Genomic DNA, 230,686 nt, shown 5'->3' with positions numbered 1-230,686 from the left:
CGAAGACCGGGACCACGCTGCCCGAACTTTGCCCGCGCACCTACCCCGCGAAACGATTGCGCAGGTCAAATAGGCCTGAATCGAAGGGTTCTGATTGGTCGTCAGTTATGACGTCGGTATGCCTTGACTTCACCATCCCTTCGCGTCAGATTCGATGCTCCGCACCACGTCCGGGGCGCAGGTCAACCGATTGCCTCCCGGGGAACAGCACGGCCACCCGTCCCTTCGCGAGGCTGGAGCGTCTGGCATGTCCAAGAGCGCGGATCCTGAGAGACGTACGGCGGCGCAGTCCGGGCCTTCGCGACGGCAGGTGCTCGGTACGGCCGCCGGGGCGGGGGTCGCGGTCGCGGCCGGTGGGGTCGTGGGGAGTCCGGCGGCTGCCGCAGCCCCGCCTCTCCTCGGCACCTACGACGTCGTCGTCATCGGCTCCGGCGCGGCCGGGATGACCGCCGCGCTCACCGCGGCGAAGCAGGGGCTGAGTTGTGTCGTCGTGGAGAAGGCGCCGACCTTCGGGGGGTCGGCGGCGCGGTCGGGGGCCGGGATCTGGCTGCCCAACAACAGTGTGATCAAGGCGGCCGGGGTGCCGGACACCCCGGCCAAGGCGGCGCAGTACCTCGCGGCCGTGGTCGGGGACGAGGTGCCCGCGGACCGGCAGAAGGCGTTTCTCGATCACGGGCCCGCCATGCTCTCGTTCGTCATGGCCAACAGCCCGTCGCGGTTCCGGTGGATGGAGGGGTACAGCGACTACTACCCGGAGCTGCCGGGCGGGTTGCCCAACGGGCGGTCCATCGAGCCGGAACAGTTCGACGGGAACCTGCTGGGGGACGAGCTGGCGCGGCTGAATCCCGCCTATCTGGCCACGCCGGCCGGGATGGTGGTGTTCAGCGCCGACTACAAGTGGCTCGCGCTGACCACCGTGAGCGCGAAGGGGCTGGCCGTCGCGACGGAGTGCCTCGCCCGGGGCACGAAGGCCGCGCTGCTCGGGCAGAAGCCGCTCACCATGGGGCAGGCGCTGGCGGGCGGGCTGCGGGCCGGGCTGCTCGGCGCCGGTGTGCCGGTGTGGCTCAACACCCCTTTGACGGACCTGTACTTGGAGAACGGGGCGGTGACGGGGGCGGTCGTCACCAAGAACGGCTCCGCCGGGCTCGTCCGCGCCCGCCGGGGCGTCATCGTCGGCTCCGGCGGCTTCGAGCACAACGCGGCCATGCGGGCGCAGTACCAGGAGCAGCCCATCGGCACGCAGTGGACGGTGGGGGCGAAGGAGAACACCGGGGACGGGATACGGGCCGGTCAGCGGGCCGGCGCCGATCTCGCGCTCATGGACGACGCCTGGTGGGGTCCCGCCATCGCCACCCCCGGTCAGCCGTGGTTCTGTCTCGCCGAACGCACTTTGCCCGGCGGCCTGTTGGTCAACGGGGCGGGCGCGCGGTTCGTCAACGAGGCGGGGCCGTACAGCGACGTCGTCCACACGATGTACGAGAAGGACACCGCGTCGGCCTCGCACATCCCGGCCTGGCTGATCGTCGACCAGAACTACCGCAACCGGTATCTCTTCAAGGACATCGTGCCAACCTTCCCGTTCCCCGACGAGTGGTACGACGCCGGGGCCGCCCACAAGGCGTGGACACTCGACGCGCTGGCCGGCGCGATCGGCGTCCCCGCCGCCGCACTCCGTTCCACCGTCGACCGCTTCAACTCCCTTGCCCGACAGGGGGACGACACGGACTTCGGGCGCGGCGACAGCGTCTACGACCACTACTACACGGACCCGTCCGTGCTCCCCAACTCCTGCCTGGCGCCTCTGTGGTTGCCGCCCTACTACGCCCTCCGCATCGTCCCGGGCGATCTCGGCACCAAGGGCGGCCTCCTCACCGACGCCCGCGCCCGCGTCCTCCGACCGGACGGCACGGTGATCTCCGGCCTGTACGCGGCGGGCAACGCCAGCGCCGCCGTGATGGGCCGCAGTTACGCGGGCGCCGGGTCGACGATCGGGCCCGCGATGACGTTCGGGTACGTGGCCGCGCTGGACATCGCGGGAAAGCTCTAGACCGCCGCCTCGGGGAGTCGGAGGTCGATCCACGGGATCGTGTCGCCGTCCAGCAGATAGCGCTCGGTCTCCACGAAACCGTGGCCGAGCGCGAACCGCAGTCCGTCCGCGTTCGCTTCCAGTACGCAGGTCTCGATCACCCCGGCGCCCAGTTCCCGCGCCCGCCGCAACGCCCGCTCGTACAACTGCTCGCCGAACCCCCGCCTCCGGTGTTCGGCGAGCACGCGCGCGATGACCGTGGCCGTCGCGGTGTCCCCCTCGGGCGGGCGGACCGTGGAGTTGCCGACGAGGACGCCGTCGGCGTAAGCGAGTTCGAGGTGGTTGCGTACGGCGCGCTCGCGGACGTCGTCGAGGGAGAGGAGGTGGGTCGGGATGATCGTGTTGTGGACGTGCCGCCAGGCTTCGAGTTCCTCGTCGCTCGCGGCACCGTCCACGCTCTTGATGGCGAGATCGGTCACGGTGTCAGCCTAGACACCGCCCGCCGCTCCGGTCGCCGGGGCGTCGTCCGCGGCCACCTCGTCGTCGAGGAGCGCGTACGCCCGCACGGGGAACGTGCCCATGCCCTCGACGGCCGGCGGCGCGGCGTGGAAACGGAAGCCCCGCGGGGGCAGTTGCTCCAGGCCCCGCAGGTGTTCCACGACGGGGATGCCGGCGGCGAGCAGGCCGGTGTGGGCGGGGCGGGTGCCGTCGTCGGTGTCGTCGATGTTGAGGGAGTCGATGCCGACGAGCACGGCGCCCCGCTCGACGAGCAGGGCGACGGCGTCGGCGGTGAGGTAGGGGTGGCCGTGACCGTACCGCTCGGTGCCCCAGTGCCGGTCCCAGCCGGTGTGGATCAGCACCGCCCGGCCGGTCACGTCGTACGGCAGCAGTGCCTCCCGGTCCACGGCCCGGCGCCCGGTGTCCGGGACCCGTACGACGAGACCGTCGAGATCGATCAGGCTGCTGAGCGGCAGCCCGGCGAGGTCGTGGCCGCCGTCGAAGCGGTGGTAGGGGCTGTCGACGTAGGTGCCGGTGTTGGACACCATCGAGATACGGCCCATGGCGAACTCGGTGCCGGGCGCGTAGATCTCCCGCGAGGCCTCCCGGGTGAGGTGGTCGCCGATCTCGGGCCCGGGAAGCCCGGGGTAGGTGATCATCCCGTGCCGGATGGGATGGCTGAGGTCGACGATCCGCCGTTGCTTGCTGCTCATGCCTCGATCCTCCCTGCAGTATCACTTCATCACAAGCAAGATTTACTGAAGCGGCACTACAGTACGGCTTATGGAACTGGATCCCCGTCGGTTGCGCGTCCTGCGTGCGGTCGCGTTGCGCGGTGGCGTGGTGGACGCGGCGAAGGTGCTACATCTGACGCCGTCGGCCGTGTCGCAGCATCTGGCGCAGTTGGAGCGGGAGGTGGGTCAGCCGCTGGTGGACCGTTCGCGGCGCCGGGCGGGGCTGACCCCGGCGGGGCGGTTGCTGGCGGCGCGTGCCGAGCGCATCGAGTGGGAGCTGGCGGAGGCGCGCCGTGAGCTCGCCGAGCTGACCGGCCGTTCGACCGGGCCGGTGACGGTCGCCGCGTTCTCCTCGGCGGTGTCCCACCTGCTCGTCCCCGCCCTCGGCGCCCTCGCCCGCACCCACCCGGGGCTGGAACCGAGAGTGGTGGAGGCGGAGGGCCCCGAGGCCCTGCGCGAGCTGCGGACCGGCGGCCTGGACCTGCTGGTCGTCGAGTACGACGGCGACGATCCCGACCCGGACGAGCAGTGGCGTGACCTGGCGGCCGCGCCGGTCGCCGACGACGAGTACCGCGTGATCACCCCCGCCGACTGGTCACCGCCGCCCCGCTCGGTCCGGGACCTGGCCGACCGCCCCTGGGTCACCGCGCCACCCGGCACGGCCTGCGGCCGCGCCCTGGCCCGCATCGCCGCCCAGTACGCCTTCACCCCGCTGCGCGCCCACACCGCCCTGGAGTTCCCGACCACCCTGGCCCTCGTCCGGGCCGGCCTCGGCGCGGCCGTCGTCCCCACCCTCGCCCTCACCGACGCCCCGCCCGAAACCGTGGCCCTGCCGACGGTCCCGATAGCGGGCCACCGCCGCATCGCGGCGGTCTGGCCCGCCTCTCCGTCGGGCCCCCAGCCCCGGACATCGGCTCTGGTCGAGGCGCTCCAACGGTCCGCTGTGGAACTGGGGTTGCCACCCGCGCCCTGAAGGGGCGTAGGGGCTGTGCCATGTGCGGCTCCGCAGCGTGCGCGCGACCAGCAACAACGAAACCGCACCGGATGGTCGCGGCCGCCTCACGGGTCGGCGCCAGTACCTCGGCGACGCGCTCGGAAGCGAGGTCCCGCCGGGCCGGCGCCAGGAGCATGCGGCAGCGGTCCCCCACGGGCCACATGGCGAACACGAACTGTGCCGGCGCCCGCTCGGCCGGCTCCGTCGGCTCCGTCGGCTCCGCGGATCCCTTCCCACGCGAAGAGTTGCCGTCCGCACGGGGAAGGGGCCGGTGACGCCTGGCGGGTCGGCCACGGCATCCGGCACTCTCCGGGGCCGGAGGGGAGTACGGTTGCGGCAGGGAGCGCACCTCGCATGCCGTCATCCGTTTCGGCGTCGCCCTTGGGGAACGGCAATGGCCGGAGCACAGCGGACCCGGCCGGAAAAGAGCCGCACCATGCCTCCTGGCTCGTACCCTCGCACCGTGGTAGCGAAGATCTCCTGATTCCCGAGGTGCTCCAGCATTCCGGCACCTCGCGTACGCCCTGGACCGACCAAGAGAATGCGGGACACATGTATTCACAGGACGCGATCTCCGGCCGCCGACGCGGCCGCCCCGAACCGACCGCCGAGATGATCTCCGGGCTGGCCTGTCTCATCTGCGGCACGGACTACAGGAGCGCACCGGACGCGGAAGCGGTGGTGGTCTCCCACCGTGACGACAAGCAACAGCTCGCCTGTCACGGGACGTGCGCGCGGCTGGCGAGCGGGTCGGTCTCCGGCCTGGACGAGACACCCCTCCCACTGGACGAACGCCTGCGCAGGCACCAGGCCGACCACTCCTGACCCGGCTTCCCGGCAACCACGCCAAGCAGGTTGCCGGGACGGCTCACCCGCGTCCCCGCCGCGACGGCCTCCGGACTCGCGAGCGGCGAATTCGGCCCGCTCTGGCAAAGTCGACGCTCCGACAGCCAAGCAAGTGCGTTCCGCAGCTCAGAGACCTAAGGCAGCGGGGCGGACGGGACTCGATCCCAGTGAGGGCGCCGGCCGCCGTGGGGGACTCACTGCCGAGGTTTCTCGCCCCGCGGACGCCCGGGGAGTGGGCCTAGGCTGTTGTCAGGGCCCGAGAAACAGGGGAAACAGGGGATCATGGTGATTGGGGACAAGCCCATGGCCGGGCGGCCCCGGCCGTCGATGGCGGATGTCGCCCGTCACGCCGGTGTCGCGCCGCAGACGGTTTCGCGTGTGTCCAACGGCCACACCAACGTCGACCCCGCGACCAGGCAGCGGGTCGTCGAGTCGATGCAGGCGCTGGGCTACCGGCCGAACGGAGCCGCACGCGCGCTCAAGAGCGGGCGGTTCAACACGATCGGTGTCATCACCTTCACGCTCAAGACGTTCGGGAACACGCGCACGCTCGACGCCATAGCCAAGGAAGCCGCACACGCCAAGTACGCCGTCACCCTCATCCCCGTGTCGGACCCGACCATGGGCAGGGTTTCCGGCGCCTACGACCGGCTCAGCGAGGCAGCCGTCGACGGAGTGATCCTCGTCTTCGAGGCGCATCTCCTGGACGATGCGGAGTTCAGCCTCCCACCGGGGGTTCCGATGGTGGTCGTCGACTCCGACACCGGCCCCGGCTACACCGTGGTGGACACCGACCAGGCACAGGGCGCCCGTCAGGCGACGGAACACCTGCTGGAACTCGGCCACCAGCAGGTATGGCACATCGCCGGACCCCCGACCTCGTTCTCCGCGGCCCATCGGGTCGAGTCCTGGCAGCGCACCCTGCAGAACGCCGGCATCGTCCCGCCCCCGGTGCTGTACGGCGACTGGACCACCCGGTCCGGATATCAGCACGGGCTGACTCTGGGGCGAAGGCCGGAGGTCACGGCGATCTTCGCCGCGAACGACCACATGGCGCTCGGTGTCATGCGTGCCCTGCACGAGCTCGGCCGCCGGATCCCCGACGACGTCAGCGTGGTGGGGTTCGACGACATGGAGGAGACCCATGCCTTCTGGCCACCACTGACCACCGTGCGGCAGGACTTCGCCACGGTCGGCCGGCTCAGTCTTCAGAAGCTGCTGAGCAAGATCGGCCGCACTGGACCCGACACGATCGACAAGACCTTGGTCCCGACCCGGCTGGTGGTCCGCGCGAGCACGGGAGCGCCGCCGCTCTCACCGGAAGGCGAAGCGCGGCGGCGCTGACCCGCACGGGCCGGCGAGGGTACTCGCGGGGCCCGTGCGGTTCGGATCACTGGATCAGCAGTCGACGGGAACAGGTGCCCGCGTCAGCTCCTGGTCCACTGCTGGTTGCCGCTTCCGTTGCAGAACCAGACATCGACCGCCGTGCCGTTGCCGGTGCCCGCTCCGGCTGCGTCCAGGCAGAGAGCCGGGTTCGCGACGCTGGTCACACTGAGGTCCGCGTTCACGTTCCACTGCTGTGCCGCCGCGCCGGTGCAGTCGGAGATGATCACGGGGTCTCCCGCCGTGGCGCCGGTGCCTCCCACCGTCATGCACTTGTTGCCGTAGACGGTGAGTTGTTTGTCCGCGTTCCAGTTCCAGCTCTGGTTGCCGCCGTCGTTGCAGTCCCACAGGTCGAGCTGGGTGCCGTTGGTCGTGCTGAAGCCGGGCACGTCGACGCAGCGGTTGGAGGCCACTCCGCGCAGGACCTCGCCGGGGGGCGCCGGCGGCAGGTCGTTGACCGGCGGGGTCTTGCCGAAGCCGTAGCCCCAGCGCAGCTGCGCGACTCCGCTGGCGTTGTTGTCGACCAGGTTGCCCTTGGAGTCCAGCGACTCGATCGAGTAGGCGTCGCCGAACCTCAGCCCCGGCCAGTACACCAGTCCCATCCCCTTGCTGCGGGCGGTGTTGGTCACGGCCGCGAGATACGACGTGTAGATGTTGCCGTTCCAGGCGCCGTAGTTCAGACCGGTGGTCATCGGGGAGCCGGCCTCGTCGATGATGGTCCGGCCGGCGTACTTGCCGATCCGGGCCTTGAGGTCGGCGACCCAGTCAGCCTGCTGGGTGTGGCTGGCCCAGAAGCCGTAGAAGTGCAGCGACAGCAGTGTTCCCCGCAGTTCGCGGGCCGCGCCGACGCCGGTGACGTTGTCGTTGTAGCCGGTACCGCTGATCACGACACGGCCGCGCGGGACGTTCTTGTGCTGGGCCAGCCAGCCACTGGTGACGGACACCCACTGGTCGAGGGTGTAGCCGTGCGGCTCGTTCATGGGCTCGAAGTAGACCCGCGGGTTGTGCTTGTACTCCCGCACCACGGTGTTCCACATCTTCTTCCAGGCGGCCTTGTCGTCCACCAGGCCGTCCTTGCTGGTGTTGGCCTCCCAGTAGCTGACGATGACCTTGTCGCCGTAGGCCGTGGCCGCGTCGATCGTCGCCCTGTACGACTTCCACCATTTCGTGCCCACGGTTGCCGGGTTGATCGGCAGTCGCAGCGTGTTGGCGCCCAGGTTCTTCTTGAAGCCGCGCACCATGTGCCCCGTGGTGCGGTACACCGTGCGGTAGTCGTCGGTCACCTTCAGCCCGCTGGGCACCACGGCATCACTGGCGTAGTTGTCCCGCGGGTCTGCCCAGTTCACCCCACGGAAGTCACTGGTACCGCCCTTCGGCACGGACTTCACCGGCGCGTGCGGGGCGGCGGCTGACGTCTCCGCCGCCGACTGGGCGAATGCGGGGGCGGGGGCGGTCAGGAACATGAGTGTCGCGCCGAAGCCGGCCATGAGCACGCTGGCCAGTCTTCTCGACCTCGTCGGGGTCTTGGTCATGTCGTCTCCAGTGACGGAAATCGCGGAGGGCGGAGTGCGGGTTCGCCACCTGAGCCGAGGCGGTGATGAACGAGGGTCCGGATACGGACACTCGGGCCCGTGCAACCGGCCATGGTTACGTAACCATGGCCCGGACAGTGGCACGCCGCCCGCACTGGTGACAAGTCCCGTGACGGTTCCGAAATACGCCGGACCCTTTTGGACCAGAAGTGGTTCATTGCCGGTGGAGTCGAGGGCGGCCGATCGGCGGGCCGACGGCGACACCATCACCGTCGCCACCCCGCCATGGTTCACCTCGACGCCTTGCTCGTATTGATCTGCCGCCGCCGCTGATCGGTGCCGCAGGACAGCCGTCGGCAGGTACGTCCGTACCGTGTCGCACCATCCGTGGGTGAGTACGTCGTTTCACCATCCGTGGGTGAGTACGTCGTCGAGGGCCTCGACGAAGACGTCGGCGCTCGTCGTGGTCAGGCACAGCGGCGGCTTGATCTTCAGGACGCACATCCGGTCCGAAGTCGGCTGCATCAGCACGCCCAGTTCTCGTAGCCGTTCGCAGATGGCGGCTGTCTCCTCGGTCGCCGGCTCCCGTGTCTCGTGGTCTCTGACGAACTCGACGCCCAGATACAGGCCGCTGCCGTGGACGGCACCGATCAGCGGGTGCTTGTCGGCGAGTCGCAGCAGCCGCGTTCGCAGGTGCGCGCCGACCGTGCGGGCGTTGTCCTGGAGACCCTCGTCGCGGAGCACGTCGAGCACGGTCAGTCCCACCACCGAACTGACCGGGCTGCCGCCGGCCGATGAGAAGAAGTAGCCCTGCGAACGGTAGGCGTCGGCGATCTCGCGTCGGGTGATCACCGCCCCCAGGGGGTGGCCGTTGCCCATCGCCTTGGCGACAGCGACGATGTCCGGTTCGACGCCCTGCTGCTCGAAACCCCAGAAGTAGGAGCCCAGCCGACCGTAGCCGACCTGCACCTCGTCGGCGATGCAGAGACCGCCGGATTCCCGGGTGGCGGCGTAGACCTGCTCGAGGTAGCCGTCGGGCAGAGCCATTCCGCCGGAGTTGCCGTAGTAGGGCTCGCACACGAACGCCGCTGGAGGGCGTCCGGACCTGACCAGGTCGGCGATCACGGCCACGGCTTCGGGGCCGTAGCGGTGCGCCTGAGGGCCTCGGTGCCGGCCGCGGTAGCTGTTCGGTGTGGGGACTGTGTGCACCCACGCGGGGCGGGTGGCCAAGGCGTTCGGGTTGTCGGCCGTCGAGGTCGAGATGGCGTCACCGGCGTAGGTCCAGCCGTGGTACGCCTCCTCCACGGCGACGACATCGCGCCTCCCGGTGGCGGCCCAGGCCAGCCGCAGTGCCAGATCCACGGCCTCGGAGCCGCTGTTGACGAGGAAGACGGTGTCGAGCCCGTCCGGCAGCAACGCGCTCAACCGCTCCGACAGCTCCACCACCGAGGCGTAGTGGAAACGGGAGTTGGTGTTGAGCCGCTGCCACTGCCGGTGCACTGCGTCGACCAGTCGCGGGTGACCGTGGCCCAGGACGGTCACGTTGTTGAGCATGTCCAGGTAGCCGCGGCCGCGGGTGTCCACCAGGTGGTGCTGCCAGCCTCGCTCGATCTGCGGAGGCGTTTCGAAGTAGTGCTCCTGCACGGTGGCGAAAGACTTCACCCGGCGCTCCAGAAGGGCGCTCTCCGGCTCCGTGGGGGTGTCCGCCACGGGGCGGTCCGCCCGGGGGAGGATCAGACCGGTGGGATCAGGGCACATCGCCAGCCAGCCCGCGTCCAGATCCGGCGGGGTGAAGCGTGGTGCCGTTCCCGTGCCCAGTCGGGACAGTTGCACATCCAACCGATAGCCGCTGCCCCGTGCGGCGACGGTGCCCAACCGCTGACCGGATACGACCTGTCCCGCGTCGATGACCGCGACAGCCGGGTCGATGCCGTCGAGCACCAGGTGCAGCCCTCCGGCGGTCAGGGTCACTCCGTGCTCGGCGTGCCGGGTGACCGTGCCGGCCCACGGCGCGTGGACCGCCAGTGGGCCGGCGAGGTGCACCTCCACGCCGAGAGCGAGCGTGGCGCTCTGCTCCGTGCTGTCGACCCGTGTGCGGGTGAGACGGCACTCTCCGTGCCGGGTCAGCACTGCCGTGCCGCCCGAGGCGAGTGCCCGTGCGACCACAGCGGACTCCGCGTCGGGATCGAGCCAGCGGCCGCCGTGCAGCGCGTCGCTGGTGACGGACAGGTCGAGCACCGTTGCTCCGGAGTGGAGTTCGGGGAGAAGAGGGGGGCCTGAGGTCGACGGATCGCTGTGCGGGGCGGGTTCGCCGAGCACCTGCCGGAAGTGGGCCGCCATCACCTCGGCCGGCACCGAGGCCCCGGCCTCGAACATGACCCACTCACGGTCAAGGGCCGCCGTGGCGTAGCCGTTACCGGGGTCCTGCAGCGCGGCGTGCTGCCCGCATACCACCAGCACACAGCCGCGCAGCACGACAAGCGGCCACAGCACGTCCAGTTCGTCTCCGACGAGCGGCCGTACGGCGTGGAACGCGCGGACCGCGGGCAGCACCGAAGCCGGTGTGGCCCCGTGATGATGCAGGACGGATGTGCAGGCGACCGCCAGCTCGGCCACGGCCCAGCTGTGTGTGAGATCTCCGAAGTCGATCAGCCCGACCGGCATGGGGCGGCCGTCCGGGTCTGTCCGGCACACCACGTTGTTGTCGGCCACATCGCCGTGAATCACCTGTATGGGAAGCCGGGCTGCGCGCCGCTCCACCTGTTGCTGTGCCGCGCGGGCGGCCCGCAGCACACGCTCGGCCCGCCGCTGGTCGACCATGTGGGGGGCCAGGGCCTCGACGACTTCGAGGGCGTTGCGCAGGTCCCACAGCATCGGCCTGTGCGGAGTGGGCACGTCGAGGCCTTCCAGGGCCGCGGTGACGCGTCCGGCCAGCTCTCCCAGCCGCGCCACCACCCGCGGAGCCAGATAGCGGCTGTCCATGATGGGTTCACCGGGAACATAGTCGAGCAACTGGCAGTCGTAGTCCTGGCCGTCCACGGAGACGGTCTGGATGTGCTCCCCGTCGACGCCGACCCGGGCCCGCGGCAGCCGTAGCTCCGGCAGTGCCCGGGCGAGGTGCTCGGTGGCCTGGGACTGCGCCCTCAGTACCGCGCGGTCGATGACCGGGTTGAAGACCTTGAAGACGTACCCGTGGTCATTCGGATCGGTGCGCACCCGGAAGTTGCGGTCGTGGTTGCTGCCCAGTTCCTCGAGTGTTCCCTCGATGCCGAATCGCTCCCTGAGGAGGGCTGCGGCCCGCTCCTCCTCGATTGCGACCATCGGCGCCACCAGCCACTCGGCAGGGGAGGTGCCCATCGCGTTCTCCTTTCATTGGTTGGTCGACCCGCGACGGCCCGGTCATTGCGGATCGGCGAGCGTGATCGGACAGAGGTGATGCAGGGCTGCGGGGCGGCCGGCCACACCCTGAGCGAATCACTGAAGTGGGTGCGGAGATGGCAGAGTTGGAGGTCCGCAGTAGCGTTGAGAGTTCTCATCGCTGCCTCGGTCCGCTGCCTCGGTCCGCTGCGCCGCGCCACAGCGCGGGCGGCCGTGCCGTGCCCGGCCAACGTGTGCGGCGGTCGCCGATCTTGACGGTGGCATCATGCGGGCACGAGCCGCTCACGTACCGGGGGCGGGCCTGGCCTGCTGTCGCTTCCGGGTGCCGTGTGCGACGGGGCGCGGAAAAGCAGTGAGCGGGGCGCTGCTCAGCCGACGTTCCAGAAGAACCGGTGGGTGTGGATCCCGAAGTAGGGGAAGCTCTCCACCGTTGTCACGCCCTCGATGGGACGCACGATGTCGTTGACGAAGTCCAGCAGGTCACGCGGCTGCCGGCAGACGGCCTCAGCGAACAAGTCGAAGGTGCCGGCGGTCAACACGGCGTAGACGACCTCGTCGTGGCGTGAGAGTTCGTCGGCCACCGCTCGCGGATCGCCGTCGACGCGGAGCCCGAGCAGGGCCATGGACTGACCGCCCATGGCCATCGGGTCGGTGACGCCGACGACCTGCACCGCCTTGGTGTCGATCAGCCGCTGCAGCCGTTGCCGAGCGGCCGACGCCGACAGTCCGACCTTCGGGCCGAGATCGGCGTACGGGATGCGACCGTCGGTCTGCAGCTCGCGCAGGATGGCCCGATCGATATCGTCCATGCGGTCACCTCCTAGGTGCTCGAACAGCTAAGCATGCGATCGATTCATGCGCAATAGGCATGGAGCACCATCGATTCCATCGTCGAGAGAATCGAATCAATCGTTCAGAGTCTGGAAGCGACGCTTGTCGCATGTCGCACAGCGCCGCCTCCCGCCAGCACCGGTGCCACGTGGCACCGGACAGGGAACCCGCCTCGCCGGCAGCCCGGCCGAAGGCCCCGGCCAGGAGGCCACGCCTAGAGCACGCCTAGAGCACGCCTAGAGCCTGTGCAACCCACCGGCCACTCACGCTCGGCGCACGACCTGTGGCTGCGGACGGGACCGTCATGCCCCCATCCCCCACAGGTCCCGGCCTCGCAGTCGACGCGGAAGCAGCCCGCGCCAAACGACCGGCGGCCGTCGTGTTCCCGGCCGGCGGCCGGCGGCCGGGAACACGACGTCCTCACGCTTGGCGCGCAGCGCCGCCCCCGCCAACACCGGGATGCAGTTGTGGCCGACAGGCAGCCCTGCTCGCCGAGCGAGCCGGGCTGATAGGTGTTCTGGATCGACAACGGCCGCGCGATGGCCGGGCCGAGGGTGCCGTGGCAGCGCGTTCCGTCTCCCGTCGGCGAGGCTGGCGTCGCCGCTACGGCGGGCCTGACCGTGCGGCTCGGCCCTGGGATACGACACCGCAGGGCGGGTCGCCGCAGGGCGGGCGATTCGACGCCGCTTCCAGCCGGGCGTCTTCCTGCACCCTGCTGATCACCTGGGCCCGAGGGCCCGTCGGCGGCGAGATCGACGTCCTGGTCCAACGCATCGAACCGGCAGACGTGCCCCACCTGACCGCCGCCCTGGACAAAGCAATACGGGGCAGACCCGCCGCTGTGGCCCAGATCATCGATGGCCCCGCCGAACTCCTAGGCCGCACCCTCACCCTCCTCGGCGACGGCAGTACATACGACGGCACCCTGGACAGCGAGAACGAAGACCGGGCGGTCGTGGCACAAGCCCGAGCCCTGCTCAGAGCGGGACGCACCGCCGTCATCGACATCGGCGCAGACCCCGACACCTGCCCCACCAAGCTCACGGTCCTCATCCACACCCACGCGGCCCCGCCCCGCATGCTGATCTTCGGCGCCGTCGACTTCGCCGCCGCCCTCAGCCAAACAGCCATCTCCGTCACCGCGGAAATCATCGCCCACAGCCACCGGGCCACCGGCCTACCCCTCTCCCACGGCACCGGCCCCATCCACCGACCGGGCCCTGCGAGCCCGATGCCGTCACAAGCCGCTCCAGCCACCGTGTGACCGACTGTCCGGGCCCGGCGGACAGCCCTGGTGAGGAGAGCGGAACTCGCCACGGACTTCCTCCCGTCCGACCGCCCAACGGCTGGCAGGCGCCCCTGCTGGACGAGGCCGCCGGGGCGCAGGTCAGTGCCGCGTACGAGGGCGGCGAGGACAACGAGATCGCCACACTCTTCAACAGCGTCCCGAAGTTCGACCGGCTCGATCTCTGGGTGCACCCGGTCATGCTCGGCGTCGGGAAGAAGGTGTTCGACGGTGGTGTGGTGCCCACGAACGTCACACTCCTCGAACCGCCGGTAGCCGGTCCGAAGGGCACCGTGTACCTGCGCTACGGGCTCGCGGACGGCACGCCCCGGACGGGGACATGAGCGCACCCGATCGCGGTGTGGATCACGGCGAGTGAATCCCCGCCAGGTGGGTCCGTGTCGTCGGCGGTGAGTCCGCCAGGTCGGCATTCCGTCGCGGCGTCGGCGGTTCGACGTGCCGACGCCGTGACGGAGTGCCTCGTACGATCAAGGGAGTTCAGAACGGAGGCGTACTCCCCGCACGCGTTCCGGGTGTACTGAGGATCAGGCGGTCCACCTCGTCCTCCGTGCCCTCGTGTCGGGGTCAGTCGTGGGCGGAGTCGAGGTGCCAGACGACGGCCTTGTCGAGCTTCACCGTGCCGTTCTCGGCGAAGACCTGGACTCCCTGGCTGGCGGGGTCGGGGAAGATCTGGTCGGTGATCACCGCTTCGCCGCTGCCGCCGAAGACCTCGACGGACGACCAGTCGACGAGTATCCGCAGCTTGACCTTGCCGTTCTTGGCCTTCAGCGGCGCTGTCTGGACGCCGGGGAAGGTGCTGTTGAAGTCCACCGCGCCGGAGCGGGTGCGGTCGACGTACAGCTCCTGGGTGGTGGTGTCGTAGCCGATGACGGTTTCCTCGCCGTTCGCGCCCGTGCGGACCTTCAGGCCGAAGCGGTCGGCGTCCTCGAGGGAGAAGGTCGCTTGGATGTCGAGGGCCTTGCCCTTGGCCGCGGGGCCGATCAGGGGCGTCGTGGTGTTCGTGACGGTGACGCCGGACGCGGACACCGCGTGCGGCTTGCGGAGGGACTCCAGGGCGTTGACCGGCTGGCTGATCAGCCGGATCCGGCCGTCGACCGTGCGCAGGGCCATCTCCCGGGGAACGCTCTGCGCGCCGCGCCAGGGGGAGGTGGGGACGGCTCCGCTGTAGTCCCAGTTGTTCATCCAGCCGACCATGTACCGCTTGCCGTCCGGGGCGTCCTCCCAGGACACGGCCGCGTAGTAGTCCTTGCCGTAGTCGGCCCAGTCGGCGCGCTGGACGACGGACTTGGCAGCGGTGTCGGCTTCGGTGAACCGGTCGGCCAGGACGTGGCCCCAGCCGGCCGTGTTCATGTCGACGATCTGGATCTTCGCCTCCTTGCCGGCGTAGGGGCGCAGGTCGAAGGAGGCCCAGTCGAGGGTCTCGCTGTTGGCGCCGGTGGCGCTGCGGACGACCTGGCCGTCGACGATCAGGTTGACGGCCGTCTCCTGGGAGACGGGCTGGGCCTTGGTGTCGGAGAGCATGATGTGGTCGACGTTGAGGTGGCCCCAGCCGCCGGGATTGTCGTCGACGATCCTGATCTGCGCCTTCTTGCCGGCGAGGTCCCCGACGTCCCAGGAGGCCCAGTTGAGTGCCTCGGCGTCCTTGCCGGTGGCGCCGCGCACCACCTGGCCGTCGACGAGGAGTTCGAGGGCGGTGGGGTTGGCCGTGCCGGAGGGGTGGTTGCCGCCGCCGATGAGGAAGTTGATGTGCTTCTTGTCGATGGTGAACTCGGGTGAAGTGAGGGTGCCGGTGGTGGAGTCGCCGTTCAGGTAGGTGTTGACCAGGCCGCCGCCCAGGTAGCCGGAGACTTCCTGCTGGTTGGGGAGGGTGCCGGTGGCCGGTGCCGAGCCGAAGGCGTCTCCGGTCGTCGTCCAGTCGCCGTAGCCGCCGCCTTCGAAGTCGGCGAGGACCGTGCCCTCGGGCGGTGGTCCCTGCTCCATGACGGTTCCGGCCTCGTGCGGGTGCCGTCCGCCGCCGATCTTGAAGTTCAAGTAGGGGCTGTCGACGGTGAATTCGGGTGAGGTGAGGGTGCCGGTGGTGGCGTCACCGGAGTGGAAGCTGTTGGCGAGGCCCTTGCCGTCGAAGCCGTCGACGGTCCCCTGCCCGGCCACCGCCCCGGCCGCCGGTCCGTCACCGAAGGCGGTGCCGGTGGCCGCCCACGTACCGAAGTCGGTGTTCTCGAAGTCCTGCACGACGGTGCCGGTGGGCGGGGTGTAGGTGCCCTTGTCGTCGGCGGTGAACTTCTCGCCGTCGAAGTCGCCGACGAAGTACTGGGCGGCCGAACCACCGGCGATACCACCGGGGTTGATGTTGACGACCAGGACCCACTTGATCTTCTTCTTGTCCCCGTCGACGGCGAGGGGGAACAGGTCGGGGCACTCCCACACGCCGCCCGTCGCGCCGGCCGGTCCGAACTCGCTCTGCAGCGTCCAGTCCTTGAGGTTCTTTGACGAGTAGAACCGCACCTTGTGCTCGGTGGACAGCGACACCGTCATCAGCCAGCTCTTGGTCGGCTCGTACCACTGGACCTTGGGGTCGCGGAACTCCCTGGAGCCGATGTCGAGGACGGGGTTGCCCTGGTACCTGGTCCAGGTCCGGCCGCGGTCGGTGCTGTAGGCGAGCGACTGGGCCTGCTTGCCGCCGTCCTTGTAGGCGCTGGTGTAGATCGCCACCATGGGCGGGTTCTTCTTCGTGCCGAAGCCGGTGGTGTTGTCCCGGTCGACGACCGCGCTGCCGGAGAACACCATCTCCTTGTCGTCGTGCGACAGGGCGAGCGGCAGTTCCTTCCAGTGCACGAGGTCCTTGCTCACCGCGTGCCCCCAGGACATGTCGCCCCAGGAGTTGCCGTTCGGGTTGTACTGGTAGAAGAGGTGGTACTCGCCCTCGTAGTACACGAGGCCGTTGGGGTCGTTCATCCAGTTCTTCTCGGGTGTGAAGTGGAACTGGGGCCGGTAGGTCTCGGAGTACGGCGGGGTGTCGGCGGCCACGGCCTGGGGGGCCGGCGGGGCTGCGGACAGGGCGCAGACGGTCGCCACCGCCGCGATCATCCGGGTGCGGGCATGCCCGGGTACACGTCCAGAGCTCATGAGGTCTCCTGTACTGCGGCCGTCAGCGCGGCCGAGCCAGATGCCCGGCACGGACCGGCCGAAAAGTGATGCCTTGGGCCGTCGTCCACGGCGGTCGGCAGGAGTGTCATCGTTGACTTGTGTCATCGATGACATCGAGTCGCCCCGATAATGGAGGCAATCCGGCCGACGCGTCAACAGCCCTGCAGCGATGCGATTTCCGGGTGGCCCGGCGTTCCGGCACGGGCGGCCGGCTGTCCCGAGCCGTCCCAACCGGTCTTGCCACAGCGGGCTGCGCCCGGCAACCGGGCAGGTCAGACCGCCGGGGAGCGAACAGACGGACTTGGGACCAATGGCGTCGTCGTCATGGACGAACCGGCCGCCTCCTGGACGAACCCGCCGCCATCCTGGACGGCGCGCGTTCCCGTTGGACGTCACCGCCTCTCGTCGACATCACTGACCTCTGACGGATTCCACCAGCAGTTGCTTCTGGCGGGCCGAGGACAGGACGTCTGACCGACCTGCGCGCTGCCTCGCGGAGTTCGGCGCGGACATGACGGCGCTCCGCGTGGCGGTGCGGAAGCCGCACCACCACGCGGAGATCGTGACCCGAACCGCCGCGTCAGCTGACGGAGAACTGACTGAAGCTCGCGGTGCCGATACTTCCGGCGTGGGCCGTGGAGAACATGCCCGCGTCCAGGGTGCTGTTCGCACCGGTCAGTGTCGCGGTGCCGACAGTGGTCCAGGTGGTGCCGTTGGCGGAGTAGGAGCCGGTGACCGACGTGCCGCTCCTGACCAGGCGGAGCCAGACCGGGGCGACGGTGGCGCTTCCGGTCTTGATGGTGTTGGTGTCGAGGTAGCCGTCACCGTTGGAGTCGTACGACAGGGCGATTCCGTTGCCGGGGGTGGTGGCGAGGACGAGGTACCCGGCGGACGAACCGGCGGAGGCGATGTTGTTTCGCAGCATCAGGCCGGCTTTGGCCCAGCTGTTGGTCTTGTCCTGACTGGTGACGCGGACGGTGACGGTCGAGGAGGTTCCCGCGGCCCCCGTCTGGTAGGCGGCGGCAAACTCGTCGTCGTATGCCGTGCCGGAGCGCCATATGTCGATGCCCGCGCTGGTCAGGGAGGTCACTCCGCCGCTCTGGCTGACAGCGGCCGGAATCGAACCGTATGCCTTGTAGGGCGAGGTGACGATGCGCAGGTTGCTGAAGGTCGCGCTGCCGGCGGTGGTGCTGTGGGCGGTGTGGATGACACCGGCGTCCTGGGTGGTCGCCATGGACGGCAGGGTCACCGTCGAGCCGACCTGGGTGAAGGTGGATCCGTCGGTGGAGTAGTAGGCGGACACCTGGGTGGCGGTGCGGGTGAGCCGCAGCCAGACCGGTGCCTTGACGGTGGCGGCGGTGTTCGTGAGCTGGTCGAGGTAGCCGTCGGCGTTGGAATCCCGCTGGAAGCTGACGCCGTTGTCCGGGGTCGCCACCACAGCCGCGTATCCGGCGGAGGAGCCGTCGTCCGTGAGGTCGTTGCGCAGGACGACGCCGGCCTTGGCCCAGCCGCTGGTGTTGTCCAGGTTGTCGACCCGGGCGGTCACCGACGTGCCGTCGACGGCTGCCCCGTTCCGGAAGACGGTGCCGTACTCGTCCTCGTGCTGTCCGCCGGCACCCCAGATGTCCTCGCCCGCGTCGGTGATCGTGAAGTGGCCGCCGCTCTGGCCGGTGTTGGCGGGGGTGGAGGAGTAGGCGGTGTAGGGGGAGCCGACGGGGTCGGTGGTCAGCGGACGGTACAGGGGCTGGATACCGGCGTTGTTCATGACCGTCTTGGCCGCTGACGGCCAGTTGCCGTTGCCGACGACGACGGTGCCGCTGACCACGTCACCGCGGCCGTTGGTGTTGGTGATGTTCGCGGAACTGTTGTTCGTCCAGTTGTCGGTCAGGGTCAGGGCGCCGGTGTTGTTGGTCGCACTGCTGTTCTCGTGGCCCCAGCTGCCGGTGTTGCGGAAGACGTTGTTGGTGTCCGTGAAGTTCCGGGAACCCTCGTCGTGGTAGAAGCCGAAGTAAGCGTTGTTGCTGTGGCAGTAGTTGCGTTCGAAGGTGCTGCCCGGTGACGCCGACAGGGTGTACATGCAGCCGCCGTCGGTCATCTGCTGCATGAGGTCGTGGATGTAGTTGTCGGTGACGTGGTTGTTCGCGGCGGTGGTCGCGGTCGTGTAGGTGGGCTGGTAGTCGTACAGGCCCCGGTTGACGTAGTCCTGGCTGCCGCCGATGTCGTTGACGCCCCAGCCGTAGCCGATGGTGAGACCGGAGTAGGGCAGGTTGTACACCTCGTTGTGCGAGACGGTCGCGCCGTTCACGTAGGTGACGAGGATGGCCGACATGTCGCGGTACTCCAGCGCCACGTCGTGGATCAGGTTGTTGCTGAGTGTGATGTTCTGGTTGGTCATCCGGCTGTCACTGGGGTGGTGCGCGTCCTCCTGAAGGCCGCCGACGACGATGCCGCCGCCCGCGTCCTGGGTGAAGACGTTGCCCGTCGCGGTGATGGTGTCGGCGCCGAGTCCCACGCCGGTGGTGTGGGCGTTGGCGTCGTTGCCGATGCCGAGGCCGCCCTGCCCGAGCTGGGTGAACCGGTTACCGGTGAACGTGATGTGGTCGGCGGCCGAGACCTGGACGGCGGCGGGCATCTGGTCCCAGTGAGGGCGTGTCGCCTCGAAGAGCGGGCAGCCGCTCTGGCACGAGGTCAGCGCGTCCGACGGGCGGTCCCAGGCACCGGAGATGTACGCGCCGGTCTGCTGGCTGGCGTAGCCGTGGGTGGTGGGGTCCAGCCAACTGGTGCCCGAGAACTGCAGCCCTGAGAAGGCGATGTGGTTGACGGGAGAGGAGTACGTCCCTCCGACGCCGATGAGCGACTCCAGCTTCGGCACCTCGACGTCGGCCTCACCCATGTCCTGCCCGGTGAGCGGCTTGTAGTACAGGGTGCCGGTAGCAGTGTCGAGGTACCACTCGCCGGCCGTGTCGAGGAACTCGTAGGCGTTCTCGATGTAGAGGGGGCCGGCCCGGAAGGGGCTCGTCAGGGTGTCGTAGCCGAACGTGTTGTTGTCCCACGAGGGCTGGGCCATGGTGATGGTGCCGCTGCTGATGCCGGTCACCGGGGCATAGCGGTCGGTGAAGGATCCGATGCCGTGGATCTCGGTCCGGCCCGGCTGCGCGAGACTGTTGAGGTAGCTCAGCGAGCTGTTCGTGAACGTGTAGCCGCTGGTGGTCGCCGTCAGGTGGGAGCGGGTGACCGAGGAGCGGGCCCTGGTGGCCAGGGCGCCGTCGACGAACAGATGGCGCGTGTCGAAGCCGGTGCCGACGTCGGCCTTCCAGATGTTCTTGGCCGGGTCCTGCACGGTCCAGCCGGTGGCCTTCTGCGCTCCGGTGATGACGGGACGGGCGCCCAGCGCGGCCTTCCAGTTCACTGTGTGGCCACCTGTGCCGGAGTCTGCCGAGGTGAAGGCGAGTGGCGAGGAGAGCCGGTAGGTGCCGTCGGCGAGCTCGACGGTGATGTCACCCGTCATGGCTCCGTTGCTCGCCCGCACCTGGGTCTTGGCCTGGGTGAGGGAGCACGGCTGGCTCGTGGAGCAGGCGGTGCCGGAGCCGTTCGGTGCGGCGTGGAGCGTCGTGCCGGCCGCGAAGGCGGGGCCGGCCTGGGTGAGGACCGCCGCGGTCGAGGCAGTGAGGACGGCGGCTGTGGCCAGCCATGATCTCAGACGGTCGGGAACCGCGGGACGTATGCGGGGTGTTCGCATGTGACACCTTCCGGGAGGTTCAGGGGGCCCGTGGTGCTCTTGGCGGGCAGGGGAGAGCCCAGCGACAAGAGGGGGAAGGGGTAATAGCGATGTAACATTAGACGTCATATGAATTTCGTCAATAGGTCGCGCACTGCCGACTCGGCCGGACCTGGACATGCGAACGCCCCCGGCCTGTGCGGCGCGGGGGCGAGTCGGTGGGAGTGCTCTCAGGAGGCGGGCGAGCCGACGTTCGGCAAGCGGCGGCGGCTCCAGGCGGTCTGGATGTGTGCCGCCATGGCCTGCGCGGCCCCCTCGGAGTCCCGGGCCAGCAGCCGCTCGGCGACCGCGCGGTGCTCCGCGTTGGCCCGCTCGCACGCGGCCGCGTCCGGAGTGCCGTTGTACAGGAACGTGGTGCGCGCCTGGGCGTGGAGGATCCGGATGATGGAACGCCCGAGCCTGTTGTGGGATGCCTGAAGGATCCGGTCGTGGAAGGCCACATCGGTCTCGACGAAGCGTGCCGGGACGGCGGTCTCCTCGTCGAGCCGGGCGAGCAGCCGCTCGATGGCTCGCAGGTCGTCGTCGGTGGCCAGCTCCGCGGCCTGGGCTGTCATCTGGGCTTCCAGCGTCGACCGGATGTCGACCAACTGGTCGAGGACGACGAGTTGGTCGTCATGCTGGACGGTCGCGGCGAGCACGACGGGGTCGAGGAGGTTCCATTCCTCGGGCGGGGTGACGGTGGTGCCGTAGCCCTGCCGGGCGAGAACCAGCCCCTTGGCCTCCAGGGACTTGACCGCCTCGCGGATGGTGATGCGGCTGACGCCGAACGTCTCGCAGAGCTCGGGTTCGACCGGCAGGGTCGAGCCCGGGGGGATGACGCCCGACACGATCGTGTCGGTCAGGCTCTCCATGACGGCCTGGGCCAGTCGGGCCGGACGCTTGGGCCAGGGCTTGAGGACGGAAGGCTCCCCTGCTCCGCCGGCACTGTCCTTGGCCATGTGGGTCCCCCTTGCTGATACGGATGACGGCGATTCTACTGCGTGGGACTTCTTGACAGCATTCGTATGACGACTTACGTTACACGAAAATTTCGCAGCAGTACTTCCCGCTCCAAGGGGTGCAAGCCGTGCGCATTGCCGAAGTCGAGTGCCATCCGGTCCGGGTGCCGGGAGCCAGTCCGCCCTTCGTCTGGCGGGACGGTCTCCTGGGCAGCCCGTCCGAAGGCGAGGCCGCGGTGCTGCGCATCCGCACGGACGACGGGGTCGAGGGGGTGGCGATGTCCCCTCGGCGGGGCAGCGGGGTCATCCTGGCGGACCTGCTGGACCGCGTACTGCGCACGGAATTGGTGGGGCAGGATCCCCTGCAGCGGGAATGGCTCTGGCACCGCATGTGGGAGCTGGACCGCACGGAGGAGCTGCCGCTCTATCTGCTGGGGCTGGTCGACACCGCACTGTGGGACCTGGCCGGACGACTCGCCGACCGGCCCACCTGGCAGATGCTCGGCGGTTACCGCACCTCGATACCCGCGTACGCCTCCACTGTCACCTACTCCTCGGTCGAGGAGTACCTGGACATCGCCGACCAGGCCCTGGAGCTCGGCTACCCGGCCATCAAGCTCCACGCCTGGGGTGACGCCCGCCGCGACGCCCGCCTGTCGGTGGCTCTGCGTGAACATGTGGGGGACGACATCCCGCTGATGTTCGACGGGTCGGCCGGCTTCGACCTCCCCGACGCGATCCATCTCGGGCACGCCCTCTCGGACGCCGACTACCTCTGGTACGAGGAGCCGATGAGGGAGTTCAGTGTCACCGCGTACAAGCGTCTCGCCGACGCGGTGGCCGTTCCCCTCCTGGTGGCCGAGACCTCCGACGGGGCGCACATGAACTCGGCCGATTTCATCCAGGCCGGCGCCGCCACCTTCGGAGTCCGCGCCTCCACCCAACTGCGCGGCGGCTTCACCGGCGCGATGCGCACCGCCCACCTCGCCGACGCCTACCGGCTGCGCGCGGAGGTGCACGGGCCGGAGATCCCCAACCGGCACCTGTGCATGGCCATCTCGAACACCACCTACTACGAGTCGCTGGTCATGGGCAATCCCATCAGCCGTGAGAGCGGCATCGACGCCCACGGCCTCGTCCATGCCCCCACCGGTCCGGGCGTCGCCCTTCCGGCGGGCCTGGACTACCCTCCCACCCTTCAGAAATTTGTCGACAAGGAGACCGTCACCCCGCCCCGGGCCTGATGACCGGAGCCCCGGACCCGACCGCCTGTCCCGAACAGCCCGAACACCCCGAACGCGGCGCCTCTCACCGCTGTGCGCCATTTCCCAAGATCCGAGGTCAGTCATGAACGACGACGTTCCGGTTTCCTCCCGCCGCCAGCTCAGACACACGGCCGCCGCCGTCCTGGGCGCCGTCTCCCTGCTCGTGCTCGCCGCCTGCGGCAGCGCGGACCCCACACCCGCGACGACTTCCTCCCCCGACGCCTTCGAACCTGTCGCGCAGAAGGACGGCAGCGAGATCACGGTCTGGGCGGACGCCACCCGGGTGCCCGGCGTGCAGGCGTACCAGAAGTCGCACCCGGGCGTGAAGATCAAGATCGTCACGTACAGCGGGGACGCCAACGGCGCCAACGACCTGCAGACCAAGGTCCAGCTGTTCGACCGGACCGGCAGCGGGTGGCCCGACGTCGCCTTCAGCGCCAATGTCAACGACGCCAGCTGGGCATCCCAGGGCAAGAGCCCCTATGCCGCGCCCCTCAACCAGGACGTGGTCTCCCGGTCCACGCTCAAGGGCTTCGCCGACGGCGCGCTCAACCCCTGCACCTTCGACGGCGACACCTACTGCCTGCGCAACGACCTGGCCCAGAACGTGCTCTGGTACAACAAGAAGCTCCTGGACAGGTTCGGGTACTCCGTCCCGACCACCTGGGAGGAGTACCAGGCACTCGGCAAGAAGGTCGCCAAGGAGCACCCCGGCTACCTGGTCGGAACCGCCGGGGACGCCTGGAGCCCCGAGGTGTACTTCTGGGCGAGCCAGTGCCCCGCCAGCACGGCGACCGGCGCCAAGAAGGTCAAGGTCGACCTGCAGGATTCCAGGTGCACCCGGATGGCCGAGCTGCTCGACAGCCTGATCGCCAAGGGCTCGGTCTCCAAGGACACCGTCTTCAGCGCCGGTTTCATCAAGAACAAGGCGAGCAAGGTCCTCATGCTCCCCGGCCCCTCCTGGTACGGCCAGGTGCTCTTCAACTCCACCTTCAAGATCCCCGAGGGGCAGATCGCCGCCGCCTCACCGCTGAAGTTCGAGGGCGACGCCAAGAACTACACCGGCAACGTCGGCGGTGGGCTGTGGTTCGTCTCCTCCCACAGCAAGAACCTCGAGGCGGCTTCCGACCTGGTGACCTGGATGGCGACCTCCAAGGCCTACCAGGCCACCGCGGGCACCTATCCCGCGTACAAGCAGGCAGCCGTCGCCTGGCTCGCCGGCCAGCAGAGGACCGGCTACTTCGCCGAGGACGTCAGCCCCGCCTTCCAGGAGGCGGCGGAACTGATCTGGCCCGGCTGGTCCGCCACCCAGTACAGCCAGGAAGCGATCTACTCCTCCACCGTGATCCCGGCCCTGAACTCGGGCAAGACCCTCACCGACACCCTGGGCACCTGGCAGACGGCCATCACCGACAAGGCCAAGTCCCTCGGATACACCGTCAACTAGCGAAGCGGACCGATGACCACCCACCTCGCAACGGAGCGGAGCGGCCGCCGCGGCGGCCGCTCGGCCCGCAACCCGGTCGGACGCGCCGGTTACGTCTTCGTCTCCGGCTATGTCCTCCTCCTGCTCGCCTTCGGCGTCCTGCCCACCTGTTACGCGGTGTGGCTGGCGCTGTCCAACTCCCGCAACCAGCTCGTCGGGCTCGGCAACTTCACCCGGACGTTCACCGACTACCGCTTCGTACCGGCCTTTCTCCACATCGGCCTGTACCTGGTGGTCTGGCTGGCCAGCCTGATGATCCTGGTGGTGCTGCTCTCCCTGATGCTGCACGGCCGCATGCGCAGGGCCTCCACCGGCCTGCGGTTCCTGTTCTACCTGCCGGGTGCCCTCGCCGGGGTGGCGAGCGTCCTGCTCTTCCTGATCCTCCTCGACCCGGCCGCCAGCCCCGTCGGCTGGCTGCTGAAGGGATTCGGCTGGAACACCCTCGCCCAGGTCAACGCCCCCGGCCACCTGCCGGTGCTGTTCACGGTCATCGCCTTCTGGACCGGGGCCGGCGGCTGGATCGTGGTCATGTACGGCGCGCTCAACAGCATCCCGGACGAGATCCTGGAGGCCGCCCGCATCGACGGCGCCAACACGCTACAGATCGCCCTGCGCATCCAGATCCCGATGATCACCAAGTGGATCGCGTACATGCTGATCCTGGCCTTCGCGGCCGGCACCCAGCTCTTCGTCGAGCCGCAACTGGTCTCCCTCGCCAGCTGGGGCATGATCCCCGACAGCTGGTCACCGAACCAGCTCTCCTACCAGTACGCCTTCCAGGCAGGCGACTTCAACGGCGCGGCGGCGCTCTCCGTCGACCTCCTCGTCCTGGGCCTCGCCTGCGCGGCGCTCGTCGTCTTCCGCACCGGCCTGTTCGACAGGGACGAAGGATGACCACAGCCACCACGACCGCAGCCCGCCGAACCCCGCCGCCCCGTACCGCCGGCGCCCGCACCAGCCCGAGGAAGCCCATGCGCCGGAAGCGCCGCCCCAGCTCACTGGCCGCCCGGCTGGCCTGGCTCATCGTCATGGGCCTGTCCGCGCTGTTCTTCTGTGTGCCGGTGGTGTGGCTCCTGCTGGCCCCGACCAAGACCGACAGCCAGATCGTGCGGGACAGCCCGTTCTCCTTCGGCTCTCTCGGCGCGGTCGCCGACACCTGGCACCACCTCTACGCGTTCCAGGACGGCGCCATCCTCACCTGGCTGCTGAACTCGGCGCTCTACACGTTCGGCGCGCTGGTCGTGACCCTGGTGACGTCGATCCCCGCCGGGTACGCGCTGGCTCTCACCCGGTTCATCGGGCGACGGATGCTGCTGACCATCACCATGCTCGTGATGCTCATGCCTACGGCCGCGATGGTGCTGCCCCTGTACCTGGGGATGAACGCCGTGCACCTGGACGGCACGGTCTGGTCGGTGATCCTGCCCTTCTCGTTCTTCCCGTTCGGGGTCTACCTCACCTACATCTACTTCTCCTCCAACATCCCCTCCGACCTGCTGTCCGCCGCGCGGATCGACGGGTGCTCCGAGTGGCAGGTCTTCCGGCTCATCGCGATGCCGCTGGCCAAGCCCGTGATCGCCCTGGTCGGCTTCTTCAACTTCGTCGGCAACTGGAACAACTTCTTCCTGCCGTTCGTGATGCTGCCCGACAGCTCCCAATACCCGGCGCAGGTGGGGCTGAACAACCTGCTCGCCGCCTCGCCGCTGTTCAACACCTCCAGCGGCACGGGAAACCAGATCATGCGGCCCGAACTGGCCCTGGCCACCCTGGTGACCATCGTCCCCGTTCTGCTCGTGTTCCTCTTCTCCCAACGCGCTCTCGTGTCCGGCATGCTCGCCGGCGCGACGAAGGAGTGAGGCGGCAGCCGCACCCTTGGCGCCTCCGCCGTATTCAACCGGCGTTCCCTGACGTCGGTGTCGTGCCAAACCCCACGCCGTGCCAAGCCCCACGCCGCGTCGAGCCCCACGCCGTGCGGACAGCCACGCCAGTGCGTCACCGGGCAGGCCCATGGCGGGCTGTCCGGCAACGCCGCTCACACTCACTCACTCACTCACTCACCAGAAGGGACCCCCGATGAAACGCGTTGCCCAGACGGTCCGTCTGCGGCCCGAGCACCGTGAGCTGTATCTGCGCCTGCACTCCGCGGTCTGGCCGGGCGTCGAGGCCTCGCTGCGGGCCGCGAACATCCGCAACTACAGCATCTTTCTGCGCGAGGACACGCTGTTCGGCTACTTCGAGTACCACGGCGACGCCTTCGAGGCCGACATGGCCGCGATCGGCGCCGACACGGCCACCCGGGCCTGGTGGAAGCTCACCGGCCCCTGCCAGGAGCCCTGGGCCGATACCGGCACCGGGGGCAGTTGGTCGGACCTGACCGAGATCTGGCATCTGAGCGATCCCGGCGCACCGTGACGGTCGGCAGCGCCTCGATTGCCCGTGCTGGTGATCGACCGGCTCGACGTGCGGTGACGGCCGTCGGCCGCGCATCTCCCCCTCGGCGACAGCCACCCGACAACCACCCATGGCAAGGAGACGCCCAGTGAGACTTCTACGAGTCGGCGCGCCCGGCGAGGAGCGGCCCGCCGTCCGCACCGAGGAGGGCCGACTGCTGGATCTGTCCTCCGTGACCTCCGACATCGACGGCGCCTTCCTCGCCTCGGACGGTGTCGACCGGGCCCGGGCGGCGGTCGCGGCGGGAGCACTGCCCGAACTGGACGCGGACGGAGTACGGATCGGAGCACCCGTAGCCCGCCCCGGCAAGATCGTCTGCGTCGGTCTGAACTACCGCGACCACGCCGCCGAGACCGGCGCGGCGATCCCCCCGCGGCCGGTGGTGTTCATGAAGGACCCGGGCACGGTGGTCGGGCCGTTCGACGAGGTGCTGATTCCCCGCGGCTCGGTGAAGACCGACTGGGAGGTCGAGCTGGCGGTCGTCATCGGACGGCGGGCCCGCTACCTCGACGGGCCGGACGCAGCTCGGAGCGTGATCGCGGGGTACGCGATCAGCCACGACGTCTCCGAGCGCGAGTTCCAGCTGGAGTACTCGTCGCAGTGGGACCTGGGCAAGTCCTGCGAGACGTTCAACCCGCTCGGACCGTGGCTGGTGACCGCCGACGAGGTGGGCGATCCGCAGGACCTCGGGCTGCACCTGAGCGTCGACGGGGTGAAGCGGCAGGACGGCCACACCAGCGACATGATCTTCCCGGTCGGCCACATCGTGTCCTACCTGAGCCGGTACATGGTTCTGGAGCCGGGTGACGTGATCAACACCGGGACGCCTGCGGGCGTGGCCCTCGGCCTCCCCGGGACCCCCTACCTCCGCGCCGGCGACACCGTCGAGCTCTCCGTGGACGGCCTCGGCGCCCAGCGCCAGACCTTCGGCCAAGCGTGAAAGGCGCCCCCTTGAGCAAGTTGAGCAGTTTGAGCGGCCTGTCAGGGCTCAAGGCCGTCGTCACCGGCGGCGCGTCCGGGATCGGGCGGGCCACGTCCCGGATGCTGGCCGAGCACGGCGCCACGGTGGCCGTCCTCGACCTCGACCCCTCCGGCGCCCCCGAGCCGCTGATCGCCATCGAGGCCGACCTCGGCGACGACGCCTCGGTACGCGTCGCCGTGGAGACCGCTGCCGGGCAGCTCGGCGGCCTGGACATCCTGGTCAACAACGCGGGCATCGGCGCCGTCGGTACCGTCGAGGACAACCCGGACGAGGAGTGGCACCGCGTCCTCGACATCAACCTCCTCGGGACGGTGCGCACCACCCGCGCCGCCCTGCCGTATCTACGGCGCTCGTCGCACGCGGCGGTCGTCAACACATGCTCCATCGCGGCCACCACGGGCCTCCCCCGGCGCGCCCTGTACTCCGCCAGCAAGGGCGCGGTCCTGTCGCTGACCCTGGCGATGGCCGCGGACCACGTCCGTGAGGGCATCCGCGTCAACTGCGTCAACCCCGGCACCGCCGACACACCCTGGGTGACCCGGCTCCTGGACGCCGCGGACGACCCGGAGGCGGAACGCGCCGCCCTCGACGCACGCCAGCCCCTGGGCCGCCTGGTCACCGCGGACGAGGTGGCGGCGGCCGTGGTCTACCTGGCGAGCCCCGCCGCGGCCTCCGTCACCGGCATCGCCCTCGCCGTCGACGGTGGCATGCAGGGACTCCGGCTGCGCCCGGCGGTCGGCGCATGAGAGCGACCACGCTGGGCGGGACCGGTGTCAGGGTCACCGAGCTGTCGTTCGGGGCCGCCGGCATCGGCAACCTCTTCCGCCCGGTCACCGACGAGGCCGCGTCCGCCGCGGTGGAGGCGGCCTGGGACGCGGGCGTACGCACCTTCGACACCGCCCCGCACTACGGGCTCGGGCTGTCCGAGCGGCGCCTGGGCGCCGCGCTGCGCGGACGCGCCCGCGACGCGTACACCGTCTCCACCAAGGTCGGGCGGCTGCTCGAACCCAACCCGGAGGGCGGCCGAGGCGACGATCTCGCCCAGGGCTTCGCCGTGCCCGGCACCCACCGCCGCGTCTGGGACTTCAGCTCCGACGGAGTCCTGCGCTCCCTGGAAGCCAGCCTGGACCGCCTCGGCCTGGACCGGGTGGACATCGCCCTGCTGCACGACCCGGACCACCACGCCGAGCAGGCCCTCACCGAGGCCTACCCCGCGCTGGAACGGCTGCGCGGGGAAGGCGTCGTCAAGGCGATCGGCATCGGAGTGAACCAGTGCGCGCTCCCCACCCGCTTCCTGCGCGAGACCGACATCGACGTGGTGCTGCTCGCCGGCCGCTACACCCTGCTGGAGCAGGAGGGGCTTGCTGAGGTACTGCCGGAGGCCGCCGCCCGCGGCAGGAGTGTCATCGTCGGCGGGGTGTTCAACTCGGGTCTGCTCACCGACCCCAAGCCCGGGGCCATGTACGACTACGCGCCCACCCCACCCCATGTGCTCGACCGGGCACTGCGCATGAAGGCGGTCACCGAACGCCACCGGGTACCGCTGCGCGCAGCGGCTCTGCGCTTCCCGCTCGGCCATCCGGCGGTCGCGAGCGTACTGTCCGGCGCGCGTTCCGCCGAGGAGGTCTGCGACACGGTGGCCCAGTTGCGGCGAGCGATACCGGCCGCGCTCTGGGACGGACTGCGTGCCGAAGGGCTGCTGCCCCCGCACGTCCCCGTCCCCGTCCCCGCCGCCGCACCGGTCGAAGGAGCCGATCGGCCGATGGATGAGTCAAGGAGTCGTGGGGGTGACCGCCATGAACCTGGAGGCGAACACCGCTGAGGGGGGCGTCATCGACACACACCACCACGTGTGGGACCTCTCCGTCCGCGACCAGGGCTGGATCACCGGAAGGGAACTCGCCCCGCTGCGCCGCGACTTCCTGCTCGCCGACCTGGAGCCCGAGGCCCGGGCCGCCGGCGTCACCGCGACGGTCCTGGTCCAGACGATCGACGTTCCGGAGGAGACGCCGGAGTTCCTGGCCTTGGCCCAGGACAGCGACCTGGTGGCCGGTGTCGTGGGCTGGACCGACCTGACCTCCCCGGATGTCGCCCGCGCGCTCGCGGCGCTGCGGGAGGGGCCGGGTGGCGAGCACCTGGTGGGCATCCGCCACCAGGTGCAGGGCGAGTCCGATCCTCGCTGGCTGATGCGGCCGGACGTGCTGCGTGGGCTCGCCGCGGTGGCCGAGGCAGGGCTCGTGTACGACCTGGTTGTCAGGCCCCACCAGCTCGCGGCCGCCCATGAGACTGCCCAACTGCTTCCCGGACTCACCTTCGTACTCGATCACGCGGGCAAGCCACCCATCGCCTCGGGCGAGCTACGGCCGTGGGCGGACGCGGTGCGCCTGCTGGCCTCGCTGCCCAACACCGTCTGCAAGCTCTCCGGCCTGGTGACCGAGGCCGACCGGGACCGGTGGAGCGTCGAGGACCTCCAGCCGTACGCGGACACGGTGCTGGACGCCTTCGGACCGCGGCGGCTGATGTTCGGCTCCGACTGGCCCGTCTGCCGACTGGCCGCCACGTACACCGAAGTCGTCGCTGCTGCACGGGAGTTGACAGCCGCCCTCCATCCCGCCGAACGCCGCGAGGTCTTCACCGGCACCGCCCTGCGGACCTACGGCCTGACCGTCACCGGCTCCCCGGCCGGGCGGTGACCGAACGGCTGGAACGGCTCGGCCGCCAAGCGCGGCCACCGCGGGAATCGCGCTTCTTGGTGTTGGCGAGGTCGCGCTTCTGCGGATGCGTCTCATTGAACGCGCCGGGCGATCCCGGTCACCCGGCCCAACAGCCATTCGAGCGGCCCTCGCTGGAAGAAGCGGGACCAGACGGTGGCGAGGACGGCGACGGACGCGATGAAGCCGAGCAGGATGTACAGGGGCGGGACGGTCGCTTCCTCGGTGTCCAGGAGCCAGATGGCGACGATGTGGTAGACGTACGCCGTCAGCGACATCGAGCCGACCGCGATGACGGGCCCGGCCAGGCGGCGCAGCCGGGGGAAGGCGTCCATGGCTGCCAGGCACGCGGTGATCACGAGGATCGCCACCCCGGTGTTGCCCACGATGGACAGGGTCGCCTCGCTGTGCGGGGCGGCGGCCGGCATCCCTGCCGGGCTGTCGCCGAAGATGCCGATGCTGTCAGGCGATACGGACGACATGGACGACATGCCCGGCCCCTCTTCGGCTTTCCGGACGGCTTCGGCGGCACCGGGTACGAGGCGCAGTGCCAGCCAGGAGCCGCCGTAGCCGGTGACGGCGAGGGCGACGCCGGTGAGGGCGAGGCGTATGCGTACGGCGGTGGCGGCCAGGTCGAGGCGGGCGACAGCCATACCGGCGATGACGAACGGGACCCAGGTCAGGGCCGGATAGCCGCCGGTGAAGAACAGCGAGACGGGGCCGTCGGCCTGGCCGTAGGAGAGGAATACGCGGCCGCCGAACACCGGCTTCAGCGCGTACAGCAGCTGCGGGCCCACCAGGGCCCAGCCCGCCGCGATCATCGCCAGCGGCTTGGCGCCCAGCCGGTACAGCGGCAGCACGAGCAGGAAGAACAGTCCGCAGAAGGCGAGGATCGGCACGGCCGGGGTGCCGGTCATGGTCAGGGCGGTGCCGAGTGCCATCAGGATCACGGCCCGGATGACGACCTTGGCGACGGCCTGGCGGCCGGCCGGGCCCGTCTTCGGTGTGCGGCGCCCGGTGACGAGCACGACCGCGAACCCGGCCAGGACGGCGAACAGCGCGGAGGAGCGGCCTTGCGCCGGCTCCATCAGGAAGCCGATGGCACCGTCCTGGCTCGGGGCGGGGCCCACATGGACGTCGAAGAGGTTCAGCCCTTGGGCCGGTCCCGCCGTATCGGAGCCGGGCCGCTGCTCTCCCGCACGATCAGCTCCGGCTCGGCCCACAGAGGCAGGGCCGGGGCGGTATCGGGCTCGAGGAGCCGGTGGAGCAGCCCGAAGCAGCCCCGGCCAAGGCCTTCGAAGTCGAGGCGGACGGTGGTCAGGGCGGGGTGTGCGTAGGCGGAATGGGGGGCATCGTCGAAGCCCACCACGCTCAGGTCGCCCGGCACGTCACGGTCTGCCTCCCTGGCCGCGCGGAGTACGCCGAGTGCCAGGTCGTCGTTGCCACAGAGCACGGCCGTGACCGACGGGTCGGCCAGCAGCGAGCGGGCGACGAGGTAGCCGGAGCGAGGGCTCCAGCCGGCGTCGAGCGGTTCCGGGAGGGGCTTGCCGGCCGCCCGCAGGCCGTCGCGCCAGCCCTCGGTGCGCTGGCCGATGCGGGTGGTGGAGGACGGGATGGCCAGGTAGTGCACGGTCTCGTGGCCGAGGCCGAGAAGATAGCGGGTGGCCTGAGCGGCGGCCGCCCGGTCGTCCAGCCAGAGCTGGGGCCGGTCGCCGGGGCGGCCGTCCTCGGGCCGTTCCACCGCCGCCGCTGCCGGGAACCCGGCGGGCAGCGCCTGCCATGCCCGTACGCCCGGTGCGTCGAAGGCGATCACCAGCACCGCCTCCCCCGGCCTGCTGACCCGGGCCGCGACATCCGCGGGCTTCCGGGCCGAGCCGGTGTCGAGCACGCTGATCTGGACCGTGAAATCGGCCGCCCTCGCCGCCTCCTCGATGCCCTTCAGGGTCGCCGAGGCACCGTACAAGGAGGTGTCGGAGGTCAGCACGGTCACCGAGCGCACCGCACCGCCGGCCAGCGCCCGGGCCATCCGGTTGGGCGTATAGCCCATCCTGGCGATGACATCCAGGACCCTGGCCCGCGTCGGCTCCTTGACCCGGGGGTGTCCGTTGACGACCCGGGAGACGGTCTGGTGGGACACGCCCGCCTCCTTGGCGACGTCCCGGATGCTGACGGCCTTCGGAGCCTGCGGCCTCCCGCCGGAGCGGGGGGCGGGGGTCGCTTCCTGCATGGTGGGGACGGCTCCTCGTCGGTACTGGCCAGTCGGTGACGGCGGCGTTGGACCAGGTGCTCCGTTGTCCGCGGCCTTCTTCAAGGTCTTCCGGCCGAACCAGACCTGGTTGAAGGGTCGAGCACCTTCGCGCTGGATGTGGACGACGAGGTGATCAGCGGTGTCGGCTCCATGGACGGCGCCAACCGGTCGTGATGCCTTCGGTGCCCTCGGAGAAGGCGCCGAAGTCCACTCCCTGCTTCTTCCAGTAGGCCACGAAATCACCATTCGGAGTCGGGATCGACGGCCATACCGTATCCGCAGAATGTGATGATCTCCTTCGTCCACAGGCTCGAGGCCACCGTTGGCGCGCCCTGGAAACTTCCCGAGCGCCCTCGCCTGACGGGACGCCAGGAGAAAGTTCCACGCGGAGTGTTGCGGGGACCGAATGTTACCGTTCACACTTCCCCCTACGTCACCGTCGCGTTAACGTCCGACGTCGAGGACGACTGGAGAGCTCACACACAAGGGCAGCTTCGCAGTCACCCTTGGTAGAAGTCTTGCCGCACCCTCTCCTGCCACACCGTCCGTCATCGAGCCCTACGGAGCGCAAGAATGTGAACGGTAACATTTGCGCTTGAGAGGGCACCCGAACTCACCGACCGACGCCCCCCGCCCCGTCCAGCCACCGCTCACAGGGCTGCCGAGTACTCGCTGACCAAAATAGGCGAACTGCACATTCCCGCCTGTTCAACCTCTTGGTGCACACCTGAAACAGGTGCCGCCCATACCTCCGCGTCCGATGTCGTCCATTCGCATCGAGAAAGGGCTGCTTTCATGTCATCAGGGAGAATTGACGCGATCCGCTGGATAAGACGTATCGCCGTCCAGGCTTTGGTCCTCAGCCTGGCTCTCGCCGGGCTTGCAGCCATGGGCGGCGGCCGGACACCGTCGGCGGACCTCGGCCGGACCGAGCCGGTCGCGGTGACCACCAACCAGGTCGCGGTTCCGTCGGCACCGATGGGCTGGGCCTCCTGGAACAGCTTCGCCAGCAGCATCGACTACAACACCATCAAGGCCCAGGCCGACGCACTCGTCTCGTCCGGCATGGCCGCCGCCGGCTACGACTACGTCAATATCGACGACGGTTGGTGGCAGGGCGCCCGCGACAGCAACGGCAAGATCGTCACCGACGAGAGCCTGTTCCCCGGTGGCATGAAGGCCATGGCCGACTACATCCACAGCAAGGGCCTCAAGGCGGGCATCTACACCGACGCCGGCAAGCAGGGCTGCGGCTACTACTTCCCCACCACCAGACCCGCGGCGCCCAACACCGGCAGCGAGGGCCACTACCAGCAGGACATGCAGACGTTCCAGGAGTGGGGCTACGACTTCGTCAAGATCGACTGGTGCGGCGGCAACGTCGAGGGCCTCGACCAGGAGACCACCTACAAGGCGATCAGTGCCGCCAACGACGCCGCGACCGCGATCACCGGCCGCAAGCTGGTCCTGTCGTTCTGCGAGTGGGGCACCGGCAACCCCTGGAACTGGGGCGCGGGCACTGCCCCGATGTGGCGCACCAGCACCGACATCATCTTCTGGGGCAACAGCCCGTCCGCGGCCAACATGCTGGCCAACTTCGACAAGGCGCTGCACCCGTCGTCCCAGCACACCGGGTACTACAACGACCCCGACATGCTGATGGTCGGCATGAACGGCTTCAGTGCCGCCCAGAACCGTACGCACATGAGCCTGTGGGCGATCTCCGGCGCCCCGCTGCTGGCCGGCAACAACCTCACCACCATGAGTTCCACCACCGCGTCGATCCTCAAGAACTCCGAGGTCATCGCCATCGACCAGGACGCCCGCGGCCTCCAGGGCGTCAAGGTCGCCGAGGACACCAAGGGCCTGCAGGTCTACAGCAAGGTCCTGTCCGGCACCGGCAAGCGTGCCGTGCTGCTGCTCAACCGCACCTCCTCCGCCGCCAACATCACGGCCCGCTGGACCGACCTGGGCCTGACCGCGGCCTCCGCCTCCGTGCGCGACGTATGGACGGCGACGAACGCGGGCAGCCCCGCGACGAGCTACACCACCGGCGTCCCGGCGGGCGAAGCGGTGCTGCTCACCGTCTCCGGCACCGAGGCCTCCGGCACGACCTACGAGGCCGAGTCCTCGTCCAACACCCTGGCCGGTACCGCCGCCACCGCCACCTGCGCGAACTGTTCGGGCGGCTCGCGGGTCGACTGGATCGGCAACGGCTCCGCCAACACCCTGACGTTCAACGGCGTCAGCGCCCCGGCCTCCGGCGTGAAGCTCGCCACCATCGCCTACGTCAACGGCGACACCACCGCCCGTAGGGCGACGCTCCAGGTCAACGGCCAGCAGTCCACGGTGGTCTCGTTCCCGCCGACCGGCTCCTGGACCACCCCTGGCACCGTCTCCGTGCTGGTCGGTATGGCCAAGGGCTCCAACACCATGAAGTTCTCCAACAGCGGCGGCTGGTCGCCCAACCTCGACGCCGTCCTCGTTCAGGGCATCGCGGGCACCGACGGCAACGCGATCATCGGCGCCGGCTCCAACCGCTGCCTCGACCTCGCCAAGAACACCATCACCAACGGCACCCAGCTCGCACTCTGGGACTGCGGCGGCGGACACAACCAGACCTTCACGTCCACGTCGCGCGGCGAACTCGTGGTCTACGGCAACAAGTGCCTCGACGCCGACAACAACGGCACGACCAACGGCACGAAGGTCATCATCTGGGACTGCACCGGCGGCACCAACCAGAAGTGGACCGTCAACTCCAACGGCACCATCACCAACAACCAGTCCGGCCTCTGCCTGGACGCCGTCAGCAACGGCACCGCCAACGGGACCAAGATCGACCTGTGGACGTGCAACAGCGGGACCAACCAGAAGTGGACGCTGAACTGACGGACTGACTCCGGCTGTTCCTTCCCGATCGGCGGACGGACTGGATTCTCCAGTCCGTCCGCCGATTCGCTTGCCACTCGGTGAGGGAGACGGCGGCCATCCGCGGCCGACCCGGTGCCTGGAGATCGGCACCTCGCACTTGAGATCGTCGGTCAGTTTCCTGCACGCCTCGCAGGCTTCTCCCGGGGCGGACACGCCTCGGTGACCACGCCCAACGGATCCCCCACCGCCAACTCTCCCGTCCTCGGGGTCGTTTTCCCTTCGGGCCGTTTTCCCTTCGGGCCGATTTCCCCTTCGGGCCGATTTCCGCTTCTTGTCCCATCGCCGGGACGCACTCTCAGCGGTCACCTGCTACCACAGGAATTGGTCCCACCGGCGTGCGCAACGGCGGTTACGACGATCAGCAGGAGAGAATGACATGTGGGGGGAATGTAAAGACTAGGGGGCAACTGTGGGAGCGGACCGGGTAGTTGGGGACGGCGAGAACGGGAGTCCGTTGCTGGGCCGCTCCGTCGAACTGGCCCGGTTCGATGCGCTGCTCGACCGTGCGGCAGGCGACGCGCGCGGCACGGCGAGGGGTGAGGAGTTCCGTGACAGCGGCCGTTCCCGGCTCGTCGACATCACCGGTGAGGCCGGCATCGGCAAGAGCCGGCTGCTCGGCGAGGTCTGTGCACGGGCGCGCCGACACGGAATGACGGTACTGCGCGGCAGAGCCACGGAGTACGAGCGGCGGGTGCCGTTCCAGGTGTTCACCGACGCGCTCGCCCACCTCGACCCGCACGCCCTGGACGGCTTCCAGGAGACCGAAGCGGTGGCGCCCCTCCTTCAGCGGAGCGGCGCGGTCGACCGTTTCGGACTGCACCGGTCCACGGCCGTCCTGCTCGCCCGGCTCGCCGCCCCGTCCGGACTGCTGCTGGCCCTCGACGACCTGCACTGGGCGGACCCGGCGTCACTGGAGCTGCTGGACCATCTCGTACGCCATCCCGTGCACGCCCCCGTCGTCCTGGCCGTGACACGCCGTGACCGCCAGAGTCCCGAGTCCCTCGCCGCCAGGCTCACCCGAGGACTCGACACCGGCACGGTCGTCAGACTCGGCCTGAGACCGCTGAGCGCACACGACTGCGCCGAACTGGCCGGCCCCGGCCTGCCGCCCGCCGAGACCGCCGCGCTGTACGCCGCGAGCGAGGGCAACCCGTTCTACTTCCTGACCCTCCTTCAGGCCCACCACGAGGGTACGACGCCCGAGTCCTCGGCGCCGCCCGGGCTCGGCACCCTGCTGCTGGACGAACTCACCATGCTCGCCCCCTCCCGGCGCGGCATCGCCGAGGCCGTGGCGGTACTGGGCGAGCACGCCACCCCGGCGATGGTGAGCCGGGTGACCGGCCGCTCCGGCACCGCGTTCACCGACGACGTCCACGCTCTCACCCGCCGCGACCTGCTGCGCTCCGCCCCGCAAGGCCTGTTGACCCTGCGGCATCCGGTCGTGCGAACCCTCGTCCACGAAAGCACGCCCTTCTTGAGGCGCGTCGAGATTCACCGACTCGCCGCGCAGGAACTGGCCCGCGTCGGTGCCTCGGCCGCCGAGCGAGCCCACCATGTGGAACAGTCGCTGACCGCCTGGGACCCGGCAGCGGTGGCCGTGCTCGACGAGGCCGCCGCACGAACCGCCCGAACGGCCCCGGCGAGCTGCGCCCACTGGCTCGATGTGGCACTCCGCCACCTTCCGGACACTCCGGAACACGCCGCCCGGCGGCGTGAGTTGGTCCTGAGGCGGGCCCGCGCGCTGGCCGCGTGCGGTGGCCTGCGAGAGAGCCGCGACCTGCTCCAGGAGCTGATCGCCACCCCGCAGCGGTCACCCGGTGGCCCGACCACCGGCGAGGACCAGGACCTCAGAGTGCGCGCGGTCGTCCTGTGCGCGCTGGTGGAGCGTCATCTGGGGCGCTCCACCGAGGCCGTCGCGCTGTTGCGCCGTGAGCTGGCCCGCGGCCCCGCACCGGGCCACGTCGTCCGGCTCGGCCTGGAGCTCGGCTCGGCCGCGCCCCTGGACAGCGACACCTCGTACGCCCAGGTGCGCACCGAGGTCGAGGCGGCCCTCGCGGCGGCCCGGTCCACGGGGGCCGAGGTCGCGGAGGCGGGCGTCCTCGCCGTCGCCGCCCTGGGAGAGGCGTACGAGGGCAACATGACCGCGGCGCACCGGCTCGCCCGGCAGGCCGCCGCCCTGGTCGACTCCCTGCCCGACAACGACCTCACCGCACTGTGTGAACCACTGGCCCGGCTCGGCTGGGCAGAGGCGTTCCTGGAGCACTACCCGGACGCGGAGCGGCACGCCGAGCGCGGACTCGACATCGCCCGCCGAAGCGGTCAGCTCTATGTCGTGCCCCATCTGCTGCTGTGCCTGTCCCATGTCCGGGTCCAGACCTGCCGGGTCTCCTCGGCGCTGGAACTCGCCGACCAGGCCGAGGACATCGCCCGCGGGATCGGCAGCGACCAGTTGCTCGCGTTCGTGTTGGCGAGCAAGGCCGCGGCGCTCGTCGCCCTCTGCCCGCCGGGCGATCCGCGCCCCCTCGCCGTCGCCGAGGAGGCGGTGGCCGCGGCAGGTAACGGGGTCGACTGGTGGGCCTCCACGGCCTGGTGCATCTACGGCTGGGCCGCGCTCATGGCCGGCGATCCGGTCCGTGCCCGGGACGCGATGCTCCAGGCGGGCGGCCCCGAACTGCAGCGGATCCAGCCCTCGATGCGGCCGCTCTACCTGGAGATCCTGGTCACGTCCGCACTCTTGACGGGAATGTCGGAGGAGGCCCGTGGCTGGGCCGAGCGGGCCCGTAAGGAGGCGGAACAACTGGGGCTGCCGATGCAGCGGGCCTCCGCGCTGCGCAGCGCCGCCCATCTGCCGCTGGCGCAGGGGGACACGGCAGCGGCGGCGGACCTGTTCGCGGAGGCCGCGGCGGAGAGCGCCCGCTGCGGCGCGGTCTTCTGGGAGGCCCACTCCCTGCTGCTCGGCGCCCCGCTGGAAGCGGCGGCGGGCCGCGGCCGGGGCGCCACGCACGCCTGGCTCAGGGGGCGCCGGCTCGCCGAGGCGGGCGGCAGCGGAATGCTGGTCGGCCTCGCCGACGCCACCCGTCCGCCCGGCGGCGGCTCCGAGGCTCCGTACGGTTCCCCGGGCCGCACCGAACTCACCGAACGGCTGGCCACCCTGACCGCCCGGGAGCTGGAGATAGCCGAACTGGTGGCGCAGGGACTCACCAGCCAGGCCATCGCGGACCGGCTCTACGTCAGCCGGCGTACCGTCGAGACCCACGTCTCCCGCATCTTCCGCAAGACCGGGGTCTCCTCGCGTACGGCCCTGGCCACGCTGATGGCCCGCCGCCGCACCGGGAGCCGTTTCGGGGACGCCCACGCGGAGCAGGACTGAGCGTGGCCCAGGTGCCCTCGGCGGTGATCAGTGAGCCTCCGCGAACCGGCCACCGCGGTCTCGGCCGGGAGGCTGACTACCTGACGTCGACGAAGTCGCCGGGCGCCGTCGCGGAGCCGGTCGTGCTGGTGCCGGCGAAGACGAAGCGGTAGTAGCCGTCGGAGCCGGCCCTGGTGGTGGTGCTCAAGGTGCCGGTACTGCTGGTCTTGACCGTCTTGAGGGTGGTGTAGGTGCTGCTGCCCCTCTTGCGGAACTGCAACTGCACCGGCTGGGTCGCGTATCCCGCGTTCTTGCCCGTGGTCCAGTTGGCGCGACTCAGCTTGCCGGTGACCGTGATGGTTTTGCCCTCCCTCACCGGCTCCGGGGAGGCGTTGGCGGTCAGCTTGGCGGCACGCTTGATCTTGGTCCTGGCGACGTCGTTGTCGTAACTGGCGTTCGCGTAGAGGTCGTAGGCGCCCAGGAAGACTTTCCAGGTCCCCGCGGTGCCGTTGCCGTCCTTGAAGGTGACCGCGGGGTCGATGGTGAAGACCGTCTTGCAGCTGTAGCTGTAGCCACCCTGGACCGGCGTCTCCGTGCAGGTGGGGTAGGCGTCCGACTCCATGGCGCCGGTGATGGTGTCCGTGTTCGAACTGTCGGTGCCCTGCCACAGGAAGGCCTGGGTGATGGCTACGCCCTCCTCGTCGAAGGCGGTGAACGTGACGGGAACGGCCTTCTTGCCCGTTACGCCGAGAACGATGTCCTTGCCCTTGTTGACGACCCCGTTCTTGAAGGTGGTGCCGCCGACAGCGTCCTGCGGCTGGACGCTGTCCGAGGCGAAGGCCCTGAGATCCGTCGCCGCCCCACGGTGCTCCGCTGCCTGGGCGGTACCCGGAAGAGCGAGCGCCGAGAGTACGAGGGCGCCGGAGAGGGCGGTGGCCGCAGTGTGTATACGCATGTGATTCCCCCATGATGAGGTCGAGTGGCGCCCTGCCGGACTGTCCTTGTGGCAGGGCCTGTTAGGGCCTGTTGACGTGGTGAAGAGGTCGGTGCACGCCCGGACCCGCGGAAGAGGCTCAGGGCGTGGGAGAGCGGAGGTCGTCGTTGCAGTCGAAGCTGTAGTCGGGCGTCGGGGCAGATCCGTCGGGCAGAGGTCCGTCAGGCAGAGGTCCGTCGGCTGGGAGCCCGGTGTGGGTTCATCGGCCGGGTCGGCGGTGGGCTTGCCGTCCGGGCTGCACACCTGCGGTGCCGAGGGCTCGGACACGTGGAGGAGAGGCGCCCTGGGCGCTCGAACACCCCCAGTGAACAGAACGACCACAGGCGAGGGCCGCGACGCCATGCACGGCGGAGTGTTGCGGGCCCGGGTATGCGCTTCGATGCGTACCTCACTGGTCGAACCAGTTCCTGGCTTCCGCGGAACTGAAGCCCCGCAGCACGGCGAGGGCGAAGGCGATGCCCGGGAGAACCGAGACGCCGCCCCCCTGAAGCAGGCCCAGCACACCACTCAGCAGGCTCAGCGCCTCGATGACGATGACCGTGACACGTATCCCGTTCGACCGCTTGCCCGCGAGAACGCCGCACAGCAGGAGCGCCCCCGCGATCAGCAGCGACAACACCGCCACGAACCGGAGCAGCCCGGCCCCCTCGTCCTGACCGTGGTCCGCCGCGTCGTTCACCACGGCCAGCAACAGGGCGCCGGCCGCCAGGTTCAGCACGGCCTGGACCCATACCCCCACCACCGCCAGCCTGACATTCTTCGGCATCTGCGCTTTCACGCCCGGTGTCGTCATGAACGCAAGGAAACGGCACAGGTGTCAGGGGTACATCAGTAGGAGTACGTATTCCATGTACGTATCTGCCATCGCCGCCTGTCCGCCGTCAACGTCCCTGGGCAGTACGCCCAGTGATCAGGCTCGTACGTCTCGCTGCTGAAGTTCGGCGGAGCCGCCGCGGCACTGGCTGCCGGCTGACCGACAGTGGCGTGTCCCATGCGGTGATCGAGCCCGAGCTGTACCTGGAGAACCTGCTCATGCCCTACGTCATCGACTCGAGGCCAGTACCCGGCGATCACCGGGCCGGACCTGGCCGAGGCGTTCGGCACCCGGCTCGGCCGGGACGACGTCGTCTTCGAACCGATCACCCCTGAGGAGATGCGCACCTCGATCGCACCCCTGATCGGGGAGGGCGCGGCCGCCGATATCGCGGGGGCCTGGCATGCCGCCCAGTTCCGCAGACGGCCTGCCGGTCCCTGTCGCTCTCTGAGAGAGCTGACACCTGCGGAATCCTGGGCGCCGCTCCGGCTCAGCGGACACGGTCGAACCCATGGCGCAGCGGATGCCCCTTCCAGCGCGCGGAGGCTCCGCCCCCGAAGGCTCCGCGGCGGGGCTCGTCCGTCGATTCGTGCGGCGGGACGGGCCCCGCACGGTTTGCTTCACCGTGCGGGGCCCGCGGCTGGGGAAGGTGTTCTGGTCGTGCTTCAGGAGGGCCGCGTGGTGAAGATCGCGGCGGCGCCTGCGGGCAGTCGGTAGCTGTATGTCGTATCGCCCCACGGGACGTCGAACGCGGCCATGCCACTGCTGGAGTTGTACGTCACCGACAGTTGGGTGCCGTCGGGCAGTTGAGCGTTCTTGCGCTGAACGCCCTTGGTCGCCTTGGGGTGCGAGGGTGCGTTGCCCCCGGCGGCGAGGACGGAGACGTCGTGGATGGACCACCAGCTGCCGGAGTCGGACTTGTTCACCACGCGGATGTAGCGGGCGGTGGTGGAGGGCAGCAGGACCCGGGTCACGGTGCTGCCCGGCCCGGTCGCGATCGGCTCGCCCCAGCTCGTGCCGTCGTCGGAGGCATACACCTCGTACCGGCGGGCGAAGTCTCCGGATGAGGCGCCGCTGTCCAGGACGAGCTGGTCGAAGGTCCGGGTCGAGCCGAGGTCGACCTGGAACCAGTCGCCGGACCGCATGCCGTGGCCGGAGCTCCAGCGGGTGGCGGCGTCGCCGTCGATGGCCTTGGTGGGCGGGTCGTCCGAGCTGCTCGCGGAGGCCGATGCCTGCCAGCCCTCGCGGGACAGGGGCGCTTCACCCGTGGACGGGGTGAGGGAGGCGCCGGTGGGCAGGGTGTAGCCGAGCCACCGGTCGCCGACGCGGACCTGGGGCTGCCGGGCGAGGAGCTTGCTGTCGTAGGAGATCAGGGCGTGGCTGCCGTCGGGGTTGCGGAAGGGGAGGTCGACGGAGCCGATGGCGGCCGGGGCGGTGCTGCCGCTCTGTTTGCCGTTCCAGGTGAAGGTCGCGGCCGCTCCCGCGGCCAGGGTGTAGGTGAAGTGGCGCTTGCCCCAGCGGACGGTGAAGGTGCGGTCGGCGGTGCCGGAGTTGTGGGTGACCAGCGCGGTGGAGCCGTCGGGGTTGGTGAAGGCGACGTCCTCGACGCTGCCCTTGCCGAGGGTGCTGGAGGCGACCCGGTGGGCGCCGGGTCGGACGAACTTGCTGGCCTGGGCGAGTCCCCAGTAGTCGGCCGTGGGCGTGTAGGTCCACTTGCCTTCGGCGTTCTGCGCGACGGTGACCACCGGGCGGCAGCCTTCACATCCGTTGTTCCGGGGGCCGCCGTCGGCGTCCAGGGCGATGTTCCAGCGGACGATGCTCTGGGCCCAGTTGCGGGGGCCGTTGATGACGTTGTCCATCACGCCGGCGAAGGCGTCGCCCTCCCAGTTGCCGCCGGAGCACTCGGTCTGGAAGGCCGGCTTGTTGGGGTAGTCGTTGTGGACGGCGGTCTGGTTCAGGACGAACTCGGCGCCGGCGTAGCAGTGCCAGGCCGTGCCGGCGACGTTCCGGGCGGCGGCCGGGTCGGCGTACAGGGACTCGGGGTAGCTGGTGACGTCCCAGTTGTGGTCGTAGCCCAGGATGCCGGTGGACAGGCCCTGCTTCTTCAGGGTCGGGCCGAGGTGGTCGGTGACGAAGGTCTTCTGCTGGTCGGCGGGCAGGTACATGCCCGGATAGGTCGACGGGTCGTGCAGCGGCTCGTTCTGCGGGGTGACGTAGCGGACCGGGACGCCGGCCGCCGCGTACGCCTTGAGGAACTTCGCGAAGTAGTCGGCGTACGGCTGGTAGGCGTCCGCCTTCAGTCGGCCGCCGATCATCGAGTCGCTGGTCTTCATCCAGCCCGGCGGGCTCCACGGGGTGGCCATGACGGCCAGTTGCGGATTGAGGCTGCGGGCCTGCTTGAGCAGGGGGATGGTGTACGCGCGGTCGTGGTCGACGGTGAAGTGCGTCAGCTCGGGGTCGGTCCGACCCGCGGGCAGGTCGTCGTAGGAGTAGTTGCCGCTCACGGTGAAGTCGCTGGCGCCCATGGGCTGGCGCAGGACGTTCAGGCCGATGCCGTCGCGGCGGCTGAACAGGTCACGCATCAGCGCGGCGCGCTGTGTCCTGTCGAGCTTGGTACCGACCAGCCAGGCGGAGGAGTCGGTGAACGAGGCACCGAAGCCGGTCATCGGCTGGTACGCGCGGGTGGTGTCCACCGTGATCGTCGAGCCGGATGAGCCGGCCGGTGCGCGTCCTGTCTTCCAGGGCACGGACGGCTGCTTGGCCAGGTGGGTGTCGATGGACAGGTCGGTGAGAAAGACCGACGCCTTGCCGGGTGCGGCGTCGGCGGAGGCCGGGGCGGCTGCCGGGAGGACGGGGAGCGTGGCGAGCAGGGTCGCGGCGGCGGCCAGGGCGGTCCGGCGCCGTTGCCGGGTGGTGGTTCTCATGGTGCGGCTCCTTGCGGGCATGACGGCCGTGCACGGCGGCTCGCGTGCATGACGTGGGTGGTGCGAAACCGGCGCGTGGGGGCCGGGTAAGGGCGCCGGAGCTGGGGTCACTTCAGGCCGGTGGTGGCGATGCCTGCGACGAAGTGGCGCTGGAAGAGCAGGAAGACGATGGTCACCGGGAGCAGGACGACGACGGAGCCGGCGAGCAGGATGCCGAAGCGGGTGAAGTCCTGTCCGCTGCTGGCCAGGGCGAGGCCGACGGGGAGGGTGTACTGGCTCTCGTTCTGGGCCACGACCAGGGGCCACAGGAAGTTGTTCCAGGAGCCGAGGAAGGTGATGATCCCGAGGGTGGCCAGGGCCGGTCGGGTCAGGGGCAGGATGATCTTCCAGAAGATGGCCAGTTCGCCGCAGCCGTCGACGCGGGCGGCGTCGATGAGTTCGTCGGGCAGGGTGGAGATGAACTGCCGCATCAGGAACACCCCGAAGGGGGTGGCCAGGAACGGCAGGATCAGCCCGAGCAGGGAGCCGGTCAGCTGCATGTTGGACACCAGGACGTACAGCGGTACGAAGGTGACCAGCCCCGGCACCATGAGGGTCGCGATGACCAGCGTGAACACGGCGCGCTTGCCGCGGAACTCCAGTTTGGCCAGGGCGTATCCGAGCATCGAGCAGAAGAGCAGGTTCCCCGCCGTGACGGCCAGGGCGACCATCACCGAGTTGGCGAACATACTGGTGAAGTCCAGCGTGCCGAGAAGTTCCCGGTAGTTGGCGAGCGTGGGGCGGATGGGGACCAGGTCCGGCGGGATCTTGCGGATGTCGGCCTCGGGCTTGAACGACCCGGACAGCATCCACAGGAACGGCGTGACCATGAGCAGCAGCAGGCCGGTGAGCGGCAGGTAGAGCCAGGGCCGGCCCCACTCCCGGCGGATGCGGCGGCGCCGCAGGACCGTGTCGACGGCCGATGACTGCGTGGGGGCGGAGGTGAGTGTGGTGGTCATGGGGCATCAGTCCTTGTCCCGCAGTACGCGGAACTGCAGCACGGTCAGAGCGATGATCAGGACGAAGACGACGTAGCCGGCCGCCGATGCCATGTCGTAGTTGCCGTTGCCGAACTGTTTGTAGGCGTACAGCGTGGCCGACAGGGTGGAGTCCAGCGGGCCGCCGTCGGTCATCACGAACGGTTCGTCGAAGAACTGCAGGTAGCCGATGCCGGTGGTGACGGCGGTGAGCAGCAGGGCGGGGCGCAGCAGCGGGAAGGTGACGCGCCAGAACCGCTGCCAGGCCCCGGCGCCGTCGAGCTCTGCCGCCTCCATGAGGGACTGGGGCACGGACTGCAGGCCCGCCAACATGATGATCATGACGGTGCCGAGGTTGCGCCATACCGCCATCAGGATCATGACGGGCAGGGCGAAACGGGTGTCGGCCAGCCAGGCCGGGCCGTCGATCCCGAACCAGGCCAGAACGGTGTTCACCAGGCCCGCTTGGGGTTCGAGGAGGGTTTTCCACACCACGGCGACGGCCACGACGCTGGTGATCACCGGCAGGTAGAAGCCGACCCGGAAGACGGCGCGGAAGCGACGGATGCCGCGGTCGAGGGCGACCGCCGCGGCAAGCCCGGCGGCAAGGGTCAGAGGCAGGCCTACCAGGACGAACACGGCGGTGTTCTGCAGGGCCGTGAAGAACTGCGGGTCCTGGAAGAGCCGTATGTAGTTGTCGAAGCCGGTGAACGACACGCTCAGCGGGGTGCGCAGGTCGGCGCTCTTGGTGTCGGTCAGGCTCATCAGCATCGACCAGACGACCGGCAGCAGCATGAAGGCGAGGAACAGGGCGAGGAACGGGGCGGCGAGGGACCACGCGGCGCGGGTCTGGCGGCCTTGTGCGGTGCGCCGCGGCGAAGAGTCGCGGCGGGCCGCCGACTGCGGGCCGGCGGCGTCGCGTTCCTTGGTGCCCTGCCCGGCGATGGTGCTCGTGGGCATGGTTGTCATCCGTCCGTACGAGGGATGCTGCGGGGGCGGTTCAGCGGCCGGTGCCGATGCTGGTGGCCTTGGACTGCAGGGTCTTCTGCGTCTCGGCGACGGTGGCCTTGCCATAGGCGAGCTTCTCCAGCTCACCGTCGACGGCGTCGGCGATCTGCTGCCAGGTCGTGATGGCCGGCGGGGCCTTGGTGACCTTCAGCTGTGCTTCGAAGGCATCCATCTCCTCGTTCTCGCTCAGCTTCCCCTCCGACCAGGACTGGACGACGGCGGGGAGGTTGCCGGTGGCGTCCGCGTACTCGGCGAGGTTCTTGGCGTCGGTGAGGAACTGGACGAACTTCCACGCCGCGTCCGCGTTCTTGGCGTCCTTGAAGACCGCCAGGTCGCTGCCGCCGGCCAGGCCGGCGGCCTGCTCGCCCTGTGGCAGGGGCATGGTCTTCCACTTGCTGTCCAGCTCGGGGGCGTTCAGGTGGAGGTTGCCACCGGTGCTGGCGCCCTGCTGCACGGTGCCGATCAGCCCGTTCTGGAAGTTCTGGCCGGAGTCGGTCTTGTCGTTCGGCGACAGGCCGTCCTTGAAGATGTCGCTGTAGGTCTCCAGGGCCGTGGTGACCTCGGGTGAGTCGAAGGTGAACTTCTTGGTGTCGGCGTCGTAGATGTCACCGCCCTGCTGCCACACCAAGGGCAGCCAGAACAGCCAGGAGTTGAAGCCGGTCTGCAGCTGGGTGGCGTGGCGCAGCTTGGGGCTCTGCTTGCCCGCGGTGGCCTGGATGGCCTTGAGGTCCTTGAGGTAGCCGTCCCAGTCGGCGGCCGGGGCGCCCTTGATGCCGGCCTTCGTGGTGATGTCGGTGCGGTAGTAGATCACCGAGGTGTCGGCCGTGAACGGGACGCCGTACGGGGTGTCCTTGTACTTCGTGGTGTCCCACTGGCCGGGGAAGAACGCGGACGACTCGAACGAGGCCGGGGTGGCCTGGAAGCCGTCCATGGAAGCCATCTCGGCCATCCACGTGGAGCCGATCAGCGACAGGTCGGGGGTGTTGCCGCCGGCGATCGAGGTGGTGAGCTTCTCGTGCGCGGCGTCCCACGGCACCGCCGTGATCTGGACCGACACGTCCGGGTTCTGCTGCTCGAACTCCTTCGCCAGCTCCTGCAGCGGCTTGTCGGCCTTGTCGCCCATGGACCACATGACCAGCTTGCCCTTGGCCTTGCCGCTGCTGATCTTCGTAGGGGCGTCGGCGGTCGAGGAGTCGTCGCTCCGGCCGCAGCCGGTTGCCAGCAGGGCGGCCGCGACGGTGGCGCAGGCTATCCGGAGGGTTCTGGTGGTGTGACGGGTGGTGTGACGGGTGGTTCTCATGGTGCGGCTCCTTGCGGTTGAACAGGCGAAGCAGGGGGGCGAGATGGGCGAGACAAAGGGGTGGCTGGTGGTGTCTGGAGAAGCCGGGTGGGTCAGCGTGCGGCGTGGAACCCGCTGTCGTCGACGGTCACCTCGGCCGTGAGGCGCAGATCACGGCTGGAGCGCCCGACGTGCAGCCGGTAGCGGCCGTGAGGGGTGCGCCAGCCGCCCGTGTCGGCGTCCCAGACCTGGAAGGCGCGGGCGGGAACGCGCAGGTCGGCGGTGGTACGGGCGCCCGCTGCCGCCCGGACGGTCGCGAAGCCGGCGAGCAGGCGCACCGGCCGGTCGATGCCGTCGCGGGGCGGCTCCAGATAGACCTGGACGACCTCGCCACCGGCCCGGGGCCCGGTGTTGGTCACCTCCACGGTCAGGCTGAGCCCGTCTCCACCTGCGGGGCTGGGCAGATCGGTGGAGACGGACGACTGTGAGACGGCCACGGACTCGTAGGTCCACCGGGTCCAGCCGAGCCCGTGACCGAACGGGAAGGCCGGGACGAGACCGCCCCTGTCCCAGGCGCGGTGGCCGATGTGGACGCCTTCGCCGTAGTCCACGACGCCGTCGCGGGGCACGGCGTCGGGTACGGGGACGTCCTCGGCGCGGGCGGGCAGAGTCCAGGGCAGCCGGCCGGACGGCTCGATGCGGCCCAGCAGTACGTCGGCCAGGGCGTGCCCGGCCTCCTGGCCCGGCAGCCATGCCCACAGCAGGGCGGGGGCCTCGTCGGCCCAGGGCAGCAGCACGGGGGCGCCGGCGTTGACGACGACGATCGTGCGCGGGTTGGCGGCGAGCACCTTGCGGACCAGGTCGTTCTGGTGGCCGGGCAGGTCGAGGCCGGTGCGGTCCCAGCCCTCGGACTCGACCTCCTCGTTGGTGCCCACCACGACCACGGCCACATCGGCGGCCCGGGCAGCGGCGGCGGCCTCGGCGATCTCCTCGTACGGCGTGGACCCCGGCGGGGCGTGGCGCAGCTGGGCGGTGACGAAGCGGTCGTAGCCGCCGGGCTCGACCACGGTGAGGTCGACATCGAGGGCGATCCGGCGCGGCTGCGGCCCCACCTCCAGGTCGATGCTCCGCAGGGTCGGGTTGTTGTGGGTGGAGTCGAGGATCAGCTCCACGCCCCGGTCGTCGTCCCCGGAGAGGACGTCGTCGCCGTCCACGGTCACCCTGTAGCGGCCGACGCATCCGATCTCCAGGCGGTGCGTGCCCGGCTCGGTGAGGGTGAGCACGGTGCGGAGCACCACGCGGTGCGTCTCCGGTCCGAAGTCGCTGTATCCGCTCCAGTCACCGGAGGGGCGTATCCGGCCGCCGACGCGATGACCGTCGGCGTCGAGGTGGTCGGCGTACACGCCGACGGTGCCGGTGTCGGAGTCGGTGAGCAGCGCCTCGGTGAGGTAGGGCGGGCGCAGGCGGGAGTCGCCGCCCCGGTGCACGGACAGGTGTACGTCCGTGGGGAGCGCGGCACGCAGCCCGTCCTCGAACGACACCGTGCGCACCGCCGGGACGAAGGCGCTGCCGCCGCCCTGGAGGTAGGGCGCCACGGCGTTGGGGCCGATCAGCGCGACGCTGCGGACGCCTTCCGACGCGGGCCGCACCAGGTCTGCCTCATCGCGGAGGCCCTCCGCCGCGGGCGCCAGTGGAGCCGCGCTGCTGTCACCCGGTGCCAACGGCAGCAGCTCGCCCTGGTTGCGCAGCAGCACCATCCCCCGGGCCGCGACCTCCCGCAGGAGTCGGAACTCCTCCTCCGTGGGCCCCGCCGGGGCGGCGTGCGCCTCCGGGTTCTGTCCGGGTTCGCCCAGCCGGCCGGTGTGCCGGGCCAGGCGCAACAGCCGCAGCACCTTGTCGTCGATGAGCCGCTCGTCCACCTCACCCGCGCGCACGGCCTCCACAAGAGGCTCGCCCCACAGGGGCTCGGGTCCGGGCATCGCCAGGTCGAGGCCGCCGACCGCCGAGGCCACGGTCGAGCCGGTGGCGGCCCAGTCGCTGACGACGGGCCCGGAGAAACCCCACTCCCCCTTCAGCACCTCGCGCGACAGCCGGGCGTTCTCGGTCATCGGCGCCGACTCGGTGCCGTCGTCGACACCCGAGTAGGCGGCCATCACGCTCCAGGGCTCGGCCTCGGCGATGACCTGCTCGAACGGCGCCAGGTAGACCTCGCGCAGGGTGCGCTCGTCCAGCCGGGAGCGGTAGCGGGTGCGGTCGGTCTCGGAGTCGTTGGCCACGAAGTGCTTCAGGCACGCGCTCACGCCCCGGTTCTGCAGACCGCGTACGAGGGCGGCGGCCAGGGTGCCGGTGAGCAGGGGGTCCTCGGAGAAGTACTCGAAGTGCCGTCCGGCGACCGGGGTGCGCTGGAGGTTCACCACCGGGCCGAGGACGACGTCGACTCCCTTGCGGCGCGCCTCCGTCGCGAACAGGTTCCCCAGCCGCTCGGCGAGTTCGGTGTCCCAGGTGGCCGCGAGCGCGCTCGGCGCCGGGGCCAGCAGACCGGTTTCTGCCGGGTCGTCGCCGGTCCCGCGTACTCCCTGCGGGCCGTCCGACATCGTCACCGAGGACAGGCCGAGGCGGGGCTCGGCCGGGAGTCTCCACAGGCTCATGCCGGTCAGCAGCCGGACCTTGGACTCCAGGTCCAGGGTCCGTATGCGGTCGGACAGCTCGGTGTCATCGGTGTCATCGGGGAGGGCAGGGCGGCTCATGCTCGTCCTTCCAGGCCGGCGGCGCGGCACGAAGCGGGCGGAACGGGAGCAGGAAAGCACACTTACTAAGTACTTAGTAAGTACTTGTGCGTAAGTTCTTTCCCAGGTTTGATGTGGACGTGACCACTGATCGACAGCCCCGTAAACTCCGCACGGTGACCGAGAGCAGGCCGAACGGCGAACGGCAGCCCCGCGCGGGGAAGAGCCTCAAAGCCCAGCAGCGGCGGCAGGAGATCCTCAAGATCGCCATGGACACGTTCGCGGCCCGCGGCTACAACAACGCCTCCCTGCAGGAGATCGCCGACCGTGCGGGAGTCACCCAGGCCGGCGTCCTGCACTACTTCCGCTCCAAGGCCCAGCTGCTCACCAGCGTTCTCGCCCTGCGCGACGAAACCGACATCGAACAGCTCGGCAGTGAACGCCCTCGGGGCCTGACCTTCCTTCGTCACCTGGTCGACACGGCCCATCGCAACGCCGACCGAGAAGGCATCGTCCGCCTGTACGCCGTCCTGTCGGCGGAGAGCGTCACCGAAGGCCACCCCGCGCAGGACTATTTCCGCGACCGCTACAGCGGACTGCGCGTCTTCGTCACCGAGGCCCTCGCCGAGGCGTGCGAACTCGGCGAGATCCGGACGGACCTGAACCTCGAAGACGCGGCCAACGCGATCATCGCCGTCATGGACGGCCTCCAGATCCAGTGGCTGCTCGCCCCCGACTCGGTCGACATGGCCGCCTCCACCGACCGCGTGATCACCGCGCTCCTGGCAGACCTCACCGACAGCCGCAGCTGATCTCAAGTCCCGCTCGGAGCCCCGGCTCCGCGACCCCGCAACCAGGGCGACGCCGCCGCGACAGTGCGGGTGGGGGGGACAGGGGGCTGCGGACCACACCCGATCTCGACGGCCCGACCGCCGTCGAGTGATCCCGGAGGGGCCGTCTTCTGTTCGGGCCGTTTTCTGTTCGGGCCGTTTCCGGACAGCCCAGGGCGCTCGACAGCGCCGCGCTCCCTGAGCGGCAGTGGCGACCACCACTCTCCGGCGCATGGACCCTCAGTACCGGGACCGCCGACCGGCCACGCCATCAGCAACACGCGCCGTCCCGCCGTCGGCAGCACCAAGACGCACCGCCATCCACTACGCCCGGTGTGCCCGGTGCGCCCGGTGCGCCCGGCGCCCGACCGGATACATCGCGGACGACGGCCCACAGCCAGCGGATGAGAAGCGCGTCCTCCGCACCCCTACCGGGCGGCTACCTGGCGAGCCAGACCGCCTGGTCCGGTGCCAGCAGGCCACCTTCGACCGGGCCGCTGGACAGCAGGACGGAGGTGTGTTCGGGCAGGGGGTGCGCCTCGGCCGAGATGTTGACCACGCAGACGAAGCCCGGGTCTCGGCCCAGGGCGAGGACCCCGTCGGGGGCCTCCAGCCAGGTCAGGGTGCCGTCTCCGAGTGCGCGGTGCTCTCGGCGCAGGAGCAGGGCGGCTCGGTAGAGTTCCAGCATCGATGTCTCGTCGCCGACCTGCGCTTCCACGCTGTGCTCTGCCCAGTCGGCCGGCTGGGGCAACCACGGCTTGACGGAGGCACCTTCGGGGCTGAAGCCGAACGGTGCGGTGGAACCGGACCAGGGGATCGGCACACGGCAGCCGTCGCGACCGCGCTCGGTGTGGCCCGAGCGTTCCCACACGGGGTCCTGGAGGACGGCTTCTGGCAAGTCCTCGACCTCGGGGAGACCGAGCTCCTCGCCCTGGTAGACGTAGGCGCCGCCGGGCAGGGCCAGCATGAGAAGGGCGGCGGCGCGGGCACGGCGGGTGCCCAGTTCCAGGTCGAGAGGGCCTTCTGGGCGATAGGTCTCGTTGACGACCCAGCGCCTGGCCGCCCTGCGACCGTAGCGGCTGGGGTGGCGTACGACGTCGTGGTTGGAGAGCACCCAGGTGGCGGGGGCTCCGACCACGCCGAGCATGGCAAGCGAGTTGTCGATGACCGCACGCAGGTCCTTCGGGTCCCAATGGGCCATGAGGAAGTCGAAGTTGAAGGCGGTGTGCAGGCCGTCCCGGCGGACGTAGGCGGCGAGCCGCTCGGGGGTGCCCGCCCATGCCTCGGCAACGAAGGACCGGTCGCCGGGGAATTCATCGGCCACCTTGCGCCATGCGCGGAAGATGTCGTGGACCTCGTCACGGTCCCAGTGCGGGTGGGCGAGATGCTGCCTGAGGCCGTCGTCCTCGGGCTGTTGACGGGGTGGCAGATCGGGCAGTTCGGGGTGCTTGACCAGTCCGTGGGCGACGTCGATGCGGAAGCCGTCGACTCCCCGGCTGAACCAGAACCGCAGGATCGATTCGAACTCGGCATGCACTTCGGGGTGTTGCCAGTTGAGGTCGGGCTGCTGGGGGGCGAACAGGTGCAGGTACCACTCGCCGTCGGGCAGCCGGGTCCAGGCGGGGCCGCCGAAAACCGACACCCAGTTGTTGGGCGGTTCCGTCCCGTCGAGGCCGCGGCCGGGCCGGAAGACGTAGCGTCCCCGTTCCGGACTGCCAGGTCCGGCCTTCCGTGCCGCCTGGAACCAGGCGTGCTGGTCGGAAGTGTGGTTCGGGACGATGTCGGGGATGACACGGAGGCCGTGCTGGTGCGCCTCCTCGATGAGCTGTTCCGCCTCGGCCAGGGTGCCGAAAAGTGGGTCGATCTCGCGGTAGTCGGCTACGTCGTAACCGTGATCCGCCTGGGGCGACTTGTACCAGGGGTTGATCCAAATGGCGTCGACGCCAAGTGCTTTGAGGTAAGGCAGGCGGGAGCGGATGCCGGCGATGTCGCCCACGCCGTCGCCGTCGCCGTCGGCGAAGCTGCGGATGTAGACCTGATAGATGACGGCGTCGCGCCACCAAGGCGTGGATTTCATGCCGAGCAGCCTTCCCGGTCTTCGATGTCGGTGCCCGATCGCTTGATCTCGAGCGGCAGGAGTTCCCACGCGTCGACGGTGAAGCCGAGCCGTGCGCCCGGCGCGGTGCGCGCCTGCAGGCGCCAGGGGCCGTCGCCCACCGGATAGAAGCGCAGGGTGAGCACCTGACCGGTGGAGGTCAGGAAGATCTCGGCGATGGAGTGGTCGACGACCACGCGCAGATCGACGGGCTCGCCGCTGGGCCGGGGCATCCGGTACGAGCCGCCGCGGGCCCGCGGGTCCAATGAGGCATGGTCGCGGTCGACGACCAGCTCGCCGGTGGCGGCGTCGAGCCGGATGTCGAGGTACTCGGAGCCGTCGGCGGCGGTGACCAGACGCAGACCGGCGTCACCGAAGGGCTCCAGACGGGCCAGGAGGTCGAAGCTGCGGCCGACTTCGCCCAATTCCTCCGGACCGGCGCCCGACGCCAGCCCGGCAGCGTGGACGGTGTGCTCGCCGCGTAGCGCCATCAACTCCTCGGCGGGCCGCTGGTACGGCAGCCCGTCTTCGGCCAGTGCTATCTCGCGGGGGAGGGTGAGCGCCCCGGCCCACCCGTCGTCGTCGGACCACTCTTCGTCGCGGGCTTCCCAGGACCAGCCCCACAGCAGCCACCTGTCGCCAGGGGCGCGCAGCAGGGCGGGCGCGTAGCAGTCGGGGCCGTGGTCGAGGAGTACGGGTGGGCCGGCTTCGAATGTGCCGCCGCGGTCCTCACCGACCATGGCCACGACGGAGCGGGGGCCGTCGTCATCGCCCCACGCGCTGATGATGAGTGCGCCGTGCTCGGAGGCGGCCGGGAGGTACTGCGGACATTCCCAGCCCTCGCCGGTGAGCAGTCCGGTGCGCACGCCGACCGGCTCTGGTGCGCCGGCGTGGAAGGGCCCTTGGTAGGCCCAGTCCTCCAGGTCGGATGACGTGTAGAGCAGGGCGGCGGCGCGTCCGTCGGCCAAGGTGGCGCCGACCAGCATCCGCCAGCGGTTGCCGTCCTGCCAGACGTACGGGTCGCGGTACATGGTCGTGCCCTCGGGCGGCTCGGGGATGAGCAGGTCGCCGCGGGGGGTGAAGGTGCGGCCGCCGTCGTGGGAGGTGGCGGTGGTGACCGGCTGGTCCCAGCGGTCGCGGCGGTAGGCGGAGTAGAAGGCGACCAGCCGGTCGCCGTCGGAGACGGCGTTGCCGGAGAAGCAGCCGTCGGCGTCGACGCCCCCGGGGGTGGGGGTCAGGGCGATCGGCTGGGGTTCCCAGCTCAGCAGGTCCCGGCTGCGGAAGTGGCCCCAGTGGATGTTCGCGTGCCGGGTTCCGTAGGGGTTGTACTGATAGAAGACGTGGTAGTGGCCGTCGTGGAAGACCAGCCCGTTGGGGTCGTTGATCCAGTTGCGAGGCGGGCGCAGGTGCGCGACGGGGCGGTGCGGGTCAAGGGGCGCGGTGGACACACGCGTGCCTTTCGTGGAGTTCACGGAGCGTGGGGGGTGTGCGGGCGCGGTCAGCGGAAGGAGCCCGCCACGATTCCCTCGACGAAATACCGCTGGGCTGCGAGGAAGATGAGCACGCTGGGGATCAGGGCGATGATCACGCCGGCGAGCACGATGGAGATGCTGCCGGTGCCCATGGTTCCCTGCAGGGTCACCAGACCCAGGGGCAAGGTGAACTTGTCGGTGGACTGCAGGAAGATCAGCGGGCGGAAGAACTCGTTCCAGTAGGCGGAGAAGGTGAGCACCGCCAGGGTCGCCATCGGAGCGCGTGCCATGGGGGCGTAGATGCGGGCGAAGACCTGGAAGTGCGAGGCCCCGTCCACTCGTGCCGCCTCGCCGAGTTCGCGTGGCATCTGCAGGAAGTACTGCCGCATCAGAAAGGTGCCGAAGGCGCCTCCGACGACGGGCAGGACGAGCGCCATGCGGCTGTCGGTCAGGCCCAGGTACCTGATGATCAGGAAGACCGGGATGATGGTCGTCTGGATCGGGACCATCATCGTGGCCAGGATGATGCCGAACAGGGCCTTGTTACCGCGGAAGCGGACCATGGCGAAGGCATAGCCGCTCATCGTCGAGGTGATGAGCTGGCCGAGCACGATGAGGCCGGTGACGAGCGTGCTGTTGAGGAAGAACTTCGTCAGCGGGACCTTGTCGAAGACTGCCTGGTAGTTCGACCAGATCGGATGCGTGGGGATCCACTGTGGCGGCTGGTCGAAGGAGGTGGCCGGGGTCCGCAGCGAGGTGGCCAAGGCCCACACGAGCGGGGCGACGACCAGGACGGCCGCCACGGTCAGCACGGCGAGCGACAGCAGACGTCCGATCGTGAAACGGCGGCGCGGGCGGGGGACGGGAGGTGCGGACTGTTTGCCGAGGACGGCGGTCACGAGTAGAACACCCACTTTCGGCTCGCCGTGAACTGCACGGCTGTGATGACCAGCAGGACAGCGAACAGCAGCACGGAGATGGCCGAGGCGTAGCCGAACTGGAGGTTCTGGAAGGCGGTTTGGTAGACGAGCAGCACGGTGGTGTAGGTCGAGTCGCCGGGGCCACCCTTGGTCATCACGTACGGCTGGTCGAACAGCTGCATCGTGTTGATCAGGCCGACGGTGGAGGCGAACAGGACGGTCGGGCTGATGAGGGGCAGTTTGATCCGCCAGAACAGGCGGGCGGACGAGGCGCCGTCGATCTGCGCGGCCTCCAGGACGTCGCCCGGCAGGGAGGCGAGGGCCGCGACGAAGAGAATGAAGGTGAAGCCCAGCTGCTGCCATACGGCGACCAGCACGATGGTGGCCGTCGCTCCCCCGGTGGAACTCAGCCACGAGACCTCGGGTAGGTGCAGCAGGCCCAGGTAGTAGTTGATGACGCCGAACTGGTCATTGAACACGTACGCCATCACGATCGAGATCGACGCGGCGGAGGCCAGCATCGGCAGGAAGAACGCCGCGCGGAACAGGTTCTGCACGATCTTCGACGCCCGCTGGGCGACCATCAGCGCCAGCCCCAGGCCCAGGGCGACCTGCAGGAAGACGATCAACACAGCGAGGCCGGAGGTCACCAGGAGCGAATGAGTGACCGCCTTGTCGCCGACGAGCGCGTCGAAGTTGTCCAGCCCGACGAACTGAGGGCTGGAGATGCCGTCCCACTTGAACAGGGCGAGGACGAACGAGGCGACGATCGGCACCACGGTGAAGACGACGACCACGAGCAGGGCCGAGGCCACCATGGCGTAGCCGAACAGGGCCTCGCGGCGCGCACGGCGGCTCTGGGCGCGGCGGCGCAGTGCCGTGGCCTCGTCAGCCGGGGGCTGTGGAGGGCGACCGGGCCGCGCACCCGCCGGGGCGGACGCGCGGCCGAGGCTTCGGACAGGCTGCGACATCAGCGCGTCATCCCGTCTTCGCGGCGGTTTCGAGGTCGCTCTGCAGACCGTCGAGGGCCGCCTTCGCCCTGCCCGTGGACATCGCCTGCGTGGTGCGCTTGTTCAGCGCGATGGCCATCGCCTGGTAGTACGGCGGGGCCGGGATCGGAGCGGTGTCGTCGAACTTGGTGAGCGTGTCGTAGAAGACCTGCCAGTTCTTGGGGCCGGTGGTGGCGTACCGCTCGGCCGTCAGCATCGACTTGCGGGCGGGCGTGGTGACGTTGCCCGGAATCAGCAGGTCGATGTTCTTCGGAGTCACCAAGGTCTTGAGGAACTCCCAGGCGAGGTCCTTGTTCTTGGACGACTTCATGATGCCGTAGCCGCCCGAGCCGAACAGGTGGCGCTGCGACTGCCACTTGGGGAAGTACTGCACGTCGAAGGCGTCGTCCGCCATGCCCGCGTTGTGCAGGCCGCCCGCCCAGAATCCGCCGCCGATGGCCATGCCGATCTTGTTGCTCGCGAACAGGCCCTGCAGCGTGCCGCCGCCACCGATGTCGGGTTTGGGTGACAGGCCCTCCTTCTGCAGCTGGATCAGGTAGTCGAGCGATTCGACGACCGGGGCGGAGTTGGCGGTCGGGTCACCCCAGCGCCAGCCGCCCTTGCGGCCGGCCGCGGCGGGGTCGTTCGGATAGAAGGTGTTCCACAGCCAGTCGCCGCCGTCCCACTTGCCCTCGGTCAGCAGGTTGCCGCCGTTGGCGTACATCCAGGACGTCCAGCTGCCCCACAGCCGGACGACCCAGTCGTAGCCCACCGTGTTGCCGTCCTTGGCGGAGATCTTCTTGGCGATGTCGTAGAAGTCGTCCCGGGTCCAGTCGTCGGCCGGGCGGTCCACGCCGACGCTCTTGAACAGGGACGTGTTGTAGAACATGTTTCCGGCGTTGAAGTCGGTCGGCAGTTCGTACAGGTGCCCCTGGTACATCATCGCCTCGACCAGCGCCGGGTGGACGTCGGCGAAGTACGGCTTGAGTTCGGCGGAGTCCCGCTTGACGTAGGCGTCCAGCGGTTCGGCCAGGCCCTTGGCTGCGAACAGTTGCAGGCCCTCGGTGGCGACGCAGGCGATGTCAGGGGCGTTGCCCGCGGACATCTGGGTGAGCAGCTTGCTGAAGAAGTCGTTCCAGTCCGTGCCCGTGGTGCCGGTGAACTTCACCTTCACGCCCGGATGGGCCGCCTCGAACGTCCCGGCCGACTTCGCCATCTTGTCCGCCGATGACTGGTCGGTGAAGATCGCGACGTTCAGCACCTTCGACCCGGAGGAGCCGGAGGACGAACCGGACGAGCAGGCGGAGGCCAGTCCGCCCACACCCGCCAGCGCGGCGGAGGCGGCGCCCGCTCTCAGCAGGCCGCGGCGGCTCATCGGAGCCTTGAAGGTCCCAGAGGACATGTGTGTACCCTCACTGTGTTCGAAGTACTGACAGGAGTGACGACCGATTGCAGCGGTCGCCTGTCGTCGTGCGAATGCTTCGCCGTCCCGGGTTCAGAGCCGGGGCGGCGAAGTGACCGATGCCCGCGCCACCAGCGGGCAATGCAGCATTTCCTGGATGACCGGGCCCGGTGGCAGGCCCGGCGTTCCGGTGAGCGCGAGCAGTTGGGTGACCGCCCGCGCACCCATCTCGTAGTGCGGGAGCTGGACGGTGCTCAGCGCCGGGTGGAGCGCCTCGGAGACCAGTTCCTGGTTGTCGAATCCCACGACCGACAGGTCATCGGGGATGGAAAGACCCAGCTCGGCGGCGGCCCGGTAGGCCCCGGCAGCCATACGGTCGTTGAAGCAGAACAACGCCGTCGGACGCTGATCCAGCGTCAGGAGCCGCCGCGCGGCCCGGTACCCCGCGGCCACATCAACAGCGACTGAGCCGAGAGTCGCCACCGCCTCGGCGGTGACCAGGGAGGGATCGTAGACGACACCGGCCTCGGCCAGCGCCTTGCGGTAGCCCTCGATGCGTCCGTGCAGAGCGGGAATGTCCGCCGTTCCCACGGTCATACCGATCCTGCGGTGTCCGTGCTCGATCAGCTCCCGCGCCGCCGTGTACCCGCCCTGAACCTCGTCGGGCACCACGAAGGGCACCGCTGGGTCGTCGCAGCGTGCGTCCAGCAGCACGGTCGGCGTCGAGCGCAGGCTCTCCGGCAGGCGTACGACCCGGTGGTACATGGCGGCATACAGCACGCCGTCGACCTGACGCTGCAGCAGCATCTCGATGCTCCGGCGCTCCAGTTCCTCATCCCCACCGGTGTTGACCAGCAGCAGCACCATCCCCTGGGCAGCCGCGGCCTCCTGCGCGCCGAGGATGATCCGGCCCGCGTTCGGCGTGGTGGCGATCTCGTCGCTGATGAAGCCGATGGTCTGCGAACGCTGCGTTCGCAGACCCCGGGCCAGGCCGTTCGGCGCGTACCCGAGCTCCTCGGCGATCCGTAGAACCCGCTGCCGGGTCTCCGCACTGGCCCTCTTGCCCTCCACCCGGTTGAGGATGTGCGACACCGTCGCGACGGACACACCTGCCGCCGCGGCCACGTCTTTGATCCCTGTCCGGCGCGCCATCGCCCCTGCCCAAAGTGTTGGATAACGGGTTGGCTAATCGTTTAGTCAACCGTGTGCACATGAGGGTGCCCCCGGCCAAAGCCGCTGTCAATGGCTCGCTACGAACTCATTGCCGCATCATGTCCACGCCCAGTTCCCGGCCCACATCGTGGTGAACACCTTCGGGCTTGGTGGGCCCATGGGGGTACATCCCGGCCACATGGAGCCGCCAGGTCCTCCGGCTCGGCCCCGACGAGGCTCACCTCGGCGATCAGCCGAATCACCCCCGGCGGCACGTGCCACCCGTCCACCCGCAGGCCGGGCCCGCTCATGGCGTAGTCGGCCGTGGCCGAGCCCGCTAACGTGGCACAGGCGAGAGGGGGAAAGCGATGCGCCTGCCCGACGGGGAGCGAGTCTTCCTGGTGCTGGTGGTCTTCGCACCGGAGAGCGGGTTCCTGGCCGCCTGGTTCACGGCCATAGTCATGGAAGGCCCTATGGATCGGCGACCCACGGCGTCACTGCTGTGGACGGTCGGGCTTTCGGTCTTCGTGTTCGTCGCCTGTCTGGTCTGGTACCTGACCGGCCGTCCGCACCAGAACGCCTCGGGGCCCAGATCACTCGGTGAGGCGGAGAGCGCCTGGGCCGCCGAGGAGGGTGGCGGTGGCGCCGACAGCTGCGGCAGCGGGGGTGGCGACTGACGCCCCCGCAGCGTTTTCCGCGGTCCCGCAATGGGGCCGCCGGCCTCCGGCCAGGTATGACTGCGCCCCTGTCGAAGGCATGAGAATGCCGTTGGTTTTGAGGCTGTCGGTCGGTTGGTTCGTTCGTTCGGCCGTTGCCCGGTCGGCGTGGTGCTTCATCGGCGTCCGCCAGTTCATGGCGACCTATCACCTGAACATGATCCACCAGTCACACAGGCAGCGCCTGCCCCGCTACGGCAGCAGCGGATTCGCCGGCTGCGATCCGTGCCCGCCGAGACAGAGCTTCATGGCGCACTGGTCTTCGGCCTCGATGAACACCTGCTGCCCCCAATGAGCACTGAGACGGTGTGCGACATCGACCAGTCTGCGACGTTCCTCCGGCGAGTATGCAGGGAACCGGACCCAGCCTCGTTCGGCGATGACGCTGCCGAGATCGCTGAACAGCACCGCCCGCGCGCGCTGCTCTTCCTCCTCGGTCAACGGCGTGGAGCCGCCTTCCCCGGGCTGCACCCGAACGTTGAACAGGTCTCGGATCACAGGCTTCTCACAGTTCGTCGGGTCTTGTTCCGGAGAGGGTATCGACGCAGTCAGTGACCATGGCTGTTGGAACATCCGAGCATCTCCCCGCACCGGCATGCTCCGCCGCGCGGCCTACGACACCGGATGCTACGGGTCTCACCGAGGCCACTCTGGCGACAGCTCCTATCGTCCTGGCCTCCGAGCGGCGGCCGTCGGAGACGTCGCAGCCGGGGGCCTGTGAGCCATCGCGCCACCAGCGGTGAGGCGGCGTCAGAAGTTGTCCACGAGCCAGGTCGCCGCGACCAGCATCACCGCGGCAGAGGCCAGCACCACGATCGCCTCCGCGACCCGACGGGGAATCCTGTTCATCGCGTCCCACCTCACCTCGGGGCCTGGCAGGTTACTACCCCGAGATGCGGTGCCCACCCGCGTCCACATGCCCGCAGGTCCGCAGGTCCGCAGGTCCGCAGGTCCGCCTGGATGAATCCGCCCGATTCGGGTAGCCCAGCCACACGGCGACCCCGAAGGTGGAGTTCCATGACCTCTGCGAGAGCACGCGTGGCCTCGGCGGTGACGGGGGCGCACGCGAGACGACACGGCCACCCGCCTCCGATTCGTCCGGCCCAACGCCGACCGACAGGCCCCCTTCGGTCTCCGTGTCATACCGGTGGACGCGCCTGTCACGAGTGCCACCGGTCGGGCCGTTGTTGTCATTGCGAGGGCGGGCGGTTGGGCAAGTGGTCTTCGGTAGTGAGAGCAAGAATTGCATTGAGGGAAGTGCAAGCGGTGAGCGGTGAGCGGTGGATCATCGAGGTGGCCGGGGGTGAAGGGGCCCGGAGGTGCCCCAGTTCGGTCAACCGTGATGTGCAGGGCGGACCATCAAGAACTACAGCTGCCGGGACTGACTCGCATGCCGTAGTCGGCAGGTACCGGCGACGTTCAACAGCCGCCCCGTGGTCTCCATCGACATCTCCACCGTTACCTCCACTGGAGACAACCTGCTGTCAACGGCGGCGGCGCTCCACATTTCGTACGGCTTCGCCGTCATCGCCGCCTCGACACGCGTCGGCTGTTCGGCCCGTCGCACCGTTCCGCATGTGTCCCGACACTGGCGTCAGCAACGGCCTTGAGGCGATGAACCGCCGATCAGGACGAGGTCACCACATCGACCCTGTCTACTCGCTCGGGCTACCTCCGATTCGCCCGGCGGCGAGTGCTCGCGCGTACGTCTCACGATTCAGCAGAGGGAGCTCGCCAGTGGCGTCCGTGGCGGCGATGTATTCAAGCATCCGCCTCTGAGCTTCCTTCGATTGATCTCTGACCAGGAACTCGGCGTGCTCGAGCTGCAAGCCGTTCTCGAGCGACAGGGAGCTGCCGAAGTAGATGGATCGCTTGATGGCTCCGAGAGATTTCTTCGAGCGCAGGCTCAGATACTCTGCGCGCTCGATCGACCGTGCGAGGACCTTTTCCTGTGGCACCACTTCGTCGACCGCACCGAGCGAGAGAGCCTCTGCAGGCGTGAACGGCCTGCCTTCGAGAACGGCGACCAACGTCTGCTGCCTACCGATCAGACGAGGCAGTCGCTGAGAGCCGCCGCCACCCGGTGTCAGTGCGAGCAGGACTTCTGTCAGGCCGATGACATACTCCCCGTCTGCCATGATGCGCAGATCGCAGGCAAATGCCAGTTCCGCGCCGACGGCAAGTGCCGAACCGTTGAGTGCCGCGACGAAGATGGTGCCGCTTGCATTCATCTTCAGGAAGGTGGCATGGAAGCTGTCGAGCTGCAGAAGTGTCTTGAGCCGGGTCATCCCCGCGAGCGTTCTGACAACCGGCACCCTGTTGATGAGCCTCGCCGTGCGCGCTACGAGCTTGGCGATGCGCGTGTTGATCGGCGGGAATCCAGTGCCACCTTGTTGTAGCCAGCGCACATCAGAGTGGCTCAGGAAGCGGTCCGGATGCGTACCGGTGAAGACGACCGCGCGAATGTCCGGATCGCGGTCTGCACGATCGACGAGTTCTTTCAGCTGCTTGGTGATCTCGGGATCGAACAACGCATGCGGGCCTCCGTCGATACGAGCGACAAGCACCCCGGCGTGGCCCTCGACCGCAATGTGTCCTGCGGGCTGCGGGCTACTTCGCGACGTGTCCATATGGTCCTCCGGTGAGTTGGCTGTGGTCGACGGTTTCCGGCGCTCGCGCGGGTCACGCTCCTCCTGGAGACGGCGACGCATTCTGTGCGCAGGAGGCGTGCCGGCCCGGCGGTCCGGTCCTTGCTTCGGGTTTCGATGACCGCGGTCGCCATGGAGTCTCCCGCGGTGCGCGCGAGTGCGCTGACCAGGCCCGACTCTAGGGACAGCGAGCTGCAAGCGAATCGGTCATCGTATCCGTCACGGAGATGGCGAAGTTCGGAACGCAGGTAGCACGAGGGCTCCGGCGGCAGCAGCCATGAAGCTTTCAAGCAAAGGGACCTTTACGGACGGCGCCAGCAGCAGGCCGCCCACCGCGCGCCGCAGGCCGCCGGATCGACGCCTCCCCGGAGCACTCCACCGCCGCCATGGTCACCATGCTGTTCGACCAGGCCGAAAGGCGCGACCCGACGCACGACCGCCGCTGGATCGTGCTGGTCGACGGCGCCAACCACCAGCTGGAATGCCTGGAAAGAGAAGCCGCCGGACGCGGCGTGGACATCGACATCATCGTCGACTCGTGCACGTGCTCGAATACCTGTGGAAGGCCGCCGAGGACCTGCACCCCGCCCAGCCCGCCCGTGCCGCCTTCGTTCAGGCCACAGCCCGCGACCTGCTGGAGGACCACGCCCCGCGCGTGGTCGCCGACCTGCACGCCTACCAGCGCGCCCGCACCGAACAGGACCGCGCCGCCCCCGGACCGGAACGCGCCGCCGCCTACCTGAAGGCCAATCAGCCCTACCTGAACTACCACATCGCCCTCACCCTGGGCCGGCCGATCGCCAGCGGCGTCATCGAGGGCTGCTGCCGCTACCTCGCGGCAAGCTTGAGGTTCTTCGCGGCGGCGATGCGCTCGGGGGTCAGGTACGCGGGCCAGAACGCTGCGAGATCACCACGTCCGCGTCGGCCAGCTCCCGGTCGAAGACGGAGCCGTCGCCGTCCTTGTCCGAGGTGACGACGAGGGTGTGCCCGGCCTTCTCCAGGAAGGCGCGCAGGCCGAGTTCACCGGAGACGCTGCCGAGCAGGTGACCCGGGGTGAAGTCGACCCGTGGCCAGAAGCTGTCCAACAAGGCATTGGCCGCAGTGCGGGCCCCGGTCGAGCACGGCTTCGCCCATCTGAAGAACTGGCGCGTCCTCGGCAAGGTCCGCACGAATCCGAGGTGGGCGACCGCGCTGGTCCGGGCCCTGCTGGTGCTGACGAACCGGGAAGTCGCCCGCTGACGGATGATCTTGTCGGTGGACTACCGCCCCGGACCTGCCCGAGCCTCCCCACGCCTACGCACACCAGGCCGACTGACGTGCGGTTTTCACGATGCACCGCGCTCAATAGCCGCGCAACTGCACAGACAACAGGTCTTACTCAGGCTGGAGTTGAGTACGTGCGCTCATACCTGGTGCTGGCTGCGCGATCAGAATTGGCGCAACGGCGCAGCCGAGAGCGCCGGTGTGATCCAGCTGAGTCTGTTAGGGGAATTTTCTTATGTCGCGTCGTATCGTTTTCTCCGTGGCTGCCGGTGTCATCGCCCTCGGAGGTGCCGGTGCCTTCGCTCTCGCCTACGCCGGGGAACAGCCTCCGGTGCTGTCGCACAGCACGGCCCGCTACACGGCCCCCGACGGCGACCGCGGTGGCTCGTTCACCTTCACCACTGACGTCACGGCGTCCTCCGGCGTCAAGAGCGTGAAGGTCCTGGCGTGGCCGGCGAGCTCGCCCTTCGCGCAGAAGGGGCTGACCGCCAAGGACATGGCCGCCGTGGAGTCGGCCGTCTGCAAGCCGTCCGGTGAGGACACCGTGCGCTGCACCTACAAGGTAACCGTCACCCGCGCCGAAGCCGACGGGTCCCCGCGTGGCCTGTGGCACGTCGCCGTCCTGGCCACAGCCAAGGACGGCGACACGACGCTGGACCCCAAGGCGACCGACTTCACCGTGGTGTGATCCACACGCGCATGTGATTGTGGCGCGCGCGGTTGGGGCCACGTGCGCTCTCCTTTCCAGGGCTGAAGGAAAGCAGGTCGTGATGCCGGAGAACGAGCCGTGGCGGATGTCGGTCGACGGTGACGAGTTCGAGGTCAGCCAGCCGGACGGCAGGCCGGGCTCCTACAACTTCGCCTGGCTGACCGGGCCCGACCCCCAGTACGGGTTCGGGTTCAGCACCCGCCCTCCGGCGCAGTCCACCACGGACCATCTCGAGGAGGTCATCCGGGAGTTCCTCTCGCAGGTGGACCCCGACACCGGACACATCGAGTGATCACCACTCCGGGACTGCACCACGTGCTGCTCGTCCTTCTCCAACGCGCCGGGCGGGAGCGGTGACGCTCGCAGTCGACGCGAGATGCCGGGGGCGCAGTGCTGCCCATCTTTTTGAAGGCGTGGGAGTCGTCGCACTCTTCATTTACGGCGTGGGAATCGGAGTTGACTACACACCAGACCCGTGACCTGCGAATTCACGATGCACACCACTCACTGGGCAGGCCGCGCGCCTGCTGAGGGCAAGTCAGAGCTCCCGCTGGCCCAGGACCGGGGGGCGGCCGGCCCTTGACGGAGCCAGGGTGACGGATCAGCCGAGGGTGAGCAGTTCCTCGTAGAAGCCTCCGAACTCCCGTTCCTGGTCGATGAGATGGATCTCCAGGATCCAGTGGCAGGAGCGCCCTGCCTTGTCGGTGCGCCGCAGTGGGGTGTCGTTGGCGGGGGCGATGTACGACTCCGTGTCCGCGCCGTCGATCCACTCGTGCGGGAACTCTCCCACCAGGTGCCCGGCGTGCCAGCCGCCCAGCTCCCACCCGGCTTCCTTCGCGAGCCGCTCGACCTCGGCGTACAGCCGTGCGCCGGTGATGTCCGGGTCGGCTTCGAAGATGCGGCGGCCGGCCTCGAAGACCTTCGGCAGGTCGTCGCGCAGCCGGTGCTTGACCGGGTCGTCGCCCAGCACGAACGTCCGGCCGAAGTCGGCCTCGTACTCCGCGAAGATCGGCCCGAGGTCGGCGAACACGATGTCGTCCGCGCCCATGACCCGGTCCGGTGGATTCTCCCGGTAGGGCTTCAGCGTGTTGGGTCCGGAGCGGACGATCCGCTTGTGCCAGTGCCGGGTCGTGCCGAACAGCTCGTTCGCCAGGTCCCGGACGCGGTCGCTGACCGCCCGCTCCCCCTCACCCGGCGCGACGAGCCCGCGCTTCTCGATCTCCGTGAAGAGTTGTTCGGCCTTGGCCTGGGCGTCCAGCAGTCGGGCCGCGCGCGTGCGTTCGTCGTCCGCCATGGGCCCGAAGGTAGGCTGCCAGATCGTTTCTCGGCAACCGAGAACAGCCACGGGGAGAGATGGGTGTGCTGCACGTGCCCGAGACGATGCGCGACAAGCTCAGCTCGGTTCCGGTCTTCGCGAACGTGGGTGACGGCCGTTTCCAGGAGCACGGCCTCCCGGACAACCCGTTGTCCGCGATCGGCGAATGGATCCTCGCAGCCGGCGCTGCGGGCCGGCCGGAACCGCACGCCATGAGCCTGTGCACGGTCGATGTGTCAGGGTGCCGTCCAGCCGGGTCCTGATCGTCAAGGACATCGACGACGACCGCCTGTTCTTCGCGACTCGTCGAAACATGGCACAGCGGATCTCCTTCCACCGCGCAGAGGCTCCGCCCGCGCAGGCTCTGCGGCGGGTGCCGTTGTCCGCCGAGGGAGCTACGCGCAGGTGTCCACCATGAGGTGACGATTCCGGGCCGTTACCGGCGAACTCGATGTCGCCGAGTTCGGCAGCAGCGGCCCACAGTGGCCCGGCTCGACACCGGATGCCCGCCGGTCTGCGGAAACGAAGACCAGGTGCCACCACACCCGCGTCCCGAGCCACGCGACGACCATCCCGACCGCGGCCCGACTGGAGTACCGGCCCGCCCCCGCGGGACATACCGGCCCGACATGACGGGTACGGCCGTGAAGCCAGTGACGCGGCGGGAGGGCCGCGTCACCGGCGGGTCGGGACGGCCGTACAACGGGCCCTGGCTGCTACGAAGAGATGACCTTGCCCTGCCGGGCGTTGCGTGCCAGCCGCTCGCGGACCAGCGCGAAGGCCACCACGGCCCCGGCCACCAAGGTGGACAGGACGACCTGGTCGCGGCCGCCGCCGTCGGCGGTGTCGGTCAGCATGTAGACCAGAACGAACGTGATCATCGCGATGGTGACCCAGGTCAGATACGGGTAGAGCCACATCCTGACGACCAGCTTGTCCGGCGACTCCCGCTGGATGATCTTACGCATCCGCAGCTGGGAGAAGCAGATCACCAGCCAGACGAAGAGGGCTATCGCGCCGGAGGAGTTCAGTAGGAACTGGAAAACCGTGTCCGGCCAGAGGTAGTTGAAGGCGACGGCGACAAAGCCGAAGACCACCGAGGCCAGGATGGCCGCATGCGGGACTCCGCGCCCGCTGGTGCGGGCGAAGGCGGCCGGGGCGTCGCTGCGACGGCCGAGCGAGAACGCCATCCGGGACGCGGTGTAGAGGCCGGAGTTGAGACAGGACAGCACGGAGGTGAGCACGATGGCGTTCATGATCTCGCCGGCGTGCGGGATGCCGACGGAGTTCAGCGCGGCGACGTACGAGCCGTCCTTGAGGATCGCCGGGTCGTCCCAGCGCAGCAGCGACACCACGACCAGGATCGAGCCCAGGTAGAACACCGCGATCCGCCAGATCACGCTGTTGGTGGCCTTGGTGACCGCGGCCTGCGGGTCCTCGGTCTCACCGGCGGCCAGGGTGACGATCTCGCTGCCCATGAAGGAGAAGACCACCATCAGGATGCCGGTGAGAATCGCCCCCGGCCCGTTGGGCAGGAACCCGCCGTGCTCGGTCAGGTTGGAGAAGCCGGATGCCGGGTGGTCCGAGCCGGGCAGCAGGCCGAAGATCGCGAGTCCACCGATCACGATGAACGCGGCGATGGCGACGACCTTGATACCGGCGAACCAGAACTCGAACTCGCCGTAGGAGCCGACGGAGACGAGGTTGGTGGCGGTGAGGACGACCATGACGAGCAGGGCCCAGCCCCACTGCGGGACCGCAGGGATCCATCCGGCCAGGATCTTGGCGCCGGCGGTCGCCTCGACGGCGAGCACCACGACCCAGAAGAACCAGTACAGCCAGCCGATGGTGAAGCCGGCCCAGCGACCCAGCGCACGGTCCGCGTAGGCGGAGAACGAGCCGGAGGTGGGGTTGGCCGCGGCCATCTCACCGAGCATCCGCATGACGAGGACGACGAGGGTGCCGACGAGCAGGTAGGAGATCAGGATGCCGGGACCGGCGGCGGCGATGCCCGATCCGGAGCCGACGAACAGGCCGGCACCGATGACACCACCGATCGCGATCATCGACAGGTGACGGTTCTTCAGTCCGGCTTGCAGGCCGGATCCTTCTGAGGCGCTCTCGGTGGTGGTCACCGGATCGGGGGCGGGACGCGGGGCTTGTGTAGTCATCTCGACATCCAGGAGGCAGGTGGGGACGAGGGAAGGTGCCGGCGGGATCGGGCGGGGTCGCCGCGTGGATGCCGCCGGGCGGGGTGTGCGGGGTGCCGGGTAACGGTGCTGGTGGCGATCACGGTCGGTGGGAGGGCATGGTGGACCGTGGCCTCCGGGTCCGGTGCCTGCTGGACCGGTCGAACCGGCGGCGTTCAGGAAAATAGTTCAGAACGATCGAATAAAACAAGGGGTCCAGTCGTCCACCCCATGGCGTCAACGCGCCTTCCCCGGGGCACGCATGCCTCGCACCCGCCCCCTCTCGCCCCGTCGACGGACCCCGGCGGCGGGCCCGCTGGGGCATAAATCCCCAGGTCAGGGCTATGGCGAGCCGACCGCCACCCCTGCCCCTCCTCCGCCTCCCGGACCGGTCGCGGCAGGGTCTTGTTTAACTGTTCACCTTGCTCTAATTTTTCCTGCATCGCGACCCGCTCCTCCCGTCGCGACGCCCGTACCGCGCCATGCCGTGCCCCGGCTGTTCCGGGCCGATTCGGAACCTCCTCGGGAGTCCCCATGCACCACACAGTGGCGTCGTCGCCGGAACCACCGGCGGACCTCCCCCCTCACCGAGCGCGAGCTCGCCCTCGGCGCCGACCCGGCGCACCGCACGAGGGCCGTCGTGGGCAGCGACGGCGATCAGCAGGCCGTTAGGGTGGCGCCGTGGCGAATGCAGCGGGCAAGTTCGGGCCTTACAAACCGCCAGGCCCGGCCCAGACGACATCGGTCACCGGCGTGGGACACGCCCGCGCCCTGCCCGGCGGGGGCCAGAGCGGATCCGATCTCGTCCGGTCACGGATCGCACTGCGGGTACGCCTGCGATCCGTGCAGCCTGGAGACCGGCTGCCGGACGCCGGGGTCCTCGCCGAGGAGCTGGGAATCGGCGAGATCACCGTGCGCCGCGCGCTGGAGGGCATGTGCCAGGAGGGCCTGCTCGACCGCCGGCGCGGACGGGCGGGCGGAACCTTCGTCGCGCAGGACTGGGCCACCGTCGTAGCCCTCACCCACGACCTCAAGGAGGCGGCTTCGCTGGACGCCTTCCACCTCCTGCTCGAATGCGGCCTCGTGGCGCACAGTTCGGGAGAGGTCCCGGCCGAACGGCTGGACGGGCTCCGGGCACTGGTCGAGGAGATGGAACAGACCGACGACCCGGCACGCCTGGCCGAGCTGGAGACCCGATTCCACCTGGACCTCGCGGTGGCGCTCGGCGGCGCCGGAATCCGTGAGTTCGCCGCCGATCTGCTCGGCCGGCTGTGCCTGCTGCTGCCCGCGCCGGAACCCGCGGTCGTACGGGCGCAGAACCGCTGCCACGCCGAACTTCTCACCGAACTCGGGCGGGGTGCGACCGATCCGGCCGTGCAGGCGGTGAAGGCACACCACCGTTTCCGGCACCGCTGACGCCCGGTCCGCGACGGCCCGGCTGTCGAGAACCCGCGCATCCATCACGCCGCCACCGCACGAGGAGTTGCCGCCATGCCCAACCCCGGAGCCGGCCCGTTGTCCCCGCCGGGTCCCGTCGGCGGCGCGCCGCAGCGGCTGCGCGGCGGCGTCCTCGGCATGGCGGACATCGCCGCCGCCACGATGGCCAACGTCGGCCCGGCCATGAGCTTCTTCTTCGGTTTCGCCTTCCTGGCCACCACCGCGGGAGTGGCGTCACCGCTGACCATCCTGGCCGCGGGCATCGCGGTGGCGCTCCTCGGCAACACGCTGGCGGAGTTCTCCCGGGCGCACCCCTCGGCGGGCAGCTTCATCACCTTCGTCGGCAAGACCTTCGGGCCGGTCAGCGCGGTGACCACGGCGCTGCTGGCGGCGCTGGGCTACATCATCGCGATGGCCGGCGTCATCTCGATCTCCGGCGGGTTCGTGCAGATCACCCTGCGCCACTACACCGGCGTAGACCTGCCGTGGATCATCTGGACGCTGCTGCTCACCGGGCTGGCCGTGACGCTGATGCTGCGCGGGGTGGTGGTCTCCACCAAGTGGGCCGGCTACTTCTTCGGCGCGGAGATGCTGGTGCTGGTCGTGGTCTCGGTCGCCGCGCTGGTGGAACACCGCGGCGAGCTGTCCTTCGACCCGTTCCTGCCCAGCCACATCAGCGACGGCTTCACGGGGCTGGCGGCCGGCTTCCCGCTGGCGGTGTACCTGTTCATCGGCTGGGAGAACTCGGCGGCACTCGCCGAGGAGACGGAGAATCCGCGTCACAACGTCGGCCGCGCGGTGTTCTCCTCCGTCGCAATCATGACGGTGAGTTACATCCTCTTCGCCTACTCCACGGTGACGGGCTTCGGCTACGACGTGACCCGACTCGGCGCCTCCCGGATCCCCTTCATCGAGGTGGCCCACCACACCCTCGGCGCGCTGGCGTTCCTCGCCTACCTCGGCGGACTGACCTCCACCCTCGGCGTGCTGATCGCCGGCATCAACTCCCAGGCCCGCCTGGTGTTCAACGCCGGACGCGAGGGGCTGCTCCCCTCTTTCTTCGGTTACGTGCACCCCATCCGCCGCACACCGAACAAGGCGATCATCACCTTCACCGCCACCGCTCTGCTGATCATCGGCGGCTGGGCCCTGGGCCACCTGCTGGGGTCCTCCGGCGACTCGATGAACCCGGTGGTCTTCTTCACCGAGTCATCGACTCTCGGCGCCATCCTGATCCTGCTGGTCTACCTCGCGTCCAACATCGCCCTGCCGCTGTACTACCGCAGGTACCGGCCGCAGGAGTTCCGGGTGGTCCGCCACCTGGTACTGCCCGCGCTCGGTACGGTGGCCATCCTGATCCCGCTCTACTACCTCGCCAAGCCGGGCCAGCCCGCGCCTTACAACTGGTTCCCCTACGTGGCGGTCGCCGCCCTGCTCGCCGCCGTCGGCTACGCGGCCCTCCTGGTCCGACGCGACCCGACTCTGGCCGAACGCGTCGGCTCCATCGTGGCCGACGCGGACTGAGCACTCACGGCCGGCGAGAGCACAGACTCGACGAGGCCGGACTGATCGGCGCGGCAGCCCTGCCGCTTCTCCGGCCGCGCGGCTGGGTGAAGCCAGTCGTGGCGCCACCGGAGCCCCAGGAGATCAGGCTCGTACGTCCCGCTGCTGAACCTCCTTGAGCACTTCGGCCACCGTCGCGAAGTCGTTGTCCACGTGGAGGACGGTGTACCCGTGGTGAACCGCGGTCGCGCACACCAACAGGTCGATCGCTCCTGCCACGCGATGCTGGCCCCGCTGGGTCAGCTTGTACTGGGCGGTGTCGACCCAACGCCAGGCACTCTTCGGAACGGGAGAGAGGTGACAGAGTGCGTCCAACTCCTCCGCGAGCTCGTCCCGGTGGGAGGAACTGGTTGCCGAGTAGAGAAACTCGGCGCGTGTCGGCTCGCAGAGATGGAACACCCCGGCGGCGATGTGTCCCTCCCAGGGCGGCAATGCTCCGGGGGTGCGGAACAGATGCCACAGGGCGGAGGTGTCGAGCAGGTATGTGATCACTCGAAGGCCTCGCGTCGGGCACGCTTGCCCGCGTCATGCGCCGCCGCGGCCTGCTCGAACTCACCACGCGCACCGCGTGCGGCCAGCTTCTCGGCGGCCTCAAGCCTCTTGATCCGGGCCACGTAGTCCCGCAAGGCCGCGTTGACCGTCTCCTTCTTCGTCGTGACACCCATCAGCCGCATGGCCTCGGCGAGTGCCTCGTCATCGAGATCAATCTGGGTGACGGACATCGAGCACCTCCAGCATTCATGATGTATGCCATCAAGATACATCACCAACATTGGAGCCCTCCACCGCTTAGGACCGGCTGCCGGAGGCGGTGGGGCGAAGCGGCCCACATGGCGTAACGCCACCAGCACCGCTCACTACGGCTGACTCGGTCCAGACTCACCGAGGCGAGGTTCCTGTGCCAACGTGAACAAAGACAACCGGCCAGGTACGGTCACCGCACCGGTCTTCTTCACGATCTTGGTCGTTCTCTGAGGATCAGCCGGTGGCCGTTCTCGTATCCAGGCACCGACTCCGACGCCGAGGCCCCCCGGATCAGGCGGAACCTATACACCACCCCACAGGACGCAACCCTCAACAACCCGCATCCGGCCGTGAGACCGGAGCGCAGACCACCCTTCACGGACACTTTCCGGGCACCGATGTCCTCACGCACCACGCCGTGGACGACCCAGCAAACCGGCGTCCTCGCCCCCTCGCAGCCCCCGCGTCCTGCCGGCGTCCCGAATTCACCGTTCCGGCCCTCAGACCGACCACCCTCCGAGGCCCGCACCAACACCAGGTCGGTTCATCCGCGCAGGTCAGCGGATTTCCAGCCGCCATAGACCGCTCCGGAACCAAACTCGCGAGCAGCGGATTCGGTCCGTTCAGGCAAAGTTGACGCCCCGGCACCCAAAAAAGAACGTTTCCGCAGGTCAGAGACCTGCGGAAGTGGGGCGGGTGGGACTCGAACCCACGGCCGACGGATTATGAGCCCTTTGAGGATCTTGGCGGGCCTTGTCGATCAACGCTCATCCATGACGTTTTCGCAGGTCAGCTGCGGCTATCCGTGTTGGGGCCAGTCAGCCCTTGTCAGTCCGTTCCTGTCCTTGCGGCCTCAACGCGGCCTCAATGAGGCCCGGCAGGATCGCGCTGAAGAGTCAGGAGACGATCGCGCCAGCCCAAAGACTGGAAGCGAACCCGGGCGCAGCGGATTTACCTTCCAACGCACAGAGGCTCCGCCCCTCTACTCGGACGCTGTTGGCGAATGCGGGCCTGTGCGTGACGTCGGCCTTCGAGACCTGGTTGTGGTCTTCAAGGCCGACGTTGCTGTTTGGGGAGGGTTCGGGTGCCGCTGCGGCCGCAGGAGCCTGGGGAAATTCCGGTGGAGACGGTGCGGATGGCGAAGGCCACATTCCCCAGGGGGAGTCTGACGATCCAGGTCCGGGGCGAGCTGGAGGTGATATTCCGGGACGAGTACTTCGCCGCCCTGTTCCCGGTACGGGGGAAGCCTGCCTGGTCCCCGGGGCGGCTGGCACTGATCGTGGTCTGCAGTTCGCGGACAACAAGCGTGTGACCTGCCCGAACGGTATCGCCAGCACGCAGTGGGCCCTGCGTGCCACCGCGATCGGACTGCCCGTCATCCAGGCGCGTTTCTCCCCGGCCGACTGCCGCCCCTCCCCCACCTGCACAACTGCGTCGGCTCACCCAAGGCCCAGCGCCGGGAGATCGTCGCGGGTGGCCATACCGCGAGGCAGGCCGCCTGGTCCGTGAGCGACCGGGGCGGTGCCGCTCAGGAAGTTCAGGGACAGGTTCTTCGGCTCAGTCGGCGAACTTGGCGTCTGTGAAGGCCGCGACCTCGTCGCTGTCGCCTTCGATCACCCACCACCGTGAGGGACCCAGCCCGTCACGGGACCAGTCGAGTACGACGTCAGCGCGCCCGTCTTGGTCGAAGTCCTGTACGGCTGCGAGCCGCGCCGGCCGCTCGGAGGCGGGGACTTCTTCGCCGCCGCCGTTGCGCCGCAGTGTGGTGGCCCCGTCCGTCGTCAGTCCGTCGGCGCTGCCGTACAGGATCCTGGCGCCGCCCGGGACGGAGATCAGAAGGTCGTCGCGACCGTCGTGGTCGAGGTCACCTGTGGAATAGCTTCCGGTCGCTCCCGGCTCGACGCGCCCGGGGGGACGGCCTCCGCCGTAGGTGAGGATGACGATGCCGTGCGCGGATTCGGTGTCGGCCTCCGGCTCGTTGTTGCGGTCGCCGCTGTCTCCGGTGGCGATGTCGCCCTTGCCGTCGCCGTCGAAGTCACCGAACGCCACTGAGCTGCCGGTCGGCAACGCCTGCGTGCGCGCCGTGAATCCACCGGGCCCGGCCCGGCCGTGCAGGAGCACGGACGGTGTCTGCTCGCCGTCTCCGTGGGCAGTGACGACGAGGTCGGTGGCGCGGTCGCCGTCCGCGTCGCCCGCGGTGAGGTAGAAGCCGCTGTCGTCGTAACCGAGGCCGGCCGCGCTGATCGGGTTCGGGCGGGTGGCACCCGTGCGGCGCGGCGTCCCTTCACGGGTGAACGGCCCGTACAGCACGCGGAGCCCAGCGCCGTCGCCCACGGCGAGATCGACTTGGCCGTCACCGTCGTAGTCACCCGGTACGCCCTCCAGCTTCGGGGAGGGAATGTCCTCGCCGGGACCGGTGGGGCCGCCCCAGATGACGTACCCGCCGGCCAGGATGTCCGCATGGCCGTCGCCGTCGAGGTCGGCGGTGCGGACCCCTCCCAGCGGCTGATCCAGGGACAGCTGCGTGCCGATGGGGTCCATGATGGTGCGGACGGCCGGGTCCGGTCCCCGCGCGGTGCCGTAGACCACACCGAGGTAGGCAGAGTGCCTGGCGCCCGGGTGGACGGCAGGCGCTGCGAAGACCAGGTCCGCGTAGCCGTCCCCGTTGACGTCACCGGCGACCTGGCTGCCGCTGCCGCTGGGCACGGGGGCTGTCGCGGAGGGTGTGGTCACCGGGTCCGCCGTGGCAGCCGACGAGTCGTCCCCGATCGCGGAGAGCAAGGCCACGACGGAGAGAATAAAGAGGGCGCACACGGCGATCGCCACGTTGGCCCTGACCGCGTTCTTGTTCACGTACACGTTCCCCTCCTCGTGCTCACGCCACAGCCCCCGGACCGTGGCCGCACAGCCTACTTTCAGCCCCGCGTCCGGATCATCACTGATATGCCGCCCCCCGTAAGGCGGGCTCGGCTCGTGACGGCGGAGCCGGCCGCCCCTGGACGAATCACCACTGGAAGGACGTGAAGACGATCAGACGGGCAGGACCAGCAGCATGCCGAAGGCTGGTGTCGACTCGGCTTGCTTTCAGGTGTGGACCAGGACCTGTCCGGTCGGCGGGGAGGGACACCGGGCAGGCCCTGGCGGATCAAGGGGACAGTTCGACTGGATTCGTTGCCCCTGTTGCAGGCCGCTATGGCTGAAGCCAGACCGCCTGGTCGGGTGCCAGCAGGCCGTCCTGAAGGGGACCGCTGGACAGCAGGATCGAGGTGTGGCCGGGTAGTTGGTACGCCTCACCCGAAAGGTTCACGACGCAGACGAACCCCGGGTCGCGGCGGAAGGCGAGGACTTTCGCGGGCGTGTCGAGCCAGGTCATGCTGCCGTCGCCGAGGGCGGGATGTTCGCTGCGCAGGCGGAGGGCTGTGCGGTACAGCTCCAGCATCGAGGTCTCGTCCCCGGTCTGTGCCTCCACGCTGCGCTCACCCCAGTTGGCGGGCTGGGGCAGCCAGGGGCCGGCATAGGCCTCGTCGGGGCTGAAGCCGAACGGCTCGGCCTGTCCTGACCAGGGGATCGGTACGCGGCAGCCGTCGCGGCCGCGGTCGGTGTGGCCGGAGCGTTCCCAGATGGGGTCCTGGAGGACGTCCACGGGGAGGTCCTCGACTTCGGGCAGGCCGAGTTCGTCGCCCTGGTAGATGTAGGCGCCGCCGGGCAGGGCGAGCATGAGCAGGGCTGCCGCTCGGGCGCGGCGGGTGCCGAGGTCCAGGTCGACGGGGCCCTGGGGCTGGTAACGCTCGTTGGGCACCCAGCGTGCGACGCTGTGGCGGGCGTAGCGGCTGGTGTGGCGCATGACGTCGTGGTTGGAGAGCACCCAGGTGGCCGGTGCGCCCACACCGTTGAGCATGGCGAGGGAGTCGTCGATGACCGTGCGGAGGTCCTTGGCGTCCCAGCTGGCCATGAGGAAGTCGAAGTTGAAGGCGGTGTGCAGGCCGCCGGGGCGGACGTAGGCGGCGAGGCGTTCGGGGGTGTCGGCCCAGGCTTCGGCGACGAAGGCGCGGTCGCCGTCGAACTCGTCGGCGACCTCACGCCAGGTGCGGTAGATGTCGTGGACCTCGTCTCGGTCCCAGTGCGGGTGCGTGGTCTGTTCCCGTGTCACGTCGGGCAGTTCGGGGTCCTTGGCGAGTCCGTGGGCGACGTCGATGCGGAAGCCGTCGACGCCCCGGTCGAACCAGAACCGCAGGATGGACTCGAACTCGGCGTGGACGTCGGGGTGCTGCCAGTTGAGGTCAGGCTGCTCGGGGGCGTACAGGTGGAGGTACCAGTCGCCGTCGGGCAGGCGGGTCCAGGCGGGGCCGCCGAAGCAGGAGATCCAGTTGTTGGGCGGTTGGGTGCCGTCGGGGCCGCGGCCGGGCCGGAAGACGTAGCGGTCACGCTCGGGGCTGCCGGGGCCCGCGTCCAGTGCCGCCTGGAACCAGACGTGCTCGTCGGAGGTGTGGTTGGGCACGATGTCCGGGATGATCCGGATCCCGTGCTCGTGGGCCTCCTCGATCAGCCGCTCCGCGTCGGAGACCGTGCCGAACAGCGGGTCGATGGTGCGGAAGTCGGCGACGTCGTAACCGCCGTCCGCCATCGGGGACTTGTACCAGGGGTTGATCCACAGGGCGTCCACGCCGAGCGACTTGAGGTAGGGCAGGCGGGAGCGCAGGCCGGTGATGTCGCCGACGCCGTCGCCGTCGCCGTCGGCGAAGCTGCGGATGTAGACCTGGTAGATGACGGCACTGCGCCACCAGGGCGAGGGCGTGGTGGAGGACATGTGCTGCTGAGGGTCCTTTGGTAGTGGGGGGAGAGAGCGGTGCGGCAGCCGGGAGTTACTTGGCCGCGCCCGCGGTGAGGCCGGCGACGATGCGGCGCTGGAAGAGGAGCACCATGATCACCAGGGGGATGGTGACCAGGACGCCCGCGGCCATCTGGCTGCCGAACGGGGTGTCGAACTGGCTGGCGCCGGCGAACTTGGAGATGGCGACCGGCGCGGTCTGGATGCTGGGCCGGTTCGTCATCGACAGGGCGATGAGGAACTCGTTCCAGGCGGCGATGAAGGTGATGATCGCCGTGGTGAAGATGCCCGGTGCGGCGATCGGGATGATGACCTTGCGGAACGCCTGGCCCCGGGTGCAGCCGTCGATCATCGCGGCCTGCTCCAGTTCGTCGGGCATCTGCCGGAAGAACGTGGTCAGGTTCCACACCGCCAGCGGCAGGGCGAAGGACATGCTGGGCACGATCATCGCCTGGTAGGTGTTGATCCAGCCGATGTCGGTGAACAGCTTCAGCAGCGGGACCACGATCGACACGACCGGGAACATCGAGGTGGCGATGATCAGGGTGAGGATCAGCCGCTTGAAGCGGAACTCCAGCCGGGCCATGGCGTAGGCGGTGAACGTGGCCAGCAGCAGCGCCAGGACGGTGGTGATGCCGGAGACGATCAGGCTGTTGAGGAGGGCGCGGCCGAATCCCTGGGAAGGGCTGAAGACCGCCTCGTAGTTCTCGAACGAGACCGGGGAGGGCAGCAGCGAGGTGTCGAAGATGTCCGAGGTGCGGCGCAGGCTGGAGACCAGCATCCAGTAGAAGGGGGCCAGGCAGTAGGCCACCACCGTGGCAACTCCCAGGTAGAGCAGCCAGGTTCGCCATTTCACAGTCGCGGTCATGCCGACACCTCCACACGGTTCCGCTTCGGGGCCCGTCGGAGCTTCTTCCTGCCCGGCCCGCCCGCGTCGCCGATGACGTCCGCGCCCAGCAGCCGTACGAAGCCCAGCGCGATGAGAAGGACGTAGACGAAGAGGACCACCGCGTAGGCGGCGGCGGGTCCGAAGCGGACGTTGGACGCCTCGTTCTGCGCGAGCATCGACAGGGTCTCCACCGAGTTCTTCTGCGCGCCGACGAGGAGGTACGGCAGGTCGAACATCCGCAGCGCGTCCAGACAGCGGAACAGCACAGCCACCAGCAGAGCGGGCTTCACCAACGGCAACGTGATGTGCCAGAACTGGCGCTGGGGGCTCGCCCCGTCCATGCGGGCCGCCTCGTACACCTCCTTGCCGATCACCTGCAGGCCGGCCAGGACCAGCAGCCCGATGAAGGGGGCGGTCTTCCACACCTCGGCGATGATGACGGCGATCTTGGCGTGGAAACCCTCGGTGGTCCACAGGATCTGATGACCGACCAGGGCGTTGGCGATGCCGTCGCTGTTGAAGATCCACCGCCACAGCAGGCCGGAGATGGCCGTGGGCACGGCCCAGGGAATGAGGATGCTCGCGCGGATCAGGGCCCGGCCGCTGAACGCCTTGTGCATGATCAGCGCCATGGCGACACCGATCACCGTCTCCAGGCCCACCGTGACGACGGTGAAGAAGGTGGTGTTCCAGAAGGCGTTCCAGAATCGTTCTCCGGCCTCGCCGAAGATGTCGGTGTAGTTCTGCAGTCCGACGAACGGCTCGGTGTCGCTGATGAAGCCGGTTGCCGGGTCCAGCCCCTTGGTCCCGTACAGCGACTCCCGCAACGCCATGATCGTCGGGTAGAGCACGACGACGGTCAGCACCAGCAGGGTCGGGGAGACCAGCAGGGCCGCCATCCGGCCGGAACCCGCTGTCGCCGACTTCCGGTCCCGCCGGGGCCTCGCCGGCCCGGCGGGCCGCCCGGCCCGGCCCGCTGCCGGTCCGGGCGGCCGGTCCGCGGCCTTCTCCGGTGGGGTCCCAGTGGCCACCACGCGCCTCCCTCTCACTGCGCCGAGAGCTTCTGCAGGGCTTCCTGCAGGTCCTTGAGCGCCTGTGCGCTGGACTTGTCGCCGTTCAGGGCCGCGTACGCCTCCTGCTGGATCGCCGAGGACACGTCGCCGTACTGGACCACCCGGGGGCGCGGCACGGCGTTCAGGATCGACTTCTTCAGCACCGGCAGGTACGGGTACTGCTTGACCAACACCTGGTCGTCGTACAGGTCCGCGTAAGGCGGGGCGGCCGAGCCCTCCTTGAGGAACGTGGTGGCGCTGTCGTGGTCGGTGAAGAACTTGATGAAGTCCAGCGCCGTGGCCTTGTTCTCGGCGAAGGAGGAGAGGGCCACGTTGTGGCCGCCCAGGGTGGAGGAGCCTGCCCCGGTCAGGCCGGGCAGCGGCGCGACCTCGAACCTGCCCTTGACCTTGCTCTTCTCGGCCAGCGAGTACACGTACGGCCAGCTGCGGAAGAAGGCCAGTTTGCCCGACTGGAACGCCTGGCGGCCTTCCTCCTCCTGGTAGGTGATGGCTTCCTTCGGGATGGTGCCGTCCTTGAAGGAGTCGACGAGGAAGTCCAGGCCCTTCTTCGCCGCAGGTGTGTCGACGTCCGGCTTGCCTTCGGCGTCGGTGACGACTCCGCCGGCGGAGTTCACGGCCTCGGAGAAGTTGACCGTGAGGCCCTCGTACTTCTGGAACTGGCCGGCGTAGCAGGACATGCCCTTGGCCTCGGGCAGCTTCCCGATCTTGGCGCAGGCGGCCTGCATCTGCGCCCACGTGGTCGGCGCGGCGCTGACTCCGGCCTTCTTCAGCAGGTCGGAGCGGTAGTACAGCAGGCCGCCGTCGGAGGACTGCGGGACCGCGTACAGCTTGTCGCGGTACTTGGTCGTCTCCACCACCGGCTTGAGCATCTCGTCCAGCGGGAACTGCGCGGCGGGCAGCTGGTCGATCCACTGGTGGGCGGCGAACTCCGAGGTCCACACCGCGTCCAGGGAGAGCACCGTGTAGGCGTCGGACTTCGTCTCGGCGTTCTGGATCATCTGCTGACGCTGCTGGTTCACGTCCGACGGCAGCTGGACGAAGGTGACCTTCTCCTTCGGGTGCTGCTTGTTCCAGCTGTCGATCACCTTCTGGACGACACCGGAGCTGTCCTTGGCGGCCGCGAACGTGATCGGGCCACGGCCCGAGAACGACGGACTCTTCGACTCTCCAGACGAGCCGGCGTCGTCGGAGGAGCCGCAGGCGGTGAGGACGAGCCCGGCGGCGACGAGCACGGCCGAGCACTGAAGGACTCTGCTGGTTCTGGCGTTCACTGTCTCTCCTGGACGTGCGGAACCGAAGCCTCGGCAAGGGCGCCCGGTAGGGAGGACTGCCAAGACTGACTATGAGACGGCTCTGATACGAGACTGTGCTGTCATAGCGCCTTGTAGATCAAAAGAGCAGGTCAAAGCCGCGAAGGATGGACTCACGGCGAGGACTTCGACTCCGCTGTGACAACGCTTGCACCGTAGGAGTGCACTCGACGGAAGTCAATGCGTAACGTCGGGTCGCACTCACGATTTAGGTGACCCACACCGCCAGATTCGGGGAACGTATCGCCCATTACGCCTTCAGGTTGTCCGTGACAGCGCTGCCACGCGGGGTCCCGTTGAGGGCTGAATCTGTGCTAGCTTCCGCTCATGTCACCAGCTCAGCGGCACCCCACGTTGGCCGACGTAGCCGAACGGGCGGGGGTCTCCCCGTCCACCGTCTCGCGCACCCTGCGCGGCCTGACATCGGTCTCACCCGAGGTCCGTGCCCGGGTCGAGAAGGCCGCCCGTGAGCTGAACTTCGCGGTCTCGCGGCAGGCGTCGAGCCTGGTCACCGGCAGGACCGGGGTGATGGCGGTGCTGGTGCCCACGCTCGACTCGTGGTTCATGGGAGCGGCGCTGTCCAGCCTGGGCCCGCTGCTGCGTGGCGCGGGCATGGAGATGACCGTCTACGTGGTGCCGGATCTGGCCGAGCGAGCAGCGTTCTTCGAACGCCTGCCTGCTCGGCGCAACGCGGACGCCCTGCTGGTCTTCTGCTTCGACCTCACCAACGACGAGACTGCCCGGCTCGACGACCTCGGCATGCCGGTCATCTACATCAGCCAGCACGTCGAAGGCCGCCCCAGCATCTACATCGACGACGCCGCCGGCGCGTGCAGGGCCACCCGCCACCTGATCAACCTCGGACACCGCCGGATCGCCTTCGCCCACACCGTCAACGCCCGTGGCTTCAGCTTCAGCTCACGCGATCGCCTTCTCGGCTACCGGCAGGCGCTCACCGAGGCGGGCATACCGCTGGACGACGACCTGGTCGTCACCACCCCGCCCCGCGACAAGCGAGGAACCACTCAGGCAATCGGAAACCTGTTGAGCCTGCGCGAACCACCCACCGCGATCTTCGCCGAGCAGGATGACCTGGCCGCCTCCGTCATCTCGGCCCTGCGCACTGTGCAGATCGAGGTGCCCGAACGGATCTCCGTCCTTGGCTTCGACGACCAGTTGATGGCCGAATGGCTCGACCTGTCCACCGTGGCCCAGTCCCCCTCCGACATGGGCCGAGCCGCCGCCGAACTGGCCCTGGAGCTCATCAACGACTCCGAAGCGGACCGAAGCCGGCACATCGTCCTGCCCACTCACCTGATCCCACGAGGGACCACTGCCCCGCCACCCAGCCCTCAAGGCGAGCAAGCAATCGGCGGGTAGCCGCACTTCGCGCCCCGGCTGGAGGTGTACGTCGTCAAGGCCGACACAGGCACCCTCGCCAAGCAGCAGGGCAGCACCTGCTGTACGAGCCGGGTCTCGTCCGGCACCGGGGCAGAGGAACCGGCCGCTGAAGGCTGCTGCTGATCCACCGATGAGACCAATCTCCACACCAGCAGCGGGGCAGTGAGTGGTACGAGAGACCGGTCACAGCCCCGTGTCGTGGTGTGGAGGTCGAAGGGCGAGTCAGCCCCCGGTAACCTGCTGCCGCGCATGGACGACGGACTTGAGCAAACCCTGTCCATAACCGCGGCGCTTCGCCTCAGCGCGGAAGGAAATCCAGAGCAGCGATTCCCCGGCGCACCGCCACCGCTGTCTCGTCCAGCAGACTGCGCTCGCGCACGCGCCAGTCCGCCTCAATGCGGAACGGATCCCCTTTGAAGCGGGGAAAGACATGAAGATGGACGTGGAAGACCTCCTGGAAGGCCGCCTCGCCGTCGGCCAGGAAGAGGTTGACTCCCTCGCACCGCAGACCGGACAGCCGTAGTGCGCGTCCGAGGCGATGCGCCACCGTCCAGACCCGCACACCGATGTCCTCCGGCAGATCCTCCAGTCCCTCCGCATGTGACTTCGGGATGACGAGCAGATGGCCCGGGGTCACGGGTTGGAGGTCCATGAACGCGATGACCCATTCGTCCTCGAAGGCGATGCTCGCCTCGGCCTGGCCTCGTGCGATCGAGCAGAAGACACATTCGTCGCCCGGCAATTCACCGCCCCCTCAACCTTCAAGACGTCTGTCTCGCCCCTTACGACACCACACGTGACCAGCCACGCCCAGCGAATTCCCGTCGACGAGGCAGTCCGGGTTCTGCCAGGCTGCCGGGCCGTGACCGCTTACGAATCGTTGCTCATCGGTGGTGGTGCGGCGTTGGCAAGTCGACCGTCGGATGGGAGGGGTCCGCGGTTCTGCAAGGGAGAGGAACGGCGCACTGCCTGATCGAGGGCGACTTCATGGACTGGATCCATCCAGCCCCGGACGACGATCCTCATCGCGCCGCCATCACGGAACGGAACATCGCGGCAGTCCGGTCGAATTACACCGCTCTCGGCCAGCGTCGCCTCATCTACACGAACACGGTGAGCATCCTTGAAGAGCCGATGATCAGCCGGGCCATGGGCGGAGGCGAGACCAGAGCCACCTGCGTTCTGCTCACGGCCGAGGAAGCGACCGTGCGGGAACGGCTCGCCCAACGCGAAATCGGGTCGCAGCTCACCGCGCACATCGAGCGGAGCCTGCGGGCGGCACAGCAACTGGACGAGAAGGCTCCGGCCGGCGCCGTCCGTATCCCGACCGACGGCCTGTCGGTCCAGGACATCGCCGTACGAGTGATCCAGGCGGCGGCTTGGTAGCGGCGACCGCCCTTCGTCCTCGGTGCTCGGGCTGCGCCACTGGGCCACGCATGTGGCGGCGGGGCCGCCGCCGGGTCGCCGCCGACTTCGGCCGACCGGTCGTCGCACCGGTCGGCCGGGTGAACCTCAGGAGTGCGGCGCCGAGTGTTCCTCGACGGTCAGTCCCGCAGGGGCTGTTACCGATTCGATTCGGCCGTCGGAGGCGATGGTGATGTCGAGTCGTTCTCCCGCGACGGTGAGCCCGGCGATGCGGAGCGCGCCGACGGGGAGTGGGCCTGTCGGCCGGAGGTGGAGGCGGCCGGCGGGGACGTCGGGATCGAGGCCGGTCATCGCGGTCATGAGGGCGATGGCTGCTGCCGCCGACCAGGCTTGTGGGCGGCAGGCGGCCGGGTAGGGGACCGGTGCGGGGGTGTCCGTGCGTGCGTCGCCGCCCCACAGTTCCGGCAGCCGGTACTCGAAGGCCGGGGCCGCTTCGAGGATGCCTTCGATGAGCCGGGCGGCGGCTTCAGGGTGTCCGGTGCGGGCGAGGCCGGTGACGGCGATGGCGGTGTCGTGCGGCCAGACGGTGCCGCAGTGGTAGCGCAGCGGGCCGTAGCCGCCGGACTTCGACGACATCGTGCGTAGTCCGTAGGCGTCGGACATGTCGGGGGCGGCTAGTCGTGCGGCGACGGTGGCGGTCTCGTCTGCGTTGAGGATGCCGGTGGCCAGGAGGTGGCCCATGTTGCTGGTGACGGAGTCGACGGGGCGGCCCGAGCCGTCGAGTGCCATGGCGGGGTAGGGGCCTCGCTGGTCGGAGACCCAGAAGCGTGCTCGGAAGCGGTCGGCGAGGTCGGATGCGAAGGTGCGCCAGTGTTCACCGTCGGGCAGGTGGAAGGCGTCGAGGAGTGCCGCTCCGGCGAGGGCTGCCTCGTAGGCGTAGCCCTGTACTTCGGCGAGAGCCAGCGGGGCTTCGGCGAGGCGGCCGTCGGCGTACCGGGCGGCGTCGCCGGAGTCCTTCCAGCCCTGGTTGGCAAGTCCGGTGCCGCTGTGGTCGATGTACGAGAGGAACCCGTCTCCGGCCCGGGCGGCGGCGTCGATCCAGCCGAGTGCCGCCACGAGTGCGGGCAGTAGCGGTTCGATGGCGGCGGTGGGCAGGCCCCAGCGCCATGCGTCGTGGAGCAGGCAGATCCACAGGGGCGTCGCGTCGACCGTGCCGTAGTAGACCGGCGGCAGGACAAGGCCCGTGCCGTCGTCGAAGACCCCGCGCCGTACCTCGTGGAGGATCTTGCCCGGCTCTTCCTCCGTCGCTGGATCGGTGCGGGTGCCCTGCTGGGCGGCCAGGGTGCGCAGGGTGCCCAGCGCGAGGTCGGTGCCCAGCGGCAGGAGCATCCGTGCGGCCCACAGGCTGTCCCGGCCGAAGAGCGTGAAGAACCAGGGGAGACCCGCGGCGAGGAAGGTGTCGCCGGGTGATTCGGCGGTGGCCATGCGCAGCGAGTGGAGGTCGTCCAGGCTCTGCGCGACGAGGGCGGGCAGGCGGCGGTCGTCGGCGGTGAGGCCCGGGCGCTGCCAGGTGGGGCGGGGGTCGGCGGCGGTGACGACTGCGGCCGTGTCGCAGACCTCGGCGGCCAGGTGCAGGTCGACGCTCTCGCCGGGCTCGACCGTGAGGGTCCAGGTCAGGGTGGAACGCTCGGCGTCGGGCGTCGCGCCGGGGGCGCTGACGGCGACGTCCACTGCCTGGTTGCCCCAGCGCAACACGCCTGCGCCGGAGAGCAGTTCGCCCGTCGGCTCGGCGGGAGACCGGGGCGGCAGGCCCGCCTTGGTGTGCTCCAGTGTCACGAGGTCTCCGGCGACCTCGACCCGGACGCTGAGATGCACCGGCGTCGTCGCGCTGGAGCGGACGGTCAGCTGTTCGGTGAGCAGGCGGGGGTTCAGGATGCGCCGCCGGTCGACCCGGACGGTCGGGTCGGAAACGGCGTCACCGAGCGCCCGGGCCAGGCCGACGAAACGGCTGCGGCCGGGACCGTCCGCCGCGGTCATGACCGCGACGACGGGCAGCCAGCCCTCGCCGTCGCTCTCACCCCCGCCCGCGCCGCCGACTGCCGAAGGCGCCTTCCCTATGTGCTCGCCGGATGGGGCGCAGACAGGGCGCAGCGTCACCCGCAGCAGACTCAGCGCCCGCATGTCGGCGTGGAAGAGCCCCTGTACGCCTGCCCCGGGGGCGGCGGCGTCGAGGTTGCCGTCCGGCGCGGACAGCACGACGGTCGGGGCCGCGAGGGTGACCGCGAGGTCGTGCAGGAGCGGCTGCCGCTGGGGTGAAGTCATGGAAGCTCCGTCCGGTGCCCTCGTGTCTCGTGGGCGGTTTGTGGGGGCGGGGTCGTGAGGCGATTCGTGACCGCGCCGACTCTTGACAGTCCGGGCGCGGATCGCCACAGTAACCGATCAGAACGCTAAATTTAACGTTCAAATCCAAGCGCGATGGCGTGACGATGCGGCACCGCCACAGCGATACGCTGCGGTGCTGTGAACTTTGTGGAGGTGGCTTCGCGATGGCGCGAGTAACACTCGAAAGCGTGGCGCGGCATGCCTCCGTGTCGATGCAGACGGTCTCCAACGTCATCAACGCGCCTCATCGGGTGCGGCCGGAGACGCTGGCCCGCGTGCAGGCCGCCATCGAGGAGCTCAACTACCGCCCGAACCAGGCTTCCCGGACGCTGCGGACCCGGCGTTCACGTCTGATCGGCGCGCGTATCGAGCCGCCGCGAGACGGTGTCAACGGTGCCGTCCTCGCTCACTTCCTCCAGTCGCTGACCGCCCGTACCCAAAAGGCCGGCTACCGGATCGTGGTGTTCACGGCCACCGACGACGACCACGAGTGCTCCCTGTACGAGCAGCTTCTCGACGACCACGACCTCGACGCCTTCGTCCTGCACGCCACCCACGCCGGCGACCGCCGGACAGCTTGGCTCTCCGAGCGCCGGGTGCCGTTCGTGACCTTCGGCCGTCCCTGGGGAGCCGAACCCGAGGCCCCCGAGCCGCACGGCTGGGTCGATGTCGACGGCGCGCAAGGAACCCTTGCCGCGACCCGGCACCTCATCGAGAGCGGCCACCGGCGCATCGCCTTCCTCGGCTGGCCGGAAGGACCGCAAGGATCAGAGGTCGGCGACGACCGGCGCAGCGGCTGGTCCACGCTCCTGGCCGTATCCGGAATCGGCACCCCCGCCGGCTACGACGTGGGCGTCCCCGACGGGCTCGAGACCGGCCGTGAGGCCGCCGCGGCGATGCTCGACCTGCCCACTGCGCCGACCGCGATCGTCTGCGCGAGCGACTCGCTGGCCCTGGGAGCCTGGACCGAGATCACAGCGCGTGGACTGCGTCCCGGTGCCGATGTCGCGGTCGTCGGCTTCGACGACTCCCCGACCGCGGCAGTCGTCGGACTGAGCAGCTTGGCGCAACCGTACGAGGAGGCCGCGGCCGCCTGCCTGCGGATGCTCCAGGAACTGCTGGCGACTCCGAAACCGCCGGTCGCCCCGCCCACCCCGATCCTGCTGCCGCCCCGGCTCGTCGTCCGGGCGAGCGGCTGAGCCGTCTCACCACACCCGCACCCTTTTCACCCCACCGAGCGGCTCCTTGAGCCCGTCCGGCGAACACCCGCGATCCCGCTCATGGCCACAGTGCGGCGACGGGACGCGGCACCCTCTACCACCGGCTCGTCAGGCCGGTCCCGCACAAGGAGATTTATCATGAGAAATCCGCGTACCCGCTGGGCTGTTGGTGCCGTCGCGCTGCTGTCGCTCAGCCTGTCGGCCTGTGGTGGCAGCGGGTTCGACGACAGCGGTGAAGGGGACGGCCAGGAGTCGTCCGGCCCCGCGTCGATCAAGGTCCTCATCGCCTCCAGCGGCGACGCGGAGACGAAGGCCGTCACCGGCGCCGCCCAGGGGTGGGCGACGAAGTCCGGCAACAAGGCGACCGTCACCCAGGCGCAGGACATCACCCAGCAGCTCGGCCAGGGCTTCGCCTCGAACAACCCGCCGGACGTCTTCTACGTCGACGCCAAGTTCTTCGCGACGTACGCCAGCGCGGGCAGTCTCGAACCGTACGGCGACAGCTTCGAGGGGAAGGACGACTTCTACCCCGCTCTGCGCCAGGCGTTCACCTACGACGGCAAGCTCTACTGCGCCCCCAAGGACTTCTCGACGCTCGCCCTGCAGATCAACACCAAGGCGTGGAAGAAGGCCGGCCTGACGGACGCCGACATCCCCACCACCTGGGAGGAACTGGCGGCCGTGGCGAAGAAGCTGACCACGGGCAAGCAGGTCGGCCTCGCGCTCGGCGACACACGCGACCGGATCGGTGCCTTCATGGTCCAGGCCGGCGGCTGGGTGACGAACAAGGACGCCACCAAGGTCACCGCGGACTCTCCGGAGAACCTTGAGGCCCTGAAGTTCGTCCAGTCGCTGCTCGCCGACGGCTCGGCCAAGTATCCCAAGCAGCTCGACTCCGGCTGGTCGGGCGAGGCCTTCGGCAAGCAGAAGGCCGCCATGACGATCGAGGGCAACTGGATCGCCGGCGCCATGAAGAACGACTACCCGGACGTCAAGTACAAGGCGGTCCCGCTGCCGGCCGGACCCGCGGGCGAGGGCACGCTCGCCTTCACCCAGTGCTGGGGCATCGCAGCGAAGAGCAAGAACAAGGCCGCGGCCCTCGACTTCGTCAAGGCGATGACCGCGAAGGACAGCCAGATGACCTTCGCCGAGACGCTCGGCGTGATGCCGTCCCGGCAGTCCGTCCAGGCCGACTACGTCGCGCAGTTCCCGCAGGACAAGGCATACATCGACGGCGCCGCGTACGCCCAGGCCCCGGTGAACGTCCCGAAGATCGACCAGGTGCTCATCGACTTCGACACCGCCCTTCAGGGACTGCCCAAGGCCGACCCGAAGGACATCCTCGCGCGGCTGCAGAAGAACGCGCAGGCGGTCGTAGGCCAGTGACCCGGACAGCCTGGATCCGGATACGGACAGAACGAGAGTGAATCTGCGATGAGTGAACCGAACCCCGGGCCCGCACAGGGCCCGGGTAGCGGGCCGGCACCGGCCCGCCCGGAAGGCACCACGAAGGCCGACGCCCCGTCATCCGTGCCGCGCGGGCGCCGCAAAGACACCGGCCCGGACGCCACCACGGCCGAAGTTGGCGGAAGTCGCCGCACCCGAGTCCCTCGCGGCGGTATCCGGGGCCGGGAAGGTCTCGCCGGCTGGCTGTTCGTCTCACCCATCGTCGTCGTGCTCGGACTGTTCCTGGTCGTACCGATCGTCATGGCGCTCTGGGTGAGCCTGTCCGACTGGAAGGGGCAGGGCAGCCCGTTCTCCTCCGGAGTGGACTTCGTCGGCGGAGAGAACTACGCGCCGCTGGTCACCGAGCCCGGCCTGGCGCAGAGCGACTTCATGATGAGCCTGCGCAACAACGCCTACTACGTGCTCTTCGTCGTCCCGCTGCAGACCGTGCTCGCGCTGGGCCTGGCGCTCCTGGTCAACGGCAGGCGGCTGAAGGGCAAAGGGTTCTTCCGCACCGCGTACTACTTCCCGTCGGTGACGAGTTCGGTGGCGATCTCGGTCGTCTTCCTGTTCCTCTTCTCCTCCAGCGGAGTCGTCAACTCCCTGCTGGCGAAGATCGGAGTGGACGGGCCGGCCTGGTTCGCCGATCCGCGCGGCATCATCCATCTCGCCCTCGGCGGCCTCGGCCTGAACACCGACGCGCCCCCCTCCGCACTCGCCGACACCACCGTCGGCGGCCTGTCCCTGTGGGAGTGGCTCGCCGGCCCCAGCGTGGCCATGTGCGCGATCATCGCACTGGTCGTGTGGACGACGGCGGGCACGTTCATGCTCATGTTCCTCGCCGCACTGCAGGACATCCCCCTCGAAGTCGAGGAGGCCGCCGAGATCGACGGCACCGGGCGCTGGCAGCGGTTCCGCCACGTCACACTGCCCATGCTCAAGCCGACGCTCTTCCTCGTCCTGACCCTCGGACTCATCGGCACCTGGCAGGTCTTCGACCAGATCTACGTCATGACCAAGGGCGGACCGGGAAAGACGACGCTGACTCCCGCGTTCCTGTCGTACCAGTCCTCGTTCTTCAACAACGAGTGGGGACAGGGCAGCGCCATCGCCTTCATCCTCTTCGCGATCATCGTCGCGATGACGCTCCTGCAGCGGTTCGTCCTGCGCGACAAGGACGAGGCCCGCGCCAAGGCCGCCACCCGGCGCGCGGCGAAAGCGGCACGCTCCGGATCCGGCCCGACGACGGGGGCGGCCGGATGACCCGCACGGCCGCAACCGCCCACCCCGCACAGCCCACATCCGGCGCGACGGCGCCCATCACCGCAGGCGCCCCGGCGGCCACAGCCGGCGTCCGCCACGGAGGCACGCGATGAGCACCCAGCACAAGCTTGCCCACGCGGAAACCGCGAACGGCACGCACACAACCCGCCGCTCAGGCAACCGCACGCGCCGCGGCAGTACCCTCACACGCGCGTTCGGTTACACCGCCCTCGTCATCGTCGCGCTGCTCTACATCTACCCCTTCCTCATCCAGCTCGCGACGAGCTTCAAGACCGACGCGGACGCCACCAGCCACCCCCTGTCGCTGTGGCCGACCCACTTCACCACAGCGGCCTTCAGCCGACTCGCCGAGGCGGACTATCCACGCTGGTTCACGAACTCCGTGGTCGTCGCGCTCTTCGTCACCGCCGGCCGTGTGTTTTTCGACTCCCTTGCCGGGTACGCACTGGCCCGGCTGCGCTTCCGCGGCCGGGGCGCCCTGTTCGCCGCCGTCATCGCGGTCATGGCCGTGCCCGGCGTCGTCCTGCTCATCCCGAAATTCCTCGTCCTCAACCAGCTCGGGATGTACGACTCCTACGCGGGGATGATCGTCCCGCTTCTCGCGGACGCCGCGGGGATCTTCATCATGAAGCAGTTCTTCGAGTCGATCCCCGTCAGCGTCGAGGAAGCGGCCCGCATCGACGGCGCGAGCACCTTCCGGATCTTCTGGTCCGTCGTGCTGCCGATGGCCAAGCCGGCCCTCATCACCCTGACCATCCTGTCGTTCCAGGGATCGTGGAACGAACTGCCGCACTTCATCGTGTCCCGGCAGAGCCCGGAACTGAACACCCTGACCACCGGGGTCGCCTCGATCGTCTCCGGTCAGCTCGGCGACGGCAACCTGTACCCGATCAAGCTCGCGGCGGCCCTGCTCATGACCATCCCCGTGGCCCTGGTCTTCTTCGCCTTCCAACGGCACTTCGTACGCGGCGGCACGGCAGGCGCGACCAAGGGATAGCCGGGCGAGAACCCAAGGCCAGTCGCGCAGCCGAAGCGCGTGCCCGCCCTCCCCGGGAGGAACGCCTCCCTGTACCCCCTCTGACTGGACCGATCCCACCATGAGCAACCCGACCCCCACGAACGACGCCGCGAACGACTCCTGGTGGCGGACCGCCGCGATCTACCAGGTCTACATACGCAGCTTCGCCGACGGCGACGGCGACGGAACCGGCGACATCGCCGGTCTCCGCTCCCGTCTGCAGTACCTGGCCTACCTCGGCATCGACGCGATCTGGATCAACCCCTGGTACCCGTCCCCGCTGGCCGACGGCGGCTACGACGTCTCCGACTACCGTGACATCCACCCCACCTACGGCACCCTCGGCGAGGCACGGAAACTGATCACCGAGGCCCACGAACTGGGCCTGCGGGTGATCCTGGACATCGTCCCCAACCACACCTCCGACCAACACGCCTGGTTCCAGCAGGCGTTGAGGGCCGCGCCCGGCTCCCCGGCACGAGACCGGTTCATCTTCCGTGACGGGAAAGGGGAAGAGGGCAGCGAGCCGCCGAACGACTGGCACGCGGCCTTCGGCGGCCCCACCTGGACCCGCACGCCGGACGGCCAGTGGTACCTGCACCTCTTCGCCCCCGAACAGCCCGACCTCAACTGGGACAACGGCGAGGTCCGGGCCGAGTTCGAGTCGATCCTGCGCTTCTGGTTCGACCTGGGCGTCGACGGCTTCCGCATCGACGTCGCCCACGGCATGGTCAAGGACCCGGCCCTCCCGGACCTCGGCCTGACCGAGTTCTCCGTCATCGCCAGCGAAGACGAGGGGAACCATCCGCACTGGGACCGCGAGGGTGTCCACGACATCTTCCGCGGCTGGCGCGCCGTCGCCGACAGCTACCCCGACCCCCGCGTCTTCGTCGCCGAGGCCCACGTCCGCCCCGGCCGCATGCCCGACTACCTCCGCCCCGACGAACTCCACACCGCCTTCAACTTCGACTTCCTCAAGTGCGCTTTCGAGGCGGACAAGCTGAGGGAAGTGATCGACCGCACGATCACCGATCTGGCGAAGGTCGGTGCCCCCGCCACCTGGGTCCTCTCCAACCACGACGAGACCCGCCACGTCACCCGCTACGGCCGCGCCCACACCGGGGTCCAGACCCTGTTCCGGAACCAACCGATCGCCGGCGACCTCGCCCTCGGCACCCGCCGAGCACGGGCGGCAGCCCTGCTGATGCTGGCCCTGCCGGGAAGCGCGTACATCTACCAGGGCGAGGAACTCGGCCTCTACGAGGTAGAAGACCTCCCCGAATCGGCGCTTCAGGACCCCACCTGGGAACGCTCCGGCCACACCGTCCGAGGCCGCGACGGCTGCCGCGTCCCTCTCCCCTGGACCGGCGACACCTCACCCTTCGGCTTCAGCACGTCCGTCTCCGCCGAGCCCTGGCTCCCCCAGCCCGAGCAGTGGAAGTTCTACACCGCCGAAGCCAACCAGGCCGACCGCACCTCCATGCTCCAGCTCTACCGCTCCGCCCTGCGCCTGCGCCGCACCAACCCGGGCCTGCGGAGCGAGGACTTCCACTGGCTCGACAGCCCGCCCGGCACCCTCCTTTTCGAACGCGGCAACGGCCTGCTGTGCGCGGTCAACCTCACCGACCAGCCGACCCCGCTCCCCGCCGCCACCAGCCCCCTCATCGCGTCAGCACCCCTGGACAAAGCCGGGCTACTGCCCCCCGACACCACGGCCCTGCTGCACCGGGACTGACGAACGACAACGGGCATCACTCCGGCCCACCTCCCCGCGCCCAGTCGCGCCCCCTATCCACCAGGGCCTGTCCGGTGTTCCTCCCCGCCGACCGGACAGGCCCTGGTCCATATCCAGGATCCCGATGGAGTTGCCGGAGACGGGACAGCCCTCTCGCCGAATGATTGCCATCCGCTGAAGACGGGGAAGGATGGCCACGATGACAGGTGATCGCCACGAACGGCGCATTGAGGCAGATCTGGGCATGCCGGAGGCCACAGGTAGCCGAAGCATGACTTGGGCGACGATGCCTCCCGAGGCAACTGCTCGGATTTAGCGGCGGGGCCGGCACCTCCCCGGGAAGCCGCTGCGAGACTGCCATCGGGACTCGGCTTACCAGAATCCTGCTCTGCGTGAAGAACCTGTAGGCAGAGCGCCGACGTCCTTCATCGCACGAGCGCAAGGAGTGCCTCACCATCAGAAGCGATCTGGGCGGCAACCTGACAGAGCCGACTCAACGGTTCCCTCGACCAACTCCCGCGCGACCAGGCGGCCCACGGCCGCGGCGAGCGTGACCGCCGAGTGCATCACTGCCAAGTAGAGGCCGGGGACCTCGGCGACCGGGCCGACGATCGGCTCACCGTCGGCCGGCATCGGGCGCACTCCGAGTCGGGTGCCGAGCAGCTCGACGCTCCCGGTGCCATGGAAAGTGGACCGGACGGCGGCAAGGGTCCGTTCGGGCGAGTCCGCGGCGGCGATCAGCCGGTCCGGGGCGACCTGCCGGAGATCGAAGTCCTCGGTGTTGACCACGGTGCGGACCAGACCGGCCGGGGCGCTGAGCCGGAACAGCGGCGACGGCGACGGTTCGACCGGGACGCGCACGCCGAGCGGTGCGCCCAGCGCGGCCGTGGCAACTCCGGCCGCCAGCACCACCGTCGCACCGGAGAGGGGGCCTGCTGTCGTCTCAACCCCGGCAATCCGGCCCGCTGCATCCCGGCGGACCGCGGTAACCGGCGTGTCCAGATGTACCCGAGCGCCATGGGTGCGAGCGGCCGCGACCAGCCGCTCGGTCACGCCCACCGAGTCAACAGCGCCGTCCCCCGGCGCCCAGACAGCCCACTCCGGAGGCTGCCGAAGGTTGGGTTCGAGCGTCGCCACCGTGGTCGCGTCCACGATCGTCTGCCCGGGTCCGGCGTCCGGCGCACTGTCCTGCCTGTTCCAGCTCAGCGAGCCGGACCAGGTCACCGGGAGTCCCGGCAACTCGGCCCCGAGCCGGTGGTACTCCGCCGTCGCGGTGGCCCGCAGCCCGGCGGCCGGAACTTTGAGCACGCCGGACGATCCGATCCAGGCGAACGAGTCCGCCGTCACGCCGGCGCCTGGCCGCCCGGCGTCGACCAACGTCACGTTGGCGCCCGCCCGAGCGGCGTGATACGCCACCGATGCGCCGACAATGCCGGAGCCGACGACGACCAAGTCCCTACTCACCGATGGGCTCAACACGTTCACGACCTTAGCGTCCGCCCGCGCGGCCTGGGGGCCGACGCCCGCTGACCGAAGGCAGCCCGTAGCCGGGATTTAGACGCGGGACACTAGTCTGAACGCCGCCTGTACTCACCAGCCATCCCAGCACTGGCGTCCGAAATATCGAAGCCCCCGACCGGATCCGTGGCGAACGCCGCACGGGAGGTCTTCGTGCGCGCGGCCGAGCACGGCGACGAGCACGTGGTGAAGTTCGCCACCGCCACCGCCACCGGCGGCATCGGCGCGGCTGGTGGCCGCAGCGCGGGCCTGCGAACTGATCGGCCCGGTTCTACAGCGGAAGCCGCCCCACCGTAGGCAGTGGCAGCAACGAGAATCTCCTGGCTTCGTAACTGACAGGCGACACTACTTATTGCCGAGTGTGGACAGCACTTGGTAATCACAGGGCCAGGAAATGTCGATGAGAACTGAACACCGACTCCTGGTCGAGCTACTGCCACACCAGCTCGGCGACGCGGAGGAAGTTGCCGCCCAGAATCGCGCCGACGGCGCGGTTGGGGTATCCCCCGGCGAGAAGCGCGTCTTCGACGGTCAGCAGGCCTTCCGATGGCATGAAGCTGATCGGCCCCCAGCGGGTGTAGCGGTCGGGGAACGGCTCCGGGCTCTGTTCGAGCATCGCGTTGAAGTCCTCGTGGTCGAACGGGAAGTCGGTCGACACTCCGACGTGTTCCGGACCGACGATGTCGACGGCGTAGTCGGTTGCTGTGGTCACGCCCGCCGAGCGGTCGGTATCGAGCCGTCCGGGCTGCCCGGTGCGACCCTTGACAGTCCGCGCGACGGTCGCCAGAGTGATCCATTGGAACGATCAAATTTAACGTTCAAACCCAACCTCTGATGGAGGTGGCTCGCGATGGCCCGAGCAACGCTCGAAAGCGTGGCCCAACATGCCTCTGTGTCGCGGCAGACGGTGTCCAACGTCCTCAACGCGCCGCATCGGGTGCGCCCCGAGACCCTCGCCCGCGTGCAGGCCGCCATCAAGGAGCTCAACTACCGCCCGCACCAGGCTTCCCGCACGCTCCGGACCCGGCGCTCACGGCTGATCGGCGCTCGTATCGAGCCGTCGACGGATGGCGTCAACGGCGCCGTCCTCGGTCAGTTCCTCCAGTCGCTGACCGCCCGGACGCAGGAGGTCGGCTACCGGGTCATGCTGTTCACGGCAGTCGATGATGACCACGAATGTGCCCTGTACGACCAGCTTCTCGACGACTACGACGTCGACGCCTTCGTCCTGCACGGCACGCACGCCGATGACCGCCGGACGGCGTGGCTGGCCGAACGCCGGGTGCCGTTCGTGACGTTCGGCCGCCCCTGGGACACTGAACCTGAGACCCCTGATCGGCATGGGTGGGTTGATGTCGACGGCGCGCAAGGGACCAGGGCCGTGACCCGGCACCTCATCGAGACCGGCCACCGCCGGATCGCCTTCCTCGGTTGGCCGGAAGAGTTGCAGGGGTTAGGGGTCGGCGACAACCGGCGCAGTGGCTGGGCGAGTGTCGTTGCCGCGGCCGGACTCGGTGTCCCTCACGGCTACGACGTGGGTGTCCCCGACGGGTTCGATGCTGGCCGCGCGGCCAGCGCATCGATGCTCGACCTGCCCAGTCCGCCGACCGCGATCGTCTGCGTGAGCGACTCGCTGGCTCTTGGGGCCCGGAGCGAGATCACCGCTCGCGGGCTGCGCCCCGGGGTCGATATCGCGGTGGTCGGCTTCGATGACTCTCCGTCCGCGGCGGTCGTCGGCCTGAGCAGCGTGGCGCAGCCGCTCGACGAGGCCGCCGCCGCCTGCCTACGAATGCTTCGGGTGGTGCTGGCGGCTCCCGCTCCGCCGCCCGGCCCACCCGCGCCTGTCCTGCTCCAGCCCCGGCTCGTCATCCGGGCGAGCGGCTGAGCCGACGCGACACGACCACACGTCCCCTCTGGCGCCGACTCCCAGATCGTTACCCGGTCTGGCGACCTGGGAATACCACGCAGACAGAGCTGCTCCCGGCCCTGCGCCACAAAGCGCAGCACGAGGCCGGGCAACACATCGGTGATCCCTCGCTGCAAGAGCAACTGCGCCGAGCACAGCGCACGATCAAGCAGATCGTGCGACTCCTGGACCCGCAGTTTACGGAGAAGGCGAAGGGGAGAAGTTCGAGAAACCCTCCTTGTCGCTTTCCACCATGTCGATCTCGTGTCCCAGACGAACTGCCTTGGTGCGGAGATAGTCGTAGTTGTTGCTGCCGACGAAAGAGGTGGTCGGCACCCTTTCGGCCACCTCGATACCGCAGGTCGTCAGTCCCTGGACCTTGTCCGGGTTATTGGTGAGAAGCCTGATCCGGGTGATACCGAGAGTGCACAGCATCTCCGCAGCGGCGTCATACCGGCGGGCGTCGACCGGCATGTCCAGGCTCAGGTTTGCGTCCACGGTGTCGAGGCCCTGTTCCTGCAGGGCGTATGCGTCAATCTTGTTGTACAGGCCAATGCCTCGACCTTCCTGGCGCAGGTACAGCAGCACCCCACCCTCCTTCCTGATCATCTCGATGGCCTCGCTGAGCTGTGGCCCGCAGTCGCATCGCGCCGAGCCCAGCACATCACCGGTGAGGCATTCCGAGTGCAGGCGGACCAGAGGAACTGAGCCGTCGGGCCCTGGCCAGTGCACGGCTACGTGTTCGGCGCCGTCGGACAGAGAATCGAAACTGTAGAGGTGTGGCTCCGCGGCGCCGTTGGAACTCCATTGCGGTAGATCGATCCGTTGGCGGATCTGCACGCTCTGGGTGCCGGAACGGACTTCCTGCGGTCGATTCGCGTTGCCAGCTGTATTCAGCTTCACCATTGGTTTTTCCTCGCTCATTGCCGACTGTCCAAAACAGGTCCATTGGAGGGTCGAAGCCGCCGCGACTTGCGAAGGTCGACATGTACGTACGCCCGGTGCAGCCACCTGTCCGTCCCGTCGAAGCGGGGATGGTAGGCGGTACGGCCGTGTACGGAGACCCGGTTGTCGACCACGGCCAAGTCACCGGCCTGGAGGCGGATCTCGTGGGTGACCTCGCGTAGTGCCTGGTCGAGCCGGCGTAGCGCATCCGCTGCCTCCGAGTCGACAGCCCGGGTGACGGCGAAGTCGACACACAGGTCAGGGTCGTCGATGGCACCGCGCAGCACGGGTCCGACCTGCACCTCCGCCAGTTCACCGAAAGAGCTGGGCGGCGAGGTACGAAACCGTGGTTCCCTGAGCGTCGCGACAGTGCGATCGTCCAGCAAGGGCATGGCTCGCCTGATCGAGGCCACGCGAAGTCCTGCCGCGTCGGCCGGGTCGGCGCGCACGCACAGCAGGAGGACGAAATCCGGTAGGTACGGATGGAAGGCGTTCTCGGTGTGCATCAGGAGTTCCACCGCGCCGGCGTTGCTCTGATCGGTGTGCAGTGCCGGCACCGGGACGACATCCTGGACCAGTGCCCCCGACTTCTCCTCGCGGTAGGCCACCGGATGGCCGAGTTGCTGGGCAAGCAGCAGCAGCGTCGTGGACGCGAGGCTGGGAACCCGACGTACCGAGCCGGCCACGTTCGGTGTGACGGGCGGGTGTGGATCGACCGGTACACCGCGAAGCACCATGGCGCCGTCGGCACCGCTGTCATACGCGAAGCCGGCCATGGGCGTACGGACCGCGGCCGACAAGGCCGCGCCGGCCGCCCGTAGTCGCTGAAGCCAGGATCGGTCATCAAGGCGGGCGCCATCGACGCACAGGGGATGCGCCGCGTCGGCTAGTTCCCGCGCTGCTTGATCGTCGAGCCGTTGGCGTGAGGGAGGCGGCACCTCCCGGGCAACCGTCGGTGGGGTGCATCGTGTGACGGAGTGTGAGATGACGTACTCCCCGGTGGGATGGGTGTTCGACGGTAGGGCGGTCGCTGTGCCGTCCCGTCCTGATCGGCCCGACCGGTCAGATTCCGGCGACCTTCTGATAGACAGCCAGGTAGCCGTCGACCATGGCGTCCTGACTGAACCGGTCGACGACCCGATTGCGGCACGCGTAGGGGTCGATGCCCGCCAGATCGGGGACCACCTCGGCAAGCTCGTCGACGGTGGCCCGGACAAACCCGGTGCTGCCGTCGGCTACCAGCTCTCGCGCTGAACCCCGGTCGAGTACCAGTACCGGCACGCCGCAGGCCATCGCTTCGGCCATCACGAGGCCGAACGGCTCGTCCCAGTGGATCGGGAGCACCATCGCGGCGGCACCCTGGATCAGCTTCACCTTCTCGGGGCCGTCGACCTCACCGATCATCCGGATCTGGTCTCCGTCGACGTACGGCGCCACGTAACTGTCGTAGAAGGGACGGTCGGTGGGGTCGACTCGGCCCGCGATGATCAGTCGGCGCCCTGTCGCGAGGGCGACACGGACGGCGTCGGCGGTGCCCTTGCGTTCGCTGAGCGTCGCCATGTGCAGCAGGTAGTCCCGTTGTCCGATCCGGTCCGGGTCGAGCGTGAACCGACGGATGTCGATTCCGTTGTAGACGGTGTCGACCCAGTTCAGGTCGGTGACCCCGAAGCGGCGTTGGCTGTCGCTGATGGAGACGAACGCGGCGTCACGCGCGTGCTCGTACACCGGCCGTATGACCTCCCAGCCTGTTGTCCCGTGCACGGTGGTGACCATCGGCAGTGGGGCGAAGTGGCGGAAGGGGAGGGCGGCAGTGGTGTGGTTGTGCACGATGTCGAAGCCGCCCATCTTCCGCAGCGATTCCGAAACGTGCACCACCTCCCGCTGCCAGTCGAAGCTGTCCCGGTCTGTCAGTCGGGTGCTTGTCAGGTGGGCTCGGGTCTGGGACGACGGGTGGGCGAAGAGTGTCACCTCGTGGCCCTGGTCGACCAGGGCGTCGGCCAGTTCGGCGATGACCCGCTCGACCCCGCCGTAACCTCGGGGCGGGCAGGGGAGATAGGGCGGCGCGAGCTGCGCGATCCTCACGGGATTCCTTTCTTCCAAGAAGCCGGACTCCTGCACGGCGTCGGCGTCGGCGTCGGCGTCGGCGTCGGCGTCGGCGCGCCGTGCCGCTGGGGCGAGATCTGCGGCGAGCCGTATCAGCCGAAGACGACCGTCGGCCGCGGGGCGTCGTCACCGCTGATCGACCAGCGGAAGACCCTGCCGTCCCACCCTGCGGTCACCGGGTCGCTGCCCGACCAGGCCACGGAGCTGATCGCGTTGCCGTGCGCCTCCAGGCGTCGGCTGCCTGCCGATTCGATGTCGTCGGTGAACCACCACAGTCGAGCGGTGAAGTCGTATCCCCCGGTGAGGAGCACCGGTCGGCCGTCGCAGCGGCCCCACGCGAGTGCTTTGACGGACTCGTCGTGTCCGACCAACACGGTCAGCAATTCCCCCGTGCCGACGTCATGGACCCGAACCGTACGGTCGCGCGACGCCGTCGCGAGCACCTCTCGGGAGCCGATGCGGGTGATGGAGCCGCTGTTGATGAGCTCGCCGTGCCCGGTGAACATGCGCAGCAACGTGCCGCTGGTACTGATCAGCCGAGCGGTGCGGTCGGTGGAGACGGCGAGCAGCCGTTCGTCGTCGACCCAACTGACGTCCTTCACTGCCCCGTCGTGGCCGTAGTACGCGGATTCGGGTATGAGCGCGTTGTCCTGCCACCGATAGATGTCGAGCGTCCCCTCGTAGTCGGCGACCGCCATCCGGCTGCCGTCCGGGGACCAGGCCACGCGATTGATCGGGTGCGACCGTTGTACCGACGCGAGGGGCTCGCCGGCGATGGTCGAGACCCAGACCCGCCCGGAGAACGCCCCGGCGGCGACCAGGTCTGCGTCCGGGTGTAGCGAGACCGTGTTGACCAGGCTTCCGTCGCCGCCGGGCAGCCGTCGTGGCTCCGCCCCTGCCAGCCACACCGCGCCGTCGTCGCAGCCCAGCGCGATCACGTCCCCGCGGCTCGTGACATGGTTGACACCGCAGGTGGTGCTGGGCGGGTCGAGCCGTACCGTCACGACCTCGCCGTGGACCGTGTCCCCCAGCTGCTCCGGAACGGGCAACAGTGCGGGGCCGCTTGCAGTCGTGCCGGAGATCAGGTGTCGCCCGTCCGGCGCCCAGTCCAGCGATCGCGGCCAAAGATGCGGCCCCGACCAGCGGACCAGTTCCTCGCCTGTGACGACGGACCAGATCCTCACTGTGCTGTCGTACGCCCCGATCGCCACGTGCCGCTGGTCCGGTGACCAGGCGACGGACTTGACCGCGGTGTCGTACGGGCCGATCTTCCCGATCAGTTCGCCGTCACGCTCCAGCAGGTGGACATGTCCGTCGTCGCAACTGGCAGCGAGGATCCTGCCGTCGGGCGACCAACGGCACATCTCGGCATGGCCGGCCTGGCCCAGTTCGGCGATGCGGGTACCGTCAGCCCCCCAGATGCGGATGACAGCATCCTCACCGCAGGTCGCGATGGTGTCCGGCAGCGCGTCGACAAACATGCAGTGATCCGCGTGGCCGAGGACGACGTCACGCAACGTGCTGTCGGTGAGGTCCCACATCCGGCCCGTGCCGTCCTGCGAGACCGTCACCAGCGCCTCGTCCGAGAGCCAACTGACGCAGTTGAGGTCGTCGGGCTGACGCGAGAGCAGGTTGACGATCTGGCCGGTCACGGCGTCCCAGACGCGGCAGGTCTTGTCGGCGGAGACGCTGGCCAGCCAGCGCCCATTGGGGGCGAACCGAATGCCGTTGACCAGGCGTTGGTGCTGCCCCGTCCAGCAGGGTTCGCCGGTCCAGCGGTCGTACACCACCACTCGACCGTCATAGCCACCGGTGGCGAACCATCGGTTGTCCGGGCTGAAGGCCACACAGGTCTGGGGGGAGGCGTGCGGCGCGTCAGAGGGAGTACCGATGCGGGCATGCCGGACGGAAACATCCATCGGGTACATGGGCTGACCTCAAATCGTGATAGCTGTACGGGCTCGATGAGGGGCGTTTTGCCGCAGGTAGGTGGACCGTGAGTCGGCCATGGGGCGCCGGGCGAGGACGTGCCGGAGCCGTACGCGGTCGGTGCCCGGCACGCCCGGCCATGGGCGGGACCCAGAGAAAGCGCACTCGCAAAAAAATGCAAAGCTCAGACGCCTGTGCCACCCCGTGGACGTCTCTTTTGCCTTGGATATCGATCTCGACCGAGGGCCAAACGTATAGTGGATCATCGAGGGTCGTCAAGCAGTTGCCGCAAGCCGAATTCACTGTGCCGATAGGTTTGACGGACGCGCAGCCCGCTTCTCGCTAAACATCGAAGGAAAGGCTGTTCTGCGGAATTCGCAAGGGTTCGGTCTGCGGTCGGTCACCCTTCCCTCGACACCGACCCTGCACCCCAAACCGCTTAACACGCCACTGAGCAGTACCTTTACTCGTGCCCGGCCACAGTCTCGGACGGGCTGACCCGTACGGCGACTAGGGCGACTTCGACCGAATTCGCCACCTCGACGTGGCATATCGCCACCGTTGACAGTCCGAGTCGGGCAGTCGTAGGGTCGCCGCAATGTGCCGCTTTTCCCGAAGCTAATCCTCTCCTTCCGCGCCTCATGGAACGCAAATTTGAAATGCTAATTTGAAATGCAAAAGCTGCCTGATCTGCTAATTGGCGGCGCCAAACGTCGGCCTCCCGCACCTTGAGAAACAGCGTCGACAGGCGCCTGGCGGCCCCAGAGGCCCTCGCGACCCGACCCGATCGCCAGGGACACGGCGTCGCAGCGGTCCCCGACGCCGCGATCCAACAGCTTGGAGTGCTTCTTGCCCGGCTTCCTCATGCCCATACGGCCACTGCCGTTGACCCCTGACTCGTCTGCGCCCGGCTCATCGAGTGCCGATCGGTCTGCCGATGTCGCGGCGGATCTGTTCATCCCGGTACGCGCCGAGCCGCCGGCGCAGCTCGCCCAGGCCATCCGCACGGCACGGTCACTGGCCCGTGCCGAGGGAGTGTCGGTGCACATCGTCTGCGGGAAGGACGATCCCGTGACGCTCGGTCATCTGACCGAGCAGTTGCGGCACATCGAGGGAGTCCAGTTGTGCGAGGTTCCCAGCTGTGCGCCCAAAGCCCGGGCGATGAACGAAGTCGTGAGACAGTCCCGAGCTCGCTGGGTGGGTTTCCTCGACGTTGACGTCGCCATGTCCGCCGACGTTCTGAGGCGAACTCTCAGCGAGGCCGACCTGGATCAGCTCGACTATCTGGAGTTCGTCGAGCTGTCGACCGGCACGGGCACGGTTCCTCGTCTGCTCAACATCCAGTCCGTGCTGTTCCAGATGGCCAACGCCTACCTGGCCGATCGCCTCGGGAGTCGGTACTTCGCCTCCTCGGGGCTGCTCCTGAGACGTTCCTTCCTGGATCGGGTGGGCCCCTGGCCGGAGGACGGTTGCGAGGAGGGCTATCGGTGGAGCCTGGCCGCCGCGGGCGTGCCCCAGCGCGGTCGAACGAGCACCGTGCCGGTCCAAGGACGACCGGCGGCAAACCTGAACCAGGCTCTGCGGCAACGCCGGCGCTGGTACCAGGGACAACTGCGGGCTGCGGTGGACTGCCTGCGCCCGGGATACCCGGTACGCGGCCGAATCCTCGGTCTGGCCGGCGCCGCGAGCATATTGGCCCAGGCCGGCTGGGTTGTCAGCCTGGGGCTGAGTCCCGTCAGCCGCCGAGCCCGCCGGACCTTCACGGCGCTGTCGCTGCTGGAGACGACCCGTTTACTGATGGCCGCACCCAGCCTCCGGTCAGCTTCAGATCAACGACCCCGCGATATCGGCGCCTTTCTGGCCTTCGAGATCGTGGAAGGACTCGCGGTCCTGTCCGCGGTCCTGCCCACTTCGCAGCAGTTCGGATGGCGACCGACGGTGAGAGGATGAGCCCGGTGCACCACTCCATCGAGCTGCTCTGCTCACCCTCCGGCCCGGCGGAGAACGCACTGCTCGCCGCTGAGGTGGACACCTGGTCCAGGTCGACCGGGACAGAGGTGGCCGTTACCCGACTGGCGGACCACAAGGACGGGCTTCGGGCGTACCTCACCGGCGCAGCAGCGCAGACAACGCTGGTACAGGTCACCCCGGATGTGGTGTTCGAGTTGGCGCGTGACAAGGTGCTCGCCACCCCGCCCGACGAGATCACCACGCCAGCGGTCCGAGCCGCTCTCGGACCGGCGTTCGAGGTCGACGGCCGGCAGTGGGCGGTACCGAAGGACTACTCCCTCATCAGCCTCTACCAGCGCGCCGACGGAGAGGCGGGCGGGACGATCCCGTCGACCTTCATGAACCCGGTGTACGAGCGGATCGCACCATTCCTCTACGCCCACGGCGGCGGCACCGTCCTCGACGGCGGGGGTGGACCTGAATCGCGGCCCGGAAACCTGGCAGGGCTACGGCGGGTCCAGGAACTGTTCCGCGAGGGCATGCTCACCTTTCCGCAGCAGTGTGGTTACGGCAACACGGTGACAGCTGCCCGGGAGGGGACGGCTCTGCGGGCTCTGGAAGGCCCGTGGCTGCCACGGGAAGTGCCCGCCGCTTGGACCACCACGTCTCTACAGGAACTGACCGGCGGCGATACGACGTTGGCCCTGACGGGGGGTTGGGCGGTCACCAGCGGCTCCGACGACATTGCCTGGGATCTGGTTCGCTTCCTCACCGCTCCCGCCACACTCGAACGGATCTCTCGGCACAGCGGCCCACGATCGGTGCATGAGATCGGCGACGCGGACGACTTCCGGCTTCTGCGTCCGGCCGCCGGCTCCAGGTCCGCCATCTGGTCCTGGCAGGCTCTGATCACCGCGATCCCCGACGGCCGACTCGAACCACTGGCCGACGCACTGTCCGTTGCCGACATTGGAGAGCTGACGTGACCGAGGTCGAGGCTGTGCTCGCCGAGATCCAGGACGGCCTGGTCGAGGTGCCTGCCGGCGCCACACTGATCGGGTCGACTCCGCAGACGATCACGACCGTACTCGCGGAGCCGGCCATGAGGGGCGTACGCCCGGAGTGGCTGCTCAAGGAGGTGCCACGGCACAGCGTGCGCCTGCCCACCTTCTGGATCAGCCGAGTACCGTTGACGGTCCGTCAGGTAGCCTTGCTCACCCCTGTCAGCGGTGTACGCCCGGTCGGCGAGGCCGCATCCGATCACCCCGCCACAGTGGGCTTGAGCGACGTCGACAAGCTTTACCACGCGTTGTCCGAACTGATCGGTCGCAAAGCCACACCTCCCAGCGAGAGTCAGTGGGTCCGCGCTGCCCGAGGTGACGACGAGCGCGTCTATCCATGGGGCGACACCTGGCAGGAAGGGCTGGCCAATATGGGACGGGCCGGCCTCGGCAACACCTGCCCTGTCGGCAACTTCCCGCACGGCCGCAGTGCCTTCGGGCTGCTCGACATGGCTGGCAACGCTGACGAGCTCACCTGCACCCCGTACGCTCCCTTCCCCGGCGCCCCCGCCGAGGTGCCTGAACTAGAAGACTGGGCGCACTCGCCGTACATCACCAAGGGCGGCGGCTACATGCACGCCCGGGACCTTGCCCGCTGCGACCGTCGGCACGGCGTCTACGCGCCGGACGAGCCGCTGGCCCTTCGAGTGGTTGTGGAGCAACCGGCTTGACAGAAGCAGAAGTTGACACCACGCCACCATCTGCACCCCGTATCGGCAACGCCGCACGTTTCCTCATTGCCGCTACCGCCGTGTCAGCCCTCGGTAACAGCATGTACATCGGTGCTGCCGCACTGTTGGTGCTGGAGCTGACCCGAAATCCGGCGTCCGTTCCCCTCATCGCCATCTGCGGCGGGATACCGGCCATCGTGATGGCGCCTCTTGTGCCCCGCGCCATCAAGCGGTTCGGCGCCGGACCGGTCGCGATCGCCGCTGACCTGGTGAGCGCGGCAACCGCCTGTCTCTACCCTCTGCTGTTCCTGCTCTCGATCCACAGCGGCCCCGAGATCGTGTATGCCCAGGAACTGGTCATCGGCAGCGCCGCTGCCTTCTACTCCACGTCCTCTCGTATCCTCGTCAGCGCGCTCTCGGCCAACTCCGCCAGCGTGCTGGTCCGGATCAACGGATACTCCATCGCGACGACACAGATCGCCGGCGTGATCGGCTGGGGTCTGGGTGCGCTCACCCTCGCCCTGTCCGATGCGGCGACCGCCATGTTCGTCAACGCGGTCACCTTCGTACTCAGCGCCTTGCTGCAGTGGAGAGTCCGGGACGACCTGCGCGGGGCACAGCAACGCGGTGAAACGACGGTATCGGAAGAGGCGGTGTCAGGGGAGGCCGAATCACCAGCTGCCCAGCCCGCTCCACGCCGCTGGTACCTGCCCCGGCCATCGGCTGTGATTGCCACGGCCGTCCTGGTCGTGGTCTTCAGCACCACCCAACGACTCTGGCTGAGCAACTACCCGGCAGTTCTCGAACTTGTCCTTGCCAAACCCGACTGGACATTGGGCATCGCGAACGTCGCCTACAGCGCGGGCGCGATCCTGGCCGGAGTCATCGTCGCCGGTCGGGCGAAGGCCCCCACCGTACGCAGCACGATACTCGTCATCTGTGTCTTCTACGCCCTCAGCGCCTTGGTCACTTTCACGTCTCCGCTGCCGCTGATGCTCGCGCTCTACTGCATGGTTGGTGTGGCCTCCATCGGCGCGGTGCTGGCGCAGTCCAGGCTGCAACTCGAACTTCCGCTGACCAGCCAGTCCACGTTCTTTGCCCGCCTGCTCGCGGTTCAGAACGCCAGTAACCTCATCTTTCTGTCGCTGTGGATCTACCTGCTGGAGCTCAGCGATCCGCGGACGCTGATCGTGATCACCCTGACCACGGCGGCAATCCTGACAATTTCTTTTGGAGCGGCAAAATATGATCATCGTGCTCACGACGTCCGACAGTGAGAACTCGCGAGGTGCCCGGTGTGCGCAGGCACTTGTTGAGCGGATGAGCGAGACGTCCCCGGACCCTGTGGCTCTCGTCGACTGGGGCCAGGACCCCGTGGCCGCCAAAGCCCTGCTGTCGGCCGAACCGGATTCCATCAACGGGGTAGTGCTGGTGGCTCCGGTACGCAACTTCGGCATCGCCGCGTCGACAAAGCTGGCCATTGAACAGTTGGCTGACCTGTTCCGCGATCGCCCGGTCGGCGTGGTGATGACCGCCGGCACGCCCCGCAGCTTGCTCGCCGTGCAGAGCGTCGTCATGCCGCTCATCCTCGACTACCGCTCTGTCATCCATCCGACAGTCGTGCATCTGCCCGGCGAGCCCGACGAAGACTCACGTCTCGAACGTTTCGCCCACGATTTCACCCGCTTCTGCGACGCCCTCGCGTCGTCCGCGTGGGTCGGCGACCGTGCAAGCGGCGCGGTGTCCTGACACGAAGTCGAGTTGGCCGATCCACAACCCGGAACCAGTGTGAGCACTCAACCGAGGAGGTGACTGTGCGGATAGCGCACGTTTCCTACGGCACCCTGTACGGCGGCGCCCCAGAACTCATCCGTGCCGACAGCCGGGGACTTCGGGATCTCGGATGCGTCGTCAGTTGGTTCGATATCGCACCCTATTTCCACGACCAACCCCTTGCCGACTACCTGCACGACGCCCTGCACGGAGTGCGTCCTCGGATCATCCCGGGGACCGAAGCGGAACTACGACAGCGATACCGGAACCCGGACGCCTGCCTGGAGCCGCTCGTCGAAAAGATCCGCGCGGACCGACCGGACGTCGTCATCCTGCATGACCCGGTCGGGCTGATCCTCGCTCCGGCGCTCCGCGGCGTCGCACAGATCGTCTGGCGGTCACACATCGGAGACCAGGCGTGGAACGAGTGGACCGTCTCCGCCAGCCATATTCTCCGGCCGGCTCTGGAAAGCTGCTCCCTGGCCGTGGTTCATCTACCGGAGTACGTGTGGCCCGATCCACCATGCTCCTTCCTGGTCAGCCCACCGGGTATCGACGTCGACGCCACCAAGAACCGGGACCTCGACCCCACAGAGGTAGCGCAGCTCACCGGCTTGCTGACCACTGGAGTGGTCAGCGGACCCTGGCGGGCAGACCAGGCCGGCGTGAATGACTCCGGGCAGGTCCCTGCCTTCACCGACCACGGCACAGGCTTTCTCCCCAGCGAAACCAGCCGCTACGCCCTGGTGGTCGCCCGCTGGGATCCGTTGAAGGGACACCGGCTCGCCTTCGACGCCTTCGTCGCGGCCGCTGACGCCGACCCCGATCTGCACCTCGTCTTCGTCGGGCCGAATCTGCATTCCGGCAGCCGCACCGTCTTCCACGACGTGCGTAACGGCATCCTGACTGCCATTCATGACTTCCCGGAATCGCTCGCCAACCGCTGCCACCTCTGGTCTGCGATCGACATCGGCACCGACCTGCACCGGGCAGCGATCAACTTGATCAGGAGCCGGGCCGTTCTGGTGATACAACCGAGCCTGCGCGAAGGCTTCGGGCTGTCACTCACCGAGTCGATGTACCGGGGGCGCACCACCCTCGCGACAGCAGTCGGGGGTCATCGATTCCAGGTCGTACACGGTATCAACGGGTTGCAATGCGCCCCGGAGGTCGACTCGCTGGCCAAGACGCTGACCCAAGTTCTCCACCAGCCGCCCCACCTTGGCGATCGTGCACGTGCATCAGTGCTCGAACGCTTCACAGCCCGCATAAGCGCAAGGCGGCAGCTGGACCGCTTCCAGCTGGATCCGGTGTGACCTCCCGCCTCTGCTGTCGGGTCTCCTGCGCACGGTGACTCGCCCCATCGCAACTGGTGAACCGTCGAGTTGGAGTGCCAGGCCCCATCCGCGTGGTGAGTACCCATTACCTCGGGTTGTGGCCGCAGCAGGCGACGGTCTCGGTCTGGTCAGCGTCGGCGAGCGGCGCTACGGCGAGCACAGCCGCCAGTGCCACGAACAAACCGAGTACGGCTTTACGCATCGCATCTCCTTGTCGAGGGGAACGTTGTCCAGCACTTCCGCTGGCGATGGCCCGTTACACCGTCGGGCCGGTCGCGCTAGCGGTGAGTACCCATTAGATGGTGGGTGGGACAGGTCCTGGGCGGCGGGCGAGGGGACGGGGCGCGTGCTCAGCCGGTTGCGCCTCGGCCGAGCCGCCGCGCCCGCGCCGCCGTCGGTGCGGCGGCAACGTCCAGCGGGGGACGTCGGCAGGGGAAAGGTCGGGGCGGGCACGGTGCCAGCGTGCGGGGTGTCGCCACCGTCCGGAGGCGTCACGGGCGACCTCGACGCCGACTTCCGCCACCAGCGTGACGTTCAGCGTCTCCCGGCTGCCCCACCCGGAACAGAACGACCAGCCCCTCCAGGGATGCGCGCCGGGCCGGGGCGAGCAGCCCGGCGACCGCGCTGCTCACTGGCTGGGCGAGGGTGGTGGTGCGGCCGACGTACTGAAGGCGGCCGTCGTTGTCGAACCTACCGAGCAGCAGACTGCTGGGGGCAGCCACAGAGCCGGTGACCGCGCCGACGATCACCTCGGTGGTCTCGCGCACCTTGTACTTCCGCCACCCGCGCACCGCCGGCGCTGATGACCTGGGTGCCTGTTTCACGGGCGGCCTGCCTCCGCCAGGGCCTGTCCGGTGTTCCTCCCCGCCGATCGGACAGGCCCTGGTCCATCTGCAGAAGCCGGGTGGAGTTACCGGAGACGGATCCGAGCCTCCAACAGGCCCGGATCCGTTCAGGACAGCACACGAGAGACCAGGGGCCGCTGCACGTTTGGGGCAGTTTTCTGTTGGGGCCGTTTCCTTGGCTTCCCGGACCCTCGCCAGACATGCAGACGACGCACTGGAGAGCGCCTTCCGGGCACTCCCCCGGTACCTCCGGCCTCAGGATGGCCTCAATCCTTGGCCCTGCCGCAGGAGAGCTGAGCAGGACAGGTCTCAGCGGCTACGCATTCATGCAGGTCAGGAGGGCATCAGCCGACATAGACCAGCGTGGCGCCAAACCCACGAGCAGCGGATTCAGTCCGTTCAGGCGAAGTTGACGCTCCGACACCCGAAAATGAACGTTTCCGCAGGTCAGCGACCTGCGGAAGTGGGGCGGGTGGGACTCGAACCCACGGCCGACGGATTATGAGTCCTTTGAGGATCTTGGCGATCCTTGCCGATCAGTGCCCATTCACGCCGTTCTTGCAGGTCAGACGCGTGCACCTGTGCCGGTCCTGCGAGGTCCTTGTCGGTTGGTTCCTGTCCTTGCGGTCCCTTTGTGGTCCCTGTCGTTCCCTCTCGCTCCCTGAGGGGGCCGGCCCGATAGGGAATCGCGACTGTCACTACAGCTCAACAGACGCGATCGGACCTTCGCGCAGCGGATTCCCATTCCCCCGCGCAGAGGGCCTGCACCCTTCTCCCGACGGCATGTCAGGTTGCCGATGTGGTCCCGTCCGCTCACCGGTGACCGCATCCGGCGGTGAGGGTCAGCAACTCAGCATCGGGCTCGCATCGGCGGGGGTATCCGCGTCGTGCGCGTGAGCCCCGGTCTGAGGGACGCTGGGCGCGTGTCGTCGGCGACGGCCACTGGAACGCCGGTGATCCGGTGCCGCAGGCGGCGGCCGGCTTCCTCTCAGGTCATGGTCAGAAGTGTTCCGCGCCTGTGCCTCAGTGGACGCGGACGGCGCGGGCCAGGAAGTGGAGGGAGGCGTCCTCGTAGCAGTCCAGCGACCATCCGGCGGCGTGCAGCGCGGGCCGCAGGTTCTCCTCGGCCAGAGGGTCGTCCGGGTCGAGGGGGCGGCCGTGGCGTGCGGCCCGTTCGGCGCGGCCGGAGGGGTGGAAGAGCAGCAGCACACCGCCCGGGGCGCTCACCCTGGCCCACTCGCGCAGCGCCGCCGCGGGGTCGGGCACGTGGTTGATCAGGCCCGCGCTGAAGATGCCGTCGACCGCCCCGTCCGCGAGCGGCAGCCGGCAGGCGTCGGCCATGAGCAGCCGGGCGAGGTCCGCGCGGCCCTCCTTCGCGGTGGCGGTGAGCATCGCCGGAGTCAGCTCCACCCCGAGGACCACGCCCTCGGCGCCGACTTCCGCGCGCAGTGCGGGCAGCGCGCGCCCGCTGCCGCAGCCCACGTCCAGCGCCCGCCCACCCGGACGCAGACCCATCTGGAGAACCGCCGCCGTATACCGGGGGCCGTCGGCGGCGAAGCGCGCCTCCCACTTCGCCGCCTTCGGCGTGAAGAACGTCCGGGTGGCACTCCGCTCCGCGCGGTCCGCCACGAGTGCAGCGAAGCGCGCGAACACGGCGTCCCGGTGCGGCGCGAGGGCGGCCAGGTTCCTGGGGGCGGACGCGACGAGGTCCGGCGCGGTGGCGGCTTCGTCGGGGAAGGCCGCGGCGAAGGCGTCCACGGCCGCCTTGTCGACCTCCAGGTGGAACTGCAGACCCCATGCCGAACCGCCGAGCCTGAACGCTTGGACCGGGAAGCGGTCACAGGATGCCAGCAGCGTCGCCCCGGCGGGCAGGTCCATCGTGTCGCCGTGCCAGTGCAGGACCGGCAGGTGTTCAGGGACGCCCGCGAACAGCGGATCGCCGTGCGCGGCCGGTGCGGCTCGTACCTCGCCCCAGCCGATCTGCGGCCCCGACCCGGGTCGGCTCCTGCCGCCTGCTGCCTCCCCGAGAAGCTGGGCGCCGAGACAGACCCCGAGCACTGGAACCTCGACCTCCAGCGCCGCCCGCAGCAGCGCCAGCTCCGCCGTACGGCCGGAAAAGTCCTCGTACGCCGCCGCGGGACCGCCCATCAGCACCAGGGCCGCGGCGTCGCCGAGCGTGTCGGGCACCGGATCCCCCGCCCAGGTCCGGCACGTACGCACCGGCAGCCCGGCCGCCTCCAGCGCCGTACCGATGGCGTACGGGCCTTCCTGCGGCGCGTGTTCGACGACCAGGACGTCCGTCGGGGGGACGGGGCTCACCGTGCTCCTCTCATCAGGGTCATGCCCAGGTTCACGTCCACGCGCGGTAGCTGCCATCCACGTGGATCGCGTTGATTCCGCTGATGTGCCGGGCGCCGCAGCGGTCCTGCGGGAGGACGAGTTGGGGTCCGGCGCGGTCGAGCGGGGTGTCGTCGATGGTGACCGCGAGCAGGACGGAAGCGCGGCCGAAGTCGGGGTCTATCTCGGCCCAGGACAGCAGGGCGTGATGGCCGTCCACCCCGGTCACGGCGATCAGGAAGCGCAGGCGGTCCTTGCGGCGGGCGGGGTCGAAACCAGGCTCGGCCGCCGACAGCACGTCGTGCAGGAGTGGTCCGGTGAAGCGGTGGTGCTGGATACCGCTGGTGGCGCACTCGAAGCTGACGTCGGCCTCGTGCTGCGGCCAGGCGAGCAGGTCGGGCACCGTCAGCCGGGACGGACGGCTCAGATCGCCGGCGAGGGTGAGTTCCGCCATCGGAACGGTGGCCGTACCGGCGGCTGCGAGGGACTGACTCACGGGCTACCACCTCCCGGAAGACCGTACCCGGACCCACCTCCCGCGCAAACGCACATGCCAACCTGATAGATCACGATTCCGGCTCATGCAAAGCCACAGGAGACTTTCTCCTTGCATCTGCGGCATTATCATCAGCGCATGCACACCTACCGGATCGGGGACGCCGCCGCCCTGCTCGGTGTCAGCGCCGACACCGTGAGGCGCCTGGTCGACGGCGGGAAACTCACCGCCGAACGCGACGAGCAGGGCCGCCGGATCATCCCCGGGCCGGCCCTCGCCGCCTACGCCCGCGAGACGCACCGCGCGGAGCGGGAGTCCACCGGCTCCTCGGCCCGCAACCGCCTGACCGGCATCGTCACCGACGTGATCCTCGGCGATGTGTCGGCGCAGGTGGAGATCCAGGCCGGACCGTTCCGGGTGGTGGCGCTGGTCAGCCGCGAGTCGGCCGAGGAACTGAAGCTGGAGCCCGGTGTTCCGGCGGTTGCCGTGATCAAGTCGACCAACGTGGTCGTCGAGAGACCGTAGATGGTCCGCCAGGACCACAGGTGATTGTGTCCGTCAGGACCAGAGGGAGTAGAACCCGTGATGACCCGTACCGCGCGCCGGACCCGTCGGACCCTGCAGGTGACCGGCGCAGGCGTCGCCGCGCTGCTGGCCCTGAGCGCCTGCTCGTCCTCCGACGACTCCTCGTCGACGAAGCCGGATTCCTCCGCATCCGAGTCCGCCTCGGACAAGCTCTCCGGCACGGTGACCGTGTTCGCCGCCGCATCCCTCAAGGAGAGCTTCACGGCCCTGGGCAAGGAGTTCGAGGAGACGCACCCCGGCACGAAGGTCACCTTCAGCTTCGGCGGCAGCGACTCCCTCGCAGCCAGCATCACCGGCGGCGCCCCGGCAGACGTGTTCGCGTCGGCCAGCCCGAAGACGATGGCGATCGTGACGGACGCGGGGGACGCCTCCGGCACGCCCGCCACCTTCGTCCGCAACCAGCTGGAGATCGCCACCCTGCCGGGCAACCCCGACAAGATCGCCTCTCTGAAGGACCTCACCAAGTCCGGCCTGAAGGTCGTCCTCTGCGACAAGGAGGTGCCCTGTGGCGCCGCCGCCCAGAAGGCCCTCGACGCCGGCAAGCTGAAGCTCACCCCCGTCTCCTACGAGCAGGACGTCAAGAGCGCCCTGACCAAGGTCGAGCTGAAGGAGGCCGACGCCGCCGTCGTCTACAAGACCGATGTACACGCCGCGGGCGACAAGGTCGAGGGCGTGGAGTTCCCCGAGTCCGCCGACGCCATCAACGACTACCCGATCGTCCAGCTCAAGGACACCAAGAACGCCGACGCCGCCAAGGCGTTCATCGCCCTTGTGCAGTCCGCCGAGGGCCAGAAGGTCCTGACCGAGGCCGGGTTCCTCAAGCCGTGACCCTCCCGACCGACAAGTCCGGCGCCGCGGCCGACACCCTCCAGGGCGGTCCGCGGCGTCGGCGTGTCCGGACGGGCGGGCGCGCCGTCGGCCGGGGCGTGCCCCGGCCGCTGCTGGTGCCCGCGCTGCTCGGCCTGGCGTTCCTGATCGTGCCGCTGGTCGCGCTGCTCGTACGAGCCACGTCTCGCACCGTGCCCGAGCTGTTGACCAGCGCCGAGGTGTGGCAGGCAGTCCAGCTGTCCCTGGTCTGCGCCACCGCCGCGACCGCGGTGAGCCTGGTCATCGGCGTGTCACCTTCCCGCCGGGTGCGATGACTCTCTACGGCGACCGCCCCACCCGGGCCGGCGCCCGCAACCTCTGGCACTGCGAGGTCGCAGAACTGGAGACCCACGGCGACCAGATCCGCGCAGATCTCAGCGGTGAAGCAGCTCCTGGACGCGGCCTCACCGAAGAAGTAGCTGCACACACTGTTTCGCGCCTGGGTTGGAGACCGCCCGGCCCACCAGCCGCTGCACCTTCGCCGGGGCCGGCGGCTCGATGTGATCGTTACGGCACCGGGCCACCACGGCCGCCATCAGACGCTCGCGAGAGAGCTCCACCGGGCACAGCTCTGCGGCAAGCCACTCCGCCAGCCGCTCCTGGCCCTCCTCGGTACCTGCCCGGAACCCGAAAGCCGTACGGATCTCCGTGCGGTGGCGGGCGATCGCCCGGCCCTGCCAGTCGTACGCGGCTCACTCCTCGGCCGGTACCTTCACCTGCTGGGCAATGTACGCAACCGCAGGCGCCGGGACTTCTCCCGCACCCTCAGGGAACCGTGCCTCGACCTCGAAGAACTTCAGCCTCAACCAACTGGATCTCCACATCGTGGCGACCACCCGGCCTACCTGGACGGAAAGCACAGATCCGCACCCCAGCCCCATCACGTTCTACTACATGACGGGTGGCGGCAGCTATACGAGAACACGGCCCTGACGCGGGGTTCGTGACGGCCCGCCGCCGAAACGATTCCCCAGCGCGACCCAACAGGCCATACGCGAGAGGGCCCCTGGCATGCAGCCGGAGGCCCTCTCGCGTTCTGCGCCCGCCGGGCCGCGCCCGAACTGGGCGGCTCGACCGCTGGCCTGGCGGGTTTTCACTTCGGGCGAGCATAGGGCGAGCTAGCGATCTTGAAGGACGCAAAAAGGCCCCCACAGAAGCGGGGGCCTCGACGTTTCTGCTGATCACTGGGGCTCTGCCCGCGTAGCGTGCGGTGGGGCGGGTGGGACTCGAACCCACGGCCGACGGATTATGAGTCCTTTGAGGATCTTGGCGGCCCTTGTCGATCAATGCTCATCTTGGTCGTTTTCCCAGGTCAGGCGAGGTTTGGCGCCTCAGTCCTTCTCGGCCCTTGTCAGTCCTTTCCGATCCTTGTGTCCAACCTGCGTCCAGAACGCGTCCTGGAAGGACAAGCCCAACCAGCTACCGAGACGATCGCCCCAGCTCGGGAGTGCGCCTCAAACTCGCCCGCAGCGGATTCCCCTTCCAGCACGCAGTGGCTCCACCCAGACACAACTGGCCGGGTAGAAGGTGACCGGATACATGGCCGCGGCCAGTGCGGACGCCGCGATCCGCCAGGCCCGCCAGGACCTCGATTTCCTCGCCGTCCTGCTCGCACAGGCCGCGCAGGCGGTGCTCAAGACGTATGTCTAGGCATGGCGCAACTGCTGGGAGGGCCGGGCGGACGCCCCGAAGTTCAAGGCACGCTTCCGGTCCGTCATGTCGGTGGACGTCCCGCAGGGCCGGGATCTGAGCATCAAGCGGGTGCACCGCCGCTGGGGCATGGTCAACCTGCCCAAGATCGGTCGGGTCCGATTCCGCTGGACCAGAGACCTCCCCGTCGGCAAGCACGCCGACACCGAGGACCGGATCACCGGAGCCCGGCTCGTCAAAGACGCGCTCGGCTGGCACATCGCCCTCCGCGTGACGACCCAGGAGACCGAGCCCGAGCCGCACCCCGGCCCCGAGGTCGGGATCGACGTGGGCGTCACCGTACCTCTCGCCCTCTCCGACGGGAGCACGTACGAGCACGGCCAGTGGCTGACCGAGAAGGGACAGGCCAGGCTCCTGCGCCTGGAACAGCGCGCCGCCCGGCGCAAGCAGCACCGCAAACCCGGCGAGCGCACCTCACGCCGCCTGCAGCGCACCTACGACCAGAGCGCCGCCCGGCGCAAGCAGCACCGCAAACCCGGCGAGCGCACCTCACGCCGCCTGCAGCGCACCTACGACCAGAGCGCCCAGCTCCGAGCGAAAGCCAAGCGACGGGCCGCGGACTGGCAGCACCAGACGACCACCGCCATCGCCCGCACCTACGGCACGGTGTTGGTCGAAGCACTCACCATCACGAACATGGTCACGTCGGCTCGCGGCACCGTCGAAGAGCCGGGCAGGAACGTCGCACAGAAGGCCGGGCTGAACCGCTCCATCGCCGCCGAGGCGTGGGGCCGCACGGTCACCATGCTGGCGTACAAGACCGCCCGGTATGGCGGCGCCCTGGTCAGGGTCCCCGCCCCCGACACCTCCCGGCGCTGCTCGGCATGCGGTATCACCACGCCCGGGGGCCGGGAGTCCCAGGCCGTGTTCGTGTGCAAGAGCCCCGACTGCGGCTGGTCGGGCAATGCCGACTGGAACGCGGCCCGGAACATCTTGCACCTGTACCGGATCGGCCTTGTGGCCCTCCCAGCTGCCGGGAGGGCAGTCGTCAGGCGCGCTCGCCGCGTCGAGCCCGCCACCGCAAGGTAGGCGGGAATCTCCTTCCTGAGCGTGCGAAGGGAGGAGAGCACTTCAAAGGGTGGAGTACACCATCGACCTCGGCCCCCTCGGGGTCGCGCTCGGCTGGATACAGCAGCCGGGCATGCGTACCAATCATGCGCGCATCGATGGCCGACTTGAACACCCTGATCCGCTTGGAGGCCCTCAACATGCGCGGCTAGCAACCGGACTCGGGCGCACTCGTACACGTACGAGTGCGCACGAGTCCGGTTGCTGTCAGCTCGTCGGTACGGACACCAGCTCCAGTCGACCGCCGGCCATGACCACCACGGCGGACACGAAGGCCTGGAGGCAGGTGTGCTCGGCCTGCTCGTCGGGGTGGGAGAGGTGCTGCATGGTGAGTCCGTCGAAGCCGGCGAGGAAGAACCGCGCGATCGTCTCCGCGGGCTGGGCGAGAGGCTGGCCCGTGCGCTCGGCCGCCTCGGTCACCAGTCTCGCCGTCACCTCCGTGATGCTCCGGTAGTGGCTGTCGAGGGCCTCGCTCAGGGCGGGTGAGCGGAGCGCGAACATGGTGAGTTCCGTGAGGAGTTGATGGCTGGCGGGCTGCTCGCGCACCGTCTGCCACAGGGCCGCCGCCAGCGCGCCGGCCGTCTCCTCGAATCCGGCGTCGGCCGGGGCGGCCTGCTCGACCTGGGCGATCAGATCCTGGGTGAGCTGCTCCATCACGGCGCGATACAGCCCCTCCTTCGTGCCGAAGGTGTAGTGCACCGTGGCCTGGGCCACCCCCAGCTCGGCGGCGATGGCGCGGGTGCTCCCGGCTGCGACTCCTTCCCTCGTCATGTAGTCGATGGCCGCTTTGATCAGCTGAGGGCGGCGCTCGGCCGCGGAAACGTGAGCCATGACCGCATCATACTGACTGAGTTTCATGAACAAGTCGTTCGAACAAGTCGGACTTCGCGCAGACGGATGCCGTGCTGGTGCGGCCGCTGAGGTCCGGTCCGTGGCCGCGCAGGTCAGTTCCCGCTGAACGGCGGGTGAATACGTTTCCTCCAACGCCCGTGAAGCGGGTCGAACGAGGAGGCAGGCCCGTGAAGGAAAGCCAGTTTGATACGTGCGTGATCGGGGCGGGACCTGCCGGGCTGGCGGTCGCCAGGGCGCTGGCGGAGCGGAATCTGCCGTACACGCACCTGGAGCGGCACACCGGGCCCGGCGGTATCTGGGACATCGACAATCCCGGCAGCCCGATGTACGAGTCGGCCCACTTCATTTCCAGCAGGACCCTGTCGGGATTCGGTGGCTTTCCGATGCCCGACCACTTCGCGGACTACCCGCCCCGCCGGCAGGTCCTGTCGTACCTGCGGTCCTTCGCCGACGCCTACGGGCTGACGGACCGCATCGAGTTCGGCGTCAAGGTCGAAAGCGTCGAGAAGAACGCGGACGGCACATGGACGGTCACCCGGGCCGACGGGCGGGAAAGCGTGCACGGTCAGGTCGTCGTGTGTACGGGCTCGCAGTGGCACCCCAACATCCCCGACCTGCCGGGGGAGTTCAGCGGAGAGGTCCGGCACACCGTCGGCTATCGCAGCGCGGAGGAGCTGCGGGGCAAACGGGTCCTGGTCGTGGGCGCGGGCAACTCCGGCTGCGACATCGCCTGCGACGCGGCCCGGACCGCGGACCACGCGGTGATCAGCATGCGGCGTGGCTACTGGTTCATCCCCAAGCACCTGTTCGGCCGGCCGGTGGACACCATCGCCAACGGTGGGCCGCACCTGCCGATGTGGCTGGCGCAGCGGGTCTTCGGTGCCCTCCTGCGGATCATCAACGGTGACCCGACGCAGCTGGGGCTGCCGAAGCCGGACCACAAGCTGTTCGAGACCCACCCGGCCATCAACTCGATGCTGATCCACCACCTCCAGCACGGCGACATCACCGCCAAACCGGGGATCGCCCGCACCGAGGGCAGGACCGTGTACTTCACCGACGGCACGAGCGACGACTTCGATCTCGTCCTGCTGGCCACAGGCTATGTCCACAAAGTGCCGGTCGCGCAGCGGTACTTCGGCGACGAGCAGCACCCGGACCTGTACCTGTCGTCGTTCTCGCGCGAGCACGAGGGCTTGTTCGGCATCGGCTTCGTCGAGACCAACTCCGGTGCGTACCAGCTCTTCGACTCCCAGGCGCAATTGATCGCCGGGTACGTCCATGACGCGCGGCACCGGTTGCCGAACGCGGAGCGTTTCGCCCGCCTGATCCGCTCCGACCGCCCGGATCTGTCCGGTGGGCTGCGGTTCGTCGACTCGCCCCGCCACACCGGCTATGTCGACAGCGGGGCCTTCGTGAAGTATCTGGGCAAGGTCGCGGGCGAGATGGGCTGGCGTATCCAGGGCAGGTCGCCGCACGCGCTGTCCGAGAGGCGCGAACTCGCGGGACGTATCCAAGAAGGTAGGGCGGCATGAGCGGGTTCGACTTCACCGGCAAAATCATGCTGGTGACCGGCGGCGCGGGCGGCATCGGCAGCGCGCTGTGCCGCCGCTTCGCCTCCGGCGGCGCCCGTTGTGTCGTCGTCGACATCGACGCGGTGCGCGCCATGAAGGTGGCGGCGGACCTTCCGGGCACCGGGCATACGGGCATCGGCTGTGACCTGATGGACCGCGCCCAGGTGGAGCGGTTGTTCGAGGTGGTCGCCGAGGACCACGGTGGTCTCGACGTTCTCGTCAACAACGTGGGCATGACGAGCGCGGAACGCTTCGATGTGCGCAGCGTCGAGAGCATCGAGCGGGAGATCACCCTGAACCTGACCTCACCGCTGGTCGCGACCCGGATCGCCATTCCTCTTCTCATGGCTTCCCGGGACGCCCGGGTGGTCACTACGGTCTCCCTCGGCGGGATCTTCCCGCTGGGCGAGACCCCGATCTACACCGCTTCCAAGTTCGGGCTGCGTGGCGCGATGCTCGCCATCGGGCTCGACCTGAGGAGCAAGGGCATTCTGGCCGGGTCGGTGCTCCCGTCGGCGACCGACACCCGGATGCTGCGTCAGGAGGCCGTGGACGGCGGGAACTCCATGCAGTTCCAGGACCGGCCCCAGCAGCCCGCCGACGTCGTCGCGGCCGTGGTGAGCCTGCTGGACAAGCCCCGGCTGGAGGCTTACCCCCGGCCCGGTGAGTCCCGCCTGGTGCGGTTCGCGATGCTCATGCCGAACCTGCTGCCCCGGGTCTTCCCGCTGTTCCGCAAGCGCGGTGACCGTGGCATGGCTCGCTATCTGGAGGAACTCCGCCGACGCGGACTGGTCCGCCGGACAGAGGGGTGCTGGGAGCTGGTGGAGGAGGCATGACCACGAACGAGACGCTGCTGGTCGTCAATCCCACCACCGGTGAGCCGATCACCACCCTGCCCGCCGCGAGCGCCGACGACGTTGCCAAGGCCGCCGAGCAGGCCCGGCAGGCCCACGGCGCCGGGGTGTGGTCGCGGCTGCCGGTCCGGGAGCGCGCCGCGGTGCTGCTGCGGCTGGCCGACCTCATGGAACGCGACGCGGAGATCCTCGCCCGGATGGACAGCGAGGACGCGGGCAAGCCGATCACGGAGTGCCGTACGGGCGACGTACCGGGCGCGATCGAGTCGATCCGCTGGTTCGCCGAGGCGGCCGACAAGGTCTTCGGCCGCATCGCGCCGGGCGGGCCCGACGGTCTCGGTCTCATGAGCCGCGAACCGGTCGGGGTCGTCGCGGCGATCCTGCCGTGGAACTACCCGCTCGCCATGACCGCCTGGAAGGTCGGACCTGCCCTGGCCGCGGGCAACTGTCTGCTGGTCAAGCCCGCCGAGGCGACCCCGCGCTCGGCCCTGCACCTGGCCGACCTCGCCGCCGAGGCCGGCCTACCCGACGGGGTGCTCACGGTGCTGCCCGGGTACGGCCAGGAGGCTGGGGCGGCCCTGGCCCTCAACTCCCTTGTGGGGGCGCTCTCCTTCACCGGGTCCACCGCGACCGGCCGCCGCATCCTCAAGAACGCCGCCGAGAGCAACTTCAAGCGCGTCTCGCTGGAGATGGGCGGCAAGAGCCCCCAGGTGCTGATGGCCGACGCGCTCTCCTACGGCGACGAGCTCATCGACAACATGATCGAGGCCGCGTTCCTGACCATGGGGCAGAACTGCACGGCCGGCTCCCGGGTTCTGGTTCACCGCAGTATCGCCGAGGAGGTCCTGGAGCGGTTCACGGCCGCAGCGAGCGAGCTCGTCATCGGCGATCCGGCCGACCCACGCACGCAGATGGGGCCGCTCATCAACCACGCCGCCTTCGACCGGGTCGCGGGAGCCGTGGAGGCCGCACGGGCCGGCGGAGCCCAGATCCACACCGGGGGACTGCCCCACGGGCTGCCTCCGCGCGGCGCCTACTACCCGCCCACCGTGATCACCCGCGCCCCCGACGGCAGCGACGTCCTCACCAAGGAGTTGTTCGGTCCCGTCGTCACCGTCCAGACATTCACCTCCGAGGACGAGGCGGTACGCAGGGCGAACGCCACCGAGTACGGTCTCGCCGCCTCGGTCTGGACCCGCGACCTCGACTCCGCGCTGCGGCTGGCCCGCGGCATCGAGGCCGGCGTGGTCTCCGTCAACGCCTACAGCGAGGGTGACATCACCACACCGTTCGGCGGCTGGAAGCAGTCGGGATTCGGTGGAGTGGAGAAGTCCACCAACGCCTTCGACCAGTGGACCCGGGAGAAGACGATCTGGATCCGCGCCCGCTGACCCGAGCCGACAGCCGGCAGGCGCGGTAGCCGACACGTCATTCGGTGTGCCCCGCCCCGCGTAGCATCCGCTCCCGCAGCTGGACCGGGGAGGCGCCGTGCCAGCGCCGTACCGCGCGGCGCAGCGCCCGTTCGTCGGAGAATCCCGCCCGGCGGGCGATGTCGCGCAGTGTCAGTTCCGGGCGGAGCAACAGCTGTTCGACGCGTTCCCGGCGCACTCCCTCGACGAGTGCCTCGTACGTCGTGCCGCAGTCGGCAAGCCGACGGCGCAGCGTCCGCTCGCTCGTCGCATGCCGCCGCGCCTGCTCACCGAACGAAGGCACCACCGGAAGGCCCTGCGCGACCGAGATTTCCAGCACCTCCAGCAGATCCTGCTGATCACGGCGGGAAGCCATCTGCGCGTCGAGCATCTCCAGCGTCGACGCATAGCTCACCGGATCCCGGCCGGGCATCCGGGTGCGGGCCCACGCGGGGCCGATGACGATGCGGTTGGCGGGGGTACCGAAGCGGACCGGACAGCCGAACAGGCTGCCGTACAGGTCGAGTTGGCGCGGTGGCGGAAAAGAGAACTCCACCGCCCTCGGCGCGAAGGCCGGGCCGACGGACAGCCGGGACAGGGTGACCACGGAGGCGAACGCCTCCTCGATCAGGAAGGACGCCACGGCCGGGTCCATGGCGGGATCGGGAAGATCGGCGCGCAGCACGAAGGCGTCGTCCTCCTCACCCACACCGGCCGACCACACCATCATCGCCCCGGACAGGTTCTGGTACTTCACCCCGGTCTCGATGGCGTGCTGAAGCGTGTCGTCGGCCATCAGGGCGAAGCCGAGCAGGCCCCACGCGGTCAGGTGCTGCGCCGCGCCGACCTTCAGCCCCAGGTGCTCGTCCCTGGTGAGTTCCAGCGCACGTCGGATCACCGCGCTGCCCTGCCGGTACGACACCCGCAGCGCGGCGGAGCGCATGACCGTCTCGTCCAGTCCCATCTGCTTCAGCAAGGGCCGCAGATCGACGCCGCGCTCGGCGGCGACCACGACGAGATAGCGCAGGATGTTCGGCTGGATCGTCGCCGACGTGCTGCGGCTGGTCCCGGGAGGGTCTGCCGGGCCGGGGGCAAGGGACATCGCACTCACCTTCTCCTCGGCGACCACCGTAGGCAGCCGGCATCACCGGTCGCGCGCTCTGGCCCCCGAAGTCCCCTGTACGGCCCCTGGCGTCCTGAGTCTGCCTTCCGCGCCTGGCTACGGTTTCCGCAACCCGCACGGCATTCGACTCGCTGCTCCTCCACCGGTCACTCCAGCGCACACAGGAAACGAAGGTGCGACACCATCATGTCCTTTCATGCTCCACCCCGGGCGAGGGCCATGCACCCGGTCTCCAAGACTGGCGCCCGAAGGGGCGCGACCCTCGCGTTCGCCGTACAAGGGGTGTCCGTCGCCGCCGTGTACACGACCATCCCCGCTGTCACGGAACACCTGAAACTGGCTCCGCTCCTGACAACCAGCCTGATGGTCGCGGTGGCGCTGATGGCAGGGGGTGGCAGCTTCCTGGGTCTGGCCGCGATCCGCCGCGCCGGTCCCGTCGCCACGATGCGCGGGGCCATGCTGACGACCGCCGCCACGCTGGTGCTGATCGGGTGGGCCCCCGACGAGGCGACCGTCATCTGCGCGTACATCCTCTTCGGGCTCGCCGTCGGTGCCCTCGATGTCGGGGCCAACACCCGGGCAGCGGCGATCGAACGCGCCTACGGCCGCAGCATCTTCGGCTCCCTCTACACGGCATGGAGCGTGGGCGGCGTGGTCGCGGCCCTGCTCACCGCCGGGGCCGCCCGGCTGGAGTGGCCCATAGCCGCCGGCCTGAGCGTTCAGGCAGGCATCGTGCTGCTCCTCGCCCTCTGTATGCGCACGCATGCCCTCCCCTCCTCCTCCGCAGAGCCGTCGGACACCACCGCACAGCCGCCGCTCGGGCGCCGCCTGTGGATCCGGCTCATCCCCTTTGGCCTGGTCCTCCTCGTCGTCTCCGTCGTCGACTCCACCGTCTCGGCCTGGTCGGCGGTGTACCTCCGCCAAACCCTCGCCGCGTCTCTCACGGTCGCGCCACTGGCGTACGCGGCCTACCAGGCCGGCACAGTCGCCGGCCGCGCCGCCACCGACCGACTCGTGCAACGGTTCGGAACGGTCGCCGTCGTCCGCACCGCGGCCCTGCTGGTCGCGGCGGCCCTGGCAGGCATGGCCGCCGCGCCGAGCTGGCCGTTCGCCGTTCTCGCGGCCGGGGCTGTGGGCCTGGGGGCGTCCGTCCTGGCTCCGCTGTGTCTGGCCTCCGCCGCGCGGCTGCGTCCCGCTGCCTCGGAGGCGGTCCTGGCGCGCCTGAACCTCTTCAACTACGTCGGTGTCATCGTCGGTGGTGCCGTGAGCGGGCTCCTCGGCTCCACCGGCCAGTTCCGTCTCGCCTACGCGGCACCGGCCGCTCTGGCGGTTCTTCTCCTGGCCGCCGCCCGCCATTTCACCCAGCAGCTTCCGGTCTCGGCCGGTGCGGCGAGAGTCCCTCCCCTCGACCGGGCAGATCCTCAGCCACTCGGCTGAGCGTTTCCGCACCGGGTGCTTCCGGACCGTCGATGCCGAGGGCGAACGGCTCATGCTCGGTGGGGCCAGGCACCGACGCGCTGTGAGCACTTGGCACGTCGTTCTGCTGCCGCTCTGCGCCTGACCGAGCGCAGACACTGACGGTTTGACCGGGCCCCCATCGACCCTCAGGTCGGTCAGGGGCTTTTGTCATGCGCCCGTTTCGGATCCAGTCCCAGACGCATTCGACGACGGAAGAACACGACTGTGCCGAACCGCACGACCCCTCCGGGCACGCGTCCCGAGCGATGGCTACTCGTCCTGGGCGCGCGCGAGCGTCCGCTGGTCCTTCGGCGTCATCTGCCACCACGCGTGCAGCAGATTCCACATCGTGCGGGCCGCGTGCGCCTGAGCATCGGCCGTCGACACCTCGGCAGGCGACAGCGCAAGCCGGGCACGGTGCCCGAACTGCCGCCTGACCAAGGTGCCTTGACTCATCAGATGCCCCCCATTCGACCGTTCGCTCGACACTCACAAAAACGAGCGAGGCTCTCAAAGCCAACTGGCCCCGGTGATGCGGCAGCACGCCACCACCCCCGACGTGACACCCCCTGCTGGTGCACTGTCGGCCCAAGGTCCAGCCCCCTCAAGGGCGTCTGGACCCGGCTGCCGCGCAAGGAGTACGACACGCACGCCCGCCCGTACCTGTGGGGCGGCCGCTTCCGGTCCGGCTCGCACTTCGCCGGATCGTGCGGCGGGGCGCCGTCGACCGCAGCGGCGTAACGGTCGGTGCGGGAGATGACCTTCCACACACGCTCGACGGGGGCGTCCATGACGGCACGTTCGGTGACCTGGAACTTGGTTCGATTCAATCGCAAGACAAAGCCATCCGATAGCCGCGTGACCTGGGCTTACGCCGGAAGTGACTCAGGTGACAGTCGAACGACTCGGTCGTTCGACTTGAGCAAGTGATAAAGTCGGTCCATCGATCGAGACGCCTGTCGGCATCGGCCCGTCACGTGGTTCGTCATGTGGCCGGAGTCCGACCGGTGTCCCTTCCGCTTCCGCCGCCCGTGTCCGCGATCAGGCGTGCGGGGATCCCCACCTGACCTAGGGAGTTCGTCATGGCCGTCCTGCTCCACCGGCTGGGCCTCAGTGTCTACCGGCACCGCAAGCTGATCCTGGGCATATGGCTCTTCGTCCTGGCCGCGCTCATCACGTGTGTCAGCGTCTTCAGCGGCAAGCTCGACGACCGCTTCTCGGTGCCCGGCACCGAGTCCCAGCGTGCGCTGGACAGCCTCAGCAAGACCCTTCCGGAAGCCTCGGGCGCGGGCGCCCAGATCGTCTTCACCGCCCCCGAGGGCCACCAGCTCACCGAAGCGCCCTACGCCGCGGCCATCACCCGGACCGTGACGGCGGCCGAGAAGGCTCCCCAGGTCAGTGAGGTCGCCGACCCCCGCGCCACCGGCGCCGTCTCGGCCGACGGAACCACGGCGATCGTCCAGGTCCAGTACCCGGTGCAGAACGCGGAGGTCCGTACCTCATCCGTGGACGCGATCGAGGACGCAGCCCGGGCGGCGGAGAAAGGCGGGCTGAAGACCTCGGTCGGCGGTTCCGTCTACAGCAGCAAGGGAGTTCACATCGGCCCGTCGGAGATCATCGGCGTGGCCGTGGCCCTGCTCGTCCTCGTCGTCACGTTCGGTTCGCTGCTGGTCGCCGGTATGGCGCTGCTGCCCGCGCTGATCGGTGTGGCGGTCGGTCTGGCCGGGCTGCTCGCCCTCGCGCCCGCGGTCAGCATCTCGTCCACGGCGGTCACGCTCGCCCTGATGCTGGGCCTGGCCGTCGGCATCGACTACGTCCTGTTCATCCTCTCGCGCCACCGCCAGCAACTGGCCCGCGGAACCGACCCGAAGGAATCCATCGCGCTGGCCACCGGCACGGCCGGCAGCGCCGTGGTCTTCGCCGGCATCACCGTGATCATCGCGCTCGCCGCCCTGAGCGTCATCGGCATCCCGTTCCTGACCACGATGGGCCTCGGGGCCGCCGGAGCCGTACTGATCGCCGTACTGGCCGCGATCACCCTCGTTCCCGCCCTCGCCGGATTCGCCGGCTCCCGGCTGACCCCCAAGCCCGGCAGCCGCGCCGCGAAGCGGGCCGCCGACACCGAGGGGGACACCGGTCGCACCACCATGGGCGCCCGCTGGACCAAGTGGGTCATCGCCAAACCACTGCTGACAGTGCTGGCCGTCGCGGGCATCCTGGTTACCCTCGCCCTGCCCGCCACGGACCTGCGTCTGGCCCTGCCCGACAACGGCTCCGCCCCGCACGCCTCCACCGAACGCAAGGCCTACGACACGATCAGCGACAAGTTCGGCGACGGCTTCAACGGCCCGCTCCTCGTGCTGACCGAGACCAAGAACGGTACGAGTGCGGCGAGTTCACAAGCCGGCGCCCAAGTGGCCCAGAAGCTGCGGACCCTCAAGAACGTCCAGGCCGTCCTGCCGCCCCAGCCCACCAGCGACCCGGCCCAGAGCGTCATCACCGTCCTCCCCAAGTCCGGCCCGGACAGCGTCCGCACCGACCAACTCGTCCGCGACATCCGCAAGACGGGCGCCGACATCCGTGAGAACACCGGCGCCACCATCGCGGTCACCGGCACCACCGCGGTCAACATCGACGTCTCCAACCGGCTCAGCGACTCCCTCCTCCCCTTCGTCGCCATCGTCGTCGGCCTCAGCCTGATCCTGCTGATGATCGTCTTCCGCTCGATGGTCATCCCCGTCAAGGCCGCCGTCGGCTTCCTGCTCTCGGTGGGCGCCTCGCTCGGACTGGTCGTCGCCGTCTTCCAGTGGGGCTGGCTGGCCGACGTCCTCGATGTGCCGCACAGCGGCCCCGTCGTCAGCTTCCTGCCGATCATCCTGATCGGGGTGCTCTTCGGACTGGCCATGGACTACGAGGTGTTCCTCGTGTCCGGCATACGCGAGGAGTGGACCCACACCGGCCATGCCCGCCGGTCGGTCATCGACGGCGCGCGCCACAGCGTACGGGTCGTCACCGCGGCCGCCCTGATCATGTTCACCGTCTTCGCCGGGTTCTTCCCCCTGGACGACGCCCTGATCAAACCCATCGCGTTCGCCCTCGCCGTCGGCGTGGCCATCGACGCCTTCGCCGTCCGCATGACGCTCGTACCAGCGGTACTCGCCCTCGCCGGCCGGGGCGCCTGGTGGCTGCCGGCCTGGCTGGACCGGATCCTGCCCGACCTCGACATCGAAGGCACCAGCCTCCAGAAGGCCACACCGGCGGACAACAAGGAACCCCAGCGCGTCTCCTGAGTACATCCGGGTACATACCGGTAGATCCGGTGGGCTCGCGGCGTCGGCCACCTCGCGAGCCCACCCCGAGCGGCACCGCCACCGCCCGAAGCCCCGCTCCCCTCCCCTCCCCTCCCCTCCCCTCCCCTCCCCTCCCCTCCCCTAGGCGACCCAAAGGACGAACGATGCACCGGGTACTCCTGACGGGCGGCCCATCCCTCCTGCGCGAGGCCTACGCGCGCATCATCGAGGACTCCGCCCTCCTGACCGTCCAGGTACAGATCCCCGACCTCGCCCATGCTCTGGCCCAGCTGCCTTCCATGAGGCCGGACATCCTCCTCATCGACGCCCTGGCACTGGCTCCCTCCCCGAGCACCACGACACTGCTGTCCCTGCGCCGAGCCGCAGTCCGGACCACGCTTGCCGTCATCGGTGACACACCCGCCGAGGAGGTCGGCCCACTCCTGCGCGTCGGCGCCACCGGCATCCTCGGCCGACAGATGGAGGCCGCCCCCTTCGTGATGGCTCTCGACCTGATCGGCCGGGGCGGGACAGTCGTCTCATCGCCGTCCACCGACGCGAGGATCTCCGCCGCCCCTCCGAACCTGATGCTGAACCAACTCTCCACCAGGGAACGGCAGATACTCGCCCTCGTCGCGACCCAGCCCGACAACAGCACGCTGGCGCACCTGCTCGGCATCAGCCCTCTCACGGTCAAGTCGCACGTGAACCGGATCCTGCGGAAGCTCGGCGCCTCCTCCCGCGCCCACCTGGTAACCATCGCCTACGAGAGCGGACTCGTCAGCCCCGGACAGCCCCTCGGCCGCACCCTCAGCCGCTGAATCACCAGATCACGTACCTACGATGTCCGCCGACGACTGGAGGCGACCATGGCTGTGAACTCGTACGCCCCGGACCGTCGCGCGCAACGGTGGGCGGCCCGGACGGCACTGGCCGCGGCGGCCTTCGCGGTACTGCTCCCCCTCGGCTACGGCGGCGTGGGCGGCGTCCTGCTGCTCGTGGCCGTACTCGCGGGTGTGGCCCTCACCGCGGCCGCCGTCTGGTGGGCACTGACCCGCCGCGGCCCCGCCCGCTGGGCGGCGGCGCTGCTCGCGGTGGCCGCCCCCACTGCCGTCGTCTTCCTGCTCGCGACCACCCTCCTATGGGCCCTGCCGCTGTCGCTGGTGTCGTGGGCGGTGGCAGTCGGGTCAGGTCGCTACGCCCTGCGCAGCACCCGGAAGCAGTCCACCCGCATGAAGGAGCGCAGGGCGGCCCCGCCCCGGCGTCCGTACATCCTCATGAACCCGCGCTCCGGCGGCGGCAAGGTGGCCGCGTTCGGCCTGAAGGAGAAGGCCGAGCGACTCGGGGCGCGCGTCGTCCTGCTCGACCCGGAGCAGCACCAGGGCGTCGCCGCGCTGGACCGGTCGGCCGTCGCGGACGGCGCCGATCTGCTGGGCGTCGCGGGCGGCGACGGCACCCAGGCACTCGTCGCTGCCGTCGCCGCCGAACACGACGTACCGTTCCTCGTCATCAGCGCCGGCACCCGCAACCACTTCGCGATGGATCTCGGCCTGAACCGCGAAGACCCCGCCGCCTGCCTCGACGCCCTCACCGACGGCGTGGAACTCCATGTGGACCTCGGCTTCGCCGGAGAGCACCCCTTCGTCAACAACGCCTCCTTCGGCGCGTACGCGGCAGTCATCCAGAGCCCCGCCTACCGCGACGACAAGATCGGCACCACCTGGGACCTGCTGCCCGACCTGCTCACCCGCCAACGCGGAGCAGAACTGACCGCACGCGCCGCAGACACCACGCTCACCGCCCCGCAGGCCGTCCTCGTGAGCAACACCCCTATGGCACGGCAGATCCGACAGGTCTCGGCCGCCGCGAGCGACTCGACACCGGACTGCTCGGCGTCCTGGGCATCAGGGTGGACAGTGCGGCCGAGGCGGCCGGACTCCGGCTGGACCCGGAGCCGGACGGACTCACGGTCGTGACCGCCCGCGAAGTGGTCGTCGACGCCGACCGCGCGGAGATCGAGGTCGGCCTCGACGGCGAGGCCACGATCCTTCCCACACCCGTGCACTGCCACATCGCACCCGGCAAGCTGCGCGTCCGCGTTCCCCGACAGCGTCCAGGTGTACCCCAGACCCATCCGCCCCTGGACTGGCGGCAGCTGCGCAAGCTCGCAGTATCGGTGGGACGTACAGCCGCACCCAGCCGTCGAAGCCGCCGCGGGAAAGCTGCCTGAACCTTGATCACGCCTACGCCGTGCTCTGGCACGAGAGCCCTGGGCCACACTCCATTGAGCCAGGAGAGATAACCCGGGCCGCTACCGCCCATTCCTCTCGGCAGCTCCCGGAATTCGGTCGAACAGGTCACCGAATTCGCCTCGTCGGATGTCGGCGGACCGAAAATCAGCTGCCGTGTGTTTTCGCGGCCGCGTTCCCAGCCGGCCCTGCCTCCGGATCCCCATCCCGCAGCGTGCACCGTCGGCGGACTCCGGCAAGGCCGCCAAGGGTGCACTGTTCGCCGCCGAACGGCCCGCATCCTGTTGCCTCTGCCGGCTTCCTCCCACCGGAACTCACCGCTCACCCTGCGGTACTTCGCCGGACGTACGTCTCGTCTTCCCAGTACTCCAGCAGTAGATCGTGATCTTGCCGCTCTGGACGTGAAGACAGCACTGCCTGGTGGGACGCGGATGGTTAGCCGTTGATGCCTCTGTCCGCCAGGAGGTCCCTGATGCGTGCGTCAACCTGATGGCGGTCGTAGCCCCGCCCCACGATCCGGAACGGCGGCGGGCCGACCGGCGAGTCGGCTTCAGACAGGGTCTTGAGATAGCGATCGACCTGATGGCGGTCATAGCCACGCCGCACCAGATCGAAGCCACGGAACTCAGACGATGTCGACACTTCGTACCCCACTCCAACCCGGTAGGAAGACGGGTGCAGCCACCGTTGATCATCGGTGTGTGAAGACTGAAGATCATGCGGTGGCCGCGGGACACAGCGTAGACCCTGCGCTGTGGCAGGAGGCATTCGAGGGCCTGATGGGCCGGATTGCAGGCCGGTTCGTCAGGGTTGAACCCCGGGGCCGGATAAGGCGGTTGGTGCTTGGGCTGCTTTCGGACCTGCCCCGAAAGCCCTGCTGGACCATCGCTGAGTGGGCCGGGGAGGCGACCCCGGACGGGATGCAGCACCTGCTGAACCGGGCGAAGTGGCACGCCGACGTCGTCCGCGATGACCTGTGCAGCTACGTGGTCGAGCACTTGCACGACGAGCAGGCGATGCTCGTGGTCGATGAGACCCGCGACGTGAAGAAGGGCACCTGCACCGTCGGCGCCCAACGTCAGTACACCGGCACCGCGGCAGGATCGAGAACTCCCAAGTCGCCGTTACCTGGTTTACGCAGGTCAGCGCGGTCACGCCGCTGTGGACCGTGAGCTGTACATCCCGCGCTCCTGGACCGACCAGCCCGACCGCTGCCGCGCGGCCGGACGGCGCCGACGAACACACCCGCCATCCCGCCCCGGACAACCTGATCCCGCTCACCTGCAACGAGATCCAGCGCCTGTTCATCAGGCTGGTCATCCGGCCCGTCCACGACACAGCACACCAGATCCGCTGGTCCCACTGGCGACGCCACCATCAGGCCCAATCCCAAACAAGCCACTACCACCGCCAAGCCGCAGCCCCAGCATGACGCGTCGGCGGACGCGGTTGCCGGAATTCCTCTGAGGCTCAGCAGTCCGGCAGAGGTGGTGCCGCCTTGAGGAAGTCTCCTGTCGAGAACGGAAACGTTGTGGGCCTCGCCGGAGGTCGTTTTCCGTCTGGGCGACGGGACACCACTCAACCGACCCTCGGAGACAGGCCGGAGCCGGGCACGTTGCTCGGGTCTCGTCATCGGTCTGGTCCGAGTAGACGGTGACACGACGGAACTTCGGTGAACTGCGCGCTCGGATCGAGGAGTTGGCCGGGCATCTTGCCGAGCAGGAGATGGTGCATCATCGCTCCACCGGGGCCGCACCGACCGGCGCACCCCGCGCAAGGACCCCAAGGCCCGGGCGAAATGGCTCACCGCCTCGGTCAGAAACGACGCCGACAAGGTCATCGCCGCTGCCTTCGACCAGGCAGAGGCCCGCGACCCCCAGCACCGCAGGTCCTGGGTGGTCCTGGTCGACGGCGCCGCCCACCAGCTCGAGTTGATTCGGGCCGAGGCTGCCCGCCGCAAGGTCGAGATCCATATCGTCCTCGACATCGTGCATGTGCTCGAGAAGTTATGGGCGGCTGCGCGGTGTTCCACACCGCCACCGATCCCGCAGCCGAAGACTGGGTCGGGGCCAAGGCAGCCCGGATCCTGGCCGGTGACGCCCCCGGGGCCGTCGGCGACATCCACGCCGAAGCCGACCGCACGGGCCTGTCCCCAGATCAGCGGGCCGCGGCGGACAGCCTGCCGCTACCTGGAGAACAATGCCGCCTATCTCCACTACGACAAGGCCCTCGAGGCCAGCTGGCCGATCGACAGCGGCACCGTCGAAGGAGCAGCCCGCCATCTGATCGCCGACCGACTCGACATCGCTGGCAGCCGATGGAGCGTCTGCGGAGCCGAAGCCGTCCTTACCCTCCGCGCCGTCATCAGCAACGGTGACTTCCCGCAGTACTGGACCTTCCACACCCGCAGAGAACGCGAACGCCTATACCCCGCCCCCGACCAGGCCGAATACGACCTGACCGCCTGAATACGGCCGTCACTCAGGAAAGCCGCACACATCACGCAAGCGCGAACCGGTGCCGGTGCTACGGTCCCAGTATGTCCAAGGCCGAGATCGACGGCGTCGCCGCCGAGTTCTTCAGTGCGTTCGACAACAGGGGCGGCAAGGCCGCAGATGTGGATCGGGTCCGCCGACTGGTACTCAGGCTGAACTCGCAGCGTCGTCTTGGGTGGTGACGGCTCATGATCCTCGCGCTATTGCTGGATCATGAGGTATGCGGCAGCGGGCGGGTACACGCCCGAGGAACAGGCCCGTCGGGAACGGTTGCGGCTGGAGGTCGCCGAGCGGTTCGCGGCGGGTGAGTCGAGTGCGCGGATCGCGCGGGAGTTGCGGGTCACGAAGCGCTCGGTGGAGCGCTGGCGGGCGGCGTGGAAGCAGGGTGGAGCGGCGGCGCTGTACTCGGCGGGACCCGTGGCGCGGGAGCGGCTGAGCGAGCGGCAGTGGGAGAAGGTGGCTGCTCTGCTGGACGCCGGGCCCGGCGTGTGCGGCTTCGAGGACGATCAGCGCTGGACGCTGGCGCGGGTCGCCGACCTGATCGGCCGGACCTGCCATGTCAACTACACCCTGACCGGGGTGAGCAAGCTGCTTGACCGGCACGGTTACTCCTGGCAGGTCCCGGTGCGCCGCTCGGCGGCACGCGACGAGGAGGAGATCACACGCTGGCGGGAGGAGACCTGGCCCGAGGTGGAACCACCGCCGGCGAGCTCGGCGCCTACATCTGCTTCGCCGACGAGTCGGGGCAGGGGCTGAGCCCGCCGCGAGGCCGGACCTGGGCCAGGCGCGGGGCTCGCCCGCAGGTCACAGTGCACGTACGCAAGCGCGGGCGGGTCAACGCGCTCGGTGCGGCCTGCTACCGCCCCGGCGGCCACCGGCCGCGCTTCGCCTACCGGTTACACACCTGGCACGGCCGCAAGAACGAGAGCAAGAGCTTCACCCTGGACGAGTACCGCGCCTTCCTGACTGCGCTCCATCATCAACTGCACACCCCCGTCGTGCTGGTGTGGGACAACGTCTCCACGCACAAGACGCCGGAGTTCACCGCGTGGGCAGCGCGGCAGAAGTGGCTTCGGGTGTTCCACCTCCCCAGATACGCACCCGAGCTGAACGCCGTCGAGTGGATCTGGTCCTGGCTCAAACGAGGCATCGTCAACTTCCTGCTCGCCGGTATCGACGACCTCGAAGCGCTCGTCCGCAGTCGACTCAAGCAGATCCAGTACCGGCCCGACGCGATCACCGGCTGCCTCGCCGACACCGGACTGATCACGAAGCCGCCATGATCCATCACAGCGACGCTACGGGTTCAACCTGAGTAGTGCCTGGGGGCGTCCTCATCAAGGCAGGGCCGGAGTTCACGGTGTACACCGTGGAGGAATTCATCGAGCCACGCCAACAACTGCTGGCCCAGGGCCGACTGGTGAACTTCAACGAGTGGGAGACTGCGGAGCGCACCGAGACCGTCGGCGCCATCGCATCGCGGTTCAGCGAGTACCGGAAATCCGGGATCCTCGACGGCGTGCCCTTCGAGGGCGGCGGGACGAAGACGATGCAGTTCGTACTCACCCCGGATGGCTGGCGGATCGCTGCGGTCTCCTGGTGCGACCGGCCCTGAGGCCAAAAGCCGCACCGCCGCACGATCTGGAGTACCCCTCCAGGGTCAGCCCGAAGGGGGCAGGCGCAGTTGCATCCAGACCGAGCTGATGTAACCGCCGTTCTTCGTGGCGTACTCGTCGAAGATGCCCACGTCGGTGAAGCCGAACTTACGGTGCAGAGCCACCGAAGCATCATTGGGAAGTGCGATCCCAGCCAGCGCGACATGGACCGGCTGCGAGCGCAGCGTTTCGATGAGGGTGCGGTACAGCGCCGAACCAATCCCAGCGGCCCGCGCATCGGGATCCACGTAGACGCCCAGTTCAACCGTTTGATCGAAGGCCGGATGCATCCGGTAGGGACTGCTTGAGGCGCACCCGAGTACCCGATCGCCGGTAGTGGCCACAAACAGCTGGTGCGGGCCCGTGTCGGAGAATCTCTCGAACCACTGCAAGCGGCTCTCTACCGTGACCGGTTGGGTATCGAAAGTGATGATCGAGTGGGTGACGTAGTGGTTGTAGATCCGCACCAGCTCAGGAAGATCATCTTTGCGGCCGGTGCGTACTACCAGCCGGTCGACGGCACGACGCCCGGGCCTCGCGGTCTCTTCCTGCCATGGGCCGCATCATGCCATGGTCGTTCTCCCAGATCAGCCCGTCCCTGCAGAAGAGCTACACCCTTCCTGTTTCTGCCGTCGGGCGGTGTCTGCATGGATGTGCGGGTCCGTGTACCGCCGGGGGTGACGGGCGCTCCGCCGGGGGTGCGGGTGGGGCTAGTCGGTGTGCCGTCTGCGGAGCGCGGGCATGGCCAGCAGGAGGCCCAGCGCGAGCGTGGCGGCGATGACGCGCAGGATGCCGGCGAAGCCCAGGTCGGTCAGCGCGCCGGTGAGCTGCGGGCCCAGGCTGGCGCCGATGAACATGCTGCATCCGTAGAGGGCGACGGCCGCGCCGCGTGCGTGCGCGGCACCCGCGTTGATGGTCTCGACGACGGCGGGCGCCGCTGCCGCGATGGCCGCCACGAACAGCAGCAGGGCGATGACCAGCGGCACGATGTGGCCGCCGAGGAAGGAGCCGGCCGTGACGGCGAGGGTGGCCAGCGTGAAGGCGAGGACCGCGCGCAGGGGTGCGGCCAGGCGCTGGAGCACCGGGGCGAGCACGGGGACGGCGACCAGGGCGGGCAGCGCGCTGGCCCGCAGGGCGAGGATCGCGGAGGAGTTCCCGGCGATGCCGGGCGGTCCGGCGATGGCGACCGCTGTGTAGACGGCGACGAAGGAGGCCATCAGGGCCACGGTCGAGAGGTAGAGGGCGACCAGGCGCGGTTGGCCGAGCAGCCGGGGCATCGCCGCGAACGCCTTGTGCAGCCCGCCGCCGGTGGCGTGGCGGAGGGTGGGTTGCAGGACGCGGCGCACGGGGATCAGGCTCAGGGCCATGAGGGCGGCGCTGAGCCAGAAGACCACGCGCCAGCCGAGCCCTGCCGCGACGGCTTGGGCGCCGATCTGCAGGAGCACTGCGGCGGCGAACATGCCGCTGGTGACGCAGGTCAGGGCGGTGGCGCGGCGCTGGGGCGCGATGTGGTGGACGACGTAGGAGAGCGCGGAGGGCGCGGTGGTCAGTCCCTGCACGATCCGCAGGGCGACGGCCCAGGTGAGGTCGGGAGCGGCGCCGACCGCCAGGGTGGCTGCGGTGGCGGCCACGAGCCCTGCGGTGATCACGGTGCGCGATCCGTAGCGGTCCGAGAGGGGACCGGCGAGGAGGAATCCGGCGGCGTAGGCGAAGCCGAACGCCGTCGCCGTCCAGGTGGCCTGTCCTGAGGTGGTGCCGAGTGCGGTGGCCATGGGGTGCAGCAGGGCCAGGACGGTGTACATCTGGCCGACCATCAGGACGCCGAGTGCGGTCAGCAGGGTGATGGTCGGGGCGGCGGGTGCCCAGGAGGGCGGCTGGTCCGGGGTGCTGGGCGCGGCTGTCGTGTGCCGGAGGGAAGTGGTGGGAGTGAGGTGGGACATGGGAGCTCCAGAAGGGGCGGCCGGTCGCCGCCCCGCGTGTCCGCGCGCGGCACGACCGGCCGATGACACTGGCGGGATGCGGTGGGTGGGTGCCCCCGGCCGCAGGAGGAGTAGCGGCCGGGGGCGATGGAGGGGACTGCCCAGGCGGTGGGGGTGCCCAGGCGGCCGGGTTGATCAGGCAGCTGAGGCGCTCAGACAGCCGGGGTGTTCAGCACGTACTCGCGTGAGGTGTGCACCTCGCCGCGCAGGGCGGCCAGGTCGACGTCGAGGACGTGTCCGTCCCACTTTCGGGGCTCGCCGTTGATGAGGACGGCGCTGATGTTGCGGGCATCGGAGCCCAGCACGATCGTGCCGATCGGGTCGTTGAGCGGCATGTTGTTGAGGTCCTCGGCCTGGATGACCAGCAGGTCGGCCTTCTTGCCCGGCGTGAGTGAGCCGGTGACACCGGCCAGACCGTTGGTACGGGCACCTTGGAGGGTGGCGAAGTCGAGGACGTCGTGGGTGGTGATGCGGGAGGGTTGCTGGTCGGTGCCGTAGACGGCGTTGACCGCGCGCATCCGCTGGATGGCGTGCAGCGCCCGCATCTGCGTGAACATGTCGCTGGCCAGGGCGACTTCGACGTCGATGCTCAGTCCGGGGCGGATGCCGACGGCGAGTGCCTCGTCGACGGCGGGGATCGCGGTCTCCAGGCCGATCTGCGCGTCGGACGTGGGGGCGAGCGCCACGGTGGTGCCGGTCTCCCCCATCGCCTTCCACGCCTCGGAGGTCAGTCCGGTGGAGTGGATGAGGGTGACGTCGGGGCTGAGGATGCCGTCCTTGGCCCAGCGCAGGACCGCCTCGGAGGAGGATGTGCCGAAGACGGCGTCCACGCTCACCCCGATACCCAACTCTTTCGCGACGCGGGCGAGTTCGGGGCCGTAGGCGAGGGCCGGTCCGGCGATCTCGTCGGTGGCCAGGGTGGCCAGGCGCAGGGTGAGCAACTGGTCGTCGCTGCTGAAGTACTGGCCCTTGATGCGGGCCAGGTCGCCCGGCCACTGCCGGTCCCACTCGCCGAAGTGCGGGCCCATGGAGGCGTGCACGCCGCGGATGCCGGTGTCGACGAGGGCCTGGACTGCGGCGTCGGAGTGCTCGGGGGTGCGGGAGTTGTGGGAGAAGTCGAGCATGGTCGTGATGCCGCTGTCGATCGCGGTCAGGGCGGCCAGCCGGGTGCCGATGTACATGTCCTCGGGCCGGTAGACCGTGGCGTAGCCGGCCAGGGTGGCCATGACGTAGCCGCCGAGGTCATCGACGTCCGGCATGATCCGGCGCAACTGGGCCTCCCAGGCGTGCCGGTGGGTGTCGACGAAGCCGGGGGTGAGGATCGTGCCGGTGGCGTCGACGACCACGGCATCTGCCGCGTCGAGGTCGCGGCCGACGGCGGTGATCGTGTCGCCCTCGACGAGGAGGTCGCCGCCGTCGATGACACCGAGGTCGGGGTCCATGGTGACGACGGTCGCGCCGGTGAACAGGATGCGCCGCCGGTCGGCGGGACGACGCCGGAGCTCTTCGAGGACGGCGGCGCTGGTGGTGTCGTTGACGTTCATGAGAGGTCTTCTTTCCGTACGGAGGAGAGGGCCGGGAGGACGGGCCATGCGCCGGAGATGGCCGGCAGGGTGGGCCGTACGCCGGAGAGGGCTGGGAGGGTGGTCGCCGGGGGCCGGGCTGCTCGAACACCAGCCTCGGCCGCGCCCGCGGCGGCAACCAGGCCGCGGTTTCCCCAGGTGTCGCGCACCCAGGATCGGGAACCGTGAGTGCGCTGACCGGGGAAGGTCAGCCGAGCTTCATGACGTAGCCCGCGTGGTGCAGCTCGTCGCCCTGGAACTCCCCGTAGGCCCAGAAGCCGAGGTCGTCCAGGTAGTCGATGCGGTCGCCGTCGATCCAGTAGCGGCCCTGGTAGGCGTGCGGGCGCCCGCCCCGGGTCTCGTCGTAGCGGCCGTCGGGGGTGAGCTCCTGGTGCAGGAAGTCGTGTCTGTCTATCCAGACGCCGACGCGCGGGCTGCCGGTCAGGTCCTCAGCGGCCGGGATGCCCGCCTCGGGGGCAGTGGCCCGGCCGGGGACGTCGACGCCGGACCACAGGACCGGCCGGCCGGCCGCGACGAGTGCGCGCACCTGCTCCGGTCGGGTCATGAGGGTGGCCACGGCGCTCGGCACGTCGGCGGCGAGTTCGTCGGGCACCACCAGGAAGTCGGGGGTGTTGCCCGGGGTCAACGTCGCGACGTACTCCGAGCGGTGACCACGCCCACCGGCCAGCGCCACGGTGTCCACGACGGCGGGGCCGATGGTCAAGCCGGTGCAGTCGACGACGATGGCGTTGTCGTCCCCCGCCGCGGTGATGATGCCGGGGCCGACCCCCACGACCAGGGAACCGACGAAGAGGAGGTCGGCACCGGTCATGGTCCCGATCAGCGGGTCCATCGTCAGGATGCGGGCGTTGGCGAACAGGACGGGACGCCCCTCGTCGTTCGAGAGGATCTCGTCGAGGACCTCGGGGCTCCAGCCCACGATGCCGGTGTCGGTGATGCTCATTGCGTGCTCCTCGGTGGAGTCGCCTCGTCGGTGTGCCCGCTGCGCGAAATGAGTGCCGGTGCAGGTCCGAGGCGAGTGGTCGGCAGCTACGGCGGCTGCCTGACCACCAGGTTCGTCGCGCGGCGGATTCGGAACCAGGCCGCCGTTATCCCAGGTGTCCGGCACCCACGATCCGTCCCGGCGCCTACGACCGCGGAGGCCATGGGGAAGGCCCAGGACGGCACGCTTCGCTGCCGCACGGCATGAAGAGACCCGTCACTCGCGAAGCTGGGTGCGCGGCACCCAGGAAGCCCTCACCTGGGGAGACGGCGGCCTGGTTGCCACCGGCCACCGGGCCGACAGTAGAGCTATGACCAGCAACGACACGCCCCACGCCCTGCACCCGTACGTCGGGATGTGGGTCACCGCCGACGGACACATCCGTCAGGAACTGCTGCCCGACGGCCGCTACGACGAAGCCCGCGGCAGCCGCCAGAGCGCCTACACCGGCAGCTACACCGTCACGGGCAACCACATCGACTACGTCGACGACACCGGCTTCACCGCCACCGGTGACATCCGCGACGGCGTTCTCTTCCACGAGCACCTGGTGCTTTACCGCAAGGGCGACGAGCACACCCGGAAGTGAGCCTGACCATGGCCGAGGTCCACCTGCCGGTGACCGCCTCCGCCCGGACGGAGCGTCCCCTTCCGTTTCCCCGCGTCCTGCCAGCGTCCCGAATTAGGCTTCCCAACCACTCACAGAGGCCACCTGCGGCGACTTCCCGGGCCGCGAGCCGAGACATCTGTGCAGGTCAGCGAACCAGGGCGGCTTCGCCGCCCTCCGCGGGGCGGGTACATGGGCGCGGCGAGCACCCCGTGGCCCTTGATCAACACTGCATCGCGGGGGCGGCAACGCAGGAGGCGGAGGTCAGCTGGTCAGCTACCTGCTGTTTTGCCCAGGCTGGTTGGTATTTACGCGTCAGAGGAGTTCGTACGCTCCTTGGCGGCAACACTGCCGAACTCGCGAGCAGCGGATTCAGTCCGTTCAGGCAAAGTTGACGATCCGACAGGACAAAATGAACGTTTGCGCAGGTCAGAGCCCTGCTAAAGTGGGGCGGGTGGGACTCGAACCCACGGCCGACGGATTATGAGTCCTTTGAGGATCTTGGCGGGCCTTGCCGATCAACGTTCATCTTTGCCGTTTCACCAGGTCAGACACTGTTTGGCGCCGCATTCCTTCTCGGCCCTTGTCAGTCTTTTCCGATCCTTGTGTCCAACCTGCGTCCCGAACGTGTCCCGGATGGACAGGCACGACCGACGCGGCGCCGATTGCGCCAGCTCAGGAACGAGTCTCGAACCCGCGCGAAGCGGATTTCCCTTCCACCGCGCAGAGGCTCCGCCCCAGCACTCAGGCGGAGCCTCATCCATCTTGGCAGGACGACCACCATGCGTGTCGGTCCCGTCTCGGCAACGGCCGAGAAACGGGGTCACTGACGGCGAATCAAATCTGGCCCGCTCTGCAACTCCAGCCTTGCCGGTCAAGGTCGGGAAAGCCACCGGTTCCACGAGGCGAGCAGATGCCGATCCAGACGATCGCGCGGCACTTGAGCATCCGAAGAACACGGTGCAGCGGGCACTGGCGCACGACCGGCTGCCGAAGTGCGCGAAATCGTTCAGGGGCTTGGGGTCGACGCGGTGGAGATGCAGAGCCGCAGCCAGCAGGCCACCCGCCGAACCGCCACCGAGGCAGGCGCAGGTCCGCTGATCAATGTTGAACAGCGCGAACTGGGCACCTCCAACCGGCTGTTCACCGTCATCGACGGCGACGGCGATGACCAGAGAGGGGTCAGTTGATGCCCCGCTCCACCTTCAACCGCTCTGACTTGCCCGTACGGTCGACCGGCAGTCACGCTCCCGCGAGACCGATGATCGGATTCCCCATGGCCGCCGACGCAGCCAAGCGATCCGAGTCCGTCGCCGCAGCGAGCTCGTCCAGCCCTGCAGCACGCAGCACGCGCGATCACTGACCGTCCGACGGAGGTCAGCCCAGGACGAGGGTCTCGTCTCCAAAGTCGGCGACAAGTCTCAACTGACCGCCGAGTGCCGCGACGTAGGCAGCGAGAGTCTCGACCTCGGAACGGCTGATTGCGCCCTTTTCGATCGCCGAGACGCGTCCTTGAGTGACACCAAGGATCTTGGCCACTCCCATCTGCGTCATGTGCTGGCGCTTGCGGACTTCGGCGAGGCGATACGCGCGAACCTCGGACAGCAGCGCAGCTGTGCCCTGTGCGATCTGCTCCTTCTCCTGGGCGGAGAAGTCGAACTCGTCCTTCAAGTCCTCCCAGTCAACGGCCTTGGCGGCCTTCGGCCTGGTGCCACTCATGACTCCTCCTTGTATTCCTTGTACGCCTCTTGTGCTTCCTTGATCGCTGTCCGGTACCACCCGGACCAGTTGCCGGACTTGTCGCCGCCGACGAGGATTACCGCGTTCCGATCGGGGTCGAACACGAACAGGACCCGTACCTCGCTCGCGCCGGACGAGCCGGGGCGCAGCTCCTTGAGGTTGGGAAGATCCGAACCGGTGATGCGGTCGACGAGAGGCCGGCCGAGAGCAGGGCCTTCCTGTTGCAGGACATTGAGGGCTGCAGTGATCTGATGGAGCGTACCCCTGTCATTCTGCCGGAGGCCGTGCAACCAGCTCAGCGCCGGTTCAACAACGACGATCTTGAAGGGCATACGCTCCCCCATCCGGGATTATTACGCAAGCATGATATCACTCGTGCGTAATATCTTCATCGTCGGTTCACAGTTCAGGCGGCGCGTCGCCCCCGAGATAAAGCGCGCGGCACTGCAGTTGCGCCTGCACCGGCATCCGGTGGGCGACTGGATCTTGCTGGACGCCTTTACCTCACCGTCCGGAGACGGAATCGGGACCATGGATGAGGTTCTTGGCGGTCCTTGCCGATCTACGCTCATCCTTGACGTTTTCGCGGATCAGGAGGGGTGAGTAGGGTCGGCCCTCGTTCGTCTTTGTCGGTCCGCTCCCATCCTTGCGTCCCGAACACGTCCCGAACACGTCTTGGATGGACAGGCCTGGCCGACGCGGGGCGAATCGCCCCAGCTCGCGAAGGGTCTCAAACTCGCCCGCAGAGGATTACCCCATCCAACGCGCAGAGGCTCCGCCCCAGCATTCGGGCGGAGCCTCATCCATCGGCGCAGAGACCAGCACCATGCGTGTTGGTCCCTGCGCCGATGGATGTGCATGACGTCCGATCCGACCGTTGGAGGTGCGGCGGCTGAGCTGTCCGTGTCCGCAGACCGACCCGACCAGGAGGGGCAGCGGCCGCGGCTACGTGATCACCGGACTTCGAAACCCGGTGACGACTGCGCTCTCCACGGCGCCGGTCAGGAGCGTGACCAGGTCGTTGACGGCCGGAGGACGGGCGCCGGGTCTGCTGACGGCGAGTATCTCCCGATGGAGCGGCGTAACCCCGGGCGGCAGCAGCACCCTCTCGACTCCGGCGTCGTGCCCTGCGCCGAGAAGGGTGGCCGGGAGCAGCCCCACCGCGAGGCCGGCTCGGATCATGGCGAGCATGCTGTGCAGGTCCCCGGTCTCCAGTGTCACCTCGGGTTCGATCCCGAGTTCTCCGGCCCATCGGAACAGCAGACGCCGGTCGGGGTTGTGTGCATGGCCCGAGACCCACTCCCGTTCCAGACAGTCGGTCAGTTCCACCGGGCGTCGGCGCCCAGGCTCGGCACCCGTGACCAGGACCAGCGGTTCGCGCCCCAGGACGGTGATCGTCAACGCCTCGGACGGGGCCGGCGGGTCCTCGGGCAGGTAGCGGTAGGCGACGAGCAGGTCCATATCCCCCGACTTCACCCTAGGCAGCCCCTCATCGGTCTCCACGACGACGAGACGGATGCGGGGCCCCGGGCCGCGGGCCCTGAGCGTGGAGAGGACCTGCGGGAACAGGTGGCTCATGGCGCTGGGGTAGGTCCCGACGCGCAGTTCGGCGATCTCGCGGTTCGCGATGCCACTCGCGGCGTCCTGGAACCGCGCGGTCGCGTCGAAGAGGGTTCCGGTCGCCTGGGCGAGGGAGCGGCCGGCCGCGGTGACGATCAGCCGGCTGCCGGGGCGGCGGACGATCAGTTCGACGGCCATGTCGCGTTCCAGCGCAGCGATGTGCTGGGACACCGCCGAGGGCACGTAGCCGAGCTCAGCCGCGGCCTCGGCCATCGACCCCCGGCGCACCACTGCCAGAAAGGTGGCCAGGAGCTTCAGATCCGGCTGGGACTTCATGAATCGTGAACTTTCTCTTCAGGATCCGTCGCTTTACGTGTCGCGGGGTCAAGGCCAGAGTAAGGACACCCCGACGCCCGGCACTCCGCCCGACAGAAAGCCGAGACCATGGCCCTCGACCTCACCGCCCTGCGGGCCCACTTCCCCTCCCTCGCCACCGGCCTCGCCTACTTCGACGGACCGGGCGGAACGCAGACCCCCCGCCCCGTCGCCGACGCCATCGCCGCAACGCTGACCGGCCCCCTCTCCAACCGGGGAACCAGCAGCCCGTCCGAGCTGAACGCCGAGCGCGCCGTCGCGGACTTCCGCGCCGCTTACGCCGACCTGCTCCACATGCCCGCGACCGGCATCGTCCACGGCCGCAGCGCCACCCAGCTCACCTACGACTTCTCACACCACCTGGCCAAGGGCTGGAAGGCGGGCGACGAGATCATCCTCAGCCGCCTGGACCACGACGCCAACGTCCGCCCGTGGATCCAGGCTGCCGAGCGTGCCGGAGTGACAGTCTGCTGGATCGAGATCGACACCGGTACCACGGAACTGGACCTCGACTCCTACGAGCGGGCCCTCTCCCCCCGGACCCGGCTGGTTGCGGTCACGGCCGCCTCCAATGTGCTGGGCACCAAGCCGCCCGTCCGCGCCATCGCCGACCGGGCCCACGAGGCCGGCGCCCTGGTGTACGTCGACGGCGTCCACTACGCCGCGCACCACCTCGTGGATGTACCCGCCCTCGGAGCCGACCTGTTCGTCTGCTCGCCGTACAAGTTCCTCGGACCGCATTGCGGAGTCCTCTCGGCAGCCCCCGAACTCCTCGAAACCCTGCGCCCTGACAAGCTCCTACCCTCCCCCGACACCGTTCCCGAACGCTTCGAATTCGGCACGCTCCCCTACGAGATCCTGGCGGGCGCCACCGCCGCCGTCGACTTCCTCGCCGCGATGGACCCCGGTACGTCTGGCACGGAGACCTCACGCAGGGAGTGCCTGACGCGGTCCCTGACCTCCATGCACGAGCACGAGCAGTCGCTGCGGACGAGGCTCCAGGAGGGCCTGAAGGCCCTGGGCGACGCCATCACCCTGCACTCGAAGGCACTCGACCGCACCCCGACCCTTCTGATGACCCTCGAAGGCCACGACGCACGCGATGCCCAGACACACCTGGCCGCACGCAAGGTGGTGGCGCCCGCCGGATCGTTCTACGCGCACGAGCCCTTCACCGCTCTGAATCTCAAGGGCCCCGCCCTACGAGCGGGCCTGGCCCCCTACAACACCACCGACGACGTGGACCGGCTCCTGGACGGCCTCGCCGCCTTCCTCTGACAGTGATCAGGTGACTGGTGGTTCTGCTGATATGCCTGACTCGCCCTCTGACTGACCGTCGTTGACTGTCCTGCTTGCGCTTTGTCGGCTCGTCGGCAGGACCGCCAGCCCCACGCACGCGGCCGGACGGGCGTCTGTGACCACAAAGGAGCTTGGTCCGGAGTTCGCCGCGACCATTCGCAGCTACCAGGACCTGCTGGGCAAGCTTCAGCTTGGGGCAACGCTGAACAACAGGGCTGACACCCGCCTCGCGGAGCCGGTGACTGGGGACTGTTTGCCGTACGGGCCGTTCCTCCCGCACCGCGGCGGGCGGTTGCCTCGTGATCCAGGGTCGCGCAGCGCCCTGATCGTCACCCGCCACAGCAGTGGCGGGCAGGGGGAGGACGGTGCCGAAGCAGCCACTTCCGATTCCCAGCGTCCTGCCAGCGTCCCGAATTCGGCGCCCAGCCGCTCGCAGAGGCCGCCGCGGCCATGCTCTCGGCTGCGAGGCAAGCCATCCGTGCAGGTCAGGGCAGTTCGAACTAACGCTGCCAGCAACGCTGTTGAAGTCACGGGCAGCGGATTCACTCCGTTGGCCCAACGTCTTGAATCCGCACGCCCACTGAGACGTTTCCGCAGGTTAGAAGCCTGCATGGTGGGGCGGGTGGGACTCGAACCCACGGCCGACGGATTATGAGTCCTTTGGGGATCTCGGCGGTCCTTGCCGATCAGTGCCGATTCACGCCGTTCTTGCAGGTCAGGCGTGTGTATCTCTGTCAGCCTTGAGGGGTCCTTGTCGGTTGGTTCCTGTCCTTGCGGTCCCTTTGTGGTCCCTGACGCTCCTTGAGAGGCCTGCCCCATACAGAATCCTGGCTGGCGCCCCTGCTCAACGGGCACGGTCGAACCATGGCGCAGCGGATTTCCCTTCCCACGCGCAGAGGCTCCGCCCCGATCTTCGGGACGCTGTTGGTGAATGCGGTTCTTGCTTCGCCCCGCTGGCTTCGTCCAGGGGGGCGAAGTGCTGCCAGGTGGCTGGTATGGGTTCGAGCCCGAGGGCGTTCGGTGAGGTGGGCGTCGATGCGGGTGGCTCTGTCAGTGAGTCGTAGTGTCATTTGTCGTTGAGCGCGGATGTCACCGTTGTTCCCGTAAAAGCGATATCGCTGTGTTTTAGGGGCAGTTGGGGCCTTGTGGTGGGCCGACGGCTGTGCTAGTCCCTCTGGGGGCACCGATACGCCTGTCGAAATCCAAGGCCGATCTGTACGCGGCGATCCGCCGAACCCCCGCAACAGAATTGATCACTGCGCTAGAGCCTGTCCGACGGGTTGCGCCGTGGCGGAAGCCCTACTCCAATACGCCTCTCCAAGTTCTCACACACCCCCAGGTGCGAGAGTGACGGCTCATTGAACCGGGAAGCATCCCGCTGATCTGCGCGGCAGCAGCCGCCTACGCCGTTCGAGGGGTTGCCATGAACAACATCCGCCGCATCGTCACCACCATCGGGGTGAGCGCCCTGCTCGGCCTGGTCAGCATCTCAATGGCCACGCCCTCCCAGGCACAGCCGGCTCCCAGCGCCCTCCTTCCCGTCAACGCCGGCGACCCTGAGTGGAGCCTCCACGCCATCGTCGGCGGCCTCGATTTGGACCTCGCCACGCTCATCCCCGGTTTCGACCGCTGATCCGGGCGGCAGCAGCAACCGCGCCACTCTCATCAGCGGGAGCCACGGCACCGCCGGTGGCAGGGGGCCAACGGCACCACGGGCACGCGCACGAGCCCCGGTATCCGGGGGCCGAGTAGTAACTGCAAACGAGCAAGAAGGTGGCTGACACCAGTTCGAGAGACCCCCAGAAAGATCGAATCCGTGCGTGAAAGCGCATGGGACATGGGTGCAGGTGGAGAACCTTGCGATGCCCGAACCGATCTTCAGGGAGTTATTCATGAAATTCATTCCATCTTCCAGGCCGCGGCGCGCGGTTCTGGTGTCTGCGATGGCGGCCGCGTCACTACTGTCGCCGGGTACCGCGTCCGCAGCACCTGCTGCCCAGGTACGGACGTATGCCTCACCCGGCGAGCACACCTTCACCGTGCCGCAGGGCGTCAGCCATATCCGCATCGTGGCTCTGGGCGGCGGTGCAGGAGGAGGTGGAGGCGGAGGCAACGCCGACGGGTCCCTGACCGGCGGCGGAGGCGGCGGAGGCGGCAGCTCGGCCGTGGTGTCGTGTCGCATCACCGTCGCGGACGGGTCGAAGATCTCCCTCACAGTCGGCAGCGGCGGAAAGGGCGGCCAAGGCGGAAGCGGCCGGAACGGTGACTGGGGTAAGAACGGCTCCAACACCACCGTCAGTATCGGCGGAGTCCCCGTGGCGTCCGCCGAGCACGGCTGGGAGGCAGGTGGCGGCGACGTGTCGGGTTGGTTCGAGAGCGGCAACGGCGGCCGCGCAGGAGGGGGCGGCGGCGCGCGGGCAAGCCGGTGCGAGGGCACCGACCGCACCATCACCCTGGGCAGCGGCGGCCAGGGCGGCCACGACGGATCTCTCAACCATCGCGGTGGGGGCGGCGATGGCGGCACGCCCGCGCGGTGGCCCGACAGCTGCCCAACCGCCGGCGTGGGCGGCCTTGGAGGAATTGGCGCTGGCCCTGCCGGCGCGTCCAACCCCGGCAAGCAGGCGGCTTCTACTGCCGGCTACGCGGGGAACGAGGGATGCGTGGTTCTGACCTACACCACGGACGCCGGTTCCTCCTGACGCCGCGGGCCAACGTCGCGTGTCCGCACGATGCTGTTGGGGCCGTGTGGCGGCAGCGGTGCCATGAAGGCCCCCAGCAGGTCGGGGCCGATGGACAGTCCGATGCTGTCGTTCTCCCTTCCGGCCGGGACCGGCAGGCCCAGATCCTGCGGGGTCAAGGCCCCAACTGTTCTTGAGTTAGCTCGGGGGCGGTTGACGAGATCCCGTCCGATCGGTTGATCGGGCGGGATCTTTGCATGTGCTGGGCTGATTCGAGGCGGTGTCCGAAACCTCTGACAGCAACACCAGTTTCCTGGTCCGTTCCCTCTCGGACCCCGATCTCGTTCCACACGAGCGACATCAAAACCCGCCTACTTTGATCACGGCGAGGCACGCGAAACGACTCCCCAAAGCATCGCGAAACGACTCCCGTTTATGCCTTCACAGCCATGCGGGCGAGTTGATCGCGGCCCCGGTGAGCTGGTGCTGCAGAGCGGGTCTTCGTCAGGCCCCGGGGGCCCGGGCTTCGTCAAGGGCCGCTGACCTGCCAGGAGCTGGCCGTCTTGTTCGACATGGACGTGGTGCCTACCGGACGCCCTGCCACGTGAAGCGCGAGACCAGGCAGAGTTCTGGAGTCCCTCCCCGACACCGGAAGTGTGTCAGTAGCCGGTGCCGCGCTTGACCTGGTTCCGCTCGATCCCGTGGGTCGCCCCTTTGCCGTCCAACGTGCGGCAGGCGTCGGCAATGTCCTGGGTCAGGCGATCGATCTGCTCGCGGCTGAGGGTCTCCTTGACCAGGGCGCGCAGGATCTTCACCTTCTCGGCGTTGGGCGGGAGCGTGTAGGCCGGCACCATCCAGCCCCGTTCGGCCGAGAGCTGCCAGGCGATGTCGGACTCGTCGTAGGCGTGCTTGCCTGCGAGACGGAAGGCGACCAGGGGCAGCTGTTCGAGGTCGCTTCCGATCACTTCGAAGCGGCCGCTGCTGCGCAGGTTGTCCGCCAGCGCGCGGGCGTTCTCCTGCATGATCTTCATGACGTAGGTGTAGCCCTGGCGGCCGAGCCGCACGAAGTTGTAGTACTGCGCGAGCACCATCGACGCACCGGTGGAGAAGTTCAGGGTGAACGTCGCGTCGGTCTTGCCCAGGTAGTTCTCGTAGAACACGAGGTCCTTGGCCAGGTCGGCCTCCTCGCGGAAGACCAGCCATCCGATGCCGGGGTAGACCAGGCCGTACTTGTGTCCCGAGACGTTGATCGAACGGACCTGTTCGAGCCGGAAGTCCCATGTGGAGTCGGGGTAGAGGAAGGGCCATACGAATGCGCCGCTGGCGCCGTCGACGTGGATCGGGATGTCGAGGTCCCGCTCTTTGCGGATGTCCCGCAGGAGCTTGTCGATTCCGACGACATCGTCCTTGTGGCCGGTGAACGTGGTGCCGAGGACGGCGACGACGCCGATCGTGTTCTCGTCGAGGTGGGGCTCCACGTCTTCAGGGCCGATTGTGTACTTGCCCTCGGCGAGCGGCACGATCCGCGGCTCGACGTCGAAGTAGCGGCAGAACTTCTCCCACACGACGTGGACGTCTCCCCCGAAAACCAGGTTGGGCCGGTCGGTCGACAGGTTCGCTGCCTGGCGGCGCTCGCGCCACTTCCACTTCAGCGACAGCGCGCCGAGCATGATCGCCTCGGACGAGCCCTGGGTCCGGCATCCGGTCGTCCGGCCCGGCGCGTGGAAGAGGTCGGCGAGCATGCGCACGCAACGCTGCTCGATCTCGGCGGAGATGGGGTACTCCGCGTGGTCGATGAAATTGCGGTGGAGGTTCTCGGCGATCAGCCGTTGCGCCTCCGGCTCCATCCACGTGGTGACGAACGTGGCGAGGTTGCGCTGCGGGTCGCCCTCCATGGCGAGATCCACATCCACGAGCCTCATCGCGTCCGTCGCGGCCATGCCTTCCTCGGGGAACGTCTCCGAGGGGGCGGGCACAGTCAAGAACCGGTTACCGAAAAGAGCCGCTTCATTGCGCTTGGTCATGAGTCGATCAAACAGCGCCGCCGCTTGCCTTGACGAGAGACGCACTGGGCCGGGAGGGCGGGGACCCGCCCTTGGAACAGGGCTCCGGGGGCGGCGACCTGCATCTTCTGCGGTGCTGGGGCATGACGCAAACCGCCCTACCGCCGATACTGCAATAGGATGAACGGGAGTAAAGGGTGCATTGCACTCTCGGTACCTCTGACAGCACGGAGCACCTGAGACTGGTCTTCCCCACTTTGGGCCCGGGCGCCACTGCAACCTCCAAGGAAGTGACGCCGGGATTTCGGCGGTACCCCTTTTTTTCGCCGGAGGCATCCGCTTGTCCGCAAGTAAGGCCGATTGACCGCCGCAGACGGTACGGCTGCACTTCGAACGGCCACGGTGAGACACGGCGGCGACAGCCAACAGTTGGTGCTCGCGTTCTGCCCCGACAAGGACCTCGCCGACGAGGCGGCCAAGGTGCTGAAGAACTGGGACAAGCCCACCGAGTACATGAAGGTCGACGGTGTCGGCGTGCTCGTCAAGGACAAGGACGGCACGGGCAAGGAACACAAGCTTGGGAAGCGGGCCGGGAAGAAGGGCATGGGGATCGATGTCGCCGCTGGGCATGGTCGCGGCGATACCAGCAGGGGATCTGCCAGGCTGCCAGAGACACACAAGGTGTAGTCGCGGCTGCCGTGTATCGAGTGGGCCACTGCGCGATGGGTTCAAGGGGACACGCGCTGTCGTCACGGTCCGCCCGTTGTCCCGCCGTTCTGGGCGTCGGTCGCTGGGTGATCTTGCCGCTTCCTGGCGTGCTCGACCGCCGACAGCAAGAACCGGGCCGCGACACCGATCAACAACAGATTCGCCGCCATCTGCCCCGTGACCAGCAATCGGGCCGGTTCGCTGCGCGGGCTGATGTCGCCGAAACCGACCGTGCTGAACACGGTCACGGTGAAGTACAGCGCGTCGGACCGCGACAGCGGCTCGCTGAAGCTGCCGGATGCGCTGCGCTCCATCAGGTAGTAGGTCGTGGCGAACAGGAGGAGGTACAGCGGAAGGGTCGTCCCTACGGCTTCCATGGCCCGCAGTTTGGGCCGCTGCGAGCGCGAGATCTTCCGGATCTGCCAGGACAGGAGCAGCGCCACGGCGGCGATGCCGACGGCAAGCCCGAGGACCGTGCCCGTGGTGAAGGCTGAATCGAACGGCAGCAGGTAGTAGGCGCTGAGGAGGAGCCCCGTGGTCAGCAGCGACCGCACGATGGCGCGCCTCGACTCCCGGCGGCTCCTGCCCGGTGTTTTGCCCACGGTTCTCCCGATGCACCCGATCCCGGAGCCGCGCTGCCGCGCCGGCCGGTGGAGCAACCTTCCCGCCGCTGGGGGCGCCGTACGGCAGGCGCACCCTGCGGGTCACCGGGATGGCGGGCCACGCCTGAGGGCCGACGAGACCGGAGGAGTGGGTGATGACCGCTTCTGGCTCCCGCCGTGAGACGACCGCACGAAGCGGTTGGGACACCCGCCTGTACTGGCGGTGGATCGTGTACAACACGGTCGCGTTCGTCGTCGTTCTGACCACCGGTCGCCGAGGACGACCAGCGTTGCGGCGGCCACCACGCCGCATGCCGCCACCAGAGCGGCCTGCGCGACTCGAACCACGCGCCCTGTGGATGCCCGGCCCCAGACGAAAGCATCCTTCGCCGCGGGCGAGAGCGACCACCCCGCTGTGGCACCGATTTCGGCAGGTCATGTCACACGGTCGGGCTACGGGCCGCCCCGGGTCTTCCCGGCAACCGGAGGCGGTACCGATGCTGGCGCTCGGGATGGTTCGGCGGCCGCCCGCCTGGTGCACGCCGATGGTCAGGCCGACCGCGAGCAGCGCGTAACGCTCCCGTGGTCGTCGGTGGCGATCGATCAGGCTGGTTGAGCCGGCGCTTTGGTGGTGCGCTTGGCGAGCAGGCCTGCCAGCAGCATGACGAGCAGACCGATCCCCACGCCGCACAACGTCCACAACACCCGGTAGCCCTCGGCGGCATAGTCGGAGGGCTGCGGAAGGTCCACCAGGATGAGCACGCCCATGGCGATGGCCGCCGAGTACAGGGCGTAGTTCCAGAAGCGAATCGCCACCCCGTGCATCATCAGGACGAGGGCGACCACTTCGAGTCCGCGATCGACCGCGAACAGCCTGAGTCCGTGTTCACTGGCGGGCAGGAGCAGAAGCAGCGCCGCTGCGGCGGCGCCGATGAGCGCGCCGGCAAGCCGCTGCGCGGAGACGAGCGTGGCCTGTTCCAGGCTCGGCTTCATCGCGATCATGGCCGCGATCGGCAGCCACGTGCCATGCGACAGGTTCAGTCCGAAGGCAAGCGCGACGGTGCCGGCCATGACCAGAGCGCGGATCACCGCGAACGTGATCAGCGGCGGGGTCAGCTTCCGCCGCGAGATGTCACCGGGGAGTTCGGCGATCGGCTGAGGCACTTCCGCGCGCCCGCGGATCAGCCACCCGACGAACGTCATCACGATCCACAGCGCCGCCCCTCCAATCCAGGCAAGTACCTGAGCCCAGGTGTAGCTGGTGATGCGGGCGTGATGATGAAGGCTGAACGCGAATCCGAGGGCGACGATGAACCAAAGGTTCAGAAGCAGGGCGGCAACGAACCTGTGCACCCCGAACGCGACCGCCAGTCCGGCCACCAGCGTGACCACGAAGGCCGCCAGCACCAGCCAGCCCCAGGCGTCCGCGCCGATGCCGAACCCCAGAGCGGTCAGCCCTGCGCCGATCACCGCGAAGACGGCGATGTGCGACGCGCGGTGCCCGTAGCTGCCTCCCGGGTCGACCAGCCACGTGAACAGCAGGCCGAACAACGCGCTGAGTAGATACTGCTCGTGCCCGATCGCCCAGAAGACGATTAGCGGCACCAGCGCGATGTCCAGGAACATCACCCCTCGTGGCCAGTCGGGTCCGACGGGGTTGAGCTCGAACACCTTCGACAGCCGGCTCATGGCTTCCCCCTTTGAACGGGCTGCTCTCCTCGTCCGCTCGCACTGGTCATGGGCCGCCCTCGCTCACCTCGTCGCAGGTACACCGCTCCAGTCCCGCATTCTCGGGCTCCCCTGAAATCACCGCGAAGCGACCCGCAGGTCCCGATCAAAGAGGCCGAGTCCACCAGTCATACGGCGGAGCGGAGCCAACTCTGAGAAGGTCCGCCGACGCCGAGCCGGTCGCCAGGGCTCAGACCTCCTGTGCGGCCGGGCTGGCGCACCGGGCGGACGACTCCGGAAACAGGCCGCCGGCGACCCCGCAGGGCCGTTTCCTCTTCGGGCAGTTTCTTGCCCCCACGTTGCGAACCAGACGTACCGGCAGCCGCGCCGCCCACTCTGCCGGTTCGGCATTCGACTGGCCGCACCAAGGATGTACGCACCCGATGCCTACACAACAGGTAAATCGGACAACGAATCGCCCCGGAGACACCGTTGGCCTGGACACGGCTGCGTCGTCCCGGTCCCTGTCCGGTCCCTGGACCTTGGTATCGAGCCTCAGGGCAGCCGCCCGGACTGCGAGCGACAACCACGACCACCTACTTCGCCGCAGGTCAGAGAGGTTGGAGCTCCCTGAGCGCCGGCGGTCTCCAAACTTGCGAGCAGCGGATTCAGTCCGTTCAGGCAAAGTTGACGCTCCGACACCCAAAATGAACGTTTCCGCAGGTCAGAGCCCTGCTGAAGTGGGGCGGGTGGGACTCGAACCCACGGCCGACGGATTATGAGTCCATTAAGGATCTTGGCGGTCCTTGCCGATCAGTGCCCATTCACGCCGTTCTTGCAGGTCAGACGCGTGCACCTGTGTCGGTCTTGCGCGGTCCTTGTCGGTTGGTTCCTGTCCTTGCGGTCCCTTTGTGGTCCCTACCGCTCCTTGAGAGAGCCGCCCGATACGAAATCCTGGACGTCGCTCCAGCTCAGCAGCGGCGGCCAAACCATGGCGCAGCGGAGTCCCCTTCCCATGCGCAACGGCTCCGCCCCGGGCGCCGCGGTGGCCATGGCTCCACCTACGGGGGCCGATCTCCTCGCAACGCTCCGTAACCCGGATTCCCCTACGGGCGGCCCCGTGCATGGGCCCCGTGGCGTTTCGTCAGCGCATCATTGAGCGCGCCGTTACCCTGTGCGGGACGATGGGGAGGGTTACCGCATGTTGCTGAGCTTCCGCGTGGCGAATGTCCGGTCGCTGCGTGACGAGCAGGAGCTCTCCTTTGTTGTACCTGCCGGCGAGAAGTCCGACGTGGCTCGCGCGGTGAACCTCTCTGACGGCAAGACCGTGGACGTCTACCCGCTGGTCGGGATCTTCGGCGCGAACGCCTCCGGCAAGTCCAACGTGATCGCCGCTCTCACGAAGATGCGGGAAGCCGTCCTCGGCTCGTACGCGCAGTGGACCTCCCGGCAGGGCATTCCCCGGGACGAGTTCGCCTTGGACGCGAAGTCCGGCGCCGAACCCACCTTCTACGAAGCCGACTTCGTGCTGGCAGACCAGGTCCGCTGGACGTACGGCTTCGAGCTGGGTACGGAACGGGTGGAGGCCGAGTGGCTGCACTCGTATCCGAAAGGTCGGCGGCAGGTATGGCTCGACCGTGACGCCAGGCGAGCAGAGCCGTTCGAATTTCCGGGCGAACGGGTGCAGGATCGTGCCCGGCTTGCCAGGACGACGCGGCAGAATGCGCTGCTGCTGTCTCGCGCGGCCAATGACAACCACCCGCAGCTCACCCGGATCTACGACTGGTTCAAGCTAAATCTGTGGGACATCAACCCGGAGGTGGAGCGCCTGGAACGGGAGGGCTACACCGCCGGGCACCTGCTCGACGAGCGATTCCGGGAACGCATCGAAGGACTGCTGCGTGTGGCCGACCTCGGTATCAGCGGGGCCAGGGTCGAGCAACGGCTCGGTGAGCGCCCCGTCGTCCGGCTGCTGCACCATGGCGAGGGCGGCGAAGCCGTCCCGATGGACTGGCAGAGCGAGTCGTTCGGTACCCGCTCATGGTTCGCGCTGATCGGACCACTGCTCCGGGCCCTCGACGACGGGGCGGTCCTGCTGATCGACGAACTGGACGCCAGCCTTCACCCGCGTTTCGCCGCCGAGGTCGTGCGGCTCTTCCAGGCCCCGTGGAGCAATACGAAGGGTGCACAGCTCGTCTTCACCTCCCACGATCCGTCGCTGCTCAGAGCACCCAGGGGCGGGCGTCCTCTGGAGCCGGGACAGATCTGGCTGACTCAGAAGGACGACACGGGTGCGACCGAGTTGTACCCGCTCAGCGACGTGGAGCCGGGTGCGGAGGAGGACCTCATGGACTCCTATCTCGCGGGCTCCTTCGGGGCGGTCCCGCGGGTCACGGAAGGGCAGATCGGACGCAGGGTGCTGAAGGCACGGGCAGGGGAGACAGGACGCGACTGATGGCCAGGACCAGGGGGCGGGAGTCGGTTCGGCGCGCGCGACAGCCACGCGGTGAGCGTGCGCGTGAGGTTTTCGTTTTCACCGAAGGGGAGGTCACAGAGCCTGAGTTCATCGAATGGGTCGTCGCAAACGGCACCCGCGCCACTCCGGAACATCAGGTCCATCACTTCATCGCGAATGCTCAGGTGTCGGGTGCCCGGCGCAAGCCAGTACCGCTCGTCAGCGACGCCGTTGAGAAGCTCGACAAGGCCGAGCGAGCCGCGAAGGAGGCTGGGCTGCGCCGGGACGCGTGGAACTGGCCGCAGGTGTGGTGCCTCTTCGACCGAGATCAGCACCAGGGCATCCCGACTGCCTTCGCGGAAGCCCGCCGAGCGGGCGTGCGGATCGCGTACTCGCACCCGTGCTTCGAGTTGTGGCGGCTGCTGCATTTCCAGAACTACACGAGCACGTTCGGTGGTGTCTGCGACAGCGTGGTGAACCGGCTGAAGCACCACCCTCGGTTCATGGAGAGCTACGGTCCCGCCCGTTCGGTGTCGCCAGACGACGCCAAACGCATCAGGCCCGGCCAGTTGGACGACGGCTACAAGAAGGCCCGCCAGTACGCCGAGCGCATCAATTCCCAGCACACTGGGCCGGATCAGACTCGCTGGGATCCGTACACCGACGTCTGGCGGTTCGTTGAGGATGGCCTCGGCATCGCTGATTACTGACGCGGCGGCAGTCCGGTCTCCGGGACCGCTGAATCACCTTAAGAGATGTACCGGACACGTCACGCGGTCCGTGGGCTACGCAAAGGCACTGGCAGGGGGGCCGACATGGTCAGGATGACGGTCGAACGGCTTGAGCGCCGACTCATGGAAGCGGCGGATCTGCTGCGCGGCTCTCTAGAGCCGGCGGAATACGTACCCGTCATCGGGGCCTTGCTTCATCTGAAGCAGGCCGACGACAGGTACGGCAACTCCCTGCCGAAGGCGGCGCGCTGGACCCGACTGACCGAGGTCTCGGGCGGGTTGCCCGCTGAAGAGCGGCTGCGGGCCGTCTTCGCGGCTTTGGCAAATGAGGGGCCGCCGCAGTCCGCCGACGCTGCCAGCCTCCTTCTGGTGGGCACCACCAAGCGGTCTCACACCGGGATGACACGGGTGATCGAGCACTTCGGTCGCCTTCGCCTGAGCGACGACGACCTCGCCCACCCCGATGTGCTGGGAGATGCGTTCGAGTCACTGTTGCGATGGTCGGCTGACGCAGCCAGCCACAAGGGCGGCGAGTTCTACACCCCACGCGGCGTCGTCCGATTGCTGACGGCACTCGGACGGCCGGCTGCAGGCATGCGCGTGTACGACCCGTGTGTGGGAACGGGCGGCATGCTGATCGACGCGCGGAGGTACGTGCGCGACCACGGCGGGGATGCGGGCAGCCTGTTCCTCGCCGGCCAAGATGCGAACAGTGGGGCCCTTCTCCTCTCCAGCTTGAACATGCAATTGCACGGTGCTGAGCAGTATCGCCTGGCCCAAGGGGACGCGCTCACTCACCCGGAGACGCCCGGTGACTGCTTCGACCTGGTGGTGAGCAACCCGCCCTTCTCCATGAACTACAGCCTGGCGTCGGTGCCCCACGCCGCCGAGCGTATGCCGTACGGAACGACGCCCGAACGCGGCAAAGCTGACTTGATGTTCCTCCAGCACATGTTGTACATGGCGCAGGGACGGAACGGTTCCGTGGTCACCGTCATGCCACAGGGCGTTCTCTTCCGTGGTGCGGGTGAACGGGAGATCCGTACGCGACTGCTGGACGCCGACCTGATCGAGGCGGTCATCGCCCTGTCTCCCAACCTCTTCTATGGAACGGGCATTCCCGCTTGTGTGCTGGTGCTCCGGGCCGGCCGGCGCCCCGATTCGCGGCATCGGGGCCGCGTCCTGTTCATCAATGCGGAAGGGGAGTACTACGCCGGGCGTGCGCAGAATTTTCTGTTGCCCGAGCATGCGGAGAAGATCGCCGCCACCTTCCATTCCCGCACGGAAGTGCCTGGATTCTCGAAGTTCATAACACGCGAGACACTGACGGAGAACGCCGACAACCTCACCGTCCACCGCTATGTGCGGCGCGAGGCGGCGACGGAACGGCAGGACCTGCGCGCCCACCTCGAAGGCGGTATGCCCGCCGTCGAGGTCACCGCGGCGAAGCCCCTGCTGGACGCATACGGGGTACAGCCCACCGACCTCTTCCAGGAGCGGGCCGGAAGCTCCGATTATCTGGACTTCCGTGTCCGGGGGGAGCGCCCGAACACGCACACGCTGACCCGCATGGCTCGCACGCGGGAGAGTACCTTGTGGGAGGCCTTCGACAAGGCCTGGGAGTCCGTCACTGACCAGATTTCGGATGCCTTCCGCCTCGACAGCAGCAGCGTTCCGGGGCAGCCAGGCCAAGTGCCCTGGACAGCTGTACGTAACGCAATAGCCGACACCGTCCGGAAGCCACTCGCCCAGATCGGTCTGCTGGACAGCTATGCCGTGGGCGGGATGGTCGAAGACTGGCTGGGACAGAATGAAGCCACGTTCAAAGCACTCGCTGCCCGGGGTTTCGCCGCCGTCGTCGACGACTGGTGCGCGGACGTGACCGACAGGCTGACCGCCGGGCAGCCCAGGGCGCGCTACGCACTCGATACCGCTCTTGAACATCCGGTCGTCATCGCCCTCCTGCCGGGCTTCCTCAGTGAACTCTCCTCCGCCCGGGAGCGGGCCGGTGAACTCTCCGCTCAACTCAAAGAAGCGATGGCTGCGGACGAGCAGGGGGAGGCTGACCTCTATCCCGGCGACTGGGCAGGGATACCTGCCTTGCGCAGGGCTCGTTCGACGGCAGTCCGTCGGGTACGCGAACTGGAAGCGGACATGCCGCTCGAAGAAGCTCGCCGTGCGCTGGACGCTGAGGGCGCGCGGGCCGTCGTCCTCGGCGCCCTGCGGGACGATCTCTCCGGGCGCCTGACGAGAATTCTGGGCGAGCGCCGTGCGGAGTTCATCGCACTGTACGAGGCATGGGACGCCAAGTACGGGCTGTCCTTCCAGGAGATCGAGGGCCGCTTGCCGGGTTTCTCGGCCACCTCCCGCGCCTTGCGGCAGACACCATGGTCGCAACAGAGCGGAGTGGATCCTCGGCACCGTGACGCCGAACTTCTTTTCAACGTCATCGAGGCCGAAGAGGCCATCAACGGCGAGATCACCAAACTCGACATGAAGCAGCACTTTGCCCTGCTGCCCGTTCTCGACGCCGTTGACGAGCGGAGCTCCGACGTGGAACGGCTGTCCCTGGGCGATGTCGTGCTCTCTCTCACCAGGGGTACCGCCGGACCGTCTTCCACCGATACGAGCGGGCTTCCCGTGATCTGGCCGAGCAATATGACTGGGGCCGGGCTCGACCTCGCCGACCTCCGGTACATCATCGGCAGCGGAAGGGTGGGACACCGGCTAGCGCCCGGTGACGTACTGCTGGGCGGCCTGCGCAGGTCGGAACGTATTGGTCAGGCCTATCGCGTGGCGGTGTGGCACGGCGAACTCCCCGATGCCACCCACTCGTCCTACGTGCTGCGCCTGATACCCGACCCGGCCCGCCTTTTGCCGGACTACCTGGCTGCCTGGCTTCGTCACCCCTTGGTGCGGCGGCGCGTCGAAACGTTGACGACGGCGTCACCGATGTCTCTGGACAGGGATCTACTCAATTCTGACATCGAGCTCCCCAACCTGGAGGAACAGCAGCGCCTGGTTGACCAGATCGCTCGCCTCGCGGCGGAGCAGGCCGATCGGCGCATCCAGCACGACAAGGCGGTGCGCATCCGTGAAGGACTGGCAGGCCGTCTGCTGGGGGGACCACTGGACTTCTGATCGCCTCTGCTCCGTTTACGCGACAGGATTGTCGGGCTCGGCGCGCCACGGGTCGGCAGCTCCGGGGAGTCGGCAGTCGAGAACTTTGGCCATGACGATGACGTCGTGTTGGTCGCGTTGTTCCTGCGCACGCGCTTCCTGTTCATGTTGCAGGGAGGGGATCGTGTGATCCCGTGCTGCGCGGTGTCGCCTTCTTCGCTCTTCGTGGCCCCAGCGGTCGCAGTCGAAGTAGCCGATGAGGTAGATGCCCGCAGTGCGGGGCGCGCGAAGGTAGTCGCGGACCAGTTGACTGGCAAGCGCGGTCGGTAGGTCCTGATTCCAGCATCCTTTGCATTCGATGACGACGGTCAGTGGGTCGCCGCCGTCGGTGAGCGGGGCGGTGGCCTGGATCTGGATGTCGGTTCGTCTGCCGGGAAAGCCGGGACGGTCGATTTGGACTTCGCGGTTGATCACGACGCGGTGGCCGCCGATGTCCTGGCGCAGGAGGGTGGCGATTAGGTCGCTGAAGTCCTCTTCCCAGCACGGCCACCAGTCGGCGTGATCGACTGCTGCTGTCTTCCGGTTCCACAAGTTGACTACAAGGCCGTTGGGCCCCTGAAGGACGGCCTGGAGGCGGTCTAGGCTGGCTAGCACGATCTCCTGAAGGTGGCGTGCGTCGCTGACGGCGCGCAGGTTGGTGTTCGTGGCCAGGCGCCGCAATTGCTCCGGTATCAGGGGTCGGGCCTGGAGTTCGGCGACGGCGCGGGCGGTGGCCTTGGCGTGCCAGCGCAGGTCAGCAAGTTCGGGATAGCGGGTGGCGAGGTCGATGAGCTCCCGGACCGCTTCGGGGGTGTTCTTGGAGATCAGCAGGCTCAGCAGTTCTCGGTGCAGATTGCTGGGAGCGTCGGTGAAGAAGCCGCCCTCGAACTGGTTGTCCCGGAGACGGGAGATACCGATGTGGTTGGTAACCCTGGCGTATAGGTCGGCGAGGTCGGCTTCGGGGAGCTGACCGGTCTCGGCCGGCCAAGATCCCCGAGAGTCGGTGGCGAAGATGCGCTCCAGGAGGGCGGCCAGAACGCCGGGCGCGGCCAAGGTGGCTCTGATGGCGGGCCAGGTCGCGGGCAGTTGAGGGCATGCCATCATCGCCGCGGTGGCGCGGGCCCACCGTGAAGTGCTCCGTGCGGCGTTTCGTTGAACGGCAGGGTCGGCCACGGCGGTGCACAGGTCTTCCTGGGACGGTCGGTTTCCCGCCAGGGCTAGTGCGGACAGGACGGCCGCCCACTGCAGGTCGGTGCGTCCCGAAGCGTGGGCCCAGTCACGCAGAGTCTGGACCGCTCCGGGAACAGCGGTGTGAGCGAAGGCATCGGCCAGACTGGTCAGTTCCGGTTCGCTGCAGCCGTCCAGCGCCTGGTGGAGCAGGGTCGACAGGCCTTGGCCAGCCAGTTGGGTGCAGCGGGTAATCAGCGTGCGCTGTAGTGCGGTGTCGTCGGGGTGGTGGCATTCGTGGGCTGCCAGTGCCACGGCGGCAGCAGCGGCTCGATGGGGTTGGTGGTTGAATGCCTCGGCCAGGCGTGGGGCGTCCAGCAGGGCCAGAGCGGTCAACGCGATCGCGGCCTGGTTCCAGTCTGCTGCGGCCGGAGTGGCTGCTCCGATGCTGAGGCTGGCTGAGCGGTGGGTGACGGTAGCGGCCGCGTACAGCAGCAGGCTGTGTAGCTCGCTGTTCTCGGGTGGGAAGGACGGCGCGGCAGCCACGGCGCCCAGCCACCTGTCTTGCGGCGCCTCGCTGCCGTCTGCGGTGCGGTACAGCTCGACGGTGATCTGCTGCCACAGAGGCTCAGGCGGCCCCTCCCCTGTGCTGAGTACGGTGAGGGCCTGCCGTACGCGGTCCTCGTTGAATGTCAGGCGGTGGCGCTGTTCTTCCTGCTCGCGCTGTTGATGAGCTTCTTCCTCCGCGCGGGTGTCCCACCGTGCGGTGGCAGCCTTCAGGTCCGGGTAATGCTCGCGCAGCTCAAGGGCGAGCGGCAAGTCCGCATCCGCCGGATCGGGCCAAGCCGTCACCAGCCAGGCAGCCCGCTGGCGCGCGTTCGGGCTCAACGTGGGCCATTGCATGGCCCAGTACACCGCCTCCTCGGTGGCGAACAGGGCAGGGCTGCCCTGCCGCGACAGCAGCCGGGTGACCTGGCGGTCATCACCGCGTTCCAGAACACGGCGGCCCAGCTCTCTGCGGGTACCCGGTCGGGTCACCAGCACCTCACCCACAGGGTGGGCCAGCCGGTGCCGGTCGTCGAAATCGGCACGTCCCGCCAGGGTGAGCAGGGCATCGGCGAACTGGTCGAGCCGCCTGTACCGGTGCGCAGGGTCGCTGTTGGTTTCGTCTTCGCCGAGAAGCGCGATCGCCCGGGCGAGAATGCGCACCGGCAGCCGCACAGACAGCTGTGCCTCGCCGGACAGGGTCAGGCCGGCCCGAGGGTGCCGGGAGCCCAGAATCCGTGTCGCCCACGCTACGGCGTCGTCGATGTCTTCGGGTCTCAGCCGGTCCGGAACCTGCTGGATCAGGAGCCACGCGGCACGGATCTGGGCAGGGTTGCCGGCGGGTGGGATTAGGTCCAGGAACTCGGGGAGTCGCAGATGCTGCGGCCACAACCGTTCCAGCGCGGCTGCGGCCAGATCCGCATCGCCGCGCCAAGCCAGCGCCCTCAGCAAGGCAACGCGCTCCGGGTCCAGCTCCTGGACCGGCACCCGGCCAAGGTCCGCGTCGTTGTGCTCGGCCAACGCCCTGAGCCGGGCCACCTGGTCCGCGTCCAAGTCCTCGGCGAGTGCCTGGACGGCTCGCCGACGCAGGACCGGATCGGCCGTCAGCGTCTCGGCCATGGACAGCAACTGGTCGTTGAGTTCCGGCAGTCGGCAAGCACGGGCGATGCTGAGCACGGCAGCGAGCACAGCACCTGCTGTCGAAGGGTGCAGGTGGCGTCGCAGCTGATCGGCCAGTCCTGGATGCTTCAGGCGGTGCAGAAGCCACCGGTCCAGTCGCGCCGTGTCATCGCTGCGCACCAAGTCGAGGAGCCTGTCCACGACGGCTTCGCGCTGCTCGGCGCGGAGCGCGGTAAGGTCGGCCAGCAGGAGCACCTCGGGGTCGTCCCGCAGGGCCTCGTCGAACAGTGAAGGATCGTCTACCACCCGCCACGCTGCCACCTCGCGGTGCCGTGCCACAACGTGCCGGGACGTTCCGTCGCCGACCCAAAGCAACTGTCGCTGTGCGCCGCCACACATTCGGTGGCGGTCCAGGAACTGGGCAGCCAGGTACTGCTGGTAGCTGTCGTGGGCGAAGGCCCAGCGCCGAAGCCCGACCTCGACCATCAGCCCGGAATCCACAAGCGCGAGCAGCTCCCGCATCCCGCAGTGGTACCGCGTCCCGGCTGGGCCCGGCTCGTCGCCGCCGTCCAGGTCGGCCAGCGCCACATCTACCTCCGCGGGACTGGGGGTGTCATGCACCGCCGCGTAGTGGCCGAACTGCAGGACCGCGGCTACTCGGCCTGCGAGCGCCGTCAGATGATCGGGAGTCAGCGGATTCCCATCACGGTGGCCGTGGGAACACAACTGCCTGCAGGCAAGCCGGTAGGCGTCAGCCACCGTGGAGGGCAGGCCTCGGCCTTCCCCTTCGGCCTCGAGCAGTGGTTTCAAGGTGATTGGGGACCGGGCCAGGGCCACCGCCCCCTTCTGCTGAAGCCGCTGGCTGACCCTGCGGCCGTCAAGACCATCGAAAGCGGCAGCCATCTCTACGTCGACACGGCTCAGCGGCGTCACACCGACTACCGACACCGCCCCGGGCACCCACAACGACTCAAGATCCCTTTCCAGCCCTCGGGGCCACCGGCCCGAGCGGCAGGCGATGCGCAGCCTCATTCGGCTCCGCCGCTCCTGGCTAAGCTCCTTCAGACAGGCAACCAGGACCTCGTCCAGAACCGCGAGCCGGTCCAATCCCTCATCGAAGCTGTCCAGCAGGACGTACCCCGGCTCCTCCTCAGAAGCCCGCTCCAAGACGGCCCCCAACTCCTGGCGCGCGCTGCCCGCGTCGTAGAAGCGGCCACGCGCTGTCAGGTCGACCAGATCCGCGGTGTGTCCCTCGCACTTCAGCGCCGTGGCTTCCTGCATGAACAGGTCGCTCTTGCCGCATCCCCGCTCGCCGAGCACGACGAGCAGTGCGTCCTCGCGTCTATCGGCCAGCAAGACCCCCGTGCGCATCCACGGAGTGTCGACCACCCAGCCGAAGCGGTCGACTTCGGGCGGGGAGTCACTCTCATGAACACGGCGTGTCCATGGATATCGACCTCCGTCCCCGCCTGTCTCGGCCACAGCGCCCGGCTCGTCCACGTCTGCAGACACTACGCGCAGCGTGACCCGACATAGGGCCGTTTTCTGTTCGGGCCGTTTCAGGACAGTCCAGTGCGCTCGATGGCGCCACGATCACTGAGCGGCGATGGCGACCACCACTCCGGCGCAGCGAACCCTCAATAACCGGGATCGCCGATCGGCCACTCCATCAGCAACACGCGCCGTCCCGCCACTGGCAAGCACCAGGACTCACCACCGGCCACTACGCCCGGTGCGTGCGGCACCCGAAACCGGATACATCGCGACGACGGCCCACAGTCAGCGAATGAGGGTCGTGTCCCGACCCTGGATCCCACACACACGACGCATCCTGTCGGCGCCGTCTTGGTCCCTGTCTGGTCCCTGGGCCGTGGCTTCGAGCCCCAGGCCAGCGGACCCGGGTGCCGCCGGCAGCCTTGATTACCTGTTCCGTCGCAGGTCAGAGCCATCAAGGCACTTCCGAACAGCACGAACCCACGAGATTCCAAACTCGCGAGCAGCGGATTCAGTCCGTTCAGTCGAAGTTGACGCTCCGACACCTCACCAGGAACGTTTCCGCAGGCCAGAGCACCTCTCTGGTGGGGCGGGTGGGACTCGAACCCACGGCCGACGGATTATGAGTCCGCTGCTCTAACCGGCTGAGCTACCGCCCCGTACGGCGTGTCGCGCACATTTGTGCGCGCCGTCTGCCGCAGCATAGCCGCTCATACGATCTCCTGCTTCGGATGGTCGGCCTTCGCATGCGCTTCTTGACCTTGAGGACTTCGGCGCGCCGCACGCGGTTCCCCCGGACATGAAAAAGGACCCCGACGGGGTCCTTCCTCGCTTGCTCTCCCGACTGGACTCGAACCAGTAACCTGCCGGTTAACAGCCGGCTGCTCTGCCAATTGAGCTACGGAAGATCGAAGCTCCCCCGACTGGATTCGAACCAGTGACCTGCCGGTTAACAGCCGGCTGCTCTGCCAGTTGAGCTACGGAGGATTGCCTCGTTGCATCGAACGTACCTCCCCGGGTATTCGCCAGGGGGCATGCGCTCGCTGCAACACATACATTAGCGCAAGCAGGGGGGTGCTCCGCCAATCGGTATCCCCCGCGCCCGTCGCCCGCGCAGGGCAACGCAAGGGACCGACGCAGACGTAAGGGAAGGGTGGCCGCCATGCGCTATCGGCTCACGTTCTTTGCCGGACTGGCTCTGGGCTACGTGCTCGGCACACGGGCCGGACGTGAACGCTACGAACAGCTGAAGAAGTCGGCGCGCCAGGTCGCGCAGAACCCCGCGGTGCGCAACACCGCCGAGTCGGCCGCCCAGCAGGGGCGCGTCTACGTCGGCAAGGCGTACCACGTGGTCAGCGAGAAGGTCGGGGACCGCGTGCCCGACCTGGTCGCCGAGCGGGTCCGCTCGCTGCGCGAACGCAATGCGAACGGCTCAGCCGGAGATGACTGGGGCACGAGCAATACCTAGGAACCACGCCAGGTCGGCCGGAGCGGCTCGCGGCGCCCCCACCCCTTCCCGTACGGCAGAATTTCTGTCATGGGGATAGTCGCCGGGCTGGACAGTTCGCCCGAATTTACGCGCATTGTCGTCTGTGACTCGGACACAGGGGCCGTGCTCAGGCAGGGGTATGCCCCGCACCCGCTGGAGTCGGCGGAGGGCGGGGGGCGCCCGTCGGACGTCGATCCGCAGGCCTGGCTGCTGTCCCTGGGGGAGGCGGCCACCGGAGGCCTGCTGGAGGGCGTGCAGGCGATCGGGGTGTCGTCCCAGCAGAACGGGCTGATCGCGCTGGACGCACAGGGCAACACCGTGCGCCCCGCGATGGTCGGCGGCGACAAGCGGACCCAGGTCGCGGCGGCCGACCTCGTCGACGCGCTCGGGGGGCGCGGCGCGTGGGCGGAGGCCGTCGGCTGCGTGCCGGGGGCCGCGCAGCCGGTGACCAAGCTGCGCTGGATGAGCCGTACGGAACCGGATGCCGCCATGCGGACGGCCGTACTGCTGCAGGCGCACGACTGGCTGGTCTGGCAGTTGCTGGGGCGGCCGGTCAGAAGGACGACGGACCGGGGCGGGGCGTCCGGGACCGGGTACTGGAACGCGGCGAGCGGGCAGTACCGCACGGATCTGGTCGAGATGGCGCTCGGGCACCAGGTCATGCTCCCCGAGGTGCTCGGCCCCTCGGACGCCGCCGGTACGACACCGGAGGGGCTCCTCATCTCCGCCGGCACCGGTGAGACCATGGCCGCCGCGTTCGGGCTCGGCATCGGGCTCGGGGACGCGGTGGTGTCGCTGGGGGCCTCCGGGTCCGTCATGGCCGTCCACACCACGGCGCTCGTCGACTCCTCCGGGATGATCACTTCGTTGGCCGATGCCACGGGTATGCATCTGCCGGTCGTCACCACGCTGAACGCCGTACGGACGTTGCGCGGGGCCGCCGAGATGCTGGGCGTGGCCGATCTGGAGGGGCTGTCCGACCTGGCGATGAAGTCGACGCCCGGGTCGCACGGGCTGGTGATGCTGCCGTATCTGGAGGGTGAGCGGACGCCGAACCTGCCGCACACGGCGGGGACGCTGGCCGGGCTGCGGCGGGAGTCGATGAAGCCGGAGCACTTCGCGCGGGCCGCGTTCGAGGGGATGCTGTGCGGGCTCGCGGACGCACTGGACGTGCTGCGCGGCCGGGGTGTCGACGTGCGGCGGATCTTCCTGCTGGGTGCGGCGGCGGGGCTGCCCGCCGTGCAGGCGGCGGCGCCGGCGCTGTTCGGGGTACAGGTGGTGGTGCCGCAGCCCGCGGACTACGCGGCGGTCGGCGCCGCGCGGCAGGCCGCGTGGGCGCTCGGGGTCACGCAGGGGGCGCTCGATCCGCGTACGCCACCGATGTGGCCGGGGGCGGCGGCGCAGGTTCTGGACCCGGGGGACGAGCTGGCTGTGGGGCAGGCGGTTCGGCAGCAGTACGTCTCGGTTCGTGAGCAGACGCATCCTGGGGCGTTTCGGGCCTGAGGGGATGCCTGGTCGGGTGAGTGGGCGGCCGCGGGTCCGTTGTGGCTGGTCGCGCCCACGCGGCGGAGCCGCACATCGATAGAGCCCCGCGCCCCTACAGGATCTGCGGTGCGCCCCAGCCGCAAAGGTTCGGGCATGGTGCCCTCACAGTCGGGTTAATTCGGTTGAGGTAACGCGGGGGGAGTGTCCGACGATGGGGGGTGGTGCCACCCGAACCCCGTCCTCGACTCCGAGAGATCTCGCGTGCTCATACGATTGCTGAGAAGTCATCTTCGTCCGTACCGGACACCGATCATCCTGTTGGTGCTGCTGCAGTTCGTGCAGACGTGCGCCACGCTCTACCTGCCCACACTGAACGCGGACATCATCGACAAGGGCGTGGTGGAGGGGGACACGGGTTACATCCTGTCCTTCGGAGCGCTGATGGTCGGCATCTCGTTGGTGCAGGTCGTCTGCAACATCGGGGCCGTCTACTACGGCGCCCGCACCGCCTCGGCGGTCGGCCGGGACATCCGGGCCGCCGTTTTCGACCGGGTGCAGTCGTTCTCGGCACGTGAGGTCGGTCACTTCGGGGCCCCGTCGCTGATCACGCGGACGACGAACGATGTGCAGCAGGTGCAGATGCTGGTGCTCATGACGTTCACGCTGGTGGTGTCGGCGCCGATCATGTGCGTCGGCGGCATCGTGCTGGCGCTCGGGCTGGACGTGCCGTTGTCGGGGGTGCTGCTGGCCGTCGTACCGGTGCTCGGCATCTCCGTCAGCCTGATCGTGCGCCGGCTGCGCCCCCTGTTCCGCACGATGCAGGAGCGGCTGGACACCGTGAACCGGGTACTGCGGGAGCAGATCACCGGCAACCGGGTCATCCGTGCCTTCGTGCGGGACGACTACGAGAAGGACCGGTTCCGTAAGGCGAACGCCGAGCTGACGGACGTGTCGCTGGGAACCGGGCGGATGCTCGCGCTGATGTTCCCGATCGTGATGACGGTCGTCAACGTGTCGTCGATCGCGGTGGTGTGGTTCGGTGCCCACCGGATCGACAGCGGCGGGATGGAGATCGGCGCGCTCACCGCCTTCCTCGCCTATCTGATGCAGATCGTCATGGCTGTGATGATGGCCACCTTCATGTTCATGATGATGCCGCGCGCGGAGGTGTGCGCCGAGCGCATCCAGGAGGTGCTGGACACCGAAACGAGTGTGGTGCCGCCGGTCGAGCCCGTCCGGGAGCTGCGGCGGCACGGGTTCCTGGAGGTGCGGAGTGCGGGCTTCCGCTATCCGGGTGCCGAGGAGCCGGTGCTCAGGTCCATCGAGATCGTCGCGCGGCCCGGTGAGACGACCGCCGTCATCGGGTCCACGGGCAGCGGGAAGTCGACGCTGCTCGGGCTGGTCCCCCGGCTGTTCGACGTCACCGACGGTGAGGTGCTGGTGGACGGCGTCGACGTACGGAAGCTCGATCCGAAGCTGCTGGCCAAGACCGTGAGCCTGGTGCCGCAGAAGCCGTATCTCTTCTCGGGGACCGTGGCGACGAACCTGCGGTACGGCAATCCGGACGCCACCGACGAGGAGTTGTGGCACGCGCTGGAGGTGGCGCAGGCCAAGGAGTTCGTGTCCCGGCTGGAGAACGGGCTGGACTCGCCCATCGCGCAGGGCGGGACGAACGTGTCCGGCGGGCAGCGGCAGCGGCTCGCGATCGCGCGGACGCTGGTGCAGCGCCCGGAGATCTATCTGTTCGATGATTCCTTCTCCGCGCTCGACTACGCGACCGACGCCGCGCTGCGGGCGGCGCTGGGGCGGGAGACCGCCGACGCGACCGTCGTGATCGTCGCCCAGCGGGTGGCGACCATCCGGGACGCCGACAGGATCGTCGTCCTCGACGAGGGCCGGGTCGTCGGCACCGGACGCCACCACGAGCTGATGACCGACAACGAGACCTACCGGGAGATCGTCCTCTCCCAGCTCACGGAAGCGGAGGCAGCCTGATGGCCGGGCCGTTGGCACGGATGGCGGGGGCCGGGGCCCCCGACCAGCACTCCATGGACTTCAAGGGGTCCGGGAAACGGCTGCTCGCGCAGTTCAAGCCCGAGCGGTTCACGATGTACGCGATGGTCGTGTGCGCAGTGCTCAGCGTCGGCCTTTCGGTGCTCGGACCGTGGATTCTCGGCAGGGCGACCGACCTGGTGTTCGCGGGTGTCGTCGGGCGGGAGATGCCGGCGGGCGCCACGAAGGCCGAGGTCCTGGAGTCCATGCGCGAGCGCGGGGACGGCGGGGTCGCCGACATGCTGTCCGGCACGGACTTCACACCGGGCAAGGGCATCGATTTCGACGCCGTCGGCACGGTTCTTCTGGTTGCCCTCGGCATCTTCCTGGTCGCGGGGCTGCTGATGGCGGCGGCCACCCGGCTCTCCAACCGGGCCATCAACCGGACCGTCTACCACATGCGCGAGGAGCTCCAGGGGAAGCTGTCGCGGCTGCCGCTGTCGTACTTCGACAAGCGGCAGCGCGGTGAGGTGCTGAGCCGGGCGACCAACGACATCGACAACATCGGCCAGACGCTGCAGCAGTCGATGGGGCAGCTCGTCAACTCGCTCCTCACCATCATCGGTGTGCTGGTGATGATGTTCTGGGTGTCGCCGCTGCTGGCACTGGTCGCGCTGGTGACCGTGCCCGTGTCGTTCGTGGTGGCCACGCGTGTCGGCAAGCGGTCGCAGCCGCACTTCGTGGCGCAGTGGCGGGTCACCGGGAAGCTCAACGCGCACATCGAGGAGATGTACACCGGGCACACGCTCGTGAAGGTGTTCGGGCGCCAGGAGGAGTCGGCGAAGCAGTTCGCCGAGGAGAACGACCGGCTCTACGAGGCCGGGTTCAAGGCCCAGTTCAACAGCGGGATCATGCAGCCGCTGATGTTCTTCGTCTCGAACATCAACTATGTGCTGGTCGCGGTCGTGGGCGGACTGCGGGTCGCGACCGGCTCGCTGTCCATCGGTGACGTACAGGCCTTCATCCAGTACTCGCGGCAGTTCTCGATGCCGCTGACGCAGGTGGCGTCGATGGCGAACCTGGTGCAGTCGGGGGTCGCGTCCGCCGAGCGGGTCTTCGAACTGCTCGACGCGGAGGAGCAGGAGGCCGACGCCGTGCCCGGGGTGCGGCCCGAGGAACTGCGGGGGCGGGTGGCGCTGGAGGGGGTGTCCTTCCGGTACGACGCCGACAAGCCGCTGATCGAGGATCTGTCGCTGGTCGTCGAGCCGGGGCACACCGTGGCGATCGTCGGGCCGACCGGGGCCGGGAAGACGACCCTGGTGAACCTGCTGATGCGGTTCTACGAGGTCACCGGGGGGCGGATCACGCTCGACGGGGTCGATGTCGCGTCCATGTCCCGGGACGAACTGCGGGACGGGATAGGGATGGTGCTCCAGGACACCTGGCTGTTCGGGGGGACCATCGCGGAGAACATCGCCTACGGGGCCTCCGCCGCGCGGAAGGTCACACGCGGGGAGATCGAGGAGGCGGCGCGGGCGGCGCACGCGGACCGGTTCGTCCGGACGCTGCCCGACGGGTACGACACCGTGATCGACGACGAGGGGACCGGGGTGAGCGCGGGTGAGAAGCAGCTCATCACGATCGCCCGGGCGTTCCTGTCCGATCCGGTGATCCTGGTGCTGGACGAGGCGACGAGTTCGGTCGACACGCGTACCGAGGTGTTGATCCAGAAGGCGATGGCCAAGCTGGCGCATGGGCGTACGTCGTTCGTGATCGCGCATCGGCTGTCGACGATCCGGGACGCCGACACGATTCTGGTGATGGAGAGCGGGGCCATCGTGGAGCAGGGGGCGCACGCGGAGTTGTTGGCTGCGGATGGGGCTTATGCGCGGCTGTACAAGGCGCAGTTCGCCGAGGCTGTGGCCGAGGTGGACTGAGGGGGCGGTGAAGGGTGTGGGGGCTGGTCGCGCAGTTCCCCGCGCCCCTTTCAGGGGTGCGGGGAACTGCGCGAGGGACCACGCGCCACCCGCACCCGCCGACGCACCGGACCTCCCGAGCTCTCCGGCGGAATCAGTCCAGGTAGCCCCTCAGTTGGTCCGCGAAGGCGTGGTCCCTGAGCTTGTTGAGGGTCTTGGACTCGATCTGCCTTATGCGTTCGCGGGTGACGCCGAAGATGCGGCCGATCTCCTCCAGGGTGCGGGGGCGGCCGTCCGCCAGGCCGTAGCGGAGTTGGACGACCTTCCGCTCGCGTTCACCCAGCGTGGACAGGACCACCTCCAGGTGCTCCCTCAGCAGCAGGAACGCGGCCGATTCCACGGGGCTCGCCGCGTCGCCGTCCTCGATGAGGTCGCCGAGGGCCACGTCGTCCTCCTCGCCCACGGGGGCGTGGAGGGAGACCGGTTCCTGGGCGAGGCGGAGGACCTCGGTGACGCGTTCGGGGGTGAGGTCGAGGTGGGCGGCCACTTCGTCCGGCGTGGGCTCGTAGCCCCGTTCCTGGAGCATGCGGCGCTGGACGCGCACGACCCGGTTGATCAACTCGACGACGTGGACCGGGACTCGGATGGTGCGGGCCTGGTCGGCCAACGCGCGGGACATGGCCTGGCGGATCCACCAGGTCGCGTACGTCGAGAACTTGTAGCCGCGGGCGTAGTCGAACTTCTCGACGGCCCGGATGAGGCCCAGATTCCCTTCCTGGACCAGGTCGAGCATGGTCAGGCCGCGGCCGACGTAACGCTTCGCCACCGACACGACGAGCCGCAGGTTCGCCTCGATCAGGCGGCGCTTGGCCATGCGGCCCATGACGACCAGTTTGTCGAGGTCCAGGGCGAGCTGGGTGTCGAGGTCGGGGGCGTTGGCGAGCCTCTCCTCGGCGAAGAGACCGGCCTCGACGCGGCGGGCCAGCTCCACTTCCTCCACGGCCGTCAGGAGGGGAATGCGGCCGATCTCGCGCAGGTACTGGCGGAACAGGTCCGAGGAGGGGCCGCTGGTGTCCGCGCGGCTGCGCGGCAGCCTCACGGGCTCGGGGGGTTCGGCCGTCTCGATGACCTCCACCACCACGGCGGCCGACGGCTCGTCGGGCTCGGGCGGGCCGTCCGGGGCCGCCGCCTCGGGGTGGTGCACGGCGCGGCTCTGGGCGGGCACCGCGGTGATGACGTCGGGCTGTGCGTCCGGCTCCGAGCCGTCGGAACCGATGGCCGTACCGGTGTCGTTCTGTACGAGGGTCTGGGTCTGCACGGGGGCGACCTCCAGGAATGTCGCTGCCAGGGCGTACGGCAGCGGTACGTCTGGGATGGCGCGGGCGGCCTCTCCGCCGTCCATCCCGTACTCATCGAGCGGAACCGCGGGGATCTCGGACCCGTGCGGGACGGGTCGGCCGCGCTCCGAGGACTCAGGCACCGGAACCCAGTGTGGAGTACGACACACAGCCGCCACGAGGGGCGTGCGATGACTTTTTGCGTCCGGTCGGTGACCTCAGGGTTACTCCGCCGTACGAGTGCGCTGCTGGGAGGGCCCTGAACCGCTCGAAGGCCGTGCGGAACGGGGTGGCTCCGGCGTGGGATTGGCATGTGCGCCAGGGACGTGCACGCCCGGGGCGCCGACCGGCACCGCCTCAGAGCGCCTCCGCGCCCCGTTCCCGCAACGCCTGGTCGTACTGCTGGAGCACCCACAACTCGTTCTGTACGGCGGCCAGCTGGGCCGGGTCGCCCTGGGCGGTCGCCCTCGACAGGCTGCCCTGGACGTCACGCACCCGGCGTTCGACGGCCCGGCGGCGCACGGTGACCAGTTGGGCGCCCGCGTACATGTCGTCGACCGTCTTGCGCATGATCGCCTCGACGGCCAGCTCGGTCACCATGGCCCGCACCGTGTCGTCCGGCGCCGCCTCGCGGACCCGGACCAGGTACTCCTGCGGGTCCACGGCGCCGTACTCGACGCCGCCCGCCTCGATGATCGCCTCGCGGACGGCCGCGTACTGGTCGGCGGTGAACTCGTCGACGCCGTACGCGTCGAAGGCGGGGGCGACCAACTCCGGGCGCTGGAGGGCGAGTTTGAGGAGTTCGCGTTCGGTGGCGAACACCGGGTTGCGGAGGGTGAGGGCCGGGCCGGACGGGGGCCGGGCGGTGGACTCGTACGGCTGTGCCGAGCGCTGTGCGGACGGGGCGGGGCCCTGGCCGCCCCGGTCGCGGGCCCAGCGGGCCAGCTGGGCGACGCGCTTGACGACGAACTGGGTGTCGAGGATGCCGAGCATGCCGGCGAGCTGCACGGCGACCTCGTGCTGGGCGCCGCTGTTCTTGATGCGGGCCACGACGGGCGCCGCCTCGTCGAGGGCGGACGCACGGCCCGCGGGGGTCTCCAGGTCGTAGCGGGCGACGATCTGGCGGAGCGCGAACTCGAAGAGCGGGGTGCGGGGTTCGGTCAGCTCGGCGACCGCCTCGTCGCCCTTCGCGAGGCGCAGCTCGCACGGGTCCATGCCGTCCGGGGCGATCGCGATGTATGTCTCGGCGGCGAACTTCTGGTCGTCCTCGAAGGCACGCAGGGCCGCCTTCTGGCCGGCCGCGTCGCCGTCGAAGGTGAAGATCACGCGGGCCGAGCCGTTGTCCATCAGCAGCCGGCGGAGGATCTTGATGTGGTCGCCGCCGAAGGCCGTGCCGCAGGTGGCGATCGCGGTCGTCACTCCGGCGAGGTGGCAGGCCATGACATCGGTGTAGCCCTCGACGACCACGGCCCGGCTGGCCTTGGCGATGTGCTGCTTGGCGAGGTCGATGCCGTACAGCACCTGGGACTTCCTGTAGAGCGCCGTGTCCGGGGTGTTCAGGTACTTCGGGCCGTTGTCCGACTCGTAGAGCTTGCGGGCGCCGAAGCCGACCACGTCTCCGCCGATGTCGCGGATGGGCCACATCAGGCGGCCCCGGAAGCGGTCTATGGGGCCCCGGCGGCCTTCCTGGGACAGCCCGGACAGCAGCAGTTCCTTGTCGGCGAAGCCCTTGCCGCGGAGGAAGCGGGTGAGGTGGTCCCAGCCCTGGGGGCTGTAACCGACGCCGAAGTGGACCGCGGCGGCCTGGTCGAAGCCGCGCTCGGCGAGGAAGATCCGGCCGGTGTCGGCCTCGGAGCTGGTGGCGAGCTGTTCCGCGTACCACTCGGCGGCGATCTTGTGCGCCTCGACCAGGCGGATCCGCTCACCGCGCTGGTGGGAGGGGTTGTAGCCGCCCTCCTCGTAGCGCAGGGTGATGCCGGCCTGGCCGGCCAGCCGCTCGACCGCCTCCGAGAAGGACAGGTGGTCGACCTTCATCACGAACGTGATGGTGTCGCCGCCCTCCTGGCAGCCGAAGCAGTGGAAGAGCCCCTTGCTCGGGCTGACCTGGAACGACGGCGACTTCTCGTCGTGGAACGGGCAGAGTCCCTTGAGGTTTCCTCCGCCCGCGTTCCGCAGCTGGAGGTACTCGGACACCACGGCGTCGATCGGGACCGCGTCCCGTACCGCCTTCACGTCCTCGTCATTGATCCGTCCTGCCACGCGGTGATTCTACGGTGGTCCGCTGACAGTCATGGGGCACGGGCGGCGCCCCGAAAGGGGCGCGGGGCTGTGACGGCACGCGGCTCCGCCGCGTGGGCGCGAGCAACCGCCTGCCACCCGCACTCGCCCTCGCGCCCCGACCCCGTAGGCGCCTAGGCGATCAGGCTCTCCAACGGTACCTGTGGGTTCGCGAGCGCCTCCACGTCCACCGCGGCCCGGGACCGGATCAGCTCCTGGATCGGCTCAGTGACATCCCACACGTTGACGTTCATCCCGGCCAGCACCCGCCCCTCCTTCACCCAGAACGCGACGAACTCCCGCTTGCCCGCGTCCCCCCGGACCAGCACCTGGTCGTACGACCCGGGCGGCGCCCATCCCGAGTACTCCATCCCCACGTCGTACTGGTCCGAGAAGAAGTAGGGCACCCGGTCGTAGGTGACGTCCTTCCCCAGCATCGCCCGCGCGGCGGCCGGCCCGCCGTTGAGCGCGTTGGCCCAGTGCTCGACCCGCAGCCGGGTGTCGAAGAGGGCGTGCGGGAAGGACACGACGTCACCGGCGGCGTAGACGGAGGGGTCGGACGTTCGGAGCTGGGCGTCCACCGCGATGCCGCCGCCCTGTGACCTGTCGGCCAGTTCCAGCCCGGCGGCTTCGGCGAGGCCGACCCGCGGCGCCGCTCCGATGGCGGCGAGGACGTCGTGCGCCGGGTGCTCCTCCCCCGTGTCCGTGCGGGCCGCGAGGACCATCCCGTCCTGGCCGACGATCTCGGTGAGCCTCGCGCCGAAGTGGAAGCGGACCCCGTGCTCGCGGTGCAGCTCGGCGAAGAGGTTGCCCAGCTCGGGGCCGAGCACGCCGTGCAGCGGGGTGGGTTCCGGCTCCACGACGGTGACTTCCGCGCCGTACTCCCGGGCCGCGGCCGCCACCTCCAGGCCGATCCAGCCGGCGCCCGCGATGACGAGGTGGCCGTTGTCCCGGCCGAGGGCGGCGAGGACGCCCTTGAGACGCTCGGCGTGGGCGAGGCGGCGCAGATGGTGGACGCCCGCGAGGTCGGTGCCCGGAATGTCCAGGCGGCGGGGCTCGGCGCCGGTCGCGATCAGCAGCTTGTCGTAGTGGACGAGGGTGCCGTCGTCGCCGAAGCGGACGGTCTTCGCCGTACGGTCGATCGCGTCGACGGTCTGGCCGAGGTGCAGCTCGATGTCGTTGCGCGCGTACCAGGACGGTTCGTGGACGAAGACGGTGTCGCGCTCCTCCTTGCCGAGCAGATAGCCCTTGGAGAGCGGCGGGCGCTCGTAGGGGTGGTCTCGTTCGTCGCAGATCAGTATCACGCGGCCGGTGAAGCCCTCCGCTCGGAGCGTCTCGGCCGCCTTCGCGCCGGCGAGACCGCCACCGACGATGACGAATGTCTGATCCGCGTCGACCACTTGATGCCTCCTCTTAAGGGTGCGTCCACATGCGAGCGTCCCGCACACAGCGTGATGCGGGAAGAGGTAGTGACCCGATCAGGCCACGGAGGGTCACGTGTGAGTCATATCCCCGCATATCCCTGTCACATGCGCCCCGTCAGTCTCGCGTGCAACGTGCGGGCGGAGGGGTCGGTGAGCGAGGCGATCTGGTCGACGATCACCCGCTTGCGGGCACGGTCGTCCACGGCCGTGGCGAACAGTGCACGGAACTGGGGTTCGAGGCCCTCCGGCGCGCGGGCGGTGAGCGCCTCCGCCAGTTCGGCGACGACGATCCGCTGGTCGGCGCGGAGCCGCTCCTGTTCGGCCCGCTGCATCACATACCGGTCGGCGACGGCCTTGAGGACCGCGCACTCCAGGCGCGCCTCGCGCGGGACGACCAGTTCGGCGGCGTACCGGGTGAGGGGACCGCTGCCGTACGTCTGCCGGGTGGCGCCCTCGGCCGCGAGGCAGAAGCGGCCGATGAGCTGGCTGGTGGCGTCCTTCAACCGGGCCTGGGCGACGGCCGTTCCGTCGTAGCCGTGCGGCCACCACTCCTGGTCGAGCAGGCGGTCGAGGGCCTCGGCGAGTTCGGCCGGGTCGGTGTCGGCGGGCACGTACCGGCCGCGCGCGACCTCGAACACCGCCTGCCGTTCGGGCTCCGCGTGCAGGCAGTTGGGGTCGATGTGGCCCGCGTGGAGGCCGTCCTCGACGTCGTGCACGGAGTACGCCACGTCGTCGGACCAGTCCATGACCTGGGCCTCGAAGGTCGTGCTGGTGCCGGGGGCGTCCTTGCGGACCCAGTCGAAGACCGGGCGGTCGTCGTCGTAGACGCCGAACTTGGAGGACTTCGGGTCGGTGGGGTGGGCGCCGCGCGGCCAGGGGTACTTGGTGGCGGCGTCCAGGGCGGCGCGGGTGAGGTTGAGGCCGACGCTGACGAGTTCGCCGGTGGTGTCCGACCGTACGAAGCGTTTGGGTTCGATCCTCGTCAGCAGGCGCAGGGACTGGGCGTTGCCCTCGAAGCCGCCGCAGTCCTCGGCGAACTCGTTCAGTGCCTGTTCGCCGTTGTGGCCGAAAGGGGGGTGGCCGAGGTCGTGGGAGAGGCAGGCGGCCTCGACGAGGTCCGGGTCGCAGCCGAGGGCGGCGCCCAGCTCGCGGCCGACCTGGGCGCACTCCAGGGAGTGGGTCAGGCGGGTGCGGGGGCTGGAGTCCCAGGCGAGGTTGCGTGTGCCGGGTGTGACGACCTGGGTCTTGCCGGCGAGTCTACGCAGGGACGCGGAGTGGAGTACGCGGGCGCGGTCGCGTTGGAAGGCGGTGCGGCCGGGTCGTTTGTCGGGCTCGGGGGCGTAGCGCTCCGTGGAGGACGGGTCGTAGCTTGCCGGGGTGTCGTGGCTGGGGGGTGCGGTGCCTTCCATGATTCGACAGTACGGGGAGGTGGTGACAAATGGGCGCCTACTCGTCTGCCGTGTGCTGTTCGTCGGCGGGTGCGGGTCATTCGTGGCTGGTCGCGCCCACGCGGCGGAGCCGCATATCGATACAGCCCCGCGCCCCTTGAGGGGCGCTCCTGTTCGCCGGGAGTTCCACAGCTCCCCTATGCCGACGCCAGGGCTCGCTCCACCGTCGTCCTGGGCGTCGTCAGGGACTCGTCGTAGCGGTGCAGGATCAGGCTCGCCATCGCCGGGTGGGCGCCCAGGGGGGCCGCGGCGATCCAGGGGGCCGCCTCCGCGCACTGCCTGGCGAAGCGGCCGGGGGCGGTGAAGTAGGAGGCCACGGCTATGCGGGTGCGGCCCAGGGCGGTGAGGGTACGGACGGCGTCGGCGACGGTGGGGGCTGCGGCCGAGGCGTAGGCGGGGATGACCGGGACGCCCAGGCGGTCGGCGAGGAGCTGGGCCGTGCGGCCGGTGTCCTCGGCCGCCTCGGGGTCGCGGGAGCCGGCGGCGGCGAGGACGACGGCACTGGTGCGGCGGGTGACGTCGTTCGTCCGCGTGCGCCAGCCGGCCTCGACGAGGCGGGTGTGCAGGGTCTCCACGAGGAGGGGGTGCGGGCCGAGGGGGGCGGCCAGGCGGGTGCGGGCCTCGGCGGCCGCGGCCATCTCGGGGATGTCCTGCTTGGTGTGGTAGCCGCGGCTGAGGAGCAGGGGGACGAGGACCGCTTCCCGGCCGCCGAGGGCGGCGAGCGTGTCGGGGAGCAGGGGCTCGTTCAGCTCGATGTGGCCGAGGTGTACGGAGAGGCCGGGGCGCTGCTCGCGGACGCGCTCCATGAGGGTGCGTACGGTCGCCAGGGCGCGCGGGTCACGGCTGCCGTGCGCCACCAGGACCAGAGCGGGCGGGGTCGGGCGCCGGGTTCCGTCGCGGGAGACGAGGCTGAGCTGCGAGGCCAGCTGGTCACTGATCAGGTTCATGATGTGCGCCGTACTGTCGAGGTCCGCGTTCGACTTGCTCGTCGTCGCCGTCATGCACCGATGGTGCCGTGGGGAGGTTGCCTCCCCGTTGCACGGTGGTGACGGGTGTTTTCCGGCGGTTCACCGTGCGCCGTGGGGGTGTGTGAACCTCCATGACCTGGTGTTTCAACTCGTTCGAGTGAAGCTTGTCACGCTGGGCGGTGAACCGGAGCGATGCGGATGACGTCTTCGTTGGTCGGAAGACGGGCGCGGTCGGGCCCGTCGGAAACAACCCGGACACATATGGGGTCCGACGAACGGGGGTGGGCCGCCGTGAGGCGTGTCGGGCGGGTGATTCGGCTGCCGCGTACGCGGGCGGGGCGGCGGCGGGCCGTGCAGGCGGTGATGGTGCTGTGCGCGCTGGCGCTGCTGCCCTCGACCTGGATGTTCACGGCGGCCGGCGACCGGCTGCGGACCACGGCCGACGTGCCGCGCTCCGAGGTCGCGATGGTCTTCGGCGCGGGGCTGTGGCAGGGCGAGCCGTCGCCGTATCTCGCGCGCCGGCTGGACGCGGCGGCCGAGCTGTACCGGTCGGGCCGGATCAAGGTGGTGCTGGTCACCGGGGACAACAGCCGCGAGGAGTACGACGAGCCGGACGCGATGCGTGGCTATCTGACCGAGCACGGCGTGCCCGACGACCGCATAGTCAGTGACTACGCCGGGTTCGACACCTGGGACTCCTGCGTCCGCGCCAAGAAGATCTTCGGCGTGGACCGCGCGGTGCTCATCAGTCAGGGCTTCCACATACGCCGGGCGGTCGCGCTGTGCCAGGAGGCGGGCGTCGACTCGTACGGCGTCGGGGTGCAGGACCGGCATGACGGGACCTGGTACTACGGGGCCACCCGTGAGCTGTTCGCGGCGGGCAAGGCCTCCCTGGACGCGCTGTTCGAGCCGGACCCCCGTTTCCTCGGTCCTGAGGAAACGGGGGTCTCGAAGGCGCTCGCGTCAGCGGGTTAGCGGGTCAGCGGGTCAGCGGGTCAGCGCTTGAGCAGGTCAGCGCTTGAGCAGGTCAGCGCTTGAGCGGGGCAGCGCGTCGGCCCGTCGGGGCGTGAGCGGTCAGTGCTGGACGGTGCCCCAGGTCCCCTGGTCCACGGCGCAGCCCCACTTCTTGCCGTCCGTGGTCTTGCCGTAGACGGCGAACTTCACCTCGTAGAGGTCGGTGCGCAGCATGCGGGTGGAGACCTTGAAGGCGGCGCTCTTGCCGGGCTTCAGGGTCTTGGCGGCGACCTTGACGATCTGGTTCGTCTTCTGGGTGATCTTGGCGCCCTTGGTCGTCACCGTCGCCTTGCCGAAGCGGAGGCTCTTGGTGTTGGTCACCTTGAGGCTGACGTCCTTGAAGGTCACCTTCTTGCTGGAGTTCGTGAGACCGAACCGGAGACCGCCGTTGGTCACCCAGTTGTTGTTGTCCACATAGAACTTCTTCAGATAAGTGATCTTGATCGGGCAGCTCGCGGCAACCTGCGTCTCGACACCGGCCTGCTTCTCGACGGACGCGGCGGACGCGGCGCCGGCGAAACCCAGCTGGGTGGCGGTGAGAGCTCCGGCGGCCCCCAGGACGGCGACGGTGGTGCGCATACGGTTCACGGTGATGGTTCCTCTTCCCCCTACGGCCCTCGCACGGGCCACGTGACAGGACGTACGCCACGCGGGGCTCACGGCACGACCCCCGTTGTCTGTGGCGCCCGTAGTTCTTAACACGCAAGGGCCGAACAGGTCGGCGGTAAGCGCTTGAACGGCCGCCTACGGTGACAGAACTGGTACATCGACGCACCCTGCGTTCACGGCGGCCCCGGGCCCTCGCTCCGCGGCCCCGGCACCGGCTCCTCACGCCGGGTCCTCACGCCGGGTCCGGGCGCGCCGGGAGGTCCCCGTGCCGGTCGCGTAACGGGGAGCGTCCCGGCGCGTAACACGGCCGACGCACGCTGAACGGTATGCAGAACTCCGCGACGCCCACCCACTGCCCGTACTGCGCCCTGCAGTGCGGAATGAACCTGACGCCCGGTGCGGACGGGTCCGACGGTGTCGTAGTGGTGACTGAGCGCGCGGATTTCCCGGTGAACCGGGGAGCGCTGTGCGGCAAGGGCCGTACGGCGCCGGCGGTGCTCTCGTCCCGGGTCAGGCTGACCAGTCCCTTGGTCAGAAGGGCGGGCGTCCTGGAACCCGCCTCCTGGGACGAGGCACTCGACCGGATCGCCGAGGGGCTCACCCGCACGCGTACGGAACATGGTCCGGACGCGTGCGGCGTGTTCGGCGGCGGCGGGCTCACGAACGAGAAGGCATACGCGCTCGGCAAGTTCGCGCGGGTGGTGCTCGGCACCTCCCAGATCGACTACAACGGCCGCTTCTGCATGTCCTCGGCGGCGGCCGCCGGGATGAAGGCCTTCGGGCTCGACCGGGGACTGCCGTTCCCGCTGGAGGACATCCCGAAGACCGGGTGTGTCGTTCTCGTCGGCTCCAACCTCGCGGAGACCATGCCGCCGGCGCTCCGCTATCTCACCGAACTCAAGGACAACGGCGGCAAGCTGATCGTCATCGATCCGCGCCGCACCCGGACCGCCGAACAGGCCGACCTGCATCTGTCCCCGCGCCCCGGCACCGATCTCGCCCTGGCGCTCGGCCTGCTGCATCTGATCGTGGCCGAGGGACGGACGGACGAGGAGTACATCCGCGAGCGGACGAGCGGGTGGGAGGAGACCCGTGCGGCGGCCATGGCGCACTGGCCGGAGTACGTGGAACGGATCACGGGGGTGTCCGTTCCCGAACTCCGCGAGGCGGTACGGCTGTTCTGCGAGCCGGAGCACGCGATGGTGCTCACCGCACGCGGGCCCGAGCAGCAGTCCAAGGGCACGGACACCGTCGGCGCGTGGATCAACCTCACGCTGGCGACGGGCCGGGCCGGCCGGCCGCTGTCCGGGTACGGCTGCCTCACCGGGCAGGGCAACGGGCAGGGCGGGCGCGAACACGGCCAGAAGGCCGACCAGTTGCCCGGCTACCGCAAGCTCGTCGACCCCGAGGCCCGGCGCCACGTCGCCGAGGTCTGGGGCGTGGACCCGGACAGCCTGCCCGGGCCCGGTCGCAGCGCGTACGAGCTGCTGGACGCGCTCGGCGGCGACATCAAGTCGCTGCTGCTGATGGGCTCCAACCCGGTGGTGTCGGCGCCGCGTGCCGCGCACATCGAGGGCCGGATCAAGTCGCTGGACTTCCTCGCGGTGTGCGATGTCGTGCTGTCGGAGACGGCGGAGCTCGCGGACGTCGTCCTGCCGGTGACGCAGTGGGCGGAGGAGACCGGCACGACAACCAACCTGGAGGGCCGGGTGCTGCTGCGGCGGCAGGCGATCACCCCTCCCGACGGCATCCGCAGCGACCTGGAGGTCATGCACGAGCTGGCCGACCGGCTGGGCGTCGAGAAGGGCTTCGCGACCGACCCCGAGGAGGTCTTCGAGGAGCTGCGCCGGGCCAGTGCGGGTGGGCTCGCCGACTACTCCGGGATCACCTACCGGCGGCTGGCGGAGGAGAACGGGGTGTTCTGGCCCTGCCCCGCCCCGGCCACCACACCGGCCACGGACGTGCGTCCCGTCCCGGCCACCACACCGTCGACGGACGTGCGTCCCGTCCCTGCCACCGACGTGCACCCCGGTACCCCGCGCCTCTTCCTCGACCGGTTCGCCACGGAGGACGGCCGGGCCCGGTTCGTTCCCGTGTCGCACCGGGCGGCGGCCGAGGAGCCGGACGCCGAGTACCCGGTACTGCTCACCACCGGGCGCGTCGTCGCCCAGTACCAGTCGGGCGCCCAGACCCGGCGGGTCGACGAACTGAACGCCGCCGCGCCCGGACCCTTCGTCGAACTGCACCCCCGGCTGGCCGAGCGGCTCGGCGCGGCGGAGGGCGACCCGTTGGCCGTGGTCTCCCGCCGGGGCCGCGCCGTGGCCCCGGCCCGCATCACGACCGCCATCCGCCCCGACACGGTCTTCATGCCGTTCCACTGGTCCGGCGAGGGCCGCGCCAACACCCTCACGAACCCCGCCCTCGACCCCACCTCCCGCATGCCGGAGTTCAAGACGTGCGCGGTACGGGTGGAGGTGGCGGGGAAGTAGACAGCCGGTCGGTCTGAGCGATGCTTCAGGGCGACCGTCGGGGCAGCTCAACGGGGCCCCTTTGGTGGCTGTCTCAGGGGGACGGTCAGTAGCTGTTCAGAGGACCGTCAGTACGGTTGTCGCGTCCTCGGCGTACTTCGTCGTCTCCTCCGTCGTGAAGTCCCGTCGTCCCGTGAAGCCCAGGCCGACGACGGCGAGGAGGCGGGTGCCGTCCGTCGGGTCGAAGACGGGGAGGGTGAGGGAGCCCGTGGCGCCGGCGGCGCGGCCCGCGCGAACGGCGACGCCGGTCGTGTCGGTCTGGAAGTCGGAGATGGCGACGGGCGCCCGGCGCTGCGCGGCCGTCCCGGCCATGCCCTTGCCGATCGGGATGACGGCGGTGCCGTTGCGCACCGGGACCGGCAGGTTGTACGAGGCGACGAGGACGATCTCGCCCACCTCGGCGGCCTCGGAGAGGTGGACGGAGCCGACGAAGCCGCCGTTCCGCTCCACGAACTCGCCGAGCCACGCCTCGACTTCGGGGCGGGCGTTCTTCAGGACGGTCGCGTTCAGGGCGATCGCATCCGGGGCGGTCGCGTTCGGGGCGACGGCGTTCATGTGGGGCTCCTCGTGCTCATGGCTCTGGTGGTACGGGTGGTGCGGGGTGTTGCGGCTGGTGTTGGTGGTGTTGGTGGCCTGTCGTGAACAGCATCAATACCTGGCCTGCTTGAACATTCACGCTTTCTTGTACGTAGATCTTGTGTGGTTATCCCGATGCTTCGCAGAGGATGAGGACAGCGGACGCACAGCTCGCCGTGAACACTTGGGAGTACAGCCGACCCGGGGGGATCGCATGCCGCAGCACGACAGTCACGAATGGACCGACTCGTTTCCGTGGAGCCTCTCGTACCGCTGGGGCCACTCCGCGCTGACCGCCGACTTCGACCTGAGCGGCGACACGCCCCGGCTGCTGCGCGTCCGCCATCCCGGCGAACCCGAACCGGGCCCCGAGGAGGCCAAGACCGACCCCGCGCTGCCCCTGGTCGACCTGGTCCTGCTCGGCGACGGCACCGGCTGGGCGAGACCCCGCTTCACGGGCACGGCGATCGGCGGCCGCCTGAGATACCGGGCGCACCACTCCACGTACGGCGCCACCCCCTGCCCTGCGGCCGACTCCGCCTCCGGCTCGGCGGCCGGCCCCGCCGACAGTGAGGGCTGGCATCGGCTGACCTTCGAACTGCACGACCCGGCCAGCGGGTTGACCGCGTTCGTCGAGTACGCCTCACCGGACGGCATCCCCGTGCTGCGCTCCCGGGTCCGGCTGCGCAACGACGGCACCGAGACGGTCACCGTGCGCTCCGTCGGCAGTCTGCTCCTCGGGGGGCTCCCCTCCCCCGACGAGCTGTCCGTCTTCCGGGCGCGCAACGACTGGCTCGCTGAGTGCCGTTGGTACGCCGAGCCGCTGCGGGACTCCGTGCCCGACATCAACCACGAGGTGCACGGCGGTACCGGCCACGCGGCGGCACGCCTGGCGGGACGCGGCAGTTGGCCCACGGACGGGCATCTCGCGATGGGCGCGCTCCAGCACCGTACGGACGCGCGCAGCTGGCTGTGGCAGATCGAGTCCGCGTCCAGCTGGGTCTGGGAGGCCGGCGAGTCGGCGGGCCAGACGTACCTCGCGCTCGGCGGACCGACCCACGACGAGCACCAGTGGCGTGCGGTCCTGGAGCCGGGAGCCGAGTTCACGACCGAGTGGGCCGCCCTCGCCCTCGGCGCCTGCTTCGACGGCGCCCTGGCCGCCCTGACCTCCTACCGCCGCGCCGTACGCCGCCCCCACCCGGACCACACCCGGCTGCCGGTGATCTACAACGACTACATGAACACCCTGATGGGTGACCCGACCACCGAGAAGCTGCTGCCGCTGATCGACGCGGCGTCGGAGGTCGGCGCGGAGTACTTCTGCGTGGACGCGGGGTGGTACGACGACGGGGGCGGCGGCGAGAGCGGGGCGGGCGGCGAGAGTGCGGGGAGCGGGGAGGGCAGGGACAATGTCGGTGCGGAGAACGTCCGTGCGGAGAACGTCTGTGCGGAGAACGCCGACTCGCCCGGGGGCTGGTGGGACAGTGTCGGAGCCTGGCTGCCGTCGGCGCGGCGTTTTCCCGGTGACGGTCCAGGCGGTGGCGGCGGTTCGGGTGCGGGCATCCGGGTCGTGCTCGACCGGATCCGGCAGCGCGGGATGGTGCCGGGGCTGTGGCTGGAGCCGGAGGTCATCGGGGTCCGTAGTCACCTCGCCGAGGAGCTGCCCGCCGAGGCCTTCCTCCGTCACGACGACGGCTCCCGGGTGACCGAGCAGGGGCGCCACCAGCTGGACCTGACCCACCCGGCGGCCCGCGCCCACCTCGACGGGACGGTCGACCGCATCGTCGGCGAGTGGGGCGTCGGCTACCTGAAACTCGACTACAACATCACCACCACGGCTCCGGCCCATCTCGCCCACTCCCGGGCCTGGTTGTCCTGGCTGTCCTCGGTCCTGGACCGCCACCCCGGTCTCGTCGTCGAGAACTGCGCGTCCGGCGGCATGCGTATGGACGGCGCCTCCCTGGCCGTGGCCCAGCTCCAGTCCACCTCCGACCAGCAGGACCCCCTGCGCTACCCGCCCATCGCCGCCTCCGCCCCCACCGCCGTACCCCCGGAACAGGGCGCCGTCTGGGCCTACCCCCAACCGTCGTACACGGACGCGGAGATCGCCTTCACCCTCGGCTCCGCGCTCCTCGGCCGCATCCATCTCTCCGGACACCTGGACAGGATGACGGCACATCAACTCGGGCTGGTGCGCGACGCATTGGCTGCCCACAAGTCCATCCGGGCCGACCTGCGCACCGCCCTGCCCTTCTGGCCCCTGGGCCTGCCCGGCTGGACGGACGACTGGATCGCGCTGGGGCTGAGGCCACCGGTAGCGGGCACGGCCCCGGTGTACGTGACGGTGTGGCGCCGGGGCGGAGCCACTGAACGGGCTTTCGCTGTCCCGCACTTGGCGAACGGGAACGGAGGGCACGCGGCCGGCATACAGGTGGAGGTCCTGCACCCGAGCACGACGACGGGCACGGCCGACTGGGACGGAACGGAACTCCGCGTGGGAATGCCCGAAGCCCCGTCGGTCCTGTTGCTGAGGCTGACATCAGCCGCGCCCGAAGGGGCGCGGGGATCGGCGCGACCCGTCACGGACACCCCACACCCGTCCGGCGCAACCGGCGACCCGGGCCTCTAGGCGAACGGCGGGAGGCGGCGACCGCGCCAGTCGCCGCCCTCGATCAGCTTCCCCCCGGCCCGCAGCCCGGCGGCGACGGACGGCGCGGCGACGTACACCCAGGCCCGTACGACCGTGCCGTCGCCGAGGGCCGCCGCGCGTTCCACCCGCTCGTAGAGGTTCGCGGGGTCGCCCGGGGCGTACTCCTCCAACTCGTCCAGGGTGCGCAGGAGTTCGGCGTATGAGTCGGGCCGGGCGGTGACGAGTTCACCGCTCACCGCACCCCCGCCGGTCTCCTCCACCGCGTACGGGTACCCGGGGCCGTCGTACAGGGCCATGCCGCGCATCCGGGCCGGCTCCTCGGCGCGGGTGCGGCCGCGCAGGAAGAGGTCGTGGTTGTGCTCGCCGGGGCGGAGCGTGCCGTAGACGAAGAAGGGGAGCACCGTTCTCCTCTCCAACCGGGTCGGACTCTTCCGAGGGGGCGGGTGGGGCTGATGTGTCGGGTGGGCGGGGCAGAGCCTTTGCAGAATCGATTCTCACCCCTCGCACCTCCCCCACGCACACCCCTGGACGCGGCCTGTCGCGTGGGTCGCCGACGCCGGTAATTGCGTGGCCGGGGGGCGCGGTCGTGACTACGCTCCACCGCTGTCCCCCGTTCACGGAACCTACGGAGATCCATGTCGTCGTCCCAAGGGAAGCTGCACGCCGACGAGTTCGACATCGACGGCGCGCTCGTCCGGCGGCTGATCGCGGCGCAGTTCCCCGAGTGGGCCGGGCTGCCGGTCGCCCCCGCTCCCGCCGCCGGGACGGACAACGTCATGTACCGCCTCGGGGACGACATGGTCGTACGGCTCCCCCGGAAACCCGACGGCGCCCACCAGGCCGACAAGGAACACCGCTGGCTGCCGCTGCTGGCACCGCACCTGCCCCTCGCCGTACCGGAGCCGCTCGGCAAGGGACGGCCGGGTGAGGGATACGGGCTGCCGTGGTCGGTGCTGCGCTGGCTGGAGGGCGAGAACGCGTACGACGCCCCCGTCGCCGATCCCGGGTGCGCGGCCGGGGAGCTGGGCCGGTTCGTGGCAGCGCTGCGGAAGGTGGACGCGACGGGCGGGCCGGCGTCGTTCCGTGGTGGCCCGGTGCGTGCGAACGACGACCACGTCCGGGACGCGATCCGTGGGCTGGGCGCGGACGGCTCGGTGGACGCGGCGCTCGCCACCGCCGTCTGGGAGGAGACCCTCCGGCTCCCCCAGTGGGCCGGCGCCCCGGTCTGGGTCCACGCCGACCTGCTGCCCGGCAACCTTCTCACCACCGCCGGCCGCCTCACCGCCGTCATCGACTTCGGCGGGCTCGGCGTCGGCGACCCCGCCTGCGATCTGCTGCCGGCCTGGACCCTCTGCACGGGCGCCTCCCGCAACGCGTTCCGCGACACCGCCGACGTCGACGACGCGACCTGGGCGCGGGGGCGGGGGTGGGCCCTGTGCTTCGGGATCGTCGCCGAGCACTACTACCGCGACAAGGGGCACGTGCTGGCGGAGGTGGGGCGGCGGGCTGTGGGCGAGGTGCTGGCGGAGTATGCGTGAGGAGGGGGAGCGAAGGCACGCGAAGGGGGTGCGTCGGAGTGCGAAGAGGGTGCGACGGCATGCGACGGGGGTGCGCTTCAACGCCGCTCCTGCCACCACCGCGTGAGGATCTCGACCTTCAGGTCGAACTCCTTGTCCAGGAAGGACATCGGGGTGCGCAGCGTGGCGCGGCGGCCGTCCGTGGTGTGGACGGTGATCTGACGTACGCCGAGGATGCGGCGGACCTCCAGGCGCTGGATGCCGGTCCAGGGGATCCGCCGGCGCCGGGTGCCGCGCACCACGAGGGCGTCCTCGGCCAGGGTCACCTCGTCGTTGCGGCGCAGGACCGCGACGACCACGGTGGCCGTCAACGCGCCCGAGACGCACTGCCTCAGCCTGTCGCCCCCCATCGGGTCGGAGGCCAGGGCGAGGCCGGCGTACACCAGTGCCGTGCCACCGAGGAACCCCAGCACGACGGGCAGGACGGACTGGAGCATCCCCGATCTGTACGTGATCGTTTCGTTCTCGCCGCAGTCGGGGGGAACGGGTCTGAATGGCATCGTGTCGGTGTTCCCGTGGGTCAGGAGGGGGTGAGCGGGAGGCCGTCCGTGTAGCCGTTGGTCGGGCGGGTGATCTTCTTGATGGTCCGGGCGTCGAGAGCCGCCCCGGCGGAGCTCGTGCCGAGGGTGCCGGCATGGTGCCAGGTGCCGGTGAGGGTGACCCAGGTGTCGGCGGGCGGGGCCGGGGTGTCATGGACGCGTACCTTCACGAACTGGGCGTCGGCGGCACAGCAACTGAAGATCACGCGGGTGAGATACCAGTCGGCGTTCCCGCCACCGCCTGCTTCGTCGCCCTCCTTGCCGGCAGTCCCCTTGTCGGGGGTGACGAAGCCGGTCAGCTGGACGGTTCGGCCGTCGATGGCCCGGTCGCGGTCCTGCTGCACGCGGCGGGTGAAGTCCGTGAGGGTCATCGGCAGGGGTGAGGTCTTCGGCAGGGGGTCGAAGTCGTCCTGTTCGGTGATCGTGACCGCCTTGGGGGCCTCGCGGGAGGCGGTGTACGCGCCGATGGCCGGCGGGGCGTAGAAGAGCAGGCTCAGGGCGGGGAGGAGCAGAAGCCAGGCGACTCGGGGCAGGGTGGAGTGGTCATGGCCGTGGTCGTGGTCGTGGTCTTGGTCGCCGTCGTGGTCTTGGTCGCCGTCGTGGTCGCCGTCATGGTCGTGGTCGCCGTCGTGGCTCTCCCGCTCGGCGGCCCCGTCCCGTCTCCACAGTGACCATGCCTCCGCCGCGCCGAGCACGAGCAGCAGCGCGCCCGAGGCGATGAGGAGGGGGTGCATGCCCTCCTTGACGTATCTGAGGTAGTGGTCGGTGAGGAGGGTGGCGTGGAGAAGGCCCAGGCCGCTGAGGAGGAGAAGGAGCGCCTGCAGGGGTCGTTTCACAGCAGGACGGCTCCGATCAGGACGCTGCACAGGATCGCGACGACGACCGTCGCGGCGGAGAAGCGGACCGCGAAGGCCCGGCCGAAGGTACCCGTCTGCAGGGCGATCAGCTTCAGGTCGACCATGGGCCCGACCACCATGAACGTCAACCGCGCGGTGGGTGAGAAGCCGGTGAGGGACGCGGCGACGAAGGCGTCGGCCTCGGAGCACACCGAGAGGAGGATGGCGAGCGCGGCGAGGAACAGCACCGACAGCCAGGGCGAGTCGGCGAAGGTGTCGAGCACGGTGCGCGGGACGAGCACGTTGAAGGTGGCCGCGGCCATCGCACCGACGACGAGGAAGCCGCCCGCGTGCAGGAAGTCGTGCTGGAAGCCGGTCCGGAACTCGTTCAAGCGGCTCTGCCCGGAACGGTGTCCCGCGTGCCGCGCGATCGGCTTGAGCCACTCCGCGCGCCCCAGCCAGAGCCACAGCCAGCCCATCCCGGCGGCGGTGACGAGGGAGGCGAGCAGCCGGGCCAGCACCATTTCGGGGCTGCCGGGGAAGGCGATGGCCGTGGCGGTCAGGACGATCGGGTTGATGGCGGGCGCCGACAGCAGGAACGCGAAGGCGGCGGCCGGGTCGACCCCTCGCCGGATCAGACTGTGCGCGACCGGCACGGACGCGCACTCGCAGCCGGGCAGGATCACCCCGGCGGCACCGGCGACCGGGACCGCGAGCGCCGGCCTTTTGGGCAGCACCCGGGTGAACACCCGCGCCGGTACGAACGCGTTGATGGCACCCGACAGGGCCGTACCGAGCAGCAGGAACGGCAGCGCCTGCACGGTGATGGAGAGACAGACGGTCCGCCACGCCTGCACGGCCGGATCCTCCATCCACCGCCCCATGACGAACAGCACGAAGCCGGGGATCACGGCCGCGCCCATGAGCAGCAAGGGCCAGTGACGGGGCCAGCTGTGGTCAAGGGTGGCGTCGGTGGCAGGGTCGGTGTCGGTGCCATGGCCGGTGCCGGTCTTGGTGTCGGTGCCATGGCCGGTGCCGGTCTTGGTGTCGGTGCCATGGCCGGTGCCGGTCTTGGTGTCGTCGCGAGCCGCCTCGTGGACGACCACGGGTATCTCCGGCTCGGCCGCCGCCCCCTCCGGCTCGGCCGTCACCGCCTCTTCGGCCGGTTCATCTGTCTTCTGCATGCCCACTCCGAATATCCGGACGCTCGGGTCGAACATAGCGGGCGCTCCGGGCGGGGCGTCTCAGACCCCGCCCAGTAGGGACGCGAGGCCGTCGTCGAGTGCCGGTTCCAGGTCCTCGCCGCCGAGCGCGACGACGGCGTACGAGCGGCGCAGGAAGCGGCGGAGCGTGGGCGTGTCGAAGCGGATCATGGCCATGCCGTGCGGTGAGCGGAGTTCCACGACCGTGTGGGCCGGGTCGCAGGGCCACAGATGCACGTCGCCCATCCCGGCCGGGGTGGCCAGCCCCTCTGCCAGCAGGGAGCGGGCGAACACCCACGTCACGTTCGCGTCGTCGGCGGAGGCGCCGGCCGGGAAGTCGATGTGGACGGCGAAGGGGTCGTCTGGGGTGTAGCGCAGGGTGGTGCGTACCGGGACCTCCTCGTAGTCGGGTGTGATCAGGCGGGCGCGGGCACTCTGTTCGAGAGCGGGGGGCGTGGGCATGGTGGGGCGCGCGGGGTGCATGAGCGGTCTCCAGTTCGGGCGTTGCAGGTACTTCGGGCCCCTCGGGACCCTCGGGCTTTCGAGCCCTGACGGCTTGTGCCGACACACCGCTTCGATCGCGCCAGGACCCCCTGTATTACGCCGTTTCCGAAGTAACCCACTGTGATGAATGTCACTATGCGTGATTACTTGAGATTTTTGTCATCGCGACATACAAAATCGGCAGGTCCCATCAGCAGGCGACTGGAGAGCGTTCCCGCCATGACCGACAGCCTGTCCACGTCCGCGACCGCGACCGCCACGTACACCCGGATCTTCGAGGAACAGCACCCGCGCCTCGTCGCGTACGCGCGCTCCCTCACCAGGAACTCCTGGACCGCCGAGGACCTCGTCGCCGAGGCGCACTTCCGCGTGTGGCGGCGGCTTTCCGCAGGGCACGAGATCGACAACGTGCCGGCGTACCTGACGACGACGGTGCGGCACCTCGCGGCGGCGGTCGGCACCGCCACGCGGGAGACGCCGCTGGATCCGACGGCACCCGAGCGGGCCGAGACCAACGCCCAGGTGGCCGACGCCGCCGACCCGGCCGAACAGGTCTCCTCCGTCGACCTGTTGGTGCGGGTCCTGGGCCAGCTGCCCGAGCGGTGGGTACGGGCGCTGTGGCTGGCCGAGGCCGAGGGCCAGCCGCTGGAGACGGTCGGGCAGCGCATCGGCGCCAAGCAGGGCGCGACGGCGGTACTGCTGCACCGGGCGCGTGAGGGGATGCGCCAGGCCTTCCTGCGCGAGCAGCCCGGGGCGCCGATCGATCCGGCGTGCCAGGTGCGATGGGGGCGCATGCCGGCGTATGTGCGCGGTACGGCGACCTCGCGGCAGTCCGAGCAGTTGCTCGGCCATGTGGACGCGTGCGACGACTGCCGGGCACGGCTCGCGGTCCTGATGCGCACCAACGACCGGCTTCCCGCACTCGTCGGTCCGGCGCTCCTGGTGTTCGTCGTGGGCGGTGGCGGGGGCAAGTTGCTGCTCTCCCTCACGGCGGGCTCCGCCGGTACGGCCGCCGCGCTCGGCGGGGCGGGCGGGCACGGGGGCGGCCAACTGCTGCACGCCGTACGGCAGGCCGCGACGGGCGGAGCGGGCGGGACGAAGGTCGCCGCGGTCGGGACGGCCGCGGCGGCTGCCGCCGTCGTGGCCGGCATCATCTTCGCGCCCCTCGACTCGGACGCGGTCCCGCCCCGGCGGGTACCGGTCGCCCAGGCCCCGGCGCCCCACCGGCCCGAGGCCCGCTCCCCCGAGGTCGTCGAGCGCCGGGACGCGGTCACGGAAGCCGTGAATTCGCACCCGGTGGGTGCGTTGGGAGCGGGCGACCCGGGTGCGGCGGCGACGGGCCTCGGTGACCGCGACAGCGTCGTGGTGCGGGCGGGGGATGCCGGCGATGCTGTGAAGGAGCCGACGGTTCGGGTTCCGGCGGGCGAGGACGAGGGTGGGGGTGAGGGCGGCAGCACCGGCGAGGCGGGGAGCGAACCGGAGGGGACTGCGCCTGAACCGCCGGATGCGGGGATTCCACGGACGCCGGGAGCGGAGGAGCCGGGAGCGGAGGAGCCGGGCGCTGAAGAACCTGGTGCGGAAGACCCCGGTGCGGAAGAGCCCGGCACCGGTTACCCGGTGGTGGATGAGCCCGGGTCCGAGGCGCCTGGGTCCGACACACCTGGGGGCGAGGAGCCACACACCGAGGAACCGGCGCCTGAGGCTCCCGGCTCCACCGAGCCGACGCCCGGGGAGGAGAGCCCTGCGGAGGAGGCCCCCGTAGAGGAGGCTCCCCTGGAGGAGCCTCCCGTAGAGGAGCCCGTGGCGGAGGCGCCGCCTATGGAGGGACCCGTGGAGGAGGTGCCTGTTCCGCCGGAGGTGGTTGTGCCGGAACCTGAGACCCCCGCTCCGCCGGACGTCGTTGAGCCGGAACCTGAGGCCCCCGCTCCCCCCGTGGAGCCGTTGCCCGAGGTTCCGGAGCCGGAGCCTGTGGGGCCTGGGGGCGGTTGCTGAAGTCGTCCGCCCCCACCCACACGCCTCACTCCCCGTACGGCCGCTTCTCCTTCGCCTCGCGCAAGGCGTGGCCCCACCACGACAGCTGGTCCAGCATCACCCGGGCCGCGGAGTTCGGCGCGGACGGGTCCTTGATGTGGCCGGTCTCGTCGAAGGCGGCGTGGGCGTTGTGGAAGGAGACCGTGTCGCGGACGGTGGTCGCGTGGAGTTCGGCGAAGACCTGCCGGAGGTGTTCGGCCGCACGGAGCCCACCCGACATACCGCCGTAGGAGACGAGGGCGACGGGCTTGGCGCACCATTCGTGGAAGTGCCAGTCGATGAGGTTCTTGAGGGCCGCCGGGTACGAGTGGTTGTACTCGGGGGTCAGGACGATGAACGCCTCTGCCGCCGCCAGCTTCGGCGTGATCTCGGCCAGCCGTGCCGTGGCCTCGGGTGATGTCGCGAAGCTCGTCGGCAGGTCTGCCTCGGCGACGTCCACCACGTCGACCTCGAAGCCGTCGTGCTCCCGCACCCGGCTCAGCAACCACTCGGCGATCACCGAGCCGAAGCGGCCGGTGCGATTGCTGCCGATGACCAGCGTCACCCGGACCGGGGTGGCGGAGGAGGAGACGGGAGCCGAGGAGGAAGAGGCGGAGACGGCGGCCGAGGCGGGAGTGGTGGCAGCGTCAGTGGCAGGGGCGGTCGCTGTGTCAGCGACGGAAGAGGGCGCCGTGTCAGTGGCGGAGGCGGAGGCAGGTGCCGTGTCAGTGGCGGAGGCGGTTGCCGTGTCGGCGTGAGTATCCGTAGCGGTCTTCATGGCGACCACCCTCGTACCTCGACTTGACTTGAGGTCAAGCCGTCACCGGTGTCGGCCCGGACCACCGCTCCGGACCGCCGCTCCGGAAGCCACCGTTGCGGAGTCTGCGCGGAGTCTGCGCCCACGCGTCACCACCCCCAGTCACCCGTTCACACCCCCGGCGCCCCTCCGTCGCGTTCTCTTCTCCACCGCACCCGCCCCACCCCGATGACCTGCCCAAACACCTCCCACTCCCCCTCCACCCCCACCTCCCTGACATCCATTCACCACATTTCTGACGCTCCATCAGGAAGCGCTCGGGCCGGTGTGCCACTTACCTCGGAAAGGAACGGAGGACTCTCGGAGGAGCTAGCGATGCGACATACCGCCCGGCCGCTGACCGCAACCGCGCTTGCCGTCGCCTTCGCGGCCCTCGCCGCCGCACCCGCGTACGGCGGTGAGAACACCGGGCGACTCGAACTGTCCCCCGCCGGTGTCGTCCCCGGCGACGAGGTCACCGTCCGTACGGCGGCCTGCGGCGCGGACGGTACGGCGACGGGGGACGCCGGCGCGATCGGCGCCGGCTCCTTCTCGCTGGCTCCCGGCTCCGGGCAGCGGCAGCTCGACGGGCGGTTCGAGGTGCCGTCGAGCGCACAGCCGGGGACGTACGAGATCGTCGCGACCTGCGCCGACAGTGGCCGTCAGGTCATCGGCGACCTCGTGGTCTCGCTCACCGGCACGCGCACCGCGCAGCCGACGTATCCGAGAGGAAGTGTGAAGACGGGGGTCGGTGGCGCACTCGGTCCCGACCCCGTGCAGACCGCGGCCGGCGTGGCGGCTCTGGCCGTCGCCGCCGCGGGCGGTACCTGGCTCCTGCATCGCCGGGCGAGAGGCGACGGGATCTGACGGACACCCTCCGCCGTCCGTCCGCCGGTACCGCCGTCCCCCCTCCCCTCCGGGCCCGACGCCCCTCGGCCCGGAGGGGAGGAACACGGGGAGGAAAACAAGGGGAGGAACAGAGGGAGGGGAAGGGGCAGGGGAGGGGTGAACGTGCATGGGGGTGGACGTCCGTCCGCGAGGAGGTTTCTGTGCGTCGGCTCGCCAGCTCCGTCATAGCCGGGGTCACCGTGGTCGCCCTCTGTTCCGGCGTGTGGTTGCTGCGCAGCGGCACCGCGTCACACGCGCCGCCGCAGCCGTCGGCCGCGCAGGCCCACCTCAGTGGTACGTCCGGCACGTCGAGCGCGTCGAGCCCGTCCGGGTCGTCGGGCACGTCGGAGAGGGACGAGCCGACGGCCGTCGCGCTGCCGCCCTCCCCGCCCGACCGCATCCGTATCCCCTCCATCCGCGTGGACGCGCCGCTCATGGGGCTCGGCCTCACGCCCACCGGCAGCCTCGACGTCCCGCCGGCGGAGAAGGAGGATCTCGCGGGCTGGTACGAGGCCGGCACCACCCCGGGTGAGCGGGGCACCTCGATCGTCGCCGGGCATGTGGACAACGCCGACGGTGCCGCCGTCTTCTACCGCCTCGGCGCGCTGAAGCGGGGCGCCACCATAGAGATGGACCGGCGGGACGGCGGGATCGCGGTGTTCACGGTGGACGCGGTGGAGGTGTACGCCGCGCGGAACTTCCCTGACGAGAAGGTGTACGGGGCGGCGCCGGGGCCGGAGTTGCGGGTCATCACCTGCGGCGGAGGGTGGGCGAAGTCGACCGGCTATCAGGGGAACGTGGTCGTATTCGCCCACCTCACGGGCAGTCGCGTCGGCTGATCACCGACAGCCCGGACACTGCCGGCAGAACGCCCGGCCGAACCCGCCGCCCATCAGTGGCGGTGACGGAGAGGGGCAGGGGCAGAGGCAGAGGCAGAGGTACCGTCCATCGACCTGAGGATCTTCTGCGGGTCGGCTCCCCTCCCCCGACAGCCCGCCCCCGTGATGTTTCGCCGCCGCCCCGCCCCTCCCGCCCCCCGCGACGCGATCCGCGGCCCCGCGACGTGACCTACGGCACCAATACCCGGCGCGCCCTGTCCTCCCCCCACCCGGCCCCGGCCTTCCCGTATACACCCGCATGACCGCCGTATCGCCAGGTCAGTGCGGGGATTCCGGGTGTCCTCACACCCCGCCCCGGCCTCCAGGAAACCCCTCACACTCCGCTCGGGGCCACGGGGAGGGCAGCGTTCCTCGTGGGAAACAGATGCGATGCGGTCGGGTAACACCGGCACCGCACGCTCAGGGGCATGACCTCGAATGAACGTGTGGTGGTGATCGGCTCCGGCCTCGCGGGTGTACGTCTCGCCCGGCGGCTCGGAGAGCTCGGCATGCCCGCCACGCTGGTCGGCGAGGAGGAGCACACACCCTACAACCGGGTGCTGCTCGCCGAGGTCCTGGCCGGGCGGTACGCGCCCGAGGTCATCGCGTTGCCCGCCCCCGCCGAGCTGACGCACGGCCGGGTGGTCCGTATCGACCGCGAGATGCGAGCCGTACATCTCGCGGACGGTACGGAGATCGCGTACGACAGGCTGGTCCTGGCGACCGGCTCGAACCCGGTGCTGCCGCCGCTGCGCGGCCTCTGGGACCCGGAGCGGCACGAGTTCCCCGACGGGGTGCACGCCTTCCGGACCATGGACGACTGCCTGGGGCTTTCCAAGGCCGTACGGCCGGGCGCGCGGGCCGTCGTCATCGGCGGCGGGCTCCTCGGGGTCTCCGCCTCCCGCGCGCTCGCCCTGCGCGGCGCACAGGTCGTCCTCGCCCAGCAGGGCGAGCGGCTGATGGAGCGTCAACTCGATCCGTCCGCATCGAAGTTGGTCCGCCGACACCTCACCGACCTCGGCGTCGAGGTGCACACCGAGACACGCGTACGTGCCGTGCGCAGCCTCGGCGGGACCGTGCGGTCCGTGTCGATGGCCGACGGGTACGCGCTCGACGCGGACCTGGTCGTCATCGCCTGCGGGGTCCACCCCCGTGTGGGTCTCGCCCAGGACGCGGGACTCGCCGTGCACAAGGGCGTCATCGTCGACGAGGAACTGCGCACCTCCGACCCGCGCATCCACGCGATCGGTGACTGCGCCCAGTTCGAGGGCACGGTGTACGGGCTCGCCACCCCGGCGCTCGAACAGGCCGATGTGCTGGCCGAGTTGCTGGCGGGTGACGCTGATTCCCCGGCCGCCCGTTACACCGGGACCCGCGCCCTGACCCGACTGACGCTCGCCGGAGCGGACTTCCTCGATCTCGCCGCGTTCGGCGAGCCCGAGCCGCTGCCCGGTGACGACGTCATCCAGCTCACCGACGCCACCCGCGGCACCTACCGCAAGGTCGTGGTCCGCGACGACCGTCTGGTCGGCGGGGTCCTCGTCGGCGAACTCGGCACCGTGGGCGCGCTCGCCCGCGCCTGGGAGGGAGCGGAGCCGCTCCCCGCGAACGGCGCTCCTCTGCTCCACCTGCTCACCAACGATGGAGGCTCCTGAATGTCCGCCACCCTGGGGCCCACCCCCACGATCGTGCTCGTCGGCCACGGCATGGTCGGCCAGCGCTTCCTCGAGGCGCTCGCCGAGCGCGGCCTGACCGCCACGCACCGCGTGGTCGTGCTGTGTGAGGAGCCGCGCCCGGCCTACGACCGGGTGGCGCTCACCTCGTACTTCGCGGGCAAGACGCCCGAAGACCTGTCGATGACCGACATGGAGTTCATCGAGACGCACGGTATCGAGCTGCTCGTCGGCGACCCGGCCGAGACGATCGACCGCGAGGCCAAGAAGGTCACGGCCCGCTCCGGGCAGGTCTTCGAGTACGACATCCTCGTCCTCGCCACCGGCTCGTTCCCCTTCGTACCGCCGGTCCCGAACAAGGACGCCAAGGGCTGCTTCGTCTACCGCACGATCGAGGACCTGCTCGCGATCGAGGAGTACGCGAAGACGGCCGAGATCGGTGCCGTGGTCGGCGGCGGTCTGCTCGGGCTTGAGGCGGCCGGTGCGCTGAAGGGCCTCGGACTCACCTCCCACATCGTGGAGTTCGCGCCCCGTCTGATGCCCGTCCAGGTGGACGACGGCGGTGGCGCCGCGCTCCTGCGGACCATCGAGGAGATGGGCCTGTCGGTCCACACCGGTGTGGGCACGCAGGAGATCGTCGTCGGCGAGGACGGCGCGGTCACCGGCATGAAGCTCTCCGACGGCTCCGAACTCAGCACCGACCTGGTGGTGTTCTCCGCCGGTGTCCGCCCGCGCGACCAGCTCGCCCGCGACTGCGGTCTGACGGTCGGCGAGCGCGGCGGCATCAGCGTCGACGACCAGTGCCGTACGGTCAACGACCCGCACGTGTACGCGATCGGTGAGTGCGCGCTGGCCTCCGACGGCCGGGTGTACGGCCTGGTGGCCCCCGGCTACGAGCAGGCCGAGACGGCCGCCGCGACCATCGCCGCCGACGAGGCCGCCTTCACCGGCGCCGACCTGTCCACCAAGCTGAAGCTCCTCGGCGTCGACGTGGCCTCCTTCGGTGACGCGCACGGCGCGACCGCCGACTGCCTGGACGTCGTGTACTCCGACTCCCGCTCGGGCGTCTACAAGAAGCTGGTCATCGGCCGCGGCGGCGAACTGCTCGGCGGCATCCTGGTCGGCGACGCGGATGCGTACGGCACGCTGAAGGCCTTCACCGGGTCCGTCCCGCCGGTCTCGCCCGAGTCGCTGGTGCTGCCCGCCGGCGCCGGGGAGTCCGTCCAGCTCGGCCCGACCGCGCTGCCCGACGACGCGATCATCTGCTCCTGCAACAACATCCGCAAGGGCACGATCCGCGGTGCGGTCACCGAGCACAACTGCACCACCGTGCCCGAGGTGAAGAAGTGCACCAAGGCCGGTACGACCTGCGGCAGTTGCGTCAAGGTCCTCGGTCAGCTGGTCACGGCCGAGCTGGAGGCGTCCGGCGTCGAGGTCGACAAGGGCCTGTGCGGCTGCTTCTCGCAGACCCGCGAGGAGCTGTACGAGATCGTCTTCGCCCTGCGCATCAACAAGTACCAGGCCCTGCTGGACCGTTACGGCCGTGACGAGGCCAAGGGCGGCGACGGCTGCGAGGTCTGCAAGCCGGCGGTCGGCTCGATCATCGCCTCCCTCGCCCCGACCATCGGCGCCAGCGGTTACGTCCTGGAGGGCGAGCAGGCGGCCCTGCAGGACAGCAACGACCACTTCCTGGCCAACCTCCAGAAGAACGGCTCGTACTCCGTCGTCCCGCGCATCCCCGGCGGTGAGATCACCCCCGAGGGCCTGATCGTGATCGGCGAGATCGCCCGCGACTTCGGTCTCTACACGAAGATCACCGGTGGCCAGCGGATCGACATGTTCGGTGCGCGGGTCGAGCAACTCCCCATCATCTGGTCCCGGTTGGTGGATGCCGGCTTCGAGTCCGGCCACGCCTACGGCAAGTCGCTGCGGACCGTGAAGTCCTGCGTCGGGCAGACCTGGTGCCGCTACGGCGTCCAGGACTCGGTCCGCATGGCGATCGACCTGGAGCTGCGCTACCGGGGGCTCAGGTCGCCCCACAAGCTCAAGTCGGCGGTCTCCGGATGCGCCCGCGAGTGCGCCGAGGCCCAGTCGAAGGACTTCGGCATCATCGCCACCTCCAACGGCTGGAACCTGTACGTCGGCGGTAACGGCGGCGCCACCCCCCGCCACGCGGACCTCCTGGCCCAGGACCTCGGCGACGCCGAGCTGATCAAGCTGATCGACCGGTTCCTGATGTTCTACATCCGCACCGCGGACCGCCTGGAGCGCACCTCGACGTGGCTGGAGCGGATCCCCGGCGGCCTGGACCACGTCCGTGACGTGGTCGTGGAGGACTCCCTCGGCATCTGCGAGGAGCTGGAGTCCCTGATGACGGACCACGTCTCCCACTACGCCGACGAGTGGGCCTCCACCATCAACGACCCCGAGAAGCTCGCCCGGTTCGTGTCCTTCGTCAACGCCCCGGACACTCCGGACCCGGTCGTCGGCTTCGTCCCCGAGCGCGACCAGATCAAGCCCGACCTGCCGCTGCTGTCCATCGGCCTGCGGCCCGCCGATGTCCTGGAAGGAAGCGCCCAGCGATGACCCTCGCTCCCGAGAAAACCGATGTGAAGGTCCAGCTGCGGCTGGCGGACGGCTGGTTCACGGTCTGCGACCTGACCCTGCTGACCCCGGGCCGCGGCGTGGCCGCCCTGCTCCCCGACGGCAACCAGGCCGCGCTCTTCCTCGACCGCGCGGGCCGGCTGTACGCCATCGACAACCGCGACCCCTTCGGCGGCGCCGCCGTCCTCTCCCGCGGCCTCACCGGCTCCCACCAGGGCCGCCCGTTCGTGGCCTCCCCGCTCCTGAAGCAGCGCTTCGACCTGGCGAGCGGGCAGTGCCTGGACGACGAGGCGGTACGGATCACGGCGTACGAGGTGCGCGCCGCGTAGCCGTCGGCCTGACCCTTCACTCCGGTGTGACGCGTGAACCGTACGAAGTTACGGTTCGCGCGTCACACCTGCAGTCCTTGGCTCCCACCCGCAGTCCTTGGCTCCCACCCGCAGTCCGTGGCTCACGCCTTCAGCTCGTCGTACGTGACCCCGGTGAGCCGCTCGGAGGCGGCCCAAAGCCGTTCGGCCGCACGGTCGTTGCGGGCCCAGGGCGCCCGCTTGGACGGGCCCGGCGCACCGCGCCACATCATGAAGGACGGGCCGATGAAGGAGTCGGGGCGTACGCCGGGGGCGGTCGCCGCGTACAGCGTGGGCAGGGCGCCCGCTTCGGCGGACTGGGCGAAGACGCTGTTGCCGACGCGCATGAAGCGCTCGACGCCCTTGCGGCCCTCGGCGGTGGCTCCGGCCGTCTGGAGATTGGTCGCCGCGTAGCCGGGGTGGGCGGCCGCCGCGACCATCTCCGAGCCGTTGGCGGCCAGCCGCCGGGCCAGCTCGTGGGTGAAGAGCAGGTTGGCGGTCTTGGAGCGGCCGTAGGCGATCCAACGTCCGTAACCGCGCTCACTGTTGAGATCGTCGATGTCGATGTTCGCCCTCATGTGCATGGTGCTGGAGACGGTCACGACCCGGGCGCCGGGCGTGGCCAGGAGCATCGGCAGCAACAGACCGGTCAGGGCGAAGTGACCGAGGTGGTTGGTCCCGAACTGCGTCTCGAAGCCGTCGGCCGTACGGCTCTGCGCCACTGCCATCACGCCCGCGTTGTTGACCAGCAGATCCAGTCGACCTCTCGCGCGCCCGTACGCCTCCGCGAAGTCCCGTACGGAACCCAGGTCCCCGAGGTCGAGCCGTATCAACTCGACGCTCCCGTCCGGGACTTCGGAACTCATCCGTTCCAGCGCGGCGGTACCCCGCTCCTCACTCCGACAGGCGAGGACGACATGGGCGCCACGACGGGCGAGTTCCCGGGCGGCGACATAGCCGATGCCACTGTTGGCACCGGTCACGACAGCGGCACGGCCACGCTGATCAGGGATGTCACTCACGTTCCAGCCGGTCATGACGCCACCTTCCCGAGGTGTTCTCAAGCCGTTCTCCAGCGTAGACCGGCTGAGGGTGTCGCGGGAGGTGTGTCGGGTGCGGGTGAGTGGGGGGCGGCGGGTCGCGCCCACGCGGCGGAGCCGCGCGAGAAGCCCCACAGGCCCCGGACCCGGACACGCACCCGCACCCGCACCCGCACCCGCCCACGAGCCCAGCCGGCTACTCCGCCCAGTCGCGCCCTCGGCGCAGCAGCGGCGGCCGGGACTCCGCCGTATCCGGCATCGGGCGGGTGTCGAGATAGAACCACTCGGCCGTGGGCCCGGGCCCAGGCCCGGACGGCCTCTGTCCCATACCCCCCACCGCCGCCGTACCGACCGTCGCGTAGTCCCACACCTCCGCCGGGTCCACCTGCGCATCCGGCGACGGTACGGGCACCGGCACAGCCGTCGCAGGCATCCGCGTGCCCGTGTCCGTGAGGTCCGGCATCAGCAGCTCCACCCGCAGCCCGGCCCCCCGGCGCTGCGCCACGAACTCCTCGACCTGGCTGCGGCACGCGTGGTCGAGATGGGTCACCCCGAGCAGGTCGAGCCGGATGCGCGGCTTGCCGGAGGCGGCCGCGCTCTCCAGCGCGTCGATCAGCTTCGGCAGCCGCAGGAACGTCGCGTTGCCCGCCATGACGACCTTCGCCGTGTCGTCCTCGATGTGCTGCCGGATGACGGTCTGCGACATGCGCAGCGCGGCCAGCACCACACCCGCGGCCAGCCCGAACAGCACCCCTTCGAGCAGCGCGGTCGCCGTGATGACCAGCGTCGTCAGTGTCATCACCGCGAACTCGCCCCGGTCCTGCCGCCACATCTTCGGGAACTCGTCCGGCGCGAACAGCTTCCACCCGCTGTGTACGAGGACACCCGCGAGCACCGAGATCGGGATCAGCGCCAGCACCTGCGGCAGCAGCAGCGCGAAGGCGAGCAGCCAGAGGCCGTGCAGCGTGCGGGAGAGGCGGGTCCTGGCACCGGCCTGGACGTTCGCCGAGCTGCGCGCGACGACCGCCGTGATGGGCAGCGCGCCGAGGATCCCGGCGATCGTGTTGCCCGCGCCCTGGGCGATGAGTTCGGTGTTGTAGCGGGTGCGCGGGCCGTCGTGCATCCGGTCCACGGCCGCGGCGGTGAACAGGCTCTCCGCCGACGCGATCACGGTGAACGTGAGGATCGCCGTGATGATCCCGGCACTGGCCAGCCCGGACAGCTGCTCCGGCCCGGGTACGGCCACGGAGGCCAGCAGATTGCCGACCTGGAGCGTCTTCACCTCGACACCCGGCAACGAGGCGACGGCGATCCCGATCCCGACGGCCACGAGCGCCGCCGGGACCTTCCTGACCGGCCCCGGTGCCTTCTTCCACAGGAAGCTCAGCACGATCGTGACGACGCCGAGCCCGGCGGCGATCAGCGCCTGCGGATCGGTCGCGGTGTCGGCGATCAGCCCGGGCACGCCCGCCATGTTCTCCAGGGGGGTGCCCGGCGCCTTGGAGTCGGACATCGGGTACAGCTGGCTGAACATCAGTGGCAGGCCGATGCCCGCGAGCATGCCCTGGACGACGGCCAGGGAGATCGCCTGGAACATCCGGCCCAGTCTCACCAGGCCCAGCACGATCTGGAGGATGCCGGAGAAGAGGACGATGACGCCGAGCATCGCGACGCCGAACTCCATGACCGTCTCCGCGACGAGCGCCGCGAGACCGGCCGCCGGCCCGCTGACCTGGAGCGTGCTGCCGCGCGCCGCGCCGACCACCAGGCCGCCGATCACCCCGGAGATGATGCCCAGCTCGGCTGGCACACCGGAGGCCACGGCCACGCCGATGCAGAGCGGCAGCGCGACAAGGAAGACGACGAGGGACGCGGTGATCTCGGTACCGAAGTCGATACGGCCGCGAGAGGCTCCCGCGCGGGACCCCTTCGATCCGCGGGCCGGGTGGTCCCGGCCCGGGACGTCGGTCGGGTGGTCCGGATCTGGGACCTCGGTCGCGTAGTCCAGATAGGGGGCCTCGGTCGGGTAGTCCGGGTATGGGGCCTCGGTCGGGTAGTCCGGATATGGGACCGCGGTCGGGTTCTGCCTCGGTGAACCTCCGCCGGACTCGGGCGCGTTGGGGACGTGGGCGGACACGGCCCTGCGGGCGGACGCCGCATGGCGTCGTCCGTGTGCGCCACTCATGAGTCGTGCACCTGGAAGTCCCCGTCCGCGTCCAGTTCGTGGACCTTGCCGGTGTCGATCTCGTAGTACCAGCCGTGCAACCGGAGTCGTCCGGCGTCGAGTTGCTGCCGGGCCACCGGGTAGTCACGCAGGACGGCGAGCTGGTTGCGGATGTTGAGCTGGACGACCTCGGTCAGGGCGGGGTCCTCGGACGACGAGGTGGCGTCCCGACCGCTGTCCCCGCCGCGCCCGCCGAGCACCGGTTCGAGCGCGGGCCGCGCGTAGTCGAGCCAGGCGTCCACCCTGGGCAGGCCGGACAGGTCGGCGCCGTAGGTCAGCGCGCCCATCGCACCGCAGTGGGAATGGCCACACACCACGATCTCCTGAACGCCGAGCACCTCCAGCGCGTACTCGATGGTGGCGGCCTCACCGGAGGCGGTCCCGTACGCGTCGTGCGGCGGCACGATGTTGCCCGCATTTCGCAGCTCGAATATCTCGCCGGGCCGCGCACCGGTGATCAGCGCGGGAATCACCCGCGAGTCCGAGCAGGTAATGAACAGCGCCTCGGGAAATTGTCCGACGGCGAGTTTCCGGTATTCGTCGCTCTCGAAGTCGACCCGTCGCCTGAACGACCGGGCGCGATCCAACAGCGCCTTCATCCTGCCTCCCTGAAGCGGTTCCGACCAGCTCCAACGACCGTAGGGGGGCGATGACCAGAGGAAGGTTAAGGGAACACTAAAGCGCCGCCAGGTTTTCCACAGATTTCGGCCACACCCGCCTTCGCCGCAGGTCGGGCGACCGAATACAAGCGGTTTCTGAGGGTCATTTCACAGTGCCCCGGATTCCCTGCACGTTCTTGTTCGGTCTCTTGTAGCGTGGCGCCCCACAACACGGTCCCCGTGTTGTCCCGACTTTCTGGAGAGACAGGCGGCCATGGGCGTACGAGTGCTGCTCATCGAGGACGACGAGACGATCGCCGAACCGCTCGCCGACGGGCTGCGGCACTTCGGCCTGACGGTCCACCACGTGGCCACCGGCGCGGACGGGTTGAGAGGTCCGCACGGCGATGTGGTGCTGCTGGACCTCGGCCTGCCCGACATGGACGGCATCGACGTCTGCCGCGGCATCCGCCGGACCTCCGATGTCCCCATCATCATCCTCAGCGCGCGCGGCGAGGAGGCCGACCGCGTGCTGGGCCTGGAGCTCGGCGCCGACGACTACCTGGCGAAACCATTCAGCATCCGAGAACTGGTCGCCCGCATACGAGCGGTGTCACGACGCCATCAGCGACCCGGAGGCGGGGCTGTGCCCGGCGTGGTCACCGGGGTTGTGGTGGCTGAGGCAGGGGTGGGGAGAGGGGCTGGGGCCGACGTCGGGGTCGGGGCTGGGATCGGGGCCGGGGGCGGGAGTGAGGTCTATGACCAACGAGGGCTGTCCGCACGTGAGTTGGCGGCTCAGCGGGAGTCGGCTACCGGGGTCGGTGCGGGTGTCGGTGTCGGTGCCGGAGGACGGTCCGGGGTTGGTTTCGGGGCTGGGAGCGACTTCGGGGCAGGGGACGATCTCGGGGCGGGGAACGACCTCGGGGCCGAGGGCTCAAGCCGCGTCGGTGCCGAGGGGTCGGGTCGCACCGGCCACGGGGACGCGGGCCCTGGGACCGGTTTCGGCGATGGGGACACGGGCCGCCGTAGGGCCGGTTTCGGCGTAGGGGCCGACGGGTCGGAGTACGACTGGTCGGCCGCGTACGAGACGCCGGCACAGGGCGCACCGACGCGCGGGACAGCGCCTCGTGGCGCGTCGGGCCGTGGCGCGTCGGGCCGTGAGGTCCCGGCCCATGGGGCACAGCCGCAGGGAACCCTCGCGCAGGGAACACCAATGGAGGGAACGCCCTTCGAAGGCACCCCCTCGCACGGAACCCCGCCCTTCCCCGGCAACCCTGCGTTCGAAAACCCCGTGTTCGGCGGCACCGCCGCGCAGGGCACTCCCCCACACGGCTCGCCGATGTACGGAACCCCGCCGCACGGCACGCCCACTTACGGAACCCCGCCGCACGGCACCCCCGCCTTCGGGAGCCCGGCGTACGGCAGCCCGGTCTATGAGCCGCCCGTCTACGAACCGCCTGCCTACGAACCGCCTCTCTACGAGCCCCCCATGTACGAGCAGGTCCCGCCGGACTCGCGCGCCCCCTCCGGTCCGGCCGCAGCCGACGACGACGGTTCGGCTCCGCCGCCGCCCGGGCCGTTGGTCGTGGACCGGCGGACCCGGCAGGTGTGGGTGGGCGAGGTGCCGGTCGCGCTGACGCCGAAGGAGTTCGAACTGCTGGCGCTGCTCACCGAGGATCCCGGCGCCGTCTACTCCCGGCAGCAGATCCTCAACCGCGTCTGGGACGACCACTACCAGGGCCCGACCAAGACGTTGGACGTCCATGTCGCCACTCTGCGCCGCAAGTTGGGTGATCCGGCGTGGATCCAGACCCTGCGCGGTGTCGGCTTCCGGCTGGCCGTACGCACCCCCGGGCAGGCGCCGGGACCCGGCCAGGGCCAGCCCCGGAGTCGCGGGCAGGGGCAGGGGCACGGCCGTGGGCGTGGCACGGGATCCGGGAGGCATCGCACACCCGAGACCAGGGCGTCATGACCCGGCGTCTGCTGCTGAGTTACCTCAGCCTCGCCGCCCTGGTCCTGCTCGGCCTGGAGATCCCGCTGGGCTTCGTCTACTCGCGGGCCGAACGCGAGCGGATCGTCAACTCGGCCAACGACGAGGCCGAGTCGGTGGCCGCGTACGCCGCGCTGTCCCTGGCCGCCGGCCGCCAGGACGAACTCGTCGAACGGGCCAGGCACTGCGCCGAGCGCATCGGCGGCAAGGTCGTCATCGTCGACGCGGACGGGAAGCTGCTCGCCTCCTCGCACTCCCTGGCCGACGACGAGGAACAGACCCTCTCCTCCCAACCCGAGATCTCCGCCGCGCTCCGGGGCCGCGCCACCACGGACGTACGCACGACGACGACCGGCGGCGTCCACTACCTGTCCGTGGCCGCTCCGGTCGGCCACGCGGCGGCGGACACGGGCGCCGACGCGAGCCGGGGCACGGGCTCCGTCACGAACACGGGCTCGATCACGGCGGCCGGGTCGACCACAGCCACAGCCACGGGGACGGGGACAGGGACAGGGACAGGGACGGCGATAGGGACGGGGGCGGGTTCCGGCTCGGGCGCAGTGACGACACAGGGCGCCGTACGCGTCACCCTCCCGACGACCATGGTGCACGCCCGGGTGTTCGCGGTCTGGCTGCTGCTGGCGCTGGCCGGACTCGCGGTGCTCACCGGGGTGGCCGCGGTGGCGTTCGCGTTCGCACGCTGGACGGGGCGCCCCATCCGGCAGTTGGAGGAGGCCACGCACCGGCTGGCCGAGGGCGGTGCGGCCAGCAGCGTGGTGGTCACCTCGGGCCCGCCGGAGGTACGGAGTCTCGCGGCGGCCTTCAACACGACCGCCGCCCGCCTCGAACACCTGCTGGCCTCCCAGCGGGCCTTCGCCGGTGAGGCCTCGCATCAGCTGAAGACCCCGTTGGCGGCACTGCGGCTACGGCTGGAGAACCTGGAGCCGGACATCGCCCGGCACGCGCTGCCGAGCCTCGACGCCGCCGTCACCGAGACGGACCGGCTGGCCCGGATGGTCGAGGGGTTGCTGGCGATGGCCCGTCTGGAGGAGGCGGCGGCCATCCCGGCCCAGGTCGACCTGGCCGCGATCTGCGCGGAACGGCACCGCACATGGGGGCCGCTGTTCGAACGCGAAGGGGTCTCGCTGGTCCTCTTCGCCGGCGTGGTCGGCCCGGTGACGGCCGTCCCCGGAGCCGTGGAGCAGATCCTCGACAACCTCCTCTCCAACGCGCTGCGCGCCTCCCCCGCCCGCAGCACGGTCACCATGGAGCTACGGCTGCTCGCCCCCGTCCGCCGGGCGCTGCGCGACGCCCGGCCCAGCTGGGTCGACCTCCACGTCACCGATGAGGGCCCCGGTATGACGCCCGACCAGCGCGCCCGCGCGTTCGACCGCTTCTGGCGCGCCCCCGGCGCCCCCAAGGGCGGTACCGGTCTCGGTCTCTCCCTCGTCCAGCGTCTCGCGCACGCCAGCGGTGGCGATGTGGCTCTGCGCGAGGCGGCCACGGGCGGCTTGGACGCCGTCGTCCGCCTTCCGTCGGCGGAGCCGCCGGGCCATTCCCACGGGCACGGGCACGGTCACGGGCATGGGTTCGGGGGGCGGCCGGGGCAACGCCGCCGTGAGGCTCCGCCGCTGCCTGCCTGAGTGGGTCGCCCGCCCAGGAGCGCGGAGGTGACGGCTTGTACGGCGAGCGCGGGTAGTACGTGGCCGATCACGCGGTGCCCCGCGCCCCTTTCGAGGCGCCTCTTTCGGGGCGCCTCGTCCCAATACCACCTGTACCACCGGTGAACGCCGCCGTAGAGTCACGAGTTGTCCATGCCCTGTCAATCACGCTCCCGTAAGTTCCCTCACCGCGCGACCCCGCCGCCGACCGGCAGGCGGGCCGGTCAAGGCACCCCTTGGAGCGACAGTGGAACGTCGTACTCTCCTGCGCGCGGCCGTACTCGGCGGCACATCGGCCGCCTTCGGCGGGACCCTGTGGCGCGGCGCCGCGTACGCCGCGCCCGCTCAGCCGGGCACGGGCCCGTACGGGGCGCTCGGTTCGGCGGACGCCAACGGCATCAGGCTCCCGGGCGGCTTCACCAGCCGGGTGATCGCCCGCTCCGGCCTGACGGTTCCGGGGACGTCGTACACCTGGCACAACGCCCCCGACGGCGGCGCCTGTTACGCGGACGGCACCGGCTGGATCTACGTCTCCAACTCGGAGATCAACCCGTCCGGCGGCGCGAGCGCGGTGCGGTTCTCGTCGACGGGCGCGGTCACGTCCGCGTACCGCGTCCTGTCCGGCACCCGCCAGAACTGCGCCGGCGGCAGAACCCCGTGGAACACCTGGCTGTCCTGCGAGGAGGTCGACCGCGGTTACGTCTACGAGACCGATCCGTGGGGCGTGAACGCCGCGGTCCGCCGGGACGCGATGGGCCGCTTCAAGCACGAGGCGGCAGCGGCCGACCCGGTCCGCCGGGTGATCTATCTGACGGAGGACGAGACGAACGGCCGCTTCTACCGCTTCACCCCCACGACCTGGGGCGACCTGTCCTCCGGCACCCTCCAGGTCATGATCGCCGGCACCGCCACCTCCGGCTCCTACACCTGGGCGAACGTCCCCGATCCGGACGGCTCCCCCACGACCACCCGCACCCAGGTCTCGGGCTCGAAGTCCTTCAACGGGGGCGAGGGCTGTCACTACGCCGACGACACGGTCTGGTTCACCACCAAGGGCGACAACCGCGTCTGGCAGCTCAACCTCGCCGCCGGCACCTACGAGTTGGCGTACGACGACTCACTGGTCACCTCCGGCACGGCTCCCCTCACCGGCGTCGACAACATCACCGGCACCTCCTCGGGCGACCTCTACGTCGCCGAGGACGGCGGCACCATGGAGATCTGCCTCATCACCCCGAACGACACCATCGCCCCCTTCCTCCGCGTCGACGGCCAGTCCGCCTCCGAGATCACCGGCCCCGCCTTCTCCCCCGACGGCCGCCGCCTCTACTTCTCCAGCCAACGCGGCACGAGCGGCAGTTCGTCGGGCGGTATCACCTACGAGGTGACGGGCCCGTTCCGCACCTGAACACATCTCACGCCTGAACCCATAAAAGGAAAATAACAGAAGACCACAACAGGCCGCGGCGGGCCCAAGTGAACCGCAGTGGACCCACAGCAGGCTGCGGAAATTCTCGAACTCATTACCATCCCTGACTCGTTCGAATTTCCTTCTGCTAGGTTCAGCGCGTGGTCATGCCCAACGAATTGGGGCCGGAGGGCCTCGCAGTCGGCGCTCGTTCGCGCAAGGTTCTCCTGGCGGCATGCGGTACTCGCGGGGACGTACAACCCTTTCTCGCATTGGCCGTGGCGCTGCGTCGGCACGGCCATCACCCGTTATTGGCCGCCCCTTCCTCCTATGCGGCCGACGCGGCCGCACATGGCGTCGAATTCGCCGCGATCGACGACGGGCCGACCCGGATCATCGACAACGGCCTCCTGGGCGTGCGCGGCAAAGTCGCGGCCGCACGGACCGTCGCCCGCCTCAAACAACTGCTCATCGCCCCGTTGCGGGACGTGGCGGCCATCGCCCACGACCACGGTGACCTGGCGGCGGTGGTGCACTCGGCGGCGTTCCCCGCCCAGCATGTGGCCGACATGCTGGACGTACCCGCCGTCGTCGTGGCGCTGCAACCCGGCTGGGTCCCCACCGGCACCTTCCCCTGCCAGCTGATGCCGCTCCCCCCGGTGCCGCGCTTCCTCAACCGGAGCACATACGCCCTGGTCACGGCAGCCCAGCGGTCCCGCGAAGTGGAGCGCTGGCGGACGACCGAACTGGGTCTTGCCCCCCGTCGCCACAGTGCGCGGCGCTGGCTGCGGGACCCCGAGGGCAGACGGCGCCCGGTCCTGCAGTCGTTCAGCCGACACATCACACCGATCGACCCGGCGTGGGGCGACGCCGTGCGCACCACGGGTTTCTGGTATCTGCCCGCCCGTCCCGACTGGACGCCGCCCCGCGAGCTGACCCGCTTCCTGGACGAGGGGCCGCCCCCCGTCTACATCGGCTTCGGCAGCATGACCGGCACCCGGGCACGCCGGAACAACGCGCTGGTCACCGAGGCGATCCGTCTCACCGGCGTACGGGCCGTGGTCGCGACCGGCTGGGGCGGCATCGGCACGGCTGCAAGCGAATCCGGCCCCCTGTCACCGAACATCCTGATGATCGAACAGGCCCCGCACGACTGGCTCTTCCCCCGTACGGCCGCTGTCGTCCACCACGGCGGCCCCGGCACCGTCGGCGCCGCCCTCGCCGCGGGCCGCCCGCAGGTCCTCTGCCCCCACATGGGCGACCAGACCCACTGGTCCGCCCGCATGCGAGCCCTGGGTGTGGCCCCCGCTCCCCTCACCGCCCGCACCCTCACCGCACACCGACTCGCGGAAGCGATCAGTACGGCGGCGACGGACCGACACCTGCGACACCGGGCGGGCGAAATCGCGCCTCTCGTCCAGGCCGAGGACGGCGTCAACACAGCGGTGAATTCCCTCTTGGCTCACCTCACCTAATCCCTCCCCCTCCCCCTCGACTTCCCCCCACAAGTCACGAACAGAAAGCCCCCGAGTGCTGCAAATCCCCTTCTCCGACGCCACCATCGCGCCCGGCACCGTGATCTCCTGGTCCCTGCGCACGAAGCACTCCCCCCATGACGGGCAGAATCCCACTTTCACATCGGCCTCGTTCAATCAGGACAAGCACCACTCCTCGTCCGAAGCGACCCGGAGTACGAGCGACGGAATCGCCAGCTCGGTCGCGGTGACCTTCGAGATCGCGGGCCCACTGGACATCGGGTCCCTCGAATCGGCGCTCCTTCTTCTCGTGCGGCGCCACGAGGTGCTCCGCAGTGAGTTCCAGCGCCTGGCCGGCGACCTGAACTGCACGGCGCCGGCGCCCGAATCCATCACCCTGGAGGCGGAGGAGGCCGGTCACTTCCACACCGAAGACGACCTGCGCACCCACCTCGACAAGACGTTCAAGAGCATCGACACGCTGTCCTGGCCGCTGTTCCTCATGGGCGCGGTGGTCCGGGACACGAGCGCGACGGTCTACCTCTGTTTCGACCACATCGTGTGCGACGGCCTGTCCATGCCCGTCGTCGTCAACGAACTCCAGACCGCGTACGCCGCCCTCACCGCCCAGCGCACCCCGCAACTGCCCCGCGCAGGAAGCTACTTGACCTTCGGCGACGACCAACGCCGCCGTTATGCCTCCCTCCGCCCCGACGACGAGCGTCTGACCTACTGGAAGGACTTCATCCGCGGCAACGGCGGCTTCTTCCCCAGGTTCCCCTTCGGCCTGGGTGTACCGGACGGCCACCTGTACCCCCTGGTGAACCGGGCCCTCCCCCTCCTGGACGCCCCCCGGACAGACGCCCTCGCGGCGGGCGCCCGCGCATCGGGAGGCAGCGTCTTCACGGCCGTACTGGCAGCGGCGGCGACGGCCCAGCACCGTTTCGGGGGGCCGGGGGTCTACCGGGGTCTGCTACCCATCAGCGAGCGGACGGACGGGGGCGGAGGGAACTCCGAAGGAGCCCCGAACCCGTGGCAGCACTCCATCGGCTGGTTCGTGAACACGATGCCGATCGAGTTCCAGGTGGGCGAAGGCGGTACGGACCACGCGACCACGATCGCGCGGGCCCGCACGGCGTACGGCGCGTTGCAGCGGCACGCTGACATCCCCTTCGTACGGGCGTGGGAGTTGCTCGCCCCGGAGACCTTCTCCCTGCACCACTGGCCGTTCCCGGTGAACTTCTTCTCCTACATCGACTTCCGGAGGACCCCCGGAGGCCTCCAACATCCGCTCTGGAACACGACGTTGCACGTCTGGGCCACCCGCGGCAACGGCATCAGCCACTGGTTCCACCGCACCGCCACCGGCCTCCACGTCAACATGCTGCACGTCGACACCCCCCAAGCACATGAGATCAGTGACGCCCTCCACGACGAACTCGTACGGGTCCTGCTGGAGATCGCGGGCGAACGAAGCGCGAAGCCGGTGTCCATCCCACGGCCGCCCCGGGGGGCGACGACCGTCAGGAGCTGAACGGCACGAGGGGCGACACCCGCACGGGATGCCGCCCCCTTTCAGGCTTCAGGCGCAGTTGGTTCAGGCTGCGGGCTGCCCGCTCTTGGCGGGCCGCGCCTGTCTAGTCCTGGTTCGCCTGTTGCCTGTTGCCTGGTGACCTGCTCAGGTTCGGTCGTCCACTGGACGCCGTCTCCGACGGGAGCCAGGAAAGCCACCGGTCCGAGGCGTTCTTGGGATGGATGCCGTACGGATCTCCGAGATCGAGCACATCCCGCAGGATGCCAACCCGGTCGGTCGCGAGGTCGAGGACCAGGGTGCCCGCGGGATGTCCAGTGCCGTACGGCTCACGATCCAGATCCACCCCCGATACGGGCAAGGCGGTACGAGCCCCACAGCTCCCGTCCACCCTCGCACCCGTCCTGCGCCCTCTGTACCTGCCTGCACCCATCACACTTCCGAGCGTGCTCGAACCACAACCGGTACGCCCGAAGCATGGGGATCTCGGTGTGCTCGGCAGCCTCCCCGGCCACCTCTCCGTCGGTCACCGGCCCGCTCCCGTGAACTGCCATACGGGAAAGGCCTGTCGGCGTTCCTCGGGCAGCAGGACGTAGGTACGAACAAGGCCCCAGGACTCCGTCTCCCCGGCGGCGGGCGGGGAAGTGGGCGGCCACAGATGCGGCGCCCTTCGGCGGCGCGCTGCGGCGAGGATCGCGCCCCACATCTGAGGCGACGGACAGGAGATCGCCGGTCCCGGATCGGTTCCCTATGCCGATGCCGATGCCGATGCCGAAGTGGCCGTACCCACAGGTGTGCTGGTCGTTCGTGCACCGAGCAGGAGAACTCTCGCCCGTTCGAATGCCCGTGCTGCGCAGTGCATGTCGGACTCCATCTTCAGATCGACCAGGTCCCGGGCGGGTTCTCGTCAGTGATGTGACAAGCGCAACCGCAGCGGGGCACCAACACGATGCCGGAGGTACCCGGAAGCAGCGCGTCATGCGTCTGACGGCACGTCCTGTGCAGGTCCTCGTATCCAGGCCGTAGGGCGAGCGCGCATTCCGCCGAATGCGTGTCCACGGGCGTACGCGACTCCTTGGCATCGGGAAGCTCTGCGTTGGCCACCATGGCAGCCTTGGTCCTGGATCGTGCATTGGCCTCGGCGACGCTTGCCTTCAGCGCTTCCGAGCAGCGGGCAGGCTTGAGATGTTCCGGTCGCGCGTCCCACTCCCTGCCACCGCCGAGCGGCCTCAGTTGGACGTATAGGCCGACAAACCCCATGACTCTGCCGAGCTTGTCGGCATTGGTGTCCGTCACGATGTCATCGAGGCGCGGTCCTTCATTCATGGTTGCATCGGCCTGACCAAGGCCGGTTGCCGTACTTTCGACGCGAGCGGCAGAGGCGGCCACAGACTCGGTGCGCTGCACGACCCGGCCCGCGCCAGGACGTATGACCGCTCGCTCGGCGACGGATATCCCACCGATCGAACCCTGTCCGTTGCCAGAGCTTCGATGGTGAACGCCGACTCTTCAGACCCGCGCGTCCTGACCAGCTCTTCTCTCAGCCGTTCGAAGGCCAGTGATACGAGGCGCATCTCGACTCCTTCGCGGTAGGCCGCACCTTGGGCACAGCAGCTTGTATAGCCAAGTCACGTCAGCCCAGCGACGGGCACTTGGATATACAAGTGAATCGAAGTTGATCCACATTGTGGGCGGGGCTTCGGTCAGGGGATATCGATGACGTACTGGAAGAGATGGCGATCGCAGGGCACGCGTGAATCCAGTACCTCGACCACGCGCCCGTCCTCCACCTGGGTGCTGCGCAGCACCCGGGCCAGTGGAACGCCAGGCGGAATGCGCAGTGCGCCGACCTCCGACGGGGTCGGCATACGGATTTCCAGGTCCTCGACGAAGCGGACGATCCGCTGCCTCACGGGGCCGGCGGGATCCTCGATCAGGGCGCTGACGCCACCGGCGATCCGACGGGACTCTTCAACCCGAGTACCGGCGAAGAGTTCTTCCAGGTAGTAGCCGTCGGCCAGTTGCATGGGCTCGTCGTCGACGAAGAACGCCCGTCGACGGATGATCACCGAAGTGCCGGTCGGCAGGCTGAGACGTTCGGCGATCTCGGCCGGAGCGGGCACTCGCTCCACCGAGAGGATCTGCTGCCTGGCCTGCAACCCCTGTGCCGCAGCCTCGGCGGTGAAGTTACTTGCGCCGGTGGCACGCCGCTCGCGGAAATTGGCGCCCGTGGTCTGGAGCCGAACTCTGGGCTGTTGGCGCACGAACACGCCCCTGCCCTGTTCGCTGATGAGCAGGCCGTCTGCCTTGAGCAGAGACAGCGCCTTACGCACAGTGACGCGAGTCGTTCCGTACTGGTCCTTGAGCTCGTTCTCCGACTTCAGCTTCTCGCCGGGGGCCAGCTTCCCCTTCACGATCGCGTTCCTCAGATCGTCGGCGATCCGGCGGTACGGGTGCAACTCCTGGTCCGGCATGTACGTCACCTCGGGTTCGGCTCTCCCGCCAAGGCTATGTGAAGGCCCAACCGCTCCATTGTTCGACCCGAATGGCAACGACAGGGCCCCTGGGCGGAGAGTCCCTGTACTGGTTGTACTTGTCGCACAGCAGCCCCACCGCGCGGTCCCGCTCCTGCCCGCTCTCCAGTACTTCTCCATGGCCGTCGGCGCGGGCCCACCAGAGAGCGGACCAGTCTTCGTTGTAGTAGTCGACCAGGACCGTCACGGGAGGATTCTCCCTGATGTTGCGCAGCCGTCTCAGATCCCACGTGTCCTTCGGCTTGTGGTCGACGGCGAAGTACAAGACCTCATCTTCGGCGACGAAGGTGATGGGAACCGCATGAGGAACTCCCTCGGTGTCGGCTGTCGCCAGTCTGGCGACGCGGGACCTGACCAAACGTTCCCGGGCTGCACGAGGCGCGAGCTTCATGCGGTTCACCGTAGCGAGGTTGTCAAAGCATGAGGCATGGCGCTACAAGCGCGCGGGTCGTTACGTTCCGTGATGTCCGGCAGTTGTTGAAGCTACCGTTACTGAGGGAGTCGCGTGTGAAGAGGAAATCGGTCGGATTGCTGGCGGCCGGGCTGATGCTCACGGGCACGGGTGCTGCGCCGGTGGGACAACAGGGCGGGATTCCGGTGCTTCGCTCAGGAGGCGCCGAGTTCACGGAGGGGGCCTACACGTTCAATCCCCCTGGCACGGATCACGGTTCCTTCGAGTGGTCCGGCCGGCTGACGGACACATATCCGAACGACGGACACACCGTCTACGTGCAGGTCAGTGTGGAAAGGCACGGCTGGGCGCGGTACTACGGCAAGCAGCGCGGGTCGGTGTGGATGCGTCACTCGGACTGGAGCGGTGCCCGGCGCTACACGGACGACGCGGCGATCCGGGTGTGCCGCGACCGTGGCTCCGCGCGCCCGGACAACTGCTCGCCGGTCCAGGAGTTCTCGTACAGCCGCGACTGAGCCCTCCCCCCTCGGCTCTTCCCGCAGACGGCCGCGTGCCACGTGCGGTTCACGCTTCGCCGTGCTCTCGACTTCCCAGGCCTTCACGAACTTTCAAGGCGTTCAAGTCTCCGCGCGTCGCCGCACCGATACCGCTCGGCGTGCTCAGGCTGTTGCGTAGGGACAGAGCTGGAGCAGTGAGCTCACCGCCATGGTGAGACCGTCGCTCGGTCGCCACGAACTACACAAGCGAGAAAGCGGCACCCCCCGCACGGGGTGCCGCCCTCTCTTCGTGGTCCGGAACCGCCGCCCATCGGTGAGGGTCGGTCGGGGACGAGCGGTGGTTCCGGGGTTCGGGGTCGCGGGGTGATGCCCGCGGTGACCCGGTGGTGGTCTAGCGGTGGTCGCTGCCCGTCGACTGGGAGGCCGCGCGGCCCGCCTCCAGGCGGGCGACCGGGATGCGGAACGGGGAGCAGGAAACGTAGTCGAGGCCCACCTCGTGGAAGAAGTGGACGGACTCCGGGTCGCCGCCGTGTTCGCCGCAGACGCCGAGCTTGAGGTCGGGGCGGGTGGCCCGGCCGGCCTCCGCCGCCAGCTTGACCAGCGAACCCACGCCGTCCCTGTCGATCGTTTCGAAGGGGGAGACTCCGAAGATGCCCTTCTCCAGGTAGGCCGTGAAGAAGGAGGCCTCGACGTCGTCGCGGCTGAAGCCCCACACCGTCTGGGTCAGGTCGTTCGTGCCGAAGCTGAAGAACTCCGCCGCCTCCGCGATCTGGCCGGCCGTCAGGGCCGCTCGCGGGAGTTCGATCATCGTGCCGATCGACAGCTTCAGCGCCACCCCCGTCGCCGCCTCGACCTCCGCGATCACCGCGTCCGCCTCCTCGCGGACGATCTCCAGCTCCTGGACGGTGCCGACGAGCGGGATCATGATCTCGGCGCGCGGGTCGCCCTTCGCGTTCTTGCGCTCGGCCGCCGCCTCCGCGATCGCCCGTACCTGCATCGTGAACAGGCCGGGGATGACCAGGCCCAGACGTACACCCCGCAGGCCCAGCATCGGGTTCTGCTCGTGCAGGCGATGGACGGCCTGCAGCAGGCGGAGCTCGTTCTCGTGGGGTTCCTGGCGGGACTCCGCCAGGGCCACGCGGACCGAGAGTTCCGTGATGTCCGGGAGGAACTCGTGCAGCGGCGGGTCGAGGAGACGGACCGTCACCGGGAGGCCGTCCATCGCCGAGAAGAGTTCGATGAAGTCCTGCTTCTGGAGCGGGAGCAGCGCCTTCAGGGACTCCTCGCGCACGGTCTCCGTGTCCGCCAGGATGAGGCGCTCGACCAGTTCACGGCGGTCGCCGAGGAACATGTGTTCCGTACGGCACAGGCCGATGCCCTGGGCGCCGAAGCGGCGGGCGCGCAGCGCGTCCTCGGCGTTGTCGGCGTTGGCCCGGACTCGGAGGCGGCGCTTGCGGTCCGCGAAGGCCATGATGCGGTGGACCGCCTCGACCAGTTCGTCGGCGTCGTTGGCGCCGGCGTGCATCCGGCCCTCGAAGTACTCCACGACGGGGGACGGGACCACCGGGACCTCGCCCAGGTAGACCTTGCCCGACGAACCGTCGATGGAGATGAGGTCACCCTCCTCCACCACATGGCCGCCCGGCACCGTCATACGGCGGCGCTTGGTGTCGACTTCCAGTTCCTCCGCGCCGCACACGCACGTCTTGCCCATGCCGCGCGCGACCACGGCCGCGTGGGACGTCTTGCCGCCGCGTGAGGTGAGGATGCCCTCGGCCGCGATCATGCCGTCGAGGTCGTCGGGGTTCGTCTCGCGGCGGACCAGGATGACCTTCTCGCCCGAACGCGACCACTTCACGGCCGTGTACGAGTCGAAGACCGCCTTGCCGACCGCCGCACCCGGGGAGGCGGCGATGCCGCGGCCGACCGGGGCGACCTTCGCCTCCTCGTCGAAGCGGGGGAACATGAGCTGCGCGAGCTGGGCGCCCGTCACCCGCTGGAGGGCTTCCGCCTCGTCGATCAGGCCCTGGTCCACGAGTTGCGTGGCGATGCGGAAGGCCGCGCCCGCCGTGCGCTTGCCGACGCGGGTCTGGAGCATCCACAGCTGGCCGCGCTCGATGGTGAACTCGATGTCGCAGAGATCCTTGTAGTGGTTCTCCAGGGTCTCCATGATCTGCATCAGCTGGTCGTACGACTTCTTGTCGATCGACTCCAGTTCGGCCAGGGGGACGGTGTTGCGGATGCCCGCCACCACGTCCTCGCCCTGGGCGTTCTGGAGGTAGTCGCCGTACACGCCCTGGTGGCCGGAGGCGGGGTCGCGGGTGAAGGCGACGCCCGTGCCCGAGTCGGGGCCCAGGTTGCCGAAGACCATCGAACAGACGTTGACCGCCGTGCCGAGGTCGCCGGGGATGCGCTCCTGGCGGCGGTAGAGCTTGGCGCGGTCGGTGTTCCAGGAGTCGAAGACCGCGTGGATGGCGAGGTCCATCTGCTCGCGCGGGTCCTGCGGGAAGTCCCGGCCGGCCTCGGTCTTGACGATCTTCTTGAACTTGGTGACGAGCTTCTTGAGGTCGGCGGCCTCCAGCTCGGTGTCGACGACGACCTTCTTGGCCGTCTTCGCCGCCTCCAGCGCCTCTTCGAAGAGCTCGCCGTCGACGCCGAGGACCGTCTTGCCGAACATCTGGATGAGCCGGCGGTAGGAGTCCCAGGCGAAGCGGTCGTCGCCGGCCTGCTTGGCGAGGCCCTGGACCGACTTGTCGGAGAGGCCGATGTTGAGGACCGTGTCCATCATTCCGGGCATCGAGAACTTCGCGCCGGAGCGGACCGAGACGAGGAGCGGGTCGTCGGCCTGGCCGAGCTTCTTGCCCATCTTCTCTTCGAGGGCCGTGAGATGGGCGCTGACCTCGTCACGGAGTGCCGCGGGCTCGTCGCCGCTGTCGAGGTAGACCTTGCAGGCCTCGGTGGTGATGGTGAAGCCGGGTGGCACGGGGAGACCGAGGTTGGTCATCTCGGCGAGGTTCGCGCCCTTGCCGCCGAGGAGGTCCTTGAGGTCCTTGTTGCCTTCGGTGAAGTCATAAACAAACTTCACGCCCTCAACGCTCTGAGCTACGTGGCCTACGTGGGGATCTTTGTTTTCCGACACAGGTCCCAACTCCTTGAGGACGCGGTGACTGCCCTGACGGCGAGGAACATACCCAGATCGAAGGCACCTGGGTACGTCCACTTGCGCGTCATGCGCCTGTAACCACCCGTCCGCCAGGAGATCGAAAGTCAAGGCTTGGCAAGGAACAGCGCCGGGACGTGTTCACTTCTTGAACCAACCCATCCCCATCAGCCCACCATACCGCTCAGGTGAGCGGCAATCGACACAACTGAGTTCGCCCGATGAACGATCAAAGGGTGGCACCGAGTGCCACTCCTTGAAGTCCGGAACCGCTCGCGATTCGCTCATCTGAGCGCAACCCTTATCAGAGGTGGCGAGAATCACGCAGTTTCAGAGGACCGGATTTCACCATGCGGACCGGTCCTCGGGACGGAAACACGCCCGTCATACGGGTGGAGAGGGGGCGGTAGCCCGTCCGGGTCGAGGGGATCGGTAGCCCGTCACACGGGTCGGGAGGACCCGGTAGCCCGCCACACGGGCCGGGAGGACCCGGTAGCCCGCCACACGGGCCGGGAGGGATCGGCCGTCGGCCATCCGGACCGGGAGGACCCGGTAGCCCGGCTCACACCCCCAGCGCCGCCAACCGCTCCTCGGCCCGCTCCGGCGCGTACAGGTACTCGACGACCAGCGCACCCGCCCCGACCAGGCCCGCCCGTTCCCCCAGCCCGGGGGTCACGACGGCCAGGTGGGCCGTGGAGCGGGACAGGGCCCGCTGGTAGAGCAGTTCGCGTACGCCCGTGAGGAAGGGGGTTCCGGCCAGATCCCCGGCGATCATCAGAACGCCGGGGTTCAGCAGGGTCACGACCGTCGCCAGGACGTCCCCGACGACCCGGCCCGCCTCCCGCGCGAGCGCCGTCGCCCCGGGGTGCCCGGCGCTCAGCAGGTCCCGCACATCCGATCCCGAGGCCGCCCGCACCCCCGTCTCCGCCAGCCGGCGCGCCACGGCGCCGCCGCTCGCGACCGCCGCCAGACAGCCGTACGAGCCGCACTTGCACAGCGCGTCCGCGCCCTGCGGAACCCGGATGTGGCCGATGTCGCCGGCGCCGCCGTCGATGCCCCGGTATATCGAGCCCCCGACCACCACTCCCGCGCCGATGCCCGTGGACACCTTGACCAGCGCGAACGCCGAGCAGTCGGCGTATCCGGTGCGCTGTTCGCCGTACGCCATGAGGTTGGCGTCGTTGTCGACGAGGACCGGGATGCCGGCCGGCCCGGACGCGTGTTCGGTGAAGGCGCGGGCCAGGCGGCCTCTTATGTCGTAGCCGTCCCAGCCGGGCATGATCGGCGGCTGGACGACACGGCCGGTGTCGGAGTCCACCGGGCCGGGCACGGCGAGGCCGATGCCGCAGACCGCGTCCGCCGGGCTGCCCGCCTTCTCCAGCAACGCGGCGAACCAGCGCCCGAGTTCGTCCAGTACGGCGTCGGGGCCCTCTTCGATGAGCAGGGTGCCGGTGTGTTCGGCCTGAATCTCGCCGGTGAGGGAGAGGACGGCGGCGCGGGCGTGGCGGGTGTCGAGGTCGGCGGCGAGGACGAGCGCGTGCGCGTCGTCGAACTCCAGGGTGATGGAGGGACGGCCCCCGAGCGGGGAGTCGACGGGGCCGCCGGCGCCCTCGCGGAGCCAGCCCGCGCGGAAGAGACGGTCCAACCGCTGGCCCACGGTCGCCCGGGACAGGCCGGTGGCCTGCTGGAGCGCGCCACGGGTGGTGGCCCGGCCGCTGCGGACCAGCTCCAGCAGATCTCCGGCACCGGCATGACTGCCCACCTTCACGGCCCTTCCGCTCATGTCGACCTCGATGCCGCCATTGTCGCGGCCCTTCCGAGATTCACTCCCGCGCACCCTCTTGCGTTCACCAACTCTGCATTACATATTGAGTTTTGCGTGTTAAGTAGACGTAACCCTACGGTAGCCACTGCCGAACCGGTCGGCACCTTGTCCTCAGGGAGCCCTGCGTGGACCGCACAACCCAGCTCACCGCCCGTCGACCGGGCACGGGCGCCCTCGTGGGCGGAGATGTATACGATCCAGCCGCGTCGTCGACGGCGACCGCGTCGGCCGGTTCGCTGCACCGCGCGGCGGCGGCGGTGCTGGCCGACAACTGGACGGGCCGGTCCACGGTCCCGTCGCGCAAGCTGTATCCCCACCAGTGGTCGTGGGACTCGGCGTTCATCGCGATCGGGCTGCGCCATCTGTCGCCGCTGCGGGCGCAGACCGAGCTGGAGACCCTGCTCGCCGCGCAGTGGGGCGACGGACGCATCCCGCACATCGTCTTCAACCCCTCCGTGCCGCTCGACGCGTACTTCCCGAGCCCCGACTTCTGGCGCTCCTCCACCGCGGGGCGCTCCGCGGGCGCCCCGCCCGTCACGCAGACCTCGGGCATCGTGCAGCCGCCGGTGCACGCGCTGGCGGCGTGGCTGGTGCACCGGGCGGACCCCGGACTGTCCCGGGCGCGCGGCTTCCTGTCCCGGGTGTATCCGCGGCTGGCGGCCTGGCACCGCTATCTGCTGCACCGCCGCGACCTGGGTGGGGGCGGGCTGGCGTCCGTCGTCCACCCCTGGGAGCAGGGCATGGACAACAGCCCCGCCTGGGACGCGCCCCTGGCCCGGATCACCCCGGCCCCGGCCCGCTCCTTCCGTCGCGCCGACCTCGCCCACGGCGCGGCCGAGGACAGACCGACGGATCTGGACTACGGGCGGTACGTGCGGCTGGCGGCGGACTACCGGGACGCCGGGTATGCCGACGGGCAGGGCGAGTTCGCCGTCGAGGACCCGGCCTTCAACGCCCTCCTCATCGCCTCCGAGCACGCCCTCGCCCGTATCGCGAAGGAACTGGGCGCACCGGGGACGGCCCGCCGCGCACGCGCGGAACGCCTGACGGCGGCGCTGGTGGAGCGGTTGTGGGACCCGGCGGAGGGGATGTTCTTCTGCCGGGACGTCACCACGGACGCCCTCGTCCCCGAGCGGGGCGTCTCCGGTCTCCTGCCCCTCCTGCTCCCCGGCCTCCCCCGCGACATCACGGACGCCCTCGTCCGGACGGTCCACGGCCCGCACTTCGGGCTCGGCGACACCACCCGGCTCGTCCCGTCGTACGACCTGACCGGCGAGGCGTTCGATCCGCACCGGTACTGGCGTGGGCCCGCGTGGTTCAACACGAACTGGATGCTGGAGCGGGGACTCAGGCTGCACGGGGAGCTGGGGCGGGCCGACGCGCTGCGGGCGGCGCTGCTGGAGACCGCGGGGGCGTCCGGGTTCGCGGAGTACGTGGACCCGTACACCGGCGAGGCCTGTGGAGCGCTCGGCTTCGGCTGGACCGCCGCGCTCGCCCTCGACCTGCTGCACCAGGACGACCACGGCCAGGGACACGACCACGGGCAGGGGCAGGGGGGCGGCCAGGGGGACGGGCAGCACCACGCGGGCCCCGAGCGGCACCACGATGACCTTGAGCGGCACCACGGCGGCCCTGAGCGGCACCACGGACCGCACGACGGACGACACCACGACAACGAGGTCGTGTTCGGCATGTGTGACCAGGGAGGGGACCGGGAATGACGGACCGGCATCACCTGCTCGTGCGCGGCGGGACGTTCGCCGCCGTGGGCGACGGCGGCGACATCAGCGGGGTGCGGGGCGGCAGCGCTCCGGACGGGCTGTTCGTGAGGGACGCCCGGCATCTGAGCCGGTGGCAGCTGACCGTCGACGGCGCTGTCCCCGAGACGCTCACACCGGTCGCCGGCGGTGACACCGCGCGCTGTGTGCTCGTCCCCCGGGGCGGCCGCCGGGAACCGCCCGCGTACACGCTCTTCCGTGAACAGGCCGTCTCCGACAGCGCGTTCGTGGAGACGCTGCGCGTCACGAGCAACCGCCCGGTGGCGACGACCGTCCGGATCGCGATCACTGCGGACGCCGACTTCACCGACCAGTTCGAGCTGCGCTCCGACTTCCGTACCTACGCCAAGAGCGGTGTCGTCAGGAAGCGCGAAGTCCTCGACGACGGTGTGGAGTTCAGCTATCGGCGCGGCGAGTGGCGGTCCTGTACGACGGTGACGGCCGATCCCGCGCCGGACAGTGTCGAGGAGACCGGGACGGGGGCACGGCGCCTCGTCTGGGCCCTCGATGTCGCACCGCACGGCTCGGTGGAGCTGACCTGCCGGGTGATGGCGCGGCCGCACGGCGACCGGCGGGCCCTGCGGGTACCGCGCTCACCGTCCGCCGTGCAGGACCAACTTCTCACGGTGGAGGGCGAGTTCATGGAGGGCGTGGCCTTCCCCACCAGCTGGCCGGAGCTGGCCGCCGCGTGCGCACGCGGCCTCGCCGATCTCGCCACGCTCCAGGTACCGGCGACCGGCCCGCAGGGCGAGACCCTGCGCGTACCAGCCGCCGGAGCGCCCTGGTTCCTCACCCTCCTCGGCCGTGACGCCCTGCTGACCTCCCTCTTCACCCTCCCCTACCGGCCGGAGCCGGCCGCCGCCACGCTGCTCGCGCTCGCCGCGGCGCAGGCGACCGAGGTCGGAGTCGACTCGGTGGCCCAGCCCGGCAAGATCGTGCACGAGGTGCGCCACGGCGAGCTGGCGCACTTCGGGCAGGTGCCGTACGGGCGTTACTACGGGTCGGTGGACGCGACCCCGCTGTTCCTCGTCCTGCTCGGCGCGTACCTGGAGCAGACCGGGGACGTCACGCTGGCCCGCCGTCTCGAACCCCACGCGCGGGCCGCGGTCGGCTGGATGCTCGACCACGGCGGCCTCACCTCGCGCGGCTACCTGGTCTACCGCGCCGACCAGGGCGGCCTCGCCAACCAGAACTGGAAGGACTCCCCCGGCTCGATCTGCTCCGCCGACGGCAGCCGGCCCGCCGCCGGACCGGTGATGGCGGCGGGCGCGCAGGGCTACGCGTACGACGCGCTGCGCCGCACCGCCGTGCTGGCCCGCACGGTCTGGGAGGACGAGGTGTACGCGGCGCTCCTGGAGCAGGCCGCGGGCGACCTCCGCGACCGTTTCCAGCGGGACTTCTGGATGCCGCGGCACGACTTCCCGGCACTGGCGTTGGACGGCGAGGGCAGGCAGGTCGACGCGCTCGCCTCGGACGCGGGGCATCTGCTGTGGTCGGGGCTGCTGGACAAGGAGTACGGGAAGCTGGTGGGCCGACGGCTCCTGGAGCCCGACTTCTTCTCCGGGTGGGGGGTGCGGACGCTGGCCGCCGGGCAGCCCGCGTACCACCCGCTGTCGTACCACCGGGGGTCGGTCTGGCCGCACGACAACGCGCTGATCACGCTGGGGCTCGCGCGGTACGGGCTGCACGACGAGGCGCGGACGGTGGCCTCCGGCATGGTCGACGCGGCGACGGCGGCGGGGCATCGGCTGCCGGAGGTGCTGGCCGGGTACGGGAGGGATACGCATCCGGAGCCGGTGCCGTATCCGCACGCGTGTGTGCGGGAGTCGCGGTCCGCGGCGGCTCCGTTGGCGTTGCTGACCGCGGTGGGTGGTGCGTAGTCGCTCCGCCGGGTGAGCCGGTGTTCGCCGTTGGGGCGTGGGTGGTTGGCGGGCTGCGGGTTCCTCGTGGCTGGTCGCGCCCACGCGGCGGAGCCGCATGTCGATACAGCCCCGCGCCCCTTACGGGGCCCTCAGCTCCGCCGGCAGCCTCCCCGTCGTCCGCCTCGCCTCCACCTCCGGCCATGCCCATGCCGTCGTCGGGGGGCGGTGGGTGGTCCAGGTGTCCCCGTGACTGCGGATCCTGCCGGAGGGCGGGGACCGCGCCGGGCGGGTCGCCGGAACCGGCGCGGCACAGGGCGTGGGCCCGGCCGCGCCAGAGCGCCTCCTCCTGCCGCTCGGAGCCGGCTACCCCCCGGACGTGTCGAGTTCGGCTTCCTCGCCCACGCCCGCGCAGTCGTACGGGTCCTTGAGCCAGCCGTCCGGCAGGACGACGCGGTTGTTGCCGGAGGTACGGCCGCGCGGGCCGTCCGCGCCGGTGGGCCAGGGCTGGTCGAGGTCCAACTCGTCGAGGCCGGAGCGGAGTTCGACGAGGGAGGAGGTGATGGCGAGGCGCTTGCGCATCTCGGAGCCGACCGCGAAGCCCTTGAGGTACCAGGCCACGTGCTTGCGGAAGTCGACGACGCCCTTGGACTCGTCGCCGATCCACTCGCCGAGCAGGGTGGCGTGCCGGACCATGATGTCGGCGACCTCGCGGAGGGTGGGTGCCGCGATGTCTTCCGCCCGGCCCTCGAAGGCCGCCACCAGATCCGAGAACAGCCACGGCCGCCCCAGGCAGCCGCGTCCCACGACCACCCCGTCGCAGCCCGTCTCGCGGACCATCCGCAGGGCGTCCTGGGCGGACCAGATGTCGCCGTTGCCGAGGACCGGGATCTCGGGGACGTGTTCCTTGAGGCGGGCGATGGCGTCCCAGTCGGCCGTGCCGCCGTAGTGCTGGGCGGCCGTGCGGCCGTGCAGGGCGATCGCCGTGACGCCCTCCTCGACGGCGATGCGGCCGGCGTCGAGGTAGGTGATGTGGTCGTCGTCGATGCCCTTGCGCATCTTCATGGTGACCGGAAGGTCGCCCGCGCCGCTCACGGCCTCACGGAGGATCGCGCGCAGCAGGTGCCGCTTGTACGGGAGGGCCGAACCGCCGCCCTTGCGGGTCACCTTGGGGACGGGGCAGCCGAAGTTGAGGTCGATGTGGTCGGCGAGGCCCTCCTCCGCGATCATGCGGACGGCCTTGCCGACGGTCGCCGGGTCCACGCCGTACAGCTGGATCGAGCGCGGCTTCTCGGTCGCGTCGAAGTGGATCAGCTGCATGGTCTTCTCGTTGCGCTCGACCAGGGCCCGCGTGGTGATCATCTCGCTGACGAACAGCCCCTTGCCTCCGCTGAACTCCCTGCACAGGGTGCGGAAGGGCGCGTTCGTGATCCCGGCCATGGGGGCCAGGACCACGGGCGGGGTGACGGTGTGCGGACCGATCCGGAGTGGCGAGGCGGGCGCGTTCGAGGGCGTGGACATCTCCCCATTGTCACGCATACGGACGAGCGCCCCGCCATTCATTAGTTAGGCGCACTATCGAGTTGGGCGTACGATGATGCGCATGCCTGAGCTCAGCAGCCGCCGCCGTCTGCTCGTGCTCGCGATCTGCTGCACCAGCCTCCTGATCGTGAGCCTGGACAACACCGTCCTGAACGTCGCCCTGCCCTCGATGCAACGCGACCTGAACGCGAGCCTCGCGGGCCTGCAGTGGACGATCGACGCCTACACCCTGGTCCTGGCTGCCCTGCTGATGCTGGCCGGTTCCACCGCGGACCGGATCGGCCGCAGGCGGGTGTTCATGGCGGGCCTGGTCGTCTTCACGGCCGGCTCGGTGCTGTGTTCCCTCGCCCCGAACCTCGAATCGCTGGTCGCCTTCCGTATGGTGCAGGCGGTCGGCGGCTCGATGCTCAACCCGGTCGCCATGTCGATCATCACCAACACGTTCACGGACCCGCGCGAGCGGGCCCGCGCGATCGGCGTCTGGGGCGGGGTCGTGGGCATCTCGATGGCCGCGGGGCCGATCATCGGCGGCGTCCTCGTGGACTCCGTCGGCTGGCGCTCGATCTTCTGGATCAACCTGCCGGTCGGTCTGGTCGCGCTCCTGCTGACCTGGCGGTACGTCCCCGAGTCCCGCGCCCCCAAGGCCCGCCGCCCCGACCCCGTCGGACAGCTCCTCGTCATCGCGCTGCTCGGCTCCCTCACGTACGCGATCATCGAGGCGCCGACCGCGCCGGTCGCCGAGACCCTCGCCCTCGGCGGTGTCGCCCTCGCCGCGCTGCTCGCCCTCCTGCGGTACGAGCCCCGCCGCGAGGAACCCCTCATCGACCTGCGCTTCTTCCGCTCGGCACCGTTCAGCGGGGCGACGGTGACAGCGGTCAGCGCGTTCGCCGCGCTCGGCGGTTTCCTGTTCCTTTCGACGCTGTACCTGCAGAACGTGCGCGGCCTCGACGCACTGCACGCCGGTCTGTGGATGCTCCCCATGGCGTTCCTGTGCTTCGTCTGCGCGCCGGTCGCCGGACGGCTGGTCGGCAGCCGGGGGCCGCGTCTGCCGCTGCTGGTCGCCGGGGTGGCGATGACCGCGAGCGGGGTGCTCTTCGCCGCGTTCGAGGCCGAGACGGCGAACGTCACCCTCGTCATCGGCTACATCCTCTTCGGCCTCGGCTTCGGCTTCGTCAACGCGCCCATCACCAACACGGCCGTGTCCGGGATGCCGCGCGCCCAGGCCGGCGTCGCCGCCGCGGTCGCCTCCACCAGCCGCCAGATCGGCCAGACGCTGGGCGTCGCGGTGATCGGCGCGGTCCTGGCGGCGGGCATCGGCTCGTCCTCGTACGCCGACTCGTTCGTGTCGGCGGCCCGGCCCGCCTGGTGGATCGTCACGGTGTGCGGCTTCGCCGTCCTGGTGCTGGGAGCGCTGACCACCGGGACGTGGGCCCGGGGCACCGCCGACCGGACGGCGAAGCGACTGGACGCGGCGGAGGTACGGGACGCGGCGGGCGTCGGGTCGTAACCGGTCGCCATGTCGTCCACAGCCCGCGTGTTCACTCGGTCTTCGTCACCGAGTACCGGCACGCGTTCGGCCGGCGCCGTCCTGACCCGCAACCGCCGTCATGCCAGGTTCACCCACGATCCGGATTCGGCCGAGCGGATCATCGCGTCCAGCGCGGTGGCGCTGTGTACGGCGTCGTCGAGGGTGGCGCCGTGCGGGGTGCCCTCGGCGATGGAGCTCAGGAAGTTGTACGCCTCCACGACCTTGAGGTCGTCGTAGCCCATGGCGTTGGCGGAGCCCGGCTGGAAGGCGGCGTACGCGCCGTGGCCGGGGCCGACGTAGAGGGTGTGGACGGACTGGTCCTGGTAGGCGTCACCCTTGCTGACGCCCAGTTCACCCATGCGGCGGAAGTCCCAGAAGAGGGCGCCCTCGGTGCCGTGGATCTCGAAGCCGTAGTTGTTCTGCTCGCCGACGGAGACCCGGCAGGCCTCCAGGACACCCCGGGCGCCGGACGCGAAGCGGAGCAGGCAGTTGACGTAGTCCTCGTTCTCCACGGGTCCCAGTTCGCCGCCCGAGGCGCGGGTGTGGCCGGCGGTGGCGCCGGTGGGCCGGGCCCGCTCGGGGACGAAGATCGCGGTGTCGGCAGTGAGGGAGGCGAGGTCGCCGAGCAGGTAGCGGGCCAGGTCCACGCCGTGCGAGGCGAGGTCGCCGAGGACACCGCTGCCGCCGCGCTCCCGCTCGTACCGCCAGGTCAGGGCGGACTCGGGGTGGGCGGCGTAGTCGCTGAAGAGACGGATGCGGACGTGCGTGACCGTGCCGATCTCGCCGGCGGCGATCAGCTCGCGGGCGGCGGTGACAGCGGGCGCGTTGCGGTAGTTGAAGCCGACGGTGCCCTGGATGCCTGCCCGGGCGGCCGCGTCGGCTACGGCGCGGGCGTCGGCGGCGGTGAGCCCGACCGGCTTCTCGATCCAGATGTGCTTGCCTGCCTCGGCCATGGCGACGCCGATCTCCCGGTGCAGGAAGTTCGGCGCGGTGATGCTGACCGCCTGGATCCGGGGATCGGCCGCCACCTCGCGCCAGTCCCGAGCCGTCGAGGCGAACCCGAACTGCCGGGCCGCCTCCTCCGCCCGTCCGGGCACCTCCTCGACGACGGTGACCAGCTCGGGCCGCAGAGGCAGCTGCGGAAAGTGATGCGGGACCCGCGCGTAGGCCTGGGTATGCACCCGCCCCATCCAGCCGAACCCCACGACCGCGACACCGAGCGCACTCACCACAACTAACCCTTCTTTGGACCGATCCAATCACCTGTAGTCCACGATGAAGTCCGTTCACGCAGGTGTCAAGGGTATGCACAGGGGTCACCGCATATGGAACGGTCCATCGAGCGCCTGCATGGGCCGGTCCATGCAGCAGCCCATGCAGCAGCCCATGCAGCAGGACTACGGTGGAGCGGATTCGGCGACTGGCGCGGCAGAACTTCCGTGCCACCGACCGCAGTTGAGTGCCACGCGGGGGCAACCCGCCCACAGGGGGCCCGCGGCGCGCGGCACCGCTCGGTGAATTCGTCGTGTGTTCCGCCCTGTTGATGTTGGTCTTGCCGCACACTCCTCACGGACGCGGAACCGTGAGGGTGTCGACTGGAGGCGTCATGCAGCAGAGCAACACGAGCAAGGTGAGCCGCTGGGACCAGCACGGGCGGGAGCACACCGTGCGGGTACAGCGCTCGGGAATGCAGCGCACGATCAGATGCGACACGTGCGGCTGGCGCAAGGGCGCGCAGTTCCTGCCGTGGCTGAAGGCCGAGGAACACCTCGCCGAGGCCCACCAGGCGACGGTGGACCCGAGGGTCTCGTCATAGCCGCCGGCCTTCAGTCCAGTTGGTCCAGCGCCTCGGCGACCTGGTCCATCACCCGTCGCCAGTGCGCCCGTTGACGCTCACGTTCCTCGGTGCTCGCCATGCGTTCCTGGTGGAAGACGAGGACGGCCCGGCCGCCACCGGCCGCCGAGACGGCGACCTGGACGGTCGTGTCGCCGTAGGTGACGCGGATACGGTCACCGGGCCGGTAGCCGCGCACCTCGCCCGTGGCGCCCGCGTCGGTCTCGTACCCGGCACCGCGCTCGGGAGTGAGCCGCGCCCCGGGTCCGAGCCACAGCGCCAGCCCGCCCGGTCCGCTGATGAACTCCCATACGGCGGCGGGTGACTGGGGCAGAGTACGGGAGACGCCGACTTCCCATCCGGCGTCCCTGGTGAGTCCGGTGGATCGCGCGGTCATGAGGATCACCCTTTCTCCTGGACTTGCTCGTGGACTTGCTCGTGGACCTGCTCGTGGACCTGCTCGTGGACTGCTGCTCGACCGGGCCGCTACTCGACCGGTCCCGCCCCGGAGCGGCGCACACGGTGGGCGCGGACCTTGTGGCGGTTGCCGCAGTGCTCCATCGAGCACCAGCGGCGGCGGCCGGGGCGTGAGGTGTCGACGTAGAGGAGATAGCAACGGTCGCCGGCGCACATGCGGACGCGTTCGGCGTACGGCCCGGTGAGGAGGTCGACGGCATCCCGGGCGACCGTGGAGAGGAGCTGCGCGCCGGTCGCCGTACCGGCGGCCCAGCTCCGGGCGCCGTCCGCGCCGATGGCGGGGGCGAGCGGCGGGCGGGCGGCGGCTTCGTTGACGAGAGCGAGGTCGGCGGTGTCCGCCGGGGATATGCCCAGCTCGGGGAGGCCGGCGCCGCCGACCACGCGGGTGACGACCGTACGGGTCAGCGCGTCGCGCAGCCGCCGGGCGTACGTCACGTCGTCCGCCGTGACGTGGAGGGCGAGGGGCGTGGGGGCGAGCCGGGACTGATCGGCCCATTCGACCAGGTCATCGGGGGTGTGCAGCACCTCGTAGCGGGTCAGGGCGCCGGGACCGCCGGTGACGAGCAGCTCCAGGCAGAGAGCGCCCGGATCGAACCGGAAGACGTTCCCGGAGTAGGACCGCAGCCGGATGCCCGACACTCCCGACGCCCCCTTCGAAGCTGATGCCCTGGACGACAAAGCCATGTAACCAATATAACCGGTTACATGACTGCCGCACTGAACTGGAAACTGGTCGTCGACACGCGGGACGCCCAGCCCCTGGCCGATTTCTGGGCCGCGGCGCTGGGCTACGAGGTGGAGGACCCGAGCACACTGATCACCCACCTCCTCACCACGGGCGACCTCCCCGAGGCCGCCGTCACCGAGCACAACGGCCACCACGTCTTCCGCGGCTACGCCGCCGTCCGCCACCCCGACGACCCGTACGACCCCTTCACCGGCATCGGCAAGGGCCGCCGTCTCCTCTTCCAGGACGTCCCCGAGGCCAAGACGGTCAAGAACCGTCTCCATATCGACGTCCACTCCGGCCCGGACGGCCTGGGCCCCCTCGTCATCCGCCTGGAAACCCTGGGCGCCACCCGCGTCGAGGAGTTCGACAGGGGCCCGGCAGGGCATTGGTGGGTGATGCGGGACCCGGAGGGCAACGAGTTCTGCGTGGCATAGGCGGACGGCCCGCGTCGGACCGACCGCGGCGCACCGGGCCGGTCCGCCTCGGTCACGGTGTACGCGACCGCCGGCCTCCCGTGGGTCAGCCCTGCCGCAGCGGGATCGCCAGGTCCACCACCTGCCGCCCCTTGGGGAAGCTCCCCGTCGAACTCGCCTTGCCCGTCAGGAGGTTGACGCCGAACATCCGCGCCCCCGTCACCGCGTACCCGGCGTTCACACCACTCCTCACCGAGCTGTAGATGTCGAACCCGGAGTCCGGCGGGGCGTCGACGCCGAGCTTGCCGGTGGGGGCGAGGCTGCCCGCGTTCGCCGGCGACTGGACGGTGACCTGGTCCTGCGCGGCGCCGAGGTCGAACAGGGTGGTCGCGGTGGCGGTGTCGAGGTCGTTGTTCGTGTACGCCGCCCCGGTCACCCCCTGAGCGGTGGCCCCGGCCGTGGCGGGCGGGACCGGCGGGTCGGTGAGGGTGCCGTCGACGGCCGTGGTGCCGGCGGCCGGGGCGCCCTGGGGGTCGTCGAGGTTGTGGCGGAGGTTCTGGCCGGTGTCGCTGATCACGCGGAGGCGGTTGGCGGCGGGGTTGAAGTCGACGCCGTACGCCGCGCCCCGGAGGGCGACCGTGAGCTGGGAGACCTTGGTGGCCTTGGCACCCACCTCGCGGATCGTGTAGACGCCGCCCCTGTCGCCGACGCCGTACAGCTTGCCGTTCTGGACGCGGTAGTCGATGCCGACGAGCTTCGTGTCGCCCTTGAGGCCGCCGACCTTGCCGAGCGGGACGGCGGCGCCCGGCCTGTCGACGCGGAAGACCACCAGCCGCTGGTCGACGGTGAGCCCGACGGCCTTCAGCCCGCCGGGCACCTTCGCCGCGCCACCCAGGCCACCGCCCTTGGACTCGATGCCGCCCCCGATGCCGGAGGAGCCGTCCTCCGATGCTCCGGACCCGGACCCGGACCCGGACCCGGACGACGCGGACGATCCGCCCAGCGCCCCCGCCCCGACCGCCCCTACGGTCCCGATCGCCACCGCCATGGTGAGTACGCCGATGATCGCTTGCTTGCGCATGTACGCCCCCGTGAAGATGCGCGGCCCGCCCCTCGCGGGCCGTATGCCCTCCCCTTCGGAACCGGGACAGATCCGGATTGGTGGGTCGTACGAGATTTTTCCGGGAACTACGGAACTTTCCCTGGCGTTCCATTGGACACCTTTCATCCGCACTCGGACAATTCGAGGTGTCTGTCAGCCTGTCAGCCTGTCACCGGCCCGCCGTGGCCTCCAGGAGGGCGCATGACCATCCGTATCGCCACCTTCAACGCCGAGAACCTCTTCCGTCGGCCGACGGTGTTCGGCCTCGCCGATGGCGAGTTGCGCAAGGAGATCCTGGACGACTTCAACGAGCTGGTCGGTCTCCTCGACAAGGAGATCTACCAGGAGGCGGACAAGGAGCGGATCGCCGAGCTGATCGTGAAGCACGACGCGCACGACTCGGAGGCGGGCAGCCGGCGGCCGTTCTTCGTCAACCAGCCCCGCGGCGGCGCCAAGCTCTACACGGTGTCCCCGACGGGAGGACCCGTCGTCAAGATCGTCGCCAAGGGGCGGCCGAAGTGGTCCGGTTGGGCCGAGATGGTGCGGGGCGACATCGGCTGGGACGCGGTGGAGAACACCGCCCGGGTGATAGCCGAGGTGAACGCGGACATCCTGCTCACGGTCGAGGTCGAGGACCGGCTCACCCTGGACCGCTTCAACACCCAGGTGCTGGGCGGCGTGGTGGGACACGCCCCGTACCCGTTCAACATGCTCGTCGACGGCAACGACAGCCGTGGCATCGATGTCGGCATCCTCAGCCGGTTCCCGATCACGTCCGTGCGGTCACACATCTTCGATTCCGGCGCGAACGGCAACCCGGTGTTCAGCCGGGACTGCCCCGAGTTCGAGGTGGAGGTCGACGGCGACCCCCTGTGGATCCTCGGCAACCACTTCAAGAGCAAGGGCTTCGGCCGCGCCGCCGAGAACGACAAGCGCCGCAAGGCCCAGGCCAAGCGCGTCAAGGAGATCTACGAGGCCGCCCTGGACCGTTCCGCGCGGGTCGTGGTGGCCGGCGACCTCAACGACTTCCTCGCCAGTCCCCCCATCAAGCTCCTCCTCGACGCCGGCCTCCGCGAGGCCATGACCCACGAGAGCTACGGCGCCAACCCTCCGGGCACCCATGGCACCGGCAAGCGCGACGAGCAGAAGCTCGACTACCTCATGTTCAGCCCGGAGTTGTGGGAGCTGGTGACGAACGTGGGCGTGGAGCGGAGGGGAATCTGGGCTCCGAGGACCTTCCCGTCCTTCGCCACCGTCACGTCGAAGGCCGACCAGGCCTCGGACCACGCGGCCCTCTTCGCCGACCTGGATCTGTAAGGACCCGTACGACCCGTACGACCCGTAAACGCCGAGTTCCCCGGCCCCGTAAGGGGCGCGGGGAACTGCGCGACCGGCCACGACGAACCCGCAGCCGCTCAATCACCCGAGCGAGGCGACCCCTCAGGCGCCGACGAGCCGACCCGCGAGGTACCCCTCGATCTGGTCGAGAGACACCCGCTCCTGCTTCATCGAGTCCCGCTCGCGCACGGTCACCGCATTGTCGTCCAGCGTGTCGAAGTCGACCGTCACGCAGTACGGCGTACCGATCTCGTCCTGGCGACGGTACCGGCGCCCGATCGCACCCGCGTCGTCGAAGTCGATGTTCCAGTTCTGCCGCAGCGCCGCCGCGAGCCCCTTCGCCTTCGGGGACAGCTCGGCGTTGCGGGACAGCGGAAGCACCGCCACCTTCACCGGCGCGATGCGGTGGTCCAGCCGCAGCACCGTGCGCTTCTCCAGCTTGCCCTTGGCGTTGGGCGCCTCGTCCTCGGTGTACGCGTCGAGCAGGAACGCCAGCATCGTGCGGCCGACACCGGCCGCCGGCTCGATGACGAACGGCGTGTACCGCTCGCTCGACTCCTGGTCGTAGTACGACAGGTCCTGGCCGGAGGCCTTGGAGTGGGCGTTGAGGTCGTAGTCGGTGCGGTTGGCGACGCCCTCCAGCTCACCCCACTCGTTGCCGCCGAACTGGAAGCGGTACTCGATGTCGGCGGTGCGCTTGGAGTAGTGGGAGAGCTTCTCGGCCGGGTGGTCGTACCAGCGCATGTTCTCCTCGCGCATGCCCAGGCCGGTGTACCAGTTCCACCGCTCCTGCATCCAGTACTCCTGCCACTTCTCGTCCTCGCCCGGCTTGACGAAGAACTCCATCTCCATCTGCTCGAACTCGCGGGTGCGGAAGATGAAGTTGCCGGGCGTGATCTCGTTGCGGAAGGACTTGCCCATCTGGGCGATGCCGAACGGGGGCTTGCGGCGCGAAGTGGTCTGCACCTGGGCGAAGTTGGTGAAGATGCCCTGGGCGGTCTCGGGACGCAGGTAGGCGACGGAGCCGGTGTCCTGGGTGGGGCCGAGGTGGGTGGAGAGCAGACCCGAGAACTGCTTGGGCTCGGTGAACTGGCCCTTGGTGCCGCAGTTGGGGCAGTTGACGTCCGCGAGGCCGTTCTCCGGCAGGCGGCCCTTCTTCGCCTCGTACGCCTCTTCCAGGTGGTCCGCGCGGAACCGCTTGTGGCAGGAGGTGCACTCGGTGAGCGGGTCGGAGAAGGTGGCGACGTGGCCGGAGGCGACCCAGACCTCGGGGGCCAGGATGACGGACGAGTCGATGCCGACCACGTCCTCGCGAGACGTCACCATGTAGCGCCACCACTGACGCTTGATGTTCTCCTTGAGCTCGACACCCAGCGGTCCGTAGTCCCAGGCGGCACGCTGGCCGCCATAGATCTCGCTGCACGGGAATACGAAGCCACGGCGCTTGCTCAGGCTGACGATGGTGTCGATCTTGTCGGCGGCCACGGTGCTCTCTTCATTACGACGACGGGCGACGAAGCGATGCGCTCCTGGAGGGAAGCGAACGCGCTTCAGAGCGAATGCCTCAGGTTACCGGCGGGGCCTGCCCTCCGATCAAATCGGTTCGGAGAACGAGGCGGCGAGAGCCGGACAAAGGCCTTACCAAGGGCTTACCACCAGGCTTGTTGACAATCGTTTCCAGATAAGATGAAAATGACTGTCATGAACGCAGTACGACGACGACTCCTGATACCCGCGGCGGCGACCGCGGCCGCCGCCCTGAGCCTCACCACGCTCTCGGCCTGCTCCACCGACAGTGCCGCCGCCGGCAACACGGACAAGTTCGACGTTGTCGCGTCGTTCTATCCGATGGCCTTCCTCGCCGAGCAGATCGGCGGGAAGTACGTGAACGTCACCAGTCTGACCGAACCCGGCCAGGAGCCGCACGACCTGGAGATCAGCGCCAAGCAGACGGCCGCGCTCCAGGAGTCGGACGCCGTGCTCTACCTCAAGGGCCTGCAGCCCTCCGTCGACGACGCGGTCTCGCAGTCCGAGCTCAAGACGAAGATCGACGCCGCCACGCTGACCACCATGGAGCACCACGGCAACGAGGTCGGCGGCCACTCGGACGAGCACGACGAGCACGAGAACGAGGAACTGGCCGGCAAGGACCCCCACGTCTGGCTCGACCCGGTGAAGTACGCCGAGGTCGCCAAGGGCGTCGGCGCCGCCTTCGAGAAGGCCGACCCGGACCACGCGGACACCTACAAGACCAACACCGAGGCCCTGGTCGAGAAGCTGGGCGCGCTCGACGACCAGTTCGAGAACGGTCTGAAGAACACCGACACCAAGGTCTTCATCACCACCCACGCCGCCTTCGGCTACCTCGCCGAGCGCTACGGCCTCACCGAGGAGGCCATCTCCGGCCTCGACCCCGAGTCCGAGCCGAGTGCCGCGCGGGTCAAGGCACTTGAGAAGATGGCGAAGGCCGACGGCGTGACCACCGTGTTCTACGAGACACTCGTCAGCGACAAGACCGCGAAGACCATCGCCGCCGACGCGAACCTCAGGACGGACGTCCTCGACCCGATCGAGGGCATCACCGAGAAGTCGCGCGGCAAGGACTACTTCTCGGTGCAGGAAGCCAACCTCAAGGCCCTCGAAACGGCCCTGGGAGCCAAGTGACCTTGTTGAT

179 protein-coding genes, 4 tRNA genes and 10 pseudogenes are annotated in these 230,686 nt (G+C 69.3%); 98 read left to right on the top strand and 95 right to left on the bottom strand.

Annotated elements, in window-relative coordinates:
* Positions 1-247 precede the first annotated feature (247 nt).
* Positions 248-2,047 (top strand): 3-oxosteroid 1-dehydrogenase, encoded by a 1,800-nt coding sequence (gene kstD / locus OG622_RS34425; RefSeq protein WP_371580524.1) that lies wholly within the window; start codon positions 248-250, stop codon positions 2,045-2,047.
* On the opposite strand, the gene OG622_RS34420 is transcribed toward kstD, so the two are convergent.
* Both OG622_RS34420 and OG622_RS34415 read right to left on the bottom strand, forming a co-directional pair.
* A complete protein-coding gene (locus OG622_RS34420) occupies positions 2,044-2,505 on the bottom strand; it encodes an N-acetyltransferase family protein (protein WP_371580523.1) in 462 nt (153 codons plus the stop codon). The genes kstD and OG622_RS34420 overlap by 4 nt on opposite strands.
* Positions 2,506-2,514: 9 nt before the next feature.
* Positions 2,515-3,237, bottom strand: coding sequence for a cyclase family protein (locus tag OG622_RS34415; RefSeq protein WP_371580522.1), 723 nt, complete (start codon positions 3,235-3,237; stop codon positions 2,515-2,517).
* Between the two features lie 70 nt (positions 3,238-3,307).
* Here OG622_RS34415 and OG622_RS34410 point away from each other — a divergent pair, with 70 nt between their 5' ends.
* The 3 genes from OG622_RS34410 (at position 3,308) to OG622_RS34400 (ending at position 6,442) form a co-directional block, all read left to right on the top strand.
* Positions 3,308-4,231: a LysR family transcriptional regulator gene (locus tag OG622_RS34410; RefSeq protein WP_371580521.1), complete on the top strand. Its 924-nt coding sequence runs from the start codon at positions 3,308-3,310 to the stop codon at positions 4,229-4,231.
* Between the two features lie 573 nt (positions 4,232-4,804).
* The gene (locus OG622_RS34405) at positions 4,805-5,077 is read left to right on the top strand and encodes a hypothetical protein (protein ID WP_371580520.1); all 273 of its coding nucleotides are present in this window, start codon (positions 4,805-4,807) and stop codon (positions 5,075-5,077) included.
* A gap of 303 nt (positions 5,078-5,380) precedes the next feature.
* Complete coding sequence (locus OG622_RS34400) at positions 5,381-6,442, top strand: LacI family DNA-binding transcriptional regulator (RefSeq protein ID WP_371580519.1); 1,062 nt, start codon at positions 5,381-5,383, stop codon at positions 6,440-6,442.
* 83 nt (positions 6,443-6,525) lie between these two features.
* Here OG622_RS34400 and OG622_RS34395 read toward each other — a convergent pair whose 3' ends face one another.
* The 3 genes from OG622_RS34395 to OG622_RS34385 form a co-directional block, all read right to left on the bottom strand.
* On the bottom strand, positions 6,526-8,013 hold the full coding sequence (locus OG622_RS34395) for a ricin-type beta-trefoil lectin domain protein (protein WP_371580518.1): 1,488 nt from the start codon (positions 8,011-8,013) through the stop codon (positions 6,526-6,528).
* Positions 8,014-8,418: 405 nt separating this feature from the next.
* Entirely contained in the window at positions 8,419-11,370 is a 2,952-nt protein-coding gene (locus OG622_RS34390) for an aminotransferase (RefSeq protein WP_371580517.1), read from the bottom strand.
* A gap of 389 nt (positions 11,371-11,759) precedes the next feature.
* Positions 11,760-12,200, bottom strand: a complete 441-nt coding sequence (locus tag OG622_RS34385; protein WP_371580516.1) for an Lrp/AsnC family transcriptional regulator — start codon at positions 12,198-12,200, stop codon at positions 11,760-11,762.
* Between the two features lie 581 nt (positions 12,201-12,781).
* Between OG622_RS34385 and OG622_RS34380 the strand changes: the two genes are divergently transcribed.
* Both OG622_RS34380 and OG622_RS34375 read left to right on the top strand, forming a co-directional pair.
* Positions 12,782-13,486, top strand: a complete 705-nt coding sequence (locus OG622_RS34380) for an XdhC family protein (protein ID WP_371580515.1) — start codon at positions 12,782-12,784, stop codon at positions 13,484-13,486.
* Positions 13,483-13,851 carry a hypothetical protein gene (locus OG622_RS34375; protein WP_371580514.1) on the top strand — a complete coding sequence of 123 codons (369 nt, stop codon included), beginning with the start codon at positions 13,483-13,485 and terminating at the stop codon, positions 13,849-13,851. The genes OG622_RS34380 and OG622_RS34375 overlap by 4 nt, the downstream gene beginning before the upstream one ends.
* 241 nt (positions 13,852-14,092) lie before the next feature.
* Here the strand turns inward: OG622_RS34375 and OG622_RS34370 are convergent, their stop codons facing one another.
* The 3 genes from OG622_RS34370 to OG622_RS34360 all read right to left on the bottom strand — a co-directional run bounded on the left by OG622_RS34370 (position 14,093) and on the right by OG622_RS34360 (position 21,391).
* Positions 14,093-16,654 (bottom strand): GH32 C-terminal domain-containing protein, encoded by a 2,562-nt coding sequence (locus OG622_RS34370; protein WP_371580513.1) that lies wholly within the window; start codon positions 16,652-16,654, stop codon positions 14,093-14,095.
* 601 nt (positions 16,655-17,255) lie between these two features.
* Positions 17,256-20,414 carry a DUF1349 domain-containing protein gene (locus OG622_RS34365; RefSeq protein ID WP_371580512.1) on the bottom strand — a complete coding sequence of 1,053 codons (3,159 nt, stop codon included), beginning with the start codon at positions 20,412-20,414 and terminating at the stop codon, positions 17,256-17,258.
* Between the two features lie 209 nt (positions 20,415-20,623).
* The gene (locus OG622_RS34360; protein WP_371580511.1) at positions 20,624-21,391 is read right to left on the bottom strand and encodes a FadR/GntR family transcriptional regulator; all 768 of its coding nucleotides are present in this window, start codon (positions 21,389-21,391) and stop codon (positions 20,624-20,626) included.
* Between the two features lie 128 nt (positions 21,392-21,519).
* Here OG622_RS34360 and OG622_RS34355 point away from each other — a divergent pair, with 128 nt between their 5' ends.
* The 9 genes from OG622_RS34355 (at position 21,520) to OG622_RS34315 (ending at position 30,268) form a co-directional block, all read left to right on the top strand.
* Positions 21,520-22,635 (top strand): enolase C-terminal domain-like protein, encoded by a 1,116-nt coding sequence (locus OG622_RS34355; RefSeq protein WP_371580510.1) that lies wholly within the window; start codon positions 21,520-21,522, stop codon positions 22,633-22,635.
* A 103-nt stretch (positions 22,636-22,738) separates the two neighbouring features.
* On the top strand, positions 22,739-24,103 hold the full coding sequence (locus tag OG622_RS34350) for an ABC transporter substrate-binding protein (RefSeq protein ID WP_371580509.1): 1,365 nt from the start codon (positions 22,739-22,741) through the stop codon (positions 24,101-24,103).
* 12 nt (positions 24,104-24,115) lie between these two features.
* Positions 24,116-25,036 carry a carbohydrate ABC transporter permease gene (locus OG622_RS34345; RefSeq protein WP_371580508.1) on the top strand — a complete coding sequence of 307 codons (921 nt, stop codon included), beginning with the start codon at positions 24,116-24,118 and terminating at the stop codon, positions 25,034-25,036.
* Between the two features lie 77 nt (positions 25,037-25,113).
* Entirely contained in the window at positions 25,114-25,998 is an 885-nt protein-coding gene (locus OG622_RS34340; RefSeq protein ID WP_371584306.1) for a carbohydrate ABC transporter permease, read from the top strand.
* Between the two features lie 217 nt (positions 25,999-26,215).
* Positions 26,216-26,554 carry an L-rhamnose mutarotase gene (locus OG622_RS34335; RefSeq protein WP_371580507.1) on the top strand — a complete coding sequence of 113 codons (339 nt, stop codon included), beginning with the start codon at positions 26,216-26,218 and terminating at the stop codon, positions 26,552-26,554.
* A gap of 127 nt (positions 26,555-26,681) precedes the next feature.
* Positions 26,682-27,533: a fumarylacetoacetate hydrolase family protein gene (locus OG622_RS34330; protein WP_371580506.1), complete on the top strand. Its 852-nt coding sequence runs from the start codon at positions 26,682-26,684 to the stop codon at positions 27,531-27,533.
* Positions 27,534-27,562: 29 nt separating this feature from the next.
* Positions 27,563-28,321: an SDR family NAD(P)-dependent oxidoreductase gene (locus tag OG622_RS34325; protein WP_371584305.1), complete on the top strand. Its 759-nt coding sequence runs from the start codon at positions 27,563-27,565 to the stop codon at positions 28,319-28,321.
* Positions 28,318-29,397: an aldo/keto reductase gene (locus OG622_RS34320; protein ID WP_371580505.1), complete on the top strand. Its 1,080-nt coding sequence runs from the start codon at positions 28,318-28,320 to the stop codon at positions 29,395-29,397. The genes OG622_RS34325 and OG622_RS34320 overlap by 4 nt, the downstream gene beginning before the upstream one ends.
* A complete protein-coding gene (locus tag OG622_RS34315; RefSeq protein ID WP_371584304.1) occupies positions 29,372-30,268 on the top strand; it encodes an amidohydrolase in 897 nt (298 codons plus the stop codon). The genes OG622_RS34320 and OG622_RS34315 overlap by 26 nt, the downstream gene beginning before the upstream one ends.
* A 92-nt stretch (positions 30,269-30,360) precedes the next feature.
* Here the strand turns inward: OG622_RS34315 and OG622_RS34310 are convergent, their stop codons facing one another.
* Both OG622_RS34310 and OG622_RS34305 read right to left on the bottom strand, forming a co-directional pair.
* Positions 30,361-31,509 carry a DUF418 domain-containing protein gene (locus OG622_RS34310; protein ID WP_371580504.1) on the bottom strand — a complete coding sequence of 383 codons (1,149 nt, stop codon included), beginning with the start codon at positions 31,507-31,509 and terminating at the stop codon, positions 30,361-30,363.
* The gene (locus tag OG622_RS34305) at positions 31,434-32,513 is read right to left on the bottom strand and encodes a LacI family DNA-binding transcriptional regulator (RefSeq protein WP_371580503.1); all 1,080 of its coding nucleotides are present in this window, start codon (positions 32,511-32,513) and stop codon (positions 31,434-31,436) included. Before OG622_RS34305 ends, OG622_RS34310 begins: the two co-directional genes overlap by 76 nt.
* Before the next feature lie 816 nt (positions 32,514-33,329).
* On the opposite strand from OG622_RS34305, the gene OG622_RS34300 reads away from it, so the two are divergent.
* Entirely contained in the window at positions 33,330-35,426 is a 2,097-nt protein-coding gene (locus OG622_RS34300; protein WP_371580502.1) for an RICIN domain-containing protein, read from the top strand.
* A 496-nt stretch (positions 35,427-35,922) separates the two neighbouring features.
* Positions 35,923-38,838, top strand: a complete 2,916-nt coding sequence (locus tag OG622_RS34295; protein ID WP_371584303.1) for an AAA family ATPase — start codon at positions 35,923-35,925, stop codon at positions 38,836-38,838.
* A 76-nt stretch (positions 38,839-38,914) separates the two neighbouring features.
* Here the strand turns inward: OG622_RS34295 and OG622_RS34290 are convergent, their stop codons facing one another.
* From OG622_RS34290 to OG622_RS34260, 7 genes are all read right to left on the bottom strand, one after another.
* Positions 38,915-39,772, bottom strand: coding sequence for a hypothetical protein (locus tag OG622_RS34290; RefSeq protein ID WP_371580501.1), 858 nt, complete (start codon positions 39,770-39,772; stop codon positions 38,915-38,917).
* 427 nt (positions 39,773-40,199) lie between these two features.
* Positions 40,200-40,604: a hypothetical protein gene (locus OG622_RS34285; protein ID WP_371580500.1), complete on the bottom strand. Its 405-nt coding sequence runs from the start codon at positions 40,602-40,604 to the stop codon at positions 40,200-40,202.
* A gap of 686 nt (positions 40,605-41,290) precedes the next feature.
* Complete coding sequence (locus OG622_RS34280) at positions 41,291-43,549, bottom strand: discoidin domain-containing protein (RefSeq protein WP_371580499.1); 2,259 nt, start codon at positions 43,547-43,549, stop codon at positions 41,291-41,293.
* Positions 43,550-43,656: 107 nt separating this feature from the next.
* Positions 43,657-44,547: a carbohydrate ABC transporter permease gene (locus OG622_RS34275; protein ID WP_371580498.1), complete on the bottom strand. Its 891-nt coding sequence runs from the start codon at positions 44,545-44,547 to the stop codon at positions 43,657-43,659.
* Positions 44,548-44,553: 6 nt separating this feature from the next.
* Positions 44,554-45,534: a carbohydrate ABC transporter permease gene (locus OG622_RS34270; RefSeq protein ID WP_371580497.1), complete on the bottom strand. Its 981-nt coding sequence runs from the start codon at positions 45,532-45,534 to the stop codon at positions 44,554-44,556.
* A 31-nt stretch (positions 45,535-45,565) separates the two neighbouring features.
* Positions 45,566-46,873, bottom strand: coding sequence for an extracellular solute-binding protein (locus OG622_RS34265; RefSeq protein WP_371580496.1), 1,308 nt, complete (start codon positions 46,871-46,873; stop codon positions 45,566-45,568).
* 92 nt (positions 46,874-46,965) lie between these two features.
* On the bottom strand, positions 46,966-49,599 hold the full coding sequence (locus OG622_RS34260) for a beta-glucosidase (RefSeq protein ID WP_371580495.1): 2,634 nt from the start codon (positions 49,597-49,599) through the stop codon (positions 46,966-46,968).
* Between the two features lie 242 nt (positions 49,600-49,841).
* Here OG622_RS34260 and OG622_RS34255 point away from each other — a divergent pair, with 242 nt between their 5' ends.
* Positions 49,842-50,390 (top strand): TetR family transcriptional regulator, encoded by a 549-nt coding sequence (locus tag OG622_RS34255; RefSeq protein WP_371584302.1) that lies wholly within the window; start codon positions 49,842-49,844, stop codon positions 50,388-50,390.
* Between the two features lie 457 nt (positions 50,391-50,847).
* On the opposite strand, the gene OG622_RS34250 is transcribed toward OG622_RS34255, so the two are convergent.
* The 6 genes from OG622_RS34250 to OG622_RS34225 all read right to left on the bottom strand — a co-directional run bounded on the left by OG622_RS34250 (position 50,848) and on the right by OG622_RS34225 (position 58,411).
* On the bottom strand, positions 50,848-52,485 hold the full coding sequence (locus OG622_RS34250; RefSeq protein ID WP_371580494.1) for a glycoside hydrolase family 13 protein: 1,638 nt from the start codon (positions 52,483-52,485) through the stop codon (positions 50,848-50,850).
* Positions 52,482-53,951: a glycoside hydrolase family 32 protein gene (locus OG622_RS34245; protein ID WP_371580493.1), complete on the bottom strand. Its 1,470-nt coding sequence runs from the start codon at positions 53,949-53,951 to the stop codon at positions 52,482-52,484. The genes OG622_RS34250 and OG622_RS34245 overlap by 4 nt, the downstream gene beginning before the upstream one ends.
* Positions 53,952-54,001: 50 nt before the next feature.
* Positions 54,002-54,874 (bottom strand): carbohydrate ABC transporter permease, encoded by an 873-nt coding sequence (locus tag OG622_RS34240; protein ID WP_371580491.1) that lies wholly within the window; start codon positions 54,872-54,874, stop codon positions 54,002-54,004.
* Positions 54,871-55,866, bottom strand: coding sequence for a carbohydrate ABC transporter permease (locus tag OG622_RS34235; RefSeq protein WP_371580490.1), 996 nt, complete (start codon positions 55,864-55,866; stop codon positions 54,871-54,873). Before OG622_RS34235 ends, OG622_RS34240 begins: the two co-directional genes overlap by 4 nt.
* 7 nt (positions 55,867-55,873) lie before the next feature.
* Positions 55,874-57,286: a sugar ABC transporter substrate-binding protein gene (locus tag OG622_RS34230; RefSeq protein ID WP_371580489.1), complete on the bottom strand. Its 1,413-nt coding sequence runs from the start codon at positions 57,284-57,286 to the stop codon at positions 55,874-55,876.
* 93 nt (positions 57,287-57,379) lie between these two features.
* The gene (locus tag OG622_RS34225; RefSeq protein ID WP_371580488.1) at positions 57,380-58,411 is read right to left on the bottom strand and encodes a LacI family DNA-binding transcriptional regulator; all 1,032 of its coding nucleotides are present in this window, start codon (positions 58,409-58,411) and stop codon (positions 57,380-57,382) included.
* A gap of 395 nt (positions 58,412-58,806) precedes the next feature.
* Between OG622_RS34225 and OG622_RS34220 the strand changes: the two genes are divergently transcribed.
* Positions 58,807-59,115 carry a hypothetical protein gene (locus OG622_RS34220; RefSeq protein WP_371580487.1) on the top strand — a complete coding sequence of 103 codons (309 nt, stop codon included), beginning with the start codon at positions 58,807-58,809 and terminating at the stop codon, positions 59,113-59,115.
* A gap of 231 nt (positions 59,116-59,346) precedes the next feature.
* Here the strand turns inward: OG622_RS34220 and OG622_RS34215 are convergent, their stop codons facing one another.
* The 4 genes and pseudogenes from OG622_RS34215 to OG622_RS34200 form a co-directional block, all read right to left on the bottom strand.
* Positions 59,347-59,652, bottom strand: a complete 306-nt coding sequence (locus tag OG622_RS34215; protein ID WP_371580486.1) for a hypothetical protein — start codon at positions 59,650-59,652, stop codon at positions 59,347-59,349.
* 1,157 nt (positions 59,653-60,809) lie between these two features.
* Complete coding sequence (locus tag OG622_RS34210; RefSeq protein ID WP_371580485.1) at positions 60,810-61,784, bottom strand: enoyl-CoA hydratase/isomerase family protein; 975 nt, start codon at positions 61,782-61,784, stop codon at positions 60,810-60,812.
* A 304-nt stretch (positions 61,785-62,088) separates the two neighbouring features.
* A complete protein-coding gene (locus tag OG622_RS34205; RefSeq protein WP_371580484.1) occupies positions 62,089-62,574 on the bottom strand; it encodes a hypothetical protein in 486 nt (161 codons plus the stop codon).
* Positions 62,575-62,639: 65 nt separating this feature from the next.
* Positions 62,640-62,866 (bottom strand): annotated as a pseudogene (locus OG622_RS34200) (NAD-dependent formate dehydrogenase); the annotation flags it as partial.
* Between OG622_RS34200 and OG622_RS34195 the strand changes: the two are divergent.
* The 3 genes and pseudogenes from OG622_RS34195 to OG622_RS34185 all read left to right on the top strand — a co-directional run.
* Positions 62,865-63,041, top strand: a pseudogene (locus OG622_RS34195) (transposase family protein); the annotation flags it as partial. The pseudogenes OG622_RS34200 and OG622_RS34195 overlap by 2 nt on opposite strands.
* A 259-nt stretch (positions 63,042-63,300) precedes the next feature.
* On the top strand, positions 63,301-63,753 hold the full coding sequence (locus tag OG622_RS34190; RefSeq protein ID WP_371580483.1) for a DUF5707 domain-containing protein: 453 nt from the start codon (positions 63,301-63,303) through the stop codon (positions 63,751-63,753).
* Between the two features lie 82 nt (positions 63,754-63,835).
* Positions 63,836-64,066 carry a hypothetical protein gene (locus tag OG622_RS34185; RefSeq protein ID WP_371580482.1) on the top strand — a complete coding sequence of 77 codons (231 nt, stop codon included), beginning with the start codon at positions 63,836-63,838 and terminating at the stop codon, positions 64,064-64,066.
* 309 nt (positions 64,067-64,375) lie between these two features.
* Here OG622_RS34185 and OG622_RS34180 read toward each other — a convergent pair whose 3' ends face one another.
* Entirely contained in the window at positions 64,376-65,068 is a 693-nt protein-coding gene (locus OG622_RS34180) for a M24 family metallopeptidase (RefSeq protein WP_371580481.1), read from the bottom strand.
* A 59-nt stretch (positions 65,069-65,127) separates the two neighbouring features.
* Here OG622_RS34180 and OG622_RS34175 point away from each other — a divergent pair, with 59 nt between their 5' ends.
* Entirely contained in the window at positions 65,128-65,352 is a 225-nt protein-coding gene (locus OG622_RS34175) for a hypothetical protein (protein WP_371580480.1), read from the top strand.
* A 453-nt stretch (positions 65,353-65,805) separates the two neighbouring features.
* Here the strand turns inward: OG622_RS34175 and OG622_RS34170 are convergent, their stop codons facing one another.
* Complete coding sequence (locus OG622_RS34170) at positions 65,806-67,260, bottom strand: amino acid permease (RefSeq protein ID WP_371580478.1); 1,455 nt, start codon at positions 67,258-67,260, stop codon at positions 65,806-65,808.
* Between the two features lie 699 nt (positions 67,261-67,959).
* Here OG622_RS34170 and OG622_RS34165 point away from each other — a divergent pair.
* Together OG622_RS34165 and OG622_RS34160 are read left to right on the top strand one after the other, a co-directional pair.
* A complete protein-coding gene (locus OG622_RS34165) occupies positions 67,960-68,694 on the top strand; it encodes a FadR/GntR family transcriptional regulator (protein WP_371580477.1) in 735 nt (244 codons plus the stop codon).
* Positions 68,695-68,769: 75 nt separating this feature from the next.
* Positions 68,770-70,239 (top strand): APC family permease, encoded by a 1,470-nt coding sequence (locus tag OG622_RS34160; protein ID WP_371580476.1) that lies wholly within the window; start codon positions 68,770-68,772, stop codon positions 70,237-70,239.
* Between the two features lie 123 nt (positions 70,240-70,362).
* On the opposite strand, the gene OG622_RS34155 is transcribed toward OG622_RS34160, so the two are convergent.
* Positions 70,363-70,770: a PIN domain nuclease gene (locus tag OG622_RS34155; RefSeq protein WP_371580475.1), complete on the bottom strand. Its 408-nt coding sequence runs from the start codon at positions 70,768-70,770 to the stop codon at positions 70,363-70,365.
* Positions 70,767-71,000 carry a type II toxin-antitoxin system VapB family antitoxin gene (locus OG622_RS34150; protein ID WP_328365024.1) on the bottom strand — a complete coding sequence of 78 codons (234 nt, stop codon included), beginning with the start codon at positions 70,998-71,000 and terminating at the stop codon, positions 70,767-70,769. The genes OG622_RS34155 and OG622_RS34150 overlap by 4 nt, the downstream gene beginning before the upstream one ends.
* A gap of 1,157 nt (positions 71,001-72,157) precedes the next feature.
* Here OG622_RS34150 and OG622_RS34145 point away from each other — a divergent pair.
* Positions 72,158-72,334 (top strand): hypothetical protein, encoded by a 177-nt coding sequence (locus tag OG622_RS34145; RefSeq protein ID WP_371580474.1) that lies wholly within the window; start codon positions 72,158-72,160, stop codon positions 72,332-72,334.
* 245 nt (positions 72,335-72,579) lie between these two features.
* Here OG622_RS34145 and OG622_RS34140 read toward each other — a convergent pair whose 3' ends face one another.
* The 5 genes from OG622_RS34140 to OG622_RS34120 form a co-directional block, all read right to left on the bottom strand.
* A complete protein-coding gene (locus OG622_RS34140; RefSeq protein WP_371580473.1) occupies positions 72,580-73,881 on the bottom strand; it encodes an FG-GAP repeat domain-containing protein in 1,302 nt (433 codons plus the stop codon).
* Positions 73,882-74,212: 331 nt separating this feature from the next.
* Positions 74,213-75,829, bottom strand: coding sequence for a glycoside hydrolase family 13 protein (locus tag OG622_RS34135; protein ID WP_371580472.1), 1,617 nt, complete (start codon positions 75,827-75,829; stop codon positions 74,213-74,215).
* A 55-nt stretch (positions 75,830-75,884) separates the two neighbouring features.
* A complete protein-coding gene (locus OG622_RS34130; RefSeq protein ID WP_371580471.1) occupies positions 75,885-76,718 on the bottom strand; it encodes a carbohydrate ABC transporter permease in 834 nt (277 codons plus the stop codon).
* Positions 76,715-77,770 carry a carbohydrate ABC transporter permease gene (locus OG622_RS34125; protein ID WP_371580470.1) on the bottom strand — a complete coding sequence of 352 codons (1,056 nt, stop codon included), beginning with the start codon at positions 77,768-77,770 and terminating at the stop codon, positions 76,715-76,717. Before OG622_RS34125 ends, OG622_RS34130 begins: the two co-directional genes overlap by 4 nt.
* A gap of 14 nt (positions 77,771-77,784) precedes the next feature.
* The gene (locus OG622_RS34120) at positions 77,785-79,083 is read right to left on the bottom strand and encodes an ABC transporter substrate-binding protein (RefSeq protein ID WP_371580469.1); all 1,299 of its coding nucleotides are present in this window, start codon (positions 79,081-79,083) and stop codon (positions 77,785-77,787) included.
* Positions 79,084-79,449: 366 nt separating this feature from the next.
* On the opposite strand from OG622_RS34120, the gene OG622_RS34115 reads away from it, so the two are divergent.
* Entirely contained in the window at positions 79,450-80,502 is a 1,053-nt protein-coding gene (locus OG622_RS34115) for a LacI family DNA-binding transcriptional regulator (protein WP_371580468.1), read from the top strand.
* Between the two features lie 319 nt (positions 80,503-80,821).
* Here OG622_RS34115 and OG622_RS34110 read toward each other — a convergent pair whose 3' ends face one another.
* A complete protein-coding gene (locus tag OG622_RS34110; protein ID WP_371580467.1) occupies positions 80,822-81,265 on the bottom strand; it encodes an HIT family protein in 444 nt (147 codons plus the stop codon).
* A 120-nt stretch (positions 81,266-81,385) separates the two neighbouring features.
* On the opposite strand from OG622_RS34110, the pseudogene OG622_RS34105 reads away from it, so the two are divergent.
* A pseudogene (locus OG622_RS34105) lies at positions 81,386-81,909 on the top strand (hypothetical protein).
* A 126-nt stretch (positions 81,910-82,035) separates the two neighbouring features.
* On the opposite strand, the gene OG622_RS34100 reads toward OG622_RS34105, so the two are convergent.
* Positions 82,036-84,210 (bottom strand): glycogen debranching N-terminal domain-containing protein, encoded by a 2,175-nt coding sequence (locus OG622_RS34100; protein WP_371580466.1) that lies wholly within the window; start codon positions 84,208-84,210, stop codon positions 82,036-82,038.
* Positions 84,211-84,434: 224 nt separating this feature from the next.
* Between OG622_RS34100 and OG622_RS34095 the strand changes: the two genes are divergently transcribed.
* From OG622_RS34095 to OG622_RS34075, 5 genes are all read left to right on the top strand, one after another.
* Positions 84,435-85,469, top strand: coding sequence for a LacI family DNA-binding transcriptional regulator (locus OG622_RS34095; protein WP_371580465.1), 1,035 nt, complete (start codon positions 84,435-84,437; stop codon positions 85,467-85,469).
* Positions 85,470-85,628: 159 nt separating this feature from the next.
* Positions 85,629-86,876: an extracellular solute-binding protein gene (locus OG622_RS34090; RefSeq protein WP_371580464.1), complete on the top strand. Its 1,248-nt coding sequence runs from the start codon at positions 85,629-85,631 to the stop codon at positions 86,874-86,876.
* 48 nt (positions 86,877-86,924) lie between these two features.
* Positions 86,925-88,199, top strand: a complete 1,275-nt coding sequence (locus tag OG622_RS34085) for a carbohydrate ABC transporter permease (protein ID WP_371580463.1) — start codon at positions 86,925-86,927, stop codon at positions 88,197-88,199.
* Positions 88,200-88,308: 109 nt separating this feature from the next.
* Positions 88,309-89,217 carry a carbohydrate ABC transporter permease gene (locus tag OG622_RS34080; protein ID WP_371580462.1) on the top strand — a complete coding sequence of 303 codons (909 nt, stop codon included), beginning with the start codon at positions 88,309-88,311 and terminating at the stop codon, positions 89,215-89,217.
* Between the two features lie 100 nt (positions 89,218-89,317).
* Positions 89,318-90,973 carry an alpha-amylase family glycosyl hydrolase gene (locus OG622_RS34075; RefSeq protein ID WP_371580461.1) on the top strand — a complete coding sequence of 552 codons (1,656 nt, stop codon included), beginning with the start codon at positions 89,318-89,320 and terminating at the stop codon, positions 90,971-90,973.
* A gap of 456 nt (positions 90,974-91,429) precedes the next feature.
* Here OG622_RS34075 and OG622_RS34070 read toward each other — a convergent pair whose 3' ends face one another.
* Complete coding sequence (locus OG622_RS34070; protein WP_371580460.1) at positions 91,430-92,437, bottom strand: NAD(P)/FAD-dependent oxidoreductase; 1,008 nt, start codon at positions 92,435-92,437, stop codon at positions 91,430-91,432.
* Positions 92,438-92,617: 180 nt separating this feature from the next.
* On the opposite strand from OG622_RS34070, the gene OG622_RS34065 reads away from it, so the two are divergent.
* On the top strand, positions 92,618-92,788 hold the full coding sequence (locus tag OG622_RS34065; RefSeq protein ID WP_371580459.1) for a hypothetical protein: 171 nt from the start codon (positions 92,618-92,620) through the stop codon (positions 92,786-92,788).
* A gap of 133 nt (positions 92,789-92,921) precedes the next feature.
* On the opposite strand, the gene OG622_RS34060 is transcribed toward OG622_RS34065, so the two are convergent.
* Positions 92,922-93,203 (bottom strand): membrane dipeptidase, encoded by a 282-nt coding sequence (locus OG622_RS34060; RefSeq protein WP_371580458.1) that lies wholly within the window; start codon positions 93,201-93,203, stop codon positions 92,922-92,924.
* Positions 93,204-93,341: 138 nt separating this feature from the next.
* Between OG622_RS34060 and OG622_RS34055 the strand changes: the two genes are divergently transcribed.
* Positions 93,342-94,376, top strand: coding sequence for a LacI family DNA-binding transcriptional regulator (locus OG622_RS34055; RefSeq protein ID WP_371580456.1), 1,035 nt, complete (start codon positions 93,342-93,344; stop codon positions 94,374-94,376).
* Positions 94,377-94,595: 219 nt separating this feature from the next.
* Here the strand turns inward: OG622_RS34055 and ribA are convergent, their stop codons facing one another.
* From ribA to OG622_RS34035, 4 genes are all read right to left on the bottom strand, one after another.
* Positions 94,596-95,303 carry a GTP cyclohydrolase II gene (ribA, locus tag OG622_RS34050; protein ID WP_371580455.1) on the bottom strand — a complete coding sequence of 236 codons (708 nt, stop codon included), beginning with the start codon at positions 95,301-95,303 and terminating at the stop codon, positions 94,596-94,598.
* A gap of 14 nt (positions 95,304-95,317) precedes the next feature.
* Entirely contained in the window at positions 95,318-96,118 is an 801-nt protein-coding gene (locus tag OG622_RS34045; protein ID WP_371580454.1) for a TauD/TfdA family dioxygenase, read from the bottom strand.
* 286 nt (positions 96,119-96,404) lie between these two features.
* Positions 96,405-97,424 carry a glycosyltransferase family 4 protein gene (locus tag OG622_RS34040; protein WP_371580453.1) on the bottom strand — a complete coding sequence of 340 codons (1,020 nt, stop codon included), beginning with the start codon at positions 97,422-97,424 and terminating at the stop codon, positions 96,405-96,407.
* A gap of 113 nt (positions 97,425-97,537) precedes the next feature.
* Complete coding sequence (locus OG622_RS34035; RefSeq protein ID WP_371580452.1) at positions 97,538-99,364, bottom strand: WD40 repeat domain-containing protein; 1,827 nt, start codon at positions 99,362-99,364, stop codon at positions 97,538-97,540.
* 895 nt (positions 99,365-100,259) lie between these two features.
* Between OG622_RS34035 and OG622_RS34030 the strand changes: the two genes are divergently transcribed.
* The 6 genes from OG622_RS34030 to OG622_RS34005 all read left to right on the top strand — a co-directional run bounded on the left by OG622_RS34030 (position 100,260) and on the right by OG622_RS34005 (position 106,145).
* The gene (locus OG622_RS34030; protein WP_371580451.1) at positions 100,260-101,324 is read left to right on the top strand and encodes a glycosyltransferase family 2 protein; all 1,065 of its coding nucleotides are present in this window, start codon (positions 100,260-100,262) and stop codon (positions 101,322-101,324) included.
* Positions 101,321-102,310, top strand: a complete 990-nt coding sequence (locus OG622_RS34025) for a hypothetical protein (RefSeq protein WP_371580450.1) — start codon at positions 101,321-101,323, stop codon at positions 102,308-102,310. Before OG622_RS34030 ends, OG622_RS34025 begins: the two co-directional genes overlap by 4 nt.
* Positions 102,307-103,056: a formylglycine-generating enzyme family protein gene (locus OG622_RS34020; protein ID WP_371580449.1), complete on the top strand. Its 750-nt coding sequence runs from the start codon at positions 102,307-102,309 to the stop codon at positions 103,054-103,056. Before OG622_RS34025 ends, OG622_RS34020 begins: the two co-directional genes overlap by 4 nt.
* The gene (locus tag OG622_RS34015) at positions 103,053-104,333 is read left to right on the top strand and encodes an MFS transporter (RefSeq protein ID WP_371580448.1); all 1,281 of its coding nucleotides are present in this window, start codon (positions 103,053-103,055) and stop codon (positions 104,331-104,333) included. Before OG622_RS34020 ends, OG622_RS34015 begins: the two co-directional genes overlap by 4 nt.
* Entirely contained in the window at positions 104,302-104,805 is a 504-nt protein-coding gene (locus tag OG622_RS34010) for an NAD(P)H-dependent oxidoreductase (protein ID WP_371580447.1), read from the top strand. Before OG622_RS34015 ends, OG622_RS34010 begins: the two co-directional genes overlap by 32 nt.
* A gap of 65 nt (positions 104,806-104,870) precedes the next feature.
* Entirely contained in the window at positions 104,871-106,145 is a 1,275-nt protein-coding gene (locus OG622_RS34005) for a glycosyltransferase (RefSeq protein ID WP_371580446.1), read from the top strand.
* A 512-nt stretch (positions 106,146-106,657) separates the two neighbouring features.
* On the opposite strand, the gene OG622_RS34000 is transcribed toward OG622_RS34005, so the two are convergent.
* The 3 genes from OG622_RS34000 to OG622_RS33990 all read right to left on the bottom strand — a co-directional run bounded on the left by OG622_RS34000 (position 106,658) and on the right by OG622_RS33990 (position 109,844).
* Complete coding sequence (locus OG622_RS34000) at positions 106,658-106,933, bottom strand: hypothetical protein (protein WP_371580445.1); 276 nt, start codon at positions 106,931-106,933, stop codon at positions 106,658-106,660.
* A gap of 1,101 nt (positions 106,934-108,034) precedes the next feature.
* A complete protein-coding gene (locus OG622_RS33995; protein ID WP_371580444.1) occupies positions 108,035-109,330 on the bottom strand; it encodes a methyltransferase domain-containing protein in 1,296 nt (431 codons plus the stop codon).
* A 31-nt stretch (positions 109,331-109,361) separates the two neighbouring features.
* Complete coding sequence (locus OG622_RS33990; protein WP_371580443.1) at positions 109,362-109,844, bottom strand: molybdopterin-dependent oxidoreductase; 483 nt, start codon at positions 109,842-109,844, stop codon at positions 109,362-109,364.
* 138 nt (positions 109,845-109,982) lie between these two features.
* On the opposite strand from OG622_RS33990, the gene OG622_RS33985 reads away from it, so the two are divergent.
* From OG622_RS33985 to OG622_RS33975, 3 genes and pseudogenes are all read left to right on the top strand, one after another.
* Positions 109,983-110,369 (top strand): molybdopterin-binding protein, encoded by a 387-nt coding sequence (locus OG622_RS33985; protein WP_371580442.1) that lies wholly within the window; start codon positions 109,983-109,985, stop codon positions 110,367-110,369.
* A gap of 60 nt (positions 110,370-110,429) precedes the next feature.
* Complete coding sequence (gene modA, locus OG622_RS33980) at positions 110,430-111,257, top strand: molybdate ABC transporter substrate-binding protein (protein WP_371580441.1); 828 nt, start codon at positions 110,430-110,432, stop codon at positions 111,255-111,257.
* A pseudogene (locus OG622_RS33975) lies at positions 111,254-111,547 on the top strand (molybdate ABC transporter permease subunit); the annotation flags it as partial. The gene modA and the pseudogene OG622_RS33975, both read left to right, overlap by 4 nt.
* A 153-nt stretch (positions 111,548-111,700) precedes the next feature.
* On the opposite strand, the pseudogene OG622_RS33970 reads toward OG622_RS33975, so the two are convergent.
* Positions 111,701-111,973 (bottom strand): annotated as a pseudogene (locus OG622_RS33970) (DUF4158 domain-containing protein); the annotation flags it as partial.
* 862 nt (positions 111,974-112,835) lie between these two features.
* On the opposite strand from OG622_RS33970, the pseudogene OG622_RS33965 reads away from it, so the two are divergent.
* Positions 112,836-114,035, top strand: a pseudogene (locus OG622_RS33965) (RNA-guided endonuclease InsQ/TnpB family protein).
* Positions 114,036-114,281: 246 nt separating this feature from the next.
* Here the strand turns inward: OG622_RS33965 and OG622_RS33960 are convergent.
* Positions 114,282-114,905: a TetR/AcrR family transcriptional regulator gene (locus OG622_RS33960; RefSeq protein ID WP_371580440.1), complete on the bottom strand. Its 624-nt coding sequence runs from the start codon at positions 114,903-114,905 to the stop codon at positions 114,282-114,284.
* A gap of 188 nt (positions 114,906-115,093) precedes the next feature.
* On the opposite strand from OG622_RS33960, the gene OG622_RS33955 reads away from it, so the two are divergent.
* The 3 genes from OG622_RS33955 to OG622_RS33945 are packed head-to-tail and all read left to right on the top strand — an operon-like array spanning position 115,094 to position 118,745.
* Positions 115,094-116,461 (top strand): flavin-containing monooxygenase, encoded by a 1,368-nt coding sequence (locus tag OG622_RS33955; RefSeq protein WP_371580439.1) that lies wholly within the window; start codon positions 115,094-115,096, stop codon positions 116,459-116,461.
* Positions 116,458-117,336: an SDR family NAD(P)-dependent oxidoreductase gene (locus OG622_RS33950; RefSeq protein ID WP_371580438.1), complete on the top strand. Its 879-nt coding sequence runs from the start codon at positions 116,458-116,460 to the stop codon at positions 117,334-117,336. The genes OG622_RS33955 and OG622_RS33950 overlap by 4 nt, the downstream gene beginning before the upstream one ends.
* Positions 117,333-118,745 carry an aldehyde dehydrogenase family protein gene (locus tag OG622_RS33945; RefSeq protein ID WP_371580437.1) on the top strand — a complete coding sequence of 471 codons (1,413 nt, stop codon included), beginning with the start codon at positions 117,333-117,335 and terminating at the stop codon, positions 118,743-118,745. The genes OG622_RS33950 and OG622_RS33945 overlap by 4 nt, the downstream gene beginning before the upstream one ends.
* Before the next feature lie 37 nt (positions 118,746-118,782).
* Here OG622_RS33945 and OG622_RS33940 read toward each other — a convergent pair whose 3' ends face one another.
* A complete protein-coding gene (locus tag OG622_RS33940; RefSeq protein ID WP_371580436.1) occupies positions 118,783-119,865 on the bottom strand; it encodes an AraC family transcriptional regulator ligand-binding domain-containing protein in 1,083 nt (360 codons plus the stop codon).
* Positions 119,866-120,072: 207 nt separating this feature from the next.
* Between OG622_RS33940 and OG622_RS33935 the strand changes: the two genes are divergently transcribed.
* On the top strand, positions 120,073-121,323 hold the full coding sequence (locus OG622_RS33935) for an MFS transporter (RefSeq protein ID WP_371580435.1): 1,251 nt from the start codon (positions 120,073-120,075) through the stop codon (positions 121,321-121,323).
* A 303-nt stretch (positions 121,324-121,626) separates the two neighbouring features.
* On the opposite strand, the pseudogene OG622_RS33930 reads toward OG622_RS33935, so the two are convergent.
* Positions 121,627-121,800 (bottom strand): annotated as a pseudogene (locus OG622_RS33930) (RNA-guided endonuclease TnpB family protein); the annotation flags it as partial.
* Between the two features lie 626 nt (positions 121,801-122,426).
* Here OG622_RS33930 and OG622_RS33925 point away from each other — a divergent pair.
* The 3 genes and pseudogenes from OG622_RS33925 to OG622_RS33915 all read left to right on the top strand — a co-directional run bounded on the left by OG622_RS33925 (position 122,427) and on the right by OG622_RS33915 (position 126,864).
* Positions 122,427-124,634, top strand: coding sequence for an MMPL family transporter (locus OG622_RS33925; RefSeq protein WP_371580434.1), 2,208 nt, complete (start codon positions 122,427-122,429; stop codon positions 124,632-124,634).
* A gap of 164 nt (positions 124,635-124,798) precedes the next feature.
* Complete coding sequence (locus OG622_RS33920; protein ID WP_371580433.1) at positions 124,799-125,455, top strand: response regulator transcription factor; 657 nt, start codon at positions 124,799-124,801, stop codon at positions 125,453-125,455.
* A 48-nt stretch (positions 125,456-125,503) separates the two neighbouring features.
* Positions 125,504-126,864, top strand: a pseudogene (locus OG622_RS33915) (diacylglycerol kinase family protein).
* 454 nt (positions 126,865-127,318) lie between these two features.
* Here the strand turns inward: OG622_RS33915 and OG622_RS33910 are convergent.
* Positions 127,319-127,537, bottom strand: a complete 219-nt coding sequence (locus OG622_RS33910; protein WP_371580432.1) for a hypothetical protein — start codon at positions 127,535-127,537, stop codon at positions 127,319-127,321.
* A 125-nt stretch (positions 127,538-127,662) separates the two neighbouring features.
* Here OG622_RS33910 and OG622_RS33905 point away from each other — a divergent pair.
* From OG622_RS33905 to OG622_RS33880, 6 genes and pseudogenes are all read left to right on the top strand, one after another.
* Positions 127,663-128,315 (top strand): annotated as a pseudogene (locus tag OG622_RS33905) (transposase).
* Positions 128,316-128,778: 463 nt separating this feature from the next.
* A complete protein-coding gene (locus tag OG622_RS33900; RefSeq protein ID WP_371580431.1) occupies positions 128,779-129,351 on the top strand; it encodes a hypothetical protein in 573 nt (190 codons plus the stop codon).
* 71 nt (positions 129,352-129,422) lie between these two features.
* Positions 129,423-129,560, top strand: a complete 138-nt coding sequence (locus tag OG622_RS33895) for a hypothetical protein (protein WP_371580430.1) — start codon at positions 129,423-129,425, stop codon at positions 129,558-129,560.
* Positions 129,561-129,591: 31 nt separating this feature from the next.
* Entirely contained in the window at positions 129,592-130,134 is a 543-nt protein-coding gene (locus tag OG622_RS33890) for a winged helix-turn-helix domain-containing protein (RefSeq protein WP_371572293.1), read from the top strand.
* Entirely contained in the window at positions 130,044-130,661 is a 618-nt protein-coding gene (locus tag OG622_RS33885) for an IS630 family transposase (protein WP_371583978.1), read from the top strand. The genes OG622_RS33890 and OG622_RS33885 overlap by 91 nt, the downstream gene beginning before the upstream one ends.
* Before the next feature lie 86 nt (positions 130,662-130,747).
* Complete coding sequence (locus OG622_RS33880; protein WP_371580429.1) at positions 130,748-130,993, top strand: hypothetical protein; 246 nt, start codon at positions 130,748-130,750, stop codon at positions 130,991-130,993.
* A gap of 45 nt (positions 130,994-131,038) precedes the next feature.
* Here the strand turns inward: OG622_RS33880 and OG622_RS33875 are convergent, their stop codons facing one another.
* The 4 genes from OG622_RS33875 to OG622_RS33860 all read right to left on the bottom strand — a co-directional run bounded on the left by OG622_RS33875 (position 131,039) and on the right by OG622_RS33860 (position 135,538).
* The gene (locus OG622_RS33875) at positions 131,039-131,542 is read right to left on the bottom strand and encodes an N-acetyltransferase family protein (RefSeq protein WP_371584301.1); all 504 of its coding nucleotides are present in this window, start codon (positions 131,540-131,542) and stop codon (positions 131,039-131,041) included.
* Positions 131,543-131,743: 201 nt separating this feature from the next.
* On the bottom strand, positions 131,744-132,973 hold the full coding sequence (locus tag OG622_RS33870) for an MFS transporter (RefSeq protein WP_371580428.1): 1,230 nt from the start codon (positions 132,971-132,973) through the stop codon (positions 131,744-131,746).
* A 191-nt stretch (positions 132,974-133,164) separates the two neighbouring features.
* On the bottom strand, positions 133,165-134,556 hold the full coding sequence (locus OG622_RS33865) for an amidohydrolase family protein (protein WP_371580427.1): 1,392 nt from the start codon (positions 134,554-134,556) through the stop codon (positions 133,165-133,167).
* Positions 134,557-134,782: 226 nt separating this feature from the next.
* A complete protein-coding gene (locus tag OG622_RS33860; RefSeq protein WP_371580426.1) occupies positions 134,783-135,538 on the bottom strand; it encodes an Atu4866 domain-containing protein in 756 nt (251 codons plus the stop codon).
* Between the two features lie 349 nt (positions 135,539-135,887).
* Between OG622_RS33860 and OG622_RS33855 the strand changes: the two genes are divergently transcribed.
* Complete coding sequence (locus OG622_RS33855; RefSeq protein ID WP_371580425.1) at positions 135,888-136,166, top strand: Atu4866 domain-containing protein; 279 nt, start codon at positions 135,888-135,890, stop codon at positions 136,164-136,166.
* A gap of 1,013 nt (positions 136,167-137,179) precedes the next feature.
* Entirely contained in the window at positions 137,180-137,374 is a 195-nt protein-coding gene (locus tag OG622_RS33850; protein ID WP_371580424.1) for a hypothetical protein, read from the top strand.
* Positions 137,375-137,561: 187 nt separating this feature from the next.
* Here OG622_RS33850 and OG622_RS33845 read toward each other — a convergent pair whose 3' ends face one another.
* Both OG622_RS33845 and OG622_RS33840 read right to left on the bottom strand, forming a co-directional pair.
* The gene (locus OG622_RS33845) at positions 137,562-137,903 is read right to left on the bottom strand and encodes an XRE family transcriptional regulator (RefSeq protein WP_371580423.1); all 342 of its coding nucleotides are present in this window, start codon (positions 137,901-137,903) and stop codon (positions 137,562-137,564) included.
* Positions 137,900-138,256: a type II toxin-antitoxin system RelE/ParE family toxin gene (locus OG622_RS33840; RefSeq protein ID WP_371580422.1), complete on the bottom strand. Its 357-nt coding sequence runs from the start codon at positions 138,254-138,256 to the stop codon at positions 137,900-137,902. The genes OG622_RS33845 and OG622_RS33840 overlap by 4 nt, the downstream gene beginning before the upstream one ends.
* Before the next feature lie 43 nt (positions 138,257-138,299).
* On the opposite strand from OG622_RS33840, the gene OG622_RS33835 reads away from it, so the two are divergent.
* Positions 138,300-138,527 (top strand): hypothetical protein, encoded by a 228-nt coding sequence (locus OG622_RS33835; protein WP_371580421.1) that lies wholly within the window; start codon positions 138,300-138,302, stop codon positions 138,525-138,527.
* Positions 138,528-138,869: 342 nt separating this feature from the next.
* On the opposite strand, the gene OG622_RS33830 is transcribed toward OG622_RS33835, so the two are convergent.
* On the bottom strand, positions 138,870-139,820 hold the full coding sequence (locus tag OG622_RS33830) for a LysR family transcriptional regulator (RefSeq protein ID WP_371580420.1): 951 nt from the start codon (positions 139,818-139,820) through the stop codon (positions 138,870-138,872).
* Between the two features lie 108 nt (positions 139,821-139,928).
* Here OG622_RS33830 and OG622_RS33825 point away from each other — a divergent pair, with 108 nt between their 5' ends.
* From OG622_RS33825 to OG622_RS33815, 3 genes are all read left to right on the top strand, one after another.
* Positions 139,929-141,137 carry a cysteine desulfurase-like protein gene (locus OG622_RS33825; RefSeq protein ID WP_371580419.1) on the top strand — a complete coding sequence of 403 codons (1,209 nt, stop codon included), beginning with the start codon at positions 139,929-139,931 and terminating at the stop codon, positions 141,135-141,137.
* A gap of 1,444 nt (positions 141,138-142,581) precedes the next feature.
* Complete coding sequence (locus OG622_RS33820; RefSeq protein ID WP_371580418.1) at positions 142,582-142,791, top strand: hypothetical protein; 210 nt, start codon at positions 142,582-142,584, stop codon at positions 142,789-142,791.
* A 229-nt stretch (positions 142,792-143,020) separates the two neighbouring features.
* Entirely contained in the window at positions 143,021-143,857 is an 837-nt protein-coding gene (locus tag OG622_RS33815) for a hypothetical protein (protein WP_371580417.1), read from the top strand.
* Here OG622_RS33815 and OG622_RS33810 read toward each other — a convergent pair.
* Positions 143,830-144,015, bottom strand: a complete 186-nt coding sequence (locus tag OG622_RS33810; RefSeq protein ID WP_371580416.1) for a hypothetical protein — start codon at positions 144,013-144,015, stop codon at positions 143,830-143,832. The genes OG622_RS33815 and OG622_RS33810 overlap by 28 nt on opposite strands.
* A 480-nt stretch (positions 144,016-144,495) precedes the next feature.
* Positions 144,496-145,860, bottom strand: coding sequence for a glutamate decarboxylase (locus OG622_RS33805; protein WP_371580415.1), 1,365 nt, complete (start codon positions 145,858-145,860; stop codon positions 144,496-144,498).
* A gap of 339 nt (positions 145,861-146,199) precedes the next feature.
* Here OG622_RS33805 and OG622_RS33800 point away from each other — a divergent pair, with 339 nt between their 5' ends.
* A complete protein-coding gene (locus OG622_RS33800; RefSeq protein ID WP_371580414.1) occupies positions 146,200-146,526 on the top strand; it encodes a hypothetical protein in 327 nt (108 codons plus the stop codon).
* A 62-nt stretch (positions 146,527-146,588) separates the two neighbouring features.
* On the opposite strand, the gene OG622_RS33795 is transcribed toward OG622_RS33800, so the two are convergent.
* The 3 genes from OG622_RS33795 to OG622_RS33785 form a co-directional block, all read right to left on the bottom strand.
* The gene (locus OG622_RS33795) at positions 146,589-147,149 is read right to left on the bottom strand and encodes a potassium channel family protein (protein WP_371580413.1); all 561 of its coding nucleotides are present in this window, start codon (positions 147,147-147,149) and stop codon (positions 146,589-146,591) included.
* A 603-nt stretch (positions 147,150-147,752) separates the two neighbouring features.
* A complete protein-coding gene (locus OG622_RS33790; protein WP_371580412.1) occupies positions 147,753-148,838 on the bottom strand; it encodes an FUSC family protein in 1,086 nt (361 codons plus the stop codon).
* Between the two features lie 720 nt (positions 148,839-149,558).
* A tRNA-OTHER gene (locus OG622_RS33785) sits at positions 149,559-149,645 on the bottom strand.
* A 373-nt stretch (positions 149,646-150,018) separates the two neighbouring features.
* Between OG622_RS33785 and OG622_RS33780 the strand changes: the two genes are divergently transcribed.
* The 3 genes from OG622_RS33780 to OG622_RS33770 all read left to right on the top strand — a co-directional run bounded on the left by OG622_RS33780 (position 150,019) and on the right by OG622_RS33770 (position 155,144).
* On the top strand, positions 150,019-151,272 hold the full coding sequence (locus OG622_RS33780; RefSeq protein WP_371580411.1) for an ATP/GTP-binding protein: 1,254 nt from the start codon (positions 150,019-150,021) through the stop codon (positions 151,270-151,272).
* Complete coding sequence (locus OG622_RS33775) at positions 151,272-151,982, top strand: RloB family protein (protein WP_319127024.1); 711 nt, start codon at positions 151,272-151,274, stop codon at positions 151,980-151,982. Before OG622_RS33780 ends, OG622_RS33775 begins: the two co-directional genes overlap by 1 nt.
* A 105-nt stretch (positions 151,983-152,087) precedes the next feature.
* Positions 152,088-155,144 carry an N-6 DNA methylase gene (locus OG622_RS33770; protein ID WP_371580410.1) on the top strand — a complete coding sequence of 1,019 codons (3,057 nt, stop codon included), beginning with the start codon at positions 152,088-152,090 and terminating at the stop codon, positions 155,142-155,144.
* 15 nt (positions 155,145-155,159) lie between these two features.
* Here OG622_RS33770 and OG622_RS33765 read toward each other — a convergent pair whose 3' ends face one another.
* The 4 genes from OG622_RS33765 to OG622_RS33750 all read right to left on the bottom strand — a co-directional run bounded on the left by OG622_RS33765 (position 155,160) and on the right by OG622_RS33750 (position 160,475).
* Positions 155,160-159,365 (bottom strand): NACHT domain-containing NTPase, encoded by a 4,206-nt coding sequence (locus OG622_RS33765; RefSeq protein WP_371580409.1) that lies wholly within the window; start codon positions 159,363-159,365, stop codon positions 155,160-155,162.
* A gap of 705 nt (positions 159,366-160,070) precedes the next feature.
* A tRNA-Ile gene (locus OG622_RS33760) sits at positions 160,071-160,147 on the bottom strand.
* A gap of 176 nt (positions 160,148-160,323) precedes the next feature.
* Positions 160,324-160,396 (bottom strand) — tRNA-Asn (locus OG622_RS33755).
* Between the two features lie 6 nt (positions 160,397-160,402).
* Positions 160,403-160,475, bottom strand: a tRNA-Asn gene (locus OG622_RS33750).
* Positions 160,476-160,650: 175 nt separating this feature from the next.
* Here OG622_RS33750 and OG622_RS33745 point away from each other — a divergent pair.
* The 4 genes from OG622_RS33745 to OG622_RS33730 all read left to right on the top strand — a co-directional run bounded on the left by OG622_RS33745 (position 160,651) and on the right by OG622_RS33730 (position 166,391).
* Positions 160,651-160,956 (top strand): YtxH domain-containing protein, encoded by a 306-nt coding sequence (locus OG622_RS33745; protein ID WP_371580408.1) that lies wholly within the window; start codon positions 160,651-160,653, stop codon positions 160,954-160,956.
* 69 nt (positions 160,957-161,025) lie between these two features.
* Positions 161,026-162,480, top strand: a complete 1,455-nt coding sequence (locus OG622_RS33740; RefSeq protein WP_371580407.1) for an FGGY family carbohydrate kinase — start codon at positions 161,026-161,028, stop codon at positions 162,478-162,480.
* Between the two features lie 243 nt (positions 162,481-162,723).
* Positions 162,724-164,457, top strand: coding sequence for an ABC transporter ATP-binding protein (locus tag OG622_RS33735; protein WP_371580406.1), 1,734 nt, complete (start codon positions 162,724-162,726; stop codon positions 164,455-164,457).
* Positions 164,457-166,391 carry an ABC transporter ATP-binding protein gene (locus tag OG622_RS33730; RefSeq protein WP_371580405.1) on the top strand — a complete coding sequence of 645 codons (1,935 nt, stop codon included), beginning with the start codon at positions 164,457-164,459 and terminating at the stop codon, positions 166,389-166,391. The genes OG622_RS33735 and OG622_RS33730 overlap by 1 nt, the downstream gene beginning before the upstream one ends.
* A 133-nt stretch (positions 166,392-166,524) precedes the next feature.
* Here OG622_RS33730 and OG622_RS33725 read toward each other — a convergent pair whose 3' ends face one another.
* The 5 genes from OG622_RS33725 to OG622_RS33705 form a co-directional block, all read right to left on the bottom strand.
* Positions 166,525-167,850: an RNA polymerase sigma factor gene (locus OG622_RS33725; RefSeq protein ID WP_371580404.1), complete on the bottom strand. Its 1,326-nt coding sequence runs from the start codon at positions 167,848-167,850 to the stop codon at positions 166,525-166,527.
* 214 nt (positions 167,851-168,064) lie between these two features.
* Positions 168,065-169,966, bottom strand: coding sequence for a DNA primase (gene dnaG, locus OG622_RS33720; protein ID WP_371580403.1), 1,902 nt, complete (start codon positions 169,964-169,966; stop codon positions 168,065-168,067).
* Positions 169,967-170,118: 152 nt separating this feature from the next.
* On the bottom strand, positions 170,119-171,384 hold the full coding sequence (locus tag OG622_RS33715; protein WP_371580402.1) for an NAD(P)/FAD-dependent oxidoreductase: 1,266 nt from the start codon (positions 171,382-171,384) through the stop codon (positions 170,119-170,121).
* Positions 171,385-171,509: 125 nt separating this feature from the next.
* Positions 171,510-172,817: a deoxyguanosinetriphosphate triphosphohydrolase gene (locus OG622_RS33710; RefSeq protein ID WP_371580401.1), complete on the bottom strand. Its 1,308-nt coding sequence runs from the start codon at positions 172,815-172,817 to the stop codon at positions 171,510-171,512.
* 176 nt (positions 172,818-172,993) lie between these two features.
* Positions 172,994-173,857, bottom strand: coding sequence for a sirohydrochlorin chelatase (locus tag OG622_RS33705; RefSeq protein ID WP_371580400.1), 864 nt, complete (start codon positions 173,855-173,857; stop codon positions 172,994-172,996).
* A 228-nt stretch (positions 173,858-174,085) separates the two neighbouring features.
* Here OG622_RS33705 and OG622_RS33700 point away from each other — a divergent pair, with 228 nt between their 5' ends.
* The gene (locus OG622_RS33700) at positions 174,086-174,799 is read left to right on the top strand and encodes a vancomycin high temperature exclusion protein (RefSeq protein WP_371580399.1); all 714 of its coding nucleotides are present in this window, start codon (positions 174,086-174,088) and stop codon (positions 174,797-174,799) included.
* Between the two features lie 99 nt (positions 174,800-174,898).
* Here OG622_RS33700 and OG622_RS33695 read toward each other — a convergent pair whose 3' ends face one another.
* Positions 174,899-175,417, bottom strand: coding sequence for a hypothetical protein (locus OG622_RS33695; protein ID WP_371584300.1), 519 nt, complete (start codon positions 175,415-175,417; stop codon positions 174,899-174,901).
* Between the two features lie 356 nt (positions 175,418-175,773).
* Between OG622_RS33695 and OG622_RS33690 the strand changes: the two genes are divergently transcribed.
* On the top strand, positions 175,774-177,936 hold the full coding sequence (locus OG622_RS33690) for a molybdopterin oxidoreductase family protein (RefSeq protein WP_371580398.1): 2,163 nt from the start codon (positions 175,774-175,776) through the stop codon (positions 177,934-177,936).
* A 96-nt stretch (positions 177,937-178,032) separates the two neighbouring features.
* Here the strand turns inward: OG622_RS33690 and OG622_RS33685 are convergent, their stop codons facing one another.
* The gene (locus tag OG622_RS33685; protein ID WP_371580397.1) at positions 178,033-178,530 is read right to left on the bottom strand and encodes a GAF domain-containing protein; all 498 of its coding nucleotides are present in this window, start codon (positions 178,528-178,530) and stop codon (positions 178,033-178,035) included.
* Positions 178,531-178,765: 235 nt separating this feature from the next.
* On the opposite strand from OG622_RS33685, the gene OG622_RS33680 reads away from it, so the two are divergent.
* Entirely contained in the window at positions 178,766-181,180 is a 2,415-nt protein-coding gene (locus OG622_RS33680) for a glycoside hydrolase family 36 protein (protein ID WP_371580396.1), read from the top strand.
* Here OG622_RS33680 and OG622_RS33675 read toward each other — a convergent pair.
* Positions 181,177-181,602: a gamma-glutamylcyclotransferase family protein gene (locus tag OG622_RS33675; protein WP_371580395.1), complete on the bottom strand. Its 426-nt coding sequence runs from the start codon at positions 181,600-181,602 to the stop codon at positions 181,177-181,179. The two genes, OG622_RS33680 and OG622_RS33675, sit on opposite strands and share 4 nt — an antisense overlap.
* Before the next feature lie 234 nt (positions 181,603-181,836).
* Between OG622_RS33675 and OG622_RS33670 the strand changes: the two genes are divergently transcribed.
* Complete coding sequence (locus tag OG622_RS33670; protein ID WP_371580394.1) at positions 181,837-182,739, top strand: aminoglycoside phosphotransferase family protein; 903 nt, start codon at positions 181,837-181,839, stop codon at positions 182,737-182,739.
* A 77-nt stretch (positions 182,740-182,816) separates the two neighbouring features.
* Here the strand turns inward: OG622_RS33670 and OG622_RS33665 are convergent, their stop codons facing one another.
* From OG622_RS33665 to OG622_RS33650, 4 genes are all read right to left on the bottom strand, one after another.
* Positions 182,817-183,215: a hypothetical protein gene (locus OG622_RS33665; protein WP_371580393.1), complete on the bottom strand. Its 399-nt coding sequence runs from the start codon at positions 183,213-183,215 to the stop codon at positions 182,817-182,819.
* A gap of 83 nt (positions 183,216-183,298) precedes the next feature.
* On the bottom strand, positions 183,299-184,153 hold the full coding sequence (locus tag OG622_RS33660; RefSeq protein ID WP_371580392.1) for a TIGR03943 family protein: 855 nt from the start codon (positions 184,151-184,153) through the stop codon (positions 183,299-183,301).
* Positions 184,150-185,373, bottom strand: a complete 1,224-nt coding sequence (locus OG622_RS33655) for a permease (protein WP_371580391.1) — start codon at positions 185,371-185,373, stop codon at positions 184,150-184,152. Before OG622_RS33655 ends, OG622_RS33660 begins: the two co-directional genes overlap by 4 nt.
* Before the next feature lie 24 nt (positions 185,374-185,397).
* Complete coding sequence (locus OG622_RS33650; protein WP_371580390.1) at positions 185,398-185,838, bottom strand: SsgA family sporulation/cell division regulator; 441 nt, start codon at positions 185,836-185,838, stop codon at positions 185,398-185,400.
* 240 nt (positions 185,839-186,078) lie between these two features.
* On the opposite strand from OG622_RS33650, the gene OG622_RS33645 reads away from it, so the two are divergent.
* Positions 186,079-187,851, top strand: coding sequence for a sigma-70 family RNA polymerase sigma factor (locus OG622_RS33645; protein WP_371580389.1), 1,773 nt, complete (start codon positions 186,079-186,081; stop codon positions 187,849-187,851).
* Between the two features lie 25 nt (positions 187,852-187,876).
* Here the strand turns inward: OG622_RS33645 and OG622_RS33640 are convergent, their stop codons facing one another.
* A complete protein-coding gene (locus OG622_RS33640) occupies positions 187,877-188,434 on the bottom strand; it encodes an NADPH-dependent FMN reductase (RefSeq protein ID WP_371580388.1) in 558 nt (185 codons plus the stop codon).
* On the opposite strand from OG622_RS33640, the gene OG622_RS33635 reads away from it, so the two are divergent.
* The 6 genes from OG622_RS33635 to nirD all read left to right on the top strand — a co-directional run bounded on the left by OG622_RS33635 (position 188,421) and on the right by nirD (position 195,037).
* On the top strand, positions 188,421-188,627 hold the full coding sequence (locus OG622_RS33635) for a hypothetical protein (RefSeq protein ID WP_371580387.1): 207 nt from the start codon (positions 188,421-188,423) through the stop codon (positions 188,625-188,627). The two genes, OG622_RS33640 and OG622_RS33635, sit on opposite strands and share 14 nt — an antisense overlap.
* Positions 188,628-189,001: 374 nt before the next feature.
* On the top strand, positions 189,002-189,532 hold the full coding sequence (locus tag OG622_RS33630) for a hypothetical protein (protein WP_371580386.1): 531 nt from the start codon (positions 189,002-189,004) through the stop codon (positions 189,530-189,532).
* A gap of 182 nt (positions 189,533-189,714) precedes the next feature.
* Positions 189,715-190,392 carry a class F sortase gene (locus tag OG622_RS33625; RefSeq protein WP_371580385.1) on the top strand — a complete coding sequence of 226 codons (678 nt, stop codon included), beginning with the start codon at positions 189,715-189,717 and terminating at the stop codon, positions 190,390-190,392.
* Between the two features lie 467 nt (positions 190,393-190,859).
* Positions 190,860-192,086, top strand: a complete 1,227-nt coding sequence (locus OG622_RS33620; RefSeq protein ID WP_371580384.1) for an NAD(P)/FAD-dependent oxidoreductase — start codon at positions 190,860-190,862, stop codon at positions 192,084-192,086.
* Complete coding sequence (gene nirB, locus OG622_RS33615) at positions 192,087-194,690, top strand: nitrite reductase large subunit NirB (protein ID WP_371580383.1); 2,604 nt, start codon at positions 192,087-192,089, stop codon at positions 194,688-194,690.
* Positions 194,687-195,037: a nitrite reductase small subunit NirD gene (gene nirD, locus OG622_RS33610; protein ID WP_371580382.1), complete on the top strand. Its 351-nt coding sequence runs from the start codon at positions 194,687-194,689 to the stop codon at positions 195,035-195,037. Before nirB ends, nirD begins: the two co-directional genes overlap by 4 nt.
* A gap of 122 nt (positions 195,038-195,159) precedes the next feature.
* Here nirD and OG622_RS33605 read toward each other — a convergent pair whose 3' ends face one another.
* From OG622_RS33605 to OG622_RS33595, 3 genes are all read right to left on the bottom strand, one after another.
* Positions 195,160-196,092: an oxidoreductase gene (locus OG622_RS33605; protein ID WP_371580381.1), complete on the bottom strand. Its 933-nt coding sequence runs from the start codon at positions 196,090-196,092 to the stop codon at positions 195,160-195,162.
* Positions 196,093-196,291: 199 nt separating this feature from the next.
* Positions 196,292-198,280: a SulP family inorganic anion transporter gene (locus OG622_RS33600; RefSeq protein ID WP_371580380.1), complete on the bottom strand. Its 1,989-nt coding sequence runs from the start codon at positions 198,278-198,280 to the stop codon at positions 196,292-196,294.
* Positions 198,277-198,918 (bottom strand): carbonic anhydrase, encoded by a 642-nt coding sequence (locus OG622_RS33595; RefSeq protein ID WP_371580379.1) that lies wholly within the window; start codon positions 198,916-198,918, stop codon positions 198,277-198,279. Before OG622_RS33595 ends, OG622_RS33600 begins: the two co-directional genes overlap by 4 nt.
* 274 nt (positions 198,919-199,192) lie before the next feature.
* Between OG622_RS33595 and OG622_RS33590 the strand changes: the two are divergent.
* From OG622_RS33590 to OG622_RS33565, 6 genes and pseudogenes are all read left to right on the top strand, one after another.
* Positions 199,193-199,549: pseudogene (locus tag OG622_RS33590) on the top strand (response regulator transcription factor); the annotation flags it as partial.
* A gap of 582 nt (positions 199,550-200,131) precedes the next feature.
* Positions 200,132-200,890, top strand: coding sequence for a winged helix-turn-helix domain-containing protein (locus OG622_RS33585; RefSeq protein ID WP_371584299.1), 759 nt, complete (start codon positions 200,132-200,134; stop codon positions 200,888-200,890).
* The gene (locus tag OG622_RS33580) at positions 200,887-202,551 is read left to right on the top strand and encodes a sensor histidine kinase (RefSeq protein ID WP_371580378.1); all 1,665 of its coding nucleotides are present in this window, start codon (positions 200,887-200,889) and stop codon (positions 202,549-202,551) included. The genes OG622_RS33585 and OG622_RS33580 overlap by 4 nt, the downstream gene beginning before the upstream one ends.
* Before the next feature lie 265 nt (positions 202,552-202,816).
* Positions 202,817-203,977: an alkaline phosphatase PhoX gene (locus OG622_RS33575; protein ID WP_371580377.1), complete on the top strand. Its 1,161-nt coding sequence runs from the start codon at positions 202,817-202,819 to the stop codon at positions 203,975-203,977.
* 167 nt (positions 203,978-204,144) lie between these two features.
* Positions 204,145-205,452, top strand: a complete 1,308-nt coding sequence (locus OG622_RS33570; protein WP_371580376.1) for a glycosyltransferase — start codon at positions 204,145-204,147, stop codon at positions 205,450-205,452.
* 55 nt (positions 205,453-205,507) lie between these two features.
* A complete protein-coding gene (locus OG622_RS33565; RefSeq protein ID WP_371580375.1) occupies positions 205,508-206,986 on the top strand; it encodes a condensation domain-containing protein in 1,479 nt (492 codons plus the stop codon).
* Between the two features lie 873 nt (positions 206,987-207,859).
* On the opposite strand, the gene OG622_RS33560 is transcribed toward OG622_RS33565, so the two are convergent.
* From OG622_RS33560 to OG622_RS33550, 3 genes are all read right to left on the bottom strand, one after another.
* Positions 207,860-208,390, bottom strand: coding sequence for a hypothetical protein (locus OG622_RS33560; RefSeq protein WP_371580374.1), 531 nt, complete (start codon positions 208,388-208,390; stop codon positions 207,860-207,862).
* Between the two features lie 296 nt (positions 208,391-208,686).
* Positions 208,687-209,457 carry a GntR family transcriptional regulator gene (locus OG622_RS33555; protein ID WP_371580373.1) on the bottom strand — a complete coding sequence of 257 codons (771 nt, stop codon included), beginning with the start codon at positions 209,455-209,457 and terminating at the stop codon, positions 208,687-208,689.
* 34 nt (positions 209,458-209,491) lie between these two features.
* On the bottom strand, positions 209,492-209,908 hold the full coding sequence (locus OG622_RS33550; RefSeq protein ID WP_371580372.1) for a TIGR03668 family PPOX class F420-dependent oxidoreductase: 417 nt from the start codon (positions 209,906-209,908) through the stop codon (positions 209,492-209,494).
* Between the two features lie 116 nt (positions 209,909-210,024).
* Here OG622_RS33550 and OG622_RS33545 point away from each other — a divergent pair, with 116 nt between their 5' ends.
* The gene (locus OG622_RS33545) at positions 210,025-210,444 is read left to right on the top strand and encodes a hypothetical protein (protein WP_371580371.1); all 420 of its coding nucleotides are present in this window, start codon (positions 210,025-210,027) and stop codon (positions 210,442-210,444) included.
* Positions 210,445-210,817: 373 nt separating this feature from the next.
* Here the strand turns inward: OG622_RS33545 and ppdK are convergent, their stop codons facing one another.
* Complete coding sequence (gene ppdK, locus OG622_RS33540; RefSeq protein WP_371580370.1) at positions 210,818-213,565, bottom strand: pyruvate, phosphate dikinase; 2,748 nt, start codon at positions 213,563-213,565, stop codon at positions 210,818-210,820.
* 583 nt (positions 213,566-214,148) lie between these two features.
* A complete protein-coding gene (locus tag OG622_RS33535; RefSeq protein ID WP_371580369.1) occupies positions 214,149-215,369 on the bottom strand; it encodes an ROK family protein in 1,221 nt (406 codons plus the stop codon).
* Positions 215,370-215,536: 167 nt separating this feature from the next.
* Between OG622_RS33535 and OG622_RS33530 the strand changes: the two genes are divergently transcribed.
* From OG622_RS33530 to OG622_RS33520, 3 genes are all read left to right on the top strand, one after another.
* Complete coding sequence (locus tag OG622_RS33530) at positions 215,537-217,132, top strand: hypothetical protein (protein WP_371580368.1); 1,596 nt, start codon at positions 215,537-215,539, stop codon at positions 217,130-217,132.
* A complete protein-coding gene (locus OG622_RS33525) occupies positions 217,129-219,069 on the top strand; it encodes a glycogen debranching N-terminal domain-containing protein (protein WP_371580367.1) in 1,941 nt (646 codons plus the stop codon). The genes OG622_RS33530 and OG622_RS33525 overlap by 4 nt, the downstream gene beginning before the upstream one ends.
* A gap of 97 nt (positions 219,070-219,166) precedes the next feature.
* Positions 219,167-219,301, top strand: a complete 135-nt coding sequence (locus tag OG622_RS33520) for a hypothetical protein (protein ID WP_371580366.1) — start codon at positions 219,167-219,169, stop codon at positions 219,299-219,301.
* 113 nt (positions 219,302-219,414) lie between these two features.
* On the opposite strand, the gene dusB is transcribed toward OG622_RS33520, so the two are convergent.
* Complete coding sequence (gene dusB, locus OG622_RS33515) at positions 219,415-220,569, bottom strand: tRNA dihydrouridine synthase DusB (protein ID WP_371580365.1); 1,155 nt, start codon at positions 220,567-220,569, stop codon at positions 219,415-219,417.
* A gap of 82 nt (positions 220,570-220,651) precedes the next feature.
* Here dusB and OG622_RS33510 point away from each other — a divergent pair, with 82 nt between their 5' ends.
* Positions 220,652-222,097, top strand: a complete 1,446-nt coding sequence (locus OG622_RS33510) for an MFS transporter (RefSeq protein WP_371580364.1) — start codon at positions 220,652-220,654, stop codon at positions 222,095-222,097.
* A gap of 98 nt (positions 222,098-222,195) precedes the next feature.
* Here the strand turns inward: OG622_RS33510 and OG622_RS33505 are convergent, their stop codons facing one another.
* A complete protein-coding gene (locus tag OG622_RS33505) occupies positions 222,196-223,350 on the bottom strand; it encodes a Gfo/Idh/MocA family protein (RefSeq protein ID WP_371580363.1) in 1,155 nt (384 codons plus the stop codon).
* 374 nt (positions 223,351-223,724) lie between these two features.
* Here OG622_RS33505 and OG622_RS33500 point away from each other — a divergent pair, with 374 nt between their 5' ends.
* Positions 223,725-223,934, top strand: a complete 210-nt coding sequence (locus tag OG622_RS33500; RefSeq protein WP_371580362.1) for a hypothetical protein — start codon at positions 223,725-223,727, stop codon at positions 223,932-223,934.
* A gap of 10 nt (positions 223,935-223,944) precedes the next feature.
* On the opposite strand, the gene OG622_RS33495 is transcribed toward OG622_RS33500, so the two are convergent.
* Together OG622_RS33495 and OG622_RS33490 are read right to left on the bottom strand one after the other, a co-directional pair.
* On the bottom strand, positions 223,945-224,349 hold the full coding sequence (locus tag OG622_RS33495) for an SRPBCC domain-containing protein (protein WP_371580361.1): 405 nt from the start codon (positions 224,347-224,349) through the stop codon (positions 223,945-223,947).
* 89 nt (positions 224,350-224,438) lie between these two features.
* Positions 224,439-225,113 carry an ABATE domain-containing protein gene (locus tag OG622_RS33490; RefSeq protein ID WP_371580360.1) on the bottom strand — a complete coding sequence of 225 codons (675 nt, stop codon included), beginning with the start codon at positions 225,111-225,113 and terminating at the stop codon, positions 224,439-224,441.
* Between the two features lie 21 nt (positions 225,114-225,134).
* Between OG622_RS33490 and OG622_RS33485 the strand changes: the two genes are divergently transcribed.
* On the top strand, positions 225,135-225,593 hold the full coding sequence (locus tag OG622_RS33485) for a VOC family protein (protein ID WP_371580359.1): 459 nt from the start codon (positions 225,135-225,137) through the stop codon (positions 225,591-225,593).
* 85 nt (positions 225,594-225,678) lie between these two features.
* On the opposite strand, the gene OG622_RS33480 is transcribed toward OG622_RS33485, so the two are convergent.
* A complete protein-coding gene (locus OG622_RS33480) occupies positions 225,679-226,653 on the bottom strand; it encodes a DUF4394 domain-containing protein (RefSeq protein WP_371580358.1) in 975 nt (324 codons plus the stop codon).
* A 222-nt stretch (positions 226,654-226,875) separates the two neighbouring features.
* Between OG622_RS33480 and OG622_RS33475 the strand changes: the two genes are divergently transcribed.
* A complete protein-coding gene (locus tag OG622_RS33475) occupies positions 226,876-227,991 on the top strand; it encodes an endonuclease/exonuclease/phosphatase family protein (protein WP_371580357.1) in 1,116 nt (371 codons plus the stop codon).
* Positions 227,992-228,114: 123 nt separating this feature from the next.
* On the opposite strand, the gene OG622_RS33470 is transcribed toward OG622_RS33475, so the two are convergent.
* Positions 228,115-229,497: a glycine--tRNA ligase gene (locus OG622_RS33470; protein WP_371580356.1), complete on the bottom strand. Its 1,383-nt coding sequence runs from the start codon at positions 229,495-229,497 to the stop codon at positions 228,115-228,117.
* Positions 229,498-229,713: 216 nt separating this feature from the next.
* Here OG622_RS33470 and OG622_RS33465 point away from each other — a divergent pair, with 216 nt between their 5' ends.
* Complete coding sequence (locus OG622_RS33465; RefSeq protein ID WP_371580355.1) at positions 229,714-230,676, top strand: metal ABC transporter substrate-binding protein; 963 nt, start codon at positions 229,714-229,716, stop codon at positions 230,674-230,676.
* Positions 230,677-230,686 lie beyond the last annotated feature (10 nt).

This window comes from Streptomyces sp. NBC_01314, assembly GCF_041435215.1.
Classification (GTDB): Bacteria; Actinomycetota; Actinomycetes; order Streptomycetales; family Streptomycetaceae; genus Streptomyces.
This window is presented reverse-complemented; position numbering and strand designations above follow the sequence as displayed.

Bases quoted from the DNA above. Each gene is read 5' to 3' on its own strand.
- OG622_RS34365 (WP_371580512.1), bottom strand. From the start codon at position 20,414: ATGCGAACACCCCGCATACGTCCCGCGGTTCCCGACCGTCTGAGATCA.
- OG622_RS33935 (WP_371580435.1), top strand. From the start codon at position 120,073: ATGTCCTTTCATGCTCCACCCCGGGCGAGGGCCATGCACCCGGTCTCC.
- OG622_RS33830 (WP_371580420.1), bottom strand. From the start codon at position 139,820: ATGAAGTCCCAGCCGGATCTGAAGCTCCTGGCCACCTTTCTGGCAGTG.
- OG622_RS33855 (WP_371580425.1), top strand. From the start codon at position 135,888: ATGACCAGCAACGACACGCCCCACGCCCTGCACCCGTACGTCGGGATG.
- OG622_RS34055 (WP_371580456.1), top strand. From the start codon at position 93,342: ATGGCCCGAGCAACGCTCGAAAGCGTGGCCCAACATGCCTCTGTGTCG.
- OG622_RS33670 (WP_371580394.1), top strand. From the start codon at position 181,837: ATGTCGTCGTCCCAAGGGAAGCTGCACGCCGACGAGTTCGACATCGAC.
- OG622_RS33705 (WP_371580400.1), bottom strand. From the start codon at position 173,857: ATGACGGCGACGACGAGCAAGTCGAACGCGGACCTCGACAGTACGGCG.
- OG622_RS33630 (WP_371580386.1), top strand. From the start codon at position 189,002: ATGCGACATACCGCCCGGCCGCTGACCGCAACCGCGCTTGCCGTCGCC.
- OG622_RS33570 (WP_371580376.1), top strand. From the start codon at position 204,145: ATGCCCAACGAATTGGGGCCGGAGGGCCTCGCAGTCGGCGCTCGTTCG.
- OG622_RS34160 (WP_371580476.1), top strand. From the start codon at position 68,770: ATGCCCAACCCCGGAGCCGGCCCGTTGTCCCCGCCGGGTCCCGTCGGC.
- OG622_RS34080 (WP_371580462.1), top strand. From the start codon at position 88,309: ATGAGCACCCAGCACAAGCTTGCCCACGCGGAAACCGCGAACGGCACG.
- OG622_RS33815 (WP_371580417.1), top strand. From the start codon at position 143,021: ATGCCCGAACCGATCTTCAGGGAGTTATTCATGAAATTCATTCCATCT.
- OG622_RS34115 (WP_371580468.1), top strand. From the start codon at position 79,450: ATGTCACCAGCTCAGCGGCACCCCACGTTGGCCGACGTAGCCGAACGG.
- OG622_RS33805 (WP_371580415.1), bottom strand. From the start codon at position 145,860: ATGACCAAGCGCAATGAAGCGGCTCTTTTCGGTAACCGGTTCTTGACT.
- OG622_RS33960 (WP_371580440.1), bottom strand. From the start codon at position 114,905: ATGGCTCACGTTTCCGCGGCCGAGCGCCGCCCTCAGCTGATCAAAGCG.
- OG622_RS33555 (WP_371580373.1), bottom strand. From the start codon at position 209,457: ATGCCGGACCAGGAGTTGCACCCGTACCGCCGGATCGCCGACGATCTG.
- OG622_RS34095 (WP_371580465.1), top strand. From the start codon at position 84,435: ATGGCGCGAGTAACACTCGAAAGCGTGGCGCGGCATGCCTCCGTGTCG.
- OG622_RS34130 (WP_371580471.1), bottom strand. From the start codon at position 76,718: ATGACCGCGACTGTGAAATGGCGAACCTGGCTGCTCTACCTGGGAGTT.
- OG622_RS34400 (WP_371580519.1), top strand. From the start codon at position 5,381: ATGGTGATTGGGGACAAGCCCATGGCCGGGCGGCCCCGGCCGTCGATG.
- dusB (WP_371580365.1), bottom strand. From the start codon at position 220,569: ATGTCCACGCCCTCGAACGCGCCCGCCTCGCCACTCCGGATCGGTCCG.
- OG622_RS33485 (WP_371580359.1), top strand. From the start codon at position 225,135: ATGACTGCCGCACTGAACTGGAAACTGGTCGTCGACACGCGGGACGCC.
- OG622_RS33475 (WP_371580357.1), top strand. From the start codon at position 226,876: ATGACCATCCGTATCGCCACCTTCAACGCCGAGAACCTCTTCCGTCGG.
- OG622_RS33865 (WP_371580427.1), bottom strand. From the start codon at position 134,556: ATGAACGTCAACGACACCACCAGCGCCGCCGTCCTCGAAGAGCTCCGG.
- OG622_RS34010 (WP_371580447.1), top strand. From the start codon at position 104,302: ATGATCATCGTGCTCACGACGTCCGACAGTGAGAACTCGCGAGGTGCC.
- OG622_RS34340 (WP_371584306.1), top strand. From the start codon at position 25,114: ATGCGCCGGAAGCGCCGCCCCAGCTCACTGGCCGCCCGGCTGGCCTGG.
- OG622_RS33925 (WP_371580434.1), top strand. From the start codon at position 122,427: ATGGCCGTCCTGCTCCACCGGCTGGGCCTCAGTGTCTACCGGCACCGC.
- OG622_RS33820 (WP_371580418.1), top strand. From the start codon at position 142,582: ATGAACAACATCCGCCGCATCGTCACCACCATCGGGGTGAGCGCCCTG.
- OG622_RS33920 (WP_371580433.1), top strand. From the start codon at position 124,799: ATGCACCGGGTACTCCTGACGGGCGGCCCATCCCTCCTGCGCGAGGCC.
- OG622_RS33680 (WP_371580396.1), top strand. From the start codon at position 178,766: ATGCCGCAGCACGACAGTCACGAATGGACCGACTCGTTTCCGTGGAGC.
- OG622_RS34035 (WP_371580452.1), bottom strand. From the start codon at position 99,364: ATGGATGTTTCCGTCCGGCATGCCCGCATCGGTACTCCCTCTGACGCG.
- OG622_RS33520 (WP_371580366.1), top strand. From the start codon at position 219,167: ATGTCGATACAGCCCCGCGCCCCTTACGGGGCCCTCAGCTCCGCCGGC.
- nirD (WP_371580382.1), top strand. From the start codon at position 194,687: ATGACCCTCGCTCCCGAGAAAACCGATGTGAAGGTCCAGCTGCGGCTG.
- OG622_RS33950 (WP_371580438.1), top strand. From the start codon at position 116,458: ATGAGCGGGTTCGACTTCACCGGCAAAATCATGCTGGTGACCGGCGGC.
- OG622_RS34385 (WP_371580516.1), bottom strand. From the start codon at position 12,200: ATGGACGATATCGATCGGGCCATCCTGCGCGAGCTGCAGACCGACGGT.
- OG622_RS33870 (WP_371580428.1), bottom strand. From the start codon at position 132,973: ATGTCCCACCTCACTCCCACCACTTCCCTCCGGCACACGACAGCCGCG.
- OG622_RS34180 (WP_371580481.1), bottom strand. From the start codon at position 65,068: ATGGCGGACGACGAACGCACGCGCGCGGCCCGACTGCTGGACGCCCAG.
- OG622_RS33895 (WP_371580430.1), top strand. From the start codon at position 129,423: ATGTCCAAGGCCGAGATCGACGGCGTCGCCGCCGAGTTCTTCAGTGCG.
- OG622_RS34275 (WP_371580498.1), bottom strand. From the start codon at position 44,547: ATGACCACCACACTCACCTCCGCCCCCACGCAGTCATCGGCCGTCGAC.
- OG622_RS33825 (WP_371580419.1), top strand. From the start codon at position 139,929: ATGGCCCTCGACCTCACCGCCCTGCGGGCCCACTTCCCCTCCCTCGCC.
- OG622_RS33535 (WP_371580369.1), bottom strand. From the start codon at position 215,369: ATGAGCGGAAGGGCCGTGAAGGTGGGCAGTCATGCCGGTGCCGGAGAT.
- OG622_RS34270 (WP_371580497.1), bottom strand. From the start codon at position 45,534: ATGACAACCATGCCCACGAGCACCATCGCCGGGCAGGGCACCAAGGAA.
- OG622_RS33490 (WP_371580360.1), bottom strand. From the start codon at position 225,113: ATGGCTTTGTCGTCCAGGGCATCAGCTTCGAAGGGGGCGTCGGGAGTG.
- OG622_RS33700 (WP_371580399.1), top strand. From the start codon at position 174,086: ATGGGGTCCGACGAACGGGGGTGGGCCGCCGTGAGGCGTGTCGGGCGG.
- OG622_RS34025 (WP_371580450.1), top strand. From the start codon at position 101,321: ATGAGCCCGGTGCACCACTCCATCGAGCTGCTCTGCTCACCCTCCGGC.
- OG622_RS34085 (WP_371580463.1), top strand. From the start codon at position 86,925: ATGAGTGAACCGAACCCCGGGCCCGCACAGGGCCCGGGTAGCGGGCCG.
- OG622_RS33780 (WP_371580411.1), top strand. From the start codon at position 150,019: ATGTTGCTGAGCTTCCGCGTGGCGAATGTCCGGTCGCTGCGTGACGAG.
- OG622_RS33500 (WP_371580362.1), top strand. From the start codon at position 223,725: ATGCAGCAGAGCAACACGAGCAAGGTGAGCCGCTGGGACCAGCACGGG.
- OG622_RS34305 (WP_371580503.1), bottom strand. From the start codon at position 32,513: ATGCAGGAAGCGACCCCCGCCCCCCGCTCCGGCGGGAGGCCGCAGGCT.
- OG622_RS34360 (WP_371580511.1), bottom strand. From the start codon at position 21,391: ATGGCCAAGGACAGTGCCGGCGGAGCAGGGGAGCCTTCCGTCCTCAAG.
- kstD (WP_371580524.1), top strand. From the start codon at position 248: ATGTCCAAGAGCGCGGATCCTGAGAGACGTACGGCGGCGCAGTCCGGG.
- OG622_RS34315 (WP_371584304.1), top strand. From the start codon at position 29,372: ATGAACCTGGAGGCGAACACCGCTGAGGGGGGCGTCATCGACACACAC.
- OG622_RS33605 (WP_371580381.1), bottom strand. From the start codon at position 196,092: ATGACCGGCTGGAACGTGAGTGACATCCCTGATCAGCGTGGCCGTGCC.
- OG622_RS34280 (WP_371580499.1), bottom strand. From the start codon at position 43,549: ATGAGAACCACCACCCGGCAACGGCGCCGGACCGCCCTGGCCGCCGCC.
- OG622_RS33465 (WP_371580355.1), top strand. From the start codon at position 229,714: ATGAACGCAGTACGACGACGACTCCTGATACCCGCGGCGGCGACCGCG.
- OG622_RS33695 (WP_371584300.1), bottom strand. From the start codon at position 175,417: ATGCGCACCACCGTCGCCGTCCTGGGGGCCGCCGGAGCTCTCACCGCC.
- OG622_RS34300 (WP_371580502.1), top strand. From the start codon at position 33,330: ATGTCATCAGGGAGAATTGACGCGATCCGCTGGATAAGACGTATCGCC.
- OG622_RS33525 (WP_371580367.1), top strand. From the start codon at position 217,129: ATGACGGACCGGCATCACCTGCTCGTGCGCGGCGGGACGTTCGCCGCC.
- OG622_RS33635 (WP_371580387.1), top strand. From the start codon at position 188,421: ATGACCAGCGTCACCCGGACCGGGGTGGCGGAGGAGGAGACGGGAGCC.
- OG622_RS34145 (WP_371580474.1), top strand. From the start codon at position 72,158: ATGGCGAAGGCCACATTCCCCAGGGGGAGTCTGACGATCCAGGTCCGG.
- OG622_RS33595 (WP_371580379.1), bottom strand. From the start codon at position 198,918: ATGAAGGCGCTGTTGGATCGCGCCCGGTCGTTCAGGCGACGGGTCGAC.
- OG622_RS34135 (WP_371580472.1), bottom strand. From the start codon at position 75,829: ATGTCCTCCACCACGCCCTCGCCCTGGTGGCGCAGTGCCGTCATCTAC.
- OG622_RS33985 (WP_371580442.1), top strand. From the start codon at position 109,983: ATGCACACCTACCGGATCGGGGACGCCGCCGCCCTGCTCGGTGTCAGC.
- OG622_RS34185 (WP_371580482.1), top strand. From the start codon at position 63,836: ATGCCGGAGAACGAGCCGTGGCGGATGTCGGTCGACGGTGACGAGTTC.
- OG622_RS33845 (WP_371580423.1), bottom strand. From the start codon at position 137,903: ATGAGTGGCACCAGGCCGAAGGCCGCCAAGGCCGTTGACTGGGAGGAC.
- OG622_RS33745 (WP_371580408.1), top strand. From the start codon at position 160,651: ATGCGCTATCGGCTCACGTTCTTTGCCGGACTGGCTCTGGGCTACGTG.
- OG622_RS33770 (WP_371580410.1), top strand. From the start codon at position 152,088: ATGGTCAGGATGACGGTCGAACGGCTTGAGCGCCGACTCATGGAAGCG.
- OG622_RS33775 (WP_319127024.1), top strand. From the start codon at position 151,272: ATGGCCAGGACCAGGGGGCGGGAGTCGGTTCGGCGCGCGCGACAGCCA.
- OG622_RS34345 (WP_371580508.1), top strand. From the start codon at position 24,116: ATGACCACCCACCTCGCAACGGAGCGGAGCGGCCGCCGCGGCGGCCGC.
- ribA (WP_371580455.1), bottom strand. From the start codon at position 95,303: ATGGTGAAGCTGAATACAGCTGGCAACGCGAATCGACCGCAGGAAGTC.
- OG622_RS34150 (WP_328365024.1), bottom strand. From the start codon at position 71,000: ATGTCCGTCACCCAGATTGATCTCGATGACGAGGCACTCGCCGAGGCC.
- OG622_RS33650 (WP_371580390.1), bottom strand. From the start codon at position 185,838: ATGCACCCCGCGCGCCCCACCATGCCCACGCCCCCCGCTCTCGAACAG.
- OG622_RS33860 (WP_371580426.1), bottom strand. From the start codon at position 135,538: ATGAGCATCACCGACACCGGCATCGTGGGCTGGAGCCCCGAGGTCCTC.
- OG622_RS34075 (WP_371580461.1), top strand. From the start codon at position 89,318: ATGAGCAACCCGACCCCCACGAACGACGCCGCGAACGACTCCTGGTGG.
- OG622_RS33580 (WP_371580378.1), top strand. From the start codon at position 200,887: ATGACCCGGCGTCTGCTGCTGAGTTACCTCAGCCTCGCCGCCCTGGTC.
- OG622_RS34390 (WP_371580517.1), bottom strand. From the start codon at position 11,370: ATGGGCACCTCCCCTGCCGAGTGGCTGGTGGCGCCGATGGTCGCAATC.
- OG622_RS33730 (WP_371580405.1), top strand. From the start codon at position 164,457: ATGGCCGGGCCGTTGGCACGGATGGCGGGGGCCGGGGCCCCCGACCAG.
- OG622_RS34320 (WP_371580505.1), top strand. From the start codon at position 28,318: ATGAGAGCGACCACGCTGGGCGGGACCGGTGTCAGGGTCACCGAGCTG.
- OG622_RS34335 (WP_371580507.1), top strand. From the start codon at position 26,216: ATGAAACGCGTTGCCCAGACGGTCCGTCTGCGGCCCGAGCACCGTGAG.
- OG622_RS34415 (WP_371580522.1), bottom strand. From the start codon at position 3,237: ATGAGCAGCAAGCAACGGCGGATCGTCGACCTCAGCCATCCCATCCGG.
- OG622_RS33685 (WP_371580397.1), bottom strand. From the start codon at position 178,530: ATGAACGCCGTCGCCCCGAACGCGACCGCCCCGGATGCGATCGCCCTG.
- OG622_RS33740 (WP_371580407.1), top strand. From the start codon at position 161,026: ATGGGGATAGTCGCCGGGCTGGACAGTTCGCCCGAATTTACGCGCATT.
- OG622_RS33765 (WP_371580409.1), bottom strand. From the start codon at position 159,365: ATGCGCACGGGGGTCTTGCTGGCCGATAGACGCGAGGACGCACTGCTC.
- OG622_RS33585 (WP_371584299.1), top strand. From the start codon at position 200,132: ATGGAGGGAACGCCCTTCGAAGGCACCCCCTCGCACGGAACCCCGCCC.
- OG622_RS33790 (WP_371580412.1), bottom strand. From the start codon at position 148,838: ATGAGCCGGCTGTCGAAGGTGTTCGAGCTCAACCCCGTCGGACCCGAC.
- OG622_RS33665 (WP_371580393.1), bottom strand. From the start codon at position 183,215: ATGCTCCAGTCCGTCCTGCCCGTCGTGCTGGGGTTCCTCGGTGGCACG.
- modA (WP_371580441.1), top strand. From the start codon at position 110,430: ATGACCCGTACCGCGCGCCGGACCCGTCGGACCCTGCAGGTGACCGGC.
- OG622_RS34190 (WP_371580483.1), top strand. From the start codon at position 63,301: ATGTCGCGTCGTATCGTTTTCTCCGTGGCTGCCGGTGTCATCGCCCTC.
- OG622_RS33600 (WP_371580380.1), bottom strand. From the start codon at position 198,280: ATGAGTGGCGCACACGGACGACGCCATGCGGCGTCCGCCCGCAGGGCC.
- OG622_RS34170 (WP_371580478.1), bottom strand. From the start codon at position 67,260: ATGACTACACAAGCCCCGCGTCCCGCCCCCGATCCGGTGACCACCACC.
- OG622_RS34220 (WP_371580487.1), top strand. From the start codon at position 58,807: ATGCGCCTGCCCGACGGGGAGCGAGTCTTCCTGGTGCTGGTGGTCTTC.
- OG622_RS34235 (WP_371580490.1), bottom strand. From the start codon at position 55,866: ATGTCGCAGCCTGTCCGAAGCCTCGGCCGCGCGTCCGCCCCGGCGGGT.
- OG622_RS34405 (WP_371580520.1), top strand. From the start codon at position 4,805: ATGTATTCACAGGACGCGATCTCCGGCCGCCGACGCGGCCGCCCCGAA.
- OG622_RS34230 (WP_371580489.1), bottom strand. From the start codon at position 57,286: ATGTCCTCTGGGACCTTCAAGGCTCCGATGAGCCGCCGCGGCCTGCTG.
- OG622_RS34290 (WP_371580501.1), bottom strand. From the start codon at position 39,772: ATGCGTATACACACTGCGGCCACCGCCCTCTCCGGCGCCCTCGTACTC.
- OG622_RS34210 (WP_371580485.1), bottom strand. From the start codon at position 61,784: ATGGACACGTCGCGAAGTAGCCCGCAGCCCGCAGGACACATTGCGGTC.
- OG622_RS34100 (WP_371580466.1), bottom strand. From the start codon at position 84,210: ATGACTTCACCCCAGCGGCAGCCGCTCCTGCACGACCTCGCGGTCACC.
- nirB (WP_371580383.1), top strand. From the start codon at position 192,087: ATGTCCGCCACCCTGGGGCCCACCCCCACGATCGTGCTCGTCGGCCAC.
- OG622_RS33550 (WP_371580372.1), bottom strand. From the start codon at position 209,908: ATGAAGCTCGCGCCTCGTGCAGCCCGGGAACGTTTGGTCAGGTCCCGC.
- OG622_RS34350 (WP_371580509.1), top strand. From the start codon at position 22,739: ATGAACGACGACGTTCCGGTTTCCTCCCGCCGCCAGCTCAGACACACG.
- OG622_RS33510 (WP_371580364.1), top strand. From the start codon at position 220,652: ATGCCTGAGCTCAGCAGCCGCCGCCGTCTGCTCGTGCTCGCGATCTGC.
- OG622_RS33655 (WP_371580391.1), bottom strand. From the start codon at position 185,373: ATGTTCGACCCGAGCGTCCGGATATTCGGAGTGGGCATGCAGAAGACA.
- OG622_RS34410 (WP_371580521.1), top strand. From the start codon at position 3,308: ATGGAACTGGATCCCCGTCGGTTGCGCGTCCTGCGTGCGGTCGCGTTG.
- OG622_RS34370 (WP_371580513.1), bottom strand. From the start codon at position 16,654: ATGAGCTCTGGACGTGTACCCGGGCATGCCCGCACCCGGATGATCGCG.
- OG622_RS34175 (WP_371580480.1), top strand. From the start codon at position 65,128: ATGGGTGTGCTGCACGTGCCCGAGACGATGCGCGACAAGCTCAGCTCG.
- OG622_RS34285 (WP_371580500.1), bottom strand. From the start codon at position 40,604: ATGACGACACCGGGCGTGAAAGCGCAGATGCCGAAGAATGTCAGGCTG.
- OG622_RS33480 (WP_371580358.1), bottom strand. From the start codon at position 226,653: ATGCGCAAGCAAGCGATCATCGGCGTACTCACCATGGCGGTGGCGATC.
- OG622_RS34260 (WP_371580495.1), bottom strand. From the start codon at position 49,599: ATGAGCCGCCCTGCCCTCCCCGATGACACCGATGACACCGAGCTGTCC.
- OG622_RS33940 (WP_371580436.1), bottom strand. From the start codon at position 119,865: ATGTCCCTTGCCCCCGGCCCGGCAGACCCTCCCGGGACCAGCCGCAGC.
- OG622_RS33690 (WP_371580398.1), top strand. From the start codon at position 175,774: ATGCAGAACTCCGCGACGCCCACCCACTGCCCGTACTGCGCCCTGCAG.
- OG622_RS34045 (WP_371580454.1), bottom strand. From the start codon at position 96,118: ATGGCCGGCTTCGCGTATGACAGCGGTGCCGACGGCGCCATGGTGCTT.
- OG622_RS34395 (WP_371580518.1), bottom strand. From the start codon at position 8,013: ATGACCAAGACCCCGACGAGGTCGAGAAGACTGGCCAGCGTGCTCATG.
- OG622_RS33645 (WP_371580389.1), top strand. From the start codon at position 186,079: ATGACCGACAGCCTGTCCACGTCCGCGACCGCGACCGCCACGTACACC.
- OG622_RS33945 (WP_371580437.1), top strand. From the start codon at position 117,333: ATGACCACGAACGAGACGCTGCTGGTCGTCAATCCCACCACCGGTGAG.
- OG622_RS34265 (WP_371580496.1), bottom strand. From the start codon at position 46,873: ATGAGAACCACCCGTCACACCACCCGTCACACCACCAGAACCCTCCGG.
- OG622_RS34090 (WP_371580464.1), top strand. From the start codon at position 85,629: ATGAGAAATCCGCGTACCCGCTGGGCTGTTGGTGCCGTCGCGCTGCTG.
- OG622_RS33495 (WP_371580361.1), bottom strand. From the start codon at position 224,349: ATGACCGCGCGATCCACCGGACTCACCAGGGACGCCGGATGGGAAGTC.
- OG622_RS33710 (WP_371580401.1), bottom strand. From the start codon at position 172,817: ATGGAAGGCACCGCACCCCCCAGCCACGACACCCCGGCAAGCTACGAC.
- OG622_RS33840 (WP_371580422.1), bottom strand. From the start codon at position 138,256: ATGCCCTTCAAGATCGTCGTTGTTGAACCGGCGCTGAGCTGGTTGCAC.
- OG622_RS34250 (WP_371580494.1), bottom strand. From the start codon at position 52,485: ATGAAATCCACGCCTTGGTGGCGCGACGCCGTCATCTATCAGGTCTAC.
- OG622_RS33620 (WP_371580384.1), top strand. From the start codon at position 190,860: ATGACCTCGAATGAACGTGTGGTGGTGATCGGCTCCGGCCTCGCGGGT.
- OG622_RS33890 (WP_371572293.1), top strand. From the start codon at position 129,592: ATGAGGTATGCGGCAGCGGGCGGGTACACGCCCGAGGAACAGGCCCGT.